Genomic DNA, 171,674 nt, shown 5'->3' with positions numbered 1-171,674 from the left:
CGCTTGAGCCGCGCCATGATCTTCTTCGGCCCCCACAGTGGATGTGCCTCCTTCGAAGCAACGATCCGCTCCACCAGATCCACCGCCGTCGCCCGGCCATGATTGAGCGGCGCCCGCGGCCGGTCATGCAGACCTTCCGGGCCGAACTCCCGGTACCGTCCCAGCCATTTGTAGCCGATCTTGCGCGATATGCCGAAGTCAGCACAAAGCTGCGTCATCGTCTCATCACCCGCCAGGCACTCCACAACAAACCGAAGCCGCTCATCCATGATGCCAGTCTCTCGCCAAACCATCGCCGGTCCTCCCGGCGAAGGAGAAAACTGTCACCCATGTAATCAGTCCATTCTGTTACCTATCTATCCGGTTCGGACATGGCGACCCCCTCTCCCCGTTGTTCACGGGGAGAGGGTAAGGGTGAGGGGCAGCGCGAACCTGGAATATCTGGAAGCAACATCAATGACCTCCAAAGCCCTCCCCGCCACCATGGCAACCGTGCAGCTGACCGGCCACGGCGGAGCGGAAAAGCTCGTCTACCGCACCGACGTGAAAGTGCCCTCGCCCGCCCCAAGTGAAGTGCTGGTCAAGGTCACCGCTTGCGGCATGAACAACACCGATGTCTGGGTGCGTCAGGGTGCCTACGGCACGGAGGAAGATGCTGCCGCGGTATCGACCTGGCGCCGCCAAGGCAACACGCTGACCTTCCCGCGCATCCAGGGCACCGACACCGTCGGCAACATCGTTGCCGTCGGCGAGGGTGTTTCTTCGGCCCGCATCGGCGAGCGGGTGATGGTCGATTTCTCCATCTACAACCGCGACGATGATTCACTCGCCGACATCGACTATATGGGCCACGGCCGCGACGGCGGCTATGCCGAGTACCAGACCGTGCCGGCCGAGAACGCCCATGTCGTCGCCACCGACCTGACCGACGTCGAACTCGCCACCTTCTGCTGCGCTTACCTTACCGGCGAACAGATGCTCGAACGCGCCGCATTGAAGGCCGGCGAGCGCGTGCTGGTCACCGGCGCGTCGGGCGGCGTCGGCTCCGGCATCGTGCAGTTGGCGCGGGCGCGCGGCGCCATTCCCTATGCCGTCGTCGGCAAGGGCAAGGAACAGGCGGTGCTCGACATCGGCGCCGAAGCGGTGATCACCCGTGGCGTCGCCGATCTGCCCGCCGCCGTCAACGACGCAACCGGCGGCCAGCCGATCGACGTGGTTGCCGACCTCGTCGGCGGTGCGATCTTCAACGACCTGTTGCGCATCCTTCGGCCCGAAGGCCGCTACACCACCGCCGGCGCGATTGCCGGCCCGGTCGTGCGGCTCGATCTGCGCACCATGTATCTCAAGCAATTGCAGCTGCACGGCTCCAGCCAGGGCACGCGACACGACTTCCGCCGTATCGTCCGCTACATCGAGGAGAAGAAAATCCGGCCGCTGGTCGGCGGTGTCTACAAGCTCTCCGATTTCCACCGCGCCCAGGCGGATTTCATCGCGAAGGATTTTGTCGGCAAACTGGTGGTCGTTCCGGATGCCGTTGCGGATCGTCGATAAGATGAAGCACGTAGTCTCTGCATAGAGAATTTGGTCTTTGACTGAGCCTGAAAAGGCCTGTGGGTGGTCGCTGCCCGACCAGACTGCAGCCGATCTCCAACGCTGGCGATTGGCATAAGCCAACACGACTTCGCATCCCAGCTAGTTTCCGTCCATAATGCTGCGGCTCAGAATAAAAGCGCTCTGTAGCGATCCTTCGCGCCCCCCTCTGTCCTGCCCTCTTTTGCCAAAACTCGGCATCTCCCCCACTTTGGGGGGAGATTGGCAGCTTCGCGGGCAGCGTCCCTTTTTGCAAGGTTGGTGGTTGGCGAAATCAGTGATGAAGGCCAATCTCCCTCCTTGTGGGGGAGATGTCCGGCAGGACAGAGGGGGGCGCTGTCCCTCCACGATCAAAGGTTCTGCACCGCAGCAGCGCTCGAGAACCAAAGCGGAAGCGCAGGAGATCGCCGTTCGCGGGCTGGCTGAATATCGGCACGCCCTAACAAGGGCTCGGGCTGTTCGCCGACACGGTAAAATCGAGCGCGACATGGCCTTGCGGCGCGCCGAAGCGAAGGAAGGCTTCCGACAGCGTCGCCTCTCAGCTTGGTGCAGAAATTCTTTGTCCTGTCGAAAACGCCGGAAGTCTTGAGAAAGTCGATGCAGCCGTAGATCTCGTCCATGTGATGGCCCTCGCCGAGCGGATAGAGCGAGAACTGCGCGGCGACCTCTTGTCCGAGCTTTTTCGCACTGGCGACATCCTCTCCTGCGGCGTTATAAGTTTTTCGCAATTTTCTTATAACGCCGCTTGCGTTCGACCGTCTTCATGTCAGGCGGCTCCAGTTAGCGGCTCCAGTTATAAGAAAATGCGGTTCTCTTATAACGGCATGATCTCGAGCGACGGGCGCCAATTACGGGACCTGCTTGACCGCGGCTTCAAGCGATCTTTCAAACGCGTCGATCACCTGATCGACCTGGGGCTCGGTGATGATCAGCGGCGGGCAGAAGGCCAGTGCATCGCCCATGTTGCGCGAGATGACGCCGTTCTGCTGCATGAAACCGTTGACGAGCCCGCCCAGCGCGCCGGCCGTCTCCCACGGCGTCTTGTTCGCCTTGTCGCCGACCAGTTCGACCGCCGCGATCAGGCCGACGCCGCGCACCTCGCCGACAAGCGGATGCGAAGCGAGCTTGCGCAGCCGCTTCTGCATATGCGCGCCGACCGTGCGCGCATTGCCGACGAGATCGCGCTCCTCGATCAGCTTCAGGTTCTCCAGCGCGACCGCCGCCGCAACGGGATGGCCGCCGCCGGTGAAGCCGTGGCCGAAGGTGCCGATGCGATTGCTTTCGTCGGCAATCGGCTCGAAAACCTTCTCGTTGATCAGCAAGGCCGAGATCGGCAGGTAGGACGAAGAGATCTGCTTCGACAGCACCATGATGTCGGGCCTGATGTCGAAGGTCTGCGAGCCGAACATTTCGCCGGTTCGGCCAAAGCCGCAGATCACCTCGTCGGCGACGAGCAGGATGTCGTATTTCGACAGCACCGCCTGGATCTTCTCCCAGTAGCCTGCCGGCGGCACGATGACGCCGCCGGCGCCCATGATCGGCTCGCCGAAGAAGGCAGCGATGGTTTCCGGTCCTTCGGCCAGGATCAGCTTTTCCAGATCGTCGGCAAGCCGGCTCGAAAACTCTCCTTCGCTCTCATTTGGCAGCGCCTCGCGCCAGTGATGCGGCGTCGAGGTGTGCAGCACATTGGCGATCGGCAGGTCGAAGGAATTGTGGTTATTGGGCAGCCCGGTCAGGCTCGCCGAGGCAATGGTGACGCCGTGATAGCCGCGAATGCGGCTGATGATCTTCTTGCGCGCATGCTGGCCGAGCGCATTCGACCGGTACCAGATCATCTTCATGGCCGTATCGTTGGCCTCGGAGCCGGAATTGGTGAAATACGCCTTGCTCATCGGCACCGGCGCCATCTGCACCAGCTTCTCGGCGAGATCGATCAGCGGCGAATGCGATTTGGAGCCGAAGTCGTGATAGTAAGGCAACTTGGACATCTGGCGCACCGCAGCGTCGACCAGCCGCTTCTCGGAGAAGCCGACCGCGACGCTCCAAAGCCCGGCCATCGCCTCGATATAGCGGTTGCCGGCGAGATCCTCGACATAGATGCCGTCGCCCTTCTCGATGACGAGTGGCCCTGCTTCCTCGTGCTTGCGGGCATTGGTGTAGCCGTGCATGTGGTAGCTGATGTCGCGGGCTTCGGGAGAATTCGGTCGAGCGTCCATGATGGCTCCTGTCCTGCATGCCGGGACGTGCGTCCTGCCGCCGTTCGGCGCGCGCATCGACCTCTGGATTAATGCTGTTTGCTGCATCCGTTTCTTGTAAGGGTGTCAAGCCCTTTCGGAAGGGCAGGCGGATGGACGGAAGACATGCAGAATTTCAGCTTCGAGGCTGCTAAACGCCGGAACCTGCGCCAAGCCGGCTGTGCGCATGGCCAAGACCTGATTCCCGAACGGCTCACCAGCAGGCACAACAACAAGGCTGAGGTGGCCTGATCGTGGACCATGTCGACTGCATCGTTGCCGGCGCCGGCGTCATTGGCCTCGCGATCGCGCGAGAGACGGCGCGGCGTGGCATGGACACCCTGATCCTCGAGGCCGAGAACGCCATAGGCACCGGGACCAGTTCGCGCAATTCCGAGGTCATCCATGCCGGCATCTACTATCCGGCCGGATCGCTGAAGGCCCGGCTCTGCGTGGCAGGCCGCGAAAGGCTCTACCGTTATTGCCAGGAGCGGGCGGTGCCGCATGCGCGCTGCGGCAAGCTCATCGTCGCCACGGATGCCGAACAGGAGCCGGTACTCGCTTCGATCCTGGCCAATGCCTCTGCTTGCGGCGCGGGCGATCTGGTGCCGTTGAGCGAAGCTGAGGCGCGCAGGCTGGAGCCCAAGCTGCGCTGCACGGCCGCGCTTTTGTCACCCGCCACCGGCATCATCGACAGCCATGCGCTGATGCTGGCGCTGCTGGGCGATGCCGAGGAGCGCGGGGCGGCGCTCAGCTTCAACACCCGCATCGTCTGCGGCCGCATCGAGGGCGGGCGCATCGTGCTCGACACGGTCGACAGCACCAGCGGCGAGCGCTTTGAAATCGCCACCACGCGCTTCGTCAACGCCGCCGGGCTCGGCGCCACGGCAATTGCCGGCTCGCTTGGGGGGTTCGACCGGCAATTCGTGCCAGAACTTCGCTACGCCAAGGGCAATTACTTTTCGGTCGCCGGCCGGGCGCCGTTCTCGCGGCTGGTCTATCCCGTGCCCGAACCCGGCGGGCTCGGCGTCCATCTGACGCTCGACCTCGACGGCGTCGCCCGCTTCGGGCCTGACGTCGAATGGACCGATCAACTCGACTATCGCGTCGATCCAACACGTGGCGAGCGCTTCTACGACGAGATCCGCAAATACTGGCCGGACCTGGCCGATGGCAGCCTGCAGCCGGCCTATAGCGGCATCCGGCCGAAGCTCTCCGGTCCCGGCGAAGCCAATGCCGACTTCGCCATCCAGGACGCAGCGGTGCACGGCGTGGAGGCCCTGGTCAATCTGTTCGGCATCGAGAGCCCCGGCCTGACCTCAAGCCTGGCGATCGCCGACCATGTCGCGCAGCGCCTCGCGCCGAAGGCCAGCTAGCCGAGGGCGACCCGCGCGAGCGCGCCCGCTGCCAAAGGCATAATCCAAACGCCCGTAAGCCATCCATAAGCCGGGATCGCGGAACCTCGGTCCGACGATCACCGGGACCATCGATATGAAGATCCGTTTCGAAGCCATACCGAACCCAAGCTGCCGGTTCGAGATCTGGGACAATGAGACCGGCGAGCCCGTCGTCCATCACGATCGGCTGCTGACTTTCGACTCGGCGAAGTCGGCGGCAAGGATCGCCGACTTCCTCAACGACAGCCGCAGCCACCGGCGCCGCGCCCGCACCGCCGAATGGCGCGTTGCGGATCGCGATCTCGGCTGGGAGGATGATCGCCAGGCTGCTCCACCTTGCGATCAGCATGGCGGAGCTTCCGCGGCTCGTCTTCCAACGAAACTTGGCGCAGGATCGAACGCTTTGCTACCGAGCGTCGGAGGAGTTTCGCCATGACCGATGAAGCAAGCCGCGAGCCGGCGCGTGATCCCCAGGATCTGGAGCGCCTGCTGATCTCCCGGCAGTGGGTGGGAGACATCGACGGCATGGCCGCGCTTTTTGAGCCGCATGCCGTCGTCGACAGCGGTGACGGGCGACTGACGTGTGGCCGCGAAGCGATCCGGGCACTCTTCGCCGACATCACCGCAACGGGCCGAAAATATGCCGCCGGAAATCAGGCTCCCGCTGTTGTCAGCGGAGATCTGGCACTGACGTCAACCCATCTTCCCGATGGCACCGTAACCGCCGAGGTCGCCCGCCGCCAGGGCGACGGGACATGGCTGTGGGTCATCGATCGATTCTCCGTAGCGTAGCGTCGGCCCGGATGATCCCGGAAATCGATTTTCGCTGGGAATCATGCGCAAACCAAGTGCTCGCGCGTCCGGGCGTGCGGCCCTGTAGCGCAAAGGAGTGACTCCAGTACGGTTGTGGATTCGAAGTTCCTGAACGCCGATGCCGTCGATCGAGCAGGAACTTCAAATCTGTTTATGATGCATCAGTGCGCCGTCTGCGAATGGTCGCCGCCCCGCTGCGAGATGCCGCCCAGCGCTTCGCCGGCCCAGGCGGGCTCGCCATTCGTGGCGAGGTCGCCGAGCGAGACAATGCCAACCAGCCGCCGGTCGCGGCTGATCACCGGCATTCGCCGCACTTTGAGTTCGCGCATATTCTGAAGAACATCGCCGACATCCTGGTCGTCAAAGCAGCACTGTACCTCCGCGCTCATCACATCCCTGATCTTGGTGTCGGGACCTCTGCCCTCCGCGATGCCACGGACGGCAATGTCGCGGTCCGTGATCATGCCGACCAGCCGCTCATTCTCACCCATGGGCAGAACACCGGCGTCAAGATCGGCCATGACTCGTGCGGCATCCCGCAAGGACTGGTCCGCACTGGCGACCTGAACTTTCCGTGTCATGCACTCGCTGATTCTCATAGCTTTCTCCTCGAGCTGCAGCGCCCCGCCGATCCTGTGATGAAGGTGTGATCAGGGCAGAATGAACGCCTGTCGGAATCGTTCCATCGTTCGACCACGCGCAGCGGGCCATATCCGTGACGGGCGGGAACTATTATCCGGCACGATGGTTGAGTGGTCACCAAGTGATCCTCCTCGAGCCAAACGAAAAACGGAAGGAACGATCATGCGCATGTTGACGACAATTGCCGCCCTTTCGGGATTGGCCCTGGCGCAGCCGATTCACGCGCAATCCACCGACCCGCAGCTTCCCCAGATCGCACCTCCGGCTCCGGAAGCCCTGCCCGATCCAAGCTTGCCCAACCAAACGCCTGACCAGGCCCTGCCTGACCAAGCCCTGCCTGATCAAGGTTTCACCGACCAGAATTTTACTGGCATTGCCATTGTCGCCCTCGAGGATTTGCCGCCGGAACTCAAGACGCAAGCCGAGGCCGTGATCACCCAGACCAGCGTTGAAGATCTGCTTACTCTGCAGAGCTCGATCGATGCCTCGCCACAGGCGGCATCGGTGCTGGCGGCGAACGGGCTGGATTCGTCGCAGGTTGTTGCCGCCAACATCGACGGCGACGGCATGCTGACTCTGATCATCCAGACAACCACGTGATTGGCGGGCACGTGATTGGCGGGCACGTGATTGGCGGGCACCTGATCGGTGGTCCGGGCGTGGCGGGCCGGAGCACTCGGCTTCGGCCCTGAAACCCGGTACAGCGGAGCAGCGTCATGGTCGAAGCCGCAGTTCGCAACTTCACCCTCAACTTCGGACCGCAGCATCCCTCTGCTCACGGCGTGCTGCGGCTGGTGCTGGAACTGGACGGCGAGGTCGTCGATCGCGCCGATCCCCATATCGGCCTGCTCCACCGCGGCACCGAAAAACTGATCGAGTACAAGAACTATCTGCAGGCCCTGCCCTATTTCGACCGGCTCGACTATGTCGCGCCGATGAACCAGGAGCATGCGTTCTGCCTCGCCGCCGAGAAGTTGTTGGAAATCTCGGTCCCGAAGCGCGGACAGCTCATCCGTGTTCTGTTTTGCGAAATCGGCCGGCTCTTGTCGCATCTCCTCAACGTCACGACACAGGCCATGGATATCGGCGCGCTGACCCCGCCGCTCTGGGGTTTCGCCGAGCGCGAGAAGCTGATGGTGTTTTACGAGCGCGCCTCCGGCGCCCGCATGCATGCGAATTATTTCAGGGTCGGTGGCGTGCACCAGGACCTGCCTCCGAAGCTCCTGGACGACATCTGGGCTTTCTGCGATCCGTTCCTCAAGGTTTGCGGCAACCTCGACGAGTTGCTCACCGAAAACCGTATCTTCAAGCAGCGCAACGTCGATGTCGGCGTGATCGGCCTCGACGACGCCTGGGCCTGGGGCTTCTCCGGCCCCATGGTGCGCGGGTCGGGCGCGGCGTGGGACTTGCGCAAGGCACAGCCATATGAATGCTACCCCGAGATGGATTTCGACATTCCCATCGGCAAGAACGGCGACTGTTACGACCGCTATCTCGTCCGCATGGAGGAAATGCGCCAGTCGGTGCGGATCATGAGGCAATGCCTGGAGAAATTGCGATCGCCCGAAGGCCAAGGGCCGGTGGCAATTCCGAACCAAAAGATCACGCCGCCGCCGCGGGCGACGATGAAACGCTCGATGGAAGCGACCATCCACCATTTCAAACTCTACACGGAGGGTATTCGCGTGCCCGCCGGAGAAGTCTACGCCGCGGTGGAGGCGCCGAAGGGCGAGTTCGGCGTCTATCTGGTTTCGAACGGCGGCAATACTCCCTATCGGTGCAAGATCCGCGCGCCGTCCTTTGCCCATCTGCAGGCGATGGATTTTCTGTCGCGCGGGCACATGCTCGCCGATGTCGCCGCGATCATCGGCTCGCTCGATATCGTGTTCGGCGAGATCGATCGCTGACGAGGCGCGGGGTGTTTCAGATTTCGAGCAGGGCGTAGGGACGGCCGGTCGGCTTCGCCACGTGCATGGCGACGTTGTAGACCGGGGCACCGCCGGGCGTGCGACCTTCATAGATGCCGCGATGCGCGTGGCCATGCACCACGGCGCTGACCTTGAACCGATCGATCGTCTCCGCCAGCCGCGACGAGCCCAGGAACGGAAAAATCTCCAATGGCTCGCCAGCGACCGTCTCGACCACCGGAGCGTAGTGCAGGACGACAAGCGTACGATTGGTGCGAACCTGCCGCATTGCGTTTTCGAGCCGCATCGATTCGCTGACGCTTTCGGCGACCATCGCCTTGATCGCCGGCTCGCCGAAGGAGCCGAGCATGCGTGATCCAAAACCGCCAATGAACCCCTTCACGCCGACAAAGCCGACGTCCTTGATTTCCGTGGTCTGGCCGTCAAGAAGATGGACGCCCGCCTGCCGAAGGATGTGGGCGACGTCCTCGACCGCGCCGGATTCATAGTCATGGTTGCCGAGCACGGCGACGACCGGGATTGCGCAGGCGCGCAAATCCTCCGCAAGGATTTCGGCCTCACGCGGCTTGCCGAGATTGGTGAGGTCGCCAGTGAGCACGAGGACGTCCGCTTCGTGCGAGACTTCGCCGAAGAGATCACGGCAGGAGGCCTGCGCGTCTTCCCGCACATGCAGGTCGCCGACAGCCGCAATCCTCACGGTGCCGCCGTTCTCAACCTTTGCCGTAGCAGCTTTGTTCCTCTCAGCCATCACGAAATTCTCCTGTTCCGCCGACGCCGGCAAAGCCCCATTCCTTGACGTCGATCTCGTAGTCGGTCGGCGAAAGCAGGCGCCCACGGCAGATCTTCATTCGGGGCGTAGGCAACTCCCTCTGCTTGGCGAGCCGGTCAAGCAATTCGTCGAGCAGCCAGGCGGGAATGTGATCGCGCTCGCTCGGATAGATCCATCGAAAATTCAGAAGCTGCATCAGCAGCACCTCCCAGTGGACTTCGAGGTAGGAAAGCAGCCGGCGCCAATCGATCTGATCCTGCGCCTTGAGGATGGTGTGAGCGATGTCGGCGCCGTCGTGGCGGCCTCTGTCCTGGATGAAGCATTTGGACCAGATAAGCTCGGTCGGACCTACGATCCGCACCTGACTGCCCAGCAGTTCGATCTGCCGTGCATGCTCCAGCCACCCGTCGCCGACCGGCATGGTGCCGTTCGCCGATGCGAATATGACGTCAAAAAAATGGGTGCTCTTGAAGACCTTGCCAAGCCACCGGTCGTCCACGATCTCGACCGCATAGCCGGCTTGCTTGAAATGCGCCAGGATGCGCGCGTAGTCGCCGGCCTTGCAGAAAATGTCGAGGTCTTTGGTCTGGCGCGTGACGCCCGTATAGGCGCTCACCGCGTAGGTGCCGGCGACAAGAAAGGGGATGTCCGTTGCGGCGAGTTCGCGGATCGCCTCTGTATAAAAGACCTCGGCCTCGGCGTGTTGAAGCGTCGGCGCCGCTTTCGGATCGATCGTCGGAACGGATGCCGGGATGGCGCCTCCCGTTGGAGAATCGTTGGTCATGAAATCGTGGCTCCGAGGCCCAGCAACCTGCAGCTGTCCGTCTTTAAACAAAGCCGCCGCCGCATGGTTCCGTTGCCGACATCATGCGTAAAATGTGATGGCGGAGCCTTTTTCGCCGCTGGTGAGTTGAAGGTGTGAACAAACCAACTGCACGGAGGCGACCATGGAGGACGGGCGCAAGGCGGTACGCGTCAGACTGAGGGGAAGGGTGCAAGGCGTCTCGTTTCGCGTGTGGACACGGACCGAGGCCGAGAGGCTCGGTCTGTCCGGGTGGGTTCGCAATGAGGAGGATGGATCCGTGACGGCACTGATCGTCGGAGCCGAAGGCGCGGTTTCGACCATGTTGCACCGGTTGTGGAAAGGGCCGACCGGGGCGTCGGTCTCCAGCGTGACATCCCAGGACGTCGATGCCGGCCAGGAGCCGAACGGATTCAGGATCATCGGCTAGGAGTGTGTACCGGCTTGAAGGCCAAGCCTCCGCGACGTTGCCTTGCGCGGGAGCAATCGACAGCCAGCGGTTCCGCAACAGGTCACGGAAAAGGCGCTTGCGGAGGCAGCGGCTGTCATCGAGGATGACGATAGCTCGATCCTCATGGAAAGCCGCGCCGCCATTGCGGAAGCAGTCCATCGTCGCTACACGGCGCCCGCCGACTGAAATCCGCGCATCCCTGTGGTATCGAGCCTATGGTTCGAGCTTCGCCGATGGCGGATCGCCGTCGAAACGGCCTATCCGCTCATCAACGACCGCTGATGCGAGGCGTGGAAATCACTTCGCCGCCCCATCACCCGAACATGCCGGCCCCCAACATAAATGCCGGCAGCGTCAATGCCCGTAGCGTCAGTGCCCGAAGCGTCAGTGCATGAATATTCCTCGCAGCCAGGCGAAGAAACCAAACCTTTCGGACATTGCCGAACGGACGCGAGAGGCAGCCCATCGCGCTCGTATCGAGGCGCCGACATGGCAATGGCAGACGATTTCGTGCAGCTGCCAGTCGGTCAGCTCGAAGAAGCGCTTGGCTTCACCGTAGGTGTCATCTCTCAAGCCTTGCGCGCGAAAGATCGGGTCCTCGAAGGCAACCGTGAGAGGCGAGTCGTTGTAACGCATTTTCTCGCGTATCTCAGGGGACTTGTATTCGGTGCCGGTCAACGCTTCGAGACGTCGATCGGGATTTTTCTCCAGCAGTTTCGCCCAACGTTCGAGACGCTGGCTTCGAGTCGCTACGAGGTCTGTTGCTTCAGCGTGAACGTCGGCAACGGTATGCAGTTGGTCAAGTGTTTGGTGCTTCACGGCCGCCTCCTATTCAGCAGGTGAGTTCGTCCCACCCTGAAATGGAAATTATGGCGCTCCACGACGCCGGCAAGGCCCTCATGGGCGGACCATTCGATCACTTTTCTGACGGCCCCGTCCGGCCACGAATGCCGATGCCCGCGTTGATCATCGGAGTTCGCGTCGGAACCATAGGCATGCGTGGTCGTTCTGCGTGCGTCAGCCCGAGCGAAAACCGATCGGAACGGGTGGCTTCAAAATCCCAGCCGACGTCGGCGACCCGCCAGGCAGAGTGCGAGCGGAAGGAAATCACACCATGGCCATTCTTCCCACTCCCGAACCAACGCCCACTCCCGCGCCCACACCGCCGCCGTTTCCTGAACCGAAGCCGGTGCGTGAGCCGGACCCGGACAGACTTCCCGACGAAGCTCCTGTTCCCAATCCGGATGAAAATGATGCGCCGCTGAAAATCAGTCCCAAAAATCCCGGCATTTGACGGAGCGGAGACGCTCGTTCCAGATCGGCCAGTCCCGCATGGATCCGAGATGGCGTCGGCGCGTTGGCTGACTGAGCGGCCAGCATGCGGGCTGCGTCGCCGTCGTCTCGGTGCTGTCAGTGGTGATCAGGCGCGGAAAATGACGACGGAAATGCTCATCGTCGCGGACATAGCAGGCATCAGATCGAGCGCTGCGGCGAAGCGAACTCGGATGCCTGCCTTAGATGCTGGCGCAGCAGCGCCTCGGCCCATTCGATCTCGCCCGCCTCGACGGCGTCGAGGATGGCCAGATGCTCCCGGCAGGACTGCTCGATGCGTTCCGCCGGCAGTTCCTCGAAACCCGCCGACTCCTGCAACCGGCGCAGATTGTTCTGCTGGCGCACCGCATCCGCCAGGAACCGGTTGCCGGAACAGGCCGCAAGCCCTTCGTGAAAGGATGCGTTGATCCGGAACCATTCGTCGCCGCCGATCAGCGTCTTGCCCGTCGACACGATCGCCAGGATGCGCTGGTGAGCGCGGCGGACCGGCGCCAGTTGCTGAGGATCCGCTTTGAACATGGGCGACCGCAGCGCCGCGCATTCGACGGCCGTCCGGAATTCATAGCTTTCCCGGTAGGCGTCCTCGCCGACCAACGTGTCGGCGAAACGCCAGCCATGCCCCGGCAGGCGCTGCACCAGCCCTTCGGCGGCAAAGCGGAGCAAAAGCTTGCGCACGACGCCGCGCGACACCTGATAGCGCGGCATCAGTTCCGCTTCGGACACCTCCTGCGGCAGCTGGCCGAGCGCGCGCTCGCGCATCATCCTGCGGTAAAGCTCCTCGAGCGGTGAACTGGGCAGGATATCCTCAGGGTCGAGGTCGGCGACCTCGCGCGCCAATTGCAGCCCCCTCGTCTCGAACGGGCTCAAGATGCCCTGGGCGACCAGCAGCTCCAACGCCGCGCTGATCGGAGAACGCGAGACGCCGAAGGTGCGGGCAAGGTCGGGCACCGAGACGCGGGTTCCAACCGTCCAGCCCGAATCCCTGATCCGCTCCAGGATCCGCCGCGCCAGATCGATCTGCAGCGGACTGGCCGCCTCGCCACGTGCCGGCCGGTCGATGATCGTTTCATTCATAGGCACTTCCTCAGGCGTTCGCATCTTCGCATTATAGATATGCGCCACGCAGTTCGAACTGGCAATCTATCGAATTTTCCTGCTTTTCATTCAATCAAAATGCATTAGTATCCGAACTCAACGAGTTGAGGCTTCCCTTGATGACAACAGTCGCACCTTTTCCGCTTGTCGAGATCGAAGGAGCGCCGAAAGCGCGCGGCATGGCCTATGGCGAACAGGCGCGCGGTCGCATCGGCGCTTCGGTGGCGCTCTACGCCGGGCAGCTCGACCGGTTCGGCTTCGGGCGGGACGATGTCGCGCGGTTTTCCGAAATCTTCCTGCCTCGCTTGCGGCAATGGGCGCCCGATCTCGTCGAGGAAATGGAAGGGATCGCGTCAGGCGCCAATCTCGACCTGTCCTCGATCGTCCTGGTCAACGCGCGTACCGAAATCCTGCAGCTCGCCCGGCGCGAGAAAGGCATTTCCGACGACGAGCCCGACGGCTGCACGGGCGCTGTGATTTTGCCGGAGGCAACCCGCAACGGCAGGCTCATCCATGGCCAGAACTGGGACTGGAAGGCCGAATGCGCCGAGACCTCGGTGGTGCTGCGCATCCGGCGAACGGACGGGCCGGACCTCCTGACCTTCACCGAAGCCGGCGGACTGGCGCGCAGCGGCTTCAACGCGGCCGGCATCGGCATCACCGCGAACTATCTCGAATCGGACCGCGACTATCGCGAGATCGGAATTCCGCTGCCCTTCATCCGGCGCCGGGCGCTTGAAGCGCAGCATTTCGCGGACGCCATCAAGGTGGTGGCGACGACACCGAAATCCGGCTCCAACAACATGATCCTGAGCACCGCCGAGGGCTTCGCGGTCGATTTCGAATGCGCGCCGGACGAGGCCTTCGCCATCTATCCGGACGACGACATGATCGTCCACGCCAATCACTGGCAGAGCCCGGTGGCGTTGTCGAAGCTGCGCGAAACCGGGCTTCGCGACGTGCCGGACAGTCTTTATCGCGACCACCGCGTGCGCCGTCGCCTGTCGGCGCGGCATGGGGACGTCACGATCGACGATTTGAAGGAAGCCCTGTTCGACGATTTCGCTTCGCCGTTCAGCGTCTGTCGTCCGCGGATCAGGAAGAAAGGCGGCAATCTCTCGGCGACGGTGGCGATGATCGTCTTCGAACCAGCCGCCGGCGTCATGGAGATCGCACCGTTGCCGGCCGAGAACCGCGAATTCACCCGCTACGAACTCACCCTCGACGACGAGGTCCGCGAGCGCGCCGAGAAGGCGATGCTGGCACGGGGGCGACCTTCGATATCAGCACAGGAGAAACGATGGTCCGCTTTGTCCTGACCCGCATCGCCAGCGCCATACCGACCCTGATCCTGGTGTCGGTTGCGGTCTTCGTGATGATGCGCTTCATCCCGGGTGATCCTGCGACGTTGATGCTGGGAGACCTCGCACAGCCTGGACAGGTCGAAGCCATGCGGCATCAGATGGGGCTCGACCAGCCTGTGGTGGTGCAATATCTGATCTGGGCCAGCAACGTCCTTACAGGCGATTTCGGGCGCTCGATCGGCAGCGGACAGGAGGTGCTGCCGCTGATCCTCGACCGCTTCGCCGTCTCCTCGATCATCGTCCTCCTGGCCGTGCTTGTCGCCTCCGCCATCGCCGTGCCGGCCGGCATGCTGGCCGCCTGGAAGCAGGACAGTTTTGGCGACATCACCGTCGTCGCCACCTCGACCATCCTGCTCTCGATCCCCAGTTTCTGGCTGGGTCTGATGCTGATGCTGATCTTCGGCCTCTATCTCGGCTGGCTGCCGATCGTCGGCTACGTGCCCTTCAGCCGCGACTTCGCGCAAGCCGCTCTGTACGTGATCCTGCCCGTGGTCACCCTGGTGCTCGTCGAGTCCGGCCCGATCGCGCGCATGGCCAGGGCCAGCACGATCGAGGTGGCGCGGCTGGAATACATCACCCATGCGCGGGCAAAGGGACTTTCCGAAAGCGCTGTGATGTGGCGCCATGCTTTCAAGAACGCCTTCGCGCCCACCTTGACCCTGATCGGCTTGGTGCTCGGCAGCCTGCTTTCAAGCATCGTCGTCATCGAGACCGTCTTCACCATTCCCGGCCTCGGCCGGCTGCTGGTCGACGCCATCTATGCCCGCGACTATCCGGTGATTCAGGGTACGATGCTGTTCGTTGCCTTCATCTATGTTGTGATCAACCTTCTCGTCGACCTCGTCTATCCGCTGCTCGATCCGAGGGTCGCCGCATGATCGCCCGTGTGCTCGGCCGGCCCGGGCTGAAATTCAATGCGACCTTCGGGATCGCCGTCACCGGGGCATTGATCCTTCTGGCTGTGTTCGGCCCGTGGATCGCGCCCTACGATCCGCTCAAGCTCGATCTGCCGTCGCGGCTCAGCGGGCCGTCGCCTCAGCACCTGCTCGGCGCCGACGAGTTCGGGCGCGACGTGCTCAGCCGCCTCGCCAGCGGCGCGCGGACCAGCGCCTGGATCGCTTTTGCGACAGTCGCCTTCGCCTTGATTCTCGGCATCGCGTTCGGCGTTCTCGCCGGTTTCCTGCGCGGCTGGGTCGATCGCGTCGTCATGATGGTCAACGACGCCTTCCTCGCCTTCCCCGGCCTGCTTCTGGCGCTCGGCCTGATGGCGGTGATCGGCGCCAGCCGCGAGGGCATCATCGTTGCGCTCGGGCTTGCCTACATGCCTATCGTGGTGCGCGTGGTGCGGGCCTCGGTGATGTCCATTCGCGAGCGGGAATATGTCGAGGCCTCGCGGGTGATGGGCAACAGCGAGATCATCACCATGGCGCGGCATGTGCTGCCCAACTGCGTTGCCCCGATCATCGTGCTCGCCACCACCATGTTCGGCTGGATCATCCTGTCGGAAAGCGCGCTGAGCTTTCTTGGACTGGGCGTCCCGCCTCCGGCGCCGAGCTGGGGCAACATGCTGTCGACGGCTCGGCCCTATATCGGCCAGGCGCCGCACCTGATCATCCTGCCGGGTCTCTGCATCTCGATCACGCTGCTCGGCATCAACATGCTGGGCGACGCGGTGCGCGACTGGCTCGACCCGAAAATGTAGGTCCTGGAAACATGCTCGTGCCGACCGCGGACAACAACACGATGCTTTCAGTGCGCAACCTGTCGATCTCGGTCGGGCCATCGGGAAAGCGGATCGTCGACGGGCTGAATTTCGACCTCGCCCCCAGTGACATGCTGGCGCTGGTCGGCGAATCCGGTTCGGGCAAGACGATGGCGGCCCGCTCGATCGTGAGCTTGCTCCCTGCCCCGCTGGTCACGACGCCGGACAGCAGCATCCACTTCGAAGGACAAGAGCTCACCGGCCTCGCTCCAAAGGCGCTGCGCCGGATACGCGGTGCGCGGATCGGCATGGTTTTCCAGGAGCCGATGGTCTCGCTCAATCCCGCCGTCACCATCGGCGAGCAGATGGCGGAGGGTCTACGCCTGCATAGCGCCATGTCGCGCGCCGAGATAAAGGACCGCTCGCTGGCAATGCTGGAGAGGATCCAGATCAAGCATCCCGGCAAATGCCTTGCGGCCTATCCGCACGAATTCTCCGGCGGCATGCGCCAACGCATCATGCTCGCATCGGTCATGCTGCTCAAGCCGCGCCTGCTGATCGCCGACGAGCCGACCACCGCGCTCGACACGCTGGTGCAGCGCGACGTGCTTGACCTGATGGTCGAGCTGACGCGGGAGAACGGAACCGCCGTCCTGCTGATCAGCCACGACCTCGGCATGGTGTCGCACTATGTGAACAACGTGACGGTGATGTGCGAAGGCAAGGCGGTCGAACAGGGAAGCAGCACCCAGGTGCTTCACGCACCGCAGCACGATTACACGAAGCGGTTGGTGGATGCGCTTCCCAAGCGCAGCGCCGGCGGATCGAGAAAAACCGTCGACGGCCCGCCCCTGGTCGAGATCAGCAGTGTCGTCATCGACTATCCGGGCCGTCCCAGGCTGTTTGGGCGCGCGCCGCCGAAGCGCGCCGTCGACGGCGTCGACCTGACCATCCGGCGCGGCGAAACCCTGGCGCTGGTCGGCGCGTCGGGCTCCGGCAAGACGACCCTCGGGCGCGCTATTGTCGGTCTCGTCAGGCCGGCCAGTGGAACGATCTCGTTTCTTGGCACGGCGATTGCAAACGATCGATCCGCTGACGCGCGTGCGCAGCGTCGTGGCATGCAGATCGTCTTCCAGGACCCCTATTCGTCGCTCGACCCTCGTGAGTCGATTGCCGAGATCATCACCGAGCCGCTGAAGCTCGACACCGAATTGGACCGCAAGCGGCGGACCGCGCGCATGGATGAGGTCATCGAGGAAGTGGGGCTGACGCGCGACCTTCTCGAGCGTTTCCCGCATCAGCTTTCGGGCGGCCAGCGCCAGCGCGTCGCGATCGCCCGGGCGATCGTCAGGCGACCGGCCTTCGTCGTCGCCGACGAGCCGGTCTCGGCGCTCGACATGACGGTGCAGAAACAGATCCTGCTTCTGATCCGGTCGTTGCAGGAACGCCACGGGTTCACCTGCCTGTTCGTCTCGCATGATCTGGGTGCGGTGGAGCAGGTTGCCGATCGGGTCGCCGTCATGCAGGACGGAAGGATTGTCGAGATCGGCGACCGCGACGACGTCTTCGATCGACCGCGCCACGCCTACACACGCGCCCTTCTCGATGCCGCGATGCTGATCGATCGCCATTTCGCCGATGGCGCGAGCGCACGCAAGGCAGTGGCTCGATGAGGACGGCATGGCTCGTCGCCGCATCATGACAGCGTTTGGCCGTATCAAGGAGATCTGGCGATACCCCATCAGTTCGATGGGCGGCGAACGGCTGGACGGGACCGAGCTTGCGCAGGGCGGGATTCCGGGCGATCGGATCTGGGGCATCATCGACCGGCGCGACGGCACTGTTGCCGCGCCGGAGAAGCGAAAACACTGGCGACCGCTGCTCAACCTTGTTGCAAGGCTGAAGGGTGACCGGCCGGAAATCGGCTTGGACGGCTCCTGGATCGATGCCGGCTCCAGCCTCGCAGGCGAGCTGGTTTCGGCCTTCCTCGATTTCCCGGCGGCGCTGCACCCACATGTCCGCTTCGGCTCGGGGGCCCGGGATCATATCGCGCCACGCTATCAGCGCGCCGACATCCACATCGTCACGTCAGCCTCGATGAACAGGCTCGCCGGCCTGCTTGAGGATCCTTCGCACGTGGATTCCAGGCGGTTCCGGCCCAACATCGTGATCGAAACCGACGCTTCGTGGGAGGGTTTCGTCGAGCAGCAGATCATCGGGAAAGTGCTGTCGATCGGGAAGGCGCGGATCGTGATCTCGGAACCGTGCGCGCGCTGCAGCTTCACGGCTCTGGCGCAAGGCGATCTCGCCTTCGAGCCGGCAGTGCTGCAAACCATAGCGCGCCATGGCGAAGGCGGCTTCGGCGCGCTCTGCCAAATCATCGAACCGGGCAAGATCAGGCTGGGCGACCAGGTCACCTTGAACGAAGCCTGACCTTTATCAAGCTTTCGACGCCGGACGGCGGCACGTCGTGACGATAGTGGTGAACATTCAACGCTTGGTGCCGGGGGCGAATACAGCTCACGACCACTTTTCTCCCCTCCGCGGGAGAGTCCGAAGTGGAAGTGGTGACCCAAAGCGGACCGAGGGCGCTTCGGCTAGATCAGGCGGTCCGCCCCGCGATGATCGCCACTACGGCGACCGCCGACGAGGTCGCTTCGAGGCACAGTGCCGCCAGCTGACGCGTCGCTGTCCTACGGTGTTGAAGATGCACCGCAAGGTCCAGCGAAGCCTTGATGTGCGCCCGGACCTCCCTGTTGTTTCCGCCCGGCATCTCGTGATGCAGCCACGCATCGAGCAGCCTGCGCGCGTCGGTACGGCCGATCTGGGTGCCCTTCTCGTCGACGAGCGGATGCACCGCAGGATCGTGCGCAGCCTGACCGAGCGAGATCAGTATCTCGCGGCAGGTCAGCCCGACCCCTTGCCAGTCTTCCTCAGCGGATGCCCTGTCGAACAGCACCCTTGCCTTGCCAATCTGGCGGTCCACAAGCTCCCACCCGGTCGGCTCTCGCTCGCCAACCGGGCTGGGATTGTGGACCCGGCCCACGGCGGCCGCGACGGGCCCGGCGAACAGCTTCCGGATGTATTCCCGCCGCTCGGCATAGCTGCCCCAGTTCTGCTCCTTCCAGAAATGGTACCAGTCCCAGAGCGACCCGTGCGGATTCTCGTACTTGATGCCCGCGCCGGAACACCCGTCGACCAGACGGACCTGTCTTGCGATGTAGTAGTCGTCCACTTCCTGGATCTGCTGTTTGCCAGTCCCCACGGCGATCATCATCTCCCGGTGGATGATGAGGTCTGGGAGGAGCGTGGCAGGCCCGGCCATGGGGTCGCCTGCCTGCTTGATGATGATGTCGGTGGGAGGATGGCCTTCCTGGCTGCCGCGCTTGCTGAGAGCAGCCTCGGCGATCCGCTTGCGGTCATAGTCTGGAAGTCTGGACAGCGCTTCGGCGAAGGGCTGCGGAGCGCACAAGGACGAGGGTCTTCCGGCCTCCAAAATCCCCACTTGTAACCCCGATCTCGACGCGCGCGTGCAGGAGCAGCGCCGACAGGTCGCCGCGCCTCAGGCTATCGAGGAAGGCCCTCGCGGTGTCTCCATCCGAATCTGTGTGCGTCATGCCTCAGGAAAGGCCCGCATGCGTGTGTAAGCAAGCCCATGCTGCTACCATCCACTGCACGACCGTTTCGAACCACCAAGCCACCCATTTCCACCATGGGCGATCTGGCTGTAGTCAGACCTTCTTCACCGGGGGCATTTTTAGAGCCTTCTTCACCGGCGCCCTTCTGAGAGCCTTCTTCACCGGGGCTTTCAGCTTCAGCTTGCGCTCGGTCTCCTTGCCCGCCGCCCGGTCGCCCGCCGTCTTCCACGTGCTGCTGTCGATTAGGAACGAGCGCCTGATGGGCACGTCCTCGCAGCCGTCGATCTCGTTCAGCGTGGCGATCAGGCTGTCGGCCTGCTGTTTTGGCAGCCACGGATTGATGTAGATGCGGTCGATCCATTCCAACGGGCAGTCAATGTAGATCGCACCCTGCTGATCGGCGTTCGTCTCGATGACGATCCGCAATTCGTCCTCATCAGTGAAGCCGACACGCTTAAGGAACGGCAGACGCATGATGTCGGCGGGGCCAATTTTTCTTACCTCAGGCAGTTCGAGATACTCGACTTCGCCAAACCGCACGTTCGTCACGGGATCAGCAGGTTTCTTTCTGGCGACTTCAAGGTACTCCTCCAGCGGCGCGCGCCTCAGGACGATGCATGCCCCGCCCGAGCCCCCCGTGAAGACACGCCAATGATGGTACGTTCAGGGCACATCGCCGCGCATAGGCCGTAGAGGCTTTTAGCTCCCCGGTGCTCCTGATACAGTTCCATGAAGTAGCGGTCGTTGCGGTCGTCCCATTGCTTGGGGTTCAGGATCGCCATCTGCCGGCGCCGCAGAACATCGATCACGCCCGATCGATGTGTACCGATAGATGACTGCGTCTTCGTCGTTCTCGTTGCGCTTTACCAACTGCCCCTCCATATCGCTTTAAAAACCGCAATACCATGACGCTGGCACGGATGCTTGTGCTTCCAACGCACGTCGGAGCGGCATTTCGGCAAACGTCGCTTTCGCATTGCATCTGCCGAATTCTTCCGTATCCTACATGCGCGCAAGTGAGCATAAGGTGGCGCCTGGCGCGTTGATTGGCCACCACACTAAGAACCACCGTCGGGATGGCGACCGATAGGCTGATGCAAGAGTACGCCACTCCAACAAGGAATTTTGTCATGAATTCCCATGCCACTATTGCGTCCCTGCCAGTTGCTGGGGCCGACCGATTTTTGCTCATCGAGGCTGTGAACGCTGCGTTCGAAAGGGTTATTGAACGGATTGAACCGGTAAATGAGGAACTGACGCGAGAAATTTGGGATGCCGGCCAGTACATCGACAACCACGCGTTCGAGACAGGCATGTTGCCGATGTCACGAGACGAAGCCGTGTATTACGCCGAGGTCTTTTTGATGCAGCATGTCGTTCAGTTGGCGGTCGAGGCGGACAAAATCGCTGCCGAACCTCGGTCTTGAGTTCGGCATTGGGGGGTCGGAAGGAAGGGATGCAATGAGCCCTTTTGCGGCGTCTACCACAGCCGCTATTTGATCGTTTCGAAGCGCGATATTCGTGACAGGCCGGCAACGTCCGGAAGTGGCGCGACCGAGCCGGCCGGCGCATCGGCTCGGATTATACCGCAATGGAGCGTTCTACGTCTCAATCGGGTGGAGTTTACCGTACAGCGTCGCTGTCGGAACGATTTTATCGCGCCGATATCCTGTCGTTCGAGGCGCCTCTCCGGAGCGGACCGAAGTTCGTTTCGGCGTGAACCGTTCTGTCAATGCAATTGCGGGTTGTAACTGAGTGCGCGGTTTGAACTTATGCTGCATTGCGGTAGTTGGAACGACGCTTTACCGTGACGCCGGGTGCGGGATTGGGAAATGGTCATGGAAGCCATGTCTGCATAAGGAAATTAAATGCTTGATGCGCCAAAGTCCAAGCCGAAAGACCTCGAAGCCATCGCTCGCACAGGTGGACCACTTCGCCGGATGGCGGCCCGCATACCGACCTATCTGACGGATCTGCGGGAGAACCCCGCATGGCTGCCGATGTTCCTGCTGGCGCGTACGATGCCATTTCGCCGGGCGCATTGGCTCACCGCCAAGCCGGTCAAGACCCTGAAAACGGCATCGTCGATGTTTGGCGAGATCAAGGCGGACGACGTTGCTGCGGAACTGAAAAAAACCGGCATTTTCACCGGCCTTACACTACCTGACACAGTCCAAAAGGAAATCGCGCGCTTTGCGCGTGAAACGCCGTGCTTTGGCAATTTTGAGCGAAAACTGGAATTTCTCGCCGAAGAGCACGACGAAGCCGAACGGCGCTTCGGCCGTACGATATTGAGTGGTCACCATTACGAACGGGTTCTCCAATGCGAGGCCGCGGTTGCGGTGCAGCAAGACCCGTTGCTCTTGAATGTGGCAAAGCACTATCTCGGCGGTGAAGCAAAATTGATCACCACCCGGACGTGGTGGAGTTTCCCGACAAAATCCGCATCTGAAGCCGATCTAAGCCGAGCATCGTTCAAGTTCCATTTCGATCTCGATGATTGGCGAATGCTGAAGTTCTTCTTCTATCTGTCCGATGTCGATGCGGATGCCGGTCCGCATGTTTACGTGTGCGGCAGTCACAATCGCCGGCGCATGAAGCACCAACTGACGCTGCTCGTGGGACATGCGGAGGAGGAGGTCTTGGAGTTCTACGGAGAGGAGAGCGCCATCACGTTGACTGGCAAGGCAGGATACGGTTTTGTCGAGGACCCTTTCGGCTTCCATATGGGAACGTTGGCCAAGCAAACTCCGCGGCTGATGATGGAGGTCGGATTTGGCGTATCGAAACCGTCAAAGCGCCGCTATCACGGCGAGCCAGTCATACGATAAACTGTCTTTGCATGTCGCGATCCCGGCCCGGCCCTGGGCCGGCGACCCCTTTTTGACCGTGGCGGCTGTTTTGCAGCGCCAGAAAACCCTCAGTCGTGTTCAGTCGTTCGACGCTCATTTCGGGCGTTCTGCGGCTCAGGTGCTTGAACCGTAGGGTCTTCGCCGATGTCGGCTTGGGGTCGGGTTTCCCGTTGATCCCGCTTAGATCAAGGGTCCGCAACGGGTCGACTGAAGCCGTAGCGCGAACGGCAGCTATGGAGAAGCGCCAGGAAGGTCCGGCAATTGGCGCTTCCTGCGCCGATTGCGGTGCTTATCGCGCGAGCCGAAATCAGCAACCTGTTGAACGTACCCCTATAATCGGCTCCAGAGGCGCTACAATGCGCGAGCTCGCATCGGGCGCTGCGGCTGTGGAGGGCGGCATGGGAGAAGGACCATGCCTAGTTGGAACCGAGGCCACATCGTTGGCCAGAAGCCTCCGCTTAAGCCACGAGAGGTCTGGAGCATCCGGGCGCGACTGCAGGTGGCAGATGCGGAACGCGATCTTGCGCTGTTCAATCTCGCCGTCGACAGCAAGCTACGGGGTTGCGACCTTGTCACCATCACCGTCGGAGACGTTGCCCTTTCCGGTAGCGTGCGTGTGATCGGGCGGTGATCGTACAGAAGAAAACAGGACGGCCAGTTCGAGGTCACGGAGCAAACGCGCGCGGCCGTCGGCGCATGGATCGCGCGCCGCCGCCTCGCCGAAACGGATTTCCTGTTCCCGAGCCGCGTCCGGGCCAGACCGCACATGTCGACGAGGCAGTATGGAAGGATCGTCGACAAATGGGTTTCCAGTATCGGTCTCGACCCGAAGCGATACGGAACACACTCGATGAGACGGACCAAGGCATCACAAATCTACAAGAAGACGGGCAACATCCGCGCCGTCCAGCTGCTACTCGGTCACACGAAGCTGGAGAGCACCGTCCGCTACCTCGGGATAGAGGTCGATGACGCGCTGGCGATTTCCGAGCAAGTCGAACTATAGGCGACGCGGGGCGACGCTCACGAAGCGTCGCTCCGTGACCCGAAGGCGACCTCCGGAGCCGAATTCTCTTCTTGAGAGACGACATTGGCCGCAACAAGTACTTGTGTCGGAGCTTCCCGAGCTCATCTTATGCCGGATAACGGACTTTCGACCGCCCGCAACATTGGCCGCAATAAAGCGTTCAGACTGATTCAGTCTCGGTAAGATCATACCGTGGACACGGTCCTTGCTTCCCCTGACGCTATCCGCGATTAGCCCTCATTCATCACTGGTAGCGCGCGGTCCAGATCGGTGAGCCGGCGAACTCTACGGGGCCAGTGTTCCCGCCACCACCATGCTGCCAGCCAAATGGCCGCGACAGCTACGATCGCAGTGAAAGAGCGCGCAATCCATCGCTCAGCGTGAGGGAGCGTGAGCAACACCGTCGATGCGAACACGCCAACCATTCCGATCGCAGGTAGAGATACTAGTACAGTGGATATCGCCGCCCAGACTTTTCCTGATCCGGTTTCAATGCGTGCAAACCCTCCTCCGGAGGCAAGCCGCGCGGCAACCTCACGCACGAACTGCGGATAGCTTCGAGACGCCGCCGCCACATCCGCTGGATCACGTTGCGGAAACAGGCGGAGGGGCTGAGGTTCGCCTTGCAGATACAGCCGCAATTCCGGCCGGCGCGAAAGCTTCCCCCTAGATCGTTCCTGCACGCAGTCCGGAGATCCGGGCGAATGGGATCGGTTGGTCGCCGCCATCAGCGCCGATGAGCCCGACAACATCGGCGGTCAGGACCACTGCGACGGTATCGCCGCGCAGCCCGCGCCGCTTGAGCTGACCAGTAGAAGCCGCGATGAAGCTCGGCCCAAACTTTGACATCACGAAACCCCCGCACGATTCAGCCTGCAGATTCGACGCTCTCCATGGCCTGCTCGGCGTGACCGTTGTCATCGCCCGATGAGAGATCACTGACCGCAGCTCATGGCATCACACGGTCCAATTCCGTCCCGTCGGCGAGCCAGGTGAGCCGGCCGCCGCGCATTCCGTGCTCCACCCGTATTTCCAGCATCACCTGCCCCTCCGGCGGCCGAACCCACGGGTTCCCGCGCGAAAACGTCAACCTGGATATATATCCATCGCGCAGGCCCACCGCCTCAAACGTGCGCGAGACGAGGTCGAAAATCACTTCCGCGCTGTAGCCATCGAGCGCATCCAGCGTGAACCACGTCCCATCCACCCCGCCATGGCGTCCGCCTCCAATGGACGACACGGAGATTTCGTGCGCGGTGATGCTGAATTCCCGCGACAGCGTCGGGTCGCCCCCGTCGACGGCACGGGCCCTGCCGCCTTGGGGATCGAGCACGATCTCGCGGAAGGGATGGCGGACCGGAAAGGTGGAAACGAGGCGATCGATCACGTCGCGCAGGTTGGCGGGCGTCCACCAGTCCACTGCCGGGCGTCGGCCGGGGGGAAGGATGACCCGCAGAATCTCGCCGGCGGGGCTTGCTACGACCTGCCATGCCTCGCCCTCGGTCCGCGTGATCCAGTTTCCCTGCTTCGCCGGGTTGCCGACAGTGAGCGTCCAGACAAGCCGCGGCGCGCCGATGCCGGTGATCGGACGGTTTGCCGTGATCTTCAGCACCTGCGTGCCGGGCTCGTTCACCTTCTCCAGCGCCGCCGCCTTGAGCGCGGGCAGCATGCCGAAGTCGATATCGGTGAAGGCGAACACATCCTCGGTCGGCGGCCGCATCGTGGCGGGCATCTCCATGAGCGGCGCGTTGACGCTCAGGCCGTTCAGCGTCCAGCGCATGCCCGTCGTCTGGCTGGGGCTCTGCGGCTCCATGTAGCTCACGTCGATATCCCGAGGCTCGATCTCGACCCGAAGGATGCTGCGGTGGGTGCCGAAGAAGGCGAGGTCCTGCGCCGCCATCGGCAGATGCCAGTCGTCCCGCGCCATGTCGAGGCTGCGGGCGCGAAAGGTTCCCGAGACATCCGCCGTGTGGATGCTGCCGTCCATGTTGAGGTAAACGTAGGAGCTTTCGCGCCCGGTGTTCCAGTGGACCATGATCCGCGCCTCGCCCACGCGGGTGCCGCCCACGAGCAAGAGTTGCCGCTCGATCCGAATGGACTGAGGAAGTGCTCGCTCTTCAAGCATGGCGCGGGGCGAGATCCGCTCGATCAGTGCGGGCAGGTCGTCGAGCGGCAGGCCGTCTAGTGGAAAAAAGACGGTTGTCGGGTCGAGCGTCGAGACGAGCGGCTGGGCGATCTCCGGGCCGCGGATCTGCGTCGTCACGCCCATGATCAAGCCGCGGCCGCGCATCCAGGTCCACTGGTCGAGATGATGGGGGCGCGCGCCTTGCACATGCACGGTCATCTCGGAGCCCCGGATATCCACCAGCGCGACCCGCGGCTCGCGCCCGATGCGCTCGGCGACGGCTTTCAACGCCTCGGCGGCAAGGCCCGGAGTGTCGAACAGCGGGGTCGGAGCGGGGCGGTTCTGGGCGCTGGCGGGATGCGCGCCGAGAAGAAGGATGAAAAACAGGGCGACAAGCCGATGGGAAAATCGGGCGTGCATCTGCTCTGGCATCGGAACTCCCATTGCCTGATCCTGGCGTAGAGCTTAGCGCCGGTGGGGTTTGTTGACAACGACGGTGAAAGTAGCCGGCGGAGCACGATGCTGAATGATTCCCCGTATCGCGCCGAAGAGCGACGAAGCAGGCCAGCGGAATGTGTCAGTTCCTCAGATACTGAGGCACGCCATACCCGTTAGTATCCGAGCTGGCGCATCTTGCTGCCGCGCAGGCCGACGGCGAAGCCGATGCCGGCGGCAATGCCGATCCCCAGCCCCGCCAGGGCATAATACAGGCAGAACACCGCGCCTGCGGCCAGGCCGGCGATGCCGCCCGCCGCAATCCACAAACTCGTCTTCATGTGCTGCCGTCCGTCGGCATCCCGTTCACCGAGGGCGCCCCACTGCAGCTACTCTTCCAGTTCGTCCGCAACCTTCCAGATCGCCCATGCCTTGCGGGACGGATTTTCGATGGCCTTGACCAATTGCATGGCCTCCTGTCCGCGGATATATTCTCCGGCAGCCGGGGCAAATCCCGTTTTTATCGATGCACTGACCATCAGCCTGGTGAGCCGTTGCCGATGGAACTCGTCGGGCTCTACCTTGATCGCCTGTTCGAGCAGCGCAAACACCTCCGTCCGGCCCGAGGAGGCGGCAATCTGCGCAAAATATGATCCCTTATCCGAAGGCAGCGCGTCGCGCGCAAGCGCTGCCTCGCGCGCAAGCTCCACCGCACCTTGCCAGTCGCCCGACTTGGCCAGGGCGACAAGCACGTGCTCGCGAAGATAATTCAGGTGATCTTCGTCCAGTCCGGGCAATTTCTCCAACACCGCATGCGCCTGCTCCAGATCGCCGAGCGCGGCAGCCACTCTGGCTCGGCTGGATAAAACGTGGGGTTCATCACCCGTGAAAACCGAAAGCAGCGGACGCGCTTCCTGCGCCCGGCCGCGATAGTGGAGCTCGTCGATCACATTGGCCGCGATGCCATTTCGCATTTCCGGATCATCGACGTCGTTTATTATGCGCAGGGCCCGGTCCATCCTGCCGGCGCGGGCATGACCCAGGGCATGGAACCGCGCCACCATTGATGAATCCAGCGGCGCTTCCCTCAGGGCGACGATCGCGGGAATCTCCTGCTCGCGATCCAGCTCGACCAGAAGCGTGGCGATTCCGTAGGCATAATAGCCGACGGACTCGCCACTGCCGGCCAGAAAGGCAGGCAGTTCCGCCGTCCGGCCGGCTCTGACCAGGGCATAGACGAGTTCCGAACCGCGTTGAAGTCGCCATCCTTTCGTATCCTGTCCGCCAGCACGAGCGCGACGTCCAGACGCCATCCTGGCGGCGGTCTCGACGATCCTGCGAAGGGGCGCGCTCACGCCCGGCTCAGCCGGTACTGCCAGGGCAGCCTCGACGGCCATGTCGAGCACACACGATTTGGTGGGCCGCGCCTCGCATATGAGGCTTGCCACGCCGCTCTGTGCGTAGGCGCTCTGTGCGAGGAGCATCCACCCGAGGATCAGCAAATACCGCATGGACGCAAGCCCCCGGATGTTTCGATCAGCAATATCATCACCGGCGTGCACCGAATTCAAGTCGGCCTCCCCAATCCCCTCTTCTGGCGCTCCCGGCTGGCTGCGCCGGCGCATCTGGACGGAATGCGCTCCACTCGATTGTCGACGGCGAGGGCTCTGCTATCATGGCGCCTGAAGCAATGGGAGGGCTTGATGGACCTGCCGGCATATCTGTCCGCCCTTGCAATGCTCCTGGCCGGAGGCGCGGCCGCCGAGCCGGGGCCGCCGCCGGCTCGGCCGGCGGTTCCTTTCGTCAAGCACGGCGATGTCGATTGCGACTGGATGATGCACGACCCCAGCGAAAGATGGATCCGCGGCTCGATTGGCCAGGGCGACGAAGACCCGGTCATAAGCCTGGTCGACACCGCCTTCGATTCGTGGAGCGACAGCGAAGAGCACGCGATCGAAGTTTCCGCCGGAAATCCAGCGCGCAGAGTCCCCGCAACCGCTTGGGCCGGCAACGCCGGCGGCCAGGCGCCGGGATCGATCGGCTTCTATATGAACGCGGACCTGGGCAAGCTGATCGGCGGGGCGACGTCGCTGCAGATCTGGAACGGCGGCAAACCGGTGCTGAACCTTGCGTTTGCCGACACGCCCTCGGTCGGGGAGCTTGATGCCTGCGTGCGCCCGCCCGGCTGGGACGAACATAGCGATTCGGAATAGGAAATCGCGCGCAACGGGCGGATCGAAGGGGAGTGACGGCATGGCTGTGGAACTGCTCGACGGCACGATGGAGCCTGCGAGCCGGCTCGGCGCAAGGGCAAGTACGTGATGTTCAAGGAGCTGCGGATCCGTGACCGAAATGGCCGCGAGCGCGCGCTCGGCAAGGTTTGCTGTGGCGGCGACGTTGGCGATGCGGTGGCGAAGGGCGGGGCGGGGCGCTTCTACTTATCTAGCGGCGGCGGCCAGACCGGCATCCACGGCGCCCGCATGGACGACGGCCGAAGCGCTTATGCCCATTACAACAATATGGAGATGATCGTCCTGCTTGGCATCGCCGCGGGCGCGGCGGTGTTGGTGTTCGGGATGCTCTCCGAAGGCATCATGATCACACCGGTGGTAATCGGCGTGCTGCTGATCGGCGGCTATTTCTACCTGCGCAGCATCCGCATGACCGGCAAGAGGCAATATGACGAAGATTTAAGGAACGGATCCCAGCGGTTCCGCTCTAATGTCCGCATCGGGTTGACTCCGGCGCTACGCAAATGTCCGCTGTTGAGAAGCGCCCTGAATGTCGCGAAATGGCGCTGGTTGCTCGTTCTAATTGCGAAGGTACCTTCAATCGAAAGATCGGAGAGCAACACGCCTCCGATCTTTCGGCGACAGATGAACCGCCGGCCTATTCGCTTTTCCAGACACCCCATACATGGGGGTTTGCCGCGGGCCATACCGAATAGCCCTTTACTTTCGGCGACACGGCATCGAGGGACGGCTCGTAATAGAGGCCAAGGATCGGCACATCCTTTGCCATGAGTGCATGGAGCTGCTTGAACAGTGCCTTGCGTTGCCCGGCGTCGGTCGTGGCCATCGACTTCGTGTAGAGATCGAGGGCCTCCTTGCTGTCCCACTGCGCCGTCGGGTCGGTCGCCTTGTCGCCAAGGATGACGCCATACATCAGCGACGGATCGAGACGAGCCGAATAGCCAAAGGACTGGATCTGAAATTTGCCGACAAGGTAATTGTCGAGCTGTGCCGCCCAATCCAGCACTTCGAGCTGGGCATTGAAGCCCGCGGCCGTCAGCATCGCCTGCAGCAGCACGGCGTTCTCGTACATGCCCTGGTAGCGGGTGTTGGTCTGGATCTTGATCGGCTCGCCCTTGTAACCGGCTTCGTCCAGCAGGGCCTTGGCCTTGGCCGGGTCGTATTCCGGCCATTTGAGGAAGTCGTCGTCGAAGAACGAGCTCGCCTGGGCGACGGCCGAGGGACCTCCCGTGGCGGCACCACTGGTGCTGGCGGCGGCGATCTGGTTGATGTCGGCGGCATGCGCCAGCGCCTCGCGTATTTTGACGTTCGACAGCAGCGGGTCCTTGGTCTGCAGCAGGATCACCGTCCACGACAGGCCTTGCGTCGACAGCACCGTCATGCCGCGCGACTTGGCTTCCTCGGCACGCGATGATTCAAGATCGGGCAGCACATCGAGTTCGCCGGCAAACAGCGCGGTTTCCGCCGCCGCCGTGTCGGGGATGACCATGAAGCGCACCTCGTCGACATAAGCCTCACGGCTGCCGGCAAAGCCGCTCGGCGCCTCCTTCACCGGCTTGTAGTCGGCAAAGCGCTCAAGCACCAAATACTGGCCCTTGACCCATTCCTTCAGCGTGAACGGGCCGCTGCCGATGGCGGAATCGGCGAGCCACTTGCCGTCGGCGCCGACATTCTTCGGGCTGGCGACCCAGCCATTGCATTGGACACTGGCGAGTTGCGCCAGAAAGAGCGCATTCGGCGCCTTGAGCGTGAAGACCACGGTGCGTGGATCAGGCGTCGCCACTTGCTCGACCTTGAGGCCCTGGCTGCCGTCGAAGAAGGGAATGCAGAACCACTGATTGGCCGGGTCCATGCGGCGGTCCCAGTTCCATTTGACGTCGGACGAGGTCACGGCGTCGCCATTGTGGAAAACCGCGCCGTCGCGCAACGTGAAAGCATAGGTCTTGCCGTCGTCCGATACTGTCCAGGATTCGGCCAATGCCGGGCCCACCGTGAGATCGGCGCGATAAGCCACCAGCGTCTCAAAGATATGGTGCAGCACAGTGTCGGTGTTTGCGTCGCGATTGAGACCGTCGGTGGCGCGGATGTCTGCGTTGATGCGGACCTTGAGCGTGCCGCCGGTTTTCGGCTGCTCCTGCGCCATCGCCGGCAGTGCACAAATCATCACCGCGATTGTCGCCAGCACCTGAAACAATCGTCTTCCCATCATCAATCCTGTTCCCATTTTTTATCTCCAGTTTGACCGCAGTTTTTCAGGCGGGCGCGGCATTCAATGTCCGCGCAAAGAACTCCTTGACCTTGGCGATGAGCGCGCCGTCGTTGTGAGCGATGCCAGGCACGACATCCAACTGCACCTCGACGCCATGTCTCTCCAGGCTGCCCTTCAACGATCTGATCCGGTCGTTGCGGGTCGCGCCGGCGAGATCGGCGCCGGGCATCCACCAGTCATCCTCCGGCTTGATGGTGATCTCCCAGGTTTGGAGATCGTCACCACCGATCACCATCTGCACGGCGACCTTGCGCATGGCGTCGAGGTCGATGGCCTTGCCGAACACTTTCTCGAAGTCGCGCACCCCGACCCAGAAATCGTGATCGAAGTCGAGCAGGGTCACGACGCCCGGCGCACCGATCGATGCCGCCAGCAGACGTTCGGGATGGAGGAACAGGAAACGATGGGTGAAATGGCCGCCGCCGGAGAAGCCGTACATCAGCACGCGGTCGCCACTGATGCGATAGCGCTCGCGCATCTCCTCGACCATGTCGAGCAGCACGGCATCGTAATGGAGGTCGCCCTGGCGCAGCATCTTGTAAGAGGAAAGATCGCCCGGAAAACAGACATTCGCCGGGAACAGCGGGGCGAGCACGATCACGCCGTTCTGTTCGGCGAAGTCGGCGAAGGCGTCCCGGTAGGCGAGCATGCCGCGCTCGGTGCCATGCACGATCACCGCCAGCGGATAGGTCTTGTCGCTGTCCTCGTCATAGTCGTCGGGGACATAGGCGCAATAAGGGAAGCGCTGGTCGAAGCGGGAGGCGTACACCGTCGTGTGCCCGAAATCGTAATAGGACAGGCGCTTGCCATGTCCGCTGACGTTGCGCATCGAATTTTCCCTGATCTCAATTTCATTGTTTCATCATTTTGTGTGACTGAAAAGCATTTGTTTATCCACATCGTCAGGAAAGTACGTATTTTACATCGCGTAACGCCTGACATCATTGGGCAAGCATGAGCAGCTATCCGGGCCGTCGCGCGTCAAGTCCAGCCGAGCGGCACGACCAACGACATCGTGAAGCTGTGCAGGTTGACTCGGTTGTCTGCTCGCCTAACTTCGCGGTCACATGATATTTTCCCGCATCCGCAAGCTTGTCCCTCTTGTTCTCCTGGCCGGCAGTTCGATCGTGTCCTCCTGCGTCGCCCCTGACGACACGTCGAACCACCCGAAGGAAGACGCCACAACGGCGGCAGCCCGCAAAGAGATGGTCGGTCTCAGCGAGGCGGACGTTCGAATGTGCGCCGGCTTCCCGACTGCCACCGCTGATGCGGGGGGAAGCCAGATCTGGACCTATCAGCGTACCGTTCAACGCGGCAATCTCAACGTGGTGATTCCAACCTTGGCCGTGGGCGCGATCCCGACGGTTGGAGGATCGCTCAATGTCGATCCCGGCGGCTATTGCAACACGCAAATCCGAATGGTCGACGGCCGTGTTGCCGAGGTTGCCTACGCCGGCGACAACAACACGCCGAACCACCGCGATGCGCTCTGCGTCAGCACGGTAGACGGCTGCGTGGCATATGCCCGCCAGCGCCATCAAGTCAGGACAGGTGCCATTTCCAGGTAATCGGGTTCCAGCTAATCGGGCGGGCTGGCGCAACCCAGGCCCTGCAGCATTCGTTCCTGTTTCAGGCAGACGTTCCATATCCGGACCGTTGCCAGAGACGACCGCCGGCTCCCCGCCGATCGGCCCGGTCGGCCGGAACGATTCTTGGGGTCGGGAGTACAAGAGGTCGAAAGGACAGGGATGGCAGACGATGATCATCACCCGCAGGACATTCGTGAAGGCTGCCGCCGCTTCCGGCGCGGCTCTGGCGTTGCCGGCAGCCGCGCCCGGCGCGCCGCCCGCGCCGGCGATGCGCGCCGTGCCCTCCTCGGGAGAAATGCTTCCCGCTGTCGGCCTGGGCACCTGGATCACCTTCAATGTCGGCGACGATCCGGTGCTGCGCGACGAGTGCGCCGAGGTGATGGCTGCCTTCTTCGCGGCAGGCGGCCGCATGATCGATTCCTCGTCGATGTACGGCTCCTCGCAGCCGGTGATCGGCTACGGCCTCGAAAAGCTCGGCCGGCCCGAAGCGCTGTTTTCCGCCGAGAAGGTCTGGACCTCCTCCGCCGACGGACCCGCGCAGATCGAGCAGTCGCGCCGCTTCTGGGGTGTGCCGCGCTTCGACCTCGTTCAGGTCCATAACCTCGTCGCCTGGGAGACGCATCTCGAAACCATGTTCGCCATGAAGGCGGACGGGCGGATCCGCTATGTCGGCATCACGACGTCCGAAGGACGGCGGCACGATTTGTTCGAACAGATCATGCGCGCGCATCCGCTCGACTTCGTGCAGCTCACCTATAACGTCGTCGACCGCGAGGCGGAGGAACGGCTGCTGCCGCTGGCGGCCGAGCGCGGCATGGCTGTCATCGTCAACCGGCCGTTTCGGCAAGGCGCGCTGACGCGTCAGCTCCAGGGCGAGACGCTGCCGGACTGGACGGCCGAGATCGGTGCCGGGAGCTGGGCGCAGTTCATACTGAAATTCATCGTTTCGCATCCCGCCGTCACCGTCGCCATCCCCGCCACCACCCGCGTCGACCACGTGCGCGAGAACCTGTTGGCGGCGACCGGTCCCCTCCCCGACACGGCCATGCGCGAGCGGATGGCGGCTTACGTCCGGGACCTCTAAGCAGGCATTCGTGGGCTGGCCCACGAATGCCTGCTTGGATTCTGTTGTTTGTCGCAGCTTCTTGTCGCAAAACCGTCGGACACTTTTGCGGAACCTGCTTAGATGTTTGTCGCAGGTTCTTGTCGCAAAACCGTCGGACACTTTTGCGGAACCTGCTTGGATGTCGGAATGGTGGACCTACCGGCTGGAGGATTTCCTGCTCTTCTCGCCGCGCGTCTACTGGCGCATGTTCGAGTTGGCCAATGCCGCGTTCTGGCCGCTGCATCTCCTGACGCTCGCCGCCGGCCTCGCCATTGTCCTGCTCGTGCTTGGGCAGCCGCGTCGCCATGGTCTGCGGATTGCGCTCATCCTCGCCGCGCTCTTTGCCTTCGTCGGCTGGTCCTTGCTGTGGAGCCGCTATGCCGCGATCAACTGGGCGATCGCCTATGTCGCGCCGGCCTTCGGCCTGCAGGCGCTGCTGCTGGCGATCAGCGGTGCCGCGCGCGGCGGCCTCGCCTTTGACCGGCGGGACATCGCAGGGCGGCTCGGGCTGCTGATCGCGGTCGCTGGCCTCGTCGTCTATCCCCTGCTGCCGCCGTTCTTCGGGCGGCCATGGGCGAGCGCCGAGGTCTTCGGCATCGCGCCGGACCCGACGGCGATCGCAGCGCTCGGCGTCCTGCTTGCCGCGAGCGGCGGGCTTGTGCCGCTGCTGTTGGCGATCCCGCTGCTGTGGCTGCTGCTCAGCGGCCTGACGCTCCATGCCATGGGCGATCCGCAAGCCTGGCTGCCGCTTCTGGCAGCGGCCACCATTTTCGCTGCCTTGACCCTGCGCCGTATCGCCCGGTGATGCCGGCACGATCGAGAAAGCCAGCCGGCTCGGGCCAGATGATACAAGTTTCAGATGTAACCGAATTTTCTCCTTCTGAAATCCTAGCGTAACGCCGCACCGCCAGATTCGCACTTCAGCAGACCGCAGCCACAGTTCGCCGAGCGGATTGTCACAAGCCAGCCGGTTGCGCCAGTCGGTTGCAGTCGTGACTTGCTCTGAAAGAGGAGATGATCATGGCCAGTCAACTTTCGCGGACAGCGCCTCCGGCCAAAGATGCAACCGTCCAACCGATTGCCGTCACGCCGGAGCTTCCTTCCGCCGTCCCGCTGATGGCGCTTTCGACCGGTTTCTGGGCCTTCAAGACCTTGGCCGCTGCGCATGAGTTGGACCTGTTCAGCCGCCTTGCCGGCGGCGCCGGCACCACGGTTGCGGAGCTGGCGGAAGCGCTCGGCCTGCACCAACGCCCGGCCGAGATGCTGTTGACCGGCTGCGCTGCACTCGGGCTCCTGGAGAAAACCGGCGGCCGCTATCGCAACACGCCGTTAAGCGAAACCTATCTCGTGCGCGGAAGACCGTATTACTTCGGCGGCTTTGTGCAGATGCTCGACAAGCGGCTCTATCCCGGCTGGGGCAGGCTTACCGAGGCGCTGCGCACGAACCGGCCGACCACGTGGGACCCGGCTGTGCGATCCTCGGCGTTCGACGGCGAAGATCCGATGATGCTGGCGCTGTTCTGGGAGGCGATGCATTCGGTCTCCACGATGACCGCGCGCAAGCTCGGCGAAGCCCTGGATTTCGGACATTTCCGCCGCCTCCTCGACATCGGCGGCGGATCGGGGGCGTACGACATCGAGCTTTGCAAACAGTATGGGGCGCTGCGTGCGACCGTGTTCGACTTGCCGCATGTGGCCGCGATCGCCGCGGGAAAGATTGCCGAGGCCGGTTTGACCGACCGGATCGAGACCGCAGGCGGCAACTTCTTCGAGCAGCTTCCCCGGGGGTCACGATTTGCATCTCCTGTCGATGATCCTGCACGATTGGGACGAGGCGAAGAATCGCGCACTGCTGCGCCGGTCGTTCGGGGCTTTGCCGAGCGGCGGCGCAGTCGTCATCAGCGAGCTTCTCGTCAATGACGAAAAGACCGGACCGGCGCCGGCGGCGCTGATGAGCCTCAACATGCTGATCGAGACGGAAGGACGAAACTACACGCAGGCCGAATATTCGGCGTGGCTCGAGGATTCCGGCACATCGAGACGGTCTGGTTCGAGGCACCCGGCGCGAACGGCGCCGTGATCGGCCGCAAGCCGTAAGGCGCAAAACGCAGTGGAATAGGCGACCCGCAGTTCAACCCTGCCGACAATGATGATGGAGGCCGAAATGGCTCACACGCAAACTCGCGTCAATCTTCACCGTCTGCTTGGACTTGTGCTGAAAACCACAGCAACCGCAATCGCGGCTCTCAAGACTTGGCAACGGACCGTCTCAAGACGTCGGGCAATCGCTGGTTTGACGCCCGATCGGTTGCGGGACATCGGTCATGCCGAGGCGCCCGCGCCTGTGCTTGAGGTCAAAGCGGGTCTGGTCACGAACCTGATAGCGATGAGGTAAGCGAGTTCAGCCGTCATCGCAGGTCCCGCCAGGCCAGCGGCCGTCATGCATTTTTGCTCCTTCTCACAAGCTCAGGCAACTGGGCGCTTTGCCAGCAGCAGCCCACATCCAAGCATGATCATGGCGCCGCCCGAGCCTTCACGAAGACGGCGAACGAGATTCCCACGCGACGCCGCGCCATCGCGAAGCCTTCCGGCTGCAAACGCCACGACGATATCGGCGAGCGTGTTGAGGGCAACCGAGATGGCGCCGAGGATCAGGAACTGCAGAACGACGTGATCCGACGATGTATCGACAAACTGCGGAATGAAGGCGAGGAAGAATGCGGCCGTCTTCGGGTTCATCACTTCGACAAGAACGCCATCCCTGAAGGCCCGCATCGTGCCGACGGGCGGCTCCGAATGACTCAACGACTTGTAGTCGAGCCTGGCATGGCGAATGGTTCGGTATCCCATCCAGACCAGATAGAGCGCGCCGACCAGCTTGAGCGCCGTGAACAATTCGGCGCTTGCCAGCACGATCGCCGAGACGCCAAGGCTGCCGGCGACGACATGAAACAGCCCGCCGAGACCGTTGCCAAGGCTCGAAGCGATTCCTTCCGAGCGACCGCCGGAAAGGGTTCGGGCGGCGACATAAAAAATCCCCGGACCCGGGGTAATCGCCAGCAGGAATGCCGTGAACAGGTAGACGGTGAAGGCGTTGGAATCCAGCATGGAAATGTCCTGACGAAGTCTGTCTATCGAGCTTGCATACAACCAGCGGAGAAAACCGCATCGAGATGGTCGAGAGCGGCGGCGACGCGCTGCTCTGCCTGGTCCTTCAACGGGAGGACGGGGCGTGGCGGATCGACGTCGCAGAGGTTCAGAAGCCTGGCGACGACATACATCACCCTGAAACTGCCGAATTCCTTGAAGAGCGCCCAAAGCGGTCCGAAGGCGGCGTCAAGTCGCTCGACGGCCGCAGCGTCCCCGGCTTGCGCGGCTCGCGTCAGGGCCAGGGCCGGTGACGGCAGAAGTCCTGCGACGACGGAATACCAGGCGTCGCTCCCGGCGAGCAGCGCAGGCGCGCCGCCCCAGTCGCCGCTGTAGCCGATCCTGAATGCCGACCCGGTCGCAGACCGGAGGGAGGCAAGTTCGGACGCGAAGTCACCACCGGACGGCAAAGGCATCTTCACGGCTTCGATGTTCGCCACCTTCGACAAGCGGGAAATGAGGTCCAGGCTGAAGGTGAACCTGGTCGTGCCGGGATTGTTGTAGATGCAAAGCGGGAGTTGCCCCGCGTCGGCGACTGCGGTGAAGTGTTCGAAGACCTCGTCGTCGACAAGCGGCGTATAGGAAACCGGAGCGAGAAGCAGGCCGTCGGCGCCGGCAGCCTTCGCATCACGGGCAAGGTCCACCGCATCGCTGGTCCGGATCGCTCCGACGCCGACCATAACCGGGATTTTGCCGCCGACCGTGTCCATTGCCGTTTCGACCGCCCGTCGACGCTCTTGTCGCGTGAGGAAAGCGTAGGCGCCGGTACTGCCGAGCAGTCCGATGGAGTCCGCTCTCGCCTCCTCGATGTTCTTCAGAAGGCGCGCGAGGGCGGCGGTGTCGAGCCTGCCGGAAGCGTCCGCCGGGGTGATCGGGAATGCTGAAAGGCCTTGGAAGAGTGACATGAAGGAACCTTTCAGATGCGGGTCAGGAGAAGCTTTAGCCCGGCAAATCCGAAGAATACCGCCAGCGTGCCTTCGATCCAGCGCCGCGCCCGCCGATACAGGGCGATCATGGGAGCGGTCGAAAAGACGATCGCGTAGCCACAGAAGATGGTGACGCTCAGCACCGCGCAGCCCGCGAGGATTACCAGAACCGTATGCGACGACGACCCGGGCCCGAGTCCCAGCGTCATCAGCGCGATCCATGCCAGGATCGATTTCGGATTGGTGAGATGCATCAGCAGTCCGCGCTGGTAGAGAGTGGCCGCCGTCGCCTTCCGTTCGTTGGTCGGGCGAAGCTGATCCTTGTCTGAAGAAAGCGCAGCCTTGCCTGCTTTGAAGGCGAGATAGAGAAGATACAGGCCTCCAACCAGCTGCAGGACCACGAGTGCCTGCGCGTATCGACTGAGGATCGCCGAGACACCTGTCGCCGCCATCAGGCCCCAAAAGATCGAGCCACTGACGACGCCGGACGCGATTGCCAGTGCGGCCCCGCGGCCGTCGTTCATGGCGACGGCCATGATGCGCATATTGCTCGGCCCGGGACTGCCGGCAGCAATGACGTAGGCGGTAAAGACGATGATGAATTGGTGGAGGTCGGCCAGCATTTTACTTCTCGGGAGGTGCAATCTGGCGTCATCAATACAAGCACAACTGGCCCTGCCCTAGAACCAGTTTTGAATAAAAAGTTCTGGTCCAGTTTCCCTCAAGCCTTTGCCTGGCTGAGTTTTCCCGGTAATGCCTGGATCAGTGAAATGTCTTCATTTGGGTAATCGCGATGGTCCAGTCCCGCAAGCAGAATTCGTCGTCGGGAAATTCGTCGTCGGGATTGGGCGCGCGCGGGATCTATGAGAACCTGCGGGAACAGATCGTGGCAGAAGTATACGGCCGTGGAGACGTGCTTCCGTCGGCTCGTGCGCTGGCGGTCGAGCTTGGCGTCTCACGAACGACTGTGACGTCCGCTTACGAACAGCTCGCCGCCGAGGGCTTCGTGGCCATTCGACATGGCGCTCGGCCACGGGTGGCCATCACGGTCACGCACAGCGAGCCGGGAGACCTCGTTGATACAGCCGCAGAGCCACACAGCCTATCCGCTTTCGCAGAAAGGCTTCGATCCCGAGCCATCCCGATGCGGGTTGCGTTGGAGAAGCTCGTCGCCGACTTCCGCTACGGCGACATGTCGGCCTCTGACTTCCCGACCCTTGCCTGGCGAAAGGCCATGAACGATGCTGCGCTGGGACGGCCGCTCAAGCTGTCCTATGGCGACCCCTGTGGCTCGATCCGCCTGCGTAGTGCGCTGCGGGGCTATCTATGGCGAGCGCGCAGCATCCGGTGCGAGGTGGGTGAGATCGTCGTCGTCAACGGCTCTCAGCAGGGACTGGATCTCTGCGCCCGCCTGCTTCTCGATGAGGGCGACGGCTTCGCCATCGAAGAGCCCTGCTACCCGATGGCACGGAGCGTCTTCGAGATGACAGGAGCCATCGCCGCCCCGGTGGAGGTCGACGCCGAAGGCATCAGGGCGGACCTGTTGGCGGATGTTGGCGCGCGGCTGGCTTACGTCACGCCTTCACATCAGTTTCCCCTGGGAAGCGTAATGTCGATGGGGCGACGCCAGCAACTGCTAGGATGGGCGAAAGAGAAGAGGGCCTACATCGTCGAGGACGACTACGACAGCGAATATCGTTTCGACATGAACCCGATACCGCCGCTTCGCGCGCTGGGAGGCGCGTCGAACGTCATCTATATCGGTACGGTTTCGAAGACACTGTCGCCGTTGCTGCGGATCGGCTACGTCGTCGTTCCGCGTGAGTTGCAGGAGGTTTTTGCCCACGCCAAGCGCCTGACGGACAGGCATGCCCCCAGCCTCGAACAGGAGGCACTGGCGAGCCTGGTGGAATCCGGCGCCTACGAAGGCCACGTGCGCAAGGCCCGGCGTCAAAATGCCCGCCGACGTGCAGCGCTCCTCGACGCTCTGCAGGCTGAATTCCGCGGTCTCGTTCGGGTCGAAGGCGCGCAGGCCGGTCTGCACGTCGTCGTCTGGTTTCGCGACATGCCGCCCGCTATGGCGGCATCGTTCATCGAGAAAGCCGCCGCGCTCGGCGTTGGCATCTACTCCATATCGCCGCATTATTTCGAGCAGACATTGGATTTCGATCAGACATTGATTTTCAATCAGACATTGGGTCGGAGCTGCCTCGGCCTGGTAATGGGATACGCAAGTCTGACCGAGAGCCAGATCCACAGAGGACTAAAGCTCCTTCGACGCGCTTACGAGGAGGCAACAGGCTGCGGCGACGTAGCGTAGGTGATTACGGCCTGCCTGAGGGAACAGGCGCGCGACGCCGAAGGCAGCCTCGGCACCGCGCGGGTGGTGAATTGCCCTCGATCGCTTTGGTTTTGGTGGACCAAACCCGCGCTCTAACTCTTTGTTTTACGCATTTTGTCGGACGCCAAACCAAGACTTTTGGCTGCAAAATGCTCTAGAACCACCGCCGTTCAGGCTCGGAGCTCTTTGCGACCACAATTCCCAAGAGAACGCCGAGCACGCCGCCAAGCATCATCGCCGTAGAGATCGTGCCTGGGTTCTGCTGGACGGTTTCGGTCACGGTGTGTGCCTGGCTACGCAATTGCCCGGCTGCGCGCGACGCCCGTTCGGCGGCGCTCTCGTACCAGCCCTGTGCCTCCTCGCCGCGGTCGGAAAGGGTCCGATTTATTTTGGTGATTTCGCGACGAAGCTCGGCGATCTGTTTCTTCATCGCTTCCTGCGCATCGTTTGCCGCCTTTGAGGCGCCTGCCATATTGGTGGTCTCCGCCATTGGATTTCTCCCTTTGGTAATCATATCCCCCAAGGTCATCAGGTAGGGGAAACGGTCGCGGACGCGCAGGGTTCCTTGCCCTGGAAAACGCGCCGCTGATTGCGGTATCAAGCATCCCCTTGCACCCGCGCGTGGCGGGCAATGATGCTCTCCTCGTCGGTCGCGACGACGCGTATTTCGACCTTGCTGTCAGGTCGGCTTATGATCCCGGCATGGGCGGCATTGGATGGCTCGTCGATCGCCACGCCAAGCCAATCAAGCCTTTCGCATATTGCCTTGCGGACCGGCGCCGAGCGCTCGCCGATGCCGGCTGTGAACACCAGGCACTCGAGGCCGCCCAACGTGTTGGCGAGCGCGGCAGCTTCCCGTGCCGCCCTGAAGGCAAAAAGCTCTACTGCTTCGCGGGCGTGGGGGTTGTCGCTCGCTTCCAGCGTGCGCATGTCGCCCGAGATGCCGGATATTCCAAGCAGTCCTGATTCCTCATAAAGCATATGCTGCAGAGCCTCTCCAGCGATGCCTCTTTCCAGGACGAAGTACAAAAGCACGCCCGGATCGATGGCGCCGCAACGCGTACCCATCACCAGGCCGTCGAGCGCGGAAAAGCCCATCGTCGTGTCGAAGCTTCTCCCGTCGCGCATGGCGCACAGGCTCGCCCCGTTGCCGAGATGGGCGACGATCGTCCGCTTCGCTGCAAGCGCCGGCGACATCGCCTTGAGCCGCCCGGCGATGTACTCGTAGGAAAGTCCGTGAAACCCGTAGCGGCGGATTCCGTCCGCATCGTATTTGCGCGGCAGCGCGAAGCGGCTGACGATCGGATCGATCGTCTGATGGAAGGCTGTGTCGAAGCAGCCTACCTGCGGCAGATCCGGCCGCAGCACCGCAAGTGTGCGGATCGGCGCGAGACTGCGGGGCTGGTGCAGCGGCGCAAGCGGCGTCAGCCTGTCCAGGGCCTCGATCACGTCCGGAGTCAGGCGGACGGGTTCGACGAACTCGCGCCCGCCATGCACGATGCGGTGACCGGCGCAGACCAGTTTCCTGCCACCAAGTTCACTCTCGATCCAGCGGAGCAAATCGCCGATGCCCGTGTCGCATGCGTCTGCGGCAAGCCGCCGATCACACTGCACTGTTCCGTCGGCCGCTTTCGCGGCGAGCCTCGGCGCATCGCCCAGATCCAGCTTGCCACGCGAGACAAGCTGCAGTTCGGCGGAGGGTTCCAGATCGTATAGTCCGAACTTGATGCTGGAGGAGCCGGCGTTCAGTGCCAGAATTGCCTGTCGCATCAATCGCCAGCCTTCGTCGCGCTGTTCTCGGGCCAGTTCCACTCCTGGATCTCGGGCATGTCTTCGCCGTGCTCGCGAACATAGGCCTTGTGTTCGGCAAGCTTCCCGTGAAGTTCGGCGGCAAGGTCTTTCGCCCGTTCGGCGAGCCCAGGCACGTGTTTGATCGCGGCGAGCGCCAGGTGGTAGCGGTCGAGCTCATTGAGCACGACCATGTCGAACGGCGTCGTGGTGGTGCCTTCTTCGCGAAAGCCGTGCACATGCATGTTGTCATGGTTGGCGCGCCGGTAGGTCAGGCGGTGGATGAGATAGGGATAGCCGTGATAGGCGAAGATGACCGGCCTGGCCTTCGTGAACAGCGCGTCGAAATCCTCGTCCGCCAGGCCATGCGGATGCTCTGAATTCGACTGCAGCGTCATCAGGTCGACCACGTTGACGACGCGTACCTTCAGGTCAGGAAGCGCCGTACGCAGAATGTCGGCGGCAGCGAGCGTCTCCAGTGTCGGAACGTCGCCGGCGCAGGCCATGACCACATCCGGATCCTCGCGCTCCGCAACCGTCCCGGCCCACTCCCAGATCCCCGCCCCCGCCCTGCAGTGCATTTCCGCGGCTTCGACGGACAGAAATTGCGGCGCCGGCTGCTTGCCGGCGGTGATGACGTTGATGCGGTTATACGTTCTCAGGCAATGGTCGGTGATCCACAGCAGCGTGTTGGCATCCGGCGGGAAATAGAGCCTGACCGTGTCGGCCTTCTTGTTGGCGACAAAATCGGCAAAGCCCGGATCCTGGTGGCTGAAGCCGTTGTGATCCTGCCGCCAGACATGCGAGGTCAGCAGGTAATTGAGTGAAGCGATCGGCTCGCGCCAGGCAAGCTCGCGGGATGTCTTCAGCCATTTCGCATGCTGGTTGACCATGGAATCGACGATGTGGATGAACGCCTCGTAACAGGAGAACAGGCCATGGCGGCCGGTCAGCAAATAGCCCTCCAGCCATCCCTGGCAGAGATGCTCGCTGAGCACTTCCATGACGCGGCCGTCCCGGGAGAGTTGGACGTCATAGGGCTCGATCCGCTGCATCCAGACCCGGTCGGTAACCTCGAAGACCTCGTCTAGGCGGTTGGAGGATGTCTCATCCGGCCCCATCAGTCGGAAATTCCCGGCCTGCGCATTCAGGCTTATGACCTCGCGGAGATAGCTTCCGAGAACCCGCGTCGCCTCGGCTTTGGCACCTCCCGGACGCGGCACGTCGAGCGCCAGGCTTTTCCAATCGGGAAGCACGAGGTCGCGCTTCAGCAGTCCGCCATTGGCATAGGGGGTTGCGCCCATGCGCTTGGATCCGGTTGGCGCAAGCGCCGCCAGTTTTGGAAGAAGACGCCCGCTGTCGTCGAACAGCTTTTCCGGTTCGTAGCTCCGCATCCAGTCTTCGAGGATCTGGCGGTGTCCCGCATTGTTGCGGGCGTTCGACACCGGCACTTGATGCGAGCGCCAGAAATCCTCGACCTTCTTGCCATCGACCTCCTTCGGCCCGGTCCACCCCTTCGGGCTGCGCAGCACGATCATCGGCCACAGCGGACGCTCTCCTTGCCAGAACGGCGTACGGGCGCGCTCCTGGATCGAGCCGATTCTGTCGAGCACGGTGTCCAGCTTGATGGCCATCAACCGATGCATGGGAATCGGCTCGTGACCTTCGACGAAAAAAGGTTCGTAGCCATAGCCGGCGAACAGGGCTCGCAATTCCACGTCATCCATGCGGGCAAGGATCGTCGGGTTGGCGATCTTGTAGCCGTTGAGATGCAGGATCGGCAGCACAGCGCCGTCGGATGCCGGGTTGAGGAACTTGTTGGAGTGCCATGCCGCCGCGAGCGGACCGGTTTCCGCTTCGCCGTCGCCGACGACGCAGGCGACCACCAGATCGGGATTGTCGAAGGCCGCGCCGAAAGCATGGACCAGCGCATATCCCAGTTCCCCGCCTTCATGGATCGAGCCGGGCGTTTCCGGAGCAGCGTGGCTCGGCACTCCGCCGGGGAACGAGAATTGCCGAAAAAGTTTCCTCAACCCGTCTTCGCCCTGGCCAATTTCGGGATAGATCTCGCTGTAGCTGCCCTCGAGCCAGGTGTTCGCCACCATCGCCGGGCCGCCATGACCTGGGCCGCAGATAAACAGAACGTCGAGATCGCGTTGTCGGATGACGCGGTTCAGGTGGACGTAGATGAAGTTGAGGCCAGGCGTCGTGCCCCAATGGCCGAGCAGCCGCGGCTTGACGTGTTCGGCTTTCAGCGGCTCGCGCAGCAGCGGATTGTCCATCAGATAGATCTGGCCAACCGAAATGTAGTTCGCGGCCCGCCAATAGCGGTCCATGAGATCGACCTGATAAAGGCCTGTTAGGGTCGCAGGCTTCTGAGCCTCGTCGTTCATGGAAAAATCTCCAGAATGCGTTCGCCCGTCGATATCTGGAGTGACATCGCCCTGGAGAAAGGATTTTCACGGAAATAAGTTCGGCTGGAGCCGCCGTTGCGCCGCCAATCGCTCTTTTGCAGGAACCTGGAAGCTCGCCAACGGTTAAGGAGACTAGCCGCCCGACATGAGTTGCCGAGGCCGAGCGCATACCCGAGAAGCCGTCGGGCACGATTAGGGGACAATCGGGGGGCTGTCATCTCGCAAGAGGAGCAAAAAGATGCTCGATCTTTTCCACGAACGCAACCGAATGGTCGAAGTCCATCTCAGCCGCCGTGGCATCCATGATCGCGAGGTGCTGGAAGCGATGCGTGAGGTTCCGCGCGAGGCTTTCGTCGCTCCCGGTTTTGAAGAATTCGCCTACGAGGACGGGCCGTTGCCGATCGCCGAGGGTCAGACGATATCGCAGCCCTACATCGTCGCCTTGATGATCGAGATGGCGGAAATCGGACCGGGCGACCATGTCCTGGAGGTTGGCACCGGTTCGGGCTACGCGGCTGCCGTGATGAGCCGGATTGTCGAACGCGTCTACACGATCGAGCGCCACGCCGGGTTGGCCGAAACGGCGAGACAGCGGTTCCAAGAGCTTGGCTATGACAATATCGAGGTCCGCACCGGCGATGGGACCAAAGGCTGGCCCGACGCGGCGCCCTTCGACGCCATTCTGGTCGCCGCCGGCGGACCCGGTGCGCCGCTTGCGCTTCAGGAACAGCTCGACGTTGGCGGCAGGCTGGTCATCCCGGTCGGCGACGAGCCGCATGATCAGCGCCTTCTCAAGGTCACCCGAACCGGCGCTGCAACTTACAGCGAGGAGGATTTCGGCGGCGTGCGGTTTGTCCCGCTCATCGGCGAGCAGGGCTGGCCCGAGAGCGGCAACCGTATCGCGAATGATCGTCCGTCCGGACGCGCGCGCACGCGCAGCCTGCCGGAGATGATCGCGGCGGCGGCCGAGCCGCTGCCGGGCTTCGACGATCCGGCGTTCGGCGAATTGTTCGACCGGTTTGGCGACCGGCGCGTCATCCTGCTCGGTGAAGCGAGCCACGGCACGTCGGAGTTCTACCGGGCCCGCGCCGCGATCACCCGCAGGCTCATCGAGAAGCACGGCTTCACCATCGTCGCAGTCGAGGCCGACTGGCCCGATGCAGCGGCGATCGACCGCTACGTCCGCCATCGGCCGCCACGCGCCAACGCCGATCCGCCGTTCCAGCGGTTTCCCACCTGGATGTGGCGCAACACCGACGTTGCGGCGTTCGTCGACTGGATGCGACACCACAATGAGCGCATCAGGCTATCGTCCCGGCTGGCCGGGTTCCATGGCCTCGACATCTACAATATGAGCGGATCGATCGCCGCAGTTCTGCACTATCTCGACCGGGTCGATCCGCAGGCAGCAAAGATCGCGCGTGAACGCTATGGCTGTCTGACGCCTTGGCAAAATGAACCATCCACCTACGGCCGTGTCGCGCTCACTTCGGGTTACCAGAAATGCGAGCAGGCCGTGCTCGAACAATGCCGTGAACTGCTTGCCAGGCAGCTCGACTATGCCCAGCAGGACGGCGTCGATTTCCTGGATGCGACCCAGAATGCCCGGCTGATCGCATCCGCGGAACGCTACTACCGGATCATGTATTATGGCGGCGCGCAGTCCTGGAACCTGCGCGACACCCATATGTTCGAGACGCTCGAGCATCTGCTGGAAGCTCGCGGGCCGAACGCCAAGGCGGTCGTGTGGGCGCATAATTCCCATATCGGCGACGCCCGCTACACCGAAATGGGGATTGTCAGGGACGAAGTGAACATCGGCCAGCTCTGCCGCCAGCGCTTCGGCGACGAGGCAGCCTTGATCGGGCTCAGCACGCATTCCGGGACAGTCGCCGCGGCCTCCGACTGGGACAGCGAGATGGAGATCAAGCGGGTGCGGCCTTCCCATAGCGATAGCTACGAGCGGCTTTGCCACGATTGCGGCGTCTCGCGTTTCCTGCTCGATATCAAGCGCGACGATACGTTGCGCCAGCGGCTTCTGGAGCGCCGGCTGGAGCGCTTCATCGGCGTGATCTATCGGCCGGAAACCGAACTGCGCAGCCATTACGCGGATGCCTCTCTTTCCCAGCAGTTTGACGCGTTCGTCTGGTTTGACGAAACCGTCGCGGTGACGCCGCTTGGGCCGGAGCATGTCGGAACCGGCGTTCCCGACACCTATCCGTTCGGGCTCTAATGCATGTCGCGCAAAAGCATGCCTCGAGCCTGACCCGAGGGTGTGCAGCGGTTTTGCGATAACGACATGCATAAACAACAACCTAAAGCGCGTCGCGTGAGGCCGGTCAAATGCGACGCGCTTTACCCGCCTCTTGGACAAGGCCGCGTCAAGGTGAGTTTCGGCGGAACATTCATCGCGCCCTGCTGTTTCTAAAACAGGACCCTTTTCGAAGGAGTTGTGCCATGAGCGGAACCAAACATCCAAAGTGGAAAAAGCCGAGCGACGCCGATCTGAGGAACAATCCCGGTATCGGCACCTCGAAGGGCACGATCAAGGAAGGCGACGAACTCGTACTCGAAGGCGAAAACACCATCGAGGGCGACGTCGAGAATGACACGAACGCCCTTGGCGGGATCAATCCACGGCAAAAGATGCGGACGAACAAGTAGCGTCGCTGCGCATCCCGCGCGCTATTCACTCCCGGCAAAAAATGTCGCGGCGACAGTTATTGAGATCAGGCTCAGCATCGCCAGGCCTGCCTTGGCGACGTGCGAGGCTTCCCAAACATCGCGCAAGTCTTTCCAGTCGCCGCTTTGCTTCCGACGGAGCATTGAAAAAAACGTCGCGGCTGGTTTCGACACAGCGACATCCTGCATCCAGAAATTGTTGACGGGATGCGTTACCAGCCAATAGGTCGCATGCTCCGCCACCAGGAAGACAAGGGCCGCCAAGGTCCACCAGAATCGAGCGCCTGGATAAGGCGTGAGGTAGAGCAGGATGGCGAGTGCAATGATGCCGCCGATCTCGGCAAACCCGCCGATCGTGAAGCCGGGATAGTAGATCGCCTGCACAGATTTGTAGGTGGCCTCCTTGAGGCGCAACTTGCCGGGCAACTCCAACGCGTGCGCGAGCGAGAGCGCCATTGTGATTGCGACCAGAAGAAGGGTGACAATCATGAACGCGCGCATGCTGTTCCTCCCTGAACCGTCCTGGTAATACGCGGCGTACATAGCGTGCTCGCCGACACGGTAAAGGCGACGAAGATGGAGCCGCCGCTCCATTTTTCAACGCCGCTGGCAGATTGAGCCCACCGCAAAGCAGGGAACCATCGTTCGGCACGATGGTTGTCATGCCAGGTGATCCTCCTCAAGGAACGGACATGACCGATCCTGATCCTGATCCGAACAATCCCGTGCCGATACCGGATAATCCCAATCCCGAGCCTGCCCGGCCGCCAGCTCCGCCGGAAACTCCGCCGAATGAGCCTCCGGGCGTTCCTCCGCCTTCGCCTGATCCCGTTCCCAGCCCGGAAAGGCAGCCCGTCGAAATTCCTCCCGATACACCACCCGAGATCCCCACGGAACCGACCTTCCCCGGTCCTACGGCCAGAGCATCGGACCCACAGCAAGCCTTATCACGAGAGGCTGGGCTGACGCATGGCGAGACGGCGCGGCCTCGCAGCGATCGGCTGTAGAACCACGCCGTCGCCGGCCATTCCGGTTTTGGTCATTCCCCGATTTGGCTGGTCGAACGTTCGTTGAGCGTCGCGCCGGTTTGCGCATCGATCGCCGCCAGGCTGACCTCATAGCCCCACAGGGTCCGGATATGGCGCAGCGTCGCGTCGCGACCGGCCCCCTCCAGCATGATGCCGTTCTTCACCTTGTGCTCCAGTCGCAACTGCCGGTCGCCGAGCAGATCGACATCCACAACCTGGATATCCGGCCGGCTCGCGCCGATGTCGTAGCTCTGGGCGAGTCCGGCGCGTATCTTTTCGTAGCCACGCTCATTGTGTATCGACGCGACTTCGTAATGCGGCTCGCTAGCGGCGTCGGCGAGGACAAAGAACCGCCATTTCCGCATCAGGGCGGGGCTCAGATACTGGCGGATGAAAGATTCGTCGCGATGGTTCGCCCACGCGTCGAGCAGGGTTTCGCGCCAATTGCCGTTGCCGGCGATATCGGGAAACCAGTCACGATCCTCGGCGGTCGGCTCGGTCGCTATGCGCTGGATGTCCTGCATCATGTCGAGGCCCAACGCATAAGGATTGATGCCGGAAAACCGCGGGTCGTCGAAGCCTGGCTGAAAGATCACGTTCGAATGGTTGCGCAGGATTTCCAGCATCGCGCCTTCGCTGATCAGGCCACGATCGAACAGCATGTTCATCAGCGTGTAGTGCACGAAGGTGGCGCAGCCTTCGTTCATCACCTGTGTTTGCCGCTGCGGATAAAAGTATTGCGCGACGACGCGGACGATCCTGACGATTTCACGCTGCCAAGGCTCCAGGACCAAGCTGTTTTTTTCCAGGAAGTAAAGCAGGTTCTCCTCGGGCAGCTTGAGCGTTTTCTTTCGCTCCGCGATGTTGGAATCCTTTGCCCCAACATTGTCTCCGCCCTTCGAAGGCGGCAGCGTGCGCCACAGATCGTTGTAAGAACGCTCTTCGTACTCCAGGCGCTCACGAACGCCTACACGCTGCCGCTCCGACGACAGCTTCGGCGGCCGGCGATATCTGAAGACCCCCTGTTCCATCAGCGCGTGGGCCGCATCGAGGATCGCCTCCACCGCGGCAACGCCGTGCCGCTCCTCGCAACGGGCAATGTAACCCTTGGCAAAGTCCAGATAGCTCAGGATCGCGCTGGCGTCCGTCCATTGCCGGAACAGATGATTGTTCTTGAAAAAATGATTATGGCCAAGCGCTGCATGAGCTGTCACCAGGGCCTGCAGGGCCATGGTGTTTTCCTCCATCAGGTAGACGATGCAAGGATTGGAATTGATCACCAACTCATAGGCGAGCCCCCGCCCGCCCTTGCGATAGAGCAATTCCTGGTAGAGGAAATGCTTGCCGAAGGACCAGTGGCGATACATCAGCGGCATGCCGACCGAGGAATAGGCGTCGAGCATCTGCTGGGACGATATGATCTCCATCTGCACCGGATAGATGTCGAGGTGAAGCTCTTCGATCGCGATCGCCTCGATCGCGTCGTAGGCGCGCGACAGTGTCTTGAAATCCCAGTCGGACCCGGAAAAGAGCAAACCTGATTTGCTGGTTTGGCCTGGTTTGCTGGTTGGGCCTGACTTGCTGGTTTGGCCCGACTTGCTGGTCTGGCCCGACGTGCTGGTCTGGTTCGCCATCGGCTCCCCTCAAGCGCTTTTCTGCAGGACCGGCTGCCTGGCAAAGAGCTGGCGAAAGACCGGATAGATGTCGGCTGCGTTGGCGATACGGCTCATCTGGAAATTCGGCCATCGCTGGTTGACAACGCTGTAGGCGCGCCAGAGCGAGGTCCCATTGTCGGTGGTGCCGAAAATATGGCTCTCACGTTCGTCGATGATCTCGACATAGGCGAAATACTGGCACAGGCGCATGATCTGGCCGTCCATCAGGCCGATGCAGCGCTCGGAATCGGTGACGAAATTGTCGCCGTCCGACGCCTGGGCGGCATAGATGTTCCACTCGTTGCTGGGATAGCGCTGCGCGATGATGCGGTGCATTTCCTCGAGTGCAGTGGAAACAACCGTGCCGCCGCTTTGCGTATTGTAGAAGAAGGTTTCCTCGTCCACCTCCTGCGCCTCGTGCGTATGGCGGATGAAGACGATTTCGGTGCGGTCGTAGCGCCGTTTCAGGAACAGGTGCAGCAGCACGAAGAAGCGCTTGGCCAGATCCTTCTCGCGTTCGCCCATCGAGCCGGATACGTCCATGAGACAGAACATGACCGCATTGGCATTCGGCACGGGCTGGGCGTCGAAACGGTTGAAGCGGATGTCGACGGGATCGACATAGGCGATCCGCTTGCGGCGGCGCTCAAGTCGCTCAAGCTCCTCCCGCAACGCTGCAATGCGCTGGCGTGCCGGCGCCGCGCTCTGCGGCTCGGCCTCCAGGATTGCGAGTTGCTCCGCAATCGCATCGAGTTCCTCCTGCTTGGGGCGCCTTAGCGCAATCCGGCGACCATGGCTGTTTCGCATCGTGCGCCCGACATTGATGTTGGTCGGCGAACCGGTCGCCGCGAACCCGGCGCGGCGCGGTTTGAAGGATAGTATCTCCTTGAGGTTGAGCTTGACCATGTCGGGAAGTTCGAGATCCTCGAAAAAGAGGTCGAGCACCTCCTCGCGCGAGAGCACGAAACGAAAATCGTCCTCCGAGACCGTTTTCCCGGGAGACGAGCCGCCGCCGCCCTGGCCGGGCTTCGGAACCCGGTCGCCAGGGGCGAAATGCTTGTTGCCCGGCAGGATGTGCTGCCGCCTGCCGCTGTCCTTGGCATCGCTGAAGCTCGGCTCTGCTGTGCCCCTCGCCGGCATCGAGACGGCGTGCTCGCTGTCGACATCGGCGATCTTGCCGGTACGGATCCGATCCCGGATGCTTCGCTTCAGCTCTTCGCGCGCACGCTTCAGGAAGCGCTGGCGGTTGCCGAGGCTCTTGTCCTTTGGGTTCAGTCGGCGATCGACAAAGATCGGCATGGAACCATCCCGGCCGGACTCAGCCCGCCTTGTTCACCCGCATGTACCAGTCCACCAGCCGGCGGACCTGGCGTTCGGTGTAACCGCGTCCGACCATCCGATGCACGAACTCGGTATGCCGCTTCTCCGTTACGCTGTCCTGCTTGGAGCCGAAGCTGATCACCGGGAGCAGATCCTCGACCTGGCCGAACATCCGCTTCTCGATGACTTCGCGCAGCTTTTCATAGCTCGTCCACGACGGGTTGCGGCCATGGTTCCTCGCCCTGGCACGCAACGTGAACTTCACGACCTCGTTGCGGAAGTCCTTGGGGTTGGCAATGCCGGCCGGCTTTTCGACTTGCGACAGTTCGTTGTCCAGCACCTCGCGATTGAGGATCTGGCCGGTATCGGGGTCTTTGTAGTCCTGGTCCTCGATCCAGGCATCGGCATAGGCGATGTAGCGGTCGAACAGGTTCTGGCCGTATTCGCTGTAGGATTCCAGATAGGCCTTCTGAATTTCATGGCCGATGAACTCGGCATAGCGCGTGGCCAGTTCCGACTTTATGAAGTCGAGATAGGCGGCTTCCGTTTCCTTGGGGAACTGCTCGCGCTTGATCGCCTCCTCCAGAATGTACATCAGATGCACGGGATCGGCGGCCACTTCCTTGGTGTCGTAGTTGAAGGTCTGCGACAGGATCTTGAAGGCAAAGCGCGTGCTGACGCCGGTCATGCCTTCATCGACCCCGGCGGCATCGCGGTATTCCTGAACCGACTTCGCCTTGGGATCTATGTCCTTGAGGTTCTCGCCGTCATAAACGCGCATCTTGGTGTAGAGCGGCGAATTGTCGTGCTCGGCCAGACGGGTCGAGACGGTGAACCGGCTGAGAATGTCGAGAACCTCCGGTGCACAGGAACTGGAGGCCAATTCGCTTTCGCGCAGCAGCTTTTCGTAGATCTGCCTTTCTTCTGTGACCCGCAGGCAATACGGCACCTTGACCACCAGGATACGGTCGAGGAATGCCTCGTTGTTCTTGTTGTTCTTGAACTGCAGCCATTCCGATTCGTTGGAGTGGGCTACGACGATGCCCTGATACGGGAAAGATCCGAAGTTTTCCGTACCGTTGTAGCTGCCTTCCTGGGTAGCGGTCAGCAACGGATGCAGGACCTTGATCGGCGCTTTGAACATCTCGACGAACTCGAGCAGCCCCTGCGTGGTCCGGTTCAGGCCGCCGCTGTAGGAATAGGCGTCCGGATCGGATTGGCTGAAATGCTCGAGCTGTCTTATGTCGACCTTGCCGACCAGGGCCGAAACGTCCTGGTTGTTCTCGTCGCCTGGCTCGGTCTTGGAGATGCCGATCTGGCGTAGCCGCGAAGGCATCAGCTTGACGACGCTGAACTTGGAGATGTCGCCGGACAGTTCGTCGAGGCGCTTGGCCGCCCATGGCGAGATAAGACCGTTCAGCCGGCGCCGCGCGATGCCGTATTTGTCTTCCAAAAGGTCGCCCATGCGGTCAGGATTGAAAAGCCCGAGCGGCGATTCGAAAACCGGACTGATCTGGTCGCCGACCTTCAGCGTATAGATCGGACGCTCCTCCATCAGCTTCTTCAGCCGTTCGGCGAGCGAGGACTTGCCGCCGCCGACAGGGCCAAGCAGATAGAGAATCTGCTTGCGCTCCTCGAGCCCTTGAGAGGCATAGCGGAAATAGCCGGCTATGCGCTCGATCGTGTCCTCCATGCCATAGAACTCGGCGAAGGTGGGATAGACCTTGATTGTCCTGTTCGAGAAAATGCGGCCGAGCCGCTCATCCATGCTGGTGTCGATCAGGGTGGGCTCGCCGATCGCCTCGACCATCCGCTCGGGCGCCGAAGCATACATCGATTTATCCTCGCGGCAGGCAAGGAGATATTGCTGGATGCTTATCTCCTCCTGCGCCGCATTGGTGTAAATCTCCGAAAACAGATCGAAGACGTCGGAGTGGTTCTCGCGCATGGTATTCCTCGCCCCGGCCGGTCTGGTTGCTGTCGCCTCTTCACTCAACTGTCGGAAAGCCTTTGTGGTTCCCTATTACACGTAGTGCGTCTGCGACCGGATGTTAGGGGTCCAGACAGATATCGTGAACGCCTGGAAGTCAGCCAGCGAATGGCTCGCACAATGGAACGTTTCCGAGGGAAGTCCATTCTTCCACCAGCGCTTGCCGAGCGCAACAGCCCGCTGGGTACAAGTTGCCTTTCTGAAGCAATAAACCGCCCGCGTTCAGCAGTTGCCCGCGCTCAGCAGTTGCCCGCTTTCAGCAGTTGAATGGCGAAGCACGGGCCATTCGGCGAAGAGAACTGCACTGCGGTGTCCAACCCTGCACCGGGAGCAACGGTTTCGCTCCTGCTCGGTAACGAGGGAAAGGAGATGTCCCATGTTCGAGAACAGTATGTGGTTGATCGTCGTTGCTGGCGGCCCGCTACTGCTGGCAATCCTGCTCGCCTACGCACTCCTTACGCGGCGACGCCGTGGGCCTGCAGAGCGCAGAGAAAGCGATCGGGCCACCGAGCGACTGTATCGCGAGGAAAACGACCGCGCGGGCGGGGGCGGTTGAGAACCGCATCGGCAGGCCCGACTTTGGTCTTGCTGCTAGACTCCAACACTTTCGGGCCAAAGCGCCCGGATCTGCTTCGGCAACGCGTCCCGCACCTTGGCCGACTGGCCGAGGTCGACATGCCTGGCGAGTACCTTGAACACGGATCTCGTCGCATCCTCGGGATTCACCGGTCGAGTGGATTTCATCTCCTCGGCCACCCGCTGCAAAAAATCCTCCAACGAACGGCTGCTCGTCGGCAGATCACGCGGCCGATACCGATCATAGTAGGCTCCGCGCACGAGAACCGGCAGTTCAGCCCCCAAATTGGCAGCCAGTTCAATCTGCAGCCAATCCCGCAAGGTGCGTAGAACGGCTCCCAGCATATGCCAGGCCACGCGCCTGTCGGGCCCGTGATCGGCCATGATCTCGTCCAGCCAGATGTTTGTCGTCTGCAGGGTTTTGTCAAAAACTTCCAAGCCGGTTGCGCTCATCGTCGCCTCCTCTGGGCAATCCAACACCCGCCCAAATCACCTGCCCAAAATAGCCGCCCAACATACCCGCCATGACGCGCAAAAGGCGATCGAGCGCAATTGTTTCGTCACGCGTTGAAAATTGTGCAAGAGCAGCGGCGGATGCAGCCAGTGGATTAAATCCAACGTCTGAAGCGAGGCGATCACATGCCAGGTTGCGCAGCCATCAATTTAGTGCCCATGACTGGACAGCTCGCAAGCGCTCCAAGACTGTAGAATTCAAGCGAAGGGCCTTTACGCGTGCGGTTACGAACGGGCATCCCAAGGAGGCGGCCATGAGGAGCGATACCGAATATCTACGTCTCGCCGTGAAGATCGCCACCGAGAGCCGGGCCGGTGGCAATCATCCTTTCGGGGCGCTCCTGGTCGGACCGGAAGGCGACGTGCTGCTTTCGTCGGGCAACACCTACGCGCGGGATCGCGGCGTTGGCCACGCAGAGGCAAACGTGGCCCGCGCGGCCGCGCAGCAATACGACCCGACCTTTCTCGAGCGATGCACGCTGGTGACGTCGGTCGAGCCGTGCTGCATGTGCGCCGGGGCCTGTTACTGGGCTGGCATCGGCACCGTGGTCTACGGACTCAGCGAAAGGCGGCTGGCCGAGCTGACCGGAGACAACCCGGAGAATCTGACCCTCGATCTGAGTTGTCACCTAGTGTTCGCCACCGGACGGCGCCATGTAGCAATCCGTGGCCCATTCCCTGAACTCGAAGAAGAGATCGTAACCGACCACAAGGATTTCTGGTGACAGAAACCAATCATAAAAGGACTGCTGTCGGTGAAGAATCCGTAGCCTCTGCGGCGCCACGAGCTCCGGCCACTTCCGGCCCAAAGGTTTGACACGCGAGGCCCGCGTCTTGTTGCAGAAAGCCATCGACGCGTTCATCGCAAATCCCGGTGCGCATCTCAAGACTCGCGCGCAAAACCGCCGACACGCAAAACCGCCGGCTGGAACCTACATTCGGACTCGACCGACACGTTCATTCCACCAGTTGGAAAGCTCAGTTGCCCGGAACCTTCCTCCCCTCTCGCCGGTTTACCGCGGAGGGGTTGCAAATGGGTCGATATTTCAGCCTGTCAGCTGCGTCATTGTTGCTCGCGAGCGGCTCTGCCGGCGCCCAGTCGAGCACTCAGTCGGCACTTGAGCCCGCGGGAGCGGAAGCGCAGCAGATAGAAATGCTGTTTTGGGTCATGCTAAGCGGCGGCGCCGTCATCTGGCTGGGCGTGGTCGGCCTGCTTCTTCAAGCAGCCCTGGTCAATCGCCGCAGGCTGGCCGAAAAATCTGCCAGCAGCATCATCCTTTGGGGCGGCGTAGTCTTCCCCTCGGTCACGCTTTGTGCGCTGCTCGCCTATGCGCTGTGGCTGATGCCTGGCCTTCGGCCCTTCGCCCAGGCGAGCCCCGCCGCCCTGCGGATCGAAGTCACCGGCAGGCAGTTCTGGTGGGAAGTTGTCTATCACCCTCCTCTGGGACCGCCGGTCGCGTCTGCCAACGAGATCAGGCTGCCGGTCGGCGAGCGGGTCGAATTGACCCTGAAAAGCGCCGATGTGATCCATTCCTTCTGGATCCCACCGCTCGGCGGCAAGATGGACATGATCCCCGGCCGCACCAACAGGCTTTCGATCATGGCCACCAAACCCGGTATATTCCGCGGGCCCTGCGCGGAATATTGCGGCACGTCTCACGCGCTGATGGCGTTCTCGGCCGTCGCGATGGCGCCCGAAGCCTTCCGGTCCTGGCTTGCCGCCCAGGCAATTCCCGCGGAAGGGGCCGGCGCGAGCGGCGGCGCGCTGTTCCTGCGCCATGGCTGCGGGTCCTGCCATTTCGTCGCTGGCACCGATGCGCGCGGCCTGATCGGCCCGGACCTTTCGCATGTCGGTTCCCGCGCCACCGTCGCAGCCGGAATCCTGCCCAACACCGAAGACGCCGTCGCCAGCTTCATCGCCCGGCCCGACCTGATCAAGCCCGGCTCCAGGATGCCGGCCTTCGACATGTTGCCGCCGGACGACATTCGCGCCATAGCCGCCTGGCTGAGAGGCCTGCGATGAGCGCTGCGGTCAAGGAGCGTTCGCCGGAAGAATACAAGGCGCAGGAACAGCGGCTGCGCGCCGTGTGGGCCAATCCGACCGGTTGGCGCTACTGGACCTCGGTGAACAATTACCAGATCGGCCTCTGGTACGGCTCGGCGGCCTTCGCCTTCATGCTGTTTGCCGGCGTGCTCGCGCTACTGATGCGGCTGCAGCTCGCCGTGCCTGACAACGATTTTCTCTCGGCCGACTTCTTCAACCAGGCTTTCACCCTGCACGGCACGGTGATGATGTTCCTGTTCGCGGTGCCGATCTTCGAGGCGGTCGCGATCTTCCTGCTGCCGCCGATGCTGGGCGCCCGCGAAATGCCGTTTCCGCGCCTCGGAGCCTTCAGTTTCTGGAGCTTTTTGCTCGGCGGTATCTTCGTCTGCGGCTCGATCTTCTTCAATGCGGCGCCGTCGGCAGGCTGGTTCATGTATCCGCCGCTCGCCACCGACAAGGAGTTCTCCGGCATTGGCGCCGACATCTGGCTGCTCGGCCTTTCCTTCATCGAAGTCGCCTCGATCGCGGCCGCCGTCGAGCTCATCGTCGGCATCATGAAATGCCGCGCGCCCGGCATGCGCATCAACCTGATGCCGCTCTTCGCCTGGTACCTGCTGATCGTTGCCGGAATGATCCTGTTCGCCTTCCCGCCGCTGATCGCCGGCGACCTCCTGTTCGAGATGGAACGGATGTTCGATTGGCCGTTCTTCGATGCAGCGCGCGGCGGCGACCCGCTGCTGTGGCAGCACCTGTTCTGGATATTCGGCCATCCCGAAGTCTACATCATCTTCCTGCCGGCCATTGCGCTGATGGCCATGATCGTGCCGACTTTTTCGCAGCGTCCAATCGTCGGTTATTCCTGGATCGTGCTCGCGGCAGTCGGGACGGGGTTCCTCTCCTTTGGGCTGTGGGTGCACCATATGTTTGCGACAGGACTGCCGCAGATCTCGCTGGCCTTCTTCTCGGCGGCCTCCGAGGCGGTGGCGATCCCGACCGGCGTGCAGATCTTCGTCTTCATCGCCACCATGCTGGCCGGCCGGGTGATCTTCTCGACCCCGATGCTGTTCGGCACCGGAGGGCTTGCCATCTTCGTCATCGGCGGACTGACAGGCGTCATGGTGGCGCTCGCACCCTTCGACTGGCAGGCCCACGACACGTATTTTGTCGTTGCGCATCTCCATTATGTGCTGATCGGCGGCATGCTTTTCCCGGTCGTGGCCGGGCTGTATTACTATTACCCGCTGATCGACGCGAAGAAGCTCTCCGACCGGTTGGGGCGGCTCGCCTTCTGGCTGATGTTCTGCGGCTTCAACATCGCCTTTTTCCCCATGCATGTGAGCGGCTTGCGCGGCATGCCCCGCCGCGTCTTCACCTATCCAGCCGAAATCGGCTGGGATTGGCTGAACCTGATCTCGACGGCCGGAGCCTTCATTTTCGCCGCGGGGGTGCTGGTGGTCGTCTTCGACGTGCTCAGGCCGAAGCACCGGCAGCCGCGCGGCGAATTCAACCCGTGGAATGCCGGCACGCTGGAATGGGTTTCGGAGCCGGAGGAGAACTGGGGCGTCCGCTCGATACCCATCGTGCGCAGCCGCTACCCCTTGTGGGACCAGAAGGACCTTGCCCGCAAGGTCAATGAAGGCCGCTATTATTTGCCCGACGCGGAAGAGGGATGGCGCGAGGGACTGGTCACCAGCGTGCTCGACGCCGAACCCGTCCAGGTGCTGCGCGTCGGCGGCACCTCCCATGTCACCATCGTCTCGGCTCTTTCGCTCGGAGGCGCCTTCATCGCGCTTACCTTCCACTGGTGGATCGCGACGGCGCTGGCCGCAATCATCTGCTTTTGCGCCGTCATCTACTGGCTCTGGACGGGCACTGGCGAAATCCCCGAGAAGCCGGAAAAGGATGTCGGCCTCGGCCTCAGCCTGCCGCTTTATGCCTCCGGCTCCGATTCGGTCGGCTGGTGGGCGATGTTCATCACCATGGTGGGCGACGGCACCGCCTTCGCCAGCCTCATCTTCGGCTATTTCTTCTACTGGACGATCCATGCCGACTTCACCGCGGGGATTGCCGGGCCGGATGCGGTCTGGTCGCTGGTCGCTGCCAGCCTGTTCGCTGCGGCGTGGGGCCTGATGGTAGCGGCACGCACGGTCAACAGGCGCGGCGCTACGGCCACTATGCGCGGCTTGCTGGTGCTGTCCCTGCTGACGACCGTTGCCGCGTCCGCCGCAGGCTTGGCCGCGCCGTTGTCTCCAGGCATGGACCCGACGCGCCACGTCTATCCCGCAATCGTGTGGATCCTGGTGACCTGGGTGCTCGCCCATGCGGCGCTCGGCACGGTCATGCAGGCCTATTGCCTGGCCCGCTCGCTGGCCGGCCGACTGACGCCGAAGCATGACCTGGATCTAGGCAATGTGGTGCTCTACTGGCATTTCCTGCTGATTGCCGCCGTCATCACCTTCGCCATCATTGGCCTTTTTCCGGCAGCGATGTGAGGCGGCGATGCGGCTCGTCCCGAAACAGATCGAGACACTGTGGACGCTGTTCACCGCGCCGGTGGTGTGGGCTGCGCATTTCCTTGTTTGCTATATCGGCGCGGCGATCTATTGCGCCAAGCCCGAGCTTGTCGGGCTGAGTTTCAGCGCTGTGCGCGCCGGCATCGCCGCCGCCACCGTGATCGCCCTGTCGCTGATCGCGCTGTCAGCATGGCTCGCCTGGCGGCAATGGGGCTTCGGCACAGACGATCCGCCGCATGACGATCCGACGAGACGCGACCGGACCCTGTTCCAGGGCTTTGCGACGCTGCTGCTCTCGGGTCTCAGCTTCATCGCCGTGATCTTCACCGCGATGCCCGCATTGTTCCTGACGGAGTGTATCCGGTGAGACGCGCCTGCCTCATCCTCGGCATCCTTGTCCTCGCCCTAGTCTGGCTCGGGCCGCTGCTCGATGGCTGGCGGGATTCGTTTTCGGCGCACATGCTGGCGCATATGGGAGTGGTGGCGATCGCAGCGCCGCTGATGGCGATTGGGATCCCGCTCAGCCCGACACCAGGTGCAAGCCGGGCGTTCACCCTCGCGCTACCCGCCTCCCTCGTCGAACTCATGATCGTCTGGTCCTGGCACGCACCGGCCTTGCGGGCTCTGGCGCAAAGCTCGCTGTTTGTCACCGCTGTCGAGCAGGCCACGTTCCTCGCCGCCGGGCTGTTCCTGTGGCTGGCCTGCCTGCCGCGCCGCGGCTCGGACACCACAGGCAATGCCGCCGGCGCCTTTGCCCTGCTTGTGACGTCCATCCACATGACCTTGCTCGGCGCGCTGCTGGCGCTGACCCCGCGGCCGCTTTATGGGACCGGGGAGACAAGCTGCTTCGGCGTCGCGCTTTCCGCCCAGCAAGATCAGGAACTTGGCGGCGTCATCATGCTTCTGGTCGGCGCCGCGGTGTACGTGGCCGGCGGCGTGACGCTTTTCGCGCGCATCCTCGCCACACCACCGCGAAAGACGGTCTGATGCATATCAGTTGGAAGAAGCTCGCCATAGCGCTTGCCATTCTGCCCTTCGTCGTGGTGCTGGCGGCCTGGATCGGCTTTTTCAATGTCGGTGCTTCGAGCGGCCACTGGAAGATCACGGAATGGTTTCTCCATTTCGCCATGCGATCGGCTGTGCGCACCTATGCCCTGGCGGTCGACGTTCCAGAGGCTCTGCCGCGGCATGCGATTCAGCCGGCCGCCGGGCATTTCGCGCGCGGCTGCGCCATCTGTCACGGTGCGCCGGGCGAGCCGCGATCTCCTGTCGTCATGAGAATGCTGCCGCAGCCGCCTGACCTTGCCGGGACCATCGGCGAATGGTCGGACGCGGAACTTTTTCGTATCGTCAAGCACGGCGTGCGTTTCACCGGCATGCCGGCCTGGCCGACGCAGGAACGCGACGACGAGGTCTGGGCGATGGTCGCCTTGCTGCGCGAACTGCCGTCGATGGACGAAGCCAGCTATCGTGATCTCGCCTATGGCGAAAGGCCTGCGCCTCCTGCAGACGCTGCCGGAACCCTGCCGCAAGCGCTCGCGGATTGCGCCCGCTGCCACGGCGAGGACGGTTTTGGGCGCGGTTCCGCGATACCCGTTCTGGCCGGGCAGAGCGAGGCCTATCTCCTTGAAAGCCTGCGTGCCTATGCCGAGGAAGGCCGGGCAAGCGGGTTGATGAGCCCGCCCGCCATTGCGGCAGGGCCTCAACTCTGGCCGGACCTGGCCAAGCATTTCGCTGCCCTGCCGGCGATGCACCCCGGCGACGGGGGTGATCCAGCACTTGTCCGGCGCGGCAAGGAAATCGCCGAGAGGGGCGTCAAGGAGGCCAATGTGCCCGCCTGTCTCGGCTGTCACGGAAGACACGACCGCAGCCCACTCTATCCCTCGATCGCCGGCCAGCCGGCGCGCTACATCGAGACGCAGCTTGGGCTGTTCAGGGCGGGAAAGCGGGGTGGAACGCGCTTCGGCCATCTCATGGTCAATGCGGCGAAGGGTCTGACGGACGACGACGTCCGCGCGCTTGCGGCCTACTTCTCCCGATCGGCCGCTCCGTCCGCAACCGCAACGCGATAGGTGCGTTTGGGTTCTTTCGACTTTTTCGAGGTTCTGGTGAATAACTTGGTTACCGCCCTTCTCATGCTGATCATTGTTTTCGTAATTGCCGCGGGAGCGATTTTCTTCCTGTCCCGCGAAGAGGCGACCGTTCCGATCGCCGAGACCTATGGCCCCAACCCGACCCTGCCGGAGCCCAATCCGACCTGGCTGCCGACCGTCCATGTCGCCAGGGCCACGCCGTGGCCGCAGGGCACGAAGCCGACAGCGGCCCAGGGATTTGCAGTCAACGAATATGCCGGCGGGCTCGACCATCCGCGCTGGCTGTATGTTTTGCCAAACGGCGACGTGCTGGTGGCCGAGAGCAATGCGCCGCCCAGGCCGGAGGAGGGCTTCAGCATACGCCGCTTCTTCGTCGATTTCTTCCAGAGTCAGGCCGGCGCGGGGACGCATACCGCCAATCGCATTTCGCTGCTGCGCGATCAGGACGGCGACGGGGTGGCGGAAACCAGAACCGCCTTTCTCACCGGGCTGTTCTCGCCATTCGGCATGACCCTGCTCAACGGCAAGCTCTACGTCGCCAACGCCAATGCAATCGTGGCCTTTCCCTACCAGGAGGGTGCGACCGAGATCACCGCACCAGCGGAGAAGATCGTCGACCTGCCTGCGGGGAGGAACCACCACTGGACCAAGGACGTGACCGCCTCGCAGGACGGCACGAAGCTCTATGCGACGGTCGGATCCAATTCCAATGTCGGCGAGAACGGCCTGGAGGCAGAGCAGAACCGCGCCGCCGTGCTGGAGATCGATCTCGCCTCGAAGCAGACGCGTCCCTTCGCCTCCGGCCTGCGCAATCCGAACGGCCTGTCGTGGCACCCGCAAAGCGGTGAGCTCTGGGTCGTCGTCAACGAGCGCGACGAGATCGGCAGCGATCTGGTGCCGGATTACATGACTTCGGTGAAGGATGGCGGCTTCTATGGCTGGCCTTACAGCTATTTTGGCCAGCACGTCGATAATCGCGTCAAGCCGCAGCGGCCCGACCTCGTCGCCCAGGCGATCAAGCCGGACTATGCGCTCGGGGCGCACACGGCTTCATTGGGACTGACCTTCAACACAGGCGACCTGTTCGGTCCTCAATACAGGAATGGCGCTTTCGTCGGGCAGCATGGCTCGTGGAACCGCAGGCCGCACAGCGGCTACAAGGTGATTTTCGTGCCGTTTACCGGCGGCAGGCCCTCCGGCCCGCCCCAGGACATCCTCACCGGCTTCCTGAGCGAGGACGACAAGGCTTTTGGCCGTCCTGTGGGCGTGGCGATAGACCGGCGCGGCGCCCTGCTGGTGGCGGATGATGTCGGCAACAAGGTCTGGCGGGTCGTTCCAGATCAGACGCAATCGGCACTGTGAGCAGTTCGTGCTGCCGGCGACCCGGAAGCGATAGGGCACCGCTTGCCATTACCGGTTGGACACGGCGTTCCGGCGCCGATCAAGCCGAAAATCAAGCTGTCGTTGCCAATCCGCGCCCTGCATGCCGGACCCTCTGACGCATACGATCGGCAAGGGAAGCAAGCGAGCCTTGCGCCGTGCGCGTCCCAAGAACGGATTGCAGGACGACACCTTGCGTTGCGAATTTATGCTTGAACGCCTCTGCGCCGCACAGGAAATCGACCGCGCTCAAGCCGTGATCGAACGACCACTGTATGTAGTCCATCATCAGGATCATGCCCGGCGACGCCTGGCTGAAATCCGGATCGAAAGTGGTCACGAACGCCATCATGGTGTGGTGCTGGACGAAGTTGATGGAAACCGCGACCATCGCGCCATCGCATTCAAGTACGAAAATGTGCAGCACGCCGGCGCGCGCCAGCGCGTCAACGAGTGCGGCCAGTACCGGCGCTCCCTCTTCGAAAAGTTGCGATTCACGCTTGCGCTCGACCAGCCATCTGCGCTTCAGCGCAGAGAGCCGGTCCAGTACCGGCTGCAGTGGCTCGTCTGGCGCAAGCAGGCGAAATTTCATTTCCCCGGCTTCTTCCAACGTCTTGACGCCGCGCCGATAGTTCTGCCGCGTCTTTTTCGATTGCTCCGCGAACCACGCGGCTCCGCTCGCCCACTGTCCGGCGACGCGATAACTGACTTCCTCCCTGTGATTGGGCCGAAGCCTGATCCCGCTGGAGGTATCCGGAGTGAAACTCTTGCGGGCCGCCGCACCCGGCAAGAGACGATTAAGAAAGGCAATATCGAAGCCACCGGCGTCACAGATCCGGGCCCATACGTCCTGCAGGGCCGATGACGAGCATTCCGGAGCAACGAGAATATCGCCGTAATCGGTATAGCTGTTGGCCGCCCATTCGAGAAACCGCAGGCCCTTGCGCTTGCGGATCGCCATGGGAAGGACAGCAACGAGCCTGCCACCATTCCAGACCAGGCCGATCCGCAGCGCGCGCTGGTCACGGTCCGCTACGGTATTCCACCAGGCCGAAATCCAGGCATGACTCTGAAAGACCAGCCCATCGGTGCGATGCCAGAGATGCACCCAATCGGCTTCGATCGCAGCCAGGCGATCCGCCGAACGGACAACTTCCAGGCGCTCTGCGCTCGAAGCGTCAATCGAAACAATGGTGTTCATGAAGGGGAACGATCCTGTGCGATGGCATCGGGACGCCTCTGGAACGGTCTGCGGAGATGCCCTCCCATCTTCCTGAGCGGCAGGATGTAAAGCCCAAAGAGCGATTGATAGTCGCGCACATCGCGATCTATCAGGCCAAATTTGAGGTCTTCATCCGGATCCGGGACAAACTGCGTCCCGAAGAGGCGATCCCAGAACGAAAACAGCAGGCCAAAATTCTTGTCGTAGTGGCGAGGGTCGATGCTGTGGTGCACCTGGTGCCAGTGCGGACACAAGATGACGTTGTTCAACGGGCCGAAGGAAATCTTGAAATGGGTATGACGAACAAAGTCCATCATCAGGATGTTGCGGATGACATAGACGTTGATGCCGAAGATGGCGATCTCTACCGGATCGAGCCCGATCAGGCTCCAGATGCCGAAGCAGATCCCCGGGATGACGCCATCCCACATGCGGTTCATCAGGTCGTCCAGCGGATGAACCCGATCCTTGGTGATTCCCACCATCACCTCGGCCGAATGATGCACTTTGTGCAATTCCCACAGGAACGGGAAGTGGTGCTGGGCGACATGGTAGAGATAGTATGAAATGTCGTAGGCGATCAGCATGGTTGCGGTGAAGACGACGATCGTCACCGGTCCGGCCGGGCCATCGATGAGCGGCGCCTGGATATCAAGCAGCCAGCCGATTGCGTGGTGGGTCCCATAGCCGACGGCGGCAACGAAGGTGGCGCCAGCAGGGATGAGCAGGAAAGGCATTATCGCCCGTTTGGTGACCCAAAATAGGACATCCGCTCTTGCCGACGGGTGCAGGATGACTTCCGCCGGGAAAGCGAAATCGAAAAAGTCCCTGAAGGACTTATGCTCGACAGTTCGCCAGTAAGCGATCACCGCGCTCCCCAGTGCCGTGAAAAACAGGAGGCCGAGCGTCACCAGATCGACGTTCGAAAGCTTTTCCACAATCAATCCGGCGAATTCAGAAAACATCGTTGCGGTGGCTCCTAGGCCGTAAAATGGCCGTCCGGCAAATTGCGAAGCAAGAAACTTGCCAAACCTACTGCATGTTGCCGGCAACCAGGTGGCTATTGCGGCTGCAACGAGCAAAAGCATGCCGGATTTGCGCCAGACTAGCAGTTCAACCGTAACAAAACGCTAAATGTCCTGAGGTAATTAATCTCGAATATGGCCGGAACACCGGACAGGCCGCTCTGCTGCAGCGTCGGTCTCTATCATAGCGGCGGGGGGATTGCCGCGAGGTATATCTCAATTCCGTCTTCGCCCACTTCGCCACGCCAGGCGATGCGTTCGGCCGGCTGCCTGGCGCCAAAACGCGGTGAAACCCAGCCGCCCTGCCCCGGTGCGTCGCCGCCGGCGCGGATGTCGACCGCAGCGTCCGGAAAGCGAATGGCTATCAGCGGCTCATCGCCGCGCAGCACCATGACCGTGCTTTCGTCCCGGTTGGCGCCGAGGCCGGCTGCGAGTTGAAAGACGACCTCGGCCACGCGCCTGCCGCCGAGCAGTTGGTCGGTCACGACGATCCCGTCGGCCTGGTGCGTCACGGTGCGCTGATGCACGACGCCGAAGCGGCTTCTATACCCGTCATGGCGGGCGCGCAGTTTCCAGTGCGTTCCCGGCTCGCTCTCCACCAACTCCGCAATCGCCCTGTGCGACCAGTTGAACTCTCCGGCGATGATGCTTTGGCTTTTGCCCTCGATATTCAGCGTGTTATGCGCCGGTGTTGAGCGGAACCAGTCGCGCCAGACGCCCCCCGAACCGTAGAGCCAGGTGCCGGGGTCGACCAGCACCGGCTCGCCATCGATGCACAAGGTGAGCGACAGCGCGTCGGCATGGCCGTGAGCCGCTATCGAGAGATAGCCCAGCGGGCCGTGGTCGAATGTCAGATCGATGCTGCGGCCATTCATCTCACCGCGCCAGACGGAGAGCCCGCCTTGCGTGAACGTTTGCAGCCCATGCGACACCGGTGCCGGTTCCGACGGCGTGCCAAAGAAAAGGGCACGAAAATCGTCTGGCTCCGCCGCGTTGCCCGGCATCCCTAGAAAGCCATGGATGGCGGCGGCGACGGATTGGACATAGTCCGGCTCGTCCCCGAGCGTCAGCACGCGACCTTCGTCATTGTCGCCAAAGCCGGCGGCTGGTGGCAGCCAGGCGACGAAATTGGCAAAAGCGGCCAGGCGCGCTTCGACGGGCGAGGCAAGCGGCGTTCCGGCCTGGCGTGCCGCAGCGGCGCACAGCAAGATGAGTTCGGCGGTGAAGGCCGCGTATGTCGGGGTCTGCTCGGCACCGGCGCCATCGGCGAGAATCTGCTTGCCCGCCTCAGCCTGGAGGGCGCCGCGTGCAGCGTCGGCTGCAGCCCCCAACGCCAGGCCGATCAGACACTCGCCAGCCAGTTCTGCGACGAGATGATTGTTGGCGGAGGAAAACCGGGAGGGGAACCGCGGCAGCCAATAGGCGCTTGCCGCCAGTATTTCGCCCACTTGCTGCCGTGTCGCCGCGCCTAATCGGTCGCCGACGAGGTCCATGGTGACAATCAGGCTGATGGCGCGCAGCGCGACTTCGATGCCGGAGGCCCAGCCAACCCCCCGAAACGGCGGGTTGGCTGAATGCCAGCTGTTGATCGCCGCCTGTATGGCCCTCCGGGACTGGTCGTCGCCGGCGAGAAGCAGGTGGGCGGCCAGTGGCGGCAACCGCTGCAGCCGGTTGATCTCCCACACGTATTTTACATCGCCGCGGCCGCCGCCATGGCGAAAATCGATATCGAAAGTATGGGCCTCGGCACCCGGCCAAAGCCTGCCGGTCACCGGATCCAGGCGCCAAAGCTCGGGAGGAAACAGCCGATTGGGATCGCGCCGCGGCCATATCCGCCCAAGTGCGGAAAACTGGCCCGCAAGCGTATTTTGCGCCGCCGCCGCTATGGCTTGCCGTTGTGCCGGTGTCGCAGCCAGCGCAGCATCGCGCAATCCACGCAGCACCGGGTGCAACCGGGGCGAAGCATAGCGCTCCCAGCCGTCGTCGCGGCGGCGCGAAGCGATCCTTCGACGCTGCTCGCCCAGCCGGTGCAACACCTCAGCCGGCTCCATGCTGCGCAACCGGTTGATGTACCAGCCGATTCTCATACGCGCTCCGCCAAGGTTTCGGTTCTTATATACCATGCTGTCGAAAAGCCGCGCGACCGCAATCCTCTTTTCCGATCCTGCGGTTAATATCTCCGACCATGATACGGAGAGAGTGGCGATGAGAAGAATGGCGTGTGTTGCAGCGTGGATGCTCGGCATGGCGATAGCCGCCAACGCTGCGCCGATCCCGCTCCAGCGCGGCGTTGGTGTGCATGAATGGCTCAACTGGTCGCCGGTAGAGGACGATGGATCCTACAGTTGGCCGCCCTATCGCAGCGAGCAGGAGTGGCGCACTGGACATAGGCCGCTCACCGATTGGCCCGATGGCGAAGCGTTTGCGCGCATTCGATCGATGGGCTTCGACTTCGTCCGGCTGAGCGTCGACCCCGGCCCTCTGCTTGCCAGCGAGGGCGCCAAACGCCAGCAGGCGCTGGACATACTTGCCGCCGCGGTCGAGCGGGTCACGTCGGCCGGCCTCAAGGTGGTTTTCGACCTGCACGGCGTCACCCAGGTTCCGGCCTACAGCATGGAGATGATCTATGACGGTGCCGACAGCGAAGGCGTTGCCAGCTATCGCGAAATGGTTGTGGCGGTCGCCACCATGCTGGCCAGGGTTGGCACCGACAAGGTAGCCCTCGAGCCTTACAACGAGCCGGCATACTACCCTTGTGATTCGAGCGGGAGCGATGACTGGCAGCGGATCATGTCAGACACGGTCCGCGATATTCGCGCAGTCAGCAGCGAGCTCACCATCGTCGCAACAGGCGCCTGTGGCGGCAGCATTGCCGGACTGGTCAATCTCAACCCGGGCTTTGACGATCCGAACCTCTACTACAGCTTCCATATGTATGAGCCGCACAGTTTCACGCACCAACGGCCCGACAGGACCGGCGCCTTCGCCTCGGGCCTTCCCTGGCCAGCCGACAGCAGCACGCCCCAAAAAGTGACCGAAACCCTTAAGGCGCAGATGGACGCCGCCGGCTTGAGCCCGGTCGAGCAGGTGATGAACATGGTCGCGGCGCGTGAAGCAATCGCCCGATATTTCGAGCACAATTGGGGCCCGAACCAACTCGAGGCGAGCTTCCGTCAGGCGGTCGACTGGGCCGAGGCGCATGGCATTCCAAGCCGGCGGCTCTTCATGGGCGAATTCGGTGTCATCCTCATCTCTGCCGACGGCCGCATGGGCGCATTCGACGCTGACCGCCTGCGCTATCTCAAGGCGGTGCGCCAGCAGGCGGAACGCTTCGCGATACCGTGGTCTGTCTGGGAATTCTCCAATCCCCATGGGATGACCGTCATCCGGCCCGAAGGGCCTGCGGTCCCGGACTTGGAGATGTTGCGGGCACTGGGCCTGCCATAGCTGCCATTACCCCGCTGCACGGGGGAGCATCAAATCACGCAACGGCAGGAGCTACGGTCTGCGGCCGCAACCGTCGGTGGCACTTAAATCAGGCCGCAGAGTTTTGGTCAATCAGTCAAGCCCAGCTTTGAACCACCTTGGCGGCTTCTCCTCGTGATCCGGTTTGTCAGCAACCAAGTGTTTGATACATTCGTCGTAAACAGAGTCGCGAATACGCGCGCCCAGGGAAGAGATAATGTGTGGAATTGCCGGCTGGATCGGCCCGAGGGTCGAGAATCCACAAGATCGGGCCGCCAAAATGTCCAGCACATTGCGGCATCGTGGTCCCGATGCCGAAGGCATCGAGTTCCTGGACTTGAATACCGGCGAGAACCAATTGGCATTGGTGCACCGCCGCCTGGCGATTATTGACTTAAACGCCGAATCAAATCAGCCGATGCCTATCGACGACGGCCGTCTCAGAATTATTTTCAACGGCGAAATATACAACTACATCGAGTTGCGCCAGGAACTGATCGGCCTCGGTCATCATTTTCGAACGCGCTCCGACACTGAGGTGCTGCTCAGAGCTTACGATCAGTGGCACTTGTCCATGTTTGACCGATTGAGCGGCATGTTCGCTTTTGCGCTCTGGGATGCTCAGAGGCACGAATTGATCCTCGGCCGGGATCCCTTCGGCAAAAAGCCCCTTTATCTCATGCAAAGCGAAAAATTGCTGTCGTTTGCCTCGGAGATCAACGCGTTGTTGTCATCGCAGCCAAAAGCGCAGCTCGATCTAGACACCGTGCACGAGTATTTGCGCTGGCGTTACGTGCCTGGACCGCGCACGCTTTTTAAACAAATCCGCAAACTCAACCCCGGAAGCTATGCCGTTTGGTCGCAAGGGACCGTGACGGAAACGCGCTATTATACGCCTCCAGATCAAACGGATCTGACCGAGGATATCGAAGACGAAACCGCCAAGCGACGATTTCTGGAGCTGCTCGACCATTCCGTCGAGATCAGAATGCGCAGCGATGCACCCTTTGGCGCCTTTCTCTCCGGAGGCCTCGATTCGTCAGCAATCGTCGCCCTGATGACCAAGCACAGCGACAAGCCCATTCGTACTTTTTCGGTCGGTTTCAGCGAACCGGCCTATAGTGAACTCCCATTCGCGCGACGCGTCGCCGATCATTTCAAGACTGATCATTGCGAACTGGTCATTGAAGCGAACGACCTGATTGACCAACTGCCCAAGTTGATTCGCCATCTGGGCGCGCCTGTTTCACAAAGTTCGGACATTCCAATTTACCTGATGTCGGAGCGAGCCTCGCAGGACGTCAAGATGGTGCTCACAGGGGAAGGGGCAGACGAGATTCTCGGCGGGTATCCCAAACATCGCGCAGAGTCACTGGCTGGAATTTACCGGTCGCTCGTTCCAGTCTTGCTCCACAATAACCTCCTCGCCCCTTTGATACGCGCCATGCCTGGCGCATCGGCCAAGTTCGATACATTTGCCCGAAGCGCGGGTGAAAGAGACTTTGCCGCCCGGATGATCTCCTGGTTTGGAGCCATGACAGCGCGGGAACACGGTCGCCTCATCGGTGCGCCGGCCAATTGCGGCAATGAACGTAACGACTTCCCGTTCTCCTCAAGCGCGAAGGCATCCCATCTTCGCCGGGCGCTGTTTTTCGATCAGACATCGTGGTTGCCCGACAATCTCTTGGAACGAGGCGACCGGATGATGATGGCCGGTTCAATCGAAGGAAGAATGCCGTTCCTCGATCGCGATCTGGTTGCGTTCGTCAGCAAATTGCCCGATCGCTACAAGGTGGGTTGGCGGAAGGGTAAGCTGATCTTGCGCAACAGCATGGCGAACATGCTTCCTGAGGAAATTCTCAACCGCCGCAAGATCGGGTTCAAGGTGCCTGTCGCCGAATGGTTTCGCGGGTCGATGAGGAACTACGTGCACGACCATCTTTGCTCCTCTCAATCCGTCATTCGCAGCTATTTGAGCGCGAAATACCTTGATCAAATTGTCTCGGAGCACACCAAGGGTGCGGCAGACCACGAAAAGCTAATATGGGCGCTGTTGAATTTGGAAATATTCCATCGCGAATTCGCGCTTGGAGCGCCGCAGTGACGCCAATGGGATCGGTGTCGCGCTCGACCCGCAGCTGCTCGTCTTAGGCTCACCTGCGCACTCAAGCGACGGCGCGCAACCTCAGCGTCCATGTTTACAGGACAGCGTCAGCGCTTGACCGATTGAGGCTTTAACGCGACCGACCTCCAGACGTCGCAGATCGCACCGACGAACGGTGCGAGCTCAAGCCGTTCCCGATGCACGGCCATCGCGGCAGCACCAAGCCTGGCTCTCAATGCCGGATTCTCGACCAGCCGTGTCAGCGCCTCGGTCAACGCCGCAACATCGCCGGGCGGCACCAGCAACCCGGATTGCTCGCTTGTGATGATATCCTCCACGGCGCCGACAGGCGACGTCACTACCGCCAGACCTGCGGCCATACCTTCGATGACCGAGACGGGGAGGTTTTCGGCAAAGGAGGGCAGGACCAGAATGTCCGCCGAAGCGATCAGCGAAGCGACCTCGTCGGGCCCGACCCAGCCAGGAAGGGTAACGCGCTCGGCAAGGCCCAGTTCGGCCGTTCTCATCCGTGCCGCCTCGACGTCGCCATCGCCGGCGATCGTCGCGCGCCAACTCCTGATCGGCTCCATGCGGTGCAGCGCATCCAGCAATTGCGGCACGCCCTTGCGGTCGCCGATGCGGCCAAGGAACAGGATATGCACATGGTCGCCGCCACCGACATGCGCCAAGGAGGGAATCGCCGTGGCGTTGGGAACGATGACGATATTGTCGGTCGCCCGCGGTGCCCGGCTGGCGACGAAGTCGCGCCAAAGCCCGCCCAAGACGATCACCCGACCGGCACGCTCGAACAGAGCTTCGATGCGGCGGCTCATGAAACTGCGATCGTCTTTCCAGAATGTCTCATACTCCGCCCCGTGCAAATGCAGGACATAGGGTATCGACAGCAGCCGTGCGCAGGCGGCGATCACCATCTTGCGATAGGTGCTGCCGGAGACTGATATATTGATGTGGATGACATCGGCGCGCTTGCCCAAACGCGCCGCAAGCATGCGCAAGCAAAAGTCAAACATATAGAAGATCGAAAATCCGACATGCCCCGGGCCGCGGCTGGCAAGGAAGCGCACATCGATGTCGGCGATCTCCTGCCGCTCGAACTCCTGCTTCAGCGCCCCCATGATGCGGTCGATCCCGCCCTGCCCCGAAACGCCCGAAGGCGTCGCGACAAGGACGTGGACCTTTTGATTGTGAACCGGACGCTGCAACATGACTCCATTTCGGAACGACAAAGCAAAGGTTTCAAATAGGGTTTACTACGAATCCGTTAGTTCAAACTGAATCTGTTCACCCTTTGCCGTCATCACGCTGGATTTTCCGCCGGTCGACGGTTAACGAAGGTGAATTTTCGGGGACAACCCTTTGCTGCTGCGCTCCACGCTCATCTATGCCCCGGCGATCCTGCTGACGCGGATTTCCGCGCTGCTCCTGCTGGTCATCGTGACGCGGTTGATCGATCAGACCGAGTATGGCCTGCTGACCCTGGTGGTGACCGTCGGCGAAATGACCGACGTTGCCGTAACCAACTGGCTGCGCATCGCTTTGCTCAGGCTTGGCGGCAAAGGCGACGTCAGCCGCGGCAGCCTGATGCTGGCCGGGCGGGTGTTGCTTGCCAGCACGGCACTGGCGCTGATTATATCCGTGGCTGCCTCGGCAGTGGTCGTGCCGGAGCGCTGGGTCGAGTTCGCGATCGCCGTCTGCAGCTACCTGATCGCCGGTTCCATCGGCCGTTTCGCGTTGACGGTGCTGCAGATGCAGCAGCGTCATTCAGTCTATTCGATGCTCGAGTTCCTGCGCGCCGTGCTGCAACTCGCGCTGCCGATCGGCGCCATCGTCCTATTTCAAGATTCCTTTCTGACGGTATCGATCGGCTCCAGCCTCGGTGTGCTGATTGCCGGTATCGTGGCGGGCATAATGGCATCCCGACGCGTCATTGCCGGTCCGCCACGCTTTACCCAAAAGGAGTTCTTCGTCCTCGGCGTGCCCCTGGTCATCATGGCGCTGGTAGGCTTCGGCCTGCACAGCGCCGAGCGTGTGTTCCTCAAGATCTATTACGATGCCGGCGCAGTGGCGATCTTCGCCGCAGCCTATGCACTGGCCCGCCAGCCCATCGATATGGTCGCCAACTCCATCAACATGGGCGCCTTTCCCGAGGTGGTCAGTCGGTTCGACGACGACGGGCCTGCGGCATCGGGCCGGCTGCTGTCGCAATTGATGGCCTTGATGATGCGCCTTTGCCTGCCGGTTGCAGCGATGCTGGTCGCACTCAGCAGCGATATCACGCAGCTCCTGCTGCCCGCCGAATATCACGGCCGTTTCGGCCTGCTCTTTCCGATCATCGCCTTCAGCGTGCTGTGTGCCAATCTCGCCAGCTTCGTCTATGGCACCGTGGTACACGCGCACAAGCGGCCGTGGCTGCTGATCATCGCCAATTCCTTCGGCTCGGTGGCGACAATCGCATTGTCCGTGCTGTTGATCCCGCCGATGGCGGAGGTCGGCGCTGCTTTGGCGCTGGCGGGCGGATCGCTGGCAGGCCTTTTAGCCTGCATCATCATCAGCGAACGGCTCACCCCGGTGCCGGTGCCATGGCGCGACATCGGCGTTTCGGTCGTCATCTCGCTCAGCACCGGGCTGGCCGCCAGCCTTGCCAGCGCTCTGCTCGGCAATCTGCCGGCCATCTTCCCGCTCGTCGCCGGCGGCGCCGCTGGCGCAGTGGTTTTCTTCGGGCTGACCTGGCTGTTTTATCCCGCCGCCGCGATGCAATTCGTAGCCAAGCTGAGGGCGCGGCTGCGGCTCGCATAGGCCGCAACGACATTTGCCGAATTGTCGTTCCATAGTCCTGGAAAAAGCGGCTCCGACTTCGGACTGATGCAGCAGCCCAGGGTCGGCGCCCTGGTAAAGCTATTTATGGATCGACCTTCCGGCGTCCCCGACGGCCCCATAACTCCCGGCACAGCAGCGCCGCGTAGGCGGTGTTGGTGTCATAGTAGCGGCGCCACAAGCGTCGCGGCTCCTGTGCCACGCGAAACAACCACTCCAGACCGGCCGCTTGAACCAGTTTTGGCGCCCGGGCAACCTTGCCGCCATAGACATCGAAACTGCCGCCCACGCCCATGACGAAACTCGGGGTGAGTTCGTCACGATAGCGCTTGATAAAGCGCTCCTTGCGCGGCGTCGGCATCGCCACCAACAGGCAGTTGGCCCCCGAGGCGTTGATCGCCTCGACGATGCCGGCCTCGTCTTCCGGCTTGAAATAGCCATTGCGCATGCCGGCGACAACGAGACCCGGATGATCCCTGGCAAGTCGCATTCCAACGGCATCGAGAACGGATTGTTCGGCGCCCAGGAGGAAGGGCCTGAAGCCACGATTTGCGCAGAGGCTCAGCAGATTGATCATGATGTCGACGCCGGCCACCCGCTCCGGCAGTGCGACGCCGCAAAGACGCGCCCCCCAAAGCACGCCGATGCCGTCGACGTTGATCACATCCGCCGTCGCCACATCCTCCCGCAGTTCGCTATTGTTGCGCATGTTCACAAGCTTGGCGACATTCACCACCACATGATGCAGCGGCCGCCGCAGGGTCATCGCCTCATCGGCGATGGCCAGCGTCTCGGCCATGGTCAGCGCATGGATCGGCGCGCCAAGGAATTCCCGGCGCCGCGATGCCAACAGGCGATGCTGCGCCCAGGCCGGGTCGTGCGCGTTCATGCGGCCTCCTCTGCACTTGCAGGAAGCGCCTCGATCGCTGATTTCTTGCCTTCGATGCGTGCGTCGGGCTTGCGTGCCTTGCGCCAGGTCCACAAACCCCTGGTGTCGATGAGCTTCTTGTCCTTGAGCGCTTCGGGATCGACCAGATTGAACTGCCGATGGTCGACCAGCAGGACGACGATATCGCACTGGTCGATGGCGGAAAGCGCATCGGTGAAGACGATGCCCTTGCCCTCGAGCTCATGCGGCAGCCTGTGTGCGTTGGGTTCAGCCGCAATGATCTTCAGGTTGGGAATATCCGACAAAAGCTTCACCACCTCGACGGCCGGGCTCTCGCGCATATCGTCGATATTGGGTTTGAAGCTGAGGCCAAGGCAAGCGATCGTCTGTTTGCGGGACGGGTCGAGCAAGGCTTGTATATCCCTGACCACCGACAACGGACGCTCGGAATTGATCCGGCGTGCCGAAGCCATCAGCCGCGTGCTGTTGGGTGCTGCATCGATGATAAAATACGGATCGACCGCAATGCAGTGGCCGCCGACCCCCGGGCTTGGCTGCAGGATGTTGACGCGGGGATGCCGGTTGGCGAGATCGATCACCTCCCAGACGTTGAGCGACAGATCCTGGCACACCGCCGCAAGCTCGTTGGCAAAGGCGATGTTGACGTCGCGAAACGCGTTCTCGGTCAGCTTCACCAGTTCCGCGCTTTCGGCCTGGGTCGTGAACAGGTCGCCGGCAATAAAGGTTGAATAGAGTGCCGCGGTGCGTTCCGACGACTTGCGCGACAGTCCGCCGATCGAGCGATCGTTGTTGATCAACTCGGTAAGGACCTTTCCCGGCAACACCCGCTCGGGCGAATAGGCGACCAGGACATCGGCCTGTTCGCCATGCACGAGAGGAAATTTGAGGTCGGGCCGCAACTCGGCAAGCAGTCCCGTCATGATGCGCGTCGTGCCGACCGGCGATGTCGATTCCAGCACCACAAGGTCTCCCCGCTTCAGCACCGAGGCAATGCTGCGTGCCGCCGCGAGCACATAGCTCACGTCAGGCTTGTGGTCCTCGGTCATCGGGGTCGGCACGGCGATGACAAAGGCGTCCGCCGGCTGCGGCGTGCTGAAAGCCCTGAGCTTGCCGTTGGCCACAACCTTCTGGATCAGACCATCGAGGTCCGGCTCGACGATGTGGATCTCGCCGCGATTGACCTTCTCGACCACCGCTTCGTTGACGTCGACGCCGATGACGTCGAGCCCGCGACTGGCGAAGATGGCACAGGTCGGCAGGCCGATATAGCCCATGCCGATAACGGAAACGGTCTTGATCTCAGCCATGATGCAGCAGTTCCTCAACGATCCGGTTACTGGCCCGGCCATCGCCATATGGGTTGTGTCGTTCCGCCATGCCGCGATAGGCCGCCTGGTCGTCGAGCAGGCTGTTGGCATTCAACAGGATCTTTTGGATATCGGTGCCGACGAGACGGGCGGTGCCCGCCGCGATCCCCTCGGGCCGCTCGGTATTCTCACGCATCACCAGCACCGGCTTGCCGAGCGAAGGCGCTTCTTCCTGCACGCCGCCGCTATCGGTCAGCACGAGATAGCTCTGCTTCTGCAGGAACAGGAACGGCAGATAGTCCTGCGGGTCGACCAGGTGGATATTCGGCACCCCGCCCAGTTCTGCGTTGACCACCGAGCGCACATTGGGATTGGGATGGACCGGATAGACGATCTGCACGTCCTCGCGCACCGCCAGCCCCTTCAGCGCCGTGCAGATACGATGGATGCCGCCGTCGAAATTCTCACGACGATGTCCGGTGACGAGGATCATTTTCTTGGCGGGATCGAGGAACGGGAAGCGGGCGGCAAGTTTTGCGCTCATCTGCCTGTCGGCGTCGATCGCGCCGGAAAAATGCAACAGCGTGTCGATCACCGTGTTGCCGGTCACGAAGATGGTGCTCGCAGCCTTTCCTTCGGCGATGAGATTGTCGCGCGCCTGGATGGTCGGCGCGAAATGCCAGGTCGCGATATCGCCGGCAATCTTGCGGTTCAGTTCCTCCGGAAACGGAGAGTTGATATCGTGGCTGCGCAATCCTGCCTCGATGTGGGCGACCGGGATGCGCTTGTAGAAGGCAGCCAGAGCCGCAGTCATCGCCGTGGTCGTGTCGCCTTGCACGAGGACGATATCGGGCTTCGCCTTCTCCAGCACTTCGGCCATGCCCAGCAGCACACGCGAGGTCACGTCGAACAATGTCTGGCCGGGCTGCATGATGTTGAGATCGTGATGCACCGGCAGGCCGGTCAGTTCGATGACCTGGTCGACCATCTCGCGATGCTGGCCGGTGATGCATGTCTCGGTGATGAAACCTGGATGGGCAAGCGCGGCACGCACCACCGGAAAGCACTTGAGCGCCTCCGGCCTGGTGCCGAACACGATCAGCAGTTTTTGCCTGGACGGCAGGTTTGAATGTGAAAGGACGTTCATTGCTGATCCTGGTCGCCAGAAGGCGTCGCGACCTGCCGATTATTCGCCACGAGCCATAATAGCGGCAGAAGCCGCCTCCGCGACCTTAAATCTTAATATATGATTAACAGCCAAGCTACGTCCTCCCCGGTAACTCTTATGAAAGCCCAAACCGATAGGTATCCTGGCAGAGTAGGGTTGAAAAAGAACATATTCGATTGACTAACATTTTAATCATCGGCCACACGGTCGGATCTCGGCGCTGGGAAAATGAGCTTTTTGTGCGGTTGAGCGCAGCCGGTCACGTGGTTTCGAGCGGCCGCGCGCCGACGCCTGCGCCGATCGCACGCGGCCTGGATGTTATGCTGGCGATCGAGAGCCGGCGCTTCGGTCCCTCATTGGCAAGCCGTTCCGAGCCGTTGCCGTCTGGCGGTTCTGGTCCAGCCGACCTCGTAATCGATCTCACCGGCACTGCCGTACGACGTGGCACGCCGGTTCTGACGCTCGAAGTTTGCGGCCACAGCACCTTCCCCGCCGGTGTGGCCGAGATGCTGGCGAGCGGGCGATTGCCCGAACTTGCCGTTTGCCTCGATAGCGTCGCAGTCGCTCGGGGGCGACCGATGCTCAGCGACCGGCTCTGGCTGTCTCGCAGTTGCAACGACCTGCTCGCTGGGGCCATCTCGCTGGTCGCGCAAAGCGTCGCCCGTTTTGCCGCGGGCGAACTTGCGCCGATAGCCGATAGCCCGGCGCCGATCCTGAGGAACGGCAGGTTTGTCCGGCACTATCTGCCTTTTTTCTGCAAGGGGCTGGTCGATCGCGCCGTGCAAAAACTCAGGCTTGGACGGCGTCCCTTCTATTGGCAGGTTGCCTATCGGCTGATCGACGGGCCAGGTGTCGCCGAAACCGGGCAGCTCGACGGTAAGCCGTTCACCGTCCTGCCGGACGATGGCCAGCGATTCTATGCCGATCCGTTCGTCCTCGAGCGGGATGGCCGCCACTATCTGTTTGTCGAGGAATTTCCCTACGCTACGGGTCGCGGCGTGATTTCTGTCGCCGAACTGGGTGACGGCGGCAGCTTCGGCGTACCGAGGGTGGTGCTGGAGGAAAAGCACCACCTGTCGTATCCGCAGGTGTTCGCTCACGACGGCGAGATTTTCATGATTCCTGAAAGTGCGGCGGCGCGCGAGCTTGTGCTCTACCGCGCCGCGCAGTTTCCAGATCGCTGGGTACGCGACACCGTGCTGTTGACGGACAAGGATTTCAATGATGCCACGCTGCTCGAATCGGACGGCCGCTTCTGGCTGTTGGGGACGGAGCGGTTCGGTTATGGCAGCGCGTCGGACACGATGGCGGTCTATTCCGCACCCTCGCTGCGCGGGCCGTGGGTTGCGCACGCGCTCAATCCCATCGCCGTCGATCACTCGGCCGCTCGCCCCGGCGGCGCCTTTATCGGCCACGGTGACGCCCTGGTGCTGCCGGTGCAAAACGGGTCGAGAGCCTATGGCGGCGGTCTCGGGTTGATGCGCCTGGAACGGCTTGACGATTTCGACGTCCGTTTTGCGCCGCCCCGCCCGATCGGCCCGGGACCGGCATGGGCCCGCACGGGGATTCACACGCTCAACCGCGCAGGCAATGTCGAGGTTGTGGATAGCGCCGGCTGACGCGTCGGGAGCCTGCGCTATCCAGGCCGACCCAGTTTTGGCTCGGATGCAGCCGCGGCCGACAGTATGCTCCCGGGCCCGCTTCGAAACGAAGCGTTTCTATAGGCAAGCAGCAGCACCACGATAATCGTGATCTCCGGCGATTTTGACGAGAGCGCGTTGTTCGACAGCGCAGCAAGCAGGAACGTCATGGTGCCGATCCATGCCGGCAGCGGCGCCCCGCGCAGCAACCGGAAAATGAACCAGAATACCAGCACGATAAAGAGCGCGGCTATCGGCAAGCCGAAGAGCATGATGATGACCACCGGCGCGCTCTCGATGTAGGGCAGATGCAACTTCTCGTTCACGATCGCCAGCAGGTCATCGACGTTCATGCCGAACAGGATGTCTTTCCAGCTGACAAGTCCGAACACCTGGTAGATCGTCACCCGCGCCATGAAATTTTCGTCAAAGATCGTGTTGCCGAATCGGTTCAGCAGCCCGCCCGAAAACAGTAGGGCCACCAGCACTGCGCCGCCCGCCACGGCGAACAGCAGCACGACAGACTTGGCCTGCCGCTGATGCTTGAGGGACAGGCGCGGCCAAGGCACGAACATCAGCAGGATGAGGGTTTCTGCGGCAGCGAGCAACAGGGCGGCGCGGGCGCCTGATGCAGCACAGCCGACGAGCAATACGAAGATCGCCAGCACCCGCACCCATATGCGCCAGTTCGTCAGCGGTACGAACCCGATGACTGTGGCGCAGAGCGCGCCCAGGGCCAGCGGGTGCGCCGATAGGCCGATCGGCCTGAACTGCAGTTCGTTGAGACCGTAGGGCAGAAATCGATGTTGAGTCACCGCTTCGATCGTGCCCATCACAGCGCTGAGGACCACCATCCCAAGCACGAGGTCGCCCAAGGCACGCCGCACTTGCGCGTTCAGGGCCAGCATCAACAGGCCTGCGGCGCCCGCCACCAGATAGGTATCGATGATAAACCCGGAGGAGCCGGCGCGGCCGGTGATGAACAGATACGGCACCAGGGCGAAAATCACCGCAGAATAGAGCAGCAGAGCCTTGAAGATTCCAATTTCGTCGCCCTGCAGCAGAAACGGTCGGCTGAAAAGGACGACAGGAAGCAGCAGGAAGATAGCATAGGTGCCGACATGCAGTTTCTCGTAGAACGAACCGCCGTCGGCGGTATAGTCGACGACCATGTTCATGATCTGCGGTGAGACCGTGAAGCGGAGCAGGAACGCCAACGCCGCGCACAGGAAAAACAGAAGCGACAGCGCGTTCTGACGGCGCGCCTGGCTGGATCGTTCCGATACGGCAGCTGGATAGCTCATGGCCGATCCAAGTGAAGGTATTCAAACGCCATTCTGGCCAACGAGATCCATTCAAGGGACCGCTGAACGGACGCGGTGCGTGTCTCGGCAAAATATGCCAACTTGGAAAATGACATGTTAACGATCTTTCTGTAGTGCTGGTCCGCGTAGCGAATAACCAGAGTTAGCACCATGTCCGCCGCTTCCGGCACAACCCCTCCCTCTGCAGCGGGTTCCGACGTCAGCGCGTTCGAGCGGATCGCCAATGCGCGGCGCGCCAGCAGGGCAAGGCTGCAACAGGACGCTCCGGTCATGGCACGCCCCCCTGTCCCTGTCACTCCGCCCACGCCCGAGCCTGTCCCAACGGTGACGCTCGACAAGATCGGCGATTTCCTCGAACTCGATTTTCGACGCCTTTTTGTCTGGCTGCGTGCCGGGCTCGTCCTGGCATTGATGCTGGCTGTGGCCGGCGGCGTCATCGGCGCCGCCTACGGGTTGCTGAGCAAACAGCGTTACACCGTCACGACGGAAATCCTCATCAATCCTGCCAATTTGCAGGTTGTGGAAAACGATGTCTACTCGCAACCGGGCCAGGTCGACAGCCAAATACTGAACGCGCGCAGCAAGCAGCGCATCTTGACCTCCGGCAACGTGCTTGCACGTGTGGTGGACGAACTCGGTCTAGCCAACGATCCGGAGTTTTTCGATCCGGACCAGACCGCTTCCAGCTCTGGTGCTGCAGCGAGTGGCGGCAGGTCCGATCCGAAGCTTGTCGCCCAAAAAAACCTGGCGCAGCGGGTCAGCGTCGCTGCAGATGAAACCTCGTTCGTCACAACCCTCGCGGTATCGGCAGAAACCACCGGCAAGGCGATCCTGATCTCGCAAGCCATGGTGAAGGCTTTCCAGGAAGAACTGGCCAAGGCCGAAGCTGCTGGCGCCGGCCGTGCCGCAGCTGCTCTTGAGGGCCGGCTCGGCCAACTCAAGCGCGACGTGCAGGCAGCCGAGGAGAAGGTCGAGAGCTACAGGCGCAGTCACAATTTGTCGGCCAGCAATGGCCAGCTTGTCAGTTCGCAGACGATGACGCAGCTCAATAGCGAAATTGGCGAGGCGCAATCGCGCGTCATCGCGGCGCAGGCAAGTTACGACGCCTTGGTTGCTTCCGGTGTCAATGGGGCCAATCCTGACCCCGCGGTTTCGGCAGCACTCTCAGTGCTGCGCGACAAGGCGAATGGCTTGCGGCAGCAGATCGATTCTCAGTCCATGACCTTTGGTCCGCGCCACCCGACGATCGTCCGGCTCAGGACAGAATTCGAAACCGTCAGTTCTCAGCTCAGGGCGGAGTTCTCCCGCACGGTCGGCACGGCAAAAGCCAACCTGGACAAGGCCAACGCCTCGTTGACTTCTCTCACCGCCAGGATGAACGCTCTGAAGAACAACGTTTTCACCGACAGCGAGTCCCAGGTCGCCCTGCGTGAGCTTGAACGCGACGCCGCCTCGAGAAGGGCGGTCTATGAAAGCTTCCTGTCTCGCGCGCGCCAAATCACCGAGCGCGAGCAGATCGACACCACCAATGTGCAGGTGATTTCCACCGCCGTGCCGCCACCGGGGCGCTCGTGGCCGCCCCGCACCCCTGTGACGGCAGGCCTGGGAGCTTTCGCCGGCTTTGCTCTGGGCATGCTGCTGGCCATTGCCATGGGCATCGTTCGCGACATGCGCCAGCCGCCGAACCGATCAGGCATCGGCGTCAGCCGAGCCTGAATCCAGGCATGGCGAAGCGCATTGTCTTTCACATCGCCAGTCTCAGGGGCGGCGGCGCCGAGCGTGTCTTCGTCCTCATGGCAAACGAATTGGCATCGCGTGGGCACGATGTCACCCTTTTTACCTGGAACGCGCAAGGACCCAACGCCGCGCTGCGCTCGCCTGCCGTGCATCTGGTCGATTTCGACCTTCCCATCCGGGGCGAGGGTTACGGCAAATGGGAGACGCTGAAAGGCATCGTGCGAAGCGCAGGTTTGTTCAGCCGCCTTGGTCCGCATGCGGTCTACAGCGCCCCGGAATTTGCCAATCTGGTCGTGGCGCTGGCGCTTCTCCTGGCGCGAAGCCGAGCGCGGTTCTTTCCAAGCTTCCACGCAGCCGCCTCACTGCCTTCCAGCAGCCTCGGCGCGAGAATAGCGGTCTGGCTTTCCGCGCTGGTTGCAGCGCGCGCAACCAAAGCCATCGCCGTCTCAGCGGGTGTCGGCCGCGACATTGCGGCCCGCGGCTTTCCCAAATCCAAGATTGTCGTCATCAACAATCCGCTGCCGCCGGTTGCGGCGCTCGAACAAGATTCCCATGCATGGCAGGCACAGCTGGCGACGATGGGCGATGGCCCGGTCATCGCCACCGCCGGGCGCCTGGTGCCGGTCAAGGACCATCGGACCTTGCTGCGGGCTTTCGCTATCCTGCGCGCCGGCCGCCGCGCTCGGCTTGTCATCTTCGGCGAAGGTCCGCTGGCTGTCGAATTGCGCGCCTATGCCGAGGAAACCGGTATCGGCGCGGACGTGCTCTTTGCTGGCTACGTCAACGACCCAGCCGCCTGTTATGCCGCAGCCGATCTGTTCGTCCTTTCCTCGACGAGCGAAGGCTTTGGCAATGTGCTGGTCGAGGCCATGGCTGCGGGCGTCCCGGTAGTCTCCACAGATGCGCCACATGGCCCGCGCGAGATTCTCGGTGACGGTCGTTTCGGCGCCTTGGTGCCGGTCGGCGATGCCGCGGCTATGGCAAAGGCGATGGCTGAAATGCTGGACCACCCCACTTCTGCCGCCATCCTGAAAAGCAGGGCGGCGGATTTCGAAGTTGAAAAGATCGGCGATCTGTACGAAGCGCTGCTCTAATGCATGTCGCCCAAAAGTGCGCAGCGGTTTTGGGTCAACGACATGCACAAAAACAAAGACTTAAAGCGCGTCGCATGAATCCCTTCAGACACGACGCGCTTTAGCCTAGAAATTCGCGCTGGCGTCGATTGCCGTCAGCCGCTATCGCCATTCGCGCCGACACCGGAATCTGATAGCAGCGGATGAAGAAAAGCAGCAGGTCGGTCACCGCGGCAGGAGCGCGGGCGGGCCGCACGGCGATTCTTATTACGGGAGTGTTCGAATGAGACATGTGTGGCGTTGGTTCGGCCCGGTCGACAAGGTGACGATTGCGGACGCGCGTCAAGCCGGGGCGCAAGGCATCGTCACGGCCCTTCACCACGTTCCTCACGGCGCCGTCTGGCTGCCCGCCGAAATCGAAAGGCGTCAGCGCGAAGTCGCATCCTTGCCGGATGGAAGCGCAAGCGAACTGACCTGGGAGATTGTCGAAAGCCTGCCGGTTTCCGAATCGATCAAGACGCAGGTCGGCGAATGGCGCAGCCATCTTGCCAACTACAGGACATCGCTGGAAAACCTGGCGCGAGCCGGCATTTCGGTCATCTGCTACAATTTCATGCCCGTGCTCGATTGGACCCGCACCGATCTTGCCTGGCGCCTGCCGCATGGCGGCACCACCATGCGCTTCGATCTGATCGACTTCGCCGCATTCGACATCCATATCCTGAAACGCCAGGCGGCGCCCGGCGACTACACACCGGAGATCGCCGCCGAGGCGGCGCGCCGATATGCGCAAATGGATGACCATGCGCGCAAGATTCTGGCAAGAAGCGTCAATTCCGGCCTGCCGGGCTCGACCGAAGACACGTCTCTCGACGGCCTCGCGGCTCAACTGTCAAACTATGACCGTATCGACGCAACAACCCTGCGCCGGCATTTCGTCGATTTCCTGGCGGAGGTCGTGCCCACGGCCGAACGCCTCGGCCTGCGACTCTGCTGCCACCCCGATGACCCGCCGTTTCCGCTGCTCGGCCTGCCGCGCATCATGTCGACCGAGGCCGACTACAGCTACGTTCTGGACGCAGTCGACAGCCCGGCCAACGGCGCGACGCTGTGCACCGGATCGCTCGGCGCGAGACCCGATAATGATCTGCCCGGCATGATCGAGCGGATGGGGCCAAAAATCCACTTCGCCCATCTGCGCAATGTGCGCAAGGAAGCGGCCGGCACCCCCTGCTCGTTCCACGAGGACGAGCACCTTGCCGGCGACACCGACATGGTGGCGGTGGTGGCGGCGCTGCTTCGCGAGGAAGCGCGGCGCAAAGTGGAAGGCCGCCAGGACGCCGTCATCCCGATGCGCCCCGACCACGGCCAGGATATCCTCGATGACCTGACGCGCGGGGCGCAGCCCGGCTATCCGGCCATCGGTCGGCTCAAGGGATTGGCCGAGCTCCGCGGCGTCGAACATGCGATTCGCAGATCGACATCAGGAGAGCCGCTCTCCACTTATCCCGCATAATCCAGAGGAAAGGCGTAAGGCCGGTCCGCGGCCTGTGCTCGTTAAACATGCCATCTTCGACCATTGGGCGCCCGGCAGTCCGCCTCCGGCTCGATGGCACCTTTTCACCCATTTGCGCGGACTTGTGTATAATAGCAGCATGCGGCTTGAGTCCGATTGCAATCCGCTAGGTTACGCTAGTTATTGGTCCACCCGCAGCCGGTGTTGAGAAGAACTCCAGGAGGCGGTTGGGAATTCATATCCTGGGAGGAAATTGAGATGAGAAGATTCGCCGCCGCTCTGGCCGCCGCCGCCGCCGTCTCGCTGTATTCGTTCGCCGCGGGCGCGCAAACCTATCCCGAACGCACCATCACCGTGGTGGTGCCGTTTTCGGCCGGCGGCCCGACCGACACGGTCACGCGCCTCGTCGCGGAAGCCATGTCGAAAGATCTCGGCCAGCAGATCATCGTCGAGAATGTCGGCGGCGCCGGCGGCACACTGGGCGCCGGTCGCGTCGCGAGCGCCGAGCCGGACGGCTATACGCTGCTCCTCCATCATATCGGCATGGCGACCAGCGCCACGCTGTACAGAAAGCTCGCATACGACACGCTGAACAGCTTCGAATATGTCGGCCTCGTCACCGAGGTGCCGATGACCGTCGTCGGCCGCAAGGACCTCGAGCCGACCGACCTGAAGGGGCTGGTCGACTACGCCAAGGCCAACAAGGATACCGTCACCGTCGCCAATGCCGGCATAGGCGCGGCCTCGCATCTGTGCGGCATGCTGTTCATGAGCGCGATCGGCACGCCTCTGGTCACCGTGCCCTACAAGGGCACCGGCCCGGCCATGACCGACCTTCTCGGCGGCCAGGTCGACATCATGTGCGATCAGTCGACCAACACCACCAAGCAGATCCAGGGCGGCACGATCAAGGTCTACGCCGTCACCTCGGCTGAACGCCTCGATGTTCTGCCGGACGTCCCGACGACGACGGAAGCCGGTCTCCCGGAAGTGCAGGTCGGCATCTGGCACGGCCTCTACGCGCCCAAGGGCACGCCGGCGGAGGTCACCGAACGCCTGTCGAAGTCGCTTCAGGTCGCGCTGAAGGACCCGAATGTCGTCGCCCGCTTCGCCGAACTCGGCACCAAGCCATCGCCTGAAGCTGATGCGACTCCGGCCGCGCTGAAGGCCAAGCTGGAGGGCGAGATCGCGCGCTGGAAGCCGATCATCGAAGCCGCCGGCCAGTACGCCGACTGAAGTCTTCACAAACGGGGCGCCTACCAGCGCCCCGTTTTTTTCACACCGGCATCGGCGCGCCCGCGGTGCGGGCCTGGGAGGACGTCATGAAACCCTTCACAATCGACGCGACCAACGGCATATGCGCCGCGCTGTTCATCTTTCTCGGCGGATTTTTCGCGCTGCAGTCGCTCGACCTCGAAATCGGCACCGCCTTCCGCATGGGACCGGGCTATTTCCCGCTGGTCCTGGCAATCGTGCTGATCCTGCTCGGCGCCGTCATCCTCGTCGAAGCGGTGCGCTTCGAGAGCGAGCCAATCGGCCATGTAGCCTGGCGCGGCATGCTGTTCATCCTGCCTGCCCCGATCTTCTTCGGCCTGACCGTGCGCGGCCTCGGCTTCCTCCCCTCGATCTTCCTGACGGCGCTGATCGCATCCTTTGCCAGCGGCCGCATGAGGCCGCTGACCGCGCTCGTGCTCTCCGCCGGCCTGACGCTGTTTGCTTTCCTCGTCTTCAGCTATGCGCTCGGCCTGCCGTTCCGGCGCTTCGGCCCGTGGCTGCAGTTTTGAGGAGATGAACATGGAACTCCTCGACAACCTCGCGCTTGGTTTTTCGACGGCCTCGTCGCTGGCAAATCTCGGTTTCTGCCTGATCGGCGTCCTTCTCGGCACGCTGATCGGCGTTTTGCCCGGTATCGGCGCCACCGCCACCATCGCCATGCTGTTGCCGATCACCTTCCAGATCGGCGACCCGGTTTCCTCGCTTATCATGCTCGCCGGCATCTATTACGGCGCGCAATATGGCGGCTCGACTACCGCCATCCTCATCAACATGCCTGGCGAATCCTCGTCGGCCGTCACCGCCATCGACGGCTACCAGATGGCCAAGAACGGCCGCGCCGGGGCGGCACTCGCCATCGCGGCGATAGGCTCGTTCTTCGCTGGCACGGTGTCGACCTTCCTCGTCGCCGTCTTTGCCCCGCCACTGACGGCGATCGCGCTGGAATTCGGCGCGGCCGAGTATTTTTCGCTGATGATCGTCGGCCTCGTCTCGTCCGTCGCGCTCGCCCACGGCTCGATTGTCAAGGCGCTGGCGATGGTCGTGCTTGGCCTGCTGCTCGGCATTGTCGGCACCGACATCTACACCGGCACGCCGCGCTTCACGCTCGGCATCCGCGAATATGCCGACGGGCTGAATTTCGTCGCGGTGGCGGTCGGCGTCTTCGGCGTCGCCGAGATCCTGCGCAACCTCGAAAACGAGCACGAGCGCTCGGTGATGATCCGAAGCGTCTCCGGCCTGATGCCGACCCGCGACGACTTTCGCCGCATGGCGGCGCCGATCGTGCGCGGAACCATCATCGGTTCGGCGCTCGGCATCCTGCCGGGCGGCGGCGCGATCCTTGCAGCCTTCGCCTCCTACACGGTCGAAAAACGCATATCGAAAAACCCCGGGGAATTCGGCAAGGGCGCCGTCGAAGGCGTCGCCGGGCCGGAATCGGCCAACAATGCCGGTGCGCAGACCTCCTTCATCCCGATGCTGACGCTCGGCATTCCGGCCAACCCGGTCATGGCTCTGATGATCGGCGCGATGATCATCCAGGGCATCGTGCCCGGCCCCAATGTCGCGATCGAACAGCCGGCGCTGTTTTGGGGCATCATCGCCTCGATGTGGATCGGCAATCTGATGCTGATCATCTTGAACCTGCCGCTGATCGGGCTTTGGGTGAAACTCCTGACGATCCCGTATTACGTGCTCTTCCCGATCATCATGGCGTTCTGCTCGATCGGCGTTTACAGCGTCAACACCAACATCTACGACCTCTACGCCGTCGCCTTCTTCGGCTTGCTCGGCTATCTCCTGACCAAGCTGCGCTGCGAACCGGCGCCGCTGCTGCTCGGCTTCGTGCTCGGCCCGCTGCTCGAGGAAAACCTGCGCCGCGCCATGATTCTCGCGCGCGGCGACCCGACCACCTTCGTGACGAGGCCGATCAGCGCCGGCTTGCTGTTCATCGCCTTCGCCGTGCTCGTCATCGTCTTCCTGCCGGCGGTCAAGAAGAAGCGCGAAGAGGTGTTCGTGGAGGAGAATTAATATATGTCGCGCAAAAGCATGCCCTTGGGCCTGACCCGAGGGTGCGCAGCGGTTTTGCGATAACGACATCCATAAAAACAAGAACTTAAGTCACGCGGCCGCCTGTCTGCCGGCGCGGCCGCCGATGCGGGCTCCAGTTTCCGCATCGAACAGAAAGACGGCGGCATCCTGGAAGGTGATGCCGATCGGCTCATCCATGTCGTAGTGCGCCGATTTATCGGCCTTGACGGTTACGGTGGCCCCACCGAACTGGCAGGTGATCAAGGTATGATCGCCGATCAGTTCCACGGCATAGACCCGCGCCGCAATCTTGCCCTCCGATGGGCCAGTGACCCGGCAATCCTCGGGCCGGAGGCCGGCAGTGACCTTTTTCCGGCTTTCGGCAACGCTGGTCGCAAATCGCCCTTCCGCGCAGGCGAAGCTACCCTCGACCAGCTCGCCCCTAAGAAAATTCATCGGCGGCGAGCCGATGAAGCCGGCGACGAACAGGTTCGCCGGATCATCGTAGATTTGTCGGGGCGTCGCGATCTGCTGCACGACGCCGCGGTTCATGATGGCAACACGGTGCGCCAAGGTCATGGCCTCGATCTGATCGTGGGTGACGTAGATCGTCGTCACGCCCAGATCGGCCTGCAGGCGCTTCAGTTCCGAGCGCATGTGGCCGCGCAGCTTGGCGTCGAGGTTGGAGAGCGGCTCGTCCATCAGGAAGACGCTCGGCCGCCGCACCATGGCGCGGGCGAGCGCGATGCGTTGCCGCTGACCGCCGGAAAGCTGCCGTGGGTAGCGGTCGAGGAACTCCTCGAGGTGGACCTTGACGGCGGCGCTGCGCACGGCGGCGTCGCGCTCAGTGCGCGGCACACCACGCAGCTTCAGCGGATATGCGATGTTCTCCGCAACCGTCATGTGCGGATAGAGCGCGTAGGACTGGAACACCATCGCCACGTCGCGATATTTGGGCAGCACATGGGTGACGTCGCGGTCGCCGATGAGGACGCGGCCGGAACTCACCGATTCAAGCCCGGCCACCATGCGCAGAGCTGTCGTCTTGCCACAGCCTGAAGGGCCGAGCAGCACCAGGAACTCGCCGTCCTCGATCTCCAGGTCGAGCCCTTTGACAACCTCGACCGCGCCGAAGGACTTGTAGATATCGGACAGGGTGACCCGCATAATGACTAGCCCTTCACTGCGCCGACCAGCAGTCCGCGCGCGATATGCTTCTGCAGGATGCTGGAGATTATGATCACGGGGGCGATCATCACGGTGATCAACACCGACATGTTCCACCATTGCGGCCCGCGGGTCGTGTTCTGTGCTGATACCAGCACCGGCATGGTCTGCGCATCGGCATTGGAGAGGAAGAGGGCCAGCAGATACTCGTTCCAGGCAAGGATCAGCACCAGCAGGAAGGTCGCGACCAGGCCGGACCGCACCAGCGGCAGCGCGATGGTGAAGAAAACGCGGAACTTGGAGGCGCCGTCTATTTGTGCGCTCTCCTCGAGGTCGAGCGGGATGCCGGCGAAGAAATCGCGCGTCAGCCATACGACGATCGGCAGGTTGATAGCGGTGTAGGTGGCGATCAGCGCCACCTGCGTGTCAAGCAGGCGCATCTGCTGGAACATCACGTAGATCGGCAATACGGCGACGATCGGCGGCATGATACGGTTCGAGATGATCCAGAACTCAATGTCGCTGTTGCCGACCGCAAGCTTCGTGCGTCCAACGAGCGTGAACAGCGCAATGACGAAGAGAGCTGCCGCCACGACAATGGCGATCTCCCACCGCACGCCGAAAGTGGCCACCGCCACGATGATTGCGGTGAGCAGGATCAAGAAGATTGCAACAGCGGCGAGCTTCACCTGGAAGCGGATACGCACGAGCGCGTAGGCCGCCAGCGAGCCGATCAGAACTGCGAGCAGTGTGCTGGCGACCGCGACAACGACCGAATTCATGTAAGGGCGCAGCGTGTAATTCTGCACCAGCATGAAGTCCCATGCCTGAAGCGAAGGGGCAAAGTCGACGAACGGGAGATAGAACGGCCCGTTGTCGACCTCCCCAGGCCCCTTGAAGGACGTGATGAACACCCAGTAGAGGGGAATCACCACAACCAGCGTCCACAGGGACAACAGCACATAGGTCAGCACCCTGGCGACCGGCGCCTGGCTGTCGATCGAGGCCGGCTCGAACAGCCGGCGCGCCAGCGAGCGCGGCTCGGTGCTCATGCTTCGAACCGGCGCGCCGGCCGGACCACGAAGTTGAAGAACGAGACGCATACGATGGTCGAGATGAAGAGCAGCATGTAGCCGATAGCGGCCGAGCCGCCGAGATCCTGGGTGCGCCAGGAAATGAAGGAATGGAGCGTCATCGATTCCGTCGCCAGGCCGGGACCGCCGCCGGTGAGCACGTTCGGCAGGTCGATGATCTTGAAAGCCTCGATGAGCCGGATCAGCACGACGGTAGCGGCAATCGGCGCGATCGCTGGCCAGGTAATGTCGCGAAAAATCTGGAAGCCGTTGGCTCCGTCGAGCCGCGCCGCCTCGACCTGATCGCGCGGCTGGTTCTCGATGGCCGCCAGCAGCACGATAAACATGAACGGCGTCCACTGCCAGGTGTCGCCGACCAACACCATCAGCCGCGCCGACCAGGCCTCTGTCGCCCACGACCACTCGCTGATGCCGAAAGCGCGCACGAGTGGGGCGAAAGGCCCCTTCTGCATGTCGGCGAGCATTCGGAACGTGTAGGCGATACCGACCGGGGTTACCATCAGCGGGATGAAGAAGAGGACGCGAAAGAAATTCCGGCCGCGGATCGGCTGGCCGCACAGCAGCGCGAGGCCGAGCCCCAGTGCGAACTGCACGGACACGCCGACGAACACGTAGAGAAGCGTGTTGACGACAGTCCCCGGCACGCCGCCCGGCGCCATGGTGGCCAGCGCAAGAACCGCCAGGCCCATCGCCATCGCCGTCGCGAGAAGCCGACCAACCGTGCCGACGATGGTCGGCCTGCCACGCAACAAGTAGCGGGCGAGGAGGAAAAACAGCCCTGCCGCGATCAAGGCCAGCAAAGCGGATTGGACAAAGCCGAACGTGCCAAACTTGCCGAGCAGGTGATACTGCTGCGAGCCGACCAGCAGCTTGCGGAAGTTCAAAAGTCCGATGAATTTCAGGGTGAATCCGCCCGGCGCGAGCGCAAAGCGCGAAAGCGCGAGGTAGGCCGAGATGATGAGCGGAAAAATTGCGAAGCAGAGAAGCACGATGACGGCTGGCAGCACCATGATCCGGCCGGAGTGACCGTCCAGCCATTCGGCCCAGCTGCGGCGGTCGGCAGCGTCTGGCATCGTGTCGGTTGCGGTCATCATACCCTGAGAAAGTGGGGCAGGCATCAGGCCCGGCGCGGACCGATGCCACGCCGGGTCGTTTGCTTGGCTGCCTATTTGGCGCCGATGGTCGCCTTGTAAAGTTCGAGCTGCTGGTCTTTGCCAACCTCTTCGTTCAGCTCATTCCAGCCTTCCTCGACCGCCGCGACGGTCGCTTCCTTGTCGATTTCGCCGGCGAGGAAGCGCGAGACCGCTTCGTCGAGCACCACCTGCTGGTATTTCTGATTTTGTGGGATGCGCAGGTCGAGGATCATGTTCGGGCTGCTCATGCTGTCATTGATCGCGCCCAGGTAGACTTTGGCCTCCTCCTCGCTCATGCCGGCCTTCTTCCAAAGGTCGCTGTAGCTGAGCTGTGAGGTGCGATACGGGTTGAAGCCGGTGCCGCCGACGGTGACGTCGGCATTCGACTGTGCCGGCTGCGTCATGAACGAGAAGTAGGCATAGGCGGCGTCCTTTACCTTCGGATCGGCCGCCGCGTTGATGCCGCCGCCCCAGCCACCAAAGGCGGCGAATGGCGCATGGTTCACGCCGTCGATCGCGTGCGGGCAGTTTTCCGTCGTGCAGGCCTCTAGCTTGCCGGTGTCCCAGTTCAGGACCTCCTTGGATCCGGGCATGATCGCCGCGCCCCATTTGCCCATCACCTTGGACTGCTTCGGATCGATCGAGATCGTGCCTACATCACCCCAGTCGAGGTTCAGCGCGCAGCGGCCGGAAGCGAAGAGCGGCCGCGTATCGCTGACGTCGAGGTTCAGCTCGTCCGGCGGGCCGTACTTGGTCGATTCAGACAGGAAGTCGAGCGCCTTGCGGAAGGCGTCGTTGTTGACGAGCGGCGTCATGTCCTTGGTGTTGAAGAAGGTGCCCTGGCTGGTTCCCTTGGACTGGGTCATCGAGCCGACCACATCGGTGACGAACCAATAGCTCTGCGCGTTGCGCTTCTTGGCGATGCAGGAGCCGAAATCCGGCGTGCCATCGCCGCTCATGTCCTTGCCATGCGTGGCCTTGGCGACCTCGAGATACTCGTCCCAGGTTTTCGGCACCGCCAGGCCGGCCGCTTCGAGCACATCCTTACGGTAGTACATCATGTGGAAGTCGCCATCGAGCGTGATCATGTAGGTCTTGCCGCTGTACTTCTCGGAGAAATCCCGGAAGAACGCGCCCACATCCTCCTGCTGGATGTCCTTGTCGGCCTCGACCCGCGGCGTCAGGTCCTCGAGGTAGCCGCCGGCAATGTAGTCGACCATCCATTGCGGGGCGAACACGCCGGCGTCGACCGAGTTGGTGCCGCTCGCCCAGTCGGTGAGAATCTTTTGATAGAGATCCGAGAAGGGCACCGCGATGACATTGATCTTGGCGCCGGTGAGCGCTTCGAACTCGGGCGCGCGCCTCTGTAGAGGCTCCTGAATCGCACCGGTCTGCGTAATGACGTTCACGGTAACTCCCGCAAACGGCTTGTCCTGCGCGAAGGCAGGTGCGCCAACCAGCGCGGCAAAAGCCGAAAAGCCGGCCAGAAAGACCCCAATTCTCATCAGACTTCCTCCCGTGTTGACCGGGACATGTTTCTGCGAACCAAGCCGCCGGTATCTCCCCGTCGGTTGCCGTCGCCAGAGCACGGCACCAACGCTTGCCAAGCACAATATCGGCATCGCGCAGCGAGTCCAGTGCCTTGCCGCGACGGAAGGTGAGCTGCCCCGCGGGCTTCCCGGCTAATGCATGTCGCCCAAAAGCGCGCAGCGGTTTTAGCGCGGAGTCGCCAGAAAACCGCTCGATCTTGCCTGGGGAATATTCCACCGCATCGACAATCCCCGTGACCGATGCTCACCACCGTCGGCATGGTCACTGCAAGTTGGTGTGGCGGTGCAACATCAGTCTGTGCGCGTCGGGTATCTGCTGGGCCATGAAGAGCACAATGCTGTCGAGCAGGATGAGGCAGGATTGCTCGAACAGGCTGCCGCCAAACTGTTTCGATTTCTCGACAGGGACATGCAGCGTGACATCGGCAATGCCGGCCAGGGTCCCGGCCGGCTGATGCGTCAGCGCAACGACCTTGGCGCCCTCCGCCTTGGCGATGCGGGCAAAGCCTGTACTGACCGGCGTTTCCCCGGAGCCGGAGATGATCAGCAGCGCATCGCCCTCGCGGATCGATGGCGCCGATACCTCACCGACGAAATGCACCGTTCGGCCAAGATGCATGAAGCGCATCGCACCCATCTGAGCGACAAGGCCGGAGCGTCCCTGCCCGGAAAAGAACCATCGCTGATCGGGGTCATCGAACGCCTGCACCAGCCCTGCAAAGGCGTCGGCGTCGATCCGGCCAAGAACTTCGGTTATCTCCTGTCCCACGGCCAGCCACGGCCTGGATTGGGCAATCTGTCGCGAATCCATCGGGCTACCTCTTTCGGGCTTGCGGATTCTGTGATGGCGCTGCCAACCACGAGGATTTCAGGCTCGACTGCGATCACCGCTTCCAGCGTGTCGGGGCCGATCCCGCCGGCGAGCGAAACCAGAAAGCCGCGATCATGCATCTTTCTCACGGCGTCGATATGTGAGGTGGAGGTGTTGCCTGCCAGCCGCGCATCGGTTGGCGAGTGGACCGCGACATAGCCAAAGCTTTCGGGGAAGACAGCATTCAAGGGAAGCAGTTCTGCCTTGCCCATCTCGGTGATGGTGTCGACGATCACCGTCGCGCCGAAGGCTGCGGCACGTTTTCCCACCGTCTCATGCGTGGCGGACGAAGCACACGAAAGCACCGTCATGAACGCGGCACCGGCGCCGAATACCATATCAGCCTCGAACTGGCCGCCGTCGACGGTTTTGGTATCGGCCAACACCATGACTTCAGGGCAGAGCTCGCGCGCCGTGGCGATGGCCGAGAGGCCGAGGCGTTTCAGCAACGGCGTGCCGATCTCGATAATGTCGGCAAATTCCTTCATCTGCGCGAGCAGGGCCAGGTGCTCAGGCTTGTCGAAGGCGACCTGGAGGAGCAAGGCGGTCTCCTGGATTGCTTAAGACAGCGGATGCGGCATGCCGCCCAACCCACTGTCGTGTGCTTCGTGGTCGAAATCTGCCATAATCCAGCAACCTCCATGCTGGTCTGCATAGGCAGAGCAAATCGTACCCTGCAAAGCAAGTGGTCTTTTCGAAAGCAGGAGGTGCGGGCCAGATCAGCGCCGACGCCACCTGCAATGCAGTATGAGGTAGCCCTTTGACGAGATTGTTTGAGCCCATTGGATGCAAGGTCGACCTGTCGACTGGTGCGATGGGAGATGCAACCGGCAGCTACCAGAAGCGTTTCCGCGATCTGGACGGGCTCTATGCCGACGCCGCGGCCTTCGAAGCCATGCGCGCGACATGGGGCGAGCGCATCGTCTACGAGGTTTCCGAGTTCCGACCGACCGAGCAGTCGGGCGATCTGATTTTCGGCGTCACGCACATGGCGCCCGGCAAGGTCGGCGACGAGTATTTCATGACGCGCGGCCATATCCACAGGCAGGCCAACCGGCCCGAAATCTACTATGGCCAGAAAGGCCACGGTCTCATGCTGATGGAGTCGCCGGAGGGCGAGGTTCGCATCCTGCCGATCGACGCCCAGACCGTCTGTTACGTTCCGCCGTTCTGGATCCACCGCTCGATCAATGTCGGGGAAGGCGATCTGGTGATGCTGTTCTGCTACCCCGCCGATTCAGGGCAGGACTACGAGATCATCGCGAGATCGGGAGGCATGCGCTCGCGCGTGGTCGCCGGCGATGGAGGCTGGAGGCAAGTCGACAACCCGGATTGGCGACCGCGTGACGCAAAGCTGATCTCTGCCCTCTATTGGCAACAATCCGGCACGGCGCCGGCATGAAGGCTCGCTACGAGATCGCTGCTTCATTTAGCATTGCTGCACTGCGCGCGGAGAAAATCCGGGAGAATGGCAAATGAGCCGCTATCGGCCGGCCACCCAGCCGACATTCTATTTTATCGGCGTCACGACGACGAGCAGCTCGATCATGCGGGTTTTCCCGGCATGGGCGCGCCACCTCGGGCTGAAGGAAGCGGATCTCAAAGATGCGGTTCTCAGGGGCATCGACTTTCCACTCCATGCCGATCCGGAGGCCTACCGTGAGGTCGTCTCCTTCATAAAATCCGACCCGCAGTCGCTTGGCGCGCTGGTCACCACGCACAAGATCGATCTTTTCAACGCAGCGCGCGACCTGTTCGATGTGATCGATCCGCACGCCCGCCTGATGCACGAGACCAGTTGCCTGTCGAAGCGGGGCGGAAAACTCGTCTGCCATGCCAAGGATCCGATCTCTTCGGGCCTTGCGATAGACGGTTTCATTCCGGCGGGATATTTTGCGGACACCGGCGCGGAGGTCCTGTCGATGGGCGCCGGCGGATCGACGATAGCGATCACCTGGCACCTGATGCGCAAGCAACGTGGCGCCGACGTGCCTTCGCGCATCATTGTCAGCGACCGTTCGCAGCCGCGTCTCGATGAAATCGATCGCATCCACAGAGACATGACGTCGGCGGTCGAGCTCGAATATGTCCTGGCGGACCGACCAGAGATCAATGACGAGACGTTGGCGGCGCTGAAACCAGGCTCGCTGGTGATCAACGCGACCGGACTTGGCAAGGACGCGCCCGGCTCGCCGATTACCGATGACGGCGTGTTCCCCAAGCGCGGCATTGCCTGGGATCTCAACTATCGCGGCGACCTGATCTTCCTCGACCAGGCAAGGCGGCAGCAGGCCCGACAGCAGTTGCAGATCGAGGATGGTTGGACATATTTCCTGCATGGCTGGACGCAGGTGATCGCAGAGGTCTTCGACATCGCGATCCCGGTGTCCGGGCCGGATTTCGACGCGATGTCGCGCATCGCCATCGAAGCGGTGAAAGGCTGATGCCGTGGGTCTCGTCACGCCGCGCTCGCTCTGACCGATAGACAGAGGATCACATGTTTGCCCATCTCAGGACACTTCCGAAATGAGCGGCGAGCTTTTCCTCGCCATCGACGTCGGCACCGGCAGCGTCCGCGCCGCACTGATCGATGTCGCCGGCAAGATCCTCGAGCTTGCGTCGCGCGAGCACGACCAGATCGTGCCGGAATTCGGCTGGGCCGAACAGCGGCCGCTCGACTGGTGGGAGGGTGCGCGAGCGAGCGTCAAGACGGTGCTGGACCGCGTCGAAGGCGCCCGCGAAAACATCTCTGCCATCTGCGTCTGCGGGCAGATGCACGGGCTGGTCCTGCTCGACGCGCACGGAGCGCCGACGCGCGACACGGCACCGCTCTGGAACGACAAGCGCAGCGTCGATCTCGTCCGTCGCTTCCAGCAAGCGAATGAGCCGGACAGCTACCTGCCCGAAAGCGGCAACACGCCGACCCCGGCATGGCCGGGCTTCAAACTGCAATGGGTCCGAGACAACGATCCCGCCGCATACGCCCGCAGCGCAGTCGCCATCATGCCGAAGGATTACATCAACTACCGGCTGACCGGCGAGATCGCCATGGATACGGGCGACGCGTCCTGCAGCTTCCTGATGAACCCGGAGCGGCTCGACTGGTCGCCGGTGATGATCGAGCGCATGGGTCTCGACGCCGCCAAGCTGCCGCCGATCCGCAACCCGCTGGATGTCGTCGGCCACGTCACCGAACAGGCGGCGCTCGACAGCGGCCTGCGCTCTGGAACCCCGGTGCTGGTCGGTGGCGCCGACTATCCGGTGGCACTGCTCGGCTCAGGCGCCTGTCGCCCGGGAATGGGTTCCGACAGCACCGGCACGGGCGCCATCATCACTGTTATCGCGGAGAAGCCGCTGCTTGACCCGGAAATCTCGAACGTTGCGACGGTCGAAGGCAACTGGGCGCAATTCGTGCTGCTGGAGACCGGCGGCGACGGCATGCGCTGGGCACGCCGTGCCTTCCACGGCAACGCGCTGTCCTATGACGAGATCGTCGCCCGCGCCGCCGAGGCGCCGGCCGGTTGCGACGCGCTGCTCTTCATGCCCTTTCTCACCGGCGAACGCCTGGGGCGCCATCGCAACGCCCGTGCACAGTTCTTCGGATTGGGCGCCGGGCATGGCATGGAGCATCTGCACCGCTCGATCCTGGAAGGCATCGCCTTTGCCATGACGCGCCACATCCGCATCATGGAACAGGCGTCGAACAGGCCGCTGGAGCGCGTCATCGCCGCCGGTGGCGGGGCGCGCACCGAACTCTGGCTGAAGATCAAGGCCAGTGCCTTCAACATTCCGATCCTGGTCCCGCGGGAGCCCGAATGCGGCATTGTCGGCTGTGCCGCGATGGCCGCGACGGCGACAGGCCGCTTCTCGCGCGTCGACCAGGCGGCCGAGCGCTTCGTGAGCTACGGCGCCGAAATCCTGCCGGACCCCGGATGGGCCGAGATCTACAGGCGCACCCAACCGGTTTTCGAGCAGCTCTACCGTCACAGCCAGGCGCTCTACGACGACATCGACGCACTGGCGGCCGCCACGCGGCCGACGCAGCCGTGACGTCTGCGATCGCCTGGCGATCGCACAGGGCTTTGCGCGCATCGGAGACTCAGGTCCTGGCGCTCGGCAATTCCGAGGAGAAGCTCGAGGCCGCCGCTGCCTGATGGCATTGGTCGGCGGCCTGATGGGGCTTGGGAGGGCCGCCTCAGCCGGCCTGATACTCCTGCGACTTGAACGACAGGTGCTTCACGCCTTCCGGGGCATCCGAGATTTTCCGGATGTTCGCCCAGGTCTGCTTGTAGTTCGGCAGGATCAGCTCATTGGTGCCGGCGTTGATGACGTTGCCCTGCACGCCGGTCGGGAATCCGAACAGCATGAAAGTCTCGCCCTTTCTGGCGCTTGGCGTCGGGTAGACCATCGCCTGGGTTGAGCCGCTCTCGTTGTAGACCTCGACGAGGTCGCCGTTCTTCACGCCGAGCTCGCTCATGTCGTCCGGGCTCATCTCGATGAACGGATAGGGCCAGCGGTCCATCACGAATTCGCTCTCCTGGTCCAAAAAGGCATTCTGCCAGACCTGGTTGGCGCGCCCGTTGTTGATGAGGTACTTGTTGTTCTTCTTCTGCTCCTCCTTGCCCGGCGCCTGCAGGCCGCGCCATTGCGCTTCCATGAAGGTCGCCTTGCCGTCCTTTGTCCCGAACTTGCCATCGGTATAAAGACGCTTGGTGCCGACGATCTTGCCATCTTCGAAACCGGTGGCGGGCTCCTGGAAGCCGTTATTGCCCATCGCCTTCAGACGCTCATAGGTAACGAACTCGCCGCCTCCGGCATTTTTGTTGTAGCCGTCCATGAAGGCGTCTTCCTCGGTCTTCCAGTCGTAACCCTTGAACTGGTCGGCATAGGCATTGTCGCCATTTCGCGCACCACTTTTTCCATGTGCTGGGCAAGCCCGGCCGCGATGAGACAGTCCGGCCTGGCGTTGCCGGGCGGGTCCATGTAGCGCTCGACCAGCCGCATGCGACGCTCGCCGTTCATCGACGTCAGGTTCATCTCGCCCGACTCGGCCGCCGGCAGCCAGACATGGCTCGCCGCGCCGATCTTGGACGGGATGATGTCGACGTCGACCGAGAACAGGCCGCCGGCCTTGATGGCGGCCAGGATGGCTTCGACCATCGCCTGCCGGTCGCCATACGCCACCTTGCTCATCGCATCCTTCACGATGTCGGTGCGCTTCTTGTAGACCATGTTGAACTGGTGGGCGTTCAGCGTCGTCTTGTAGTGGTCGCAGGCCCAGATGTGATGAACGCCGCCCTTGCCCTCGATCAGCAGCTTGTCGACATAGGCGGCGGGTCGGCCGACATGCGCATCGGAGGGACGGACATAGCCTTCCTGGTGGCCGCCCATGCGCACGCAGCCGCCACCCTCGCGACCGACATTGCCGGTGGCGAGCGCGACGTTCACCAGCGCGGCATTGGTGCGATAGTTGTCGTTGCCCCAGATAAGGCCCTTCTCATAGGCGAACATGGTGCGTCGACGCTTACCGTCCTTGGGCTCGGCGATCCATGCCGCCGACTGACGGATCTGGTCGACAGTCAGCCCGGTAATCTTCGCCGCGTCATCGAGCGTGGTTTTGTTGGCGGCGAGGGCCTTGTCGAAATCGGTGGTCGACGCGTCGATGAAGGCCTTGTCGACCCAGCCCTTGTCGGCAATTTCGGTCAGCCAGGCATTGAACAGCACCATGTCGGTGCCGGAGTTGATGGCAAGGTGCATGACGTTTTCCTTGCCGGCTTCGGCCTCGGCCGCGTTGACCGACACGGTGCGGCGCGGATCGACGAAGATGATGCGTGCGTTGGCATGCGGTTCGTCCGGAAGCTGCGCCTGTTTTTTCTGCATCGAGGTGCCGCGCAGGTTCGGGACCCAGTGGTTGAGGAAATAGTTGGTCTGCGTCTCCAACGGATTGTTGCCGACCGAGACGAGCGTATCGGCGAGTTCGGCATCCTCGTAGCAGTTGTTCAGCTCACCGACGCCCATGTCGCGGGTCGCATGGACCTCGGAATTGTAGGCCGGCCTGTTGTGGATGCGGATGTTCTTCACCTTCATCGAGCCGAAATAGAGTTTTCCGGTGCCCCAGGTGTTTTCGTAGCCGCCGGCCGAACCGCCGTGATCGAAAACGGAGACGAACAGCCCATCCTCGCCCTGATCCTTGACGACGGCGGCGGTGACACGGGCAACGAGATCGAGGGCATCCTCCCAGGAGGTCGGTTGCATCTGGCCGTACCGCCAGACCATTGGATCGGTGAGACGTTGCTGCTGCGAGCCGCGGGCGGTCGAGTAACGCAGCTCGCCCATGCGGGCGCCGCGCACCGAGCCGAGGCCGGAATTCACCTCGCAGTCGTGGTCCGGCTTGATGACGATGTGGACGTCCTTGCCGTCCTGCTTGACGATGTTGTACATCGACGGCGCGTACCAGGCGTCGGTCTCGGCGGCCTGCTGCTCGGACAGCTCGACGCCGAACACGTTCGAGGCGGCATCGGTGCCACCCTGCTTGTTGGTCGGCCAGGTGTAGGCGTGATAGCCGCAGCCGACGATGCAATAGTGGCAGGTGACGTTGTGTTTCTTGGCATCCGCCGGAATGATCGGCAGGCGGTCGATGTGACGTTTGTAAGCCATGATCCGATCCTCCCTTAAAGCACGTTGCTCAAACGGCCGTAGAGCAGCTCGTCCAGGCCCTCGGCATAGATGTCGCCCTTGTCGTCAATGCGGAGCGCATATTGCGGCAGGTTGGCGGTCGACTGCCCCCAGATCTGTTGCCCGCCGGCATCCGCGTCGAAGCGCGAATAGTGACCGGGGCAATTGAAGGAGTGGTCTTCGGCGTTGTAGTTGAGCGGGAAGCCCTTGTGCGGGCAGATGGTCGAGAAGCCGACGATGTCGCCGTCAGGACCGGCGCCGCCTTCCACTTTCATTCCAAGCTTCAGCAGCACACCGGGCGCGTTCTCATCGGGGTAGCCGACATCGAAAGGCTCGTTTGGTTTCAAATCGGCTATGTTGGCCAGCTTGTTCGACGGGTATTCGACCAGCGCCAGACCGGGTGCAGCCTTGGTCTCAGCTTGTACCGGCAGCGCCACCGCGGTGGCCATGCCGGCGGCGGCGAATGCCCCTCCCCTCAAGAATTGACGGCGGCCGACGTCGACCAGCCTGTTGCAGCGATCCATGCATTCCTCCCATTGGCGAAATCGTCGCAAGCGGTCTTGCAACGCCTGTGCCAACCGAAGAAGTCACCGATTTCATTGGAGAAACTGCTGGAAAGCCAGCGCCAAGAGGCCTGCATGTTCGAAAATCCGGACATGCTGCACTGCCGAAGGTTCAGGAAGTCGAACGCGCCCGATCGGCAACGCCGAGTCGCGTCATCTTCTCCCAAAGCGTCGTTCGCGAGATCGCCAGCAACCCGGCTGCTTTTGCGATCTGACCGCCGGTTTCGTCCAGCGCCCGCTCTATCTGCCGCCGCTCCGCGGCATCGCGAACATCGGCCAGCGGCACGAATGCAGCATTTGCGGGCTTTGTTGTCCGCTCCGGGAACAGGTCGCCGGGCATGATCCATTCACTGGTCGACAACGCCACCGCCCGCTCGACACGGTTTCTAAGCTCCCGCACATTTCCGGGCCAGGGATAGGCGAGTGCGGCCTCCTCGGCCAGCGCGCTGAAACCCCGGATCCGGGTGTCGGATCGGGTCGCTGCGTTTTCAAGGAACCTGTCGAGCAGCCAGGTGATGTCCTCATGCCGCTCGCGCAGCGGTGGAATCGTCACCGGCAGGACCGCGAGGCGAAAATACAGGTCTTCGCGGAAGCTCGACCGGCCATCGCGTTGGCCGAGGTCGCGATGCGTGGCGGAAACCACCCGTGCACCAAACGTGCAGGGCGTCTCGCCGCCGACGCGATTGAAACTGCCATCCTCTATGAGCCTGAGCAGTTTTGCCTGAAGCGGCATTGGCATGTCACCGATCTCGTCAAGGAACAACGTGCCTTTTCCGGCCCGTTCGGCGTATCCGAGATGCCGCTGTTGCGCCCCGGTAAACGCCCCTTTCTCGTGACCGAAAATCTCGCTTTCCAGCAGTTCGGCCGGGATCGCCGCACAGTTCACGGCGATGAACGGCTCCAGGCGCCGAGGTGAGACCTCATGCAGCAGGCGGGCCGCCACTTCTTTCCCGCATCCGGTCTCGCCGGTGATCAGCACCGGAAGATCGTGGCCCGCATAACGACGCAGCAGGTCTTCGGCATGCTGGATGGCCGGGGACTCGCCGAGGAAATAGCCGTTGAGACGAAGCTGGCTATGCGTTGTCCGCCGCGCGGCATCGATTCTGCGCAGGAATTCATCCATCGCGAACGGCTTGGTCATGAAATCGACGGCGCCGGATCGCATCAACCGGACAGCCTGGTCAACCTCGCCATGGCCGGTCACGAAGACAAAGGGCGGCGAATTCGGCAAGTTGGCAAGCTCGCTGAAAACCACTTCGCCCGAAATATCCGGGAGGCGGACGTCACATATCACCAGATCGAGGCAACCGCAGAGGCCTTCAATTCCGGAGATGGCATCTCGCCCTGACTGCCACCAATTCACCTGCCAGCCCTCGAGCTCGAGGCGCTGGACGATCGACCCGCCCATGACGGGATCGTCCTCGACGAGGCCTATCCGGGCGCGCTCAGGCGGCATGGGCTTTGGTGTCCTCCCTGTCGAAGGGAATTGTCAGCGTGACCGCCGTCCCTCCCCCTCTTTTGGCTGCGATACTGGCACGTCCGCCGAGATCGTCAACCACGCGGCGGACCATCCAGAGGCCGAGGCCACGCCCCGCGCGTACGGCCGGACCGGGGTCCTGGTCGATGAGGATCCCCGCGATGTCGGCCGGCATTCCGGTGCCCTGGTCGCCAATTTCGATGTGCAACCGGTCTTCCCGGCTCATCGCCGTCAGCGAAACCGTCCCGTCTTCCGGAGTGATTGCGCTGGCATTGAGGAGCAGGTTGAGGACTGCCTGACGGACCGGACCGCCTCGGATGGGCAATTCCCGCGCACCGTTCCATGCGACGCTCCAATCCAGCCGCTGCCGCTTGCGGCGCAATTCCGGCTTGAGCAACAGGCGGACATCGTCCAGATCGGCGGCCGTCATCGGGCGCTGCGATCGTTCTGGCCGATATGTCGCCAGCGCGGCCTCGACCACGTCGCGAATGCCGGCAAGGCCGCGCTCGATCAGGCTGATCGATGTGTCGCGAACACCGGGGGTTTCGCCATGGGTCTTCAACGTATCCAGTGCGTTGAACAAGCCGCCAAGCGGATTGTTGATCTCGTGCGCCATGCCGGAAGCGAGACGCCCGAGGCTCGACAGCTTCTCTTCCTCGGCGAGTTGCATGGCGAAGTTCGCGCGCTCACGCTCGGCATGGACAAGGGCGTTGTAGCCGCGGAACAGGCCTGCGACTTCGGAGTCCCCGGCCGGGATTTCCCGGCACGAGATCGGTTCGGCCGCGCCATGCGCTGCCGCGCGCATGTGATCCTCCAGCACCCGCATCGGGCCGATCATCTGCCTCACCAGCACGAAGCCGCCCAGCGCGAACAACGCGGCAAGGACGCCATTGGTAATGAGCAGGGTGACCAATATCTCGCGCCGCTCGGCAAAGAGATGCGAAACATCGAATGTGGCGTGGATGGTGCCGATCGGCTGGCCCTGATAGACGAGATCGCGGTGGGCGAACCCGGTCAGTCTGGCCTCGTCGATGGTGACGACATCCGGCCCATAGCGATTGCGGTAATCGGCCGACAATTCGGAATAGGTCGCGATCCGGTTCGGATCGCTCGCTGCGAGCACCTTGCCGTCTGCGCCGGTCACCACGGTTTCGATCGGAGCGAGCGATTTATACGACGCCGAGGACCTGTCGAGCGCGTCGAACACCTCCCAGACGTCGGCCCGCAACACGGCCGGCACGACCGCTGACGAAAGCCCGTCCAGATAGGTCTCGGCAAGACCGTTGAGGAAGCTCTCCTGTGTCCGCGACAACCGGCTGAGCACGCGCTCGGAAATGGCCGCACTGATGACCACCATCAGCAAAGCGACAAGGACCGGCACACGGTAGGAGACGGGAATCGATCGGAAACGCCAAAACAGTTTCATCCGAACTGCCTCACGGTTTCCACCTTGGCCGCAATCGCGTCGAAGTGCGACGGACCGGTTGCCACGAACCCGTCCAGACGAAGCAGGGCAAGGACCTTGCGACCCTCGGCATCGTCATGCATGGAAATCAAGGCCAGCTGCAACGCCCTGACGCGTCGATCGTTGGCGACGGACTTCGGCGACGCGATTGGCGGAAAGCCCAGCCATTCCGACTTGCGCACGATCCTGGTCTGCTTCACCAGGTCCGGCTCGGTCTCGCGCATGACCTCGTAGACATAGCCGTCGACACTGCCCGACTGAGCGAGGCCGGAGGCGACGGCCCTGATGACGTTTCGGTGGCCATAGGTGAAAAAGCTGCGCGCGAAAAAGCTGCCGGCAAGCTGGCGGTTCTCCGCAAGCAGCGCCCGCGTCACCAGAAAACCCGAATTCGAATCAGGATCCGAGAACGCATGGACGTCGCCTTTCAGTCCGGTCCAGTCATCCGCTTTACGATCGGCCGAAGCGATCAGGTAGGACTGGTAGAGCGGCTTGCCGTGCCAGACCGGGGCCGCGACAAGGTCGAGATCGGCCTTGAACTGCACGTAGGGATAGCCGCAGATCCATGCCGACTGGATCTGGCCGGAAACCAGCAGCGCCGTGATCTCCTGATAGGTGCGGCGCGTGACGAGTTCGACCTGGCCACCGATCCTGGCGCTGAGATAACTGCGCAGATGGCCAAGCAGTTCGAGATCGTTCGAGAGGAAGACCGGCGTCAGGCCGAATTTGAAACTCTCTTCTTCGGCGCCAAGCGCAACGGGGGCGAAGACCGCACCCGAAACGGCGGCCGCAATCAGATCACGCCGTGTGATCGGAACGCCGTCGGTGGCCCTGTGCGGGTTGCCTAGGTTCCTCAACAATTGCCTCCCGACCGGAGCGGGAGCGCGCCCGGTCGATCCGATCGTATCCGAAAATGCAGAGGTCTAGGAGCTGCAAAACGAAGCCGTATTTTGGGCCGAGTTTTGAAGCGAGCCGACGCATCCCGTCTGGGATGCGTCGGACGATTGACTCAATGCATGTCGCGCAAAAGTGTGCAGCGGTTTTTGCGATAACGACATGCAAAAACAACAACCTAAAGCGCGTCGCATGAGGCCGGTCAAACGTGACGCGCTTTAGGTGTGGCGGATCTCCGTCCCCAGCACCTTCAGGCACTCGCGGATGAACGCGGCAAGTGCGGTCCAGCCCTTTGCCGAGACCATCGTTCCGTCGACATAAGCCTCGGTCGGGGACAGGTCGATATAGGTTCCACCGGCGAGGGTCACTTCCGGCTCGCAGGCGGCCAGCGCACCTACTTTCTTGCCACGCACGACGCCGTCGACGGCGATCAGGATCTGGACGCCATGGCAGATCGTAAAGATCGGCTTCTGGTTTTCGTGGAAATGGCGGACGATCGCCTGCACGCGCTTATCCGTGCGGATGTACTCGGGGCCGCGGCCGCCCGCGCAATAGACGGCATGATACTGGTCGAGCTGTCTTTCCGCCTCCGAAAAGGTTTTGTTCAGCAAAGCATAGTGGCCGGGTTTTTCGGTGTAGGTCTGGTCACCTTCGAAATCGTGAAGCGACGTCTTGATCAGGTCGCCAGCGCTCTTGTCAGGACAGACAACGTGGACGATGTGGCCGACCGCCTCCATCGCCTGCTGATAGACGAAGATCTCGTATTCTTCGGTAAATTCACCGGTCAACATCAGTATTTTCTTGCCTGGCATGGTCGGTTCCTCGTTTTGTGAATGGAAGGCGGGCGGGCATTGCACGCGCCCGGCGGCGCGGGTCTCAGAAATCCGGGATGTCCCCGGCGTTTGCTTGCCTGATCAACGGTGCATACAGCTTGACCGCGCCGCTCCCGACGGTGACGAACATCGTGCCAGCCTCAATCGAACGCCGGCAGCAAACGATCACGAGAATGCTCGATATGACGGCGCATCGCCTGTTCCGCCGCAGCGGGGTCGGAGGCGGCGAAGGCGGCCAGGATGGCCTGATGCTCGTCGAGCGCTTCCTCGGTGACGCGCGAATGGAACATCAGGCGGAAGATGTGGAAGTGCGTATGCTGGAACGCGAGGGTCTCGCGCACGAGGCCATTGTCTGCAAATTCCATGATCCGGTCGTGGAAAATGGCGTCCTGCCGCGCGAAGTTGGAGTAACGCAGGCGTTCATCCTTGCCTTCGCGGCGCGCCATGCCGCCTGCGGACTCCTCAAGCACCGCAAGTTTCGTCTCATCCATCAATGCGGCTGCTTTGGCCGCCGCATGCGGCTCGAGCAGCAGGCGAAGCTCATAGAGTTCGTCAAATCGGCGCCTGGTTATCTGCGGCGCGGCGCGGTAGCCGATCAAATGTGTCTTCAGCACAAGGCCTTCGCCTTCGAGGCGGCCAAGCGCTTCACGGATCGGCGTGTGGGATACGTCGAGTTCCTTGACCAGACTGTCGACGGTGATCCGTGAGCCAGGCGCGATCTTCAGCGACATGAGTTGCGCGAAGATCGCTTCATAGACGTCCTCCACCAGGCTGGTGGATCGCTGGATGCGCCCGCTGGCGGGGTCGACTTCTCGGGAATTGCTTGCGTTCGTGACCTGCATCTTTGCCTCTTGACAGGATCACTGACTAACACGATGCTTCGCTCAATACAATCCTATATCCTATACGATTTGATAGAGGATACCTTCGGAACTCGGCGAACTTCGCCTTTCCACCATCATCGAGGGACGCAAGACCATGAGCCTTTTCGCTGCCATAAGGCTGCCGCGTGAAATCCTTTTCGGTAAGGGCCAGCGCCATGTCATTGCAACCGTTGCGGCAAGGCTCGGCCATCGCGCTCTCGTCTGCACGGACGAGCGCTTTGCCGCAACTGTCGCCTTCGCCGAGATCATGGCGGCGCTCGAGGGCGCATCGATCGCTGTGCTGGTGCACGACCGTGTGCAGCCCGATGTGCCGCGCGACACGGTTGCCGTCTGCGTCGAGGAGGCGCGGGATTTTGCGCCCGACATGGTGATCGGCATCGGCGGCGGCAGTTGTCTCGACATGGCCAAATGCGCCGCGTTGCTCATCAGCCACGGCGGCCTGCTCCAGGACTACTACGGCGAGTTCAAGGTGCCCGGTCCGACGCTGCCGCTGATCGCGGTGCCAACGACAGCCGGCACCGGCTCGGAAGTGACCCCTGTCGCGGTGATCTCCGATCCGGATCGCACCATGAAGGTAGGCATCTCCAGCCCGCATCTGATCGCGGCAGCCGCCATCTGCGACCCGGAACTGACGATGACATGTCCCCCGGGGCTGACGGCGATCGCCGGCGCAGACGCGCTGACCCATGCGGTCGAGGCTTTCACCGCCGCCAGGCGCGGCACCGACCCCGGCCTGCCGCAACAGCATGTCTTCATCGGCAAGAGCGCGCTGACCGATCATTTTGCGCTGCTCGCGATCAAGCTGCTTGGCCGCAGTCTCGAGAAGGCCTGCCGCGCCCCCGCCGACGAGGACGCTCGCGCCGATGTGATGATGGGCGCGCTTGCAGCCGGCTGCGCGTTCGGTACCGCCGGAACGGCGGCGGCGCACGCGGTGCAATATCCGGTCGGCGCGCTTACCCACACCGCTCACGGGCTGGGTGTCGCCACCATGCTGCCGTATGTCATGAAGTACAACCGGGCCGCCGCGGCCGCCGAGATGACCGAGATCGGCCTTGCCCTTGGTCTCGACGGCAGGGACCGGAGCACCGCCGAGATGGCCGACGCGACGATCGACGAGATCGGCCGGCTGTTTGCAGCGATCGGGATCACGCCTACGCTGGCCAGGCTCGGGCTTCCCGCCGACAAGCTCGATTGGACGGCCGAACAGGCGCTCGGCATCGACCGTCTCATCAAGAACAATCCGCGTCCTTTCGATCCGGCAGCCATGCGCGGCCTGATCCAGGCCGCCTATGATGGCGACCTCGCCGCCTGTGTCAAGTGAGCAACCGAGGAGCAGGCCATGAACATATCTCATCAGCTGCTGGAGGACGAGCAGGACACTGCCGGCTTCCATAGATTCTCCCACGGCTTGTATATCGCCGGCCAATGGCGGCAATCCGCCGACGGCAGGGAAATCCAGGTCGTCGACCCCTCCACCGAGGCGGTGATCGCCGCCGTTCCCGATGCGACGATCGAAGATGCAACGGCCGCCGTCGAGGCTGCGGCCAAGGCCGCCGATGGCTGGCGCACGACGGCGCCCCGCAAGCGCTCCGAAATCCTCAGAAATTGCTTCGAGCTGATGACGCAGCGTTGCGAGACGCTGGCCACCTTGATCTCGCTGGAAAACGGCAAGGCACTGCGGGACGCGCGTGGCGAGATCGCCTATGCCGCGGAATTCTTTCGCTGGAATGCCGAGGAAGCCGTTCGCATCACCGGCGAATTCGGGATGGCGCCTTCCGGCACCAACCGGATTGTCGTCGACTACGAGCCGATCGGCATCTGTGTCCTTGTCACACCCTGGAATTTTCCTGCCGCCATGGCGACGCGCAAGATCGCGCCCGCCCTGGCTGCCGGGTGCCCCGTGATCTTGAAGCCGGCCAGCGAGACCCCGCTCACCGCCTACGCGCTCGCCGCGCTCTATGAAGAAGCGGGTGTCCCACCCGGGGTTGTCAACGTTCTGACAACCTCCAATCCCGGCCCGGTGACGGCGGCGATGCTGGCCGATCCGCGGGTGCGGAAACTCTCCTTCACCGGCTCGACTTCTGTCGGGCGCGTTCTGCTGGCCGAGGCCGCAAAGCACGTGGTTTCGTGCTCGATGGAACTTGGCGGCAACGCGCCATTCCTTGTGTTCGATGACGCGGACCTCGACGCCGCGGTCGATGGGGCGATGGTGGCGAAGATGCGCAACGCCGGCGAGGCCTGCACTGCTGCAAACCGCATCTATGTCCAGTCCGGCGTTTACGATGCGTTTTGCGAAAGCCTCGCCAGGCGGATGTTGGCACTCAAGGTCGGCGCCGGCACGGACGCGGCCACGGAGTGCGGGCCGATGATCACCCGGAAGGCCGTCGACAAGATCGACCGTCTGGTCAACGATGCCGTCGCCCGTGGCGCGCGGGTGCTGTGCGGAGGCAAGGCAGGCTCGGGAACGGGATACTACTATCCGCCGACCGTGCTCTGCGACGTCGCGGCCGAGGCGGAGATGGCGCACGAGGAAATTTTTGGGCCGGTGGCGCCGATCTCGAGGTTCGAAACGGAAGCCGAAATCATCGCGCGCGCCAACGACACCGAATACGGTCTTGCCGCCTACATCTACACGCGCGATCTTGCGCGTGGAATGCGGGTGGCATCCAGGATCGAAGCCGGGATGGTCGCTCTCAACCGCGGCTTGGTGTCCGATCCGGCAGCACCGTTCGGCGGGGTCAAGCAGAGCGGCCTCGGCCGCGAGGGCGGCCAGCATCACGGCATTGCCGAGTTCATGGAGGCGAAATACCTCGCCATCAGCATCTAAGCGGAGGAAGAGTGCAAAGCGATCCGTTCCGCATCCGCGACCATGTCGCCGATTTCGATCAAATCGTCCAGGACATCGTTCGCCGCAGCGAGGCCGTCCGCGCAACCATCCCGATGACTGCGGACATTGCCTATGGGCCGGATCAGACCGAAACCATCGACCTGTTCTTTCCCCCGGGCAAACGAAGCGGCCTGCCGGTGCACATGTTTATCCATGGCGGCTACTGGAGGATGTTCTCCAAGCGCGACTACTCATACGTCGCAGCGACGATTACCCAGGCCGGCGCGATTGCCGTCATCGTCGACTATGCTCTGATGCCCAAGGTCAGGATGGCGACGATCGTCGACCAGGTGCGCCGCGCCAAGCAGTGGGTTCTGGCCCATATCGCCGACCATGGCGGAAACCCGGCAGACCTCACCGTCAGCGGCCATTCGGCCGGAGCACATCTTTCAACGTTCCTGTTCGACAGCGAGCATAGCCCTTCGAATGTGCGGGCAGCCCTTCTGCTCGGCGGGCTCTACGATTTGAAACCGCTCCAGGACTCCTTTCTCGCCAACGAAATTGCAATCACCGATGAGGAAGTCGCCAGGTTTACACCGCTTGCCCATCGGCATGATCCTCAAACCAGGGCGATGGTTCTGGTCGGAGCCAACGAGACGCCGCCTTTCCATCAGCAGGCAGATCGATTCAAAGAGCACCTGCTGCAGCAGGGTTCGCCGGTAACGTCGCTTGTTCTCGCCAACCGCAACCACATGGACAGTGTCAGCGATATCGGCATGCCCCGGAGCCAGGCGGGTGATTGCCTGACGAAACTGATTGCCAACGACGATCGTTGACCCAGCAGACATGCCGGCCATGGCGGGTTAATCGCAATGGCGTCAGCAGCACGCCTCAGCGAGGGAAAAGAACCTCACCCATTCCAAGCACTGCGTTGTCACCGCCGTATTTCTGCGGCGCGTTGCCCAGCAGCGGCCGCTTCAAAATACCCTCGGCGATCAGATGGCGATCGATGACGGCGGCGAAGACGCTCTCCGGCGCGCCGCATTCGACGAAACTCGGCGACAGGCTTTTCGGCGCGCGATCGAGCAGGATCGAACCGCGACGCATCAGATAGCCGGGCATCTCGCCGCTGCCGCCGGCCACCACCAGCGTGCCGGCGATCATGCGGCTGCCGGCATTGTCGCCCAAGCCTTTCAGCACGGCGATCAGGCCGCGCCGCATGCGGTCCGCGGCAAAAGCGCCGGCTTTGCCCCTGACGATCAGCACGCCGCCATTCATGCCGGCCAGTTCCCCGGCGAGCGGCGCCCCAAGGTGATCGCCGGCGTTGCCTGTTATTTCAAGCCTGCCGCCGCGCATGCCGGAACCGGCATGCGGGCCTGCATTGCCTTCGATGGTGAGCGTGCCGCCGCGCATGGCGCGCCCGGCCTGGGCGCCGGCATTGCCGACGACGCGAACCGAACCGCCCCGCATGCCTTCCGCCACGCGATCGAGGCGCGCGCTGCCACCTTCGAAGACGATGTCCAGCGGATCGTTGCCGGCGACGCGAAAGATATCGCCGACCTTCGATCCATGCTTCGACGTGCCTATCTGGATTTTTTCGATATCGCGCCTTTCGATCCCGGCAAGCCGCTCCGGCGTCAGCTGCGACAGGTCAAGGCGCTCGGGCGGCTCGGCGACAAGGGTGAAGGTCAGCGCTTTCACGGCAGCATATCCTTCAGCGAATAGATGAACTTGCCGAGCTTGCCGCCGTAATTGCCGGCGCTTATGCGAACCGCGCCTCGCTTCGGCCCAAGCTCGATGACGGCCTTGATGCCGGCCTTCATCGCGGCGGCAACGGCATCGTTGGTCTCGCCGTCGATGACGATTTCCAGGACGGCGTTGATGTCGGCACCGAGCTCACTCCTGACGACACCGCGCAGTGTCGGCGCATAGGCTTCGTTGGCCGAGGCGATCATGCCCTTGTATTTACCACCGATCTTGGAACCCGAACGAGCGATGCCGCCTGGAAACGGCACGATCGCGCCCGGCACCAGGCCGATCGCGGCAACGGCGGCCTCGGCAGCATTCAAGGCCCTGGCGCTGCTTTCAGCCATGACGAAGAAATTGCCGCCGCCGACGGCAGCCTTCGTCAGCCCGGTCGTCGCTTCGCACAGGAATTCGCCATCCATGACGGGAACGCGCCAAAAATGCCTGCCGCCGATTTTCTTGGAGATCTGCCAGCCGTCGCCAAAATAACGCAGCGCCGAACCGAGCTTCAGCTCGGCGCTGCCCTGCAGTCCGGCGAAGCAGGCGGAACCCGGCGAGGTCAAGACACACTGGCCGACGCGGTTGAGCAGTTGTTTCTGCAGTTCGTCTGTTCCCATCGCAAAGATCATCACGCGGCAGCCGGGCCGGCCATCCGGTGTGGCCGATGGCGCCAGTTCGACATCGATTGCCGCTTCGCAGCCGCAGCCGATCACCGAGGTGGCAAAGCCGGTCATGGTGATCGCCGCCTGGCGCGCCCATTTCCGGTTCGGCGCGGTGATGATGATGGCGGTCGCGCGCATGCCGAAGGCCTCGGCAAAGGTATCGTCGATCACTATCCCATTTACGCTCACGTTCGGCATGCAACCTCGCCGAATGGCTGTTCGCGCGCGATCGCCGATTCCGGGAAATTGAACCAGTCCAGCGACAGGCCGTAGCGCTGCTGGTGATAATCCTCCAGGCGCCGCAGCATCGCCTTGTCCGGCGGCGGATTGAGCCTGAGCGCCTTGCCCCAGCGGTAATGGGTGATCTCTCCGCCCTGCACGACGAGATCGCCATCCTTGAAGACATACGCCGCCTGCCCCAGCATTTTCGCGATATTGTCGTCCCTGCGGTAGACAGCGATGTCGGCTGTCGCGCCGGCGCCGAGATGGCCTCGATCCGTCAGCCCGAGCAGCTTGGCCGGGGCAGCACGCGTCATGATGGCGATTTCCTCGAACGTGTATTCGCGGTCGATTGCGGCCAGGGTGGAGAGCGCCATGGCGGATTTTGGAAGTCCGGCAATCATTTCGGTGCGCGCTTCCCGGCTCATCAGCAGCTCGAACAGGGCCGGATAGGCGGTAAAGGGCGCGCCGTTGGGATGATCGGTGGTGAAGAAGACACGCCACGGATCGTCGATCAGGAGAAAAAGCTCAAGCCCGATCGCCCACTGCATCGTGCCATAAAAATCCTTGCCATAGCGGTAGGGCACGATGCCGCCGCCATTGCCGTCGCCGTCATAAATGACGGATTTCTTCGGCTGCGCACTGCCACGCGCCGAAAACTGCCGCATGACGTCGGAGGAGACGGTGACCGTCTGGCCGAACATCACCTGGCCGATATCGATGGTGACTTCCGGCGTCGCGTTGACCAGTTCGGCAAGGCGCGCCGCGGCCGAGGAAAACCTGCGCTTGCCTTCCGTGCCGTAGCCATAGAACTGGAGATGGGCGAGGTGCAGCGGCAATCCTTCCGCCGCCGCGATCGTCGCGGCCGCCGTGTCCGCCGATCCGGGGCTGCCCAGATTGTTGCAATGGACATGCAGCGGATGCGGGACGCCGAGACTGGCGACGGCGGCTTGTAGCGTCTTGACGATCTTGCGCGAGCTGACGCCATAGGAAGGCACCACATCGTCCAGCGAGAAGGTGCGGACGTTTTCCTTGAAGGCGGCCGCCGCGCCGGCATTGATCACCTTGACCCCAAGCGCCCGCGTCGAGGCGACCGTCCAGGCGACATAGTCCTCGATCATTTGCGAGGAGGCGTCGTCGCGGATCATCGACAGCAGGAAATCGTCGTTGCCGAGAATGGCCAGCGTCGCCTTGTCGATGATCGGGATGTCGGCCAGTTCGAGATGGGTGTGAAGTGCGGCTCCCGGCGACATCGCCGGCTCGACAACCGTGGTGAAACCCATCTTGGCGTAGAGGCAGCCGGTCTGGAAGGTCGACCAGCCGGCATTGGAGAGCGGCGTCGTCGCCGGCCGCGCCTGGTGTGCGGCGTGCTGCTCCGGCAACAGCAACCGTGCCGTATTCACGTTGCCGCCGCCGATGTGGGAATGGATGTCGATGGCGCCCGCCATCACGATGCAGCCGGCAGCGTCGATGGTCCGGTCGGCAGCGCCACCCGCCGGCGCCGCAACGATCTGGTCGTCGCTGATCCACAGGTCGCCCTTGCCGAGACGGCTGTTGACCGGATCGATGATGTCGCCGCCGGCGATTTTCGTCAGCATGGCAACGCCGCCTCGGCGGAGACATGACTGGCAACCAGCCGGATAACAGTCGCAGCAGACGGCAGTTCGGACGCCGCTCGCGCATCGACCGACCGCAGTGAACCGGTGCGGCTGGAATAGGCCACCGCCTGGTGATCGACGCCTGCTTCGCCGATGGCGATGGTGACCGCAGCACCCGCGACCGGCTCATGCGTTTTCGCCAGGGCGATCAGCGCCATGCGGTTCCTTTTCTTCTGCGGCTGGACAATCGAGGACGAGATCCGCAGGTGCAGGTCGACTTCGCCGGCAGCGATCATGCGCGCGACATCGTAGCGCCAGGGATCGAATTCCGGGAAGCCGCGCGCAAAGCCGGTGCGCAGCGGAAAACCGGTCATCCAGGTCGAGGCGAGCGCGCTTCCCCAGCCATTTTCGCTCGCCGGCAGATGCAGGCCGGATGCGCGTGACTTGCGGTTGAGATCGGTGATCAGCCCTTGCAGCATCCCCAGCGCCAGCCCGTCTGTTGCGTCGCCTGAAAACAGGAAGACGGGAAAATGCGCAGCCTCCAGGGCTTTGGCGAAATCGTCGAAATTCGACACCGGCTGCGATGTCTGGCGCCCCCTCCACTGCGCCCTCAGTGCCGCCAGCGTCGCGCCGAGGCCTGCCTCGCCGCAGGACAGCAGCGTCGCCGTCCGCCCGTTGCTCAACCGCGGCGCAGACGTTTCTTTCGACCCGACCAGAAAGATCTCGCGCTGATTCTTGGCCGAGAGATCGGGGGCCGAGAGATCGGGAACCGTCTCGGCAAGCTCGCCGACAAATTGATGATGGATCTGCGGGAGTTCGCCGACGATCACCACGACATCGGCGCGCCGGCGCGTCTCGCCGGGCGCGACGGTCATCGCGCCTTTGTCGGTAAAAAGAGCGGCCTCCCGGGAAACTGCCGCGCCATCGGCATGATCATATGCCGCGCCAACCCGCTCAGCCAGCGCGATCGCCGCCCTGGTGCCGTGTATATCCGTATCCAGGCTGAAAACCGGGCACCGGCTTGACCCCAACAGCGCGGCGGCATGTGCAGCCGCGCGCTCGACCAGCGTTTCCCGGTTGCCGATCCAAGCAACCGCCATTCACTACGCTACTTTCTGGTGCCGGCCCGATCCTAGACGAAACTGGATTGGCCGTGAACCCCGCCTGTCAGCAGATTAGCGAATGTTTTCTTACGCCATCAACAAATTCCGACCGCGCTTAATCATATTTGATGTAAGCGAAGCGCTGATCGGTCGGCGGAGTGCCTTCCAGCGCGCCGCCTTCCCGGGCCGGCTGCCACTGGACGACATCCTCGATCTTTTTGGCCAGCTCGAAGTCTTTGTCGGTGATGCCCTTGGCTGCATGGTTCATCAGGCGCACCTCGACCCAGGCATAGGAAGCCGTGATGTCGGGGTGGTGCCATGCCGCCTCGGCGAGGTGGCCGACCGTGTTGATGACCATCAGTGTCGATTTCCAGCTGTGGGTCTTGTATTTGCGCCGGATCCAGCCGTTCTCGTAATGCCATTTCGGCAGTTCCTTCTCGAGCCGGTCGGCAATCTCAGCTTCCGAATAGACTTTTTCCCTCGGCGTCTCGTTCATCTCGACCTCCGCGAATTGCCCGGTCCGTTCTCGCGCCGGGGCCAAAAAGAAGATAAAACGAATGCACTCTCTGCGGCTTGCCCCTTCGACGAAAACAGCTATCATGGCGACGGGCACCTAAACTTCCATGATGCGTCTATGATGCACCCATCGGGGGGTAGATGTCGAATTCTGTTACCATACAAGTGCCCGCCCGCCTGCATCTTGGCTTCCTCGATCTCAACGGCGATACCGGGCGTCGCTTTGGCAGCGTCGGGCTGCCGCTGAGCGAACCCGAAACCATCGTCACCCTGTCACGATCCAGCGAGACCATCGTCGAAGGCGCCGAGAGCCGGCGCGCCGGCGACCATCTGGCGACGCTCTGCAGCCATCTCGGCATTCGCGGTCAGCACCGTCTGGTGGTCGAACAGTCGATCCCGAGCCATGCCGGCCTGGGCTCCGGCACCCAGATCGCCATTGCCGTCGCCGCGGCGCTGCGCACGCTCCACAAACTGCCTCTCGATATTGGCAGCGATGCGACCCTGCTCGATCGCGGCGGACGATCCGGCATCGGCATCGCCAGCTTCGAAAACGGTGGCGTCATTGTCGACGCCGGCAAGGACGACAGCGGCAGGCCGCCGCCGGTCGTGGCGCGACTGCCGTTCCCGGAAGAGTGGCGCGTCATCCTGATCCTCGACCATGGCGGGCATGGGCTGCATGGCGATGCCGAGATCGCGGCATTTCGTTCGCTGCCGCCGTTCCCGGCATCCGGCAGCGGCGAGATCTGCCGGCGGGTGCTGATGGGCATCATGCCGGCTCTGGTCGAGCACGACCTGCAAGCCTTCGGCGCCGCCGTCACCGCGATCCAGATGCTGATCGGCACCCATTTCGCCCCGGCGCAAGGCGGCGTGTTCACCTCCAGGCGGGTCGAGAACGTGGCCCACGCTCTCAACGAAGCAGGCGCTGTCGGCATCGGCCAGAGCTCGTGGGGGCCGACAGGGTTTGCCTTTGCCCCATCGCAAGACGCTGCAGTCAGCTTCGTCAACGCGGTTCGGCAGACAGTTGAAGACGGCATCGAGATCAGGATCGTCAAGGGCAGGAATTCCGGCGCGAAGATCAGTTCGACCAGACTTGACCTCGTCGGCAGCTGACGGCTGGGCAACGCGATCAGGTTCAAGAAGAAAGGCGAGAAATGGCCCGCAAACATATCCTGCACATGCTGACGCCGTTGAAGCATATGAGCCCTTTCGACGTGAACATGGCGCTCGATGCAGGCTTCGACGCCGTCGTCCCCTATGTCGATGTAAGCCTGGGAGAGGTGACAGGCCTCGTGCAGGACGCGATCTTTTCGCGCCCGCCCGATGCGGGCATCGATACCGGCATTTTTATCGCCGGCAAGGATGCCTCGCTGGCGCTTGACATGTTCGAGGCAGCGCGAAAAGCGATGGTGCCGCCTTTCCAGGTCTCGGTATTCGCCGATCCGGCCGGCTCGTTCACCACGGCCGCGGCGATGGTGGCCAAGGTCGAAAAAGCGCTGGAGAAGAAGTTCGAGCGCGGGCTGAAAGACACCAGGATCGCTGTTTTCGGCGCCACCGGCGTCGTCGGCTTCTGCACCGCCGTGATCGCCGCCAGGGAAGGCGCGGGGGTGACGCTGGTCGGCCATGACGGCATCGAAAGGGTCAAGCAGATCGCGGCCGAGATCAAAAACCGGTTCAACATCGCCGTCGATGCGGCCGACGGATCGAGCGACGCCCGCAAGACGAAGCTGGTAGAGGCGAGCGAGGTGATCCTGGCGTGCGCCAAGGCCGGCGTCCAGGTGGTCTCGAAAGCCCAGTTGAAAGGCGACGGCCTGCTCATTGCCGCCGACGTCAATGCGGTCCCGCCGGCCGGCATCGAAGGCGTGGCCGTCAATGCCAATGGCGATCCGCTCGAAGCGGCAAAAGCTGTCGGCATTGGTCCGCTCGCCATCGGCAACGTGAAATACAAGGTCGAATTCGGCCTCTTCAAAAGAATGATCGAATCCGAAAAAACCATCACGCTCGATTTCCAGGAAGCATTTTCCCTTGCACGCGAGACTGCCAAATAACGCCGGATCTCTGCTGATCGCGGCGATTTCAGGCCGGGCGCTGGCTGCCGCTGCGCGCCGCGCCGGCTATCGTCCGCTGGTCGCCGATTTCTTTTGCGATACCGACACGGTCGCGCTTGCCGAGCGCGCGACGATTCTGCCGGGCAACCTGCAAGGCGGCATCGACCGCCTGCGCATCATCGAGACGCTTCGGCAACTGGCAGGAGACGACCACCCGGTCGCCACTGTCCTGGGCTCGGGCTTCGAGCGGATGACCGAGACCGTCGACGATATCGCGCGCCATTTTCCGCTCGCCGGTAACAGCGGCGCCGCGATCCGCAGGATCAAGGACCCGCGATTGCTGGCCACCGATTGCGCCGAACTCGGCATTCCGCATCCGGAATTCCAATGGGACCCGCCGCCCGATCCGGAGAACTGGGTGGTCAAGACCGCAGGCGGCGCCGGCGGCGCGCATATCAGACGGGCCGCTGGAGAAACCCCGAAATTACAGTGTCAGGCTCCTGGCGGCCGCTATTTCCAGCGTTTCATTGCCGGCCGCAGTGTCTCGGCCCTGTTCGTCGGCGACGGCCAAAGCGCTGACATCGTCGGCTTCAGCCAACAATGGGCGTCGCCTGCCCCGGCAGCGCCCTATCGCTATGGCGGCGCCGTGCGGTTGAGGCGCTTCGATCGCAGACGGGCGGCGATGATCCGCGGCTGGCTTTCAGGTCTGGCGCGCCGCGCCGGCCTGGTTGGATTGTGCAGCGCCGATCTCATTCGCGGACCGGATGGCTACAAGTTCATCGAGATCAATCCGCGGCCCGGCGCCACGCTCGACATTTTCGACGATGCCGACGCGCCATTGATCGAAGTGCATCTGCGCGCCGTGGCAGGCAGGGCCTACCGCCTGCCGCGCTTTGTCGATTCGATGGCCTCGATGGTGACCTATGCGGCGGCGCCGATCGCCCGCTTTCCATCGATTGCCTGGCCTGAATGGACTGCCGACCATCAGTCGCCCGGCACCCGACTGATCGCCGGCGATCCGGTCTGCACCATCTTCGCGCGCGGTCCGAGCGCCGATCTGACCAGGCGGCTGATCAAGGGACAAGCCAGCCGATTGCAACACCAATGGGAAGGAGACCGGACATGAAAGACGGTTCGGCATTCCTCAACGACAATGCGCAGCGCATCATCGACGGCATGATCGGCGACGCCGAACGCCTGCGTATCGGCGTTTCCACCGGGCCTTTGGGCGAGTGCCTGATCGACGCCGGCGCCAAGGCCGCCGGCGGCGTCGAGGCCGGGCTGCGCATGGCGGAAGCCGCGATGGGCGGCCTCGGCAGCATTTCGGTGGGCATGGACCGTGCGTCGCCAAAATGGCCGTTCACCATCGAAGTGCGGTCGTCGCAGCCGGTGCTTGCCTGCCTGGGCAGCCAGTATGCGGGCTGGAACCTGTCGAGCCAGGATTATTTTGCCATGGGATCGGGACCGGCGCGGGCGCTCGCCCGCGTCGAACCGCTGTTCGAAACACTCTCCTATCGCGATACCGCGTCGTCCGCCGTGCTGATCCTGGAGACGGCCAAACCGCCGCCCCAGGCGATCGTCGAGAAGGTCGGCAGGGCAACCGGATTGCCACCCGAAAAGCTCACCTTCCTCTATGCGCCGACACAAAGCCTTGCGGGCGGCGTGCAGATCGTCGCGCGCGCGCTCGAGGTTGCCCTGCACAAGACCAACGATCTCAAATTTCCGCTGGAGAACGTTGTCGACGGCATCGGCACGGCGCCTATACCCGCCCCGCATCCGGATTTCCTGACCGCCATGGGCAGAACCAACGACGCCATCATCTATGGCGGCAGCGTCCAGCTGTTCGTAAAAGGCTCGGCGAAAGACGCCAGCGAGCTCGCTGAGCGACTACCGAGCCGCGCCTCCCGCGACCACGGCCACCCCTTCGCCGAGGTCTTCAAGCGGTTCAAGGGAGATTTCTATGCCATCGATCCGCTGCTGTTCAGCCCGGCCGAAGTGATCGTCACAGCGATTGAGACCGGCGATACGTTCCGCGCCGGCGAGCGTGATCTGCAGATGCTCGAACGGAGCCTCGGTTAGACCATGGCGCTGCAATGGATTGGTCTGTCATCCGCCTGCCGGGCCGCTCGTTCCGGCTTTCCGTATACCGGTATCCAAGGCGTGACATGATCCCTCGCATCCTGATCGTCAGCGACGTCTCGGACACCCGCTCCAAGGGCCTGGCGGCAAGGCTGGAGCGGCGCGGCGCCGTGGTCGCAACCGTGCCGCTGGCGGCGATCGCGTTCGACACCGGCAGCCCGAGCGGACTGTCGATCCCCGGTTTCGACGGCGCGCTGCCCGACGCCGTGCTGGTCCGTTCGATCGCCGCCGGATCGTTCGAAGCGGTCACCCGGCGTCTCGGCGTGCTGCACGCATTCGGCAAGCTTTCCATTCCGGTGTGGAATTCCGCGCAGGCGATAGAACGCTGCGTCGACAAGTCGATGACGACCTTCCTCCTGAAGAACTCCGGCCTGCCGACGCCGCCGACATTCGCGGTCGAGGGTCTTGCCATGGCCGAAGCGGTTGCCAGACGCGAACTGCCGTTCACGCCGCTGGTGCTAAAACCGCTTTTCGGCGCCCATGGCCGCGGCATCCGGCTGATCGAAACACTGTCCGACCTCCCCGCCGAGGACGAGGTGAACGGCGTCTACTATCTCCAGCATTACGTGCCGCGTCCTGGCCCGCCTTTCCGCGATTTTCGCGTTTTCGTCTGCGCCGGCGAGGTTTTGGCGATGATGAGCCGCCGTGGCGAGGACTGGATCACCAATGTCAATCGCGGGGCGCTACCCGAGCAAGTCTCGGGGCAGGTTTCGGGGCATGGCGAAACCGAACTGGCGGCGCTGGCACGGGCCGCCGCCGCCGCTATCTCAGCGGATTTCGCCGGCGTCGATATCTTGCCGGCGGCAGACGGCAAGCTGTTGGTGCTGGAGGTCAACAGCATGCCCGCCTGGTCCGGGCTTCAATCGGTCGTCGCGGTCAACATCGCCGATGCGATTGCCGACGCCCTGCTGAAATTCCTGGCTGATCGCCCAGCTGATCACCCAGAGGCGGCGGCAGCGCGACCCTACCGCCTCACCGCGCCGGCGAATTCGTGACCGACGGCATGGCGCTTTCGCGAGAACGCCTCCGGGCTGCCTACAAGGACGCCTGCCGGATGGAGATCGAGGCGCTGAAACCGGGCAACGTCCATCTGTTCGCCGACGGGCACGGCATGTCCGCCGCCCAGTTCATGACCAGCGCCGAGGTCTCGTCCGTCCCGCTGACCGATCCGCGCCTGCCGGTCGGACAGCGCATGCTGGAAGCGGTCCGAGCGACACGCCTGGCGGTCGCGACCAATACCAATCTCGGTATTATCCTTCTGGCAGGGCCCCTGCTGTGCGCCGCCGAAAGGGCGGGCGCCCAACTGCACGACAATCGACTGCCCGACAATAGACTGCACGACAATCTCGACGAGGTGCTGCGCGCGATGAGCATCGACGATACCAGGGCGGCGTTCGAGGCGATCGTCGCCGCCGCGCCGGGCGGCCTCGGAGAGGCGACGAACGATGTGCGGCAGGAGCCGAAGGTTCATCTGCTCGAAGCCATGCGGGAGACGGCCGACCGCGACCTGATCGCCCGCCAGTATGTTACCGGTTTCGGCGACGTGTTCGGCGTCGGGCTTGCGGCTCTGCAAGTTGCCTTGGCGCGCGGCGAAGGCGGCATGTGGCCAACCGTGTTCGCCTATATGGCGTTTCTCGCCGGCTTCCCTGACAGTCATGTGGTGCGCAACCATGGCGCTGAAGTCGCAAATCAGGCGCGGCAACAAGCTCTTGCCGTTGAGGCGGCGCTGCATGGCAATGACGACGAGACGTCACGCATTCGTCTGCTCATGGAGCTCGACCGCCGGCTGAAAGCGAACAACGTCAACCCCGGCACCTCGGCCGACCTGACCGTGGCTACTCTTTTAGTCCACACTCTCGGCGTTCAGCTTGCATAATCGCAACGTTGGTGGTTGACTTTCAGGAGCGGAAGCTGGGCTTCCGCGGCTATCCAGCCAACCGGTCCGGATCTCCGGGCGCTGCCAACAAGGATAGCTGTCCATCGAGCGCTCGCTCGGTTTGCGGCGTCTTTGGACACCATAACTGTGTCTTGGAGGAAAATTGGCATGGCAAAGATCTCGAAAGTAATGGTCGGTGAATCGCTGGTAGGAGACGGCAACGAAGTGGCGCATGTCGACCTGCTCATCGGCCCACGGGGGAGCGCGGTCGAAACAGCATTTTGCAACGCGCTGACCAACAACAAGGACGGCTTTACCTCCCTTTTGGCGGTGATCGCGCCCAATCTTCAGTGCAAGCCCAACACCGTGATGTTCAACAAGGTCACGATCAAGGGCGCCAAGCAGGCGGTGCAGATGTTCGGCCCGGCCCAGCATGCAGTCGCAAAGGCCGTGCAGGACAGCGTCGCCGATGGGACCATTCCTGCCAATGAGGCGGACGACCTGTTCATCTGCGTCGGCGTTTTCATCCATTGGGACGCCGCCGACGACGCCAAGATCCAGAAGTACAATTACGAAGCGACGAAGGAAGCCATCCAACGCGCCGTTGCAGGAACGCCGACGGCCGCCGAAGCCACGGATAAGCGGGACCAAGTGAAGCATCCGTTCGCGGCTTAGACAAGAGACAGCCCCGCACAGGCAAAACCCTCCGCGGAGCCGGATGGTCTGTTGCGCCGCCTGAAAAAGCTTCTGGGCCTTTAGAGCGTCGGACCCCAAAACCTGCCCTCGGAATTTACCCGAGGGTTGGGAACCGGTTTTGGGAAATCCGATGCTCCAGCAAAGAGATAGAGCGGCGAGACGATCGACTTGAGAGTTCGCCGCTCTAGATCCAAGGCACGGTTTCCGAGACCGAAGTTCGAGGTTACCGCGAATGTCAGGTGCCAAGCGTTGCGAGGTGCCCCGGCGTGAGCGTGCCGTCATGCAGCGAGGTCGCAACCAGCGCCGCGGCGATACCGAGTGACGAAAGGGCGCGAATGTCAGCCTCATTGCGCACCCCGCCGGCCGCGATGACGGAGCGGCTTCCAGCCTTCGCCTTGATCGCCTTGAGCCGCGTGAAATCGGGACCGGAGGCGGAGCCGACCTTGGCCAATGTCATGACGATCACCTTTTGCGGCCAAAGCGCCGGCTCGTCGAGAAATGATGCCGGACCGCGAAACCTGTCGTCGAAGAAATCCAGCGACAGGATAAGGTCCGGATGACCGCTAAAACGCCGCAACAGCGCGTCGTCCTGCTGCGATTCGGATCCCAGCACCGGGCAAAGCCAAGGTTCGGCAAGTGCTGCCGAAAGTGTTTTCTCGTCGGCGAAGCCGGCATCGACCCAAAGCTCTGGCGGCTCCGCCATCGCCTCCAGCCGGGCAAGCGCGGCACTGTTTGGCGTTCCGCCTTCGATGGCATCGAGATCGGCGATATAGAAGGTCGGAAAAGGGTAAAGCCGGCGCAGGCCCTCAGTGACCGCGACGACATCGGAAGTTTGGCTGAGCGGCGTGACGATCGGCCTGTAGCGATCGCGTTTTCCTTGCTGGGCGCGCACCACCTCGCCGCCTTTCAGGTCGAGAACCGGAATGATACGCAACGCTCTTTTTCTCGCTGACCGACTGCCCCTGACCAACTCTAATGAAAGCGTGAAGCGTGGAAAAAAGAAAGAGCATCGTTGCCGGCTTCGATATTGGCGGCGCCCATCTGAAGGTGACGCGCGCGCAAGACGGCCGCATCGTCGAGGCTGTAACGATCGCCACGCCGCTTTGGCTAGGGCTCCATACCCTGACCTTGGCATTCGAGGAAACGGCCCCGATCTATGCCTGCGCCGATCTCAACGCATTCACCATGACCGGCGAACTGGCGGACGTCTTTCCGTCCCGCGACGCCGGCGTCGCGGCCCTGCTGGATGAGATTTCAGCCCGGGTCCCAGGCGAAAACTTGATTTATGCCGGACCGTCCGGCTTTGTCGGAGTCGACCAGGCAACGCGGCTGAGCAGCGATGTCGCCTCCGCCAACTGGCATGCGACAGCATCGTTGGTGGCGAAACTCGCCGGCGATGCCCTGTTCGTCGACATGGGCTCGACCACCACCGACATCATCGCCATCAGAAATGGCGCCGTCGCCAATGACGGCTACACCGATGCCGGACGGCTGCTGAGCGGCGAACTGGTCTATACAGGCTTCACCAGGACGTTCCTGTTCGGCGTCGCCTCGTCAGCCCCCGTACGCGGCAGGCTGACACCGCTGATGAACGAGTATTTCGCCTCGATCGCCGACGCGCACCGGATTCTGGGGGTGCTCGACGAAAAGGACGACAGGCACGCTTCCGCCGACGGCAAGGAAAAGACGATCGATGGCTCGATCGCGCGGCTGGCGCGCATGATCGGGCGCGACGCCACCGAGCTGACCCTGCCGGAATGGCATGAAATCGCGCGCTGGTTTAGCGAACAGCAGTTGCGCAGGATCCACGACGCAGCATCCCTGGTTGCCGGGTCCCTGGCGCGGGATGTGCCGATCGTCGGCGCCGGGACCGGCCGCTGGCAGATCAGGCGGCTGGCCGAACGCATGGAACGCCGCTTCGTCGATTTCGCCGAGATCATCCCCGCAGATGACGCCGTTCGCGGCGAAGCCAGCAGCGTCGCGCCCGCGTCAGCGGTGGCGCTGCTGGCGGGATCGCAAGTGTAGGTGCTCTATCATGGCCATCCGATCAGTCGGATCGATGAGATATTCCCCCGGCTTGAAAGATCCCAACCCGTACGAGCGCAAGGTCGCAACAGGGTGGAAAGTTCGCGTTCGGCACCCGCTCGGCGCATGTCCGGTTCGCGCCCGATATCGGCCGTGGAGGTGAGCTTTGCCGCTCCCGTAAGCAGACATAGCCGGGATACATTTTGGAGGTCGCGGTTGCGCCATTTCCAGACATTCCCGACGCTTTTCGGGAGCGGACCTTCGCTTTTCGTCCGAAACCGACCCGTTGACGACCTTGGGCGTTGCAGACTTGAACCTCCAAATCGAGGTCGGGAACCTGACCTTCAGCGCAAGAGCATTCGGGAGTGCGCTCGCGTAAGGTCATTCACCACATTTGGAGGCGACCCGCAGATGCTTTTTCGTGTTATGATGGGCTTGCAACGCGCGTAATCTCGACCTCGGCAATATGGCAGAGGTCGAAAACTATTGCCTTGGCACAGGAAGCTTTCGCCCCAGCACTTGATCGCCTCCGAAACGCTGGGTGTGCTGCTTTCCCTGACTGACCCGGGGCGAGGAGGTTGTCCATGTCCACGAGTAGTGTTGACCGCCCGCTGCAGCCGGGCGACCGGGCACCGAATGTTGTGCTCAATGCGATCTCACGCGAAGGCAAGATCGCGCTCGATGATTTTCGAGGCCGTAGCCCGTTGTTGATCGGTTTGTTCCGAGGCCTGCACTGTCCGTTCTGCCGGCGCCATGTCGCGGCGATGGCGCAACTCAAGCCGGCCCTGCGTGATAAAGGCGTCGAATGCCTGGCTGTGGTCAATACGCCGGTCGAGCGGGCGCGGCTCTATTTCCGTTACCACCCGGCACCCGATCTTCTCGCCGCATCCGACCCGGAGCGAGCCTCGCACCGTGCTTTCGGCTTGCGCGAGGTCGGGATGGACACGGTCATGGCGATACCGTTCCATCTCCCGGGCGAGTTGCCCGAGCCTATGGACGTCATGGCAATGAATGAATTTCTTAACAAGAAGGAAGGATATGAGATTACGGAAGTCGATCAGCACGCGATGGCTTCCAGCCAGGCGCAGCTTGTCGGTCAGTTCCTAATCGACCGGGCGGGCATCGTACGCTGGAACTTCACTGAAGTTCTGGAGGATGGCCTCAACACCTTCAGAGCGCCGAATCCCGAGGAATTGATGTCGGCAGCTTCCCAAGTTGCACATTAATAGGCTGCGGAAATGGGCTGCTGAAAACTCGCTCGACGGCCACCGTCCTGTGGTGATTCTTTGGATTTAACGATCATCGAAATGCTCAGCGCGGGAGGCTAAGGTCTGCCCGTGGGCTTCGTAGCGATTTCGATTCAACGGTCTGCGGACCGCCCCGACGCTAGAGTGAGCAAGCCGCTTAGGCGGGCGACGTCCGCTCCTTGCCGCAATCACGTCGTTCCGACAGGCGCGCATACGGCAAGTTTCCACCCAACCTAGTTTAGTCCTCCAACGGCTTCTTCCGCGTGCAGAGCGGTTAAAAGCACGGGTCGCCTCGATTGCGCCACGTCCGGACATTCGGCGGGCTTCTCCGTTGCCGACCTTCGCTCAACCGCAGAATTCGACCCGTTCCTGCCCTTTCAGCGTCTGACGCTCAACGCCGCAAGTTGACCCTAGAGCGGACACTCAGGGTTCTAGATTCGACGGTATCCGGCTCGACCCGGTAGCTAACACACCGCAGCCTTTGGCCCTAAGCGGATGGATTTTCGCCCGCAACTGTCTCGAGTAACAACCGCGCTTCATTGAGATCCGAAGTGCCCAAGCCCTCGCTGAACCAGCCATAAACCGGTGCAAGAAGCTCATAGGCTTCCGCGCACTTGCCGTGGTCCCGCCAGAGGCGGGCGAGGCTTGCCGCAGCCCGCAGCTCGAGCATCTTCGCGCCTTGGGCTTGGGCGACCGCGATCGCCGAACGGTAACATGCCTCAGCCTTGGATGCGTTCGGGGTAGTGAGCGATAGCAGCATCTCACCGGTTAGCCGATGGAGTTCCGCCTCACACCAGCGTTCCTCGGTCTCCGCCACCAACATAACGGCCTCGGCGAGCGCACGTAGCGCTTCATCCGTTTTGCCTGAGCGGTGTAGGGTCTCAGCGAAAAGACTCAGGTGATATGGCGCGCGCATTCGATGTCGCGCCGCTCGGCACTCCGCCATGCCCTCAAGGATTTGTGGAACGCTCTCCGATGGCGATCCCTGTGCACCCGATGCCCAACCCCGGAAGATCTTTCCGTGGGCCAGCCACAAACGTAGCCCGTGCTCCTCGGATAGGGATATCACCGCGTCCGCGTGCAGTCGAACGGCCGCAGCATCTCGACGGAGATGAGCCAGTGTCGCAGCCCCCCAGGCAAGCACGTAGCCTCGGCTGTTAAAGTGATTGAGCTCTTCAAGCGCCTTAGTCGCGCGGTCCATCGTTTCCGATGCTCTTTCTGGAAAGCCGCTCAGCCACAAGATCATGGACAAGATGGCGAGACCAGCTGCCCTCTGATCCTGCCCGAAGCGGAAGGCGAGAGATCGGTGCTGTCCCGGATCGTAAAGCGCAAGTGCCTGCTCGATTTGCTCTCGACCAGCCAGCAAATCTCCAATATGCGCAAGCGAAAATCCGAGAATCCTGTGTCCGACGAGCTTCATGGCCCGGTCGGCGTGGAGTTCGGCGCGACCCAGAAAGTCCTCTGCGAGTTGGCGCCCCTTCGACCACTCGCCGCCGGCTGCGCGATAGGCCCATTGACCGTAGAGGATCGGAAAATGCTGCTGCTGGCTACGGCCCAGCCGCTCGCAAAGCTCCTGCGCTCTCGCGTGGGCGGCGCCGGTCTCCGGAGCTCCGTAACCCTTTGTGGCCATGAGCGGCATGCCGAGAGCAGTCTGAAGGTCCAGCTCAAGTTCATCGCGCCGACGCGTTTCGGGAATTGATTTCAGAGCTTCCAGACCGTTCATCAGATGGCCGATTGCCTCCGCATTGGCGGAGAGTTCCGCCGCCTGCTGCCCGGCTTTCAACCAGTAGCCGACTGCCTTCTCTGCCAGGCCAGCCTCACTGTAGTGGTGGGCGAGCACCTCCGGCTGGGCGGTGCCCTTCTCAGGGAAGTGCTCCTCTATGGCTTGCGCGAGGGCTGCGTGTATTTGTTGCCGTTTACTGCGGAGCAAACTTTCATATGCGGCCTCCTGAACCAGGGCATGCTTGAACGCAAAAATGGCTTGCGGTGGCGTGCCGCGCCGATAAACCAGTTGCGATTCCTCAAGCCGCGCCAGTGCTCCATGGAGCTCGTTCTCGCGAAGTGGAGTGACCAGGGCGAGCAGGTCGTAGGAAAACTCCCGCCCAATGGCCGCGCCGATCTGCGCCACCTCCTTGACCGGCATCAAGCGATCGAGACGTGCGGTCAGCGAGTCTTGAAGGGTTGCTGGGATTGCCAAGGGCGGCAGGGGGCCAGCCAACACATAGCTTCCACTCTCTTCGCGCAGCAGCCCAGATTCGAGGACATTTTTGGTTAGCTCCTCGATGAACAGAGGCACCCCATCCGTCTTTGCCACGACCTGCTGCAGCACCTCCGTCGGCAATGTCTTGCCGGCAGTCAGCCGATCGATCATCGCGCAACCCGATTTGCGGCTGAGGCGGTTCAGCGTGAGAGACGTTACATGCGGGTGACCGCTCCAGGAGTGTTTGAATTCGGGCCGGAACGTGATCACCAGTAGAACCGGTAGACTACGCACACGCTCAATGAGCCGCTCCAGTAGCTCAAACGATGTCGGGTCGATCCAGTGCACGTCCTCAAATAGCTCCAGCACCGGTCGCCGCCGCGCCAAACCCTCGACCTGATCGGCCAGCGCGTCGAGCGTTTTTGACATCAGCTCTTCTGGCGCGAGTTGTAGTTGCGGATAGCGCCCGCCGGATGGAATCGACAGGAGCGCCGCAAAGATAGGCATCACTTCTGTGACGTTCTGCGTCGAAAGCGCGAGCAGTTCCTCGAGTTTTGCGAGTTTCCGTTCGTCATTGTCATCCCGATCGAATCTGGCGGCGCGCTGCAGATGATCGATGATCGGGTGCAGCGCACTGTGCACGTGGTAAGGCGAGCAGAAGTGGATAATGCGCGTGTAGGTGCTCTCGTCCGATCTTTGCTGTAGAGCGCGCGTAAGGCGCGATTTGCCAATTCCCGGTTCCCCTGAGAGCAAGACAACCTGCCCTTCGCCATCTCGCGTCTCGTCCCATCGCCGCTGCAGCAGAGCCAGCTCCTCCTCGCGGCCAACGAGCGGTGTGAGCGCGGCTGGGTGCAGCGCCTCGAAGCGGCTCTCTGCTTGGCTTTCGCCGATCACTCGCCAAGCACGCACTGGCTGGGCGAAGCCTTTGATATGCTGAGAGCCGAGGTCGGCAAGGTCGAACAGACCACCGACCAGGCGGCGCGTGTTCCGGCTGATCACCACGCTATTCGGCTCAGCCAGCGACTGCAGCCGTGCTGCCAGGTTGGGTGTCTGGCCGACGACAGACCTCTCCTGCGCCTCCCCGGCTCCGATAAGCTCTCCTACCACCACGCCGCCTGTTGCGATGCCGACGCGGACCTCCAACGACAGGTCGTATTTTGGCTTAAGGCTGTGAATGGCCTCGACCGCGGCGAGGCCAGCCCGCACTGCGCGTTCCGCCTCGTCTTCGTGGGCTCGCGGATAACCGAAATAGGCCAGCACGCCGTCGCCCATATATTTGGCAATGTGCCCTTCGTAGCGCGCAATTGCGGCCGCCACGGCGCTCTGATAGGCCCGCAAAAGTTCACTCACCTCCTCGGGATCGAGCCTTGACGCGAGCGCGGTCGAGTCGACCAGGTCGACAAACATCACTGTCAGCTGGCGGCGCTCGGCGTCTGGAGCTGCCAGGGTCGTGACGTCGACCGCAGCGAAGGCTTGCGAAGAACGGGCGGGCGCAGAACCCGCGCCGTCGCGGAGGGCGGCGATTGCCGCAAGCAATCTACGGCGGTGGCCGACCGAGGTGATGCCTAGCGCGATGAGATCCTCTGCCGTGAGGTCGGCGAGAACCTCGGCATCGATGTCGTTGGCGCGAAACTCCTGTTCGTACTGCGCGAGCCCCAAATCGCGCAGCCAGGTGCCGACGTCCATTGGACTCCTCCGGCGCTCCGGCTATCCGGAGCGCAAGGCTCGACATTCTACCGCACAATTACCGCGAAGGTGCACGGAAAAGGCACATCCGAAAGGATTCAAGGTCCGAAAAATGGCACACTTTTTGCCGTTCAATTATCCGGGAGAACGACTGCCTTCCACCCCAGCCAGTCGTTCGACGCTCATTTCGGGCGTTCTGCGGCTCTGGTGTTTGAACCAGCCGGACGCGCCATAATCGGACCCAGAGATCGGAAACGAGTAAGGTCGCATCACGGCTGCTTTGCGGATCTTTGCCGAAGGACGGCCGACGGGAGGCCGTCCCAGAGCGGAAGTTCGGCAGGCCTGAGTGTGAGGGTCAGGCGGCACCTTCGATCCGCCGGAGGACTATCAGCTGATGGCGCGAAATATCTGCCATTTTTCTGGAATGCCCTTCAGGGTGTGGGTTCCGAAGTTCTCGAACTTGATGCCAGAGCCCGCGACCAGATCCTTCACAGTACGCGAAACGAGCACGTCATCGGCACGACCGAGATGCGCTACACGCGACGCGATGTGCACGGCGATCCCGCGCACGTCGTCATCGATCAGCTCAACCTCGCCTGTGTGCACGCCTATTCGCACTGGAACGTCCAGCCGCTGCAAAGAAGCGCGAATCGCGCTGGCGCAATGGATAGCCCGTGCCGGACCATCAAAGGTGGCCAAAAAGCCGTCGCCGAGGGTTTTCACTTCTTTCCCTCGGAAGTTTGAAAGCTCCTGACGCACCGTCTTGTCATGGGTTTTAAGAAGGTCGCTCCAGCCGAGATCGCCTCTGGAATCCACGCGCGCTGTCGAACCGACGATGTCGGTAAATACGACTGTGGAGAGCACGCGGTCGATGACAGTGGACGACCGTGATCCGGTCAAGAATTCCCGCATCTCCGCCAGTATCCAGTCACCGGCATCGAGGAATGGGATGTGATCGGTTCCCGGGAACTCAACCAACCGGGCATGCGGGATGCCAGCGGCCAACTCGCGACCGCCTTCGACGCTGATCAAAGTGTCGTCCGTCAGGTGGAGAACCAGGGTTGGAACCTGAATGGAATGCAGGATTCCGGAAATATCGATCTCGCGATTCATGCGCATGAGCGCCATCGCGGCAGACGGGCTGGCGCCGAGCCGCTCGAATTTGCCCCACCACTGCTGCAGCGCAGCGTCATCGGCCTTCGAAGGGGCGAAGTTCGGCAGACTCGCGCCGCTGCCCCAGTGCTCGTCGATGTAGCTGATCAGAGCTTCGAACTCCTCATCGGTCGCTATCCAGTGGAGAAACCGCGCAAAAGCGCCATAGAGCACGAGCGATTGGGTCCTCTCAGGGTGGCTGGCGGCGAAGAGCGCGGCAAGCGATCCGCCTTCCGAAATTCCAAACTGGGCCGCGCTCTCAATGCCAACCGCGTCCATGACGGCGCGAACGTCGTCCATGCGCTCATCCATGACCGGCAGGTGTGCGACGCGGTCGGAGAGTCCGGTGCCGCGCTTATCGAAAAGGATAACGCGGCAAAAGCTCCCGAGCTTGCCCAGCCAGCGCGCAAAACGCGGCTCGTCCCAATAATTTTCGATGTGAGATACGAATCCCGGTGCCATGACGAGGTCGCGGCCCTCGCCGAAAACCTGGTAGGCAACGTGGACATCGCCGCTCTTGGCATAATGCGTGGTGGGCTGCATATCGGATACCTCCCGCGATTTGCTTATGCACTCCTTCAATCACGGAGCCAAAGCGGCCCGGGAAGCGTAATGATCTATCCTTCGCAACGCCGTGGCAGCCGCTTATCTTATCACATGCTCAGCTTCGATTCTCGCCGAACGTGGCGCGGTGCTGGTGCCGTCGCGCGTGAGAAAAATTGGTGATGCGCTCATACGCTGGTGAGCCCGCTTCAAGCGGGACTATCACGACTAGCCCCACCGGAAGGGCTGGCCAGTTCCGGTTCCACGGTGGAACTAGACGCGGCCGCCGTCTCAGATCGCCCCTGATTGCCACGCGATGGTTGTGTCTGGCCGAGCAGAAGAGGTCGATACTTGACGATCTCCTCCAGCATGAAATCGAAGAATGCCCGGATTTTTCGGCCGCTTGTGCAGGTCGGGATGGGTGAGGATCCAGAAGCCGCCGATAAGGCCCGGCTGCGGATCGATGACGCGCACGATATCCTCTTCCGCATCGCCGATCTGGCACGGCAGCAAGCCCAGCCCAAAGCCCGATTGGATAGCAAACAGGAGCCCCAGAACGCTGTTGCTGCGGCAGGCGATCTCGCAGTCCGGAGCCATTGCACGCAGCCAGCGCGCCGGTGTGATGTTTTCGATCGGCCCTTCGAATCCGATCAACTGACGGCCGTTGAGGTCGTCGGGCGTGGTCGGCCTGCCGGAACGTTCAACATAGCTGCGGCTGCCGTAGACCGCCCAGGACTGGTCCGACAGTTTGCGTCCGATCAGCGAGTCGTTGCCAGGAGGTCCGGCGCGCAGCGCTACCTCAGCCTGCCCATCGCCTAGGTCATTGTAACGGTCCTCGATCAGCAGGTTGACACCTTGAGCAAGATTCACTTTCTCCGTCCATTCCCGAAGTTCTGTCCCGCAACGGCTGAAAGTCCGCATTAAACGAATGTTGCCGTTTGTCTGTGTCGCTCCGAACAGCCGCTTTGGGTCAAATCCGCTGGTTCCGGTGAAGGTCCGCTTTCCGGGAGCAAATTTGAGCCGGGAATGTCCGACTAGGGTCATGGGCGTGAATTCGTTCTCGGAGAGCGAACGTCCGCATTGGGTCGATCAGCGGAAAGGCCGCTGTCTGTAACTTCGTCCCGAAAGCGGAAGGGCAGGTTTCGGCCCCAAACTGCCGGACCGGCATGCGCCTCATGTCGGGCGTGGAGGCAAACTTTGCCTCCACCAGCGCAAGAGTGACCATTCTATAGGCCGATCGGCCAGATGAGCACTTTGACTGATTTCAAGAAGGTGGACATTCTGGCGCTTCCAGCGAGTGTCGTACACAGGACGAACGCCGCATCTGGATCGAGTGCTGTTTCTGAGGGAGGACAGAATGGGCGTTTACGATCAACTTCGTGAACACCTCAAAAGACAAAGGCTGCCGGAGGCAATCCTAAGTTTCGAAGAGATTGAAGCTATCACGAAGCGCATGCTCCACAACAGCGCCGCTTATCCACAATGGTGGGAGGATGATACCGAGCATCGAGACGCCGCGCAGCATGCTTGGGCGGACGCCGCCTAAAAAGTTTTCCTGCTTAAGCGAGAGGATAAGGTCCGTTTCGTCCGCTCTGATTGACTACTTTCGCCCGCCGACGCTGTTCCGCTGCATCTCACCCAGGACAACTCAGAGCAGCATCCGGACTTCTTCCTCGGCTGTCTCAACAGCCACACCCGATGCGACGAGCTGTCGGAGAAGGTTTCTCGCGATCTGGCGCCAGAAGCGATTGGCGTGCTCTCCGTCCTTGGATGAGAGTGCTTCCGCTACGACGCTGACGATTCTTCGCTGCCGATACAGCGGAACTGCACAAACGTTTGACTGCACTGAACCCCCACGCACCGAGTTGGGTGGAAGGTAGGGCCGTTTAGTTAACTGCAGGTTTCAGAGCAAGGCATGTGAATTAGTTCAGGCCACCACGTCGGGCCTTGCAGCCTAACATCCGCTTCCTCTTTTTGCCGCAGACGGACTGGCCACTTGCTCCAAGAAAGGAGCTTTCGCTCTTCGTTTTCTTCGACCTAATGAGTGCACACTGTGGCGACAAGCAGTGTCGCAGGGTCGATGCTAAAGGTGCTCTTCAGGTCAGTGCCGAACAGCCGAAGCCAAGCGTCCTGGGCACGATAGGCGAGCGCCTCGCGCTCCCCTGGACAGGCGAAGCGCATCTCGGCGGCGGCCTGGAGGTGGTGAACCATCTCGTGCACCAGCACCGACAGTTCGGCCGGGGTGCGGCCCGTCCAGCCTGCGGTAAGAAAGATGGTATTGACGCCTTCATCATAGACGGCAACGACCTCCGGCGACGAGACGGTAGACCCGGCGCCGTAGCGCATCGTGACAAGTTCGATCGCGGGCGCGGTGACAAGGGCGGGAGGCTGCGCCAACGGCAGGTCGTAGTTCGCTGCGAGCCATAGTCCGATGGTCTCGAGCACAGGCGGCGTTTCTACCGGCTCGGCTGTGGCGGCCGGATTGGCCGCGGCGAGACACACGACGGCGAGCCCTAAAACTGATCTGCGCATGAGCGCCTCCTCGGGTGATCAAGCCGAGGCTGGGCCCGCCGGCGCAGAAGGTCATGAAAGCTCTCTGAAAGAGTCACGAAATCCTGCTATAATCTGGCCGTCGCACCCTCGGGCTCCGGTATGGATTACCCACGCAGCATTCGCTTCGGCGATTTCGTCCTGAACCGTACGCGCGGTTGCCTTCAGGATAGTTCCGGCACGGAGCGATTCTTGCGGCCGAAGTCATACCGGGTGCTTGAAGTGCTCGCCGAGCGACGCGGACAGCTGGTCAGCAAAGACGATCTCGTTCAGGCGACTTGGCCGGATGTGTTCGTCTCCGATGACTCCCTTGCTCAATGCGTAAGCGATATCCGCAGAGCGCTTGGCCCGGAGGGGATGGGCCTGCTGCGAACGGTGCCAAGGCGAGGATATATGCTCGTAGGCCCGGGCTCAGAGGCGGAGGAGCCGGTCGAGCCTGGCTGGAAGCGCTGGATGGCGTGGACGAGCGGGCTGACTGCAGCGCTCATAGTGGCGATGGCCACTCTCTGGCTCGCGCAACCGCGGGATTCCGTGGTGGAACTCAGCGCGGCAGATGGAGCGGTTGTGCAGGCAAACGAGCTCATTACGGCACGAGACTGGCGGCGGCGTGGGGACAACGAAGAGGCACGGGGCCTTCTCGAGGCCGTGGTGGCCGACAATCCCGGACATGCAGGGGCTTGGGCAAGCCTCGGATTGACCTACTGGTTGGAAGTTCAGCACCTTGCGTGGGGAGGCGGTCGTCGTGAGATGGCGCGGGCGCTTGAGATGGTGGAGCGCGCAGTGGCGCTTGGGGGCGGTGCGCGGTCGCACCGGCTGCTCGCAGAGATGCGGCTACTCTCCCCCTTCCCGGAAATGCGTTCTCCCGTCGACGCACTGGCAAATGCCCGAGCGGCGGTGACGATCGATCCTGAGGATCCCGACAACCTGGCGGTGCTTGCCCAAGCGCTGGCCCTGACAGGCCGATCGGACGAGGCGGTCCTGACAATCCAGCAGGCTCTGCGCCTCGATCCGACGCCGCAGGACTGGCACCACCAGGTCGCTGGCCTGAGCTACCTGCTCGCGGGAGAGCCGGCGCGAGCTGCAGAGGAACTTGGCCCGCTCTATGGCGCCGGGACTTTCGCAAACGCGCGGTGGTGGCCAGGATGGCTCTTCGCCGCGAGCCTTGCTCATGCCGGCCGGCTGGAAGAAGCGGCCGGGGTCGTCACGGCCGCGCTTGGGCACCGGCCCGAGCAGACCGTTACGGGCGTGGCGCAATCGTTCGATGGCCTAGCCGACGAAAGCGGCCTCGCCATTGTGCTGGAGGGGCTCAGGTTGGCTGGCATGCCGGGCTGATCCCGGCTACTTGGCGTAGGCGCGCGCCTGCCAATCGCCGTACCGATCGCGAAATTGCAGATAGCTCTTCCAGGCATCGGCGAGCAGCGGGTCTCGGGCGGTCTCCTCCGCGATGACCTCGTTCCACGCCTCCCTCAGATCGAGAAGCACTTCGTCAGGCCAGGCATGCAGCTCGACGCCCATAGCGCGAAAAGCCGCGATAGCCTCGACCTGTTCAACCGCTGCCTCGGCCGCGGTCCAGGACAGGGTGTCGCCGCACGCAGTCTCCAGCACGGCCTTTTGGTGATTTGATAGCGCGGCCCAGGTCTTCTGCGGCATCAGAATTTCAAGTGAGGTTACCGGCTGCTGCCAGCCCGGGAAGTAGAGGTACTTGGCGACCTCCGCGATGCCGAGTTCGGCATCGATGGACGGCAGCGAAAATTCGGCCGCATCGATCAGCCCAGCTTCCAGCGCCGGCCGGATCTCCTCGGCTGGAAGTTCGTAGGGGACAACCCCAAGCTTCTGCAGAACCCGAGCGCCGTAACCGAAGCTGCGCATAGCCAGCCCCTCCAGATCGGCGGAACTCTCGACTGGCGCAAGGAACCAGCCTCCGCCTTCTGCGGGAAGAATACCGCAATAGAGGCTCTTCATTTCGTGGCGCGCGTAGATCGCCTCCAGTGCCTCGGCACCACCGCCCCCTTTCATCCAGGCGGTAAAGCCGGCCGGGTCAGGACCAAAGGGAAAGCCGGTAAAGATTGTCAGCGCAGGATCCTCGCGGTGGTGATGGCCTGCCGAGCCCCACACCGCGTCGACCAGCCCTGAGTTCAGGGCGCCGAAGGTGTCCTGGTCGAGCACCAGCCGGTCATGGACCTCGATGATAAAGCCGCCGTCCGACAGCCGCCGCACCGTTTCGGCGAAGCGCTCACCAGCTTCGCCGAAGAGCTTGGGATGGAGCAGACTGTTCATGCGCCAGTGCACGACCCCTTCCTGGCTAGCGGCAGGGCCCGTAGCAAGCCAGAGGGCGAGCGTCAGCCTGCCAAGAGGACGAAGAACTTGGAAAGGACTCGGCATGGCTCCACTCTCACGCCGCGGCGGTTGAAATCCCTCGCCGTTGGCCCTCGAACTTACCACGTTTCAGACCGAGTAGTCTAAGCCGTAACAGGAGTCCCGGGACATCTCGGACGGAAGATGCGTGCAAGAACCCCCATCCCACGGCAAGCGGCAGGGCCCGGCTGAGGCGAAGGTCTGCCAGGGGCTAGGTCGCGGTAATGTCAACGACTGAATGTCCGCTCTTAAAGATCATTACCCCGAAGCCGCCGGTCTGCTCTCGGCCCCATTCCGGTCATGGTGCATACCGGGCTCAATGACCGCAAAGGGTCGAACACCGCCGTTTGAGATCACCGCCACCGTGTACCATGCTAAAACGCGTCAGCTCGGACGCTTACTCTGGTTCAGCATATCCGGTTCAGCCTCGCGCATCCTCGCCGCTGGCGTCCTCGGCCGCAAGGTGGTCGCCGACACGCTCCATCAGCCAGTCCCAGGCTTCCTTTTCGCCCTCGCCCGCGGTCTTTTCGATGGCGATTGAAAGGTAGGCGACCTCCGCCTCGATCTTGTCGCGCGGCAGCATGCCGAGCCGGCTGACCAGGATGGCCAGTTCCAGCACCGCCGCCTTGGCACGGTTGAAGCCGGTGAACGGCGCATGCGTTTCCTCCTGCACCACGCGGCAGAAATGGCGCGGTCGCATAGCATCGTCATCGACACTCTCGACTTCGAGGACCGAATGCGCGAGCGCCGCTTCGAGCCGCGGCACCGGAAACCCGTCGACCGCAACGGTCGGCCAATCCTTGCGCCCGGTCAGGCAGCCGGCAAAGATACGCACGTCGTCGGTATAATTGGCGAAGGCGAACGGCACTTCGGCGAGATTGTCAAGCGTGATCGATGGTCGGAACGGCGCAATGATCCAGCCGTCCTTCTCGGCGATGATGCCGATCGGCGCGATGTGGACATCACCGGCCTTGTTGACGGTGGTGATGATCGATTCGCGAATGTAAGGCATGGTTTAGCGTTCTTTCTTCGCGCGAAGCGTGTGGCCCGCTTCCGCAAGACGGGTGCGGTCGGTTTCGGGAGCCGGCGCGGCAGCGCCCCATGCGAGCGGCTCGTCCTGCACATAGCGCTTGCCGAGGCGCCACGCGATCTCGGCCTTCATCAGTTCCGCGCCGAGATAGAACGCGTGTGCGCCATCCGCCTCAACGCCAAGCCCGGCAAAGAGTTCGAATGCATCCGTGGCAACCGCATGCCCCTTGCCGTTGAAAACATGGATGCCGTCCTCGGCGGTGATGATACGGAAGTTCGTGTCGCGCACCTCTGCCGCGAGTGCTGCGATATCCTCGGTCGAGGCCGTAAACGGCTTGCGGTCGTGAACCTGCAGGAGCCCTGGATGATAACTCCGCGGCAGCGCACCGTCGTTCTTCGCCGCAAACAGGATGCGGCGGGCAATATCGTGCTCCTCGATCGTTCGCAGCGTGTGCGGACTGACATGTACGGCAAGCACGTTTCGGATCTGAAGTTCCGAGCAGAGCCCGGCCAGAACGGCGGTAACCCCGGAACTGTCGGCGTCGGTCAATTCGGCGAGGTTGCCGGTGCCCATCAGCAGTTCGACCTCAGGCCAGCGGCGGCGCGCCTCGATGAAACGCCCAAGTGAGGCGGCAAAGCCGAAATGGATCGGATCGAGCACCGGATCGGCGATGAAGGCGATGCCGGCCTTTTGCGCTGCTTCGATGGCCCGGCCGAGCGAATCCAGGTCGCCGGGCGTGGACGGGATCAGCACTGGTACAGCCTTGTGGTCGAAGGCCAACGGCAGCGTGTTCTCATCCAGGCTGAGAAGATAGTCCGCGCCGGCGCGTGCGCCGATCGACAGTTCGTCCGTGCTGGCGGAATCGACACTGACCAGAAATCCCTGTTCCTTCAGCTCGAGCACGGCCTCTTCCAGCAACGGAAACGGCGTTTCCGGCAGGCAGCCGACATCGATGACGTCGGCGCCGGCCGAAGCCAGCGTCCGTGCCCTCGCCACCAGCGCCTCGATCGACAGCATCGGCGCATCGACGATTTCGGCGAAGATGCGCATGTCGTGACGCGAAAGGTCAGGCGGCTCGCCCGCCCGGCCGAGAAAGACCGGCAGATCGGCGATCTCGTCGGGACCGCGTACGAAGGGCACCCCGAAATGGTTCGACAGGTGCTCGATGTCCCCGCGATAGCGGCCGGGCAGGATGACGCGGTCGGTGCCGCCTGTCAGGCTGAGCCGCCGCTTGATGATGTCTTCGCTCATCAACGCAGCGACCTTGACGCCGATGTCGATGATCTCCCAGGCAAATTCGGTTTCGCCCAGTCCGGCCAGCAGCCTTTCCAGTCGGACCTTGGCCAGATGGCCGGTAAGAAAGGCCAGCCGCTCAGCCATGGCTTGCGAGTTCGGCGTGGCGCCGTCTGACCGAGGCTTCGAGATCGGCGAGCGACTCGACCACCTGGGTCCGCTCGAAGCTCTTCAGGTGGTTGGTATTCTCCAGGTCGATCCTGCGCGGATAGACCTTGACCAGCCCATGCGGCGCCATGGTTTCGAGTTCCGGCGCGGTGTCGCATGCAAAGACGATGGCCGGCACCCGGCATTTTCCCGCCTGGGCAAAGACGTTGGTGGCGAGCGTGTCCGAAATGCCGTGCACGCATTTGGCGACCGTGTTGGAACTGGCCGGCGCCACCACGACGGTGTGATAGACACCGTGATAGAATTCGCCGACCGGGATCGCGCTCGCCGTCTTGTCGTGCAGCACCCGCGTCGTCTCCGGGAAATCGAGCTTGAGCTTGTACATGCGCAGCACTTCGTTGGCGGCTTTCGACACGAAGACATCGCAGTGCTCTAATTGGTGAATGAGTGCGAAGCTCTCCGAAAAAAAATGACCGGAACCGGTCAAAACCCATGCCCAGCGCGGCGTATGCAGCGTCGCCATCGCCTACCCTGCTTTTCTTGCCGACCGGATCGGGGCCGCGATCCGCATGCCGGGCAGATTGCCCGACGCGAGCAGCGCCCCGGCTTCGGCTGCATCTTTCGGACCGGCGAGATGGAAATCGACATCGTCGGGCAGCATGGCGGCGAAGCCGGCGTCGACGATGCCTCTGACCGCCAGGCTGTCGATCGTGTCGCTGCCGGAGAAGGCGCCGGTCTGCTTGATCAAGAGCAGCGCGTTCGCGCCGAGCTTGCCGGCAAGCCAGGCGGCAAGGGAATCGGAGGTAACATCCCAGGACGCCGGAATGTCCGGCGCCGGCAGCGCCAATGACGACGGCAGCCACACCGGGATCTTCCCCGCGTCCAGCGCCCGCCCCATTTCTTCCAGCGACCGTGCCGGCGCCAGCCTTTCGTCACGGTCGAGGATGACCTGGGCGAACTGCTCCATGGCGAGGATCGCCATGGCGTGGGCGGCGGTGTCGGAAAAATCCATGTAAATCTGCGTCTCGCGCACCTGGTCGGCGAACAGGCCGCCGCCGGGCACGATGACGATCGGCAGCTTGGAACCCGCCAGCGCCGCGATCCAGCTTTCCAGTTCCGCCGCATGGACGGTGCTGCCGCCAAGCTTGACGACGGACGGCTTGACGGCGGCTCGCCTGATGGCCTCGGGCCTTTCCTGTCGCGGCCGGGAAACAGCGCCTTGGTCTTTTCGACCGGCAGGGCCGGAGGCGACGCCGCGACCTGCCGATTGGCGCTTGCGTTCGATCTCGACGCCGACGCCGCCTGGGCCGAGTTCGAGTTTTTCCACCCTTACCGTGACCCGCACGACACGCGGGTTCTCCAGAATGTAGGTCGCCACCTGCTCGGCCAAGGCCTCGCTAAGCTGGATGTGGCCCCGCGCAACAATGGTGCGAATGCCGTCCATGATGATGTCGTAGGAGAACACATGGCGCATGTCTTCGGGATGGTCGGTGACTTGCAGCACGTCGGCGGTCACGTCGAAACGCACTTTTTGGGTATGGCCGTGCTCAAAACTGTAGGCGCCGATCTGGACCGGCAGGACAAAGTCCCGCACGAAGATCTTGTCGGTGCCCAGTGTCGGGTCGGTGCCCGGCGAATAGCCCCTCGCCGCCAGCAGGCGGTAGTCGACGCTCGACGCGCCGCCGGCCCGGGATGCTTCCGGGATCAACTCGCGGATCTGCGCAACTGCCTCGGCGCTGATCGAACCCACGCGGCCGGAATCGCCGCACAGCGCCCCGCGAAAGCCGAGAAAATCGGGAGCGAAGGGCAGCAGGCGTGGAATATCAGGGGCTTCCAGCGATCCGCTCAGCCCAACCATGAGGCCGAGCGATTTCGCTCGATCGATGAATCCCGGGATACGCTCGGGCGGCAGATGGTCGAGCAGCCGCCCGTTGGCCTTGTGCGCAGTGTCGACCATGGCGCCATGGAAGCGATGTTCGGCAAGCATCGGCAGAAGCTCGAAATCCGGCGCCAGGTCGGCGAAAAGCACGGCGATCAGTTTCGTTCGCGCGGCGAGCGGTTCGAGCGCCGCAGCACAAGCCGCGACATTTGCCGACGGAAAAAAACCTATCTTGACGTAATCGACGCCGGTTGCGGCGATCTCTTCGGCCTTGGCGCGGATGGTCTCGGGTTCCATCGGCAGGTCGCCGCAGACCGCGCTGACTGGCGCCCGGCCGGCGATCAGCGAAATCGTCCGGCGGATGGTCTGCGTCGACACCGCGCCCAGCGCTCCCGCCTTCGGATCCTTCAGGTCGACGATGTCGACGCCACCAGAAAGCGCGATCTCCGCCTCGTCGACGCCGGTGACGCTGGCCAGCATTCTGGTCATTGACGGACTTTCTCCGGCATGAGGAAAAGGACGCTTTTGGGCCCGAATACCAGAATCCGCTCGGTCGCCGTTCGGGCGAGCAGGCATGGCACTAAAGCAGACGTGAGCAGTCCACTTTCAGGGTTTGATAAAATTTGCGGGTCAGCTAAGCTCATCACGGGCACCTTGACTTCGCGCCGCTCCGACAACAATCGGACTTTAGCGCAAGAACGGGTAATTTTATCGATGACGAGCGCGGTGCCGGGCACTCTGGCGGCCTTTTTGTGCTTTTTTTCCCTGACCGTCAACGTTGCGGGCGCGCTCGCCCAGGAAGCGACGGGCAAGCAGCCGGCCGCAACGGCCAAGCCGGAAAAAAAGGTGACCGAGATCAAGATAGGCTATTTGCGCGCCTATGCGCCGCAGCTGGCCTTGTCGGTGCTCGACGTCCCGCCGCGCGATGAAGGCGTTGCCGGCGGCAATGTGGCGATTGCCGACAACAACACGACCGGCAGCTTCCTCGGCCAGAAATTCAGCCTTGACGTGACCGAGGTGAAGCCGGATGCCGATGTCGTCCCGGCCTTCCAGGAGATGATCGCCAAAGGCAACCGCTATGTGGTCGCAGACCTCTCGGCCAGGCAGTTGCTGTCGATCGCCGACCTTGCCCGCGATAGCGGCGTCTTGATCTTCAACGCCGGCGCCACCGACGACAGTCTTCGCGAGGAGGAATGCCGCGCCAGCATCTTCCACACCATCCCGACGCGCAGCATGCTGGCCGACGGGCTGGCGCAATATCTCATCTGGAAGCAATGGCGGCGCTGGGTGCTGATCTACGGCTCGCACGAGCGCGACCAGCTTTTTGCCGAGGCGCTGCGCCGGGCGGCGACGCGCTTCGGCGGCGAGATCGTCGGCGAAAAGCTGTTCGAGGATACCGGCACGGCGCGGCGGACCGATTCCGGCGTCGTCCAGATCCAGCGGCAGATGCCTGTCTTCACCCAGGACCTGCCGGAGCACGATGTGCTGCTGGTCGCCGACGAAAGCGAGGTGTTCGGCACCTACGTTCCGTTCCGCACCTGGATCCCGCGGCCGGTCGCCGGCACCGCCGGCCTCACCCCGTCGGCCTGGCATCCGGCCAGCGAGCAATGGGGCGGCACCCAGATCCAGAACCGCTTCGCCAAGGCAAACGGCCGCCGCATGGTGTCGAAGGACATGGCGGCGTGGACCGCGGTGCGCATCCTCGGTGAGGCGGCGACCCGCACGCAGGGCGCCGACCCGCGCAAGATGGCCGATTTCATCCGCTCCGACGATTTTTCGATCGCCGCCTTCAAGGGGCAGAAACTGACCTTCCGCAAATGGAACCAGCAGTTGCGGCAGCCGATCTTCCTCGGCGACACCAGGTCGGTCGTCTCGACATCGCCGCAGGAGGGATTTTTGCACCAGCTGTCCGAGCTCGATACGCTCGGGGTCGACGAGCCGGAAACAAAATGCGTGCTTAAGTAGAAAAGATTGGGAGGAATTTCGGTGCAGAGACGAGCATGCGCACTCGCCATAGTTGCGACCGGCTTCATGGCCGGTCCGGCGTCGGCCTACATGGCCTATGTCTCCAACGAGAAAGACAACACAATGACCGTCGTCGACACCGCGACGATGCAGGTGGTGAAGACCGTCAATGTCGGGCAGCGTCCGCGCGGCATCACCATCTCCCACGACGGCAAGCACATCTATCTCTGCGCCAGCGACGATGATTCGATCGAGGTCATCGACACGGCGTCGCTGGAGATCGTCGATACCTTGCCTTCCGGGCCCGACCCGGAGCTGTTCGTGCTGTCGCCTGACGGCAAGGCGCTCTATGTCGCCAATGAGGACGACAATCTCGTCACCGTCATCGACATCGAGGGTAAGAAGGTGCTGGCGGAAATCCCGGTCGGCGTCGAACCGGAGGGCATGGGTGTCAGCCCGGACGGAAAGACCATGGTCAACACGTCGGAAACGACGAACATGGCGCATTTCATCGATACGTCGACGCACGAGATCACCGACAACGTGCTGGTTGACGCGCGTCCGCGCTTCGTCGAGTTCACCCCCGACGGCAAGCAGGCCTGGGTGAGCGCCGAGATCGGTGGCACGGTTTCGGTGATCGACAATCAAACGCGCGAAGTCGTCCAGAAGATCACCTTCAAGGTTGCCGGCCTGAGGCCCGAATCCATCCAGCCGGTCGGTGTGCGCATCACCGCCGACGGCAAGAAGGCCTATGTGGCGCTCGGGCCGGCCAACCGCGTCGCGGTGGTCAACACGCAGACATACGAGGTCGAGAAATATGTGCTGGTCGGCCAGCGCGTCTGGCAGCTCGCCTTCACCCCGGACCAGAAGACCATCATCTCGACCAACGGCGTGTCGAACGACATCACCTTCATCGACGTGGAGACCGACGAGCCGGTGCAGTCGGTGACCGTCGGCGCGCTGCCGTGGGGCGTCGTCGTCTCTCCCAAATGAATCCCGCCACATGAACATTGAATAAACCAAGTGAATCAAATCGACAGAAAAACAGCAGAAGGGCAGGAAATCATGCGGAAATTTCGGGCAGTCGCTTTCGCCGCGCTGGTGGGCATGGCGCTCACCCAGGGCCAGGTCTGGGCGCAGGACGGCGATGACGATGACGCCGCCGCCGGAGCGGCCAGCACGGAGGCTAGTCCGAAAGCCGAGAAGGCGACCCGGGCCAGCAAGGACGTGCCGGAACTTATCCTCGGCAGCAAGCAAGACCAGTTCACCGCCAACCAGAAGGATTTTGAGCTGATCGCCGGCCAGGGCTATCGCTGGAAGATCACCGCGGCGGGCGGGTTGGAGTACAAATTCCACACCGACCTGTTCCGCAATGTGTGGAACAATCAGATCGTCATCAACGACCTCGAGGTGCACATGAACGGCGCACCCGCGTGGCTCGAATTCGACGCCGACGGCACCATCCAGGTACAGTTCACCACCGTGAGGCCCGGCATCTACACATGGTCGGTGCCCGACCTCGCCGACAAGGGCATGAAGGGCACGATCACGATCAAGTAAGGTTTGAAAGCAGGACCTGCGCGATCGCGCCCCGTGGCCTAGACTTGGGCTAGACTGTTGTCGACGACAAGGGAGCCGACCGGCGTGCAGCATGTGAGGACAAGCGGACCGGGAGATCAGGTGGCGCTCGACGTCGCCGCCGTCAGCCATTCCTATGGTTCGAAGCGGGCGCTCAGCGACGTCTCGTTCTCGATCGCGCCGGCGACGTTCACCGTGCTTCTCGGTCTCAACGGCGCAGGAAAGACAACCCTGTTCTCGCTGATCAGCCACCTTTACGACACGCGCCGTGGGTCGATCCGCATCTTCGGCCATGACGTCAGCCGCGCCTCCGGCGAGGCGCTCAGGCGGGTCGGCATCGTGTTCCAGGCGCGCACGCTCGACCTCGATCTCAGCGTTCACCAGAACCTCTCCTACCACGCGGCGCTGCATGGCATCGGCGGACGCGAGGCCCGGCAGCGCATTGCCGCGCTGCTCGATATCGTCGACATGCCGGGCCGGCAGCACGACAAGGCACGCAGCCTTTCCGGCGGCCAGATGCGGCGCATCGAGATCGCCAGGGCGCTGCTCCACCGCCCGTCGCTACTGCTGCTCGATGAGGCGACGGTCGGTCTCGACATCCAGTCGCGCGCCGGCATTCTCGCCACCATCCGCAAGCTCGTCGAAACCGAGGGCATCGGCGTGCTGTGGGCAACGCATCTGATCGACGAGGTTGACGACGGCGACCATGTCGTCGTGCTGCGCCAGGGCGAACTGGTCGCCAAGGGCAAGGTGGCCGATGTCGTCAGGACGAGCGGCGCCGGCTCGATCCGCGACGCCTTTTCCAGGCTCAGCCGCATCGAGGAGGCCGGCACCGCGGGGATATCGCCATGAGCGCTCCTTCAATACCCGAAAAAGTCGCCGGCATCTTTCCGGAGAAGTTTGAGAAATTCGGCCTGCGCCACTATCTCATCTGCCTCAAGGGCCTCGTCCTGCGGGAATGCCTGCGCTTCCTGCACCAGCGCGAGCGCTTCATATCCTCGCTGGTTCGGCCGCTCATCTGGCTGTTCATCTTTGCCGCCGGATTCCGGCAGGTGCTCGGCGTGTCGATCATCCCGCCCTACAAGACCTACGTGCTCTACGAGGTCTACATCACGCCGGGGCTGTGCGGCATGATCCTGCTGTTCTCAGGCATGCAGTCTTCGCTGTCGATGGTTTATGACCGCGAGATGGGCAACATGCGCACCCTTTTGGTCAGCCCCTTCCCGCGCTGGTTCCTGCTGGTGTCGAAGATGCTCGCCGGCGTATCCGTATCGATCGCGCAGGTCTATGCGTTCCTGATCGTTGCCTGGTTCTGGGGCGTCAAGGCGCCGCCGATCGGCTATCTCATGGTGCTGCCGGCGCTGTTCCTGTCGGGCATGATGCTTTGCGCGCTCGGCATGCTTTTGTCGTCGATGATCAAGCAGCTCGAAAATTTCGCCGGCATCATGAACTTCGTCATCTTTCCCGGCTATTTTGCCTCGCCGGCGCTCTATCCGTTGTGGCGCATCCAGGAGGCGAGCCCGCTGCTGCACAAGATCTGCCTCGCCAATCCGTTCACCTATGCCGTCGAACTGATCCGCTTCGCCTTCTACGGCCAGATCGAGTGGCTGTCGCTGGGCGTCGTTGCCGGCTGCACTGTTCTGTTCCTTGCCGCCGCCATCATCGCCTACGACCCTTCGCGCGGCCTGGTGACCCGCAAACAAGACACCGGAGGAAATGCCTGATGGCACGAATGAGTCTTGTTCGCAGCCTGGCTGTGGTTGCCATGATCGCGCCGAGCGTGAACGCCAGGGCGGCGAATACCGATCCGGACTGGCCCTGCATACAGCGCAAGGTGCCGCAACTCTCGCTCGGCCAGATCTGGAACGGGCCGGAGCTTCCGCCAGCGGCGAAGGATTTTTCGAAGGACCCTGCCGTCTCCGCCCTGGTCGAGGAGGTGGCGGCCAGGCGGATGCCGATTGCCGAAGCCCAAAAGAAAATCAAGGATTTCGCCGCCTCGCTGCCGGTCGAGCAGCTTGCGCCGAAAATGGCGATGCTGGTGCAAGGCATGTTCGATCACATGGACGCCGAACGTTCGCAGGTGATCTCAGGCATTTCTCGTTACGCCCGCAAGCAGCTCGAAATGGCCGCCGCCTTGCGCAAGGAAGCGTCCGACGTCGATGCGTTGCGGGCAAAGCCGGATGCGGATCCCGACGACATCGGACGGCGAACCGAGCAGCTGAAATTCGCAACGCGAATTTTCAATGAACGCGTCCAATCACTGACTTACGTCTGTGAAGTGCCGACGATCATCGAGCAGCGGCTTTATCAATTGTCCAAGGCCGTCTTGGAAACCCTCGCCGCGAAGAAGTAGAACCTCTATCTTCGCAGCGGATCTCACGATCCCCGGCCGGGCAGCACGCGCCAGCGCCGCACGAAATAACCGGGATGCGTCTCGATCCACTGGGCGACCAGCGGCTGCGCCTGCATGAAGGCGGTCCCGGGATTCATCGCCAGGCCGTCCACCATCTGCTCGCGTTGTTCACAGGTCTGCGGCACATCCGTCAGGCAGACCATCATAACCAGCGTGTAAAGCATTGCCCCATTACCCCCATCGAATTCCCGAACCCCATGCCCGGGAGGTTTCCGAGATACCGACAAGTCTGCAGGGGTCGCACATACAGATCGCTTACGGGTGTGAAAGGACGTGGCCCCCGCTCTTTCGCACTGCAATATAACATATCGCTTATCTAACACCAACAACCGCCGGGCGTTCTAGGCAATTGCTTCAGGTTGCGTTGCGCCAATGCGGCGCCGACGTTTCCCGGGCCGATGATTCCGGTCTCGCGGGGTGTCTTCGATGTCGTCAGACCGGCAGCCCGTTCTGCTTACGCAGGCTCTTATCGAATGCGGATGCGGGGACGAAACGGCGCAGGAGACTGACCTGGCGCGCCATTTTTCCCGCCGCATAGCGCCTCTTCGGAGCGCGATCGGTCGCAGCCGCCAAAACCGTCTTGGCTACCACTTCGGGCGAATCGCCTTTTTCCATTGCTTTCCGCACGACTGCGTTCATGCCAGCGCGCGCAGCGTCATAGATATCAAGCAACTGGTCCGGCCTGGCGAGATTGTCTTCGAAGGACGTGCGGGTATAGGCGGGTTCGACCAATGCAACGCGAATCCCGAACGGGCGCAGTTCATGGTCGAGCGATTCGGAATAGCCTTCGATGGCATGTTTGGTCGACGCATAAAGCGCGAAATAGGGAGCTGGGATGAACCCCTGCACCGAACTCAGATTGACGATTCTACCCTTGCCTTGACGGCGCATTATCGGCAGGACCGCGTTGGTCACGCGGAGCACGCCGAAGACGTTCACATCGAACAGTGCCTGAGCCTGGACCATTGAGGACTCTTCCGCGCCACCAAACAGACCCATGCCGGCATTGTTGACGAGCAGGTCGATGCGCCCGGTCTCGGCCAGCACGTCATCGACCAGTTTCGCCACCGACGCGTCATCGGTCACGTCACAGACCAGCATGGTCAGGCCGTCGGAGTTTTTGGCGGCTGCGCGACGGCTGGTGCCGAACACGCGGAAACCGGCGCTTTGCAAAGCTATGGCCGTCGCGCGCCCGATGCCGGAGGACGCCCCCGTCACCAGGGCGACGCCAGGATTGGTCTTGTTCATGGAAATCATTTCTTTCTTTGGGTTGGACTGATTTTGGATTGGCATGGAAGAAGCACGAAAGGTCGGAGTCAGTTATGAGCGCCTCTGGCGTTCGCACCGGCCAACTCGTCCGTCCAGCGCCGGAATAGCGCGCTGGCGTTGACGCCGCCAAAGCCGAAGCCGTTTGATATCGCGTAGTCCATTGCCATCGGGCGGGCTTGGCTTGCGACGAAGTCGATGCCGTCGCCGGCTGGATCCGGCGCGCCCAGATTGAGGGTCGGCGGCGCCACCTGATCCCTGAGCGCCAGGATTGCGAAGATGGCTCCAAGCCCGCCGGCGGCTCCGAGCAGGTGTCCGGTCGCCGATTTCGTTGCGCTGACGGCGATGGTGGAATCTGCGCCGAAGAGTGTTTTGATCGCCGCGATTTCCCCGAGATCACCGACCGGCGTGGAGGTCGCGTGCGCATTGAGGTGTCGAACCTCACGCGGCGAAATGCCGGCTTGGGCAATCGCGATCTGCATGGCTCGGCGCGCCCCGTCGCCGTCCTCGGGACCGGAGGTGACGTGATGAGCATCCGCCGTCGTGCCATAGCCGACGAGCTCGGCGAGCGGTTTCGCACCGCGCGCCAGCGCGTGGCTCAACGCCTCGATGACCAGCACGCCGGCTCCTTCGCCCATGACGAAGCCGTCCCGCGACACGTCGAAAGGCCGTGACGCCTGAGCCGGCGCCCAATTGAAGCCGGTCGAAAGAGAGCGTGCGGCAGCAAAACCACCGAGACTGACGATGTTCATGCAGGCTTCGGTTCCGCCACACACGGCGATATCGGCTTCGTTGGCGCGGATGAGGCGGGCCGCATCGCCGATCGCCTGGATGCCGGCCGCGCACGCCGTCACCGGCGCGCCGAGTGGCCCCTTGAAGCCATGGCGGATCGAGATGTGGCCCGCCGCGAGGTTCACCAGGAAGGACGGTACCGTAAACGGCGAGAGACGGCGGACGCCGCGCTGGTCGACCGTGCGCACCGCCTCGGTTATGGCGGGGAAGCCGCCGATGCCGGACGCGATGATCGTGGCCGTGCGCAGGCGATCCGCTTCCGAGACGGGCGCCCACCCTGCTTGCGCGAGGGCCCCTTCGGCAGCGGCGAGCCCGAAGATGATGAACCGGTCTACCTTGCGCTGGTCCTTTGCAGCCAGGACGGTATTCGGATCGAAACCAGCGTCCGGATCGTCTTCCAGCGAGGGAACCACCCCTCCGATCTTGGCCGGGAGGTCTCCCACCATATCGTCCGGAAGTCTGCGGATGCCCGAGCGACCGGCCAGCAGCCGCGACCACGACGCGTCGACATCGGCAGCAAGGGGCGTGACCGCTCCCATGCCTGTAACAACAATCCGTCGCATCTATTTTCCTATCAATTTGGCTGCGCCGCCAGCGCTGTCCACGCCGTTCAAGGGGCAGCTGCTTCGCGAACCTGTTCGGTCGCCGCGTCCAGAAAGGCCTGGGCGAGGTCCGGGTCGTTGACGACGCGCGATAGCGTCAGCGCACCGACCATCGTCGAGAGAATGGCCATAGCCTTTCTCTCGGGCTCCTCACCATTGGCCTCGGCAATGAAACGGCCGAAGATTTCGAGATGCTCCTTGATCCCGGCTTCGAACGACGCTTTCACGTCGCTGCCCTGTCTGGCGGCATCCGAACCAAGCGCGACAATCGGGCAGCCGTCCATCTTTTCTCCGCGATGGTCCATGCTGAGGTAGAATGCGATCACCGCGCCAAGCGGATCCTCGGATTTTGCCGCAGTCGCGGCCGACCACCGCAGCGTGGCGCTCTCCATCGCCCGCCTCGACGCCAGCACCGCCAGATCGTCCTTGGAGGCGAACTGCTTGTAGAACGCGCCCTGGGTCAGCCCGGCAGCCTGCATCAGGTCCTTAAGGCCGATGCCGTCAAAGCCGCGCTCCCGAAAAAGCCGGCTTGCCACATTGATCACGGTTTCGCGGTTTTCCGCCGCCTGAATGCGACTCACACGCATGTCGATCTCCTTATTTAGCTTGCGTTCGACATCTATAGCAGGTATAGCGTACGAACGCAATCCAATTCGGCTGCGCACGGTGCCCCGGTCACGCATCGAACAAATTTGGAGGAGAGGTCAAATGCTATACAGTTATATCGTCGAGAAATCGATCCGGCAGAGCTTCGACCACGTCAACAACCATCGCTGGGATGAGGCGGTGAAAGCACTCGTGCCGCATGTCCATCACCGCGTTTCCGGCGCCCACGCGCTTGGTGGTGAGCGCCACGACAAGGAAGCCGTGCGCCGCTGGTTTGAGCGCCTCGGCCGCGTCCTGCCCAATCTCCATCTCACGGTCAACCACGTCTGGGTGAAGGGCTGGCCGTGGCATACCACCGTATTTGCCCAGTGGGACGGCACCGCGACGCTGCTCAACGGCGACGCATCCTACGTCAACAGTGGTCTCCACGTATTCACCCTGCGGTGGGGCAAGGTCTATGCACTTGCGGAATTCTACGATTCACAAGCAGCGGCCCGCGGTCTTGCCGCCCAAGCGGCAACTGGCCTCGAAGAGGCTGTTGCCGAACCAATTGCAGGCTAGCAGAAGCGCAGTCAGCGGCCCGCAGCGTAACCGCGGGTACGCCAGCCCGTGGCCGTGCCGGGCATCGCCCGCAGACGACCCCATCAGCGCGCGCTCGGCGGCCGCTTGCTGGAACCGCTTCGACAGCCGCTCATCGGTGACGGTCCGCGAGACCACCGGCGGAACTCTCCATCGCCCGCCTGGACGCCTTGCGCCGCCAGATCGTTCTTGGATGCGACTGCTTGCAAAAACGCGCCCTGGGTGAGCCCGGGCCTCCATCAAAATCCTAAGGCCGATGCCGTCAAAGCCGCGCTCCCGAAAAAGCCGGCCTGCCGCATTGATCGCCGTTTCGCGGTTTTCTGCAGCGCCTCACACGCATCATCAATTTTTTCATTTTTTTAGATTGCATTCGTAATCTAACTCAGTTATAAAGTTCGAACGCAATCTAAAAAGAAGGAGATACGAGATGATCCGCAAAACCCTGAGTGCCTCGGTTTTGGCCGCGCTGTTTCTTGCCGCCCCGGCGTTTGCCGAGGAAGCCACCATAGGACGCCCGATCGAAGCCGGCAGCCTGCACGAGGGACACCTCGACATGGTCGTCTATTACGTCCCGGTCGAAGGCGACCTCCTGGAGGTCACCGCCACCTTCGCGCCAAAGTTCGGCGGCGATCCGCAGCGCGTCGTCATGGGCCTCGCCGACGGCGACTCCGTGGCCTTTTCGATGCCGGGCCACCGCGGCCCGCTCTACGCGTTCTCGCGGTCCGGCGAGGAGGTGACGGTGTCGTCCGAGACCGACATGCGCGCCGATGCCAATGCACCGACCCGCCTTGCAGACGGCAGCCTGCGTGCTGCTGGGCTCGCGTCCGTGGGGCCGATGTAAAGGTCAAACGCAATCTTTCTTGAGAGGCGACGAACGTGAAAAAGAAACCCGTTATTGTGCTGGGCGCAATCCTGATCGCGGTGTCAGGGGCGGTGGCGTTCGCCACACTTGCCGTTCCCACGCAGGAAGCCGCCGCCGTGGGCGACCCGAGGCAGGAACCACCGATCGTCAGACTGGCGACGGCAGTTCCGGTGGCCGGATCCGAACGCGGCTTCACGGGCATCATAGGGGCGAGGGTCCAGAGCAATCTCGGTTTTCGCGTCTCAGGCAAGATCGTGGAACGGCTCGTGGACGTCGGTCAGCAGGTCAAAGCCGGTCAGCCGCTGATGCGGATCGACGACACCGACCTTCGCCTTTCGCTCACGGCGAAGCGCAACGCTGTCGCTGCAGCACGCGCTGTCCTGGTTCAGGCGAGCGCGGACGAAAAGCGCTACGCTGTTCTGGTCAAGAAGGAGTTGGCTGCAACCCCGCAGCGGTACGAGCAGGCAAAGGCCGCGCTGGATACTGCCACGGCCCAGCTTGCCGCCGTGGAAGCGGAAGCGAAGGTCGCAGAGAACGAGGCGACCTACGCGGTCCTGGTGGCGAACGCGGATGGAACGGTGGTCGATACGCTTGGCGAGCCGGGGCAGGTCGTCTCCGCCGGCCAGCCGGTGGTTCGCATCGCCCAGGCCGGCCCCCGCGAAGCGGTGGTCGCGCTTCCCGAAACGATCCGGCCGGCGATCGGGTCGGTGGCCGAGGCCAGCGTGTATGGGGGTGATGGGCGTCGCTATGCAGCACATCTCCGGCAGTTATCGAACTCCGCCGATGCCCAGACCCGTACCTACGAGGCCCGCTATGTGCTTGATGGCGAGGCCGCGGCAACACCGCTTGGCGCGACGGTAACCATTCGGCTTGCAAGCCAGGCCGGTCAGCCTGAAGTCCAGGTGCCGCTGGGGGCTGTGCTCGATGATGGTCGGAAGACCGGCGTCTGGGTCCTGGACAGCGCCACCTCGACCGTACACTTTCAGCCCGTGCAGCTTGTTCGTGTGACCAGTGAATCCGCAGTGATCTCCGGATTGAACTCTGCCGATCCGATTGTTTCGCTCGGCGCTCACCTCCTGCAGGAGGGCGCTCAAGTCAGGACTGCATCCGAAAGCGGGGGCAAGTGATGAACCTCAATCTCTCAGCGATCGCCGTTCGCGAACGCGCCGTCACCCTGTTCTTCATCCTCTTGGCAGTGGCGGCCGGCGCCTATGCGTTTGTCATGCTCGGGCGGGCGGAAGACCCCAACTTCACCATCAAGACCCTGACGGTCACGACGGCGTGGCCGGGTGCGACAGCACGCGAGATGCAGGATCTCGTCGCCGAACCGTTGGAGAAACGGCTTCAGGAACTGACCTGGTACGACCGGGTGGAGACGACCACACGGCCGGGCTATGCCTATATGACGGTCACGCTGAGGGACGACACGCCGCCATCCGCCGTTGAGGAGGAGTTTTACCAGGCCCGCAAGAAGCTCGGGGATGAAGCCCGCAACCTGCCGCCCGGCGTCTTCGGCCCCTTCGTCAATGACGAATATTCGGACGTGAGCTTCGCCCTTTATGCTCTGAAGGCCAAGGGCATGCCGATGCGTGAGCTGGCCAGGCAGGCCGAAGTGATCCGCCAGGACCTCCTGCACGTGCCCGGCGTCAAGAAGATCAACATCCTGGGTGAACGTCCCGAACAGATATTCGTCGAGTTCTCCTACGCCAAATTGACAACCCTCGGCGTCTCGGCACAGGACATCGTCGCCGCCTTGCAGCGGCAGAACACCGTCACACCGGCGGGCTCGATCGACACTCAGGGGCCGCGGGTCTTCATCCGGGTCGACGGCGCTTATGACAGCGTCCAGGCGATCGCCGACACGCCGATCGTCGCTTCGGGGCGGACGCTGAAGCTCTCCGACATCGCCGAGGTCCGCCGCGGCTACGAGGATCCGCCCACATATCTCATCCGCCGCCAGGGTGAGCCCACCATCATGCTGGCAGCCGTCATGCAGGAGGGCTGGGACGGTCTCGCGCTCGGCAAGGCGCTGGAGGACAGAACTGCGGCCATCGCACAGACACTGCCGCTCGGGATGACGCTCGACAAGGTGAGCGATCAGGCCGTCAACATTACCTCGGCGGTCGACGAATTCATGATGAAGTTCGCGATGGCGCTCGGCGTGGTGCTGCTGATCGCCCTGATCAGCATGGGTTGGCGCGTCGGCATCGTCGTGGCGGCCGCCGTTCCTCTGACGCTTGCGGTCGTGTTCCTCATCATGCTGGAAACCGGCCGGTTCTTCGACCGCATCACGCTCGGCGCTCTCATCCTGGCGCTCGGTCTTCTCGTGGACGATGCCATCATCGCCATCGAGGTGATGGTGGTGAAGATGGAAGAGGGCATGGACCGCATCAAGGCGGCGGCCTATGCGTGGAGCCACACCGCGGCGCCGATGCTGTCGGGAACGCTCGTGACGGTCGCCGGGTTCCTGCCGGTGGGCTTCGCGCGCTCGACGGCCGGCGAATACGCGGGCAACATCTTCTGGGTCGTCGGGTTTGCCCTTATCGTCTCGTGGATCGTCGCGGTGATCTTCACGCCCTATCTTGGCGTCAAGATGCTGCCCGCGATCAAACCGGTCGAAGGCGGCACCCACGCGATCTACGACACACCGAACTATCGGCGCCTGCGGCGGCTCATCGTCTTTGCCGTGCGGCACAAGTTCGCAATCAGCGGTATTGTCGCCATCGCCTTCGTGCTTTCCGTCGTCGGCATGGGCTCCCTCAAACAGCAGTTCTTCCCAACATCCGACCGCCCCGAAGTGCTGGTGGAGGTCCGCTTGCCCGAAGGCACCAGCATTGAGACGACGACCGCCACGGTCGAGACGCTCGAAGGCTGGCTGGACGACCAGCCCGAGGCTGAGATCGTCACGAGCTATGTCGGTCAGGGCGCTCCCCGCTTCTTCTTCGCGATGGCGCCGGAATTGCCCGATCCCGCCTTCGCCAAGATCGTCGTGCTGACACCGGACGCGGAGGCGCGCGAGGCATTGAAGCACCGGCTCCGGGAGGCGGTGTCCCAAGGGCTCGCGCCCGAGGCCGACGTACGTGTCACCCAACTTGTGTTCGGGCCCTACACGCCGTTTCCCGTCGAATTCCGGGTCATGGGACCTGATCCCGTGCAACTGTACAGTATTTCCGAAAAGGCCCTCGACATCATGCGGGCCGTCCCTGACGTACGGCAGGCCAACCGCGATTGGGGCAATCGCACGCCCGTGCTCCGCTTCATCCCGGATCAGGACCGGCTGAACCTGATCGGCCTCTCGCCGGCGGAGGTGGGCCAGCAGCTCCAGTTCCTCCTCACCGGCGTCCCCGTCACGCAGGTACGCGAGGACATCCGCAATGTTCCCATTGTGGCCCGCAGCGGCGGCGAAGAGCGGCTGGACCCGACGCGTCTGACAGATTTCTCACTGATTAGCCGGGACGGACGCCAGATTCCACTCGACCAGATCGGCCATTCGGAAATCCGCCTGGAAGAGCCGATCCTGAAACGCCGCGATCGCACGCCCGTCATCACGATCCGCTCGGACATCAACGAGGCGACCCAGCCTCCGGAGGTTTCCAAGGAGATCATGAAGGCCCTTCAGCCGCTGATCGCATCGCTTCCGGCCGGCTATCGCATCGAACTGGGCGGATCCATCGAGGAGGCCGAAAAGGCCAACACGGCGCTGGGTAAAGTCTTTCCGGCGATGATCGCCGCCATGCTGATCGTCATCATATTGCAGGTGCGGTCTTTCTCGACAATGGCCATGGTCATGCTGACGGCACCGCTTGGCCTCGTCGGCGTCGTGCCGATGCTGCTCGCCTTCAACCAGCCCTTCGGTTTCAACGCCATTCTGGGCCTGATTGGACTGGCCGGCATCCTGATGCGCAATACGCTGATCCTGACCGAACAGATCAAGGAGAACCGTGCTGCCGGCCTCGACGACTATCACGCCGTCATCGAGGCAACGGTGCAACGCACAAGGCCCGTGATCCTGACCGCTCTTGCCGCCGTGCTGGCCTTCATCCCTCTCACGCACTCCGTCTTCTGGGGATCGATGGCCTATACGCTGATCGGCGGCACGGCGGTCGGCACGGTGCTGATCCTGCTCTTCCTTCCCGCGCTTTATGCCGCGTGGTTCCGGATCAAACCAACAGCAGACGACGTCCATGAGAAGCCAACCGACTCGACGGATGAACTGGAAATGCAAACAACATTAGCTGCCGAATAGGTCTCTGTTGTCGGAGGAGGCGGTTCAAGTTCTCGCCCGCTGGCCTTTGCCTGAACATGCGCAGGGCAAGCTGCACGATCTTGCCGCTTACAGATGATCGTCCAGGGCGAGCCCGGCAGTCGTCAGTTCTGGAGACATTTATGAATCGTCCGGTCCGAACGCGAACTGATCCCGCCGAGATGCGGGCACGCATCCTGGAGGTCGCGGAGGAGCACTTCCGCCGCATCGGCCACCACAAGACGTCGGTGGCCGACATCGCCTCCGAGATCGGCATGAGCCCGGCGAACGTCTACCGCTTCTTCGCTTCCAAAGGCGCGATCAACGAGTCCATCGCCAGGCGGGTTGTGAACGAGGTAGCCGAGATCGCTTACGCGATCGCACGCACGAACGCGCCAGCCTCTGAGAAACTCGATCGGCTCCTGACCACTATTCACCACCACAACAAGTCGAAACTGATCAAGGAAAAGCGCATGCACGACATGATTGTCGACGCCATGCAGGCGAACTCGGCGATCATCAAGGCGCATATCGAGCGGGTGGTGACAATCTTCGAGGCGACCATCCGCGAGGGCATCGAAGCAGGCGAATTCAAGGTCGAGGACCCGGCAGAAGCGGCGCGTGCGGTCAACGCCGCGTTCACGCCGTTCTTCCACCCGATTCTGATCGAGCACTGCGTTCAACACGGCGAAGACACCGAAGCGGGCCTGCGCACGCAGATTCGCTTTGTCCTGAAAGCTCTCGGCAAATCGAACTAGCCGCCCTGGCAGGTGGCTGCCAGCGACGCATTCCGCCCTCAATTCAGGCGCGACCTCCTGTGTTCGGTCCCTCGTGCGGATAGAGCTTGCCGAACAGCGGCAGGTACATCGCGCCCTTGCGCATCAGGAAATCGTGGAACGTCGCCATCGCCGGCGAGATCGCGTGATCGCTGCGCATCACCGAAAACCATTGCCGGCGGATCGGCATGCCGACAACGTCGAGGATGACCAGCCGGCCGGCTTCGGTTTCGGCGGCGATGGTGTGGGCAGAGATGAAGGCAATGCCAAGCCCGGCCATCACCGCCTGCTTGATCGTCTCGTTCGAGCCCATCTCGACGCCGAGATCATCGATGCGGCCGGGCACGTCGCTCAAAAATATTTCCAGCGAGATGCGCGTGCCGGAGCCGGGCTCGCGGATGAGGAAATGCTCTTCGGCGATCCGCTCCTTGGATATCTCGCGCGCCGACGCCAGCGGGTGGTCGGGCGGCGCGATGATGACCAGCGGGTGATCGCCGAACACCGACGCACGCACCGGGACTTCCCTCGCCGGGCGCCCCATCAGCGCGATGTCGATGTCGTGGTTCTTCAGACTGTTGATGGTTTCGGCGCGGTTGCCGATGGCGAGCCGCATGTCGATATCGGGATGTTCCTTCATGAAGCCGGCCATCAGCCGCGGCGCGAAATATTTGGCGGTGGAAACGACGCCGAGCCGCAAGCTGCCGATACGCACGCCCTTGATCGCATCCATCTTGTCTTCGAGCAGGCGAAGCCGCTCCTCGATCGCCTGCGCCGTCTCGACGAAGGCCAGACCTGCGGCAGTCGGACGCATGCCGTCCGACGTCCGGTCGAACAGGGCCAGCTGGAACTCCTCCTCGACCTGCCGCAACTGGATCGTCACCGCTGGAGGAGACAAGCCTAACACCTTGGCCGCGCTAACGATTTTTCCATGGCTGATGATGGCCTGGACGGTCTTGAATTGCTTGAGGGTGAGGTTTCTCATGCGCCATACTAAATTTTTTTTAGCACGAAAGTAAAGTTATTGAATTTTACTTATCCATGGCAGTTTGTTCTCATTCCCCAATCCGGCCGGAGGAGTTGCGGCTGGATCGGGAGGTTACGATGCCAGCGGCAACGCTCGACGCATTTCTGAATTCCTATCTCGGCCCGCCCGACGAACTGCGTTCGGCAGTCGTCGCGACCGTCCGTCAGCTGACGCAGGCCGCCACCAAGGTCCGCAACACCATCAATCAGGGGGTGCTCGGCACCGCCTTTGCCGGGACCCGCAGCGCCAATGCCGACGGCGACATCCAGAAGGATCTCGACATCTTCGCCGACGACATCTTCCTCGATGCCATGCGCCACGCTCCGGTCGCGCTCTACGCCTCCGAGGAACTGGAGCAGCCGGTCCTGCTCGACAGCCAGGCGCCTCTCGCCATCGCCATCGACCCGCTCGACGGCTCTTCCAACATCGACACCAACGTGTCGATCGGAACGATCTTCTCGCTCCTCCCTGCAACTGGCGCGCCGGACGAAAATCCGGCCGCCTCTTTTTTGCAGCCGGGCGTGAAGCAGCTGGGGGCCGGTTTCTTCATCTACGGGCCGCAGCTGGCGCTGGTCCTGTCGCTCGGCAGCGGCACGCACGTCTTCGTTCTCTCGACCAGGCTCGGCACATTCGTCCAGGCCTACGAGAGCCGGATCATCCCGCAGCGTACCCAGGAGTTCGCCATCAACGCCGCCAACTACCGGCATTGGGACGAGGCGGTGCGGCTCTACATCGACGACTGCCTCGAAGGCACTGAAGGCCCACGCGGAAAGGACTTCAACATGCGCTGGATCGCCTCCCTCGTCGCCGACTGCTACCGCATACTGATGCGCGGCGGCGTGTTCCTCTATCCAGGCGACAAGCGCAAGGGTTACCGCCAGGGACGGCTGCGCCTCGTCTATGAGGCCAACCCGATCGCCTATCTCATCGAACAGGCAGGCGGCGCCGCCACCGACACCATCACCCGCATCCTCGAAATCGAGCCCGAGGGCCTGCACCAGCGCGTGCCCGTGGTGTTCGGATCGGCGCGCGAGGTCGCGCGCATCACCCGCTACCACACCGAGCCCAGCGCGATCGGCGAGCGTGCACCGCTGTTCAGCCGCCGCGGCCTGTTCAGGGCCTGAGCATCATGTCGGCAAAGCACCCCATCATCACCATCACCGGGTCGTCAGGCGCCGGCACCACCTCGGTCAAGCGCATCTTCGAGCTGATCTTCCGGCGCGAGAACATCGACGCCGCCTTCATCGAAGGCGACGCCTTTCACCGCTACGACCGCGCCACGATGAAGGTCAAGGTGGCCGAGGAGGAGAAGGCGGGCAATCCAAACTTCACCCACTTCCATGCCGAGGCCAACGAGCTCGCAATCCTCGAAGAGGTGTTTGAGGAATATGGCCGCCGCGGAACCGGAAAGACCCGCACCTACATCCATGACGAGGACGAGGAGAAGCAGTACGGCACGCCGCCCGGACAATTTACCGAATGGCGCCAATTCCCGCCGAGCGACCTGCTCTTCTACGAGGGCCTGCATGGCTGCGTCGTCACCGACAAGATAGACCTGGCCAGGCATGCGGACCTCAGGATCGGCGTGGTGCCGGTCATAAATCTCGAATGGATCCAGAAGATCCATCGCGACCGGGCAACCCGCGGCTATTCCACCGAGGCGGTGATGGACGTGATCCTGCGCCGCATGCCGGACTATGTCCGCTACATCGTCCCGCAATTCTCGCAGACCGCCATCAACTTCCAGCGCGTGCCGATCGTCGACACGTCCAACCCGTTCATCGCCCGCTGGATCCCGACGCCCGACGAATCGATGCTGGTCATCCGCTTCGCGAATCCCCGCGGCATCGATTTCCCCTACCTGCTTTCGATGATCCACGACTCGTTCATGTCGCGGCCGAATTCCATAGTGGTGCCAGGCAACAAGCTCGATCTTGCCATGCAGCTGATCCTGACGCCGCTCATCCTGCAATTGATCGAACGCAAGAACCGTGTGTCGTGAGGAGGACGCCATGAACAGCCAAGCAGCAGCCCTGAAGCCCGTCGCCGCCGTCTCGGAGCGCGAAATGGCGAACGCCATTCGCGCATTGGCGATGGACAGCGTCCAAAAGGCCAATTCCGGTCATCCGGGCATGCCGATGGGCATGGCCGACGTTGCGACGGTGCTGTTCGGCCGCTTCATCAACATCGATCCGTCGGCGCCCAACTGGCCCGATCGCGACCGCTTCGTACTTTCGGCCGGGCACGGCTCGATGCTGCAATATGCGCTGCACTACCTGCTCGGCTACGAAGACATACCGATCGAGCAATTGCAGCGGTTTCGCCAGCTGGGCAGCCGCACCGCCGGACATCCCGAATATGGCCATGCGCTTGGCATCGAGACGACGACCGGTCCGCTCGGACAAGGCATCTCGACCGCCGTCGGCATGGCGCTGGCCGAGCGCATGCTTGCTGCCCGCCACGGTGCCGATCTCGTCGACCATTTCACCTACGCGATCGCCGGTGACGGCTGCCTGCAGGAAGGCATCAGCCACGAGGCAATCGACCTTGCCGGTCACCTGAAGCTCGCCCGGCTGATCGTCTTCTGGGATGACAATGCGATCTCGATCGACGGACCGACGTCGCTGTCGACATCGATGGACCAGCCGGCGCGGTTCGAAGCCGCCGGATGGCATGTCCAGTCGGTGGACGGCCACGACACGGAAGCCGTCGCTGCGGCAATCGAAGCGGCGCAGCAGTCGGACCGGCCGTCGCTGATCGCCTGCCGCACGGTGATCGGCAAGGGCGCGCCCAATCTGGGCGGCTCGGAAAAGACGCATGGCGCGCCGCTGGGCGAGGCCGAGATCGCCGCGACGCGCGAGAACATCGGCTGGGCCTGCGCGCCGTTCGAGGTGCCGGACGACATCCTGTTCGCCTGGCGCGAAATTGCCGAGCGCGGGCAAGCGGCGCGGCACGCCTGGGAGCAGCGGCTTGCCGACTCGCCGCAGCGCCAGGCTTTCGAGAGTGCGGTCGCCGGCACCCTGCCCGACGCGGTCTTCGAAGCGCTCGGCGCTTTCCGCAAGGAGCATGTCGAAAAGGCGACCAAGGTCGCAACGCGAAAAGCCTCCGAAATGGCGCTCGGCGCCATCAACGCCGCAACCGAGCTGACCGTCGGCGGCTCCGCCGATCTGACGCACTCGAACCTGACGATCACCAAGGGCATGGATCATATAGCGCCTAGTGCCTATGCCGGCCGCTACATCCACTACGGCATCCGCGAGCATGGCATGGCCGCGGCCATGAACGGCATCGCGCTGCATGGCGGCTTCGTGCCTTATGGCGGCACCTTCCTGTGCTTCGCCGACTATGCGCGCGGCGCCATGCGGCTCTCGGCGCTGATGGGCCAGCGCGTCATCTATGTGATGACCCATGATTCCATCGGTCTGGGTGAGGACGGCCCGACCCATCAGCCGATCGAGCACCTGGCGATGCTGCGGGCGACGCCCAACCTCAACGTCTTCCGTCCGGCCGACATCATCGAAACGGCGGAGTGCTGGGAACTGGCGCTGATGAGCAGGAACCGGCCGAGCGTGCTGGTGCTCTCGCGGCAGAACCTGCCGATGCTGCGCCAGGCACACAGCGAGAAGGCACACAGCGACGAGCCACACATCGACGAGAACCGGTCGAGCCAGGGCGCCTACGTCCTGCGCGAGCCGGCCGGGCACCGCGCCGTGACGCTGATTGCCACCGGCTCGGAGGTCGAGATCGCCGTTGCCGCCGCCGAACGGCTGGAGACCGAGCACGGCATCGCCGCCGCCGTCGTCTCGATGCCGTGCTGGGAGCTGTTCGAGGAACAGGATGCCGACACCCGTAAGGCTGTCCTCGGCTCGGCGCCGCGCGTCGCCGTCGAAGCCGCAGCACGGCTCGGCTGGGATCGCTGGACCGGCGACACCGGCGCTTTCGTCGGCATGGCCGGTTTCGGCGCCAGCGCCCCTGCCCCGGATCTCTACCGGCATTTCGACATCACGCCCGAAGCCGTCGCCGCAGCGGCGCTGAAGCTCATCATCTAGGAAGGACCCAAAAAATGGCCCGCATCACCCTTCGCCAGCTTCTCGACCATGCCGCTGAGCACGGCTACGGCGTTCCGGCATTCAACATCAACAACATGGAACAGGGCCTTGCCATCATGGAGGCGGCCAGGGCCTGCGACGCGCCGGTCATCATCCAGGCCTCGCGCGGCGCCCGCTCCTATGCCAACGACATCATGCTGGCCAAGATGATGGAGGCGTTGACCGAAATGCATCCGGCCATTCCGCTCTGCATCCATCAGGACCACGGCAACAACGAAGCCACCTGCCTTTCGGCGATCCGCCACGGCTTCACCTCGGTGATGATGGACGGCTCGTTGATGGCGGACGCCAAGACACCGGCGAGCTACGACTACAACGTCGCCATCACCGAACGTGTCGCACGCATGGCGCATTGGGTCGGCGCTTCGGTCGAAGGGGAGCTCGGCGTGCTTGGCTCGCTGGAAACCGGCCAGGGCGAGGCCGAGGACGGGCATGGCGCCGAAGGTGTGCTTTCCCACGACCAGCTTTTGACCGATCCCGATCAGGCGGTCGACTTCGTCACCGCCACCCAGGTCGACGCGCTGGCGATCGCCTGCGGCACTTCGCATGGCGCCTACAAATTCAGCCGCAAGCCCGACGGCGGCATCCTCGCCATGCAGGTGATCGAGGCGATCCACGAAAAGCTGCCCAACACGCATCTGGTCATGCATGGCTCTTCCTCGGTGCCGCAGGAACTGCAGGACGTCATCAACAGATATGGCGGCGAGATGCCCCAGACCTTTGGCGTTCCGGTCGAGGAGATCGAGCGCGGCATCCGTTACGGCGTGCGCAAGGTCAACATCGACACCGATTGCCGCATGGCCATGGCCGGGCAGTTCCGCCGCGTCGCGACGGAGGACCCGCGCGAATTCGATCCGCGCAAATTCCTGAAACCCGCCATGGATGCCCTGCGCGACCTTTGCCGCGATCGCTTTGAGCGCTTCGGCACCGCCGGCAACGCCTCGAAAATCAGGGTCATCGCCATGGACGAGATGGCCAAACGTTACGCCGCGGGAAAACTCGATCCGCAAATCGCAACTGCGAAAGCCGCCTGAGCGGCAAACAGGAGACCTGTCATGAACAAGATCGACATGCCGTCAGCTGGCACGCTCAAGGAAGGCAAGGAACGCTACAAGTCGGGCGTCATCCCCTACAAGAAAATGGGCTACTGGGAGCCGGACTACCGGCCCAAGGAGACCGACCTGATCGCCATGTTTCGGATCACGCCGCAGCCAGGCGTCGACCACGAGGAGGCGGCGGCCGCCATCGCCGGTGAATCCTCCACCGCGACCTGGACCGTGGTGTGGACCGACAGGCTGACCGCCTGCGAGCTCTACCGCGCCAAGGCGTTCAGATCCGAGCCGGTGCCGAACACCGGTCCCGGCACCAAGACCGAGCAGCAGTACTTCGCCTACATCGCCTACGACCTCGACCTGTTCGAGCCGGGCTCAATCGCCAACCTGACTGCATCGATCATCGGCAACGTGTTCGGCTTCAAGGCAGTCAAGGCCTTGCGACTCGAGGACATGCGCATCCCGGTGGCTTACCTGAAAACCTTCCAGGGCCCGGCGACCGGCATCGTGGTGGAACGCGAGCGGCTCGACAAGTTCGGCCGGCCGCTGCTCGGCGCGACGACGAAGCCGAAACTTGGCCTGTCAGGCCGCAACTATGGCCGCGTCGTCTACGAGGCGCTGAAGGGTGGCCTCGACTTCGTCAAGGACGACGAGAACATCAACTCGCAGCCGTTCATGCACTGGCGCGACCGCTTCCTCTACTGCATGGAGGCCGTGAACAAGGCGTCGGCCGCCACCGGCGAGGTCAAGGGCCATTATCTCAACGTCACCGCCGGCACGATGGAGGAGATGTACGAGCGCGCCGAATTCGCAAAACAGCTTGGCTCCTGCATCGTCATGATCGACCTGGTCATCGGCTACACGGCGATCCAGTCGATGGCCAAATGGGCACGCCGCAACGACATGATCCTGCACCTGCACCGCGCCGGCAACTCGACCTATTCGCGCCAGAAGAACCACGGCATGAATTTTCGCGTCATCTGCAAATGGATGCGGATGGCCGGCGTCGATCACATCCATGCCGGCACGGTGGTCGGCAAGCTGGAAGGCGACCCGCTGATGATCAAGGGTTTCTATGACACGCTGCGCGAGGAGCGCACGCCGCAGAACCTCGAAACCGGGCTGTTCTTCGACCAGGACTGGGCCTCGCTCAACAAGGTGATGCCCGTCGCCTCGGGCGGCATCCATGCCGGCCAGATGCACCAGTTGATCCATTATCTCGGCGAGGACGTCGTTCTGCAGTTCGGCGGCGGCACGATCGGCCATCCGGACGGCATCCAGGCCGGTGCGACGGCCAATCGCGTCGCGTTGGAGGCGATGATCCTCGCCCGCAACGAGGGCCGCGACTATCTGCGCGAAGGCACCAAAATCCTCGAACAGGCGGCCAGATGGTGCACGCCGCTGAAAGCTGCCCTGGAGACCTGGAAGGACGTCACCTTCAACTACGAATCGACCGACACGGCCGACTTCGTGCCAACCGCAACGCCCAGCTTCTAGAAGGAACCGTCGCCATGATGACCAATCCGGGAAACAAGGTCACGCAGGGACAGTTTTCGTTCCTGCCCGACCTGACCGATGAGCAAATTTCGGCGCAGATCAAATATGCGCTGAAAAACCACTGGGCGGTCAGCGTCGAGTACACGGACGATCCGCACCCGCGAAACACCTATTGGGAAATGTACGGCAACCCGATGTTCGACCTGAAGGACCCGGCGGGCATCCTGCTTGAAGTCAACAATTGCCGGAAAGCCATGCCCAACATGTATGTCCGGGTCACCGCCTTCGATTCGAGCAAGGGCTGGGAAGCGCCGCGCATGTCGTTCATCGTCAACCGGCCGCCCAACGAACCCGGGTTCCGGCTGCTGCGCCAGGAGCGCGACGGCCGCAGCCAGGGCTATTCGATCGTGCCTTATGCGACCGACAGGCCCGAAGGCGAGCGGAGCTAGCCGAAACCATGCTGGACGCGATAGCAAAGGGCACTGCCGCGCCGGACGAATCGGTCGATCTGCAGGCCGAGTTCGAGGCGTCCAACATCGATGAGGTGCTGGGCAAGCTCGACCGCGAACTCGTTGGCCTGAAGCCCATCAAGACCCGCATCCGCGAGATCGCGGCGCTGCTCCTGGTCGACCGGCTTCGCCGCAAGTTCGGCCTGACCTCGGGCGCGCCGACGCTGCACATGAACTTCACCGGAAATCCCGGCACCGGGAAAACCACCGTGGCGCTGAGGATGGCCGAAATCCTGCATCGTCTCGGCTATGTCCGCGAAGGCCACATGGTCGCAGTGACGCGAGACGATCTCGTCGGCCAGTATGTCGGCCACACCGCGCCCAAAACCCGCGAAGTGATCAAGCGTGCCATGGGCGGGGTGCTTTTCATCGACGAGGCCTATTATCTCTACAAGCCCGAGAACGAACGCGACTACGGCCAGGAATCGATCGAGATCCTGCTGCAATGCATGGAAAACAACCGTGACGACCTGGTTGTGATACTTGCCGGCTACAAGGACAAGATGGACCGCTTCTTCAACAGCAATCCCGGCATGCGCTCGCGCATCGCCCACCACCTCGATTTTCCCGACTACGGCGTCGGCGAGCTCAAATCGATCGCCGAGATCATGCTGGCGGAACAAAATTACCGTCTCAGCGAGGCGGCGGCCAAGGCGCTCGAAGAGTATCTGCCGATCCGCATGCGGCTGCCGCATTTCTCCAACGCTCGCTCGGTCCGCAATGGGCTCGACCGGGCGCGGCTTCGCCAGGCCAACCGGCTTTTCACGTCGCGAGACCGGGTGTTGACGAAGACCGACCTTATCACCATTGAGGAATCCGATATTCGCGGCAGCCGCGTTTTCGCAGAAGGCAAGCTCGAAGGCGAACCGGAGACGAAGGCGCGCTGACAAGATGACGCCGGTTGGTGTGCAGCGACCGAAAACCGAAGACGGAATGGAGCCGACGACCATGGGTACCAAGACAATCATCGCCCCCTCGGTGCTTTCTGCGGATTTCTCGCGGCTCGGCGACGAGGTCGAAGCAGTCGTCCGGGCGGGTGCCGACTGGATCCATCTCGACGTGATGGACGGCCATTTCGTGCCCAACATCACCTTCGGCCCGCCGGTGATCAAGGCGATCCGTGACCGAACCGACAAGGTCTTCGACTGTCACCTGATGATTGCGCCGGCCGACGCCTATCTCGCCGCCTTCGCCGATGCCGGCTGCGACATCATCACCGTGCACGCCGAGGCAGGGCCGCATCTCGACCGTTCGCTGCAGGCAATCAGGAATCTCGGCAAGAAGGCCGGCGTGTCGCTGAACCCGTCGACGCCGGAAAGCGTCATCGAATATGTGCTCGACCGGCTCGATCTGGTGCTTCTGATGACGGTCAATCCGGGCTTCGGCGGCCAAGCTTTCATTCCTTCTGTCGTCGACAAGGTCAGGCGGGTCAAGGCGCTGATCGGCAATCGCCCGATCGACATCGAGATCGACGGCGGCGTCACCCCCGAGACCGCCCCGCTGGTCAGCGCGGCCGGCGCCAATGTGCTGGTCGCCGGTTCGGCTATCTTCAAGGGCGGCAGCGAGGCGGCCTATCGCGCCAATATCGTCGCCATCAGGCAGGCAGCCGACGGCGCGATCCGGAAAGCCGCGTAAACCCATTTCATCGGAGGACAACATGGGGGCAATCCCACCTGTCTGCGATTTCGGCTGGCAAGCCATCGATGCCGTCTTGCCCGGCGTCGACGGCAAATCGCATTCGATCTTCAGCCACGCCGGTCCGAACGGGCTGGTGGTGGCCTTCATCTGCAACCACTGCCCTTACGTGAAGGCGGTGATTTCCCGCATCGTCCGCGATGCCGACGACCTCAAGCCCGAAGGCATCGGCTTTGTTGCGATCAACGCCAACGATGCCGACGCCTATCCGGATGATTCCTTCGACAACATGAAGCTCTTCGCCAGGACGAACGGCTTCACTTTCCCCTACCTCCACGACGAGCGCCAGACGGTGGCGCGTGCCTATGGAGCCGTTTGCACTCCGGATTTCTTTGGGCTCAACAGCGAATTGACGCTGCAATATCGCGGCCGGCTGGACGCGGCGCGGCGCGACGCCGGACCGCCCGGACTGAGACGCGACCTGTTCGAGGCGATGAGACAGATCGCCCGAACCGGCGACGGACCGCTGGACCAGATCGCTTCGATCGGCTGCTCGATCAAGTGGAAGGACGCCGCATGAACGTCGGCATGAGTAGGCCGTTTCGATCGCCGAAGGCGATCCTGTTCGATCTCGACGGCACGCTGGTCGATTCGGCGCCCGATATAACCGCCGCGGTCAACGAATTGCTGGCCGGTCGCGATCTACCGCCGCTGCGCCTGGAACAGGTCAAGGCGATGATCGGCGGCGGCGTCAGGAAACTGGTCGAGCGAGCCTTCGCGGCATCCGGCGCGCCGCTCCTCGGCAGCGCCCTCGACGAGGCCAACCGTGCCATGGCGCCGATCTACCGCAGACATCTGACCGGCCTGACGACGCTGATGCCCGGCGTCAGGGAGGTTCTCACCCACTTCCATTTGAGCGGAATAGCCATGGGCGTGGTGACCAACAAGCCGCAGCTGGCGGCTCGCGAAATCCTGCTGCATTTCGGGCTGACGGACCATCTCGGCGCGATCGTCGGCGGAGACGCGGTGACTTGCCTGAAACCGGCACCCGACGCTCTGCTGCTGGCGCTCGACCAGCTTCAGGTCGAGCCTCGTGACGCGCTGATGGTCGGAGACAGCGGCGCCGACGTGGCCGCCGCCCGCGCCGCCGGCATGCCGGCTATCCTGCTGCGTGGCGGCTACACCCAAATTGCCGTTGAAGCGCTTGCCGCCGACCTGGTTTGCGACGGCCTGCTCGATCTGCCTTCCGCCATGCGCAGGCTGCAAGACGCCGCTTGACCGGCGCCAACCAGTGCGGGCGCCGGCCGAACGCAGTTTGCGAACGGCCGGCGAAGTCGCGTTACCCCGGGGGGAAGAACCGGGTTACTTCCTGCGGAAAAACCGGGTTATTTGGAGTATTGCTTCAGATAGGCGATGACGTTGGCGAGATCCTCGTCCTTCTTGAGACCGGGAAACGCCATCTTCGTACCTTTGATCATGCCCTTCGGGTCGCGAAGATAATTCGTCAGCGTGGCTTCGTCCCATTTGACGCCGGATTTGCCCGCCTCGGCCATCGGTTTGGAATATTTGAACCCCGGATGCGTGCCGGCCGTCCGGCCGATAACGCCGCTTAACGACGGACCGATCTTGTTCTTGTCCTCGTCGACGACATGGCAGGCCTTGCATTTGGCGAAGACCTTCTCACCCGCGGCGGCATCCTGTGCCTGCGATTGGTTTGTAATAAACGTCGCAACGGACACGACGGCGAAAAATGCGACTGCACGCATGGCATTTCCTCATTGATCGTCAAGGTGCCCTGGACGATTTGCGCATGCCTTTGTCTGATCATCGGCATGCATCGTTTTATGCAGAGCGAGAGCTTCTCCCTTGTGGAGTTGCAGCGCCTGCATCCTGGAAGCTACCCGGCAGATGAGCGATGTCAACCGCTACCCAAGTTCAAGGCAGTCGCTTCGGGTTTGCGCTGCCTTCCAGCGTTGAAGGCTGGCGAAAGCCGAAGCGACATCCAATCTCCCCCCTTGCGGGGGAGATGTCCGGCAGGACAGAGGGGGGNGGGAAGGATCGCCAACTTTCGGCTTTATCCATCCCAACCGGAAATGAGCCTGAGGGTGTGGCTGTAATTGATCGACAGGTCGGAGGGACAGCACCCCCCTCTGCCCTGCCGGGCATCTCCCCCGCAAGGGGGGAGATCGGCAGCTTCACCGACGGCGCGATTGACGGCCATCGGGCGAACGCGTAGCCTCAAATCATTCCGGTTTTCCATGGGCACCTCGGGACTCCGGCAGCTGGCGATTTTGGCTCGCAGATCGGGCCGGTTTCGCCAAAGCGGGCGTCTTCAAGCGCGCAAGAGGTGCTGAATGGATATGGTCGACCTCATCTTGACGGTTTGCCTGATTGCCAATCCTGGCAACTGCCGAGACGAACATCTCTATTTCGAGAGCCGCGGCTCTCTGTTCCAATGCATGATGCTGGCGCCCACCGAAATCGCGAAATGGTCGCAGGAACACCCGACCCTCAAGGTCAAGCGCTGGAAATGCGCTTTCCCGAACAAAGACCGTGCGATCTGATCGGCGCCTCGGCCTGTTATGCACCCGGGAGGAGACATCATGATGATTTCGCGTCGAGGAACGCTCCGGCTGGCGGCTCTTGGAACAGCCGCGGCACTTGTCCCAAAGCCCTCCTTCGCCACGAACCGGGTTCGCATCGGTGTGCTGAAATTCGGCACCGTGAGTTGGGCTCTTGACACGCTGAAGCACCACAGATTCGACGGAGCCAACGGCATCGATCTGGAGGTCGTCGATTTCGCCGGCGAGGATGCAACCAACGTCGCCTTGCTGGCCGGCGCGATCGACATGATCGTCTCCGACTGGCTGTGGGTCTCGCGCCAGCGCTCCGAAGGCGTAGACCTCACATTGGTCCCCTATTCGACCGCCGTCGGGGCGATCATGGTGAAGGAGGGAGCGCCGATCCGCACGATCTCCGATCTCAGGGAAAAAAAGCTCGGCGTCGCCGGCGGGCCGCTCGATAAAAGCTGGCTGCTGATCCAGGCGCTGGCCAGACGCGATCACGGCCTCGACCTGCCGGCAACCAGCGACATCGTCTTTGGCGCGCCGCCGCTGATTTCGGAAAAGGCGATGCAGGGCGAGCTCGATGCGGTGCTCAATTTCTGGCATTTTTGCGCCCGGCTCGAGGCCAACGGCTTTCGTCGGCTGATCGGCGCCGATGCTGCGGCGAAAGCGCTCGGGGCCTCGGGCGCCGTATCGGCGCTCGGCTATGTCTTTCATGACAAATGGGCGAACGACCATCCGGACGCTATCAGCGGCTTCATCAAGGCTTCGGCGCAGTCCAGGGACTTGCTGGCCAGATCCGACGATGAGTGGCTGCGCCTTGCGCCGATTATCCGCGCGCAAGGCGAGGAACTGGCCAAACTGCGTGACCGCTATCGCGAGGGCATTCCCAGACGCCCCGTCGCCGAGGATGCGGCCGACGCCGGCAAGCTCTACCGTGTGCTGGCCGAGATCGGCGGCGAAAAGCTGGTCGGCCGCGCGCCCGAGATGGCGCCCGGCACGTTCTGGCAGGCACCCCCGCAATGAGCGCACCTGACACCGGCGATCGCCCGCCTGGCGCTGCGGCCGGCATGTCCAGCCAATCCGGCCTTTCTGCGGCGCTGACACCGGTGCTGACAGTCGCGGCCTCTCTGGTCGGGCTTGGCCTGCTGTGGGGCCTTGCGGCAAATGCCTGGCCGAGCCGTGCCTTTCCAGGGCCGGGACGGGTCTGGCAGGTGCTGCTCGCAGAGGCGGCGAACGGCGATCTTTTCTACCATCTCGGCGCGACACTCGGCCGGGTTGCCGCGGCATATGTCGTCGCGATGGTTGTCGGCTCGGTCATCGGCGTCCTCCTCGGCAGCCACCGCAGCGCAGACCGGTTCTTCGCTCCCTGGGTGGTCCTGTTCCTCAACATTCCCGCGCTGGTCGTCATCGTGCTCGCCTACATCTGGTTCGGCCTCAACGAAGCGGCGGCGATTGGCGCGGTTGCCGTCAACAAGATCCCGAATGTCGTGGTGACGATGCGCGAGGGCGCCAGGGCGCTTGATCCGAGTTACGCCGAAATGGCCGCCGTCTACCGCTTCGGTCTTCTCGACCGCATTCGCCACGTCCTGCTGCCGCAACTGCAGCCCTATCTTGCCGCCGCCTCACGATCCGGCATCGCTCTCATCTGGAAGATCGTCCTGGTGGTCGAGCTGCTCGGCCGCTCCAACGGCGTCGGCTTCCAGATCTATCTTTATTTCCAGCTCTTCGACGTCGCCGCCATCCTTGCCTACACCCTGGCTTTCGTGGCGGTGATGCTAGTCATCGAACTCTTTCTGGTGCAGCCCGTTGAACGACATGCAACCCGTTGGCGCCGTCGTCCCGCTTAGGGTCGACATCGCCGAAAAGACTTTCAGGTCCGCGCAAGGCGTCTCGATCACGGCGCTCCAGGACCTTTCCTTCGAGGTCCGGCAAGGCGAATTCGCCTGCTTGCTGGGGCCGTCCGGCTGCGGCAAGACCACGACGCTGCGCATCCTGCTTGGGTTGGACAAGGACTTTTCCGGCTCGTTCCAACTGCCTGAAGGCGGCTCCAACCGGATCGCCGCCGTATTCCAGGAGCCGGTCTTGCTGCCGTGGCGAACAGTGGAGCAGAATGTCAGGCTGGCGCTGCCGAAAAGCCTGAGAACGAAGAACCTCGACGGGCTGTTCGACACGCTCGGCCTCGCCGGAATGCGCTCGCTCTATCCGGCGGAGCTTTCGCTCGGCCTTGCACGCAGGGCAGCGCTTGCCAGGGCCTTCGCCACCGAACCGGCTGTGCTTTTCCTGGACGAACCCTTTGCCTCACTCGACGAACGGACCGCCGAGCGGCTTCGGCACCTGCTTTTGACCGTGTGGTCGGCGCGGCCCACGACCGCCCTGATGGTAACCCACAATCTGCGCGAGGCGTTGATGCTGTCGGACCGCATCATCGTGCTCGCGCAGCGGCCCGCCCATGTGCTCGGCATGTTCGACGTAAGGCTGCCGCGGCACTATCGCAATCCACAGGTGATGAGCGACCTATTGCGGTCGTTCCAGCAAAAGTTTCCGGGCGTGGCCTGATCGCCGTACAGTTCGGAATCATATCGGGAGGAAGCCATGCCGATCGACAGGGCACGACGCAAGCTCGTGAACGGCTTCGCCTGCACCGCGGTCAGCGCAGCGATGCTGCCCTGTTGCCTCGGGCGGTCCGCTCTCGCCGCAGCCTACGGCCTTGAATTCAAACTCAGGAAAGTTGCCGACGGCGTCTTCGCCTTCCAGGGCGTCGATGAATTGATGAGCGCCACCAACCAGGGCGCAATCTCCAACCTCGGCGTCGTCGTCGGCACCGACGCCGTCGCCGTCATCGACAGCGGCGGCAGCCTGATCGAGGCGAACGCCCTCATCGCCGCGATCGGCAAGATAAGCGCCAGGCCGGTCCGCTACATGATCAACACCCACATGCACCCCGACCATGTCTTCGGCAACGCGGCGTTCCGGCAGATCGGCGCCACCATCGTCGGCCACCACAATCTGCCGCGCGCCCTCGAGGCGCGCGGCGCCTTCTACCTGCAGAGCTTTGGCGAACAGATCGGCGACGCGCTTATCAAAGGGATCGAGATCATACCGCCGACGATGCTGGTCGACGATCGCCTGCAGCTCGACCTCGGCGGGCGCGTGCTCGAATTGCAGGCATGGAAGGCGGCTCACACCGACAACGACCTGACCGTCTTCGACAGCGCGACCCGCACGCTGTTTGCCGGCGATCTGGTTTTCATCGGTTCCTTGCCGACGCTCGACGGATCGCTGCTCGGCTGGCTCCGCCAGATGGATGCGCTCGCCGCGATTGGCGCCACGCGCGTCGTGCCGGGTCATGGCCCGGTGCCGGCCGACTGGCCGGCGGCGTTGACGGGAGAGCGGCGCTATTTCGAAATTCTGGCGCGCGATATTCGCAAGGCGATCGCCGAGGGGACGCCGCTCCGCGACGCCGTCAAGACCGCCGGCGCAAGCGAACGGGGCAATTGGCATCTGTTCGACAACTACAACGAGCGCAATGCAACGGCCGCCTTTGCCGAACTCGAATGGGAATAGATCACAGCGACAAGCGCATGTGGATCGATTTGCCAAACGCATCGTCAAGGGTCTATCCTCGACATCGGCCTGGGCACCACCTCTCTGACATTGGTGGAGGCATCGAAATGCAGAACCACGCTTACCGGAGCCGGCAGCTCGGCTTGCCGCTCGCAGCCATCTTCGCCGCGATCATCCTGGCCATCGGCGCGCTCTTTGGCGCCTCCGGAGCCGCCAACGCCCAGCAAACAACCGCCTCTTCGGACAGGATCTGGCAGGATCTGAAAGGCGACGTGTTCGGCGATCGGGCAATTCTGGTCGATAGCGGCGTCGTCAGGATCGAGGCGCCGAAGCGGGCGCAGGATGCCGCCATCGTGCCCGTCGACATCTATATCGACCCGGCCAAGGCGCCCGCCGGCATCAAATCCGTCACCTTGATCATCGACGTCAATCCAGCGCCGGTGGCGGCGACGTTCGAGATCGGTAAGGACGCCGGCGTGACACATCTGTCGACGCGCGTGCGCGTCGACGACTATTCCTATCTGCGTGCCATAGCAGAGACGCAGAGCGGCGAGCTTCACATGGCCCAGACCTTCGTCAAGGCGTCAGGCGGATGCTCCGCCCCGGCGCTCAAGAACCAGGACGAAGCGATGGCAACGATGGGGCAGATGAAGCTGCGCCAATTCCCGCCGCAAGAGACGATGACAAAGGCGCAGGAATTGCAGCTGATGATCCGCCACCCGAACAATTCGGGCCTGCAGCGCAACCCCTTGACCCAGTATTTCATCCCCGCGCATTTCGTTCAGAAACTGTCGGTCTCGCAGGCAGACCGGCTGATCCTGTCGATGGAAGGGGGGATATCGATTTCGGAAGATCCCAATTTCCGGTTCGATTTCACCGCGCACGGCACTGGCCAAATCCAGGTCGAAGCGATCGATACGGATGGCAAGGTATTTCGCAATCAATGGCCGCTGGAGGTTACGGGGCTTTGAAGCCTCGAAACCGCATGCAACGCGCCCTATGAATCCATTCCAACGCGACGCGCTTTAGAAGCAGCGCACGTCGGCTTCCGCCTGCGCGCGCTTCAGTCCCGTGCTTGCGGCTTTTGCCGGCGCGCTTTCGCGGAACAGTCCCGAACGCTCCCCAGTCGTCAGGGACATGCTCTTGAAGGTCTCGGCCCTTTCATAATCCTCGAATGGAAGGATGGAGGCGATGACGTCGATCGAGCAGGAACAGCTCTCCAGCGCCTGACGTGTCTGGCCATTCGTCTGCATGCAGCCGACCACATAGTCGACAACCGTCACCGTCGGATAATCTGAGGCGGCGCCGGCCGGATTGGCGAAGGCCAGGGCCGACGTGAGCAACAGCGGCAAGCTCGAAAAGCCGACATATCTGATCATGGGGAATCTCCGATTGGCCGGGAACGTGACGGATCGAGCCCGCTGGATCGAGACGGATCACCGCACCAGTTGGCCTCCTGCCGCCACGCCAGTCAAGTTCTCATCCA

Annotated in this window: 159 protein-coding genes and 4 pseudogenes; 88 read left to right on the top strand and 75 right to left on the bottom strand. The window is 62.7% G+C overall.

Annotation, left to right across the window (positions count from 1 at the left end):
* Positions 1-293 (bottom strand): helix-turn-helix domain-containing protein (locus tag M727_RS0103110; protein WP_027151435.1); only part of this gene is annotated, 293 nt, incomplete at its 3' end.
* 163 nt (positions 294-456) lie between these two features.
* Between M727_RS0103110 and M727_RS0103105 the strand changes: the two genes are divergently transcribed.
* Positions 457-1,551 (top strand): alcohol dehydrogenase family protein, encoded by a 1,095-nt coding sequence (locus M727_RS0103105; protein ID WP_036261126.1) that lies wholly within the window; start codon positions 457-459, stop codon positions 1,549-1,551.
* Between the two features lie 478 nt (positions 1,552-2,029).
* Here the strand turns inward: M727_RS0103105 and M727_RS39625 are convergent.
* Positions 2,030-2,270: pseudogene (locus tag M727_RS39625) on the bottom strand (YkoF family thiamine/hydroxymethylpyrimidine-binding protein); the annotation flags it as partial.
* 168 nt (positions 2,271-2,438) lie between these two features.
* Positions 2,439-3,806: an aspartate aminotransferase family protein gene (locus M727_RS0103095; protein WP_027151432.1), complete on the bottom strand. Its 1,368-nt coding sequence runs from the start codon at positions 3,804-3,806 to the stop codon at positions 2,439-2,441.
* A gap of 144 nt (positions 3,807-3,950) precedes the next feature.
* Here M727_RS0103095 and M727_RS43740 point away from each other — a divergent pair, with 144 nt between their 5' ends.
* The 4 genes from M727_RS43740 to M727_RS0103070 all read left to right on the top strand — a co-directional run bounded on the left by M727_RS43740 (position 3,951) and on the right by M727_RS0103070 (position 6,013).
* Positions 3,951-4,076 carry a hypothetical protein gene (locus tag M727_RS43740; protein ID WP_268929731.1) on the top strand — a complete coding sequence of 42 codons (126 nt, stop codon included), beginning with the start codon at positions 3,951-3,953 and terminating at the stop codon, positions 4,074-4,076.
* A 2-nt stretch (positions 4,077-4,078) separates the two neighbouring features.
* The gene (locus M727_RS0103080) at positions 4,079-5,200 is read left to right on the top strand and encodes an NAD(P)/FAD-dependent oxidoreductase (RefSeq protein WP_027151431.1); all 1,122 of its coding nucleotides are present in this window, start codon (positions 4,079-4,081) and stop codon (positions 5,198-5,200) included.
* A gap of 115 nt (positions 5,201-5,315) precedes the next feature.
* A complete protein-coding gene (locus M727_RS0103075) occupies positions 5,316-5,657 on the top strand; it encodes a hypothetical protein (protein WP_027151430.1) in 342 nt (113 codons plus the stop codon).
* On the top strand, positions 5,654-6,013 hold the full coding sequence (locus M727_RS0103070; RefSeq protein ID WP_027151429.1) for a nuclear transport factor 2 family protein: 360 nt from the start codon (positions 5,654-5,656) through the stop codon (positions 6,011-6,013). Before M727_RS0103075 ends, M727_RS0103070 begins: the two co-directional genes overlap by 4 nt.
* A 182-nt stretch (positions 6,014-6,195) precedes the next feature.
* Here M727_RS0103070 and M727_RS0103065 read toward each other — a convergent pair whose 3' ends face one another.
* Complete coding sequence (locus tag M727_RS0103065; protein ID WP_027151428.1) at positions 6,196-6,633, bottom strand: CBS domain-containing protein; 438 nt, start codon at positions 6,631-6,633, stop codon at positions 6,196-6,198.
* Between the two features lie 205 nt (positions 6,634-6,838).
* Between M727_RS0103065 and M727_RS0103060 the strand changes: the two genes are divergently transcribed.
* The gene (locus tag M727_RS0103060; RefSeq protein ID WP_027151427.1) at positions 6,839-7,276 is read left to right on the top strand and encodes a hypothetical protein; all 438 of its coding nucleotides are present in this window, start codon (positions 6,839-6,841) and stop codon (positions 7,274-7,276) included.
* 116 nt (positions 7,277-7,392) lie between these two features.
* Positions 7,393-8,583 carry an NADH-quinone oxidoreductase subunit D gene (locus M727_RS0103055; protein WP_027151426.1) on the top strand — a complete coding sequence of 397 codons (1,191 nt, stop codon included), beginning with the start codon at positions 7,393-7,395 and terminating at the stop codon, positions 8,581-8,583.
* Positions 8,584-8,599: 16 nt separating this feature from the next.
* On the opposite strand, the gene M727_RS0103050 is transcribed toward M727_RS0103055, so the two are convergent.
* Together M727_RS0103050 and M727_RS0103045 are read right to left on the bottom strand one after the other, a co-directional pair.
* A complete protein-coding gene (locus tag M727_RS0103050; protein ID WP_051505497.1) occupies positions 8,600-9,352 on the bottom strand; it encodes a metallophosphoesterase in 753 nt (250 codons plus the stop codon).
* Positions 9,345-10,157, bottom strand: a complete 813-nt coding sequence (locus M727_RS0103045; RefSeq protein WP_027151424.1) for a hypothetical protein — start codon at positions 10,155-10,157, stop codon at positions 9,345-9,347. Before M727_RS0103045 ends, M727_RS0103050 begins: the two co-directional genes overlap by 8 nt.
* Before the next feature lie 163 nt (positions 10,158-10,320).
* On the opposite strand from M727_RS0103045, the gene M727_RS0103040 reads away from it, so the two are divergent.
* Positions 10,321-10,605 carry an acylphosphatase gene (locus M727_RS0103040; protein ID WP_027151423.1) on the top strand — a complete coding sequence of 95 codons (285 nt, stop codon included), beginning with the start codon at positions 10,321-10,323 and terminating at the stop codon, positions 10,603-10,605.
* A gap of 405 nt (positions 10,606-11,010) precedes the next feature.
* On the opposite strand, the gene M727_RS39620 is transcribed toward M727_RS0103040, so the two are convergent.
* A complete protein-coding gene (locus M727_RS39620; RefSeq protein ID WP_084646611.1) occupies positions 11,011-11,445 on the bottom strand; it encodes a hypothetical protein in 435 nt (144 codons plus the stop codon).
* A gap of 295 nt (positions 11,446-11,740) precedes the next feature.
* Here M727_RS39620 and M727_RS39615 point away from each other — a divergent pair, with 295 nt between their 5' ends.
* Complete coding sequence (locus M727_RS39615; RefSeq protein WP_084646622.1) at positions 11,741-11,920, top strand: hypothetical protein; 180 nt, start codon at positions 11,741-11,743, stop codon at positions 11,918-11,920.
* Positions 11,921-12,099: 179 nt separating this feature from the next.
* On the opposite strand, the gene M727_RS0103020 is transcribed toward M727_RS39615, so the two are convergent.
* On the bottom strand, positions 12,100-13,032 hold the full coding sequence (locus M727_RS0103020) for a GntR family transcriptional regulator (protein WP_027151421.1): 933 nt from the start codon (positions 13,030-13,032) through the stop codon (positions 12,100-12,102).
* 140 nt (positions 13,033-13,172) lie between these two features.
* On the opposite strand from M727_RS0103020, the gene M727_RS35725 reads away from it, so the two are divergent.
* The 5 genes from M727_RS35725 to M727_RS35720 are packed head-to-tail and all read left to right on the top strand — an operon-like array spanning position 13,173 to position 18,552.
* Positions 13,173-14,372 carry a C45 family peptidase gene (locus M727_RS35725; protein ID WP_084646609.1) on the top strand — a complete coding sequence of 400 codons (1,200 nt, stop codon included), beginning with the start codon at positions 13,173-13,175 and terminating at the stop codon, positions 14,370-14,372.
* On the top strand, positions 14,354-15,295 hold the full coding sequence (locus M727_RS0103010; protein WP_027151420.1) for an ABC transporter permease: 942 nt from the start codon (positions 14,354-14,356) through the stop codon (positions 15,293-15,295). Before M727_RS35725 ends, M727_RS0103010 begins: the two co-directional genes overlap by 19 nt.
* A complete protein-coding gene (locus tag M727_RS0103005) occupies positions 15,292-16,119 on the top strand; it encodes an ABC transporter permease (RefSeq protein WP_051505496.1) in 828 nt (275 codons plus the stop codon). The genes M727_RS0103010 and M727_RS0103005 overlap by 4 nt, the downstream gene beginning before the upstream one ends.
* A 41-nt stretch (positions 16,120-16,160) precedes the next feature.
* The gene (locus tag M727_RS0103000) at positions 16,161-17,792 is read left to right on the top strand and encodes a dipeptide ABC transporter ATP-binding protein (RefSeq protein ID WP_245268425.1); all 1,632 of its coding nucleotides are present in this window, start codon (positions 16,161-16,163) and stop codon (positions 17,790-17,792) included.
* Positions 17,793-17,799: 7 nt separating this feature from the next.
* Positions 17,800-18,552, top strand: a complete 753-nt coding sequence (locus M727_RS35720) for an MOSC domain-containing protein (protein WP_198032586.1) — start codon at positions 17,800-17,802, stop codon at positions 18,550-18,552.
* Positions 18,553-18,721: 169 nt separating this feature from the next.
* Here the strand turns inward: M727_RS35720 and M727_RS0102990 are convergent, their stop codons facing one another.
* The 3 genes from M727_RS0102990 to M727_RS41325 all read right to left on the bottom strand — a co-directional run bounded on the left by M727_RS0102990 (position 18,722) and on the right by M727_RS41325 (position 20,566).
* On the bottom strand, positions 18,722-19,591 hold the full coding sequence (locus M727_RS0102990; protein ID WP_027151417.1) for a hypothetical protein: 870 nt from the start codon (positions 19,589-19,591) through the stop codon (positions 18,722-18,724).
* A gap of 259 nt (positions 19,592-19,850) precedes the next feature.
* Positions 19,851-20,306 (bottom strand): hypothetical protein, encoded by a 456-nt coding sequence (locus M727_RS0102985; RefSeq protein ID WP_027151416.1) that lies wholly within the window; start codon positions 20,304-20,306, stop codon positions 19,851-19,853.
* Positions 20,307-20,362: 56 nt separating this feature from the next.
* A complete protein-coding gene (locus M727_RS41325) occupies positions 20,363-20,566 on the bottom strand; it encodes a hypothetical protein (protein WP_156941466.1) in 204 nt (67 codons plus the stop codon).
* Between the two features lie 321 nt (positions 20,567-20,887).
* Between M727_RS41325 and M727_RS0102980 the strand changes: the two genes are divergently transcribed.
* The 3 genes and pseudogenes from M727_RS0102980 (at position 20,888) to M727_RS42905 (ending at position 23,615) form a co-directional block, all read left to right on the top strand.
* Positions 20,888-21,184 (top strand): hypothetical protein, encoded by a 297-nt coding sequence (locus M727_RS0102980; RefSeq protein ID WP_156941465.1) that lies wholly within the window; start codon positions 20,888-20,890, stop codon positions 21,182-21,184.
* 441 nt (positions 21,185-21,625) lie between these two features.
* Positions 21,626-22,588, top strand: a complete 963-nt coding sequence (locus M727_RS0102975; RefSeq protein WP_027151414.1) for a hypothetical protein — start codon at positions 21,626-21,628, stop codon at positions 22,586-22,588.
* Positions 22,589-23,021: 433 nt separating this feature from the next.
* Positions 23,022-23,615 (top strand): annotated as a pseudogene (locus tag M727_RS42905) (tyrosine-type recombinase/integrase).
* Positions 23,616-24,302: 687 nt separating this feature from the next.
* Here the strand turns inward: M727_RS42905 and M727_RS0102965 are convergent.
* The 4 genes from M727_RS0102965 to M727_RS0102950 form a co-directional block, all read right to left on the bottom strand.
* Positions 24,303-24,485, bottom strand: coding sequence for a hypothetical protein (locus M727_RS0102965; protein ID WP_027151413.1), 183 nt, complete (start codon positions 24,483-24,485; stop codon positions 24,303-24,305).
* Positions 24,486-24,585: 100 nt separating this feature from the next.
* The gene (locus M727_RS0102960) at positions 24,586-26,193 is read right to left on the bottom strand and encodes a hypothetical protein (protein WP_027151412.1); all 1,608 of its coding nucleotides are present in this window, start codon (positions 26,191-26,193) and stop codon (positions 24,586-24,588) included.
* A gap of 179 nt (positions 26,194-26,372) precedes the next feature.
* Positions 26,373-26,537 (bottom strand): hypothetical protein, encoded by a 165-nt coding sequence (locus M727_RS41320; protein WP_156941464.1) that lies wholly within the window; start codon positions 26,535-26,537, stop codon positions 26,373-26,375.
* Between the two features lie 48 nt (positions 26,538-26,585).
* Positions 26,586-27,767 carry a hypothetical protein gene (locus M727_RS0102950; protein WP_156941463.1) on the bottom strand — a complete coding sequence of 394 codons (1,182 nt, stop codon included), beginning with the start codon at positions 27,765-27,767 and terminating at the stop codon, positions 26,586-26,588.
* 132 nt (positions 27,768-27,899) lie between these two features.
* Here M727_RS0102950 and M727_RS0102945 point away from each other — a divergent pair, with 132 nt between their 5' ends.
* Positions 27,900-28,409: a hypothetical protein gene (locus M727_RS0102945; RefSeq protein ID WP_027151410.1), complete on the top strand. Its 510-nt coding sequence runs from the start codon at positions 27,900-27,902 to the stop codon at positions 28,407-28,409.
* 676 nt (positions 28,410-29,085) lie between these two features.
* Here M727_RS0102945 and M727_RS0102935 read toward each other — a convergent pair.
* Both M727_RS0102935 and M727_RS0102930 read right to left on the bottom strand, forming a co-directional pair.
* On the bottom strand, positions 29,086-30,672 hold the full coding sequence (locus M727_RS0102935; RefSeq protein ID WP_084646605.1) for an ABC transporter substrate-binding protein: 1,587 nt from the start codon (positions 30,670-30,672) through the stop codon (positions 29,086-29,088).
* 28 nt (positions 30,673-30,700) lie between these two features.
* Positions 30,701-31,546 (bottom strand): hydrolase, encoded by an 846-nt coding sequence (locus M727_RS0102930; RefSeq protein ID WP_027151407.1) that lies wholly within the window; start codon positions 31,544-31,546, stop codon positions 30,701-30,703.
* Positions 31,547-31,784: 238 nt separating this feature from the next.
* On the opposite strand from M727_RS0102930, the gene M727_RS0102925 reads away from it, so the two are divergent.
* From M727_RS0102925 to M727_RS42900, 5 genes are all read left to right on the top strand, one after another.
* Complete coding sequence (locus tag M727_RS0102925) at positions 31,785-32,285, top strand: hypothetical protein (RefSeq protein ID WP_027151406.1); 501 nt, start codon at positions 31,785-31,787, stop codon at positions 32,283-32,285.
* A 190-nt stretch (positions 32,286-32,475) separates the two neighbouring features.
* Positions 32,476-33,390 carry an aldo/keto reductase gene (locus tag M727_RS0102920; protein WP_027151405.1) on the top strand — a complete coding sequence of 305 codons (915 nt, stop codon included), beginning with the start codon at positions 32,476-32,478 and terminating at the stop codon, positions 33,388-33,390.
* Between the two features lie 160 nt (positions 33,391-33,550).
* Positions 33,551-34,216: a DUF6064 family protein gene (locus M727_RS0102915; RefSeq protein ID WP_027151404.1), complete on the top strand. Its 666-nt coding sequence runs from the start codon at positions 33,551-33,553 to the stop codon at positions 34,214-34,216.
* A gap of 311 nt (positions 34,217-34,527) precedes the next feature.
* Positions 34,528-35,331, top strand: a complete 804-nt coding sequence (locus tag M727_RS35710) for an acetylserotonin O-methyltransferase (RefSeq protein WP_245268396.1) — start codon at positions 34,528-34,530, stop codon at positions 35,329-35,331.
* The gene (locus M727_RS42900; protein ID WP_245268393.1) at positions 35,222-35,491 is read left to right on the top strand and encodes a methyltransferase; all 270 of its coding nucleotides are present in this window, start codon (positions 35,222-35,224) and stop codon (positions 35,489-35,491) included. Before M727_RS35710 ends, M727_RS42900 begins: the two co-directional genes overlap by 110 nt.
* 386 nt (positions 35,492-35,877) lie before the next feature.
* Here the strand turns inward: M727_RS42900 and M727_RS0102900 are convergent, their stop codons facing one another.
* Genes M727_RS0102900 through M727_RS0102890 form a run of 3 tightly spaced genes read right to left on the bottom strand, consistent with a single transcriptional unit; the run spans position 35,878 to position 38,107 of the window.
* On the bottom strand, positions 35,878-36,519 hold the full coding sequence (locus M727_RS0102900) for a LysE family translocator (RefSeq protein WP_027151402.1): 642 nt from the start codon (positions 36,517-36,519) through the stop codon (positions 35,878-35,880).
* Positions 36,520-36,542: 23 nt separating this feature from the next.
* Positions 36,543-37,463, bottom strand: coding sequence for a dihydrodipicolinate synthase family protein (locus M727_RS0102895; protein WP_027151401.1), 921 nt, complete (start codon positions 37,461-37,463; stop codon positions 36,543-36,545).
* Positions 37,464-37,474: 11 nt separating this feature from the next.
* On the bottom strand, positions 37,475-38,107 hold the full coding sequence (locus M727_RS0102890) for a LysE family translocator (RefSeq protein WP_027151400.1): 633 nt from the start codon (positions 38,105-38,107) through the stop codon (positions 37,475-37,477).
* A 170-nt stretch (positions 38,108-38,277) separates the two neighbouring features.
* Between M727_RS0102890 and M727_RS0102885 the strand changes: the two genes are divergently transcribed.
* A complete protein-coding gene (locus M727_RS0102885; RefSeq protein ID WP_027151399.1) occupies positions 38,278-39,804 on the top strand; it encodes a PLP-dependent aminotransferase family protein in 1,527 nt (508 codons plus the stop codon).
* A gap of 175 nt (positions 39,805-39,979) precedes the next feature.
* Here the strand turns inward: M727_RS0102885 and M727_RS0102880 are convergent, their stop codons facing one another.
* From M727_RS0102880 to M727_RS0102870, 3 genes are all read right to left on the bottom strand, one after another.
* Positions 39,980-40,315 (bottom strand): hypothetical protein, encoded by a 336-nt coding sequence (locus M727_RS0102880; RefSeq protein WP_051505494.1) that lies wholly within the window; start codon positions 40,313-40,315, stop codon positions 39,980-39,982.
* 107 nt (positions 40,316-40,422) lie between these two features.
* Entirely contained in the window at positions 40,423-41,595 is a 1,173-nt protein-coding gene (locus M727_RS0102875; RefSeq protein ID WP_027151397.1) for an acetate/propionate family kinase, read from the bottom strand.
* On the bottom strand, positions 41,595-44,006 hold the full coding sequence (locus M727_RS0102870) for a phosphoketolase family protein (protein WP_027151396.1): 2,412 nt from the start codon (positions 44,004-44,006) through the stop codon (positions 41,595-41,597). Before M727_RS0102870 ends, M727_RS0102875 begins: the two co-directional genes overlap by 1 nt.
* Positions 44,007-44,265: 259 nt before the next feature.
* On the opposite strand from M727_RS0102870, the gene M727_RS0102865 reads away from it, so the two are divergent.
* Both M727_RS0102865 and M727_RS0102860 read left to right on the top strand, forming a co-directional pair.
* Entirely contained in the window at positions 44,266-46,260 is a 1,995-nt protein-coding gene (locus tag M727_RS0102865) for a protein-L-isoaspartate(D-aspartate) O-methyltransferase (protein ID WP_027151395.1), read from the top strand.
* Between the two features lie 224 nt (positions 46,261-46,484).
* Positions 46,485-46,691, top strand: coding sequence for a hypothetical protein (locus M727_RS0102860; protein ID WP_027151394.1), 207 nt, complete (start codon positions 46,485-46,487; stop codon positions 46,689-46,691).
* Positions 46,692-46,712: 21 nt separating this feature from the next.
* Here M727_RS0102860 and M727_RS35705 read toward each other — a convergent pair whose 3' ends face one another.
* From M727_RS35705 to M727_RS0102840, 4 genes are all read right to left on the bottom strand, one after another.
* Complete coding sequence (locus M727_RS35705; RefSeq protein ID WP_245268392.1) at positions 46,713-47,303, bottom strand: DUF1772 domain-containing protein; 591 nt, start codon at positions 47,301-47,303, stop codon at positions 46,713-46,715.
* A 445-nt stretch (positions 47,304-47,748) separates the two neighbouring features.
* Positions 47,749-49,371, bottom strand: coding sequence for a SpoVR family protein (locus M727_RS0102850; RefSeq protein WP_084646604.1), 1,623 nt, complete (start codon positions 49,369-49,371; stop codon positions 47,749-47,751).
* Positions 49,372-49,380: 9 nt separating this feature from the next.
* Positions 49,381-50,691, bottom strand: a complete 1,311-nt coding sequence (locus M727_RS0102845) for a YeaH/YhbH family protein (protein WP_027151392.1) — start codon at positions 50,689-50,691, stop codon at positions 49,381-49,383.
* 19 nt (positions 50,692-50,710) lie between these two features.
* On the bottom strand, positions 50,711-52,660 hold the full coding sequence (locus M727_RS0102840) for a PrkA family serine protein kinase (RefSeq protein ID WP_027151391.1): 1,950 nt from the start codon (positions 52,658-52,660) through the stop codon (positions 50,711-50,713).
* Positions 52,661-53,078: 418 nt separating this feature from the next.
* On the opposite strand from M727_RS0102840, the gene M727_RS0102835 reads away from it, so the two are divergent.
* On the top strand, positions 53,079-53,258 hold the full coding sequence (locus M727_RS0102835) for a hypothetical protein (protein ID WP_027151390.1): 180 nt from the start codon (positions 53,079-53,081) through the stop codon (positions 53,256-53,258).
* Positions 53,259-53,293: 35 nt separating this feature from the next.
* Here M727_RS0102835 and M727_RS0102830 read toward each other — a convergent pair whose 3' ends face one another.
* Complete coding sequence (locus M727_RS0102830) at positions 53,294-53,731, bottom strand: DUF2267 domain-containing protein (protein WP_027151389.1); 438 nt, start codon at positions 53,729-53,731, stop codon at positions 53,294-53,296.
* Positions 53,732-54,045: 314 nt separating this feature from the next.
* On the opposite strand from M727_RS0102830, the gene M727_RS0102825 reads away from it, so the two are divergent.
* From M727_RS0102825 to M727_RS0102795, 7 genes are all read left to right on the top strand, one after another.
* A complete protein-coding gene (locus M727_RS0102825) occupies positions 54,046-54,516 on the top strand; it encodes a nucleoside deaminase (protein WP_027151388.1) in 471 nt (156 codons plus the stop codon).
* A 308-nt stretch (positions 54,517-54,824) separates the two neighbouring features.
* A complete protein-coding gene (gene coxB, locus M727_RS0102820; RefSeq protein ID WP_036261113.1) occupies positions 54,825-55,814 on the top strand; it encodes a cytochrome c oxidase subunit II in 990 nt (329 codons plus the stop codon).
* Positions 55,811-58,327, top strand: coding sequence for a cytochrome c oxidase subunit I (gene ctaD / locus M727_RS0102815; RefSeq protein ID WP_027151386.1), 2,517 nt, complete (start codon positions 55,811-55,813; stop codon positions 58,325-58,327). Before coxB ends, ctaD begins: the two co-directional genes overlap by 4 nt.
* A 7-nt stretch (positions 58,328-58,334) precedes the next feature.
* Positions 58,335-58,715, top strand: coding sequence for a hypothetical protein (locus M727_RS0102810; protein ID WP_027151385.1), 381 nt, complete (start codon positions 58,335-58,337; stop codon positions 58,713-58,715).
* Positions 58,712-59,335: a cytochrome c oxidase assembly protein gene (locus tag M727_RS0102805; protein ID WP_027151384.1), complete on the top strand. Its 624-nt coding sequence runs from the start codon at positions 58,712-58,714 to the stop codon at positions 59,333-59,335. Before M727_RS0102810 ends, M727_RS0102805 begins: the two co-directional genes overlap by 4 nt.
* Positions 59,335-60,420 carry a c-type cytochrome gene (locus tag M727_RS0102800; protein WP_027151383.1) on the top strand — a complete coding sequence of 362 codons (1,086 nt, stop codon included), beginning with the start codon at positions 59,335-59,337 and terminating at the stop codon, positions 60,418-60,420. Before M727_RS0102805 ends, M727_RS0102800 begins: the two co-directional genes overlap by 1 nt.
* Before the next feature lie 63 nt (positions 60,421-60,483).
* The gene (locus M727_RS0102795) at positions 60,484-61,803 is read left to right on the top strand and encodes a sorbosone dehydrogenase family protein (protein ID WP_036261277.1); all 1,320 of its coding nucleotides are present in this window, start codon (positions 60,484-60,486) and stop codon (positions 61,801-61,803) included.
* A 91-nt stretch (positions 61,804-61,894) separates the two neighbouring features.
* On the opposite strand, the gene M727_RS35700 is transcribed toward M727_RS0102795, so the two are convergent.
* From M727_RS35700 to M727_RS0102780, 3 genes are all read right to left on the bottom strand, one after another.
* Complete coding sequence (locus M727_RS35700) at positions 61,895-63,022, bottom strand: GNAT family N-acetyltransferase (RefSeq protein ID WP_036261110.1); 1,128 nt, start codon at positions 63,020-63,022, stop codon at positions 61,895-61,897.
* Positions 63,019-64,008: a sterol desaturase family protein gene (locus tag M727_RS0102785; protein ID WP_027151381.1), complete on the bottom strand. Its 990-nt coding sequence runs from the start codon at positions 64,006-64,008 to the stop codon at positions 63,019-63,021. The genes M727_RS35700 and M727_RS0102785 overlap by 4 nt, the downstream gene beginning before the upstream one ends.
* A 242-nt stretch (positions 64,009-64,250) precedes the next feature.
* Positions 64,251-66,155, bottom strand: coding sequence for a heparinase II/III-family protein (locus tag M727_RS0102780; RefSeq protein ID WP_027151380.1), 1,905 nt, complete (start codon positions 66,153-66,155; stop codon positions 64,251-64,253).
* Between the two features lie 157 nt (positions 66,156-66,312).
* Here M727_RS0102780 and M727_RS0102775 point away from each other — a divergent pair, with 157 nt between their 5' ends.
* On the top strand, positions 66,313-67,515 hold the full coding sequence (locus tag M727_RS0102775; protein WP_245268377.1) for a cellulase family glycosylhydrolase: 1,203 nt from the start codon (positions 66,313-66,315) through the stop codon (positions 67,513-67,515).
* Positions 67,516-67,750: 235 nt separating this feature from the next.
* The gene (asnB, locus tag M727_RS0102770) at positions 67,751-69,637 is read left to right on the top strand and encodes an asparagine synthase (glutamine-hydrolyzing) (RefSeq protein WP_027151378.1); all 1,887 of its coding nucleotides are present in this window, start codon (positions 67,751-67,753) and stop codon (positions 69,635-69,637) included.
* Between the two features lie 107 nt (positions 69,638-69,744).
* On the opposite strand, the gene M727_RS0102765 is transcribed toward asnB, so the two are convergent.
* On the bottom strand, positions 69,745-70,863 hold the full coding sequence (locus tag M727_RS0102765) for a glycosyltransferase family 4 protein (protein WP_027151377.1): 1,119 nt from the start codon (positions 70,861-70,863) through the stop codon (positions 69,745-69,747).
* Between the two features lie 151 nt (positions 70,864-71,014).
* On the opposite strand from M727_RS0102765, the gene M727_RS0102760 reads away from it, so the two are divergent.
* The gene (locus tag M727_RS0102760; RefSeq protein ID WP_027151376.1) at positions 71,015-72,454 is read left to right on the top strand and encodes a polysaccharide biosynthesis C-terminal domain-containing protein; all 1,440 of its coding nucleotides are present in this window, start codon (positions 71,015-71,017) and stop codon (positions 72,452-72,454) included.
* A 103-nt stretch (positions 72,455-72,557) separates the two neighbouring features.
* Here M727_RS0102760 and M727_RS0102755 read toward each other — a convergent pair whose 3' ends face one another.
* Genes M727_RS0102755 through wecB form a run of 3 tightly spaced genes read right to left on the bottom strand, consistent with a single transcriptional unit; the run spans position 72,558 to position 75,836 of the window.
* Positions 72,558-73,361, bottom strand: a complete 804-nt coding sequence (locus tag M727_RS0102755) for a WecB/TagA/CpsF family glycosyltransferase (protein WP_027151375.1) — start codon at positions 73,359-73,361, stop codon at positions 72,558-72,560.
* Positions 73,358-74,689, bottom strand: coding sequence for a UDP-N-acetyl-D-mannosamine dehydrogenase (wecC, locus tag M727_RS0102750; RefSeq protein ID WP_027151374.1), 1,332 nt, complete (start codon positions 74,687-74,689; stop codon positions 73,358-73,360). The genes M727_RS0102755 and wecC overlap by 4 nt, the downstream gene beginning before the upstream one ends.
* Positions 74,682-75,836 (bottom strand): UDP-N-acetylglucosamine 2-epimerase (non-hydrolyzing), encoded by a 1,155-nt coding sequence (wecB, locus tag M727_RS0102745; RefSeq protein ID WP_036261106.1) that lies wholly within the window; start codon positions 75,834-75,836, stop codon positions 74,682-74,684. Before wecB ends, wecC begins: the two co-directional genes overlap by 8 nt.
* A 260-nt stretch (positions 75,837-76,096) precedes the next feature.
* On the opposite strand from wecB, the gene M727_RS0102740 reads away from it, so the two are divergent.
* Positions 76,097-77,476 carry a hypothetical protein gene (locus tag M727_RS0102740; protein WP_027151372.1) on the top strand — a complete coding sequence of 460 codons (1,380 nt, stop codon included), beginning with the start codon at positions 76,097-76,099 and terminating at the stop codon, positions 77,474-77,476.
* Between the two features lie 17 nt (positions 77,477-77,493).
* Here the strand turns inward: M727_RS0102740 and M727_RS0102735 are convergent, their stop codons facing one another.
* Together M727_RS0102735 and M727_RS42895 are read right to left on the bottom strand one after the other, a co-directional pair.
* Complete coding sequence (locus tag M727_RS0102735; RefSeq protein WP_027151371.1) at positions 77,494-78,801, bottom strand: VpsF family polysaccharide biosynthesis protein; 1,308 nt, start codon at positions 78,799-78,801, stop codon at positions 77,494-77,496.
* Positions 78,798-79,094 (bottom strand): hypothetical protein, encoded by a 297-nt coding sequence (locus tag M727_RS42895; RefSeq protein ID WP_236377645.1) that lies wholly within the window; start codon positions 79,092-79,094, stop codon positions 78,798-78,800. The genes M727_RS0102735 and M727_RS42895 overlap by 4 nt, the downstream gene beginning before the upstream one ends.
* Between M727_RS42895 and M727_RS0102725 the strand changes: the two genes are divergently transcribed.
* The 6 genes from M727_RS0102725 to M727_RS0102695 all read left to right on the top strand — a co-directional run bounded on the left by M727_RS0102725 (position 79,093) and on the right by M727_RS0102695 (position 86,451).
* Positions 79,093-80,538: a GumC family protein gene (locus M727_RS0102725; protein ID WP_245268370.1), complete on the top strand. Its 1,446-nt coding sequence runs from the start codon at positions 79,093-79,095 to the stop codon at positions 80,536-80,538. The genes M727_RS42895 and M727_RS0102725 overlap by 2 nt on opposite strands.
* An 8-nt stretch (positions 80,539-80,546) precedes the next feature.
* Positions 80,547-81,653 carry a glycosyltransferase gene (locus M727_RS0102720; RefSeq protein WP_027151369.1) on the top strand — a complete coding sequence of 369 codons (1,107 nt, stop codon included), beginning with the start codon at positions 80,547-80,549 and terminating at the stop codon, positions 81,651-81,653.
* Between the two features lie 262 nt (positions 81,654-81,915).
* Positions 81,916-83,148, top strand: a complete 1,233-nt coding sequence (gene uxuA / locus M727_RS35695) for a mannonate dehydratase (protein ID WP_051505493.1) — start codon at positions 81,916-81,918, stop codon at positions 83,146-83,148.
* Between the two features lie 258 nt (positions 83,149-83,406).
* Positions 83,407-84,384, top strand: a complete 978-nt coding sequence (locus tag M727_RS0102705; RefSeq protein ID WP_027151368.1) for a tripartite tricarboxylate transporter substrate-binding protein — start codon at positions 83,407-83,409, stop codon at positions 84,382-84,384.
* Between the two features lie 86 nt (positions 84,385-84,470).
* Positions 84,471-84,932, top strand: a complete 462-nt coding sequence (locus tag M727_RS0102700; RefSeq protein ID WP_027151367.1) for a tripartite tricarboxylate transporter TctB family protein — start codon at positions 84,471-84,473, stop codon at positions 84,930-84,932.
* A gap of 10 nt (positions 84,933-84,942) precedes the next feature.
* Positions 84,943-86,451, top strand: a complete 1,509-nt coding sequence (locus M727_RS0102695; RefSeq protein ID WP_027151366.1) for a tripartite tricarboxylate transporter permease — start codon at positions 84,943-84,945, stop codon at positions 86,449-86,451.
* Positions 86,452-86,541: 90 nt separating this feature from the next.
* On the opposite strand, the gene M727_RS0102690 is transcribed toward M727_RS0102695, so the two are convergent.
* The 6 genes from M727_RS0102690 to M727_RS0102665 form a co-directional block, all read right to left on the bottom strand.
* Positions 86,542-87,618, bottom strand: coding sequence for an ABC transporter ATP-binding protein (locus tag M727_RS0102690; protein ID WP_036261102.1), 1,077 nt, complete (start codon positions 87,616-87,618; stop codon positions 86,542-86,544).
* A 5-nt stretch (positions 87,619-87,623) separates the two neighbouring features.
* Positions 87,624-88,670, bottom strand: a complete 1,047-nt coding sequence (locus M727_RS0102685; RefSeq protein WP_023797762.1) for a carbohydrate ABC transporter permease — start codon at positions 88,668-88,670, stop codon at positions 87,624-87,626.
* Positions 88,667-89,803 carry a sugar ABC transporter permease gene (locus M727_RS0102680; RefSeq protein ID WP_036261268.1) on the bottom strand — a complete coding sequence of 379 codons (1,137 nt, stop codon included), beginning with the start codon at positions 89,801-89,803 and terminating at the stop codon, positions 88,667-88,669. Before M727_RS0102680 ends, M727_RS0102685 begins: the two co-directional genes overlap by 4 nt.
* A gap of 74 nt (positions 89,804-89,877) precedes the next feature.
* The gene (locus M727_RS35690; protein ID WP_051505492.1) at positions 89,878-91,350 is read right to left on the bottom strand and encodes an extracellular solute-binding protein; all 1,473 of its coding nucleotides are present in this window, start codon (positions 91,348-91,350) and stop codon (positions 89,878-89,880) included.
* Positions 91,351-91,657: 307 nt separating this feature from the next.
* On the bottom strand, positions 91,658-92,164 hold the full coding sequence (locus tag M727_RS0102670; protein WP_051505491.1) for an SIS domain-containing protein: 507 nt from the start codon (positions 92,162-92,164) through the stop codon (positions 91,658-91,660).
* Positions 92,149-92,808 (bottom strand): orotidine 5'-phosphate decarboxylase / HUMPS family protein, encoded by a 660-nt coding sequence (locus M727_RS0102665; protein ID WP_027151362.1) that lies wholly within the window; start codon positions 92,806-92,808, stop codon positions 92,149-92,151. The genes M727_RS0102670 and M727_RS0102665 overlap by 16 nt, the downstream gene beginning before the upstream one ends.
* A 218-nt stretch (positions 92,809-93,026) precedes the next feature.
* Here M727_RS0102665 and M727_RS0102660 point away from each other — a divergent pair, with 218 nt between their 5' ends.
* The 3 genes from M727_RS0102660 (at position 93,027) to M727_RS0102650 (ending at position 96,316) form a co-directional block, all read left to right on the top strand.
* Positions 93,027-93,668 (top strand): glucose-6-phosphate isomerase, encoded by a 642-nt coding sequence (locus M727_RS0102660; protein ID WP_027151361.1) that lies wholly within the window; start codon positions 93,027-93,029, stop codon positions 93,666-93,668.
* A gap of 73 nt (positions 93,669-93,741) precedes the next feature.
* Positions 93,742-94,710 carry a hypothetical protein gene (locus tag M727_RS0102655; RefSeq protein ID WP_027151360.1) on the top strand — a complete coding sequence of 323 codons (969 nt, stop codon included), beginning with the start codon at positions 93,742-93,744 and terminating at the stop codon, positions 94,708-94,710.
* A gap of 82 nt (positions 94,711-94,792) precedes the next feature.
* A complete protein-coding gene (locus M727_RS0102650; protein WP_027151359.1) occupies positions 94,793-96,316 on the top strand; it encodes an FGGY family carbohydrate kinase in 1,524 nt (507 codons plus the stop codon).
* Between the two features lie 145 nt (positions 96,317-96,461).
* Here M727_RS0102650 and M727_RS35685 read toward each other — a convergent pair.
* From M727_RS35685 to M727_RS0102610, 7 genes and pseudogenes are all read right to left on the bottom strand, one after another.
* A pseudogene (locus M727_RS35685) lies at positions 96,462-98,923 on the bottom strand (arsenate reductase (azurin) large subunit).
* A 14-nt stretch (positions 98,924-98,937) separates the two neighbouring features.
* Positions 98,938-99,465, bottom strand: a complete 528-nt coding sequence (locus M727_RS0102640) for an arsenate reductase (azurin) small subunit (protein WP_027151358.1) — start codon at positions 99,463-99,465, stop codon at positions 98,938-98,940.
* 151 nt (positions 99,466-99,616) lie between these two features.
* A complete protein-coding gene (locus M727_RS0102635) occupies positions 99,617-100,960 on the bottom strand; it encodes a sigma-54 dependent transcriptional regulator (protein WP_027151357.1) in 1,344 nt (447 codons plus the stop codon).
* On the bottom strand, positions 100,950-102,407 hold the full coding sequence (locus tag M727_RS0102630) for a HAMP domain-containing sensor histidine kinase (protein WP_027151356.1): 1,458 nt from the start codon (positions 102,405-102,407) through the stop codon (positions 100,950-100,952). The genes M727_RS0102635 and M727_RS0102630 overlap by 11 nt, the downstream gene beginning before the upstream one ends.
* The gene (locus M727_RS0102625; RefSeq protein WP_051505508.1) at positions 102,404-103,300 is read right to left on the bottom strand and encodes a PhnD/SsuA/transferrin family substrate-binding protein; all 897 of its coding nucleotides are present in this window, start codon (positions 103,298-103,300) and stop codon (positions 102,404-102,406) included. Before M727_RS0102625 ends, M727_RS0102630 begins: the two co-directional genes overlap by 4 nt.
* A gap of 255 nt (positions 103,301-103,555) precedes the next feature.
* The gene (locus tag M727_RS0102620) at positions 103,556-104,149 is read right to left on the bottom strand and encodes a DJ-1/PfpI family protein (RefSeq protein ID WP_027151354.1); all 594 of its coding nucleotides are present in this window, start codon (positions 104,147-104,149) and stop codon (positions 103,556-103,558) included.
* A gap of 161 nt (positions 104,150-104,310) precedes the next feature.
* Positions 104,311-105,012, bottom strand: coding sequence for a GntR family transcriptional regulator (locus M727_RS0102610; protein WP_027151353.1), 702 nt, complete (start codon positions 105,010-105,012; stop codon positions 104,311-104,313).
* A gap of 136 nt (positions 105,013-105,148) precedes the next feature.
* On the opposite strand from M727_RS0102610, the gene M727_RS0102605 reads away from it, so the two are divergent.
* Genes M727_RS0102605 through M727_RS0102595 form a run of 3 tightly spaced genes read left to right on the top strand, consistent with a single transcriptional unit; the run spans position 105,149 to position 108,717 of the window.
* The gene (locus tag M727_RS0102605; RefSeq protein WP_027151352.1) at positions 105,149-106,375 is read left to right on the top strand and encodes an iron-containing alcohol dehydrogenase; all 1,227 of its coding nucleotides are present in this window, start codon (positions 105,149-105,151) and stop codon (positions 106,373-106,375) included.
* Between the two features lie 18 nt (positions 106,376-106,393).
* The gene (locus M727_RS0102600) at positions 106,394-107,881 is read left to right on the top strand and encodes an NAD-dependent succinate-semialdehyde dehydrogenase (protein ID WP_027151351.1); all 1,488 of its coding nucleotides are present in this window, start codon (positions 106,394-106,396) and stop codon (positions 107,879-107,881) included.
* 11 nt (positions 107,882-107,892) lie between these two features.
* Entirely contained in the window at positions 107,893-108,717 is an 825-nt protein-coding gene (locus M727_RS0102595; protein ID WP_027151350.1) for an alpha/beta hydrolase, read from the top strand.
* A gap of 55 nt (positions 108,718-108,772) precedes the next feature.
* Here the strand turns inward: M727_RS0102595 and M727_RS0102590 are convergent, their stop codons facing one another.
* From M727_RS0102590 to M727_RS0102570, 5 genes are all read right to left on the bottom strand, one after another.
* Positions 108,773-109,582 carry a formylmethanofuran dehydrogenase subunit C gene (locus M727_RS0102590; RefSeq protein ID WP_027151349.1) on the bottom strand — a complete coding sequence of 270 codons (810 nt, stop codon included), beginning with the start codon at positions 109,580-109,582 and terminating at the stop codon, positions 108,773-108,775.
* A complete protein-coding gene (fhcD, locus tag M727_RS0102585) occupies positions 109,579-110,487 on the bottom strand; it encodes a formylmethanofuran--tetrahydromethanopterin N-formyltransferase (RefSeq protein ID WP_027151348.1) in 909 nt (302 codons plus the stop codon). Before fhcD ends, M727_RS0102590 begins: the two co-directional genes overlap by 4 nt.
* Entirely contained in the window at positions 110,475-112,106 is a 1,632-nt protein-coding gene (locus M727_RS0102580) for a formylmethanofuran dehydrogenase subunit A (protein WP_027151347.1), read from the bottom strand. Before M727_RS0102580 ends, fhcD begins: the two co-directional genes overlap by 13 nt.
* A complete protein-coding gene (locus tag M727_RS0102575; protein ID WP_027151346.1) occupies positions 112,100-113,206 on the bottom strand; it encodes a tungsten formylmethanofuran dehydrogenase in 1,107 nt (368 codons plus the stop codon). Before M727_RS0102575 ends, M727_RS0102580 begins: the two co-directional genes overlap by 7 nt.
* A 118-nt stretch (positions 113,207-113,324) precedes the next feature.
* Positions 113,325-113,705, bottom strand: coding sequence for a 4a-hydroxytetrahydrobiopterin dehydratase (locus M727_RS0102570; protein WP_027151345.1), 381 nt, complete (start codon positions 113,703-113,705; stop codon positions 113,325-113,327).
* 161 nt (positions 113,706-113,866) lie between these two features.
* Here M727_RS0102570 and M727_RS0102565 point away from each other — a divergent pair, with 161 nt between their 5' ends.
* From M727_RS0102565 to fae, 7 genes are all read left to right on the top strand, one after another.
* The gene (locus M727_RS0102565) at positions 113,867-114,835 is read left to right on the top strand and encodes a beta-ribofuranosylaminobenzene 5'-phosphate synthase family protein (protein ID WP_027151344.1); all 969 of its coding nucleotides are present in this window, start codon (positions 113,867-113,869) and stop codon (positions 114,833-114,835) included.
* Positions 114,836-114,876: 41 nt separating this feature from the next.
* Complete coding sequence (locus M727_RS0102560; RefSeq protein WP_027151343.1) at positions 114,877-115,770, top strand: NAD(P)-dependent methylenetetrahydromethanopterin dehydrogenase; 894 nt, start codon at positions 114,877-114,879, stop codon at positions 115,768-115,770.
* Positions 115,748-116,896, top strand: a complete 1,149-nt coding sequence (locus tag M727_RS0102555) for an ATP-grasp domain-containing protein (protein WP_027151342.1) — start codon at positions 115,748-115,750, stop codon at positions 116,894-116,896. Before M727_RS0102560 ends, M727_RS0102555 begins: the two co-directional genes overlap by 23 nt.
* On the top strand, positions 116,893-117,849 hold the full coding sequence (mch, locus tag M727_RS0102550) for a methenyltetrahydromethanopterin cyclohydrolase (protein ID WP_027151341.1): 957 nt from the start codon (positions 116,893-116,895) through the stop codon (positions 117,847-117,849). The genes M727_RS0102555 and mch overlap by 4 nt, the downstream gene beginning before the upstream one ends.
* A gap of 14 nt (positions 117,850-117,863) precedes the next feature.
* A complete protein-coding gene (locus M727_RS0102545; protein WP_245268369.1) occupies positions 117,864-118,904 on the top strand; it encodes a RimK family alpha-L-glutamate ligase in 1,041 nt (346 codons plus the stop codon).
* Positions 118,901-119,785, top strand: a complete 885-nt coding sequence (locus M727_RS0102540; protein ID WP_348627132.1) for a triphosphoribosyl-dephospho-CoA synthase — start codon at positions 118,901-118,903, stop codon at positions 119,783-119,785. Before M727_RS0102545 ends, M727_RS0102540 begins: the two co-directional genes overlap by 4 nt.
* 168 nt (positions 119,786-119,953) lie before the next feature.
* Positions 119,954-120,460 (top strand): formaldehyde-activating enzyme, encoded by a 507-nt coding sequence (gene fae, locus M727_RS0102535; protein WP_023797737.1) that lies wholly within the window; start codon positions 119,954-119,956, stop codon positions 120,458-120,460.
* A gap of 256 nt (positions 120,461-120,716) precedes the next feature.
* Here fae and M727_RS0102530 read toward each other — a convergent pair whose 3' ends face one another.
* On the bottom strand, positions 120,717-121,415 hold the full coding sequence (locus M727_RS0102530) for a HisA/HisF-related TIM barrel protein (RefSeq protein WP_027151338.1): 699 nt from the start codon (positions 121,413-121,415) through the stop codon (positions 120,717-120,719).
* 56 nt (positions 121,416-121,471) lie between these two features.
* Here M727_RS0102530 and M727_RS0102525 point away from each other — a divergent pair, with 56 nt between their 5' ends.
* Positions 121,472-122,506, top strand: coding sequence for a hydantoinase/oxoprolinase family protein (locus M727_RS0102525; RefSeq protein WP_027151337.1), 1,035 nt, complete (start codon positions 121,472-121,474; stop codon positions 122,504-122,506).
* A gap of 584 nt (positions 122,507-123,090) precedes the next feature.
* Entirely contained in the window at positions 123,091-123,732 is a 642-nt protein-coding gene (locus M727_RS0102520) for a peroxiredoxin-like family protein (RefSeq protein ID WP_027151336.1), read from the top strand.
* 508 nt (positions 123,733-124,240) lie between these two features.
* Here the strand turns inward: M727_RS0102520 and M727_RS0102515 are convergent.
* From M727_RS0102515 to M727_RS0102505, 3 genes are all read right to left on the bottom strand, one after another.
* The gene (locus M727_RS0102515; protein WP_027151335.1) at positions 124,241-127,639 is read right to left on the bottom strand and encodes an adenylate/guanylate cyclase domain-containing protein; all 3,399 of its coding nucleotides are present in this window, start codon (positions 127,637-127,639) and stop codon (positions 124,241-124,243) included.
* Between the two features lie 387 nt (positions 127,640-128,026).
* Positions 128,027-129,334 carry an adenylate/guanylate cyclase domain-containing protein gene (locus tag M727_RS0102510; RefSeq protein ID WP_027151334.1) on the bottom strand — a complete coding sequence of 436 codons (1,308 nt, stop codon included), beginning with the start codon at positions 129,332-129,334 and terminating at the stop codon, positions 128,027-128,029.
* Between the two features lie 291 nt (positions 129,335-129,625).
* Positions 129,626-130,378, bottom strand: a complete 753-nt coding sequence (locus M727_RS0102505) for a LysR substrate-binding domain-containing protein (RefSeq protein ID WP_084646600.1) — start codon at positions 130,376-130,378, stop codon at positions 129,626-129,628.
* Positions 130,379-130,691: 313 nt separating this feature from the next.
* Between M727_RS0102505 and M727_RS0102495 the strand changes: the two genes are divergently transcribed.
* Complete coding sequence (locus M727_RS0102495) at positions 130,692-130,880, top strand: hypothetical protein (protein ID WP_036261093.1); 189 nt, start codon at positions 130,692-130,694, stop codon at positions 130,878-130,880.
* A gap of 102 nt (positions 130,881-130,982) precedes the next feature.
* On the opposite strand, the gene M727_RS42890 is transcribed toward M727_RS0102495, so the two are convergent.
* Positions 130,983-131,180 carry a DUF6074 family protein gene (locus tag M727_RS42890; RefSeq protein WP_084646599.1) on the bottom strand — a complete coding sequence of 66 codons (198 nt, stop codon included), beginning with the start codon at positions 131,178-131,180 and terminating at the stop codon, positions 130,983-130,985.
* Positions 131,181-131,371: 191 nt separating this feature from the next.
* Complete coding sequence (locus M727_RS0102490; RefSeq protein WP_051505489.1) at positions 131,372-131,866, bottom strand: DUF6647 family protein; 495 nt, start codon at positions 131,864-131,866, stop codon at positions 131,372-131,374.
* A 120-nt stretch (positions 131,867-131,986) separates the two neighbouring features.
* Here M727_RS0102490 and M727_RS0102485 point away from each other — a divergent pair, with 120 nt between their 5' ends.
* Positions 131,987-133,216 carry a winged helix-turn-helix domain-containing protein gene (locus tag M727_RS0102485; protein WP_027151329.1) on the top strand — a complete coding sequence of 410 codons (1,230 nt, stop codon included), beginning with the start codon at positions 131,987-131,989 and terminating at the stop codon, positions 133,214-133,216.
* 6 nt (positions 133,217-133,222) lie between these two features.
* Here the strand turns inward: M727_RS0102485 and M727_RS0102480 are convergent, their stop codons facing one another.
* From M727_RS0102480 to M727_RS42880, 6 genes are all read right to left on the bottom strand, one after another.
* Positions 133,223-134,161: a hypothetical protein gene (locus M727_RS0102480; RefSeq protein WP_198032584.1), complete on the bottom strand. Its 939-nt coding sequence runs from the start codon at positions 134,159-134,161 to the stop codon at positions 133,223-133,225.
* A 499-nt stretch (positions 134,162-134,660) separates the two neighbouring features.
* The gene (locus M727_RS0102475; protein ID WP_027151327.1) at positions 134,661-135,251 is read right to left on the bottom strand and encodes a DUF447 domain-containing protein; all 591 of its coding nucleotides are present in this window, start codon (positions 135,249-135,251) and stop codon (positions 134,661-134,663) included.
* A 3-nt stretch (positions 135,252-135,254) separates the two neighbouring features.
* On the bottom strand, positions 135,255-136,649 hold the full coding sequence (locus M727_RS0102470; RefSeq protein WP_027151326.1) for a DUF6513 domain-containing protein: 1,395 nt from the start codon (positions 136,647-136,649) through the stop codon (positions 135,255-135,257).
* Positions 136,642-137,193, bottom strand: coding sequence for a flavoprotein (locus tag M727_RS0102465; RefSeq protein ID WP_027151325.1), 552 nt, complete (start codon positions 137,191-137,193; stop codon positions 136,642-136,644). Before M727_RS0102465 ends, M727_RS0102470 begins: the two co-directional genes overlap by 8 nt.
* Positions 137,194-137,196: 3 nt before the next feature.
* A complete protein-coding gene (locus tag M727_RS42885; protein ID WP_084646598.1) occupies positions 137,197-139,038 on the bottom strand; it encodes a (5-formylfuran-3-yl)methyl phosphate synthase in 1,842 nt (613 codons plus the stop codon).
* A complete protein-coding gene (locus M727_RS42880) occupies positions 139,035-139,409 on the bottom strand; it encodes a hypothetical protein (protein ID WP_236390931.1) in 375 nt (124 codons plus the stop codon). The genes M727_RS42885 and M727_RS42880 overlap by 4 nt, the downstream gene beginning before the upstream one ends.
* On the opposite strand from M727_RS42880, the gene M727_RS0102450 reads away from it, so the two are divergent.
* The 6 genes from M727_RS0102450 to M727_RS0102425 all read left to right on the top strand — a co-directional run bounded on the left by M727_RS0102450 (position 139,396) and on the right by M727_RS0102425 (position 144,445).
* On the top strand, positions 139,396-140,514 hold the full coding sequence (locus M727_RS0102450; protein WP_245268361.1) for an ABC transporter substrate-binding protein: 1,119 nt from the start codon (positions 139,396-139,398) through the stop codon (positions 140,512-140,514). The genes M727_RS42880 and M727_RS0102450 overlap by 14 nt on opposite strands.
* A 66-nt stretch (positions 140,515-140,580) precedes the next feature.
* On the top strand, positions 140,581-141,507 hold the full coding sequence (locus M727_RS0102445) for a YVTN family beta-propeller repeat protein (RefSeq protein ID WP_051505488.1): 927 nt from the start codon (positions 140,581-140,583) through the stop codon (positions 141,505-141,507).
* A gap of 72 nt (positions 141,508-141,579) precedes the next feature.
* Positions 141,580-142,074: a hypothetical protein gene (locus tag M727_RS0102440; RefSeq protein ID WP_027151322.1), complete on the top strand. Its 495-nt coding sequence runs from the start codon at positions 141,580-141,582 to the stop codon at positions 142,072-142,074.
* An 84-nt stretch (positions 142,075-142,158) separates the two neighbouring features.
* Positions 142,159-142,944, top strand: coding sequence for an ATP-binding cassette domain-containing protein (locus M727_RS0102435; protein WP_051505507.1), 786 nt, complete (start codon positions 142,159-142,161; stop codon positions 142,942-142,944).
* On the top strand, positions 142,941-143,816 hold the full coding sequence (locus M727_RS0102430; RefSeq protein ID WP_027151320.1) for an ABC transporter permease: 876 nt from the start codon (positions 142,941-142,943) through the stop codon (positions 143,814-143,816). Before M727_RS0102435 ends, M727_RS0102430 begins: the two co-directional genes overlap by 4 nt.
* Positions 143,816-144,445 (top strand): hypothetical protein, encoded by a 630-nt coding sequence (locus tag M727_RS0102425; RefSeq protein ID WP_027151319.1) that lies wholly within the window; start codon positions 143,816-143,818, stop codon positions 144,443-144,445. The genes M727_RS0102430 and M727_RS0102425 overlap by 1 nt, the downstream gene beginning before the upstream one ends.
* A 23-nt stretch (positions 144,446-144,468) precedes the next feature.
* On the opposite strand, the gene M727_RS0102420 is transcribed toward M727_RS0102425, so the two are convergent.
* The 4 genes from M727_RS0102420 to M727_RS0102405 all read right to left on the bottom strand — a co-directional run bounded on the left by M727_RS0102420 (position 144,469) and on the right by M727_RS0102405 (position 147,752).
* Positions 144,469-144,669 carry a hypothetical protein gene (locus M727_RS0102420; RefSeq protein WP_027151318.1) on the bottom strand — a complete coding sequence of 67 codons (201 nt, stop codon included), beginning with the start codon at positions 144,667-144,669 and terminating at the stop codon, positions 144,469-144,471.
* Between the two features lie 268 nt (positions 144,670-144,937).
* On the bottom strand, positions 144,938-145,753 hold the full coding sequence (locus M727_RS0102415) for an oxidoreductase (RefSeq protein ID WP_027151317.1): 816 nt from the start codon (positions 145,751-145,753) through the stop codon (positions 144,938-144,940).
* Positions 145,754-145,821: 68 nt separating this feature from the next.
* Positions 145,822-147,126 carry a beta-ketoacyl-ACP synthase II gene (fabF, locus tag M727_RS0102410; protein WP_027151316.1) on the bottom strand — a complete coding sequence of 435 codons (1,305 nt, stop codon included), beginning with the start codon at positions 147,124-147,126 and terminating at the stop codon, positions 145,822-145,824.
* A gap of 47 nt (positions 147,127-147,173) precedes the next feature.
* Positions 147,174-147,752 (bottom strand): TetR/AcrR family transcriptional regulator, encoded by a 579-nt coding sequence (locus M727_RS0102405; protein WP_027151315.1) that lies wholly within the window; start codon positions 147,750-147,752, stop codon positions 147,174-147,176.
* Between the two features lie 121 nt (positions 147,753-147,873).
* Between M727_RS0102405 and M727_RS0102400 the strand changes: the two genes are divergently transcribed.
* Positions 147,874-148,332, top strand: a complete 459-nt coding sequence (locus M727_RS0102400) for a nuclear transport factor 2 family protein (protein ID WP_027151314.1) — start codon at positions 147,874-147,876, stop codon at positions 148,330-148,332.
* A 160-nt stretch (positions 148,333-148,492) separates the two neighbouring features.
* Here M727_RS0102400 and M727_RS42875 read toward each other — a convergent pair.
* A pseudogene (locus M727_RS42875) lies at positions 148,493-148,653 on the bottom strand (TetR family transcriptional regulator); the annotation flags it as partial.
* 124 nt (positions 148,654-148,777) lie between these two features.
* Between M727_RS42875 and M727_RS35675 the strand changes: the two are divergent.
* From M727_RS35675 to M727_RS0102380, 4 genes are all read left to right on the top strand, one after another.
* Positions 148,778-149,191, top strand: a complete 414-nt coding sequence (locus M727_RS35675; protein WP_051505487.1) for a hypothetical protein — start codon at positions 148,778-148,780, stop codon at positions 149,189-149,191.
* 35 nt (positions 149,192-149,226) lie between these two features.
* Positions 149,227-150,339, top strand: coding sequence for an efflux RND transporter periplasmic adaptor subunit (locus M727_RS0102390; protein ID WP_027151313.1), 1,113 nt, complete (start codon positions 149,227-149,229; stop codon positions 150,337-150,339).
* Positions 150,339-153,458, top strand: coding sequence for an efflux RND transporter permease subunit (locus M727_RS0102385; RefSeq protein WP_027151312.1), 3,120 nt, complete (start codon positions 150,339-150,341; stop codon positions 153,456-153,458). Before M727_RS0102390 ends, M727_RS0102385 begins: the two co-directional genes overlap by 1 nt.
* Positions 153,459-153,598: 140 nt before the next feature.
* Positions 153,599-154,213, top strand: coding sequence for a TetR/AcrR family transcriptional regulator (locus tag M727_RS0102380; RefSeq protein ID WP_027151311.1), 615 nt, complete (start codon positions 153,599-153,601; stop codon positions 154,211-154,213).
* Positions 154,214-154,256: 43 nt separating this feature from the next.
* On the opposite strand, the gene M727_RS0102375 is transcribed toward M727_RS0102380, so the two are convergent.
* Positions 154,257-155,213, bottom strand: coding sequence for a LysR family transcriptional regulator (locus M727_RS0102375; protein WP_023797696.1), 957 nt, complete (start codon positions 155,211-155,213; stop codon positions 154,257-154,259).
* Between the two features lie 119 nt (positions 155,214-155,332).
* Here M727_RS0102375 and M727_RS0102370 point away from each other — a divergent pair, with 119 nt between their 5' ends.
* The 10 genes from M727_RS0102370 to gph all read left to right on the top strand — a co-directional run bounded on the left by M727_RS0102370 (position 155,333) and on the right by gph (position 165,335).
* Entirely contained in the window at positions 155,333-156,379 is a 1,047-nt protein-coding gene (locus M727_RS0102370; RefSeq protein WP_023797695.1) for a class 1 fructose-bisphosphatase, read from the top strand.
* A gap of 5 nt (positions 156,380-156,384) precedes the next feature.
* Positions 156,385-157,257, top strand: coding sequence for a phosphoribulokinase (locus M727_RS0102365; protein ID WP_027151310.1), 873 nt, complete (start codon positions 156,385-156,387; stop codon positions 157,255-157,257).
* A 10-nt stretch (positions 157,258-157,267) separates the two neighbouring features.
* Positions 157,268-159,304 carry a transketolase gene (gene tkt, locus M727_RS0102360; protein WP_027151309.1) on the top strand — a complete coding sequence of 679 codons (2,037 nt, stop codon included), beginning with the start codon at positions 157,268-157,270 and terminating at the stop codon, positions 159,302-159,304.
* Positions 159,305-159,318: 14 nt separating this feature from the next.
* Complete coding sequence (gene fba, locus M727_RS0102355) at positions 159,319-160,398, top strand: class II fructose-bisphosphate aldolase (RefSeq protein WP_027151308.1); 1,080 nt, start codon at positions 159,319-159,321, stop codon at positions 160,396-160,398.
* A gap of 36 nt (positions 160,399-160,434) precedes the next feature.
* Complete coding sequence (locus tag M727_RS0102350; RefSeq protein ID WP_027151307.1) at positions 160,435-161,913, top strand: ribulose-bisphosphate carboxylase large subunit; 1,479 nt, start codon at positions 160,435-160,437, stop codon at positions 161,911-161,913.
* A 14-nt stretch (positions 161,914-161,927) separates the two neighbouring features.
* Entirely contained in the window at positions 161,928-162,362 is a 435-nt protein-coding gene (locus M727_RS0102345; RefSeq protein WP_023797690.1) for a ribulose bisphosphate carboxylase small subunit, read from the top strand.
* An 8-nt stretch (positions 162,363-162,370) separates the two neighbouring features.
* Entirely contained in the window at positions 162,371-163,309 is a 939-nt protein-coding gene (gene cbbX, locus M727_RS0102340) for a CbbX protein (RefSeq protein WP_027151306.1), read from the top strand.
* A gap of 61 nt (positions 163,310-163,370) precedes the next feature.
* The gene (gene rpe, locus M727_RS0102335; protein WP_027151305.1) at positions 163,371-164,057 is read left to right on the top strand and encodes a ribulose-phosphate 3-epimerase; all 687 of its coding nucleotides are present in this window, start codon (positions 163,371-163,373) and stop codon (positions 164,055-164,057) included.
* 22 nt (positions 164,058-164,079) lie between these two features.
* A complete protein-coding gene (locus M727_RS0102330; RefSeq protein WP_027151304.1) occupies positions 164,080-164,637 on the top strand; it encodes a thioredoxin family protein in 558 nt (185 codons plus the stop codon).
* Positions 164,638-164,645: 8 nt separating this feature from the next.
* Positions 164,646-165,335, top strand: a complete 690-nt coding sequence (gene gph, locus M727_RS0102325; protein WP_245268354.1) for a phosphoglycolate phosphatase — start codon at positions 164,646-164,648, stop codon at positions 165,333-165,335.
* 107 nt (positions 165,336-165,442) lie between these two features.
* Here the strand turns inward: gph and M727_RS0102320 are convergent, their stop codons facing one another.
* On the bottom strand, positions 165,443-165,823 hold the full coding sequence (locus M727_RS0102320; RefSeq protein WP_027151302.1) for a cytochrome c family protein: 381 nt from the start codon (positions 165,821-165,823) through the stop codon (positions 165,443-165,445).
* A gap of 588 nt (positions 165,824-166,411) precedes the next feature.
* Here M727_RS0102320 and M727_RS0102315 point away from each other — a divergent pair.
* From M727_RS0102315 to M727_RS0102290, 6 genes are all read left to right on the top strand, one after another.
* The gene (locus M727_RS0102315; RefSeq protein ID WP_027151301.1) at positions 166,412-166,621 is read left to right on the top strand and encodes a hypothetical protein; all 210 of its coding nucleotides are present in this window, start codon (positions 166,412-166,414) and stop codon (positions 166,619-166,621) included.
* Positions 166,622-166,660: 39 nt separating this feature from the next.
* On the top strand, positions 166,661-167,647 hold the full coding sequence (locus M727_RS0102310; RefSeq protein ID WP_027151300.1) for an ABC transporter substrate-binding protein: 987 nt from the start codon (positions 166,661-166,663) through the stop codon (positions 167,645-167,647).
* Between the two features lie 44 nt (positions 167,648-167,691).
* A complete protein-coding gene (locus tag M727_RS0102305; RefSeq protein WP_051505505.1) occupies positions 167,692-168,471 on the top strand; it encodes an ABC transporter permease subunit in 780 nt (259 codons plus the stop codon).
* Positions 168,440-169,180 (top strand): ATP-binding cassette domain-containing protein, encoded by a 741-nt coding sequence (locus tag M727_RS0102300; protein ID WP_036261082.1) that lies wholly within the window; start codon positions 168,440-168,442, stop codon positions 169,178-169,180. The genes M727_RS0102305 and M727_RS0102300 overlap by 32 nt, the downstream gene beginning before the upstream one ends.
* Positions 169,181-169,216: 36 nt before the next feature.
* A complete protein-coding gene (locus tag M727_RS0102295) occupies positions 169,217-170,188 on the top strand; it encodes a quinoprotein relay system zinc metallohydrolase 2 (RefSeq protein ID WP_051505486.1) in 972 nt (323 codons plus the stop codon).
* 107 nt (positions 170,189-170,295) lie between these two features.
* On the top strand, positions 170,296-171,159 hold the full coding sequence (locus M727_RS0102290) for a quinoprotein dehydrogenase-associated SoxYZ-like carrier (RefSeq protein WP_027151296.1): 864 nt from the start codon (positions 170,296-170,298) through the stop codon (positions 171,157-171,159).
* 54 nt (positions 171,160-171,213) lie between these two features.
* Here the strand turns inward: M727_RS0102290 and M727_RS0102285 are convergent, their stop codons facing one another.
* On the bottom strand, positions 171,214-171,567 hold the full coding sequence (locus tag M727_RS0102285; RefSeq protein ID WP_027151295.1) for a hypothetical protein: 354 nt from the start codon (positions 171,565-171,567) through the stop codon (positions 171,214-171,216).
* Between the last annotated feature and the right edge of the window lie 107 nt (positions 171,568-171,674).

This window comes from Mesorhizobium sp. WSM2561 (assembly GCF_000513915.1).
In the GTDB taxonomy this organism is placed as follows: Bacteria; Pseudomonadota; Alphaproteobacteria; order Rhizobiales; family Rhizobiaceae; genus Mesorhizobium; species Mesorhizobium muleiense.
This window is presented reverse-complemented; position numbering and strand designations above follow the sequence as displayed.

Excerpts from the sequence above, each read along its gene's own strand:
- M727_RS0102685 (WP_023797762.1), bottom strand. The coding sequence starts at position 88,670 with ATGAGCACCGAGCCGCGCTCGCTGGCGCGCCGGCTGTTCGAGCCGGCC.
- M727_RS35700 (WP_036261110.1), bottom strand. The coding sequence starts at position 63,022 with ATGAACACCATTGTTTCGATTGACGCTTCGAGCGCAGAGCGCCTGGAA.
- M727_RS0102320 (WP_027151302.1), bottom strand. The coding sequence starts at position 165,823 with ATGCGTGCAGTCGCATTTTTCGCCGTCGTGTCCGTTGCGACGTTTATT.
- M727_RS0102725 (WP_245268370.1), top strand. The coding sequence starts at position 79,093 with ATGGCACGCCCCCCTGTCCCTGTCACTCCGCCCACGCCCGAGCCTGTC.
- M727_RS0102695 (WP_027151366.1), top strand. The coding sequence starts at position 84,943 with ATGGAACTCCTCGACAACCTCGCGCTTGGTTTTTCGACGGCCTCGTCG.
- M727_RS0102315 (WP_027151301.1), top strand. The coding sequence starts at position 166,412 with ATGGATATGGTCGACCTCATCTTGACGGTTTGCCTGATTGCCAATCCT.
- M727_RS0103105 (WP_036261126.1), top strand. The coding sequence starts at position 457 with ATGACCTCCAAAGCCCTCCCCGCCACCATGGCAACCGTGCAGCTGACC.
- M727_RS0102795 (WP_036261277.1), top strand. The coding sequence starts at position 60,484 with ATGCTGATCATTGTTTTCGTAATTGCCGCGGGAGCGATTTTCTTCCTG.
- fae (WP_023797737.1), top strand. The coding sequence starts at position 119,954 with ATGGCAAAGATCTCGAAAGTAATGGTCGGTGAATCGCTGGTAGGAGAC.
- M727_RS0102415 (WP_027151317.1), bottom strand. The coding sequence starts at position 145,753 with ATGAACAAGACCAATCCTGGCGTCGCCCTGGTGACGGGGGCGTCCTCC.
- tkt (WP_027151309.1), top strand. The coding sequence starts at position 157,268 with ATGAACAGCCAAGCAGCAGCCCTGAAGCCCGTCGCCGCCGTCTCGGAG.
- M727_RS42900 (WP_245268393.1), top strand. The coding sequence starts at position 35,222 with ATGATCCTGCACGATTGGGACGAGGCGAAGAATCGCGCACTGCTGCGC.
- M727_RS35720 (WP_198032586.1), top strand. The coding sequence starts at position 17,800 with ATGGCTCGTCGCCGCATCATGACAGCGTTTGGCCGTATCAAGGAGATC.
- M727_RS0102300 (WP_036261082.1), top strand. The coding sequence starts at position 168,440 with ATGCAACCCGTTGGCGCCGTCGTCCCGCTTAGGGTCGACATCGCCGAA.
- M727_RS35725 (WP_084646609.1), top strand. The coding sequence starts at position 13,173 with ATGACAACAGTCGCACCTTTTCCGCTTGTCGAGATCGAAGGAGCGCCG.
- M727_RS0102900 (WP_027151402.1), bottom strand. The coding sequence starts at position 36,519 with ATGCTGGATTCCAACGCCTTCACCGTCTACCTGTTCACGGCATTCCTG.
- M727_RS0102915 (WP_027151404.1), top strand. The coding sequence starts at position 33,551 with ATGTCGGAATGGTGGACCTACCGGCTGGAGGATTTCCTGCTCTTCTCG.
- M727_RS0102495 (WP_036261093.1), top strand. The coding sequence starts at position 130,692 with ATGGGCGTTTACGATCAACTTCGTGAACACCTCAAAAGACAAAGGCTG.
- M727_RS35675 (WP_051505487.1), top strand. The coding sequence starts at position 148,778 with ATGATCCGCAAAACCCTGAGTGCCTCGGTTTTGGCCGCGCTGTTTCTT.
- ctaD (WP_027151386.1), top strand. The coding sequence starts at position 55,811 with ATGAGCGCTGCGGTCAAGGAGCGTTCGCCGGAAGAATACAAGGCGCAG.
- M727_RS0102705 (WP_027151368.1), top strand. The coding sequence starts at position 83,407 with ATGAGAAGATTCGCCGCCGCTCTGGCCGCCGCCGCCGCCGTCTCGCTG.
- M727_RS0102290 (WP_027151296.1), top strand. The coding sequence starts at position 170,296 with ATGCAGAACCACGCTTACCGGAGCCGGCAGCTCGGCTTGCCGCTCGCA.
- M727_RS0102975 (WP_027151414.1), top strand. The coding sequence starts at position 21,626 with ATGCTTGATGCGCCAAAGTCCAAGCCGAAAGACCTCGAAGCCATCGCT.
- M727_RS0103050 (WP_051505497.1), bottom strand. The coding sequence starts at position 9,352 with ATGGCTGAGAGGAACAAAGCTGCTACGGCAAAGGTTGAGAACGGCGGC.
- M727_RS0102630 (WP_027151356.1), bottom strand. The coding sequence starts at position 102,407 with ATGAAACTGTTTTGGCGTTTCCGATCGATTCCCGTCTCCTACCGTGTG.
- M727_RS0102780 (WP_027151380.1), bottom strand. The coding sequence starts at position 66,155 with ATGAGAATCGGCTGGTACATCAACCGGTTGCGCAGCATGGAGCCGGCT.
- M727_RS0102635 (WP_027151357.1), bottom strand. The coding sequence starts at position 100,960 with ATGCCGCCTGAGCGCGCCCGGATAGGCCTCGTCGAGGACGATCCCGTC.
- M727_RS0102655 (WP_027151360.1), top strand. The coding sequence starts at position 93,742 with ATGAGCCGCTATCGGCCGGCCACCCAGCCGACATTCTATTTTATCGGC.
- gph (WP_245268354.1), top strand. The coding sequence starts at position 164,646 with ATGAGTAGGCCGTTTCGATCGCCGAAGGCGATCCTGTTCGATCTCGAC.
- M727_RS42895 (WP_236377645.1), bottom strand. The coding sequence starts at position 79,094 with ATGACCGGAGCGTCCTGTTGCAGCCTTGCCCTGCTGGCGCGCCGCGCA.
- M727_RS0102365 (WP_027151310.1), top strand. The coding sequence starts at position 156,385 with ATGTCGGCAAAGCACCCCATCATCACCATCACCGGGTCGTCAGGCGCC.
- wecB (WP_036261106.1), bottom strand. The coding sequence starts at position 75,836 with ATGAACGTCCTTTCACATTCAAACCTGCCGTCCAGGCAAAAACTGCTG.
- M727_RS0102490 (WP_051505489.1), bottom strand. The coding sequence starts at position 131,866 with ATGCGCAGATCAGTTTTAGGGCTCGCCGTCGTGTGTCTCGCCGCGGCC.
- M727_RS0102840 (WP_027151391.1), bottom strand. The coding sequence starts at position 52,660 with ATGCGCGAGAACCACTCCGACGTCTTCGATCTGTTTTCGGAGATTTAC.
- M727_RS0102755 (WP_027151375.1), bottom strand. The coding sequence starts at position 73,361 with ATGAACGCGCACGACCCGGCCTGGGCGCAGCATCGCCTGTTGGCATCG.
- M727_RS0102865 (WP_027151395.1), top strand. The coding sequence starts at position 44,266 with ATGCTCGATCTTTTCCACGAACGCAACCGAATGGTCGAAGTCCATCTC.
- M727_RS0102830 (WP_027151389.1), bottom strand. The coding sequence starts at position 53,731 with ATGAGCGCAACCGGCTTGGAAGTTTTTGACAAAACCCTGCAGACGACA.
- M727_RS0103060 (WP_027151427.1), top strand. The coding sequence starts at position 6,839 with ATGCGCATGTTGACGACAATTGCCGCCCTTTCGGGATTGGCCCTGGCG.
- cbbX (WP_027151306.1), top strand. The coding sequence starts at position 162,371 with ATGCTGGACGCGATAGCAAAGGGCACTGCCGCGCCGGACGAATCGGTC.
- M727_RS0102510 (WP_027151334.1), bottom strand. The coding sequence starts at position 129,334 with ATGCAGCCCACCACGCATTATGCCAAGAGCGGCGATGTCCACGTTGCC.
- M727_RS0102700 (WP_027151367.1), top strand. The coding sequence starts at position 84,471 with ATGAAACCCTTCACAATCGACGCGACCAACGGCATATGCGCCGCGCTG.
- M727_RS0102350 (WP_027151307.1), top strand. The coding sequence starts at position 160,435 with ATGCCGTCAGCTGGCACGCTCAAGGAAGGCAAGGAACGCTACAAGTCG.
- M727_RS0102310 (WP_027151300.1), top strand. The coding sequence starts at position 166,661 with ATGATGATTTCGCGTCGAGGAACGCTCCGGCTGGCGGCTCTTGGAACA.
- M727_RS0102295 (WP_051505486.1), top strand. The coding sequence starts at position 169,217 with ATGCCGATCGACAGGGCACGACGCAAGCTCGTGAACGGCTTCGCCTGC.
- M727_RS0102465 (WP_027151325.1), bottom strand. The coding sequence starts at position 137,193 with ATGGCGACGCTGCATACGCCGCGCTGGGCATGGGTTTTGACCGGTTCC.
- fabF (WP_027151316.1), bottom strand. The coding sequence starts at position 147,126 with ATGCGACGGATTGTTGTTACAGGCATGGGAGCGGTCACGCCCCTTGCT.
- M727_RS42885 (WP_084646598.1), bottom strand. The coding sequence starts at position 139,038 with ATGACCAGAATGCTGGCCAGCGTCACCGGCGTCGACGAGGCGGAGATC.
- M727_RS0102370 (WP_023797695.1), top strand. The coding sequence starts at position 155,333 with ATGCCAGCGGCAACGCTCGACGCATTTCTGAATTCCTATCTCGGCCCG.
- coxB (WP_036261113.1), top strand. The coding sequence starts at position 54,825 with ATGGGTCGATATTTCAGCCTGTCAGCTGCGTCATTGTTGCTCGCGAGC.
- M727_RS0102890 (WP_027151400.1), bottom strand. The coding sequence starts at position 38,107 with ATGCTGGCCGACCTCCACCAATTCATCATCGTCTTTACCGCCTACGTC.
- M727_RS0102565 (WP_027151344.1), top strand. The coding sequence starts at position 113,867 with ATGTCGAATTCTGTTACCATACAAGTGCCCGCCCGCCTGCATCTTGGC.
- M727_RS0102960 (WP_027151412.1), bottom strand. The coding sequence starts at position 26,193 with ATGCCAGAGCAGATGCACGCCCGATTTTCCCATCGGCTTGTCGCCCTG.
- M727_RS0102520 (WP_027151336.1), top strand. The coding sequence starts at position 123,091 with ATGTCCACGAGTAGTGTTGACCGCCCGCTGCAGCCGGGCGACCGGGCA.
- M727_RS0102515 (WP_027151335.1), bottom strand. The coding sequence starts at position 127,639 with ATGGACGTCGGCACCTGGCTGCGCGATTTGGGGCTCGCGCAGTACGAA.
- M727_RS0102385 (WP_027151312.1), top strand. The coding sequence starts at position 150,339 with ATGAACCTCAATCTCTCAGCGATCGCCGTTCGCGAACGCGCCGTCACC.
- M727_RS0102765 (WP_027151377.1), bottom strand. The coding sequence starts at position 70,863 with ATGTTGCAGCGTCCGGTTCACAATCAAAAGGTCCACGTCCTTGTCGCG.
- M727_RS0102640 (WP_027151358.1), bottom strand. The coding sequence starts at position 99,465 with ATGGATCGCTGCAACAGGCTGGTCGACGTCGGCCGCCGTCAATTCTTG.
- rpe (WP_027151305.1), top strand. The coding sequence starts at position 163,371 with ATGGGTACCAAGACAATCATCGCCCCCTCGGTGCTTTCTGCGGATTTC.
- M727_RS0103020 (WP_027151421.1), bottom strand. The coding sequence starts at position 13,032 with ATGAATGAAACGATCATCGACCGGCCGGCACGTGGCGAGGCGGCCAGT.
- M727_RS0102380 (WP_027151311.1), top strand. The coding sequence starts at position 153,599 with ATGAATCGTCCGGTCCGAACGCGAACTGATCCCGCCGAGATGCGGGCA.
- M727_RS0102885 (WP_027151399.1), top strand. The coding sequence starts at position 38,278 with ATGGTCCAGTCCCGCAAGCAGAATTCGTCGTCGGGAAATTCGTCGTCG.
- uxuA (WP_051505493.1), top strand. The coding sequence starts at position 81,916 with ATGAGACATGTGTGGCGTTGGTTCGGCCCGGTCGACAAGGTGACGATT.
- M727_RS0102735 (WP_027151371.1), bottom strand. The coding sequence starts at position 78,801 with ATGAGCTATCCAGCTGCCGTATCGGAACGATCCAGCCAGGCGCGCCGT.
- M727_RS41320 (WP_156941464.1), bottom strand. The coding sequence starts at position 26,537 with ATGAAGACGAGTTTGTGGATTGCGGCGGGCGGCATCGCCGGCCTGGCC.
- M727_RS35705 (WP_245268392.1), bottom strand. The coding sequence starts at position 47,303 with ATGGAGCGGCGGCTCCATCTTCGTCGCCTTTACCGTGTCGGCGAGCAC.
- M727_RS0102470 (WP_027151326.1), bottom strand. The coding sequence starts at position 136,649 with ATGGCTGAGCGGCTGGCCTTTCTTACCGGCCATCTGGCCAAGGTCCGA.
- M727_RS0102580 (WP_027151347.1), bottom strand. The coding sequence starts at position 112,106 with ATGCTGACGAAAATCGCCGGCGGCGACATCATCGATCCGGTCAACAGC.
- M727_RS0102445 (WP_051505488.1), top strand. The coding sequence starts at position 140,581 with ATGGCCGGTCCGGCGTCGGCCTACATGGCCTATGTCTCCAACGAGAAA.
- M727_RS0102505 (WP_084646600.1), bottom strand. The coding sequence starts at position 130,378 with ATGACCCTAGTCGGACATTCCCGGCTCAAATTTGCTCCCGGAAAGCGG.
- M727_RS0102400 (WP_027151314.1), top strand. The coding sequence starts at position 147,874 with ATGCTATACAGTTATATCGTCGAGAAATCGATCCGGCAGAGCTTCGAC.
- wecC (WP_027151374.1), bottom strand. The coding sequence starts at position 74,689 with ATGGCTGAGATCAAGACCGTTTCCGTTATCGGCATGGGCTATATCGGC.
- M727_RS0102720 (WP_027151369.1), top strand. The coding sequence starts at position 80,547 with ATGGCGAAGCGCATTGTCTTTCACATCGCCAGTCTCAGGGGCGGCGGC.
- M727_RS0102545 (WP_245268369.1), top strand. The coding sequence starts at position 117,864 with ATGGATTGGTCTGTCATCCGCCTGCCGGGCCGCTCGTTCCGGCTTTCC.
- M727_RS0102620 (WP_027151354.1), bottom strand. The coding sequence starts at position 104,149 with ATGCCAGGCAAGAAAATACTGATGTTGACCGGTGAATTTACCGAAGAA.
- M727_RS0103055 (WP_027151426.1), top strand. The coding sequence starts at position 7,393 with ATGGTCGAAGCCGCAGTTCGCAACTTCACCCTCAACTTCGGACCGCAG.
- M727_RS0102575 (WP_027151346.1), bottom strand. The coding sequence starts at position 113,206 with ATGGCGGTTGCTTGGATCGGCAACCGGGAAACGCTGGTCGAGCGCGCG.
- asnB (WP_027151378.1), top strand. The coding sequence starts at position 67,751 with ATGTGTGGAATTGCCGGCTGGATCGGCCCGAGGGTCGAGAATCCACAA.
- M727_RS0102605 (WP_027151352.1), top strand. The coding sequence starts at position 105,149 with ATGAGCCTTTTCGCTGCCATAAGGCTGCCGCGTGAAATCCTTTTCGGT.
- M727_RS0103065 (WP_027151428.1), bottom strand. The coding sequence starts at position 6,633 with ATGAGAATCAGCGAGTGCATGACACGGAAAGTTCAGGTCGCCAGTGCG.
- M727_RS0102440 (WP_027151322.1), top strand. The coding sequence starts at position 141,580 with ATGCGGAAATTTCGGGCAGTCGCTTTCGCCGCGCTGGTGGGCATGGCG.
- fhcD (WP_027151348.1), bottom strand. The coding sequence starts at position 110,487 with ATGCCGAACGTGAGCGTAAATGGGATAGTGATCGACGATACCTTTGCC.
- M727_RS0103000 (WP_245268425.1), top strand. The coding sequence starts at position 16,161 with ATGCTTTCAGTGCGCAACCTGTCGATCTCGGTCGGGCCATCGGGAAAG.
- fba (WP_027151308.1), top strand. The coding sequence starts at position 159,319 with ATGGCCCGCATCACCCTTCGCCAGCTTCTCGACCATGCCGCTGAGCAC.
- M727_RS0102875 (WP_027151397.1), bottom strand. The coding sequence starts at position 41,595 with ATGCGACAGGCAATTCTGGCACTGAACGCCGGCTCCTCCAGCATCAAG.
- M727_RS0103095 (WP_027151432.1), bottom strand. The coding sequence starts at position 3,806 with ATGGACGCTCGACCGAATTCTCCCGAAGCCCGCGACATCAGCTACCAC.
- M727_RS0103045 (WP_027151424.1), bottom strand. The coding sequence starts at position 10,157 with ATGACCAACGATTCTCCAACGGGAGGCGCCATCCCGGCATCCGTTCCG.
- M727_RS0102485 (WP_027151329.1), top strand. The coding sequence starts at position 131,987 with ATGGATTACCCACGCAGCATTCGCTTCGGCGATTTCGTCCTGAACCGT.
- M727_RS0102825 (WP_027151388.1), top strand. The coding sequence starts at position 54,046 with ATGAGGAGCGATACCGAATATCTACGTCTCGCCGTGAAGATCGCCACC.
- M727_RS0102845 (WP_027151392.1), bottom strand. The coding sequence starts at position 50,691 with ATGCCGATCTTTGTCGATCGCCGACTGAACCCAAAGGACAAGAGCCTC.
- M727_RS0102690 (WP_036261102.1), bottom strand. The coding sequence starts at position 87,618 with ATGCGGGTCACCCTGTCCGATATCTACAAGTCCTTCGGCGCGGTCGAG.
- M727_RS0102935 (WP_084646605.1), bottom strand. The coding sequence starts at position 30,672 with ATGGGAACAGGATTGATGATGGGAAGACGATTGTTTCAGGTGCTGGCG.
- M727_RS0102420 (WP_027151318.1), bottom strand. The coding sequence starts at position 144,669 with ATGCTTTACACGCTGGTTATGATGGTCTGCCTGACGGATGTGCCGCAG.
- M727_RS0102850 (WP_084646604.1), bottom strand. The coding sequence starts at position 49,371 with ATGGCGAACCAGACCAGCACGTCGGGCCAGACCAGCAAGTCGGGCCAA.
- M727_RS0102405 (WP_027151315.1), bottom strand. The coding sequence starts at position 147,752 with ATGCGTGTGAGTCGCATTCAGGCGGCGGAAAACCGCGAAACCGTGATC.
- M727_RS0102425 (WP_027151319.1), top strand. The coding sequence starts at position 143,816 with ATGGCACGAATGAGTCTTGTTCGCAGCCTGGCTGTGGTTGCCATGATC.
- M727_RS0102980 (WP_156941465.1), top strand. The coding sequence starts at position 20,888 with ATGAATTCCCATGCCACTATTGCGTCCCTGCCAGTTGCTGGGGCCGAC.
- M727_RS43740 (WP_268929731.1), top strand. The coding sequence starts at position 3,951 with ATGCAGAATTTCAGCTTCGAGGCTGCTAAACGCCGGAACCTGCGCCAA.
- M727_RS0102475 (WP_027151327.1), bottom strand. The coding sequence starts at position 135,251 with ATGCCTTACATTCGCGAATCGATCATCACCACCGTCAACAAGGCCGGT.
- M727_RS0103070 (WP_027151429.1), top strand. The coding sequence starts at position 5,654 with ATGACCGATGAAGCAAGCCGCGAGCCGGCGCGTGATCCCCAGGATCTG.
- M727_RS0102600 (WP_027151351.1), top strand. The coding sequence starts at position 106,394 with ATGAACATATCTCATCAGCTGCTGGAGGACGAGCAGGACACTGCCGGC.
- M727_RS0103040 (WP_027151423.1), top strand. The coding sequence starts at position 10,321 with ATGGAGGACGGGCGCAAGGCGGTACGCGTCAGACTGAGGGGAAGGGTG.
- M727_RS0102285 (WP_027151295.1), bottom strand. The coding sequence starts at position 171,567 with ATGATCAGATATGTCGGCTTTTCGAGCTTGCCGCTGTTGCTCACGTCG.
- M727_RS0102345 (WP_023797690.1), top strand. The coding sequence starts at position 161,928 with ATGATGACCAATCCGGGAAACAAGGTCACGCAGGGACAGTTTTCGTTC.
- M727_RS0102930 (WP_027151407.1), bottom strand. The coding sequence starts at position 31,546 with ATGCGCAACGTCAGCGGACATGGCAAGCGCCTGTCCTATTACGATTTC.
- M727_RS0102835 (WP_027151390.1), top strand. The coding sequence starts at position 53,079 with ATGTTCGAGAACAGTATGTGGTTGATCGTCGTTGCTGGCGGCCCGCTA.
- M727_RS0102650 (WP_027151359.1), top strand. The coding sequence starts at position 94,793 with ATGAGCGGCGAGCTTTTCCTCGCCATCGACGTCGGCACCGGCAGCGTC.
- M727_RS0102870 (WP_027151396.1), bottom strand. The coding sequence starts at position 44,006 with ATGAACGACGAGGCTCAGAAGCCTGCGACCCTAACAGGCCTTTATCAG.
- M727_RS39615 (WP_084646622.1), top strand. The coding sequence starts at position 11,741 with ATGGCCATTCTTCCCACTCCCGAACCAACGCCCACTCCCGCGCCCACA.
- M727_RS0103075 (WP_027151430.1), top strand. The coding sequence starts at position 5,316 with ATGAAGATCCGTTTCGAAGCCATACCGAACCCAAGCTGCCGGTTCGAG.
- M727_RS0102560 (WP_027151343.1), top strand. The coding sequence starts at position 114,877 with ATGGCCCGCAAACATATCCTGCACATGCTGACGCCGTTGAAGCATATG.
- M727_RS0102330 (WP_027151304.1), top strand. The coding sequence starts at position 164,080 with ATGGGGGCAATCCCACCTGTCTGCGATTTCGGCTGGCAAGCCATCGAT.
- M727_RS0102895 (WP_027151401.1), bottom strand. The coding sequence starts at position 37,463 with ATGTCACTCTTCCAAGGCCTTTCAGCATTCCCGATCACCCCGGCGGAC.
- M727_RS0103010 (WP_027151420.1), top strand. The coding sequence starts at position 14,354 with ATGGTCCGCTTTGTCCTGACCCGCATCGCCAGCGCCATACCGACCCTG.
- M727_RS0102880 (WP_051505494.1), bottom strand. The coding sequence starts at position 40,315 with ATGGCGGAGACCACCAATATGGCAGGCGCCTCAAAGGCGGCAAACGAT.
- M727_RS0102925 (WP_027151406.1), top strand. The coding sequence starts at position 31,785 with ATGATATTTTCCCGCATCCGCAAGCTTGTCCCTCTTGTTCTCCTGGCC.
- M727_RS0102920 (WP_027151405.1), top strand. The coding sequence starts at position 32,476 with ATGATCATCACCCGCAGGACATTCGTGAAGGCTGCCGCCGCTTCCGGC.
- M727_RS0102570 (WP_027151345.1), bottom strand. The coding sequence starts at position 113,705 with ATGAACGAGACGCCGAGGGAAAAAGTCTATTCGGAAGCTGAGATTGCC.
- M727_RS0102810 (WP_027151385.1), top strand. The coding sequence starts at position 58,335 with ATGCGGCTCGTCCCGAAACAGATCGAGACACTGTGGACGCTGTTCACC.
- M727_RS0102800 (WP_027151383.1), top strand. The coding sequence starts at position 59,335 with ATGCATATCAGTTGGAAGAAGCTCGCCATAGCGCTTGCCATTCTGCCC.
- M727_RS0102775 (WP_245268377.1), top strand. The coding sequence starts at position 66,313 with ATGGCGATAGCCGCCAACGCTGCGCCGATCCCGCTCCAGCGCGGCGTT.
- M727_RS0102945 (WP_027151410.1), top strand. The coding sequence starts at position 27,900 with ATGGACCTGCCGGCATATCTGTCCGCCCTTGCAATGCTCCTGGCCGGA.
- mch (WP_027151341.1), top strand. The coding sequence starts at position 116,893 with ATGAAAGACGGTTCGGCATTCCTCAACGACAATGCGCAGCGCATCATC.
- M727_RS0102305 (WP_051505505.1), top strand. The coding sequence starts at position 167,692 with ATGTCCAGCCAATCCGGCCTTTCTGCGGCGCTGACACCGGTGCTGACA.
- M727_RS0102785 (WP_027151381.1), bottom strand. The coding sequence starts at position 64,008 with ATGTTTTCTGAATTCGCCGGATTGATTGTGGAAAAGCTTTCGAACGTC.
- M727_RS35690 (WP_051505492.1), bottom strand. The coding sequence starts at position 91,350 with ATGAGAATTGGGGTCTTTCTGGCCGGCTTTTCGGCTTTTGCCGCGCTG.
- M727_RS0102430 (WP_027151320.1), top strand. The coding sequence starts at position 142,941 with ATGAGCGCTCCTTCAATACCCGAAAAAGTCGCCGGCATCTTTCCGGAG.
- M727_RS0103005 (WP_051505496.1), top strand. The coding sequence starts at position 15,292 with ATGATCGCCCGTGTGCTCGGCCGGCCCGGGCTGAAATTCAATGCGACC.
- M727_RS0102610 (WP_027151353.1), bottom strand. The coding sequence starts at position 105,012 with ATGCAGGTCACGAACGCAAGCAATTCCCGAGAAGTCGACCCCGCCAGC.
- M727_RS0102480 (WP_198032584.1), bottom strand. The coding sequence starts at position 134,161 with ATGAACAGTCTGCTCCATCCCAAGCTCTTCGGCGAAGCTGGTGAGCGC.
- M727_RS0102375 (WP_023797696.1), bottom strand. The coding sequence starts at position 155,213 with ATGAGAAACCTCACCCTCAAGCAATTCAAGACCGTCCAGGCCATCATC.
- M727_RS0102965 (WP_027151413.1), bottom strand. The coding sequence starts at position 24,485 with ATGTCAAAGTTTGGGCCGAGCTTCATCGCGGCTTCTACTGGTCAGCTC.
- M727_RS35710 (WP_245268396.1), top strand. The coding sequence starts at position 34,528 with ATGGCGCTTTCGACCGGTTTCTGGGCCTTCAAGACCTTGGCCGCTGCG.
- M727_RS0102860 (WP_027151394.1), top strand. The coding sequence starts at position 46,485 with ATGAGCGGAACCAAACATCCAAAGTGGAAAAAGCCGAGCGACGCCGAT.
- M727_RS0102680 (WP_036261268.1), bottom strand. The coding sequence starts at position 89,803 with ATGACCGCAACCGACACGATGCCAGACGCTGCCGACCGCCGCAGCTGG.